Genomic DNA, 230,686 nt, shown 5'->3' on the forward strand with positions numbered 1-230,686 from the left:
ATGCTTTGGACAGACTGCTTAAATCGCTTGCGACAAGAGCTCTCTGGAAATGTCTTTACAATGTGGATTCGCCCATTGGTTGCGGAAGAGCTGGACGATACCCTGCGTCTTTATGCACCTAATCCGTATTGGACGCGCTACATTCAAGAGCATCATCTGGAACTGATTTCGATTTTGGCCGAACAGCTGTCTGAAGGTCGCGTACGTAAAGTTGAAATTCTAGTGGATTCGCGTCCAGGTGCAATTTTATCTGCCAGTGAACAGCCAGCGACGACAACAGCGGCTTTGGAATCTGCACCTGTGGTTGCGCCTGCGCCGCGTCCTAAGAAAGAAAAAGAAGATTCAGGCAAAAATAGCCGTAAACGTCAGTTGAACCCTTTATTTACCTTCTCGTTATTTGTTGAAGGCCGTTCTAACCAAATGGCAGCTGAAACCTGTCGTAAGGTGTTAACCCAACTTGGGGCTTCACAGCATAACCCGCTATTTTTATATGGTCCGACTGGTCTGGGTAAAACCCACTTGATGCAGGCCGTCGGGAATGCATTATTACAGGCCAAGCCGAATGCCCGCGTGATGTATATGACCGCGGAAAGCTTTGTGCAGGATTTTGTCAGTTCCCTACAACAGGGCAAGGTTGAAGAGTTTAAGAAAAACTGCCGTTCACTGGATCTTTTGCTAGTCGATGATATTCATTTGCTGGCAGGTAAAGAAGCCAGTCTGGTTGAGTTTTTCTATACCTTTAACGCGCTATTGGATGAATCGAAGCAAATTATCCTGACCTCGGATCGTTATCCTAAAGAATTGACCGAACTGGATCCACGTCTGGTTTCACGTTTTTCCTGGGGCCTTTCTGTGGGTGTGGAACCACCGGATATCGAAACCCGAATTGAAATCTTGCTGAAAAAAGCCGAGAACACCGGTGTAGATTTACCACGTAACTGTGCGCTATTTATCGCCCAACAAGTAGTGGCGAACGTACGTGAACTTGAAGGTGCGCTAAACAAAGTGGTAGCGATCTCGCGTTTTAAAGGAACGCCGATTGATCTGGATGTGGTACGTGAGTCTTTGAAAGATGTCCTCGCAATTCGTGCCCGTACCATCAGTACTGAAAATATCCAGCGTGTCGTGAGTGAATATTTCCGCATTCCGCTTAAAGAGTTGGTGGGTCCCAAACGTACCCGTATTTATGCTCGTCCACGTCAGCTCGCAATGGGTCTGGCACGTGAACTGACCGGCGACAGTTTCCCGGAAATTGGTATGGCTTTTGGTGGTCGAGATCACAGTACAGTCATGCATGCCTGCGAAAAAGTACAGAGCCTGCGCGAGGAAGATCCGATCTTCAATGAGGACTATAAAAACCTGCAACGCTTGTTGCAGAGTTGACCTAAAACGCTCAAATTCTGTTCTTGCTATGCGGCCTGTTTTGCCGCATAGTTAACTGCTAAAAATTCAACTTTTATCTTATTAATCTTCAGCTTTAGAGGAATGTACCGTGCGTTTAAAAATCGCGAAAGAAAGCTTACTGAATGTTCTCTCACATGTCGTAGGAGCGGTTGAACGTCGCCATACCTTAAATATTCTTTCAAACCTGAAAATTCAGGTGACTGCTGAAGCTTTGACCGTCACTGGTTCCGACTTGGAAGTAGAACTGGTTGCCAGCACACAGTTGGCTGAAGGTGCATGTCTGCAAGCCGGTGAAACCACAGTTCCAGCACGTAAGCTGATTGATATCTGTAAATCTTTGCCATCAGCAGCCCTGATCGACCTGCAAATTACTGATGACCAGCGTTGTATCTTGAAATCTGGAAATAGTCGTTTTGTGCTCGGTACTTTGCCTGCGGATGACTATCCATTACTGAATACTGAAAATACCCAAGGCACGCAAGTAACTGTGACTCAGCGCGAATTAAAGCGTCTGTTTGAAAAAACGGCTTTCGCAATGGCTGTGCAGGACGTGCGTTTCTATCTGACCGGTACTTTACTTGAAATTGACGCCAGTCAGCTTCGTGCGGTAACAACAGATGGTCACCGTCTGGCACTGTGTGAAACAGCAGCCCAATCGACAGCAACTCAACCGATTCAAGCCATTGTTCCACGTAAGGCGGTCGCTGAATTGCAACGTTTATTAAGCGTTGAAGATGAGCAGCTTTCTCTGCTGATTGGTCGTGAATTATTGAATGTAACCATTCGTATGGCCAGCCGTGATAAAGAACAGGCCGATATTACGGTTCGTTTCACCACGAAACTGATTGACGGTAAATTCCCTGACTACCGCCGTGTGATTCCACGTGGTGGCGACAAGAATGTGATTATTGCGCATGACGTGTTCAAGCAATCTTTACAACGCGTGGCTATTTTGAGTAATGAAAAACTGCGTGGCGTATTCCTGAACTTTAATGCCGGTTCATTACAACTTCGTGCCAATAACCCAGAACAGGATGAGGCGATTGAAGATCTGGCCATCCAGTATGCAGATGCACCACTGGAAATGTCATTCAATGCGCAATACCTGATTGAAGTGCTAGGTGTACTAGATGGTGAAGATGTATCAATGACCATGACTGAAGCGAATCAGTCTGTACTGGTTCAGGATCCATCTCATACCGATCAGACCTATGTCGTGATGCCAATGCGTGTCTAAGCGACAGCTGAGCTAAGCCAACGCTATGCATATTACGCGTCTTTATATTGAACGTGTACGAAATTTAAAAACGGTTGCACTCAAGGGATTGCAACCGTTTAATGTTTTTTATGGCCAGAATGGTTCAGGCAAGACTTCAGTACTGGAAGCTATTCATTTACTGGCCACAGGACGTTCCTTTCGTACCCATATCCCGAAAAATTACATTCAGCATGGCGCCTCGGATGCGATTGTGTTCGCCCAATCGGAAACTGAAAAAGTCGGCATGCAAAAAATGGCCAGCGGAGAACAGCTGATCAAGGTCAATGGTGATGCGATTGCGACTCAAGGCCAGCTTGCCAAAATGTTGCCATTACAACTGCTTGATCCACAAAGTACCGATATTATCGATCATGGTGCCAAACCACGTCGTCAGCTATTGGACTGGTTAATGTTCCACGTGGAACCAGAGTTTTATCATGCCTGGCAATATTATTCACGGGCCCTAAAACAGCGGAACAGTCTGCTTAAATCCAAACGTTTTCTAAGTTTGTCTGATCTGGAACCGTGGAACCAGATGCTGAGTGAATATGGTGAGATTTTGCATTCCCAACGTGTCGGCATCGTGGAACAGTGGAAGCCCTTTTTTGAGGATGATCTCAAGCATCTATTACCGGATCTGGAGATCTCTCTGGAATACAATCCCGGCTTTCACAGTGAACATGGCCTGCTGAATGACCTAACCAATCATCATGACAAAGATGTAGAACGGCGCTATACCGAATATGGTCCACATCGCGCAGATTTGCGTCTCAAGACCCCTTTGGGGGATGCCGATGTGATCTTATCTCGCGGACAAAAAAAGCTTTTAATGATGGCACTTAAACTGTCGCAAATCGCAATGCTGCATTCTTGTAATAAGGAAACTGTGGTATTATTAGATGATGTGACAGCAGAATTAGATTTAACCGCACAACAACGTTTAATTGAGCGATTGAGCCAGCTTGGTAGTCAAGTTTTTATTACCACTTTAGACCATGAATCAGTACAAAAGCACCTACATGATCTGTCTATCTCATATCAGTTATTCAATGTTGAAAACGGTACAGTTCAAGTTGTTGTGCAATAGTTTTTAAATTTTTACCTATCTTTGGATAAACCTATATTTCACTAGGGAGAAACCATGAGTTCAGAAGATCAAGCTGCTTCTCAAACAGAACAAACCACTGAAAAAGCTTATGATTCCTCTAGCATCAAGGTATTACGTGGTTTAGACGCAGTACGTAAGCGTCCAGGCATGTACATTGGTGATACAGACGATGGTACCGGCTTACACCACATGGTCTTCGAGGTCGTAGATAACTCGATTGATGAAGCGCTGGCAGGTCACTGTGATGAAATTTTAGTGACTATTCATGAAGATGAATCAGTTTCAGTATCGGACAATGGCCGTGGTATTCCGACTGACATTCACCCTGAAGAAGGCGTGTCTGCTGCAGAAGTCATTTTAACCATCCTGCATGCTGGCGGTAAGTTTGATGATAACAGCTATAAAGTTTCTGGCGGTCTGCACGGTGTGGGTGTTTCCGTAGTCAACGCACTGTCTGAAAAATTACTACTGAATATCAGCCGTGCCGGAAAAACCTATGAACAAGAATACCGTCATGGTGATCCTGTTTATAAATTACGCGAAACAGGCACAACAGATCAATCGGGTACTACCGTTCGTTTCTGGCCAAGTGCAGAAACCTTTAGCCAGACCATTTTCAATGTTGATATTTTGGCACGTCGTTTACGTGAACTGTCCTTCCTGAATGCAGGTGTACGAATCGTATTACGTGATGAACGTATCAATGCCGAATACATTTTTGACTATGAAGGTGGTTTGGCTGAGTTTGTTAAGTACATTAATCAGGGTAAAACCCACCTGAATGACATTTTTCATTTCACCACTCAGGCGGAAAATGGCATTGGTGTGGAAGTTGCACTGCAATGGAATGATTCTTATCAGGAAAATGTACGCTGCTTTACCAATAACATCCCGCAAAAGGATGGCGGTACTCACTTAGCCGGTTTCCGTGCAGCACTGACCCGTGGTTTAAATAACTATATGGACAGTGAAAATATCCTGAAAAAAGAAAAAGTTGTGGTATCAGGGGATGATGCGCGTGAAGGTCTGACTGCCATTGTGTCAGTGAAAGTACCGGATCCGAAATTCTCTTCACAAACTAAAGAAAAACTGGTATCGAGTGAAGTGAAATCTGCCGTTGAGCAGGCCATGAACAAGGCATTCTCTGAATATCTGTTAGAGAATCCACAGGCGGCTAAATCAATTGCAGGCAAGATCATTGATGCAGCGCGTGCCCGTGATGCGGCGCGTAAAGCACGCGAAATGACACGTCGTAAGAGCGCGCTCGATATCGCCGGCCTTCCAGGTAAATTGGCCGATTGTCAGGAAAAAGATCCAGCTTTATCTGAACTGTACCTGGTCGAAGGTGACTCTGCGGGCGGTTCTGCAAAACAGGGCCGTAACCGTAAGATGCAGGCAATTCTGCCGCTAAAAGGTAAGATCCTGAACGTGGAACGTGCCCGTTTTGACCGTATGATTTCTTCTGCAGAAGTGGGTACGCTGATTACGGCACTCGGCTGTGGTATTGGTCGTGAAGAATATAACCCGGACAAGCTTCGTTATCACAAAATCATCATCATGACCGATGCTGACGTGGATGGTTCACACATCCGTACATTGTTGCTGACTTTCTTCTTCCGTCAAATGCCGGAGCTGGTCGAGCGTGGTCATATCTATATCGCGCAGCCACCGTTGTACAAGCTGAAAAAAGGCAAACAGGAACAGTACATCAAGGACAATGATGCACTGGAAACTTACCTGATTTCGAATGCGATTGATGAGCTGGAACTGCATATCAGTGCCGATGCCCCTGCAATTCGTGGTGAAGCTCTGGCCAATGTGATTACCGATTATCAAACTTCACAGAAGAGTCTGGCACGTTTAACTGTACGTTATCCTGCAAGCTTGCTGGATGCCTTGATTTCACTGGAAGCATTCAAGCTAGATCAGCTGGAAGATAAAGCGTATGTGGAAACCTGGGGTGAAGACCTGCGTGCAGCGATTGAAAAAATCCAGCCAAGTTTACGTCCTGAATTGAGCCTGGAACGTTTTGAAAAAGACGTTGATGGTCAGACAGTAGAAAGCTGGTTGCCACGGATTACGATTTATGTGCATAACCTGCCGCATCATTATCTGCTAGATGCTAGTCTGCTCAGCTCAAGTGAATATGCGCGTTTACTGAAAAACTCGAAAAGCTGGTTCACGCTGCTTGAAGAGGGTGCTTATTTACAAAAAGGTGAGCGCAAGATTCAGGTCAGCAGCTTCCATCAGGTTTGGCAGCACATTCTGCAAGACTCTCGCCGCGGCATGATGATCCAGCGTTATAAAGGTCTGGGTGAGATGAACGCGGACCAGCTGTGGGAAACCACGATGGATCCGGAAAACCGTAACATGCTACAAGTGACGGTACAGGATGCGATTGAAGCAGACCGCATGTTCTCTTGTCTGATGGGGGATGATGTGGAACCGCGTCGTGCCTTCATTGAAGAAAATGCCTTGAATGCCGATATTGATACCTGATCCATCGGAATAAATCGAAACGAAAAAGCGCCTTTTAAGGCGCTTTTTTTACGTAAATTTTCTATTAATGCCGGATGAACTGTTTAGAATAATTTTAATCTAAGTAGTTTTTAGACCAATGATCCGCTGATATTAGGTTTCAAAAAAGCCTGGTTCAGTAGAATCTAGTCTTATTTATAAAGAGGTTTATCCATGGATAGCCAGCTTGAAGAAATACGTGAGATCTGGGCCAATGCATTCTACAGTGGTGACTATGATGTGCTACGCCACTATGAACATCAGGACTTTCAGGTGGTTTTTGAACAGGAAGGCCGCGTAGAAGGAAGTTATCTGCGTTATGACCGGATTGCTCATGCGGTACAAAACGGCGTATGGAAACCGCTGAAGCCAGACATAGAATATGAAGAATACGAGTACAATGAAGATCAGACCGAATGCCGGATCTTGATTGGACTGGAAAATAATAAACAGCGTTTTCAGGAAGTCTGGAAGCTAGAGGATGAATGGAAAATTCTAGAACTTAGATTTTTGAAATCCTAAAGTTTCAATGATTTATTAAGTTGCTTCGAAATTTTCTAAAAATATTTGAATAGTGTTGTTTTAAATCTTGCTTAAACCCTGATCAATCATGTGGATAACTGAAAAGTTATCCATATTTTTTATGTGAATAAGATAGTATTTATCCACAAGTCATATTGTCTTTCTTATCTCTCATTTTTTAAATTCAAATTTAATTTCTGTATCTTGTGGATAAGTGTTTTTAAATTTAAAATAGGTTTTTGAATTTAAAAGCTTGATTAGAGCCATATCCTCTATGTTCTTTAACAGCAACCAGTCCAGATGAATTTTTATCTGTTTTTAATGAAAAATTATATAAATAACTTAAAAATTAATGCTTTATTTTGATATTGTAGATTTAATTAATAATCAGCGTGGAACATATTTTAATTATAAAAATCTTCACTGTAGTTAAACTACATAATTAATTTAATAATTAAGTGAACTTTCATTTTTTATCAATAAATCATAGGGTTATAGATTTTTTTAACTTTTAATCCTATAGCTTAATTCTTTTTTAAGTTTAGTGATCACGTGACCTAGAGCCAGTTCATCTGATAATAGGCAATAGATCTGAACTTTTAAAACTGAAAATAGAAAAAATACGATTTATAAAATAAGTGTAAAAATAAAAAAAAGCGCCTAACGGCGCTTTCTATTTTTTTAACCATTCTATTTATGGGGTCAGAATAATCTTGCGGCAGTCTTCTTCACGTTTATCGAAAATACGGTAGCCTTCTGCAGCTTCTTCCAGTTTCATGCGATGGGTAATAATCACTTCTGGAGACAGCTGGCCATTTTCTACATATTCAAGTAATTGTGGCAGGAATTTATGTACATGCGTTTGACCCATTTTAAAGGTCAGTCCTTTATCAAAGGCATCACCAAACAGGAAGCCGTGAATTGGACCCGCATATACGCCTGGTACACTCACCACACCACCACGGCGTACTGCCGCAATACATTGACGTAGGGCAAAGCCACTCGAACCTTCAATTTTTAGATTGGTCATCACTGTTTCAAGCAAACTGCCTTTGGCCTCGAAACCAATCGCATCAATGACGGCATCAACACCACGATGACCGGCAGTATTCTGAATAATATATTCAGCTGCATCAACTTCATCAAAATTCACCGGAATAGCACCATAAGTTTGATGGGCGAAACGCAGGCGGTAAGGGTGGTGATCGACCATAAAGATTTGCTCTGCGCCCAGCATACGTGCGCAGGCAGCCGACAGTAAACCAACCGGACCAGCCCCATAAATCGCAACACTGGAGCCGCGAGTGACCTGAGCATTGGTTATAGCCTGCCATGCAGTAGGCAAGATATCAGTTAGGAACAGGACTTTTTCATCCGGTAATGATCCCGGTACTTTAAATGGGCCTACATTACCTTTAGGTACACGGACATATTCTGCCTGTCCGCCTGGTACACCGCCATATAAATGGCTATAACCAAATAGAGCGGCACCTGGTGGAATCTGTTTCTTATTAATAATCGCACCACGGCCAGTATTGGTGTTTTCACAGGCAGCCATCAGCTCATGTTCACAGAAAAAACAGTGACCACATGCAATCACGAAAGGAATAATGACCCGGTCGCCTTTTTTGACTTCTGTGACTTCAGGGCCGACTTCTTCTACAATTCCCATAAATTCATGGCCGAAAATATCGCCATCTTCAGTGGCCGGAATTTTACCCCGGTATAGATGCAGATCTGAGCCACAGATGGCAGTCGCTGTCACCCTTAAAATGACGTCATCTGGTTCCTGAATCACTGGATCTGGAACGGATTCAACTCGTACATCCCGAGCACCATGATAGGTAAGAGCACGCATGCGGATTTCCTCTCTCTAGTTCAACATTAAACAGACTCGTATCAAGGCTGCCAAAAATAAAAACACTTTTATTAGAGCCTTATGCGCCAAGAAATCGCTGTAAATTAATGTATGAAATAAGACATCCGAGTGTTTAAAAAATAAACCTATATAGGATTTGCGTAATTCACTACAAAATATGTCAAAAACGGTTTCGACGAAGAAATGAGGGAAAAGACGGAGAGAGCAATATATAAAAAGTATAAAAAAAGAGATTAGCTCCAGTTGCAGCTAATCTCTAAGATTTGAATCAAGGTTTAAAACTTAACCTTCCTGAAAAGATTGCTCCAAACTTTCCAGCTCCATCATCAGTTCTAACATTTGCTCTTCGGCAGTTTCCAGTTTCTGTTTCAGTTCAGTTTGCTCGTTCATGAGTTTCAGCAAGCCATCTTTACGTGCAGCTTCATATAAAGCGCTATCTGCCAGCAATTCTTCAATTTCTGCCAGACGCGGTTGTAACTTGTCGATTTGCGCTTCACATTTTTCAATATTCTTGCGAATCGGGCGAGTCTGCTCACGACGCTGAGCAGCCAGTTTACGCTGTGCTTCTTTATCTACTTTGGCGACAACCACAGGTTTAGCTTCTGTTTCTACTACCTGTGCTTTGGCCAAGGCATTCTGCGCATTGATCTGCTGTTGACGCGCTTCACGTAACCATTTGGCATAGTCCTGCAGATCGCCCTCAAATTCAGTACAATGTCCGGCATGTACTAACAGCAATTCATCACATACTGTCGCAATCAATTGACGTTCATGCGAGACCAGTACCACCGCACCTTCAAAATCCTGCAAAGCCATAGTCAGGGCATGGCGCATATCCAGATCCAGATGGTTCGTCGGTTCATCGAGAATCAGTACATTTGGACGCTGCCAAACAATTAAAGCCAAAGCCAAACGGGCACGTTCACCCCCAGAGAAACTCTCACATGGGGTATCCATGCGCTCACCGCTAAAACCGAAACTGCCGAGAAAAGAACGTAAAGAAGCTTCACTGATTTTTGGATCGGCGATGCGTGCCAGTTGCAGCATTGGGCTAGCATTAGCATCCAAAGCATCCATCTGGTGCTGAGCAAAATAACCGATATTGAGTAATTCTGAGGCCTTACGTTGACCATTTAATAAGGGCAGATCTCCGACTAAGGTTTTGATCAGGGTTGATTTACCTGCACCATTCATTCCCAGTAAACCGATACGTGAATTTGGAGTAATTTGCAGGTTAATTTTGCTGGCAATCGATTTATCGCCATAACCAATTTCCGCCTGTTCCAAGGCCAGAAGTGGTGAACTCATTTTGGTCGGTTCACGGAAACTGAAGGTAAAAGGTGTATCGACATGAGCAGGGGCGAGATCCTGCATGCGCTCCAGCATTTTAATCCGACTTTGGGCCTGACGTGCTTTGGTCGCTTTGGCTTTAAAACGGTCAATAAATTTTTGTAGATGTGCCCGGGCTTCCTGCTGTTTCTCAAAGGCCTGTTGTTGTTGCGCCAGACGTTCACTACGAGTTACTTCAAAAGTTGAATAATTACCGGTATAGAGGGTGAGTTCCTGATTCTCAATATGCAGAATATGATCCGTCACGGCATCCAGAAAATCACGGTCATGCGAGATCAGCACCAAAGTGCCTTCATACGCCTTTAACCAGTCTTCGAGCCACAAAATTGCATCCAGATCCAAGTGGTTGGTTGGTTCATCCAGTAATAACAGATCTGAACGGCTCATCAGGGTACGGGCCAGATTCAGACGCATCCGCCAACCGCCTGAAAAGCTGGAAACATCCAGACGGATCTGATAATCCATAAAGCCTAAACCAGCCATCAACTGTGCTGCTTTAGATGGAGCAGAATAGCCATGAATCTCGTCAAAACGGCCATGTAGCTGTGCCAATTCTGCATCGGACAGCTGTTCCGGATGCGCTAATTTAGCCTGTATATCCCAATACTCTTCATCGCCTGACAGAACAAAATCAATGGCTGGCATATCCAAGGCTTTAATTTCCTGAGCCATATGCGCTACGGTCCAAACGGATGGACGAGTCAGCGAACCTTCATCTGCACTCAGCTCACCTAAAAGAGCCGCAAACAGGGTAGATTTTCCTGCGCCATTCACGCCGGTTAAACCAATTTTCCAGCCGGGATGAAGCTGCATGGAGGCTTTTTGAAATAACACTCGCCCACCACGGCGTAACGAAACTTGGTCTAACTGAATCATTGAACTTACTGACAAGGGCAAAAGAGAATGCCGCTATTCTAATGGAAAGCCGGAAGAAAACAAAAAATCTTCGTTGCAGTTTATCCTGTTCAGGCTTTAAAAATTTATAGATTCATATATGATGAACTATGTTTTGAGTAAATACTCTATTTTGTTTAAAAACCGAAAGATAGAGCCATCAAGGTTCATAATAATATTGAGTAGAATAAAAATGAAAAAAGGATTTTTAATTTTATCTGCACTGGGCCTATGGGCTTCGAGTGCACATGCTGCCCCAGTCAATGTCTGTGTATTTGATTTACTGGGGAAATCGGGTGAATCCTTCAAACTGCTGGAAGAATGGGCATTAGCCAGCAAGCAGTGGGGGGCTACGGTTCAATTGATTGCTTATCAGGACGAAGCCAAAGTCGATCAGGATGCCAAAGCCGGAAAATGCGATGGCTTCTATATGACATCCATGCGCGCGCGAGCTTATAACAAATTTGCCGGTTCGATTGATGCGATTGGCGGCGTTCCTAATAATGATATTGCCATGAAAGCGGTGAGTTATGTGCTGGATAAACGTAATACCAAACGGATGACCACCCAGATCGGCAAGGAAAAATTTGAAGTAGCCGGTATTGGCCAGATTGGTCCTGCTTATATCTTTGTCCGTGATCGTAATATGAATAAGTTGGAACATATTAAAGGCAAGAAGTTTGCGGTTCTACATTATGACTATGCCCAAACGATTATGGTGAACCGGGTAGAAGCCGTACCGGTGAATTCGGAAATTTCTAATTTCATCCGTAAATTTAATCAGGGTGAAGTGGATATTGTGGCAGCACCCGCTTATGCCTTTAAACCTCTTGAAGTGACCAAAGGACTGGGGCAGAAAGGAGCCATGATTAACTTTCCGGTGGTCAATGTCACAGCAGATCTGATTATTCGACCGGATAAATTTCCGGAACAGTTTGCAGCCAATTCCCGACAATGGTTTGTTAAGCAGTTACCCCGTAGCTTCGCGATGGTGAAACGTATGGAAGCAGAAATCCCGCGTAAATATATTCTGAACCTGAGCCGTGAGGAACAGGTCAGTTATCAAAAAATTCTGCGTGAAGGACGCATGGATTTAACCAAACAGGGCATCTATGACGCTGGCATGATGACAGTATTAAAACGGGCACGTTGTACTGTAGAAAGAACTAATTTCGAATGCTCAATCAGTGGTGAATAATTTTAAAATCATGTATATCTTTGTAACTACAGCGAATGAAATGTAATTCAAAGTAGCCAAGTTAAAACATTAAGATACTGATATATTTATAAAAAAATTAGATAAAGGAAATTGGATAAAGCTCATTTATCTTTATAGGCCAAAAAATGACTTTTATCTGGAGTAAATGCTCTATTTTTTTGAAATAAATTTGCTTAATATTTGACGCGTGTACGGACACTCAGCTAACAACAAGATTTCAAAGGATAACTAAAATGAAAAAAACACTCTTATCATTGGCTGCATTTTCTGCATTTGGTTTTGCAGGTGTGGCACATGCAGAAAAGGTCGATATCTGTGTGTTTGACCTACTTGGTAAATCTGGCGAGTCTTTCCAGATGGCTCAGGAATGGGCACTGGCAGCAAAAGGCTGGGGCGCAGATATTAATCTGATCGCCCGTCAGGATGAAGCCGTCGCTGACAATGACTTTAAGGCTGGCAAATGTGATGGTGTATTCATGACCGCCATGCGTGCCCGTCAATACAACAAGTTTGCCGGTTCAATCGATGCCTTAGGTGGTGCTCCAAGTAATGCCATTGCACAGCGTGCGATTAGCTTCGCTTTGGATAAGCGTAATGCCGCTAAAATGGTTACGACCATGGGCGGTAAAAAATATGAGGTGGCTGGGATTGCGCCATTAGGTTCAGCTTTTATCTTTGTACGTGACAAAAACATTAACTCCATTGAAAAAGCGGCAGGCAAGAAGTTTGCTGTTCTTGGCTATGATGATGCGCAAAAAATCATGGTTCAACGTGTAGGTGCTCAGGCTGTAGTGTCTGATGTATCCAACTTCGTGGCCAAGTTTAATAATGGTCAGGTCGATATGGTGGGCGCACCGGCGTATGCGTATAAGCCACTCGAAATCTATAAAGGTTTGGGCAATAGCGGTGCCATGTTTAACTTCCCGGTACTGCATGTCACTTCTGACTTTGTGATTCGTCCGGAAAAATTCCCGGCTGGTTTTGGTCAGAAGTCTCGTGACTGGTTCATTAAAAATCTGCCTAAGAGCATGGCGATGATCAATCGTCTGGAAGCCGGTATTCCAGCGAAATATAAGCTGAATCTGAGCGCGGAAGACAAAACCAAGTACCAGAAGCTATTACGTGAAGGGCGTATGGATATGACCAAGCGTGGAATCTATGATGCCAGCATGATGTCAGTACTGAAACGTGCGCGTTGCTCTGTCGATAAAGCCAACTTTGAATGTTCACTTTCTGGCGAATAATTTGATTTTTAAGGAAAAAAGCTTAGATTTATCTAAGCTTTTTTATATTAAACAAAGTCAGATCTGCCATTGCAGATCACGGCAAAGCAGTTAAGCTGATTAAAAATAATGCTTTCATGTTTAGTATAAAAAACAATAACATGTAGCACTTAAAGCAGATAACAAAAACAAGGCAATCAAGGAAAGCAAAATGATGCAGAGAGGATGGAAAGCCCTGGCTGTAGGTGCAGCACTCGTGGCAGTTTCAGGTCTGGCTCAGGCAAAACAGGTGGTATGTGTATTCGATCTGGTCGGCAAAAATGGCGACGTCTATGCCGTAATGAAAGACTATCAGCTGGCCGCAAAAAATTGGGGCGCTGATATCGAGCTCAGGGTAAATACCAATGAAGCCGTCGTCGCAGAAGATTTTAAAGCCGGTAAATGTGACGGGATCAGTGTCACTGGTATGCGCGGCCGTCAGTTCAATCGTTTTACCGGTTCGCTCGATGCGATTGGTGCAATTCCAGATCTGAACCTGGCAGTTAAAGTGATGCAAGGCCTCGCGAGTCCGACTTTTGCCAAGCTCATGGTTCAAGGCAAGTATGAAGTCGCAGGGGTGATTCCGGTAGGTGATGCCTTCCTGATGGTCAATGACCGGAGTATTAATACTGTGGCGAAAGCAGCAGGTAAAAAAATTGCTGTACTCGACTATGACGAAGCACAAAAAATCATGGTTCAGCAGGTGGGTGCACAGGCAGTCAGCGCCGATGTGACCAACTTTGGCTCTAAATTTAACAATGGCCAGGTCGACATTATTGGCGCGCCGGCTGCCGTATTTAAACCGCTAGAGCTGCATAAAGGTTTGGGTAGCAAGGGTGCTATTGTGAATTATCCGGTATTGCAGGTCACCGGTAATATTATTATTCGTCCAGATAAATTCCCGGCAGGATATGGACAAAAATCACGTGAATGGGTGAAGAGCCAGTTACCACGTGCTTTTGGAATTTTAGGTAAAATGAAGGCAGATATTCCATCTAAATACTGGATGGATATTCCTGAAGCAGATAAACCAGGTTATCAAAAGCTGATGCGTGATTCGCGGATTGATCTGACCAAACGGGGTATTTATGACAAACGCATGATGAAGTTACTCTGGCAATTCCGCTGCAAGCAGAATCCGAAAAACTTCGAATGTGCATTACAGGATGAGAACTATAAACAATCCTGATAAAATTACTCTGATTTGACTTTTAATCTGTACAGACTGACCATATATTGAGTGTGTTATACTTGAAATATGGTCTTTTCTTTTTAAAGACATTCCATTCAACAGAGGAATCCGCCATGAATGCTCAAGCGCTTGTGCTCACCGACAATGCCGCAAATAAAGTACGCCAGTTGCGTGACAGTGAAGGTAACCAAGACTTAATGCTCCGTGTGTATGTCACCGGTGGCGGCTGTTCAGGTTTCTCTTATGGCTTTAACTTTGCGGAAAGCCAAAATGAAGATGATGCAGAATTCGTCAATGGCGATGTCAAAATGCTGGTCGATTCTCTGAGCTATCAATATCTGGTTGGTTCAGTGGTTGACTATGTTGAAGGCCTAGAAGGTTCACGTTTTGTGGTACAAAACCCAAATGCTACCACTACTTGCGGTTGTGGATCTTCATTCTCGATCTAATACATATCAAGTTGAATAAAAAAGTCCTCGTATGAGGACTTTTTTATATCTGAAGAAAGCTTAGCTTTCCAGTTTGACCGCTTCAAGCAAGTCAAAAATCACTGTAGTGACATCCTGACTCAGTTCACGGTTATTAAATATCTCGTAGGCTGTAATGGTAATGTCCGTATCGCTCGGCAACAGACGCTGTTCTTCCTCAATCAAGTCATTGATCGGCAATAAGGTCTGTTTCACTTGCAGATGCAAAATATCCTTAAATTCAAGATTTTCATCATCCAGCTCGATCAGCTGTTCATTGAAATAAGGCAGCAAAATTGAATGAAGATAAGGTTGAATATCCTCGATATCAAAGATCTCGATATCACGGGTTTCATCAATCGTACTAATGTGGTCATTTACTTCAATTAAAATATGGTAGTAACTCACATGAATCTCCAAGAAAGTTGGCCTAAGACGTCCTACTGTTCTTCACAATAACATGAAATGAAACCGGGTTGTATTTTTACTAGCCTAAACACATAAATAATATAGGGAATTAAAACCTGAATTTTATCGAGTATACAACAAGGTCTTGTCTGCCGGACGCAGTTTGAAATCTTGCAGATTCTGTTCACCCAATACCGGATACATCAAGGCTTCCGGATCATTATGATGATAGAGGCCCAAGGCATGGCCCAGCTCATGTGCCAAAGTTAAAAGTAAATCATCTTTGGCATCAAACTGGTAAATCTGGATCTTATCTCCCATAAAAATACCCTTATGAAACTGGCGTGGGGGAAAGCGCTGCTGGGCCTGCTGGATATTTCGCTGATGGCTTTGCACACTGTTTTGATGAACAGAAACCTGCTGGTTAAACGAGGATAGCTGTTCTTGAAGATAAGCATATTCGCGCTTAAAACTTTCCAGTTTAGGCTTGAGCATTTCCATCTCATACTGAAGCTGTTCACGCTCGGCAGATGAGCTGGCCTGTTGACGGCGTTGCAATAAGGTTTGAAATTCAAACTCAAGCTGACTTTTTTGCTGGATCAGTCGTTGCTGCTGATCTTCCAGATTTTTCTGTGAAACTTGCAGATTGCTGACTTCACGCTGATATCTGGCTTCATCGGCAAGTAGCTTTTTTTCGACCTTTTTAAAGGCTTCATAGTCCTGTTGGCGCTGATCATAAATCAGTTGAATGGCCAGCTGAGCATTCTCATCATAGACCATCAGATCATCGCGATTGGTTCCTTCATGCCAGATCTGAATAGCTTCCTGACTTAATTGAATGACCTCATCACGGGTCAAGCCAAAACCGGGATCGACTTGGTCAATCCGGAAACGTAGGCGCGTATCAAAAGGATGGGTCAAACGGTCAGCCAGGGAATTAAATTTTAATTGTGGATGGGTCTTGGTTTGTAGATGCAAAAACAGTGACACAATGAAAACGACAATCCCCAGAAAGCTTAAAAGACGCATAGTATTTTTTTAAATATTGTTTGGCTCAATGTAGCTAAAAAAACAGCAAAATCCTAGCGTCAGAGCGATAAAGAGTGGCAATAAAAACCGTGCTTATGCACGGTTCTGCTCAGGCCAGATTATGATTTTTTGCCTTTCCATTGCTCAACCTGTCTTGGCATATTGGAATGATAGATAAAGCCAAGGCCTATACCATTCAATAAGAAGATCATAAATTCAATTAAATATTTCAGGTTATAGGAATGTCTGGTTTGGTGATTAAAGGCATACAGTGTGATTTCAGATTTAAAGATCTGGAAAATAATATAGCTCAGCAATCCAATACCTAGAATGATAAAACCTTTTCCGGAAGGATAGCGCTGAGGTACAGCCAGAATCAGCAACACAATGATGGCAATCAGAAAGCCTAAGGAAAAAGAAGCTTCAATTCCGAAGGTTTGCAGGTAATTAAAAGGCGCGAGTACCACATTCGGCGGTAAGATCAGAAGCAGATTGCCCATCGGGTAGAGCAGCATGATCGCAAGCCCGGAAGCCAGAAGAAAAAGCTTAATAAAATTCTGCATACGTTTTTATTTTTAAGTTATTTATTTCATTATAGTTTAATTAAAAAAGATTCTATTGCCTATGCATTGAGCAAAAAAAAGACCGCATAAAATGCGGCCTTTTTCTCAAAATGACAAATTATTTTTTGTCATCTTTTACTTCAGTGAATTCAGCATCAACTACGCCATCATCTGCTTTTTGAGCTTGGCCTTCGCCGCCTTGGAATGCATTAGGATCGAAACCTTGTGCACCGCCTTGGCCTTGAGCTGCTTCATAAGCACGTTGAGTGATCGGCATAATAATATTTTGCAATGCTTCAGTTTTCGCTTTGATTGCTTCAACATCATTTTCTTTCGTAGACGCTTCTAACTCAGAAACCGCAGTTTCGATTGCAGTTTTTTCGTCAGCAGTCACTTGTTCGCCAAGATCTTTTACTGCTTTTTGAGCAGAAGAAACTAACGCATCCGCTTCGTTACGTGCTTTAGCCAGTTCTTCGAACTTGCGGTCTTCTTCAGCATTCGCTTCAGCATCTTTGATCATTGCTTCGATTTCAGCATCAGACAAACCTGAGTTTGCTTTGATCTGAATCGATTGCTCTTTACCAGTGCTCTTATCTTTCGCAGATACTTTCAAGATACCATCCGCGTTGATGTCGAACGATACTTCAATTTGTGGCACACCACGTGGAGCAGGTGGGATGTCGCCTAACTGGAAGTTACCCAACAATTTGTTTTGTTGAGCCATTTTACGTTCACCTTGGTAAACTGAAATGTCTACAGCAGGCTGGTTGTCCGCAGCAGTTGAGAACACCTGAGATTTCTTCGCAGGAATCGTCGTGTTTTTCTCAATGATTGGAGTCAACACGCCACCCATGGTTTCAATACCAAGAGTTAGTGGAGTTACGTCAAGAAGAAGTACGTCAGTTTTGTCGCCAGACAATACCGCACCTTGGATCGCAGCACCCATTGCGACTGCTTCGTCCGGGTTCACGTCTTTACGTGGTTCACGACCGAAGAATTCTTGTACTTTTTGTTGTACAAGTGGCATACGAGACTGACCACCTACCAGGATTACGTCAGAGATGTCAGAAGTTGAAAGACCAGCATCTTTCAGCGCAATCTTACAAGGCTCGATGGTACGAGCTACAAGATCAGCAACTAAACCTTCAAGTTTTGCACGAGTTACGTTGATCACTAAGTGTTTAGGACCAGTCGCATCTGCAGTGATGTATGGAAGGTTGATTTCAGTTGCGTTAGAAGAAGAAAGCTCGATTTTTGCTTTTTCAGCTGCTTCTTTCAGACGTTGTAACGCAAGTGGATCGTTCTTCAAGTTCACGTTTTGTTCTTTCTTGAACTCTTCAACCAGGTAGTCGATCAATGCATTATCGAAGTCTTCACCACCCAGGAAGGTATCACCGTTAGTTGATAACACTTCGATTTGCTGGTCGCCATCAAGATCCGCAATCTCAATGATTGAAACGTCGAAAGTACCACCACCCAAGTCGTATACCGCAACTTTACGGTCGCCTTCTTTCTTGTCCATACCGAACGCAAGTGCCGCAGCAGTTGGTTCGTTGATGATACGTCTAACTTCTAGGCCTGCAATTTTACCTGCATCCTTAGTTGCTTGACGTTGTGCATCGTTGAAGTAAGCAGGAACAGTAATCACCGCTTCAGTGACTGTTTCACCTAGGTAGTCTTCTGCAGTTTTCTTCATTTTTTTCAGAACTTCTGCAGAGATCTGTTGTGGAGCAAGTTTCTTGTCGTTTACTTCAACCCAAGCATCACCATTGTCAGCTTTCAGGATTTTGTAAGGAACCAGACCGATATCTTTTTGTACCGCTTGGTCTTCATAACGACGACCGATCAAACGTTTGATCGCGAATAATGTGTTTTTAGGGTTGGTTACCGCTTGGCGTTTAGCTGATTGACCAACAAGGATCTCGCCATCTTTGTACGCAATAATAGATGGAGTTGTACGTGCGCCTTCAGCGTTTTCGATAACTTTAACTTTGTCGCCTTCAAGTACTGCAACACATGAGTTTGTAGTACCTAAGTCAATACCAATGATTTTAGCCATTTGGATGTTTCCTCAAAAATTTTTTTGTGATTTACACTTGTTATCCGATATGAGAGCCGTTCAATTTTTTTCAAGTAAATTTTTAGAAAAAATTTCACAAACTCCCGATTTATTTCGCTTAAGCGCCAACCATGACCATTGCAGGACGTAATAAACGACCATTGAGGGCATAGCCTTTTTGCAAGACTGTACCGATTTCATTAGATTTAGCATTTGGATCAATACCGACTGCCTGATGCAGGTCTGCATTAAAACCATTTGCGGTATCAACTGCGACTACACCAAATTTCTCTAGTGTATTGAGCAACGCTTTCAGCGTCAGTTCTACGCCTTCACGTAACGGGCCCTGTTCTTCGCCTGCAGCAACAATCGCGCGCTCCAGGTTATCTACTGTATCTAGCAGCTCTTTAGAGAACTTTTCCAGAACAGTGTCTTTATGTTTTTCTGATTCACGCTGAATACGTTCTACACTTTTTTGTGCTTCGTAAACTGCATTGGCAGTGCGTGCTTTTTCTAACTTTAAGTCACCTTCAAGTTGTGCAATCTGCTCTTGTAAAGATTCAACGGTAACTTCTACTTGTTCAGGTTCAGCTTGAGTTTGCTCTACCTCTTGTGTCACTTGCTCTTGCTCAAGATCTTGAACTTGTTCGTTCTGCTCAGTTGCCATTGATTTACTCCGTTTAAATGGGTTTTTAAACATGTACAGTCCTTGGGCGTCAGAGTTAACTGCGTTAATACTGAACTGCCATGATTGAAATTTTTAATTATTTAAAGAAATCGGGGCAGGGGTAAAAAATTCAAGCACAAGTACAGATTAATTTTAGGATTTATTTAGATTTAATGACTTTCATAAAAGCAGCATCGTATTTTTAGATAGAAATAATAATTTTTATCTGTTTTAAATATTTTTAGAACAGGTGCATCATAGCATCATTAACAGCGGCCTTGTTCTGAGGAGAGAGCTGGACCAGGTTGCTGTTGCCTTATTTTTTAAGCTGTTTTTTCCAGTCGGATCCCTCACACATGGTCCGGCTTTTTTTATCCAGATTATTTTTTAGACATAAAAGCGATTAATAACTAAGCAATAAAGTATTACACAAAAAATGAGCAACGCTATATTATTTATTTCAGATTCTATCGCTGTAGTTTCTTCTCTTTTTTAGAAATGTGTTTTCGTGGCTTATCTTTTCTCTAGATAAGCCTTTTTTTTGCCTGAAATTTGCTCCGGTTTTTCGACTTATAAAATGGGATCATCTTAATCAAGACTATGCTGAGTGAAAACATTTCTTTTATTAAAAGAAAATAGCTTGGATGAGATCAAAACAATAAAACCAAGTCCATAAAAAAAGCCCTGATCTAAATCAGAGCCTCTTTTTTTATTTAATATTCTGCCTAATCACGACGATTACGTGGTCGCTGCTGTTCCTGTTTACGTCGCTGATCATTCCAGCGTGGATTATTGGAGCGGTTTTGCTGAACCCGTTTACGCTGCTGTTCTGCCACTTTTTTACGTTGTTCCAGCTGTTGGCGACGTTTACGTTCGGCCTGCGCCTGTTTCTGACGCTGGTTACTCAGATTCTTGCGTTGCTGTTCCAGACGTTGTCGTTCCAGTTGAGTTTTACGACGGTCCAGTTCTATTTGCCGACGTCGTTCCTGTTCCCAGTTACGCTGCTGAATATTTTTGCGACGTTCCAGTTCCAGTCTCTTACGCTGCTGTTCGTATTCCCAGCGCTGCCGGTCATAGCGGCGGTCTTGATCATAACGATAGTCATAACCTCGATCGCGACGGTCATAACGTCCGTCATAATAACCATCATCAGGAAAAGCCACACAGCCTACGGCTAAAAATGCAGTGGCTAAGGATACCGTTATTATTCTTATCGCCATAAGCTATCTCCTTTTATACAGACTTCTACATCAAAGTCGCAAAAGTGCTGTAAAAATCTCACTTAAACTGTCAATGACATCTGATTAAATTCAGGTTAGCGTATTTGGCAGATAATCTATGTACATTGATATTAAGACTTATATAAGAATATGGTCACTAAAACCCTAATCATGTAGAAAAAATGAAGAATTATGGGAAAAGGATGAAAACTCATGGGTGCGAATAATCCGGTCACAAAATTTGTAATGGATAAGGGGCAGGGCACTGCAGCACGTTTGCTGGATTGCCTGCCGAGCTTTGCACAAGAACGTCTGGTAAAAGCATTGGATTATCCTTATGACTATCCTGATTTGGATCCTTATATAAAATGCTTGATGGCGATTCAGATCAAACAGGGACAGCATAGTTTTATTAGTGAAGATGCGGTGCAGTCACGTCAACTGTTTGATGAACGCATGAAAGCTATTCAGGCGAAACCGACGCCGGTCAAGGCAGTCGAGGATCTGCGTCTGCCATTGCAAAATGGCACTATCTTTGCCCGACATTATCATCCGGCACCACAGAAAAAATTGCCGATGGTCATTTTCTATCATGGTGGTGCATTTATAGTGGGTGGTCTGGATACGCATGATGAGTTCTGCCGTTTATTGGCGGTGCATGCCAAGGTGCAAGTACTCAGCGTGGCTTATCCGTTAACGCCAGAATACAGTCCTTTGCAGATGGTACAGGTCTGTGAAGATGCTCTGGCTTGGGTGCATCAAAACATCAAGCAGCTGAAAATCTATAAAAACCAGATTGTAGTGGCAGGGGATAGTGCAGGTGGAAATCTGGCGGCAGTGGTCGCCCAGCGGAGTGCCGATAAAATCTATGCACCTCGTGCACAGTTATTGCTTTACCCGGCTGTCGATTTTAAAAGCCGCCATCCTTCTTTTTATGCATACAATCAGGGCCTGGTACTTTCAGCTCAGGATATTGATCTGGTGACCAAGCTATATGCTGAAACGCATCAGGTCGAACTGGACGATCCGCTGATTTCACCTACTTATGGTGAATTGAAGAATCTGCCACCTGCCTATGTGATTACTGCCCGTCATGATGTGCTGCATGATGAGGGTTCAATCTATGCATTGAAGTTACGTGAGAATGGGGTACGAGTGTACTATCAGGAATATACGGATCAGGCACACGGTTTTATTAATCTAACCCCAATTCATAAACGTTCGAAAAAACAGGTCATCGAACTCAGCAAGAATTTCCGTAAATTCCTGGATAAAAAGATCTGATTCAAAAATAGATGTAGAAAAGGTGTTTCACGTGAAACACCTTTTTTATTTTTTATGGATCTTGGCTTCTGGAAAGACTAAATTAAATTTGGGCACATAAAAGCTTTGTAAATATTTAGCTTTAGAAAAATCCGGGAATATATCCTGAGTATCTTGCCACTCTGCCTGAGTAAGCTTGGATAAATAACCCCGAAATTGAGGGCTAAACTGATAATGTTGGGATTTCCAGGTTTGCCGGATTTTTAGCATGGAGCTTGGAAGATGATGACTATTTAAATAGAAAGAACGAGGAGATTTAGGTTTTTTAAGACGAAGCGTCATGCTTTGCCCACGATGAGTAATGCGACAAATCGTTTCCTGTCCCTGTTCTTGCCAGTCAAACTCTGCATATTCTTTAGGAATACCCCACAAGTGCTGACCATGCACAATAGATTCATGAGTAGAGACATAAATTTTCGGAATAGTCGAAAGACGTCGTCTGCTAATTAAAGGATGATCCATAATCAGTAATTCATCATAAGGACCCACAGGAGAATGATGATAGCGCACTAATAGAATCTGAACGACACGGCCGAGTGGAGATGGCGCAATCCGAAAACTCTGAAATTCACGAATAAAATGAGGGGTAATCCAGTAATTCAGAATAAAACCCTCCCCTTGCAAATGCCAGGGTGGAAATTGATGGACGCTTTTCTCCTGTAGTAATGCATGGCTCATTATTATTCTCTTGTCTTTAGTCGGCAGGTCACTGCATTATTAGTCATGAAAGATTAATATGTTGTGAATCTCAACCTTTCTTTATCAGTAGATGAGTTAAAAAATGTTAAAAAAATCATTATCTGCTATCGCGTTGATCGCATTTAGCTTGCCAAGTTTTGCTGCCAATACCCTGATTGAGATGAAAACCTCATCCGGTAATATCGAAATTGAACTCTTTAATGACAAAGCACCGATTACGGTGAAAAACTTTGAAGAATATGTCAAAAGCAACTTCTATACAGGAACCATCTTCCATCGGGTCATTCCAGGCTTCATGATTCAAGGGGGAGGCTTTGATCTCAACATGCAGGAAAAAGCCAATAATAAAGCTTCAATCAAGAATGAATCAGATAATGGTTTGCAAAACAAACGTGGCACTTTGGCCATGGCACGTACCAATGATCCTAATTCGGCGAAAGCGCAATTCTTTATTAACCTGGTAGATAACAGTTTTCTGGACCGTTCACCAAGAAATGCTGGATATGCGGTATTTGGGCGGGTTACTAAAGGTATGGAGGTAGTCGATAAGATCGCTCAAGTACCTACTCAGAACTATGGCATGCATCAGGACGTTCCCAAAACAGCCGTAAAAATCAACAGTGTGACCATTAAAACACCAAGCGTGAAAAAGTAAGTGAAAAATAAAACATAAATGTTTTGTTTGTATTTTCTTTGGAATATTATGAACTTATGTAACAATTGGTAGAAAAATGAACCAATTTGGTGCATAAAAATGAAACAGTCATGATTGGTGTGCGTTAAAAGCACTTGCTTGTGTAGGAAATTGCCCTATAATGAGCTCATACCGACGAGATAGACGGAAACAAACGAAACGCGAAGCGTTGAGTTGTTGAGTTTATCGAAGTCCAGCTTCTAGCATTGACGAGATGTTAGAAAGATCATTAAGAGATTATGAAGAACAACTTGTGTGGATTTTTACTGGTTGATTGATCGAAATTATTTTCATTGATTGAATGGTAGAAATTACTCGAAGTTTATTTGAGAAATATTTGTCAGAAAATTGATGAGCCAAGTTTAAGAGTTTTACTTATAAAACTCGAAATGATTTTAACTGAAGAGTTTGATCATGGCTCAGATTGAACGCTGGCGGCAGGCTTAACACATGCAAGTCGAGCGGGGATAGGGTGCTTGCACCTGATTCCTAGCGGCGGACGGGTGAGTAATGCTTAGGAATCTGCCTATTAGTGGGGGACAACGTTCCGAAAGGGACGCTAATACCGCATACGTCCTACGGGAGAAAGCAGGGGATCTTCGGACCTTGCGCTAATAGATGAGCCTAAGTCGGATTAGCTAGTTGGTGGGGTAAAGGCCTACCAAGGCGACGATCTGTAGCGGGTCTGAGAGGATGATCCGCCACACTGGGACTGAGACACGGCCCAGACTCCTACGGGAGGCAGCAGTGGGGAATATTGGACAATGGGGGCAACCCTGATCCAGCCATGCCGCGTGTGTGAAGAAGGCCTTTTGGTTGTAAAGCACTTTAAGCGAGGAGGAGGCTTACCTGGTTAATACCTGGGATAAGTGGACGTTACTCGCAGAATAAGCACCGGCTAACTCTGTGCCAGCAGCCGCGGTAATACAGAGGGTGCAAGCGTTAATCGGATTTACTGGGCGTAAAGCGCGCGTAGGTGGCTAATTAAGTCAAATGTGAAATCCCCGAGCTTAACTTGGGAATTGCATTCGATACTGGTTAGCTAGAGTATGGGAGAGGATGGTAGAATTCCAGGTGTAGCGGTGAAATGCGTAGAGATCTGGAGGAATACCGATGGCGAAGGCAGCCATCTGGCCTAATACTGACACTGAGGTGCGAAAGCATGGGGAGCAAACAGGATTAGATACCCTGGTAGTCCATGCCGTAAACGATGTCTACTAGCCGTTGGGGCCCTTGAGGCTTTAGTGGCGCAGCTAACGCGATAAGTAGACCGCCTGGGGAGTACGGTCGCAAGACTAAAACTCAAATGAATTGACGGGGGCCCGCACAAGCGGTGGAGCATGTGGTTTAATTCGATGCAACGCGAAGAACCTTACCTGGCCTTGACATACAGAGAACTTTCCAGAGATGGATTGGTGCCTTCGGGAACTCTGATACAGGTGCTGCATGGCTGTCGTCAGCTCGTGTCGTGAGATGTTGGGTTAAGTCCCGCAACGAGCGCAACCCTTTTCCTTATTTGCCAGCACTTCGGGTGGGAACTTTAAGGATACTGCCAGTGACAAACTGGAGGAAGGCGGGGACGACGTCAAGTCATCATGGCCCTTACGGCCAGGGCTACACACGTGCTACAATGGTCGGTACAAAGGGTTGCTACTGCGCGAGCAGATGCTAATCTCAAAAAGCCGATCGTAGTCCGGATCGCAGTCTGCAACTCGACTGCGTGAAGTCGGAATCGCTAGTAATCGCGGATCAGAATGCCGCGGTGAATACGTTCCCGGGCCTTGTACACACCGCCCGTCACACCATGGGAGTTTGTTGCACCAGAAGTAGGTAGTCTAACCTTAGGGAGGACGCTTACCACGGTGTGGCCGATGACTGGGGTGAAGTCGTAACAAGGTAGCCGTAGGGGAACCTGCGGCTGGATCACCTCCTTAACGAAAGATTGACGATTGGTAAGAATCCACAACAAGTTGTTCTTCATGACGATGTATCTGAGGGTCTGTAGCTCAGTTGGTTAGAGCACACGCTTGATAAGCGTGGGGTCACAAGTTCAAGTCTTGTCAGACCCACCACTACTGACGAAGCGTTAATTGCAGAGCGAACAGAAACGGAACGATACATTGACTTATTGATAAGCTGGGGACTTAGCTTAGTTGGTAGAGCGCCTGCTTTGCACGCAGGAGGTCAGGAGTTCGACTCTCCTAGTCTCCACCACGTATTCGTTCGAATACGTAATAAGCAAACGGTTTGATAGCTTATAGAGCTTAGTAAGAAAGCGGCGTATAATGCGCGGCATTGTTATTAACCTCTGTGATTTATCACAGTTTCTCGATCTGACGAAGACGAGAAAAATCATTAACAGAATATATTTGAGTTGAAATAATTTGTTCATACTCATACAAGAGCGGAAACGACACGACTTCGGTTGTGAAGTTGAAGTGATTGAATGAGAACTAGCGAAATTAACTGAATCAAGCGTTTTGGTATATGAATCTAATTGAAGCTGTACAGTAGTTAAATCTACGAGATGCCAACTGTATGAGAGTGATGAGTAATCATCACAATCTGTTGCTCATCCTACTTGTAGGGATGAACGACTGTTTGGGGTTGTATAGTCAAGTAATTAAGTGCATGTGGTGGATGCCTTGGCAGTCAGAGGCGAAGAAAGACGTGATAGCCTGCGAAAAGCTCCGGGGAGGCGGCAAATATCCTGTGATCCGGAGATGTCTGAATGGGGAAACCCACCGGCTATAAGGTCGGTATCATAAACTGAATACATAGGTTTATGAGGCGAACGCGGAGAAGTGAAACATCTCAGTATCCGTAGGAAAAGAAATCAATTGAGATTCCCTCAGTAGCGGCGAGCGAAAGGGGAACAGCCCATTAAGTCATATCAGTTTTAGTGGAATGCTCTGGGAAGTGCAACCATAGTGGGTGATAGTCCTGTACACGAAAGGGCTGATATGATGATGTCGAGTAGGGCGAGGCACGTGAAACCTTGTCTGAATATAGGGGGACCATCCTCTAAGGCTAAATACTCCTGACTGACCGATAGTGAACCAGTACCGTGAGGGAAAGGCGAAAAGAACCCCTGTGAGGGGAGTGAAATAGATCCTGAAACCGCATGCATACAAGCAGTGGGAGCCACTTTGTGTGGTGACTGCGTACCTTTTGTATAATGGGTCAGCGACTTATATTCAGTAGCGAGGTTAACCGAATAGGGGAGCCGTAGAGAAATCGAGTCTTAATAGGGCGTTTAGTTGCTGGGTATAGACCCGAAACCGGGTGATCTATCCATGAGCAGGTTGAAGGTTGGGTAACACTAACTGGAGGACCGAACCCACTGTCGTTGAAAAGCCAGGGGATGACTTGTGGATAGGGGTGAAAGGCTAATCAAACTCGGTGATAGCTGGTTCTCCCCGAAAGCTATTTAGGTAGCGCCTCGGACGAATACCATTGGGGGTAGAGCACTGTTTCGGCTAGGGGGTCATCCCGACTTACCAAACCGATGCAAACTCCGAATACCAATGAGTACTATCCGGGAGACAGACTGCGGGTGCTAACGTCCGTAGTCAAGAGGAAAACAATCCAGACCGCCAGCTAAGGTCCCTAAATCATAGTTAAGTGGGAAACGATGTGGGAAGGCATAGACAGCTAGGAGGTTGGCTTAGAAGCAGCCACCCTTTAAAGAAAGCGTAATAGCTCACTAGTCGAGTCGGCCTGCGCGGAAGATGTAACGGGGCTAAAACTATGTACCGAAGCTGCGGATTTGCAATTTATTGCAAGTGGTAGGGGAGCGTTCTGTAAGCCGATGAAGGTGTGTTGAGAAGCATGCTGGAGGTATCAGAAGTGCGAATGCTGACGTGAGTAACGACAAAACGGGTGAAAAACCCGTTCGCTGAAAGACCAAGGGTTCCAGTCCAACGTTAATCGGGGCTGGGTGAGTCGACCCCTAAGGCGAGGCCGAGAGGCGTAGTCGATGGGAAATTGGTTAATATTCCAATACTTCAGTGTAATGCGATGAGAGGACGGAGAAGGTTAAGTCAGCCTGGCGTTGGTTGTCCAGGTAGAAGGAAGTAGGCATGCATCTTAGGCAAATCCGGGGTGCTCTATGCTGAGATCTGATAGCAAGCCAGTTTACTGGTGAAGTGGCTGATACCATACTTCCAGGAAAAGTCTCTAAGCTTCAGTTACACTGGAATCGTACCCGAAACCGACACAGGTGGTCAGGTCGAGTAGACCAAAGCGCTTGAGAGAACTCTGCTGAAGGAACTAGGCAAAATGGTACCGTAACTTCGGGAGAAGGTACGCTGTTGATGGTGATGGGACTTGCTCCTTGAGCTGTTGACAGCCTCAGAAACCAGGCCGCTGCAACTGTTTATTAAAAACATAGCACTCTGCAAACACGAAAGTGGACGTATAGGGTGTGATGCCTGCCCGGTGCTGGAAGGTTAATTGATGTGGTTAGCGCAAGCGAAGCTATTGATCGAAGCCCCAGTAAACGGCGGCCGTAACTATAACGGTCCTAAGGTAGCGAAATTCCTTGTCGGGTAAGTTCCGACCTGCACGAATGGCATAATGATGGCGGCGCTGTCTCCAGCAGAGGCTCAGTGAAATCGAATTCGCCGTGAAGATGCGGTGTACCCGCGGCTAGACGGAAAGACCCCGTGAACCTTTACTGCAGCTTGACATTGAACTTTGATCTTACTTGTGTAGGATAGGTGGGAGGCTTTGAAGTGGTGACGCTAGTTGCCATGGAGCCGTCCTTGAAATACCACCCTGGTAATATTGAGGTTCTAACTCTGCTCCCTGATCGGGAGCGAGGACCATGTCTGGTGGGTAGTTTGACTGGGGCGGTCTCCTCCTAAAGAGTAACGGAGGAGTACGAAGGTGCGCTCAGCGTGGTCGGAAATCACGCGTAGAGTATAAAGGCAAAAGCGCGCTTAACTGCGAGACCCACAAGTCGAGCAGGTACGAAAGTAGGTCTTAGTGATCCGGTGGTTCTGTATGGAAGGGCCATCGCTCAACGGATAAAAGGTACTCTGGGGATAACAGGCTGATACCGCCCAAGAGTTCATATCGACGGCGGTGTTTGGCACCTCGATGTCGGCTCATCTCATCCTGGGGCTGAAGCAGGTCCCAAGGGTATGGCTGTTCGCCATTTAAAGAGGTACGCGAGCTGGGTTTAGAACGTCGTGAGACAGTTCGGTCCCTATCTACCGTGGGCGCTGGAAATTTGAGAGGATCTGCTCCTAGTACGAGAGGACCAGAGTGGACGAACCTCTGGTGTACCGGTTGTGACGCCAGTCGCATCGCCGGGTAGCTATGTTCGGAAGGGATAACCGCTGAAAGCATCTAAGCGGGAAGCCTACCTCAAGATAAGATTTCCCCGAGACTTTATGTCTCCTAAAGAGCCGTTGAAGACTACGACGTTGATAGGTTGGATGTGGAAGTGCAGTGATGCATGAAGCTGACCAATACTAATTGCTCGTGAGGCTTGACTATACAACACCCAAGCAGTTGTATATAAAGCATCAATTGATTTCATATTGATCTAACGATCAGACGAAACCTTGATTTGGTTAAGCTAATCGAACAAACTACAGCAACTCAGATACATCTGTTAATGCATTCTATTTGAAGAAAGCTAGGCAAACGAAGCGCAAGCAACGTAGATAAGACCATAGCGAGTAATCATACCAGTTGTGCTGGCGACCATAGCAAGAGTGAACCACCTGATCCCTTCCCGAACTCAGAAGTGAAACCTCTTAGCGCTGATGGTAGTGTGGGGTATCCCATGTGAGAGTAAGTCATCGCCAGCTCATTATTCCTAAAAAGCCCTCTGCTTACGCAGAGGGCTTTTTTTATGCGTGAGATTTCTAGGAAAAGAAGTAAATATACTCCTAATTGTGCCTAGATAATAAAAATATAAATAACGTGAAAAGTATAATTAATCAACTTCGTCTTATTTTCTTATTGGTCTGTCTAAAAAATATTCGATCTACGACTTTAGCCTAAATTTTATTAAAAAAATCTAACTTGGTAAGTTTTGCAGTAGACAAGGTTTAAAGAATCATCCATTTTATATACAAAAGTGAATGAACGTTCATTTTTTCATAGAATAAAAAAGCTCACAATTGGAGGTGAGGAAAAATGACAGCAACAACAGTGAATGTGAATGCTGTAGTGGATGAAGCAAAGTTTAAACCTTTTCATTTGAAGATCGTACTTTGGTGCGTATTTGTCGTTATTTTTGACGGTTATGATCTGGCAATCAACGGTGTTGCTTTACCCCTACTGATGCAAGAATGGAATATGACGGCAGTTCAGGCCGGAATGCTTGCAAGTACTGCTCTGGCGGGCATGATGTTTGGTGCCATGCTCTTCGGTATGCTGGCAGATAAAATTGGACGAAAAAATGTCATCTTGATTTGTGTGACCTTATTCAGTGGATTTACGTTCTGGGGCGGGTTTGCCTCTGGTCCAACTGAATTTGGCATCCTGCGTTTTATTGCGGGCTTAGGTATTGGCGGTGTATTGCCGAATCTGGTCGCACTCACTTCTGAATATGCACCACAAAAAATGCGCAGTACCTTAGTCACTACCATGTTTAGTGGTTATGCAGTTGGCGGGATTATGGCGGCGTTATTAGGTGCCTGGTTTACCCCAAGTTTTGGTTGGGAAATCATGTTCTATATCGCAGGTATTCCATTATTGATGCTGCCTATACTGTATTTGTATTTACCAGAATCTTTAACTTTCCTGGTAAAAAAACAGCAAAATGAAAAGGCTAGTAAAATTGTTCAACAGATCAGTCCTGAGCAAAATGTCACTGCAAGTACCCAGTTTGTACTGAATGAAGTGCATGCGCCCGATGCTTCCATTGCGGCTTTATTTAAGCAGGGTCGTAGCATGAGTACTTTATTATTCTGGTGCTGCTTCTTTATGTGCCTGCTTATGGTCTACGCATTGGGTAGCTGGTTACCAAAACTGATGATGGCAGCGGGCTATTCTCTGGGTAACAGCTTAATGTTCCTGATGGCCATGAATATTGGTGCAGTGGTTGGAACTATTGGCGGTGGTATTCTGGCGGATCGTTTCCATCTGAAACCTGTCATTATTGGCATGTTCCTGCTAGGTGCTGTATCCCTAGTTGGATTAGGCTTTAATTCTCCACAGGCTGTGATCTATCTGTTAGTCGCTGCTGCAGGTGCTTCGGCAATTGGTAGTAGTATTCTGCTCTATAGTTTCGTGGCTCAGTACTATCCATTGGCAATCCGCTCTACCGGTATTGGTTGTGCGTCCGCAGTCGGTCGGGTAGGGGCAATCGTTGGTCCAATTATTATTGGATTCCTGTTGGGTATGGAGCTGCCACATAAAATGAACTTCCTGGCAGTTGCGATTCCAGCCATTATTGGTGCGATTTCAGTGGCGATGATTGTACGTAAAGATCTGAATGCAGAACGAAATGCTGAGACCTTACTGGCGAAACAGAAGCTGAATTCTATTAAAACCTAGTCACTTTTTGCCAATCCACTTGCTATAAATCTGAATTGAGTCAAAAGATCCCTTTCATAAGAAAGGGATTTTTTGTTTAAAGTATAAAAATCATTCATAAAAAATCGAATAAATCAAAAAATCATTGGTCTATAGACTATTTATATAGGCATTTTAATGAGAATAATAAATGTCTAAATATTCAATTATTTAGCTTTATAAAAATGTGATAAATCACACAAATAGCCGCTATTTTATAGCTGAAATAGCTCCATCATTTGGTCTTATTGTATGCTAAATCTCACTTGCGTATATTGCTAAAACTTGAATATTCCCCCGGATATTCATAAGGATTTTATGGACAAGTACTCATGGGAGATGAGAACGATGACCACGGAAACAGTAGATATAAATTCTGTAGTCGATAATGCGAAATTTACGCCTTTTCACTTCAATGTAGTTGCTTGGTGTTTACTCATTATCTTGTTTGACGGCTACGATTTAGCAATCAATGGTGTTGTTTTACCTTTATTAATGCAGGACTGGGGCCTAAGTGCTGTTCAAGCGGGAATGCTTGCCAGTACTGCACTTGCCGGCATGATGTTTGGCGCGATGATCTTTGGTTCTCTAGCAGATAAAATTGGCCGTAAAAAAGTGATCATGATCTGTATCGTATTATTCAGTGGTCTGACCTTTGCCGGCGGTTTTGCTTCAAACCCGACTGAGTTCGGTATTTTACGCTTCCTTGCCGGTCTGGGCATTGGTGGTGTAATGCCCAACCTGGTCGCACTCACCTCTGAATATGCACCACAAAAAATGCGTAGTACCTTGGTGACGACCATGTTCAGTGGTTATGCAGTGGGTGGTGTGATGGCTGCCTTATTAGGTTCATGGTTTACCCCAAGTTTTGGTTGGCAAATCATGTTCTTTATCGCAGGTATTCCATTATTTTTATTACCTGTGATCTGGAAATTCCTGCCGGAATCTTTAGCTTTTATCGTCAAAGACAACAAACAGGAAAAAGCACGTCAAATTGTACGACGTTTGGCTCCAAATCTAAGTGTTACAGACAATACAACCTTTAAACTGCCACAGGAAAATGTACCTGAAGCAGCAAACGTGGTGAGCCTGTTCCGTCGTGGCCGTGCAGTAAATACGTTATTGTTCTGGGTTGCTTTCTTTACTTGCCTACTAACTATGTATGCGCTGAGCAGCTGGTTACCGAAGCTAATGATGGCAGCGGGTTACTCAATGGATAACAGCCTGATGTTCATGATGGCGATGAACGTGGGTGCAGTGGTTGGTATTGTGGGCGGCGGTATTTTGGCTGACCGTTTCCACCTGAAACCGGTATTGATGTTCCTCGGTATGATGGGTGCGATTGTGATGAGCTCAATGGGCTTTGCATCTAACCAGTTCCTGCTTTACATCTTGGTGTTCTTGGCGGGTGCAGCGTCGATTGGTTCGCAAATGTTGCTATATAGCTATGTTGCGCAGTTCTACCCACTTGCGGTACGTTCGACAGGTATTGGCTGGTCTTCTGCGATTGGTCGTATGGGCGCGATTGTAGGGCCAATCCTGATCGGTGGTTTACTGGGTATGAACCTGCCTGCTTACTTTAACTTTATGGCAGTCGGTTTACCGGTTCTGATTACTGCAATTGCGGTTGCCTTGATCATGCATGACAATGAATCTGAAAAGATTGGTTCAGTCGAGCTAGCAGTGTCTAAAGCTTAAAGCTAAGTATTAAATAAGAAGTCTCCGAAAGGGGGCTTTTTTGATTTTTGAATAATAGTATTCTATAAAGAGAATCAGTTTTATAAAAAGAGATATAACTTTTATGAGAATATTAATTTTAGGTGCAATATTTTTAGCAAATTCTTTTGTGTATGCTCAAAAAATAAATAGTTATGAATGTGTAATAGAAGAAATATCTAATAGTTATGATGTGAAAAATTTAGAGAATCATTACCTCGGTCAAATTTTCAATGTTAATCGTAGTACAGGAATCATAAGTGGGGCTTTGAAAAATGATTATGTTAATAAACCAATTATTATTGATCCAGGCTCCAAAGATAATAGTTTTAAAGTCATTAACTATTTAAAAATAGGGGAAGGATTAGGAAGAGGAAGCAATGTATATTCCCTTATTGTTGAGGAGTACCAAAGTAAACCTATCAAATCCTTTACTTATATGGACAATGCAATGGTATTTCGCGGTAATTGTAAAAATAAATAATGGATTTTGATTCTTCTCCAAGTAGTTCTCTCTTCAAACATTAAATACATAGTTTTACCGTATTTTCCTATACATATTCATAGCTATAGTTTTTTATTTAGTAGAGCGCGTTAGAATCAATCATAGATATTGAATAAATAGGATTACTTAGATGAACATCAACTCATTCTCCCCAATCCCAGAAGATGATGATGAACTGCATCTTCCTGAATTAGTGTACTGGGCTTCCTTAGGTGATGTTGAACAGGTCGAGCAGGCGTTACAGGAAGGTCTGGACGTCAATTCTGCCGACGAAGAAGGCTATAGCGCCTTACAGGCCGCCGCTGAAAATGATCATCTAGACGTAGTCAAACTTCTGGTTAGCAAAGGTGCAGATATTGCCCATCGCAGTCCACATACGGCACTAGAACTGGCCGAAATGGCAGGCAATAAAGAAGTGATGGTTTATCTAAAAAGCCTGAAAGGCGGCATTTAAATAAAATAGATCAAGAAAATAAAAAAGCCTCCAGATGGAGGCTTTTTATGGTTTGAACTTAGGCAGCATTGTCTTCCAGTTCTTTTAAGATGGCGTCATTGAAAGCAGGAATATCATCCGGATTACGTGAAGTAATTAGCACCCAGTCACCGGTATTGCAGCGATGAACCTGTTCATCGACCCATTTACCACCGGCATTTTCCAGATCCAGTTTGATGCTCTTATACGAGGTCAGGTTTTTATCCTTAATTCGCTGTGCATCAATCAGAACCCATGGCCCATGACAGATTGCGGCAATTGGTTTTTGCTGATCAGCAAAATGCTGCACGATTTTCTGGGCAGATTCATTGATTCTTAGCGTATCTGCATTCACAGTGCCACCAGGAACAACCAAGAGATCATAATCATCCAGTGTGACATGATCAAAACTGGTATCAGGCGTATATGAGGTAGTAGCTTTGGTATCGCCTTTTACAGTTGCCACCTCTTCATTTTTTTCTGCCGCATGAATCACTTCAAATCCTTTGGATTTTAGAAAATTTAAAGGCTCGACCAGTTCATCATGTTCAACGCCTTGGTTTGAAGTAATAAAGAGGACCTTTTTTACCATGATTGCTGTTCCCAAAAAATGTGAGGATTTTCAGATTAGCAACAAGGTGATTCTTACAATGTTGGATTTTTAGCTCGGAACTGTTAAACAATGCTAAGAATTTATAGATAAAAAAAGCCCCAACATCCTGTTGGGGCTTTTTTCGTATCTCGTGCTTAGGTATAACTCCTGTCGTACCTCACGTCCTGGTGCACTGCTTTATTCTTCTTGTTTTTAGGTATTTGGGCTTCCTGCTCTATATGTCTGTAGAATAGTCTGAACCTGAAAGCTGGCATAGACGTCGATGACATCTATTATTGTATGTCTGGGCTTACAGGGTGAAACCAATTTTCATAAGTCATTATATTATTTAGAAGTGTATATCTAAGCCGATATAAGGACCTTTAAATTCCAGTTCTAAATCTGGCGCATTATTTTGTTCGGCATCAATATTCATGATGCGATAACCGACTTTAGCCCCTACATCGACCAGCAGGTTATCAATGAAGTCATATTGCAGTTCAGCCTGAACATCTGTCTTTTTAATATCGCTACCATGACTGTAAACCGCTTCAGCTTTAGCACTCATGCCAGTAAATGGCAGTTTTACCCCAGCGGTAGCATAGAGTAATGGGCTATATTCATCTAGATCGTATTGAGTCAGGGCACCTGCATTCAGGTTTCTGACTGTACCATCCAGATTAGTCAGACCTGCACCGATATCAGCATGGACAATGGTATCCAGCAGTTCGTAATACAGAATATAGTCGATATTATTGAGTTCGATATCGGCAGCACTCAGCGGGGTGCTTTGTTCGCTATTATTGTCCAGATTCACATATTTGATTTTGGCATTTGGCAGTAGTGGTACTGGATGTTCAAATGCGACAGACAGTTGAGCCGTGCCTTGGCGATCCAGATCCTGTTTGCTGGCATTGGCAGACTGGCTATAACCGTCAAAATTCCAGTAGCTGGCATCTGCTTTAAGACCAATCACATCCGCATGGCCTATGCTGCTCAGTCCTAATCCTAGTAATAATGCAGTGAATAATTGTGTACGCATTTCTAATTTTCCTTACGCTTTCTTTAAATTGAGCGATTTTGTTACCTAAATACATCTTCTTAAACGTAATCAGTAAGTGCATGATATAGGTAATTTCTAAAATGTATATGCTAATGTGAAGGGCAGAATAATGGGATCGACAGCAGCACAACATCATCAAGACTATCCATTATATGTGGCAGGACAGCCGGTACAAACGGGTGAATGGCTGGAGGTCAAACATAAATATAGTCAGGAGCTTTATGCACGTGTCGCGTTGGCAGATGCTGAAACTTTAGAAAAGGCAATTCAGTCTGCGACTCAGGCAGAAGCAGAAATGGCAGCGTTGGAACCTTTCCAGAAACAGAAAATTCTGCTGCATTGTGTGAAGCGGTTTAATGAAATCCGTGAAGAACTGACTGAAATCCTGATTGCCGAAGGTGGCAAACCACGTAAAGCAGCTGGCGCAGAAGTAGAACGTCTGATCAATACCTTCCAGATTGCGGCAGATGCGGTCACCCAGATGGATCAGGGCCGTATTTTGCCTCTGGCAGTCACCGCCGCAGCTTCCGGTTATCAGGGCATGGTGAAACAGGTACCGATTGGTGCTGTATCCCTGATTAGTCCGTTTAATTTTCCATTAAATCTGACTGCACACAAAATTGCACCGGCAATTGCTGCAGGTTGTCCATTTGTATTAAAACCGGCGAGTCTGACTCCAGTTTCAGCCTTAAAAATTGCCGAGATTCTGGCAGAAACCGATTTACCGAAGAATGCCTTCTCAGTTCTGCCGTGTCCACGCGATCTGGCGGATGTACTGGTCACAGATGACCGTTTTAAATTGCTGAGCTTTACCGGTTCCGATGTCGTGGGCTGGGATATGAAAGCTCGTGCTGGCCGCAAAAAAGTTACTCTGGAACTCGGTGGGAATGCCGCAGTGATGATTGAGCCAGATACTGAACTCAGTGAACAGCTGATTGACCGTCTGATTGGTGGCGCTTATGGTCATGCAGGGCAGGTGTGTATTAGTGTGCAACGTATACTGGTGCATCAGGATATTTTTGAAGAAGTGAAAGACAAGCTGGTTCAGAAACTGCAACATCTGAAAGCCGGTGATCCGGATCTGGAAACGACTTTGCTAGGACCAATGATTAAGGAAGCTGAAGCTAAACGTTTGCATCGCTGGATGGAAGATGCCGTAGCGCAAGGTGCCCATGTACTGACCGGTGGTGAAGTGAAAGGTGCGATGTTTGAACCGATCCTATTGGAAAAGGTAGATCATCAACTGGAAATTTACCGTAATGAAGTGTTTGGTCCGGTTGCCATTATTGAAGCTTATAGCGATTTTGAATCAGGGATTGCCTGTATTAATAGCAGTCGCTTTGGTCTGCAAGCCGGTATCTATACCCAGAATCTGCAGAAGATGATGTATGCCTGGGATCATCTGCATGTGGGCGGTGTGATTATCAATGATATTCCGTCATTCCGTGTTGATAATATGCCTTATGGCGGTGTCAAAGATTCCGGTCTGGGCCGTGAAGGCATTCAGTCTGCGATTCGTGACATGCAGGAAGAACGTATGCTTGTCATCAAATGTTAAGCTGACCGAATCAATCAGTACTGTTCCACAATTGGCATAAGAAAGGCCGGTTGTGGAATTTTGCTTTTTATTGCTTAAAAAGGTAGCAGAGTAGGCAGAAAATATAGACTGAATAAATTAAGACACAGCTCTGTTTTTATTCAGAAGAAAATGAACAAAGAAGATTCAAAAACACTTTTTCAATTTCTATTTAACACTTGATGAATTAAGAGCGAAAAATTGCATGAAAACTGTAGTAAAACTTAAAAAAATATATTCCAAAAAGTTTGTTAATATATAACTAAGAAAATCAAGAGCTCAGCGTAGAATTATTGAGCATTTGATAAGAATAGATTATAAAAAAAGAATGTTTTAAGCAGAAATTACAGAAAAAATTTGAAAAAGTCAGTATTGTTGAACCATCTACAAGGTCGGCTTTCTGCTCAGACTTTAAGCAAGCTGTCCGGCTAGCTGACCTGTTTGTATATTAGAATTCGATGCCCAAAAGGTATAACTCTAATTCAAACACCCGAAATAATTGAAATGCTTCTTCAGTGCTCGCGACATAACCATAACAAGCAGTATTGAATGAAGTTTAAAGTTTAGGTGTTCTATGACAGATACTCGAGAGAATTGGTCGGCACGATCAGGATTTATTATTGCAGCCATTGGCTCTGCCGTTGGTTTGGGGAATATTTGGCGCTTTCCATACGTTGCCTATGAAAATGGCGGCGGGGCATTCCTGATTCCTTATCTGATTGCGATTTTTGCAGCAGGTTTACCTCTATTATTTTTAGATTATGCAGTCGGACATAAGTTCCGCAAAGCACCACCAATGGCCTATAAAAAACTCATGAATGCAGAATCTCTGGGTTGGTGGCAGGTCATGGTGACCCTGATCATCGGGATTTATTATGCCAGCGTCCTGTCTTGGGCCGGCAGCTATATGATTTATTCTTTTGGACAGCAGTGGGGCACAGATACTCAAGGCTTCTTCTTCAATAGCTACCTGCAAAATGGTGAGGGCTTAACTTTCGGTTTTGTACCGGTACTGTTCTTTGGTCTGGTGATCGTTTGGGCAGCCGTGATGCTGATTCTCTATGGTGGGGTACGCCGTGGGGTGGAACTGGCGAATAAAATCTTCATGCCTTTGCTGGTAATTTTATTCACGATTCTGGTGATTCAGGCGGTACGTTTACCGGGTGCAGTCGATGGCTTAAATGCTTTCTTTACCCCAAACTGGGAAGCCATGACCAATTATAAAGTCTGGCTGGCTGCGTTTGGTCACATCTTCTTCTCACTCTCAGTGGGCTTCGGGATTATGTTGACCTATGCCTCTTACCTGAAACGTAAAACTAACCTGACCGGTTCAGGTGTCGTAGTAGCATTAGCTAACTCGTCGTTTGAAATCTTGGCAGGTATTGGGGTTTTTGCAGCGCTTGGTTTTATGGCGTTCAGTTCAGGTGCGAAAGTTGAAGATGTGGTCTCTGGTGGTATCGGTCTGGCCTTTATTGCCTTCCCGAAAATCATTTCCAGCTTAGGTGCAGGCGGTGACCTGTTCGGCTTCCTGTTCTTTGGTTCATTGACGGTGGCAGGTATTACCTCCATGGTGAGTATTCTGCAGGTACCAATTGCGGCATTCCAGGACAAGCTGGGTTGGTCGAAGAACAAGTCAGTGACGATTATTGCGGGTGGTTCAGCAGTTGTATCCACCTTGATGTTCTCAACGCATAGTGCCATTACATTTGTCGATATCATTGACTACTTTGCCAATAACATTGGTATCGTGGGTGGTGGTCTGTTATCGATTATTTTACTGTCCTGGTTCCGCCGTCCATTGATGAAAGAGCTGGAAACACATGTGAACGAGTTTGCCAGCCTGAAACTGGGGGGCAGCTGGAAGTTCATGCTGACCCTGATCACGCCGTTGTCTTTATTATTGGCATTGGCTTTAACCCTGAAATCAATCATGGCAGAAGGCTATGGTGGTTATCCTGCAAGCACGCTATGGCTGATCGGTGGGGGCACCATTGCATTCTTTATTCTGGGCGCCATTTTTTTCAGTCTAGTTAAAGATCGTCATAGTTAGGAGAACGAATATGAATACATCTGCATTGATTATGATGATTTTCTCCATGGTTTTATTATGGGGTGGTCTGGCACTGGCTGTCATGCATCTGGCAAAAAATCCAGAAGAACCAGAAGACTAAAAATCTTCACATAAACACATTGTTGCTGTAAATGAAAGTCATTATCATCTTTGGTGATAATGACTTTTTTAATGGGCAGACTTATGGGAATTGCTCCCGTTACCGATGTGCAAGTCTATACTGCTTTTGCAGTGACATTTTTGGCAGGTCTGGCTACCCTAGTAGGTGGGGGATTAGTGCTGTTCTTAAAAAAACCGAATTACCGGGTTTTAGCCTTCGGACTGGCCTTTGCTGCGGGAGCAATGATCTATGTCTCGCTCACAGAAATTCTAAACAAATCGATCAGTTCATTTAGCCTGGCCTTTGATGAAAAATCCGGTTTTGCTTATGGTACTTTTGCCTTTTTATTGGGGGTGGTACTGGTCTTATTGCTGGATCGATTCGTTCCTAATCCGCATGAAACCATTGAGGCACAATCGAAACAGGATCTGAGTCAGCCGCAACTGCTAAGAACCGGTCTGCTGACATTATTTGCGATTAGTGCACATAACCTGCCAGAAGGATTGGCGACTTTTTTTGCAACTTTGGAAAGTCCTGCACTCGGTGCACCTTTGGCGGTCGCCATTGCGATTCATAATGTACCTGAAGGTGTTGCGATTGCATTACCGGTTTATGGTGCAACAGGCCGTAAAGATTATGCACTTGTGGCCAGTCTGGTTTCAGGCCTTGCTGAACCTCTGGGCGCTGCGCTGGGTTATTTCATTCTGGCGCCGTATATGAGTCATACCATTTATGGCATGGTGTTTGGGATTATCGGTGGGGTGATGGTTTATCTGGCACTAGATGAACTCTTACCGACTGCAAAACGTTTTTCTAAAGGTCATGAAACCGTGTATGGTCTGGTCAGTGGGATGGCGGCATTGGCGACCAGTCTAGTGATTTTTAAATTTGTACAATAAGAATTTCAAATCAAAACAATAAAAAAGGCAGCCAAAGCTACCTTTTCTTTTAGCAATATCATTTAAGCAGTTTTTTCAATCCGGCAATAGAAGAAGCCATCGCCTTGACCGGTTTTAGGTAGCAGCTGACGGCCATGGATCTGTTCAATGCCCCAATTAGCTTCAATTTTAATTTCTTTAGCCTCGGGGTGTTTGCTAAAGAATTCGACCATCTGCTGTTCATTTTCCGCTTTGAGAATTGAGCAGGTGATATAGAGCAGGGTGCCGCCAACTTTGAGTTGCTGCCACATATTTTCCAGAATCTGCTTTTGCAACTCTACTGTCTGGGTAATATCGGTTGAATGACGTAACAGACGAATATCTGGATGGCGACGCATTACACCGATGGCTGAACACGGCGCATCCAGCACGATACAGTCCGGCTGTTCCGGTGCCTGCCAGGTGATGGCATCTGCGGCTTTAATTTCAACATGATCGCCTTCAAGTAACAGACGTTCAAGATTCTCAGTGACACGCGTTAAGCGCTTGGCATCCTGATCCAGAGCAATCAGTTTACGCGGCTGATATTTTTCTAGAATATGCGCCGTTTTACCACCCGGTGCTGCACAGGCATCAATAACATACTTATCATCCAGATTTGGCAACAAGGTAGCGCAGAGCTGGGCATGTTCATCCTGTACCGAAAAACCACCGACATCAAAGCCGGGTAAATCAGGTACTTGTACATTGGCATCGAGAATAATCCCGACCTTGGAAACAGTACAGGCATGGGCAGGAATTTCGTGCTCGTCCAGAATTTCCAGATAGTCTGCGCGGCTAACCTGACGTTCATTTACGCGCAAAGTCAGTGGAGCAATCTGCTTTAACTCATGACTCAGTTCAGTGAGCTGTTCTGGCCAGTCTTTTTTCAGACGTTTAAAGAGCCAGCTTGGCAGGCCATGAGCCTGATCCAGTGCTGCCTGAAATTCCGATGTTTCACGTGAAACACGGCGCAGGATGGCATTCACTACGCCACTTAAAGCCTGATAGCCGAGTTGCTTTACAGCAGTCACGGTTTCAGAAATGGCAGCGTGTGGCGCGATTCGGGTTTCCAGTAACTGGTATAGGCCGACATAAAGACAGGTTTCAACCGTGTCATTATTTAAAGGTTTGACCAGCAGAGGCAAGGTAATACTTTTAAGTGCATACCATTGACGCAAAGTACCCAATACCAGTTCATGGAACAGGGCACGGTCACGGTCGGCCACTTTCTTTAAATGCAGCGGCAAGATACTGGCCAGAGATTGTCCTTGCTGTACAGCAAGTAAGGTACGAATCACTTGGGCACGCAAGTTAAGGTGAGATGTGCCTGATTCAGAATGACTCATGCCAATAATTGTCCTACATGTAATTTTTGGGTCTGGTTAATTTGTACCGGATTGAGCGGTTTGCCGCCCGGCCATTGCAGTGAAGTTAAACATACTGCTTTTTCATCACCACAGGCTACATGCACACCCTGTTTATCAATCGCCAGAATTGTACCAGCGGCATGACAGTGCGCATTTTTTTCTGAAAGTACCGAACCCCAAACCCGCAGGTTGTTATTTTCATCCAGAGGAATAAAAGCGACTGGCCAAGGATTAAAGGCACGGATATTACGGTCAATATTAGAGGCAGTACAGCTCCAGTCAATTCGGGCTTCTGCCTTAGACAGCTTATGAGCATAGACGGTAAGTTCTTCGTCCTGCACTTCCCGGGCAGCTAAATACTGTTGTAATTTTTCTTCAGATTCCAGTACCGCTACAATTGCTTCAGCACCTTGAGCAGCCAGTTTATCATGCAGGCTGGCTGAGGTATCTTCTGCAGTAATTGGACATAAGGTTTTATACATCATGTCACCAGTATCCAGCCCGGCAGCCATTTTCATGATGGTCACGCCAGTTTCGTGATCACCTGTTGCAATTGCACGTTGGATCGGCGCAGCACCACGCCAGCGTGGCAGCAGTGAACCATGAATATTCAGGCAACCATATTTAGGCGTATCCAGAACCACTTGCGGCAAAATCAGACCATAGGCAGCTACAACCATCACATCAGCATTCAACGCTTTTAACTCAGCCTGAGCAGCAAGACCTTCTTCAGTTGAAGACTTAAAATGAAGTGGCTGATATACCGGAATGTCATGTTCAAGCGCCAGCTGTTTCACAGCAGAAGCGGTAAGTTTCTGACCACGGCCGGCTTTACGATCCGGCTGAGTATAGACCGCCACAATTTCATGATCGGTTTTGAGAAGCGCAGCCAATGCAGTTGCTGCAAATTCTGGTGTGCCTGCAAATATGATTTTCACACATGAAATTCCAAATAAACTTGGCAGCTATTATAAGCTAAAAGCCAAATGGCCGCCTAATCTACAATGCACTTAACTGTTACAGCGATTATAGATTCCTACTTTTAATTAAATTTTATATAAAAAAAACTCATGCAAATTCTAAAAATTATTCATGAAAGTTTTGTATTGTCCGATCCATGATGGCGGTATAGTAGCTTTATTAAGAGATTTTTATTGTCAGCTCACCGAGACCTCTCTATAGACATTTTTGTCTGCATCTACAACGAATAGGTCATCTTGTAAAACAATGGCTTGTAGTATGATAGGTCTAACATTCGACTGATTTAAGCTCATTGTCAGTATGATCTAGCCAGAGTGAACCTTTTTTGGTTCATTCCAAGCTCAAACTTTGTTGGAAATATAAAATGCCTGACTATCGTTCAAAAACATCGACACACGGAAGAAACATGGCGGGTGCGCGTGGCTTATGGCGCGCAACTGGGATGAAGGATGAAGACTTCGGTAAACCGATTATTGCAGTGGTGAACTCATTCACCCAGTTTGTACCGGGTCATGTTCACCTTAAAGATCTAGGTCAGCTCGTGGCACGTCAGATTGAACAGGCAGGCGGTGTAGCAAAAGAATTCAATACCATTGCTGTCGATGACGGCATCGCGATGGGTCATGACGGTATGCTGTATTCACTGCCTTCACGTGACCTAATTGCTGACTCGGTAGAATATATGGTCAGCGCACACTGTGCCGATGCGATGGTGTGTATCTCGAACTGTGACAAGATCACTCCGGGGATGTTAATGGCAGCAATGCGCCTGAACATTCCAGTGGTATTCGTGTCTGGCGGTCCGATGGAAGCCGGTAAAGTGAAAATCCGTGGTAATGATAAAGCCATCGACTTGATCGATGCCATGATCGTCGCTGCAGATGATAACTATACTGATGAAGAAGTGGCTGAATACGAACGTTCTGCATGTCCAACCTGTGGTTCATGTTCAGGCATGTTCACTGCGAACTCAATGAACTGCTTGACTGAAGCATTGGGTCTATCGCTTCCAGGTAACGGTTCAACTTTGGCAACTCATGCGAACCGTAAAAAACTGTTCGAACGTGCAGGTTCTCTCATTGTTGAACTGGCAAAACGCCATTATGAACAAGACGATTACAGCGTATTACCACGTTCAATGGTGACTAAAGCTTCGTATGAAAATGCCATGACTTTGGACATCGCAATGGGTGGTTCAACCAATACCGTTCTACACTTATTAGCTGCTGCAAACGAAGCGGGTGTGGACTTCACCATGGATGACATCGATCGTCTATCTCGTAAAGTACCAGTGCTTTGTAAGGTCGCTCCTGCGAAGAATGATGTACATATGGAAGACGTGCACCGTGCCGGCGGGATCATGTCGATCCTCGGTGAACTAGATCGTGCAGGCCTGTTAGATACCTCTGTCGGTACGGTTCACGAAGCAACATTAAAAGATGCTTTAGATAAATGGGACATCATCCGTACTGAAGATGAAGACGTATATCAATTCTTTAAATCAGCACCAGGTGGCGTACCAACCCAGACTGCATTCTCACAAGACCGTTACTACTCACGTTTGGATGGCGACCGTGAAAATGGTGTGATCCGTAATGCAGAACATGCATTCTCTAAAGACGGTGGTCTGGCTGTACTTTATGGCAACATCGCGCTAGATGGTTGTATCGTAAAAACGGCCGGTGTAGATGAATCAATCCTGAAATTCAATGGGACTGCACGTGTATTTGAAAGCCAGGATTCTGCGGTAGACGCGATTCTGGGTGGCAAAATCACAGCAGGTGATGTGGTTGTGATTCGTTACGAAGGCCCACGTGGTGGCCCTGGTATGCAGGAAATGCTGTACCCAACCAGCTACCTGAAATCGAAAGGTTTAGGTAAGGAATGTGCACTGTTAACTGACGGCCGCTTCTCTGGCGGTTCATCAGGTCTGTCGATTGGTCACGTTTCTCCAGAAGCGGCTGAAGGCGGTGCGATTGGTCTGGTTGAAGATGGCGATCGTATCGAAATCGATATTCCAAACCGTACCATTCACCTGGCAGTAGATGATGCGACCATGGCCGCTCGTCGTACAGCACAGGATGAAAAAGGCTGGCACCCAGTGGAAGAACGTCCACGTAAGATTTCTAAAGCATTGAAAGCTTATGCGATGCACACTACAAGTGCTGCAAAAGGTGCGGTACGTGAAATCTAAGCTGTAAATTTTTATAGCGCGAAAAAGCACTCCAGATGGGAGTGCTTTTTTATTCCTTAGCGATTTAAACTTAAGTAAAACACCTAAACTTTCAATAAAATCAATGGAGAGAGGGCTTTAGATACTTAAAACCGATAAAGTCTTGAAAAAAGTATGTGTATACTAAAGCGACAGTATCAATGCAAAAGTGATTACACGCATGTCCATGAAATTTATTAGCCGCTTTGTGGCAATTTTAGCGCTCATTATGATTTTAGCTGCACTGAGCATTCAATTTTTCTTTGATCCACATTATACCGTCGTCTTTTGGATATTAGCTGTTCCTGTGATTTTGGCGGCTCCGATTCTGGCATCTGTGGTGTTGGCTTCCAATGAAGAACTTGGTCTGCATCAGGTGAATTAAGTACGCCTACACTAAAAATTTATAAGTAATTGATTTTAAATAGTGTAAAGATGAATCTAATCAGAAATCATCCCATGACTGATTTACAGTCTCAGTAAAAGGCCCGGCTTGAAAAGACCGGGTCTTTTATTATGTATGGCAACTTCGTACTTCAAATACTCATCTAAGAAAATAAAAAATAACTGAGTCAGATACACAGAGTCTTACTTTTATGTCGAGATTGCTTTCTATACAATCGGATAAAACCTAGCCAATATTTAGGCTTCTCAAAAATTACACTCAGGACGAATAAAATGAGTAAAGACAATATCCGAGAACATTCCGCGCCTGTTTATGAAGGCATTGAAAATGCACCGGCCCGATCCATGATGCGTGCCACCGGTTTTCAGGATGAAGACTTTACTCGTCCTTTTATTGGGATCGCTTCGACCTGGGCCAATGTCACTCCCTGCAACATGCATATTGATGGTCTGGCGCGTACAGTCGAGCAGGGCGTTAATGCTGCCGGTGGTAAGGGGATTATCTTCAATACCATCACTATTTCCGACGGGATCTCCAACGGGACTGAAGGGATGAAATACTCCTTGCTGTCGCGTGAAATTATTGCCGATTCGATTGAAGCGGTGGTCGGTTGTCAGGCCTATGATGGCGTGATTGCGATTGGGGGCTGTGACAAAAATATGCCGGGCTGCATCATGGGCTTGGCACGTTTAAACCGTCCAGGTCTGTTTATTTATGGTGGCACCATCAAGCCGGGTGAAGGGCATACCGACATGATTTCGGTATTTGAAGCGGTGGGTCAGCATGCCAAAGGCGAAATTAATGCGATTCAGGTGAAACATATTGAAGAAGTGTCTTTGCCAGGGCCGGGTTCTTGTGGGGGGATGTATACCGCGAATTCTATGGCCTCTGCGATTGAAGCTCTGGGAATGAGCCTGCCGGGTTCCTCTGCACAGGAAGCGGTGTCTGAAGACAAGCAGATTGACTGTGCCCGTGCTGGTGAAGCAGTGATGAATCTACTGCGTCTGGATATCAAGCCACGTGACATCATGACCAAAGCGGCTTTTGAAAATTCAATTAAAGTATTGATTGCATTAGGTGGATCAACCAATGGTGTACTGCATCTGTTAGCCATGGCGCATACGGCGGGTGTGGAACTAAGCCTGGATGACTTTGTACGAATTGGAAAAGAAATTCCTGTCGTGGCCGATGTCCGCCCATCCGGTAAATATCTAATGTCAGAACTGATTGCTATTGGTGGAATCCAGCCATTGATGAAACGCATGCTGGATGCTGGCATGCTAGATGGTTCCTGTCTGACCGTGACCGGAAAAACGCTGGCAGAAAACCTGGCCGATGTAGAAGATTATCCAGAAGGTCAGCAGATTATCTTGCCATTCGACAAACCGGTGAAAAAAGACTCGCATCTGATCATTATGAAAGGCAACCTGTCACCGAATGGGGCAGTCGCCAAAATTACCGGTAAGGAAGGCCTATATTTCAAAGGACCGGCACGGGTGTTTGAAGGTGAACAGGGCGCGATGCGCGGGATTCTGGATGGCGAAGTTCAGCCAGGTGAAGTGGTCGTAATTCGCGGTGTTGGCCCGAAAGGTGGACCGGGCATGCCGGAAATGCTAAAACCGACTTCTGCTATTATTGGTAAAGGTCTGGGGGATTCAGTCGCACTGATTACTGATGGCCGTTTCTCAGGCGGAAGTCATGGTTTTGTGATTGGTCATGTCACACCAGAAGCCTATGAGGGTGGTCCGATTGGTCTGGTGCAAAATGGTGATGAAATTTCCATTAATGCGGAAACCCGTGAAATGACCTGGCATATTTCGGATGAAGAGCTTGCTGCACGTCAGGCGGCCTGGGTGAAACCGAAACCGAATTACACTCACGGGGCACTGGCGAAATTCGCCAAACTGACCTCTGGGGCGGAGACCGGGGCCGTGACTGACCTAAATCTTGAAATCTAAAGTCTTAGAAAACATTGAACATTTGTTGCTGACTTGATATAAGTTTTGCACAAGACTTATATCAGGTCATAAACATCCTCATAATAGGATGTTGAATAAAACGATCCTGCTGGCAAGGGCTGGCATGACAAAATCTTTTCGAGGCACCTCTCATGTCCCTGCTACGCCGTTGGTTTGATCCAATCCGATCGAGTTGGTTTTACCAGAAACCAGTTCGTCAAACGGTGTTATCTATTGAAGATGGCTTGAGCATCCATTTAAGACTGGATGATGTTTATAGTTATCTGGCGGTACAACAGTTACCGCAACTGGAAGAAATTCTCAGTCCGGAACTGAAGCCACTCAAAGTCATTATTTCAGATCAGCGGGCTGAGCCGCCTAATCAGATGTCTTTTGATGAATGGCAGCACTATTGCCTGAATGATGCCAAAATTTTATCTAAACAGCATCGTTTCAGCTTTCATGAGACCCCAGAATTACCAACAGCTGAAGCCTTAAAGCAGGCAGAAACCATCCTGAGAAATACGCCATTACGCGGACAGGATTTTCTGTATTTGCTAGAAGATGTCTTTCATATGCTCTGGCAAAAACAGAACGGAAAATTACGCACTTTATATGCGATGGCCAGCCGTCATCATGCGCCGCAGAATTTTCCGGAACGGATTTTTGAGCATAGTCCGATTCTGGCCAGTTATTTCCAGTTTGGCGGACGTCAGTATCAGGCGGTAGATGACTTGTTACGTCTGACCCGTCGCCTAAAACAGCAAAGATTACTGACCGGCAATCCGATTTTCCTGATCAATCATATTGAATGGCGCGAGCATCTGATCAGTGATGCCGAAGAGCTGAATGAAATCCAGTCCATGGACCCGGAGCTAGACCTGTATATCGCTCTGGAAGATCCGATTTCCTGGTTGTTGCTGGCTTATATCAAGGAAGAGCTGGCTGATTTTTATAATATCCAGTTGAATGTCTATCCGTTGTCTTATCAGGGACGGGACTGGTTTGACTGGAGTCTGGCGACGCGCTTATCCAAGCGGACTGAAGTTAAATTTACCCCATTCTGCCGGCCAACCGAGCAGGCCGTGATGCCGATGGCGCAATTGTTTTATAGCTGTCCGGAAGAGCAGCGGATTGAAGCCATGTACCAGATTCTGGAAGCGGTCTGGACCCGTGGCTATGATCTGTCTTATGCAGCGCATTTCAAGCGTATGCAGCAGGAACTGAATATTATTGAACTGACCCAGGAAGATGTTCTGGCCAAGTTGCAGGAAAATGACACCTTATGTGAAATGAAGTCCCAGCCGAATTTACCAGTGCTGGAACTACGTATTGATGGGCAAAGTTATACATTTAATAGCTTATATCGTGTCTGGATGATTGAAAGTATTTTCAGTAATGTGTTAGAAGAAAAGTATAAGAGTGATAACTAAACTGAAAGTGACTGAATAAACATGGAAAAAATCAAAGCTGGATCATTACAACATGCACGTCAACAGATCGATGCCATTGATACAGCTTTAGTCGAGCTGATCGCTGCGCGTCAATTTTATGTTGATCAAACCACCCGTTTTAAAAAAACTGAAACTGATCTGCAATCACCGGAGCGTGTGGAGCAGATTGTGGAAAATGTCAAAGCCTTGGCACAACAGCAGGGTGTGGATCAGGCGTTTATTGAACATTTGTACCGGGAAATGTTCCAGTATTTCATTCAGCGTGAACTGAAAGAATTCCGTCCTTAAACAATTTTCATATCCGATTTTTGCTGATGAATCTGATGAGTTTCGGCACATCCATCTGAAGCCTCAATATTTACTTGAGGCTTCCTTCTTAAAACCCTGATTTTACTCTATTCGTGATTTCTATAGCATGGGCTTAAGTTAATTTAGGGTCATCAGATGACTGCTTTTGTTATTGCTATTTTTGCTCTGGCTGGCCTGATTAAAGGCACCATTGGATTAGGTCTGCCTGCGGTGTCCATGGGTTTGTTGACCATATTTATGAGTCCATTTCAGGCAGCAACTTTACTGATTGTACCTTCGATGCTGACCAATTTCTGGCAACTCTTTGCCGAAGGTCATGTGCTGAAACTGATTCGCCGTTTCTGGCTATTGCTGGCAGGCATTATCGTGGGTTCAGTCTGGAGTATTTTCCCGACCTTGGGTCATTCTGAATTTCATAGTGAAGCCTTACTGGGCGGGATGCTTGCCCTGTATGGCCTATATGGTTTATTGGCGAAACGGATGCCAGATTTAAGCCAGCATGAAAAGTGGCTTTCTCCGATTATGGGATATCTCGGGGGTGCTTTGACCGTGGCAACTGGGGTAGTGGTAATTCCGGTCGTGCCTTATTTGCAAACCCTGCATTTAAAACGTGATGATCTGGTTCAGGCCTTAGGATTGGTATTTACTACCTCGACGGTATGTTTGGCAATTTTCCTGCACCAAAACCCGGTGGAAGATATGCCGATTGATTATGCCATGTCGGCGATTGCACTGATTCCAGCCTTGATCGGGATGTGGTTCGGCAAAAAAATCCGTTCCCGTATCCCTGAACAGAAATTCCGGACAGTATTTTTTATCGGCCTGATTGCCTTAGGCAGCTATATGATGCTGCATCAATTCGGCTGGATTTAATTCAGGATTTTTTGTACATCCGCAGAAATGAGGAACTGACTAAAGTGCTGATAGGCCGTGCTCAGTTCATCAAAGTTCTTTGCAGCTAACAATAACTTGCGGTTGGCCCAATCTCCAGTCAATTGGATTTGCTGAAATGCATAGAGCTTCGACAAACGTTGTGCAGCACGTTTTGGCATGATCGCGATACCTACACCATTGGCCACAACCTGGGCAATGGCGGCAAAATTTGGTAAGCGTAAGCGGTATTGAATTTCACAGTTCAGCAAGCGAGCCTGAGTTTCGATGGATTGCTGCAAAGAGTGATATTGCATCAAACCAACAAAGGGATAATTCAGACAGTCTGCTAATGTTAATGCCTGATTCGTTGCCAAATCATGTTGTTCAGGGCAGATCAGCACCAAAGGATCATCTGAAAATTCCAGAGTTTGTAATTGTGGTGCAGGAAAAAAGCTGGAAATAAGTCCTAGCTTGGCAGTACCACTCGCCAAAGCCGCAATGATGTCATTGCTCTCTGCTTCTTTGAGGTCGATCTGGATATTTGGGTTATTTACCAGATACTGTGGCAATAAGAGGGGAAGGTACTCACTTTGTGCTGAAGAGTTACACCATAAGCTGATATTGGAATGGAGTCCTTCACTAAAGCCGGCCATGGCTTGAGACAACTGTTGTCCCTGTTGCAACAGGGCTTGGGCATGTTCAGCAAAGACCTGTCCCGCAAAAGTCATTTTCACCCCGCCAGAATGGCGGCTGAACAGACTGACCTGATATTGCTGTTCCAGCTTTTTAATCCGCTCACTGGCTGCCTGTAAGGAAATAGCAGAGCGTTCAGCACCTTTGGTCAGACTACCTGTGTCGACTATATTGAGAAAAAGACGTAAATCAAAAAAATCCAGACGCATCGGCAGGATGCTCATATAAAAGATCAGGCCTATTTAAACAATTCTTGCAATATAAAAAAAGCAGCCTGGCGGCTGCTTGAAAATTTAAGTCTTCGAATTATTTTTTATCGACCAGGCTAAAGAACCAGTTCAGGAATAACGCAGCAAAGGTCGCTGTACCAATTCCACCTAGGTTAAAGTTACCGAAGGTCAGGGCAAAGTCACCCGTACCCAGAATAATGGTCACTGCTGCTACCATCAGGTTTTTGTTCTGTGAAAAATCGACTTTATTTTCGATCCAGATTTTCGCACCGGCAATAGTAATCAAACCAAAGACCACAATAGAAGCACCGGTTAAAATCGCCGTTGGAATGGTATGAATAATCGCACCAAACTTCGGTGATAAACCGAGGAATACCGCAAACACACCCGCAACAGCAAAGATAATCGTTGAGTAAACCCGGGTAACTGCCATCACACCGATGTTCTCACCATAGGTGGTCATACCCGGTGCGCCCACACCACCTGCCAAGGTAGTTGCAATACCGTCCGCCACAAAGGCTTTACCAATATGCGGATCCAGATTTTCACCGGTCATGGCGCCCACGGCTTTAATATGTCCCAGGTTTTCTGCAATCAGAATCAGGGCAATCGGCGCAATGATCAGCATGGCATTGGTATCAAATACAGGCGCATGGAAGCTCGGAACACCAAACCAGCCCGCTTGCTGAATGGGCGCAAAATCAATCGCAGTGCCATAGCCCATTACATTACTTAAAATGTAGTAAATGAAGTAAGCCAGCAATAAACCGATCAAGAGCAATAAACGCTGTACCAGACCTTTGGTAAACACCGCAATGGAACCCATACACAGTACGGTCACCAGTGACATCCACATATTAAAGGTATTGCCCATGACGTTTTTCACGGTCACAGGGGCCAGGTTCAGACCAATAATCATTACCACCGCACCGGTCACGACAGGCGGCATCAATTTTTCAATCCAGCGGGTTCCCGTTGCCATCACCAGAACACCCATCAAGGCATAAAGCACACCACAGGCAATAATCCCGCCGGCGGCGACACCAATATTTGGATTCAGTCCGCCAGCACCTGCATAACCGGTTGCCGCAATCACCACCCCAATGAACGCAAAGCTTGAACCCAGATAACTTGGTACACGACCACCCGTGATCAAAAAGAACAGAATGGTACAGATCCCCGACATTAAAATGGCCAGATTGGGATCAAAACCCATTAGAAATGGCGCCAGTACCGTCGCACCGAACATGGCAAAGGCATGTTGTACCCCCAAGATCAGGGTCTGGGCAGGCGGTAAATACTCTGCGGTACCTACTGGTCGTGCATCGATACTACCCTCATAAGGGCGCCACTTGGGAAACCAATTGGACATAAAATGAGCACTCAAAAGATAAATTGTGCACATCATACTCTTGTTTTTTAGAAGATTTAATCACTGAAACAAAATTTTTGTTCAAATTAATTCTATGACTTTATTTGAGATTTTACCGTGCGGTAAAAGTTTTTTAAATCAAAACTAAAGTTAAATCAGTGGATTAATTCCCGGACAATTCATATTCAACTTCTATAAGTAATTTTAATTTGATATATAAATAAAGCTTTTTTTGGCTATTGACTGATCAATAAAAAAGCACATCGTGTAGATGTGCTTTAAATGAAAGGGAAAAAATCAACCGGTATTTCGTAAACCGGCGGCAATGCCGGCAATACTCACCATCAGGGCATGATCGACCGGAGTGTGTTCAGCCTGCTGCTGTTCCAGATATAACCGACGACGTTTCATCAGTTCGGCTTGTAGTAAATGGAGCGGCAACAGATAAGGTTTACGCACCGTCATGGACTGGTCCAAGACGCCATTACTGCTGAGCAGTTTTGACTCACCTTTTAAAGTGAGTAGGGTCTGGATTGCATCCTGTAAACGTTGACGCAATTCCGTACCAAGCTCTTTCAGGTCTTCATCCTGAGTCAGATGCGATTCGTAATAGAGCGCGACATTGCTGTCTGCTTTGGACAGCACCATTTCCAACATATCAATCAGGGTCTGGAAATACGGCCATTCAGTTAGCATTTCATCTAGAATCGTACGTTGCCCTTGATCCAGTACCTCATTTAATGCGGCACCGGTACCCAGCCAAGCCGGTAACATCAGACGGATCTGGGTCCAGGCAAAGACCCAGGGAATGGCGCGCAAGGATTCAATTCCACCGCTGACCTTACGTTTGGCAGGGCGAGAACCCAGCGGTAACATTTGTAATTCCAGTTCTGGGGTCACGGTACGCAAGTATTTCACGAAATGCGGATTTTCACGTACTGTCTGACGATAGACCTGTACCGACAGATCGGTCATCTTATGCATCAGATCACGCCATTCCGGTTTCGGTTCAGGTGGCGGTAATAAAGTCGCTTCCAAAGTCGCTGCAGTATAAATTTCCAGATTTTGTAGCGCGATTTCTTCCAGACCAAATTTAAAGCGAATCATCTCACCTTGTTCAGTCACCCGAATGGCCCCTGAAATCGAACCCGGCGGTTGCGAGAACAAGGCTTGCTGGGTGGGTGCACCACCACGGCTGATCGAGCCGCCACGACCATGGAACAGGGTCAGCTGGATACCATGCTGTTTGGCGACTGCGGTCAGTTCTTCCTGCGCACGGTACTGTGCCCAGTTGGCTGACATAAAGCCGGCATCTTTGGCCGAATCCGAATAACCAATCATGACTTCATGCTTGCCCTGAATATGCTGTTTGTACCAGTGCATATTAAAGAGTGTCGACATGGTGTCAGCAGCACCGTCGAGATCTTTTAAGGTTTCAAATAAAGGTACTACCCGTAAAGGCTGTTTAATCCCGGCTTCTTTTTGCAGCAGCAAGACGGCCAGCACATCACTTGGGTATTCGGCCATGGAAATAATATAGGCACCCAGAGACTCACTTGGCTGTTCGGCCAATGTGCGCATGGTGATAAACACTTCTTGTACATCTGGATGTTCAATCAGGCTACCCGCTGGTTCATTCAGGTGCTTAGGTAGTAAAGGACGTTTGCTTTGCAGTTCCTGCAACAGGAAGTTTTGACGGGCCTGTTCAGTCCAGGTTTCAAAATTACCCAGACCCAGATATTCAGTAATGGCTGAAATGGCCTGACGATGACGACCCGATTCCTGACGAATATCCAGTTTGAGAAGTTCAATGCCGAAACAGTTCACCCGGTAAATCAGGTCCAGCAGACTGCTATTGGCAAGTTCTGCCAGATTGCACGCCATCAATGAGTGATAGCAGGTCAGTAAAGGTTTTAATAACTCATCTTTACTTTTAATGACCCGACTATCATCAGCATCTTTGCCATGCAGTTTTTCAGCCAGCCAAGCCCGGGTAATTTTTAGACGTTCACGGATATCGCGTAAATATTCACGGTACGGTTCAGGATGTTGATGGCCTAACGCCTGTGTAATTTCATCGCTGCATTGCTGAATAGAAAGTTCCCAGCGCAGGTTTTCAATATCACACAGATAAAGATCAGCTGCTTTCCAGCGTGACAACCACAATACTTCCTGAGTCACATTATGCGTCACATTCGGGTTGCCATCCCTGTCGCCACCCATCCAGGAAGCGAAACGTACCGGAGCAACATCTAGCGGCAAAGTCTGGCCACATTGTTCCTCAACCATGCCGTTCAGTTCACGAATGAATTTGGGTACCGCATTCCAGAGGGTCTGTTCGATTGTCGTAAAGCCCCATTTGGCTTCATCCACCGGGGTTGGGCGATGTTGACGGATTTCGTCCGTTTGCCAGGCAGAACTGATCAGCTGTTTTAAGTCAGCCAAGACCGCCTGACGTTCACGCGGGGTCAGTTTCTGCTGGTCAAATTTGGACAGGGCATTATTGATACCATCATATTTCTGGATCAGGGTGCGTCGGCTGACTTCTGTTGGATGTGCGGTCAGCACCAGTTCAATCTTTAATTCACAAATTTGCTGATATAAGGTTTCTGCAGAAATTTCTTGCTGTTTGAATTTTTCAAATAAAGGCATCAGAGGATTTGGAGATTCTGTGCTTTCCTCAAATTCGCTTTGACGGCGACGACGTACCACATGGTACTGTTCGGCAATATTGGCAAAGTTTAAGAAATGGGTGAAGGCACGGGTCAATGGCAGGATTTCATGATCTTCTAAAGTCAGGAATAATTGTTCCAGCTGTTTTTCTGCTTCAACCTGTCCATCGCGAGCACCTTTCGATAAGGCCCGAATTTGCTCGACCTGATTAAACAAATCTTGCCCCGCATGTAACTTCAGGGTTTCTCCCAGCAAATTACCCAGTAAACGTACGTCTTCGCGTAGAGGTGCATCAATCTGTTGAACCATTTTTTATATCCCTCCGATTCTTCCTTTGACTATACCCCGACTGCATGACAATCCAAGTCTTTTGCAGACAAAAGTTGAATATCATTTGTTGATAATTGAATGAATTTTAGTCTTTACGCTGTTGCAAGGATCCGGCCAGATAGAAGAAATTTAACGGGAAATTGCATATTTCAGCATAAAGATCTCGATGGCCTGCTGAATGATCTGATGGCGTTGTTGCATGTCGGGTAGCGGACTTAAGCCCAGTAAGACTTTGTGATGTCGCATACCTAGCAGTAAGGACACCATCAGTTCGGTCTGATGCTGCGGATCATCAGTCTGGATAAATTGATGTTGCTGCGCCTGCTCAAAGAAATCATGCCAGGCCTGATTCAGCTTGATATGTGAGGCCGTATAAAAACGTTCCGCCAACGGATTTTTTTCATAGGCCAGTTGCATGATGAGCAGGTCCAGTTTGAGAGCTTCCGGCAGATTGGCAATATTGAATGAGCGCAGACAGATCTGATATAGCTCCTGCTGAAAATCACTATCAGGCTGTAGAACTTTAGGAGATTCCTGCAGAATTGCCTCACAGGTTTCTTCAACCGCACAGCTAAACAGCGTGGCCTTATCCTGAAAATGATTATAGACAGTGAGTTTGGTCACACTGGCTTCCAGCGCAATCTGGTTCATGCTGGAACCATGATAACCATGCTGTAAAAACAGCTGTTTAGCTGCGTTCAGAATACGCTGGCGTTTTTCCAGATCCTTGGGCCGTCCAACCGGTATTTGCACAATTTCATCCAAAAAAATTCAATATGGTCATTGTTTTAACTGCAGAATCCTAATTAGTGTACCGAGTGGTATATTAATTAAAAAATAAGCAATTTATATATCTACCTATTTTGCCCTAAAAATGATGATTAGATAAGAGCGAACAATAATGAGCACGATACAGAGCGCACTGGCTGGCATGATCGTCCTATGCAGTATGGCTTTCTCAGGATGTAGCAAGGACAGCGCTGCAGCAGAACAGGAAGTTCCATTTGTCATGGTGACCACACCGAAAACTTCACATCAGGAATTGAAAAGCTATGCCGGTGATGTCCAGGCACGTCAGCAAACGGCACTGGCATTCCGGGTAGGCGGACAAGTCACCCAGCGTTTTGTCGATGTGGGTGATCAGGTAAAAGTCGGGCAAGTCTTGGCGACCCTAGATGTGAAAGATGCTCAACTTCAATTAAATGCAGCACGTGCCCAGCTAGAAAGTGCTCAATCGGCCAGTAAAATTGCTCAGGATGAATTACAGCGTTTCAAGCAGCTGTTACCGACCAATGCTGTGAGCCGCTCGCAATATGATGCGGTTGAAAATCAATATAAGGCAGCTGCGTCAAATCTGAAACAGGCTCAGTCCAATTATGATACGGCCAAAAACCAGACCGCTTATAACCAGCTCATTGCCAATAAAAATGGGGTAATTACTGCACGCAATATCGAAATTGGTCAGGTCGTTGCAGCAGGGCAGGCTGCCTTTGAACTGGCGATTGCCGGTGAGCGTGAAGTCGTAATTGGGGTTCCTGAACAGGCGATTTCCGAAATTAAAACCGGTCAGCCGGCCTGGGTGACGTTATGGTCCAAACCGAATGAAAAATTTGCTGCCTTTGTTCGTGAGATTTCACCAGCAGCAGATCAATCGCGTACCTTCCGGGTGAAAGTGGCTTTACGCGAAGGTAATAGCCAGATTCAGCTCGGTCAGAGTGCCCGGGTGTTCTTCCAGAACAGTCAGGACAATGTCCTTAGCGTTCCTTTATCCAGCGTTTCAGCGACTGATCAGCAGGCCTATGTGATAGTAGTCAAGCCGGATCATACTATTCGCAAAGTGCCGGTGCAGCTGGGTGCTTATGGCCGTGATTCTGTGCCAGTCTTCAGTGGTTTAAAGGCTGATGATTATGTGGTGATTGGTGGAGTGCATCTGCTGCGTGACCAGCAAAAAATCAATCCGATTGACCGTGAAAACCGTAGTGTGAAAATTCAGGCAGGGAGTTAAATATGAACTTTAACCTGTCTGAATGGGCCTTAAAGAATAAAGGTCTGGTACTGTATTTCATGATCCTGCTCGGTTTGGTGGGCATCGTATCCTATTCCAAACTGTCACAAAGTGAGGATCCGCCGTTTACCTTTAAGGTGATGGTAATCCAGACCTACTGGCCGGGTGCCAGTGCTAAAGAAGTGTCCTTACAGGTCACCGACCGGATTGAAAAAGAGTTGATGACTACCGGACAGTATGACCGGATCATGGCCTATTCCCGTCCGGGAGAATCCATGGTGACTTTTATTGCCAAGGATTCTTTGGCTTCCAAGGATGTCGCAGATGTCTGGTATAACGTCCGTAAGAAAATCAATGATATTCGGCATGAATTACCGCAAGGCGTACAAGGTCCATTTTTTAATGATGAATTTGGCGATACCTTTGGCAACATCTATGTTATTAAAGGCAATGACTTCGATTATGCGACGCTTAAAGAATATGCAGACCGTTTACAGTTACAGTTGCAACGGGTCAAGGATGTTGCCAAAGTTGAACTGATCGGCCTGCAGGACCAGAAAATCTGGATCGAAATCTCCAACACCAAAGCTACCCAGCTCGGTATTCCGGTGACTGCCATTCAGCAGGCACTGCAGCAGCAAAATGCCATGACTCAGGCGGGCTTTTTTGAAACCGGTTCTGACCGGATTCAGGTGCGGGTCAGTGGGGCGCTGAATAATGTCGAAGAACTGCAGCAGCTACCTTTACTGGTAAATGGCAAGACCATCCAGCTCGGCGATATAGCTGAAGTTTATCGCGGCTTTACCGATCCGGCACAACCGCGTATGCGCTTTATGGGCGAAAATGGCATCGGCATTGCCGTATCGATGCGTAAAGGGGGTGACATTATTGCCTTGGGTAAAAATCTGGAACAGGAATTTGCCCGGTTGCAGAAAACTTTGCCTCTGGGGATGGATCTGCAAAAAGTCTCAGATCAACCAGTAGCGGTGAAACGCAGTATTAATGAATTTATGAAAGTTTTGGCCGAGGCCGTGATTATTGTTCTCTTAGTGAGTTTTTTCTCACTCGGGTTCCGTACCGGTCTAGTGGTGGCTTTTTCGATTCCGCTGGTACTGGCAATGACCTTTGCCGGGATGCAGCTGTTTGATGTTGGTCTGCATAAGATTTCTCTGGGTGCCCTGATTCTGGCACTTGGCCTTCTGGTGGATGACGCGATTATTGCCATTGAAATGATGGCAATCAAAATGGAGCAGGGCTTTAGCCGCTTACAGGCGGCCGGTCATGCCTGGCGAACCACAGCATTTCCAATGCTGACCGGAACCCTGATTACTGCTGCTGGTTTCCTACCGATTGCGACAGCAGCATCCAGTACCGGGGAATATACCCGCTCGATTTTCCAGGTGGTGACGCTGGCACTATTAGTATCCTGGATTGCCGCAGTTCTGTTTGTCCCTTATCTGGGTGATAAACTCCTGCCAGATTTCAATAAGGATCTGGTGCAGAGAGCGCCATGGTATCAACGTCTCTGGGCGCGTTTACGCAAACGCCCTGAACCGGAGCCGCTGGTACATCATGCCGGTGAACATCATGATCCTTATCAGACTAAGTTTTATCAGGGCTTTCGTCGCTGGGTAAATATCTGTGTCACCTACCGTAAAACGGTCATCGCGGCGACTGTCGGGATTTTTGTGCTATCCATTTTGATGTTTAATCTGGTGCCCAAACAATTCTTCCCGCCATCGAACCGTGCCGAAATTCTGGTGGATCTGAAACTGGAAGAGGGCGCTTCATTAAAAGCGACTGAAGCGGCAGTGAAAAAAGTTGAAAACTTCCTGTCCAAACAGGAGGGGATTGATAACTATGTGGTCTATGTCGGTACCGGCTCACCGCGTTTTTATTTACCTCTAGATCAGCAATTGCCGCAAGCCAGCTTTGCCCAGTTTGTGGTCTTGGCTTCATCACTTGAAGACCGCAATGAAATCCGTAAATCCTTAAGTGACCAGATTCGGGTGCTGTTACCAGAAGCCCGTACCCGGGTATCTCTACTGGAAAATGGCCCACCCGTTGGCTATCCATTACAGTTCCGTGTATCGGGTGAAGACCTGGGATTAGTCCGTCAATGGGCACAGAAAGTTGCAGCAACGGTCGGAGACAATCCAAATACCACCAATGTGCATCTGGACTGGGGCGAGCCAAGTAAAGTGATTAAACTGGATATCGATCAGGACCGTGCCCGTCAGCTTGGCGTGAGCAGTAGCGATTTGGCCAATTTCCTGAATAGCTCGATTTCTGGAACTGCGATTGATCAATACCGTGAGAAACGTGAGCTGATTGAAATCCGTTTACGGGGTGATCAGGCTGAACGTGTCGATGTCGGTTCACTGAGTAGCTTGGCCGTACCAACTACAAATGGGAGTTCAGTTCCTTTGGCCCAGATTGCCAAGATCGAATATAGCTTTGAAGAAGGCCTGATCTGGCATCGGAATCGTTTGCCGACTATTACTGTACGGGCTGATATCCGGACGCAACTGCAACCGGCAACCGTGGTCAACGAGCTGAAAGATCAACTTGAGCAGCTCAGATCAGAAATGCCAAGTGGCTATCTGATTGAAGTAGGCGGGACAGTCGAAGAATCTGCACGTGGGCAGAATTCAGTAAATGCAGGTATGCCATTGTTCCTGGCAGTGGTGATGACTTTGCTGATGATCCAGCTTAGAAGTATTTCACGTGCCTTTATTGTCTTCCTGACGGCGCCATTGGGCATTATTGGCGTGGTCTTATTCCTGTTAATTTTCAATAAACCTTTTGGCTTTGTGGCTATGCTAGGCACGATTGCTTTGTCAGGCATGATCATGCGTAACTCGTTGATTCTCATTGACCAGATTGAACAGGATATTCAGGCAGGTGAATCGCAATGGAATGCAATTATCAATGCCACAGTGCGCCGTTGCCGTCCGATTGTTCTGACTGCACTGGCTGCCGTTCTGGCCATGATTCCTTTATCTAGAAGTATTTTTTTCGGGCCAATGGCGGTTGCAATTATGGGCGGATTGATCGTTGCGACGCTATTAACGCTGTTTTTCCTGCCAGCCTTATATGCACAATGGTTTAAAGTGAAAAAAAGTTTAAATTCTGTTTAAATTTGTCATAATTTCAGGTGCGAAATATTGAAAATTTCAATATAGTAGTACCTGATTTTTTAATAATTCAAAAAAGACATACTGCTGCGGAACTCGCTTGTGCTGGGCCGCACACTAAGGTTGACTAAACATGACTCAAGACACACTCACCAAGATGCGACGCTCCGTGGCGATGGCTTATGTCTTCATGTTTTTTGCTTTGTTTACAGTGGTGAGTGGTGTATTTGCTTACTGGTATGCACGTAAGGTGACCCAGATTGATTATGCCGAAGTCTGGTTACAGGCACAGGCACTCTGGATCATGCGCAATATTGTGATTTATTCAGTACTCGCGATTTTTGCTGCGCTCTGGTTTATTCCATTATTTTTCTTTGCCTGGGATAGCCAACTTTGGGTGAAAGCCTGCACAGTCGCAGGTGTGGTATTCAGCTTTATTGCCATTATTTTCCTCATTAATGCCTGGTTCAAAGGCATCTTCAAATTTTCTCAAAACAAAGCCGTATTCTAAGCTTTCAATTTTTTTTCAGAATTCCCCTTGTAAAGCTGGGTTTAACCCCAATTTTAGACCACAGTCAATATTAAATAGAATTCCGTGAGGAGCATCGCCAGACATGGCTAAACGTGATTATTATGAGGTTTTGGGCGTTTCTAAAACCGCTAGTGATGATGAAATTAAAAAAGCCTACCGTAAGTTGGCGATGAAATATCATCCAGACCGTAACCCGGACAATCCTGAAGCTGAAGAGAAGTTTAAAGAAGCTTCAGAAGCGTATGAAGTTCTGTCAGACAGCGAAAAACGTAGCATGTACGATCGCATGGGCCATCAAGCCTTTGAAGGTGGTATGGGCGGTGGTGCTGGCGGCTTCGGTGGTTTCAGTGCGGAAGATATTTTCAGCCAGTTTGGGGATATTTTCGGTGGAGCCTTTGGTGGGGGTGGCCGTGGCCAGCAACGTCAACGCCGTGGTTCAGACTTACGCTATGTAATGGAACTGACGCTCGAAGAAGCAGTGAAAGGCGTTAAGAAAACCATTACTTTTACTGCACCAGCGCCATGTGATGCCTGTGATGGTAGAGGTTCTAAAAATCCGAATGATGTTGAAACCTGTCCAACCTGTCATGGTGCCGGCCAGGTACGTATGCAGCAAGGTTTCTTCTCGGTACAACAAACCTGTAGTACCTGTCGTGGCCAAGGCAAGATCATCAAGAACCCATGTAATAAATGTCATGGTTCAGGTGTATCTGACCGTCAGCAAACCCTGGAAGTTACTATTCCAGCCGGTGTGGACAATGGCGACCGCGTACGTTTGACTGGTAAAGGTGAAGCGATCCGTGATGGCCAATCAGGTGATTTATACGTTGAAGTCGTGGTACGTGAACACGAAATCTTCCAACGTGACGGTGCGGACCTGTATATGGATGTGCCGATTTCAATTGCGGATGCAGCTTTGGGTAAAGAAGTCCAGATTCCGACATTAGATGGTCGTGTCAGCCTGAAAATTCCTGAAGGTACGCAAACCGGTAAACTGTTCCGCCTACGTGGTAAGGGCGTGAAACCAGTACGTTCAACCATGCAAGGTGATCTGCTTTGCCGTGTTGTTGTAGAAACACCAGTGAACCTGACTGCACGTCAACGTGAACTGTTGAAAGAGTTGCAAGCGACCATGGAAGATGAGGGCAGCCAGTCTTCTCCAAAGAAAAAATCTTTCTTTGATCGGTTGTTTGACTGATCTGGATAGATAAAAAAGGACGCTCAGGCGCATTGCTGTCCCACAATTTTTCACAAGAGGAAGCTCAAATGAGCTTCCTCTTGTTTTATGGGTATTTTATCGGGTGAAAATAAAGCTTTTAAAGTTCTTCTTTCAAACAAATTCACTTGAATTATTCTGAGTAAACGTTGAACTGTCCAACCTGTTTTTCCTAAATGTTGAGCGAAACTCACCAATAAATAGGCGATCATCGCAATCCAGATTTGTGTCTGAATTGCGTTCCTGCTGCGGCCTAGAAACGCTTTTAATTTGAGATTCTGCTTAATCGCCTTAAAGAACAGCTCAACTTTCCAACGATCTTTATAAATCGCCGCAATGGTGGAGGCGGCTAAATGAAAGTTATTGCTGAGAAAGTTAAAGTGCTTGCCACTTTGCTGATCTCTATATTCAATTCTTCTTAACACTGGGGCTTTTCTTTTTAGGGCATGTGCGCTATTCAGCTGAATGGTTTCATCTTTTAGAATACCTTTGGATTCAAGCACTGGATGTTGCTGGATCACCTGATACACAGATTTAGGCCTAAAACGTGTGACAAATCCAATGTTTTGAGCAGTCAGATTTGCATACCATTGGTAATCGACATAGCCTTTATCAAAAACTACAATGCTGCCAGCAGGAAACTGGAATTTGCGGCCTTGTACCATGTCATTTTCTTTGCCATTTTCAACTGCAACAAACTCAGGAATATCATTGCTGTGATTCAATCCTATACTGAGTTTCATGCTGGCTTTTGAGTCGTGAACTTTGGCCCATTCACATAAGGAAAGCGACAGGTCAATATGACTGGCATCCAAGGAATACAAGGGATTCTTAAAGCGAAATTTATGAGCGACTTTTGAGTGTTCATAGTATTTAAGCAACTTGTAAAATAGCTGTTGATACAAGGCAGCAGGCTGCTGCTCATTGATTCGTGCCAGCGTGCTTCGGGGAATAGACTTTGCTCCGAGATGACTTAGCTTTTCCTGTTGGCACTCCAAATTGGATTGAATATCTCTCAGACTTTGCCTACAAGAGAATTGAGACATCAATATGGCAATAAACTGATCCCACCGGGAAGCTGCTCTAAATTTCTGTCCAACATGGTGTACTTTAGCAAGTTGTTCAAAATCCTGTCGCACAACAGGTTTAATTAGCTCATGAAATACGGTATTCTGATGTGACAAAACCTGAATCCTGGTCGTTAAAGTGTTTGTTTGCACTCATATTTTAACTGTTAGGACTCAGGTTTTTTTATTTAAAGTAAACTATGGGACAGCAGTGGCTCAGGCGTCCTTTTTTATAGCTTAAATTCGGAAAAGATGTATAAGTTAATTATTAGATAAAAATAATGAGAAAATTATTCTTTTAATGATATTGGCTTTTTAAGAAGGATTTATACCCCTCACGCAGAGAAATATAAATCCTGTCATATTATTGCGCTTCAGTTGCTTGAGCTTCTGATGCTGGAGCTTCGCTTGCAGGTGCTTCAGCAGCTTGAACTTCAGATGCAGCTGTTTCAGTTGCAGCAGGAGCTGTTTGTGCTACTTCTTCAGCAGCAAAAGTTTGTGATGCAGCAATTAACGCTACCCCGGCAAAAGTTAATTGAACTAATTTCATATGAATTTCCTTGTATTAAAAATAGTGTACTACTCAGTACACTTGGCAAAAATGTTGACATAAAATGTAGGTATTGATGTTTTTTTGTGTGTACTTATGTTTACTAATGTAATTTGATGTTATTTAAATAATTGAAATATAAGATTAATCATTAATCTCATAAAATTGAGCTAGTGGCAAAAAATATAAGAAAATGGGTTTTTTAATGTGATGTATATCACATATTTGCACATTTAAAGGATGAAATTTAATTTAAATTCTAAAAGAAAAACCCCAGCATCCTGCCGGGGTTTTTCGTATGGGTTCGCTCGGTATAACTCCTGTCGTACCTTACTGTCCTTGTGCTGATCTATTGTTATTCTTGTTTGGAACTTCCTGTTCCTGATGAATTCATCATAGGAAACTTCCAGTATTCTGGGTAGCAGCAAAAGGCCGAGATTGATGTGAGCCAAAGCGTACAAAGAGTCTGGTTTTACCTTTGCCAGATAGAAAAAATACTTTGTCTTTTAAGACCTCATCACCAGGATATGAAAATCCTGAATTAATGATTTCTCCATTCATTTAACCAATAAAATATTATGAATAATCTGAAATATTAAAAGAATTGTTACAAAAACTGGTTCCTATTAAATTTTTAGCAATCATGCTCTTATTAAGAATTTGATATATAAAATTAATTTTTAGGCTGACAATCTTGCTAAATAGGCAGGATTTAGAAGGTTATTTAATCTGTCAATTCCTCAAAACTTGCAGAACTTTTTCTAATTTGTAATCCTTGCAACCAAGGGTGTCTAGCTGAGCTAAGGCAGGTATTTGTTGTAGTCGGGCCGCTACAATTGATAACAGGTGCCTATATGTTTAATTTAAAGATTTTTAATAAGATCTCTACAGAAGTTTTGACCTTAAAAAATGACTTGGAGCTGAATTCCGAGATTCAACTCATCACTAAATATAAAACATCTATTTGTGAAGATTATAAAAAAGCGATTATTTTGATCTTTAAAGAACGTGGATATACCAGCTTGGAAGTTGGTCAACTACTTGATGCTTAATCCTTAAACATTCCTAAATTTAAGAAAGTATGGATTTACCTTTCCATTTACCCAAGCAATAAATCGTGCTTCATCGAAAATAATGCCATGCGCTAAGGGCATATGCTTCAGTACGCGATGATGGGTATTTAGTTCAATAATATCAGTGGTACTTATATTGCTGAGGCGGTCAAACTGGAGTTGCAATATATTTCCCTTAAATGCAAATGATCTAAATATGAAAAATCAAGATCATACTTATTATGGATAAATATTTTTTATCTTATTAAATTCAATTATTTATAATTAAAAATTAATTCTTATTAACTAGAATTTTCTTTAAATAAGTTTATCTCTGACTAAGCATTTAATCATTATTCCTCTAACAGAATTATTTTTCTTTTTACTCGTCCATAAAATATTGTTTATATGGACTGCATATCAAAATCCCTCATGACCTTCTTTAATTCTTTTCATTGATTTTTATGCGATCAATCTTAGTGTTATGAGCGAGTTTTGCTATAGTAAGAGCAATTTCGAATCAACATCAGGACTATGTTATGTCAGCGACACCACGCATTGGGATTTTAGGTGCAGGCGGCCGTATGGGACGCATCCTTATTCAGGCGGTGAAAGAAGCCGGTTACCAATTGGCAGCAGCTGTTGAGCGCCCTGAAAGCTCACTCATTGGTGCAGATGCCGGTGAACTGGCTGGCGTAGGGAACTTGGGTGTAAAGGTTGTCGGCCATCTTGAAGAAGTGGTCAAAGACTGTGACGTGGTGATCGACTTTACAGCACCTGCTGCGACGGTGAATCATCTTAAAATCTGCCGTGAAAATGGCGTTGCGATCGTGATTGGTACTACTGGTATGAATGACGAACAAAAGGCTTATCTGGATGAATCTGCAAAAGAAACACCAGTGGTCTATGCAGCGAACTATTCAGTTGGTGTGAACGTTTCGATCAAACTGTTAGAACTTGCCTCTAAAGTCTTTGGTGATACGGTCGATATTGAAGTGATCGAAGCGCATCACCGTCATAAGGTAGATGCGCCATCAGGTACAGCTCTTATGATGGGTGAGGCGATTGCTGGAGCACTGGGTCGTGATCTGAAAAAAGATGCGGTATATCATCGTGAAGGGCATACGGGTCCTCGTGAACGTAAAAGCATTGGTTTTCAGACCATTCGTGGCGGTGATATCGTCGGTGAACATACTGCAATGTTTATTGGCGAAGGCGAGCGTGTTGAAATTACGCATAAAGCCACCAATCGTATGAACTTTGCAGCGGGTGCCGTACGTGCCGCAGCTTGGGTCGTTGGTCGTGATGCGCGTAAATATGACATGAAGGACGTACTTGGTTTTAACGATATTCAAGTATAAATTTTCGTCAAAATCCTATATAAAAATAACTTAAAACTAAAATAAGATGACAATGGAATGAAGAAATTAATATTAATGGCGTGTGCTGTAGCCTTTGCCGCTACAGCACAGTCGACCTCTGTGCAGAATGCCAAGCTCAGCATTAATAAAAATAATATTAAAGTCTGGACCTATCAGGATGAGCGTAATCCTGTTTTTCTCTATAAAGCCGAAACCACCTACAATGTTCCGATTGAGAATGCCGTCTCTTTAATCCTGGATGTTGATCATGCAGTGAAATGGGTGCCTTATATGGGCAGTATCAAGGTGCTATCCCGTGATGATAAAAAAGGCGATTTTACCCTGTATATGGTGCTGGATTTTCCATTCCCTTTAAAAGACCGTGATCTGATTGTGCAAGGCAAAATGATCAAGGATGCCAAAGGACAGATTACGATCAAAAATAAAGCGATTCAGACCGGTTATGCCCTAAATCCGAATTATGTACGTTTGACTGATTATCAGGGAGACTGGACTTTCCAGAAACTGGCCAATAACAAGGTCAAAGTATCTACTTATGGCTATGCCAATCCTGAAGGTTCGATTCCTTTAACCTTTGTGAATATGTTTGTGCAGCAGCAGCCTTATCAGATGCTGCAAAAGATGAAAACCGAACTGGCTAAACCTGTGGCAACGCCTGTGTTACCTGAAGCTTTACGCTAAATAGCCAATAAAAAAAGTCCGCATCAGGCGGACTTTTTTGTGAAGGAAATTTTAAGAGCATTGCTGCGTAGTCATATCTTGCTGTGGAGCCAGTTTCATTTGAATCACGACCAGAAGCAAAGCAACAGCACTCAGACTAGCACCGGCAAATGAAACCGCACTATAGCTAAGTCCTAGATTTAGCACACTGGCACCCGCAATTGCCCCCAAAGCATTACCGAGGTTAAAAGCACCAATATTTACTGAAGAGGCCAGTCCAGGCGCATCATAAGCCACGGACATGACTCGCATCTGTAAAGGTGGGACCACGGCAAAGGCAGCAGCACCCCAGATGATTAATGCCAGACCTGCGCCAAGAGCCGTGCTTGCCAGAATCGGGAAGAGCAGCATCATCAGCATGAGCAAGATTAAAAAGCCAATCAGGGTTTTATCTAAGGATAGGTCTGCAAACTTGCCACCCAGATGATTACCAATCGAGAAACCTACTCCAATTAGTACCAGCATCAAAGTAATCAATGCAGGGGAAGCCTGAGTAAAGCTTTGCAGACTTGGCGCAATATAAGTATAGAGAGCAAACATGGCACCCGCGCTCATCACGGTGGTCAATAAAGCTAACACCACTGGTAAACGGGTCAGGACTTGCAGCTCCTGCCTTACATCCGGTTTTTGGCTGCTTTGACCTTCAGGCAAGGCTTTCCATAGGGAGAACATGGTCAGCAAACCAAGCAGGGAAATACCCAGAAAAGCCGTACGCCAGCCGATATGTTGTCCTATCCAGGTTGCCAGTGGTACCCCGCCAATATTGGCAATGGTCAGGCCCATAAACATCATGGCTACGGCGCTGGCCTGTTTATCTTTCGGAACGACACTGGCCGCGACAACCGAACCAATTCCGAAGAAAGCACCATGGTTCAGGCTGGTGATGATGCGTGCTCCCATCAGCCCCAGATAATTAGGCGCTAATGTCGCCAGAATATTGCCAGTCGTAAAAATCGCCATCAGTAAAATGAGAGATTTACGTTTGGAATAACGGCTTAACCACAGGGTCATTAGCGGTGCACCTAGCATTACCCCTAAGGCATAGGCACTGATCAGCATCCCGGCACGAGGAATCGAAATCTCCAGATCACGGGCGATTTCCGGCAAAAAACCCATTGGAGAAAATTCAGTGGTACCAATTGCAAAGGCACCAACTGCCAGTGCAAGCAAAGGAAAATTAATTTTCATGGTTTCTGTTTAATCCCAGATAGGCGCAAGCTGGTCCGGATCAACCTCACGGCCATTGCGCTCCAAGGTGCTGATCAAAGCCATTTCTTCCTGGGTCAGCTGTATCTCCTGCGCTGCCAGATTGGCAAGCAGATGTTCACGTTTGGTTGAAGATGGAATCACCGCAAAGCCTTTTTGTAAGGCCCAAGCCAGTGCAATTTGTGCAGTCGAAGCCTGATGTTGGGCAGCAATTCCTTGCAGGACAGGATCATTTAGCACTTTGCCATAGGCCAGTGTCATATAAGAGGTGACATCAATCTTCTGAGATTGTAGGAAATTGACCAGACGCTGATTTTGTAAATAAGGGCTGAGTTCAATCTGGTTAGTGGCGATATGCTCCAGACCAATCGTATCAATGGCTTGTTGGGTCAGCTCAATATTGAAATTGGACACACCGATATGCTCTGTCAGACCTTGCTGTTTGGCTTCTAATAAAGTCTGCATCAGCTCAGGAATTTGAACGCCTAAGCGAGGAGCAGGCCAGTGAATGAGCGTCAGATTGACTGCATCGGTACGCAGTTTATGCAGGCTTTCTTTGAGGCTTGGAATCAGTTTGTCAGGTGCGTAATGATCTGTCCAGATTTTGGTGGTAATGAACAGCTCGTTACGATTAACTTGGCTTTCTACAATAGCCTGACCCACTTCCGCTTCATTGGCATAAATCTGTGCCGTATCTACAGCGCGATAACCGACTTCCAATGCTGTTTTGACTGAATCAATGACGGTCTGTCCAGACAGGCGAAAGGTACCAATACCAAATTGAGGAACAATATTCATAGCTTTAATCTTTAAGTATTTTCGATGCTGAGTATTTTGTGCTTTTTATTGTTGCGAAAAAATAGCTGAATTTGCAAAATATTATTGACTGAAAATCAATAAAAGAGTGACAAATGAAATCGACGATTGAAGAATTACAGGCTTTTGTCACTATTGTGGATAGTGGTTCTATCGTCATGGCGGCAGAACGTTTGGGGCAAACCACTTCGGGTGTCAGTCGGGCGCTGCAACGTCTGGAAAATAAATTAAATGTGACTCTTTTAGAAAGAACCACACGTAAACTCAAACTGACTCAAGAGGGCCAGCTATTTCTAGAAAAGGCGCGCAAAATTCTCAATGATTTGGCAGAAGCTGAGGATGCTTTGCTGAAATCAGATAGTGATACGTCAGGATTGATTCGGGTTGATTCAGCTACACCTTTTGTACTGCATGTAATCGTGCCGCTAATTCAGGAGTTTATGCAGCGCTATCCCCAGATTGAAATTGAACTGAATAATCATGATCAGGTGATTGATCTGCTGGAACATAAAACCGATGTCGCGATCCGCTTTGGAGAACTGCATGATTCCAGCCTGCATGCCAGATTATTATGCCGCAGCCGTTTGTATATTGTGGCCAGCCCTGAATATTTACAGCAAAAAGGCAAACCGCAATCAGTGGCGGATTTATCGGAGCACACTTTGCTGGGATTTAGTCAGCCTACGCATTTGAATACCTGGCCGATTCGGTTAGATGGCGAACCTATCACTGTGAAGCCAAAGATTAGGGCACCTAATGGGGAAACGGTTCGTCAATTGGCTTTATATGGGGTGGGTATTACTTGTCTGTCACGCTTTCTGGTCGAGGACGATTTACAGGCGGGTCGTTTAGAGGCGCTATTTGAAGACCAGATTGAGCTGCATTATCAAAAAATTCATGCAGTCTATTACCGTCAGGAGCATCTGCCTAAACGAGTACATCTATTTATTGAATTTCTGGCTCAGAAGCTGGCTAAGTATCTATAAATATAGTCATAAAAAAAATCTGCCCTAACATGAGGCTAGGGCAGATCTAGATTTACTGATAATTAGTACAAATTAGAAATCGGCTTTTAGTACAATCCGGTAACGGGCTTTGCCTGAGTGCAGACGTTCAATCGCAGCATTAATTTCCGACATTGGGAATAACTCAATTTGTGGCGCAATATTTTTACGTGCCGCAAATTTTAATAACTGACGTAAAGCTGCTGGTGAACCTGTTGGCGAGCCAGTCACTGATTTAGCACCGCCAATCAGTGAACCTGCAGAAATTTGCATGGGTTCCAGTGGTAAGCCCAGCATATGTACAGTGCCATTTGGCGCTAAAGTTGATAAATAAGCCTGCCAGTCTAGTGTGACATTCACAGTACTCATTAATAGATCAAATTTACCACGGAGCGGTTTAAGCGCTGCTGGGTCGCGACTATTCACTACGTGGTCTGCACCCATAGCTTTCAGCTCATCGGTTTTATCCAGATTTGAAGTAAAGGCGGTAATTTCACAACCCCATGCTTTCAGCAGCTTGATCGCCATATGTCCCAAACCGCCAATACCAATGACACCGACGTGATGAATGGCCTGAATCTGGTGTTTCAGAATCGGATCAAATACAGTAATCCCGCCACAGAGCAGGGGACCTGCACTTTCCGGGTCCAGATCTTCGGGTAAGGGAATTGCCCATTGCCAGCCAGCACGGACTTTATCTGCAAAACCGCCTGCATGACCGACGATGGTTGCAACCTGACCACCGGTACACAATACTTGCTGGCCTGAAATACAAGGATCGCAATGTTGGCAGCTTTCCGCAGTCCAGCCAATACCGACACGTTGACCTACTTTTAGACCTTTGGCTTCAGAACCCAGTTGCGTAATGGTGCCAATGACTTCATGTCCGGCCACCACAGGATAGACCGAAGATCCCCAGTCATTATTGAGTACTGAAATATCAGAATGGCATAGACCGCAGTATTCAACTTTCACTTCAACCTGATGCGGCTGAAGTTCACCCGCATCAAATTGATAAGGTTCCAGAGCGGCGCCGGCAGACATTGCGGCATAAGCGTGAATGGTATTATTGGACATAGATTCAGCTCTTATTTGAATGGGAGGATATTGTTTTAAAGTGACAGTGATTTTCATGGTCATCGACCATGCCGACTGCTTGCATAAAGGCATAACAGATCGTAGGACCGACAAACTTAAAGCCTGCTTTTTTTAAGGCTTTGGACATGTTCTGGCTTTCAACGGTTTGTGTCGGAGCCTGGCGATAATCTGCAACATCATTATTTAACCGGGGCTGCTGGGCAAAGGCCCACAACAATGTGACCACATCAATTTCTTGAGATTTAAGCTGTTGCCAGGCCCGAGCATTATCGCGAATTGCAGTCAGTTTACCGATATGCCGGATTAGACTAGCATCTTGCAGTTTTGCGGTGAGTTGCTCATCTGTAAATGCGGCGATGGTTTCAATAGAATATTGAAAGAAATGTTTGCGATAAGATTCACGTTTTCTGAGTACGGTAATCCAGGCTAAACCGGCCTGTTGGCCTTCCAGACACAGCATTTCAAATAGGCGTTTTTCATCATGCAGCGCCTGTCCCCATTCCTGATCATGGTAAGCAGTATACAGAGAATCATCAGAGCACCAGCCACAGCGTTGGATCGTCAAGGGATGCTCCTTTTTTGATTATCTTATAATTTAAATGTCGTCCACTGATCTTGCTGATTGTCCCAGTAGGAGAGTTCTGCCTGCTGCAGATCACTGAACTGGATCCACATATCCTTACCACTTTTATCGGCATAACCAGTACTGATCAGAAGCGCCTCTTCGGTAATTTCCATGATCCAGCCCTGATAGGTCTGGCCATTGAGCACGATTTTCTGTTGATTGCCTGATTCAGCAAATTCGACCAGACGGTTGATCAACGCTTCTGACATGTAAACTTCCTAAAATTAACGTAAATATGGATAGGGGTTAACAACACCACGGCCCTTACCACTTAAATAGAGACCATAATGCAGATGTGGCGCGGTATGCCGGGCATTGCCAGTATTACCGACATAACCAATGACATCGCCCTTTTTGACATAGTCACCAACTTTCAGGCCACGCTTATGACCATCCAGATGTGCATAATAATGCCAGGCACCACCTGGACCCAGAATCCAGACTACTTTACCACCCAAATTGTTATTCCGTAAATCCGCGATCAGACCAGGCGTCGCACTGCGAACCTTGGTTCCACGTGGAGCCAGAATATCAATGCCCTCATGCAAACGGCCACTACTACGCGAAGCTCCCCAAGTATCTTTCAATTCACGAGCCTGGACCCGATCTACCGGAATCGGCAGAGAAGAGGGCATACGCATATGATTCAGTTTTTTGACCAGTGCCGGATTAAGCTGAACCGCAGAAGGATGTTTCGGTGCGCTATTACACGCCACCAGAAATAACATCACCAAAGAAAGTCCGACAAACGCAAGAGAATGGCGCAAAATATTTATCCTTAAATGAGGCCAGTATGATTCTTCTTGTTCCAGACTATGTCATAAATTTACGGTAGAAATCAATTTTTTCATGGCGGTTGGAATACCTGCATTGACTGCAGTTTCCGGGTTCATCCAGATGCCTTGTAACTCAATCGCCAGATGTTCCTGCTGATCTTCATCGACTGCAAAAACCATGGCTTCAAGCTGCCAGGTAAAATGGGTGAAACTGTGGCTGATCTGGGCTTTTTGTACGAGATTTTTCAGACCGAGTTGCTGGCACAGTTGTTCAAATGCATGAGTGTCTTCAATAATGGGCAGACACCAAAGCCCGCCCCAAAGACCACTATTAGGACGCTGTTGCCATAGCCATTCATCACCTGACTGGATCAACAGCACTTGAGCTGCTTTGACCGGTACCGGCTTTTTGGCTTTTTTAAAGGGCAATTCATTTTCCAGACCCTGCTGATGTGCCTTGCAATGTTGCTGCATCGGACAATACAGGCATAAAGGCTTTTTAGGAGTACAGACGGTCGCACCGAGATCCATAATCGCCTGGGTATAGTCATGATTCCGCTCAACCGGACATAATTGTTCAGCAAGCTCCCACAAGGCACGTTCATGAACCGGTTTAGACAGATCATCTTCGATCGCAAAAAACCGTGCCAACACCCGTTTGACATTGCCATCCATGATCACGCCGTACTGGCGTAGACCTAAAGACATTAAGGCTCCAGCGGTTGAGCGGCCAATGCCGGGCAGGGCGATCCATTCTTCCAGGCTCGTCGGGAAATGGCCCTGACTTGCCACAATACCGGCTGCCTTATGCAAATTGCGGGCACGAGCATAATAGCCCAGCCCCGCCCAATAGGGTGCGACTTCATCCCAAGAAGCTGTACCTAAGTCCTGTACCGTCGGAAAACGCTGAATAAACCGCTCAAAATATTGCAGCACGGTTTTGACCTGAGTCTGCTGTAGCATAATTTCAGAGACCCAGACCTTATAGGAATCATCAGCCACTTGCCACGGCAAATCATGGCGGCCATGCACATCAAACCATTCTAAAAGGGCATCTGAAAATACAAACATGAAGATAGAACGAACTGAAAAACGAGGCCTAGTATAACTGAAGAGACCCAGCTAAAAGATGAAAAGTCTGCTAAAACAGCAAGACTGAAAAAGAGTAAAAATGAATAAATAGAAGGGACAAGTGAACACTTCAAAAAGCATTCACTCAGCAAAAAATTAAATTCTTATTCTTCAATGCCCCAGCGTGCATCTAGCTTTAATACTTTGCCTTCATAACGCGGGATTATATGAATGTGTAAATGTTCTGATTTTTCCTGAAATACTTCGCCATCATTAAACCCGACATGAAAACCGGAAGGCTGATAGCGTAATTGCAGTTCATTACGAGCCTGTTCGAGTAAGGACATCATACTTTTACGTTCTTTATCTGTGATTTCAAAAAATGACGCCACATGACGTAATGGAGTAACTACATAATGTCCTTTGGACAGCGAGTTGGGTTCAGGTAACACGACAGCAAAATCATTTTTAGCCAGAATATCGTATTCGTCAAAATTACAGTACGGGCAGTTATTTTCAGTCATGATATTGGCTCCTTTCATTGAATTTATTTTTTTCATGTATGACCCAGCTCGATCATGAGCCGGATCAATTTATCTGTTATCAAGCGAGTTGTCGTGCCAGTAATTCATACATGGCAGCCAAGCTTTGTTTCTCTGCTTCAGCATTGTAGCCCAAATCGACACCATTGGCCTTGGCGCGCTCATCCGCAAGCGGGTTGCTAAATCCATGCTTGGCATTTTCAAATACAATCACATTATGCTCGACCTTAGCCGCCTGCATTTCTTCTTTAAAGCTGGCGACATCATCCAGACTGACCATACTGTCCTTTTCACCATGTAGAACCAGAATTTCTGCCTGTACTTGGCCTTCTTGTGCAGGTGCTTTAGGAGACAGGTTTGCATGGAAAGTAGCCACAGCTTTTAACGGTGCATTTGAGCGAGCCAGATCCAGAGCCACTTTACCGCCGTAGCAGAAACCAATCGCAGCCAGTTTTTCCGGATTGACTTCATCCTGTGCCGCCAAAGTATCTAAAGCAGCTTTCGCACGGTTCACAATAGTGTCCGGATCTTCAAACGTCTGCATCATCCATTGATAGGCCTGATCAGAGTTGGCGGTCACTTTCTTGTCACCATACATATCAATTGCCAGCGCTGCATATCCATGTTCCGCCAGTTCACGGGCACGCTGTTCAGTATAGTCATTGCGGCCCCACCATTCGGGTGCCACAATAACACCTGCCACAGGTGCATCAGTTTCTGGTGCGGCAAAATAACCAATCAAAGTGCTGCCATCCTCAGCAGTATATTGAATTTCGCGGGTCTTGATTGCTGCCATGCTGAAGTCCTCTATTGTTGTTGAATATTTTGATTAAACTATAAAATAGCAAAACTGCTATGAATATACATGAAAAGCTCCAACTAATTCGTTTCTCATCAGTACAAAAAAAGAGAGGCAAATAATTTGCCTCTCTTTTTAATTTTTAAAATTAAAGGAATTTTTATTTAATAATTTCCAGTAGTTCGATATCAAAGATCAGGGTACTATTTGGTTCAATAATATCTCCCGAACCAATCTGTCCATAGGCCAGATCAGCAGGAATAAAGAAACGGTATTTAGCACCGACTTTCATGAGCTGTAAGCCTTCTGTCCAGCCAGTAATCACCTGGGTGGTACGGAAATCGACTGGCTGCTGGCGGGCAATCGAACTGTCAAAAACGGTACCATCAATCAGGCGACCTTCATAATGCACGCGGACATTACTGTTAGCACTTGGTGATTTCCCTTTACCTTCTTTCAGCACCAGGTATTGCAGACCAGATTTGGTGGTTTTAACGCCGGGCTTTTTGGCATTTTCCTGCAAGAAGGCTTTGCCAGCTTTGGCATTTTCTTCAGCTTTCTGTTTCAGCACAATCAGTTCTTTGGCATCACTTTGACGTTTATACTGAGTCAGCACTTGTGTCATTTCTTCATCACTTAAACTGGATTTTTGTCCAGCAGCGGCTGTCTTTAAGCCCTGGCTAAATGCATCTAAATCAAGATCCTTTAAAGTGTCTGCATTACTGCGACCCATCAGATAACCAAAGCTGTAGCCAATCTTCTCAGCTTCACTACTTGTATTATTGATCTCTTTAGCAAAAAGGCTGCCTGAACTGAGCAGCAAAACCATTAAACTGATTTGTATTTTCATTATCAATTCTCAAAAATAAAGGAGAGCTGATCGCTCTCCCTATTTGTATTATTTTACTTCGATTAATTCCACATCAAAAATCAAAGTGCTATGCGGAGGAATCGTACCAGGAACGCCCTGTTCACCATAACCCAGATTTGACGGAATATATAGAGTTGCCTTACCGCCTTCTTTCATCAGCTGCAGACCTTCAGTCCAGCCTGGAATGACTTGATTTAATGGAAACTCGATCGGTTCACCGCGTTCTACTGAACTGTCAAATACAGTGCCATCTACCAGTTTACCGGTGTAATGTACTTTCACAATTGAAGAGGCTTTTGGCTGTTTACCTGTACCTTCTTTAGTGACTTGGTACTGTAAACCGGAAGCAGTTGTTTTAATGCCTGCTTTTTTCGCATTTTCAGTCAGGAAAGTATCACTTGAAGCTTGAGCTTGTTTTGCACTATCAAGCTGCTTTTGTTGCATTTCTTTCTGGAACTGCTCATAAGCTGCCTGTAATTCTTCTTCCGTATAGGCAGGTGCAGAACGCGCATGTCCTTCACGTACACCGGTCACAAAACTGTTAATGTCCAGCTCAGGAGGAGTCTGATGCGCCACTTCATAACCGAGTGCATAGCTGATTTTAGAGACAGCAGAGGCATCTTTAGATGCTTTTGTAGTTTGAGTAGCAGGGTTTTGAGTTGCATAGTAAACAGGTACTAGCGCGGCACCGCCTAAAAGAACAGCGACGGCAATCGGTAAGGCCTTACTCATGTATTTGTCCAATCTAATGTTATCGTTGAGGTTCAGTCCATCTTAGCAGAAAATTTTAAGAAATCTTGTAGAACGGGTGGTTTTTTAGCAAGTGAATACCTGCATTTGGTACGACTCAAAAAAGAAAAAACCAGCAATGATTGCTGGTTTTTTGGGAGCTATCAGATTAGCTGGTTTTAGCTTTCGGCTTATAACTATACGTATAATCATAGCTATAGCTGCCACCTGCTGAACGCTGGATATCATTTAGGATCAGACCATTAACAGTACTACCAGCCTGTTTAAAGCGGTTTACTGTAAGTGCCAGTTCCTTCATCTGGGTTTTTGCATAGCGCGCCACAACCAGATTGAGTCCGACGTATCGGGATACAATGATCGCATCCGTAACAGCCAGTACCGGTGGAGTATCAATAATGATATGGTCATAGTGTGGAATCAGTTTTTGCAACAATTCCTGGAAGCGTTCTGAATTTAGAAGCTCGGCTGGATTAGTTGCATTTTCACCACAGCTGATGACATTTAAGTTCGGCACATTGGTGGTTTGTACCACTTTATCCAAAGATACGTGTTCATTCAGATATTCAGTTAATCCATACTGGTTATCCAGATTAAAATATTTGTGTATATGACCACGGCGCAGGTCTGCATCAATGATCAGTACACGCTTATTTTTCTCTGCCATGATGACTGCCAGATTGCTGGAAACAAAAGATTTTCCAACTTTTGGTGCTGGCCCTGAAATCATCATGATATTGTTTTTAGCCTGAGTCAGGGCAAAGTGGCTCGCTGTACGAATGCTTCTTAAGCTTTCAACTGCCATATCATCACTGTGTTTCAGTGCCAATAAGAAAGGCATTTTTTTCTTTTTCAGTAATTTCAGGCCAGGCTTCTGAACAGTAGAGTGAGCGATATTGGCATAGACTGGAAGATCCAGCTGGTATTCGATCTGACTGCTATCTTTCACACCAGACCGTAACATGTTACGGAATAATGCCACCAGGATGCCCAGGAAAATACCAAAGCAGAAGGTTAAAAATAAAATCAGTGGCTGTTTCTGTTGAATCTGGTCAACTGGCTCAAGTGCGGTATCAATAATATGAACATTACCGCTTTCACCTGCTTTAGCAACACTCAGTTGCTGATAAGAATTTACTAGATTGGTATACAGTTGCTGTTTCACCTCAACATCACGAGATAGTTGTAAATACTGGCGTTGAATCTCTGGAATATTTTTAAGTGTTGAATTCAATTCACGAATCTTGCCATTCACTACGCGAAGTTGGGCGGTAATTTCACGCATGGCTGGATGGGCAGCTGCATACTTGGCACCTATTTCCGCCTGTCTCTGTTCAAGTAGAGCTCTTTGTGATTCTAAATTAACACTTTGATTTAAATATAATTCTGACTCTCTGGTGATATCAACAGTATTATATTTTTGGCGGAAGCGATTGAAGGCAAACTCTGCATCATCAAGCTGTTTCCGTAGATCAGGCAATTGTTCATCCAGGAAAGCCAGTGTTCGTGCAGTGTCTGTTGAACGGCGTGTAATATTATGCTGGCTGTAAACTGCTAAAATCGTATTCAGGACTTTAGTAATGTGCTGTTTATCTTGACCCTGATAGCGAAGTTGCAAAACGCCGCTCAGATCACCTTTTTCTGTAATCGTATAATTGGCAAGAATAGAATCGATCGCTGCAGGCAATGAGAGCTTTTTCACCTGATAGCTGTTATCAAGATTATCTTGAGTAAAGATGGCAATTTTCCAGTCACCCTGTGCAGCTTTAGCCTCAACCGGCTGGTTTAATGCGCCTTGAAAGACGATTTCTTCGGTCAGTGGATTGATCAGGCTAAAGCTCTGTTGTTGAAATTTCAGCAGCAGATTTTTATCCAGATAAGCTACAGGGACTTCAAACTGACGGATATCAAAACTTTTTTGACCATCTTTAAAGCGTACAGTTTCGGTCTGATATTCAGTTTGAGAAGTTCTGCCTTGAATCAAACGGTTAATAAAAGAGTCTTCGGTGCTGGCAATATGCAGATCCAGATTTAAACGGTCAATTACGGATTCGAGAATCGTACGTGATTTTAAAACCTCAATCTCGGCATTGGATGAAGACATCTGACTCACAATGCTGGATAGGCTACCAAGTAAAGCAGCTGAAGAGCCTCTACTTTCTTCGACCTGGACGATTGCATCAACCTTATAGTTAATCGCTGCGGTACGTATGTAAAGCAGCACTACAATCAGGCTGAGCAAACCACATAGCAGGATGAGCTTCCATTGCGCGAGCAGGGAAAAGAACACCCCTTTTAGGTCAATCATATTATCGGTATTGTTATTTTTGTTCATAATTTTACTATCTAAAAGTTTAAAAGTGATTTTTCCAGTCATTGATGCCGTTTTGAATTAACCCAAAACGGCATCAATGACTTGCTGCCCCTGCGAGAAAGGATCCTCAATATTCTGTTTTTTTATCCTCTCTGAGTATGTCGAGTCCGCTAAAGACCAGACATTCTGATTATGATCAGAATAATGTTGTCTTTAATTTAATCTGTTTCATATTCGGTTTTTGAGCACCATGGAGTTGCAGGTGAAGTCCATGGAGGAATTAAAAATAGTGTTTTTATTGCTAGTCCCGGTCATTATTTCAATGACCCAACCTTATAGATTTAATCTGAAAATACGGGTAGATATTATAAATAAATGTTTAGCTATTGATTGATGATCAACATGTCCAAAACAGATTGCTAAAAGATTTTTAATTTTCATACTTTCACCTATCGTATAGCTGAACCAGCGACATATGAAAATGGAAGAATCTGGCTCACTACACGTTCCCAACGGGTCAGACCGGTAGCATCAACATAGACAATATCGTTACTATTCATCTTGAACTGTTTAGCCAGACCAAAATCTCCCAGATTTTTTAGACTTAAGTGATAGATTTCAGTCATCTTGTTGTCAGAATTGCCACGCAAGACATAAATTCGACTCGGATTGGCAGAATATGGATTAATCCCTTCGCTTTCACCCAGTACATCAGCGAGTGTCATGCCCTGATCACGGATAGGTAATGGTTTATTGGTGCCGGCTTCACCCATGACATAGATTTTCTGGTTTTCCCGAGGACTGATATACAGCGTGTCATTGGGTTGAATCAGTAGCTTATGCAAGGAATAACCCGCTTTTTCCAAAGCAATCGTATTCAGATCATAGGTCACTCCTTGGCGTACGAGCTGGATTGAAGTGGAATCACCTTGCTCATTAATCCCGCCAGCCAGGCCCAGCGCCGTATACACACTTACCGGCTGATCAGTCAGATAAAATTGTCCAGCTGATTTCACATTCCCTACTACTGAATAACGCTGTCCCTGATAGGAAATCACTCTCACGACCACATCTGGATTATTCAAATAAGGAATTAACAGACGTCGTACTTCCTGATTCACTTGTGGAAGGGTTTTTCCGGCTGCTTTATAACGATTGATAAATGGAAACTGGATATAACCATTCCGGTCAATCTGATAACCATTGTTATTGTCACTAGCTGTAGGAACTGCACTAATTTCAGGATAAGCCCATAACTGGAAAGATAAAATATCTCCTGGATTCAAGCGGTAATCCTGCACCTCAGTCTGAAAGAGAGGAGTATAATGACTGAGATTATGCGTTTGCGCAGACTGTACTACAGGTAATGTATCCTGAGTCAGTTTCACCAGATTGACTGGAGTTCCCAGTTCAGTTTGATAGATTCCTTCTGTCGGTAAATCATACGTTTGAAAGCCGGATGTTGCTGCACATCCAACCAGAGATAGGCTTAAGGTAAAAGTACCTAAAAGGTGTCTATAGTTCACTTGAAACCCCTTTATTTTTATATGTTCAGAATTGGTATTTATTAATAATTATTAATTTTTTTGAATTCGGTTTATGTGATTAACGTCTAAAAAATATAATAGATCACATACCTTGTCTATAGCTATTCTTAAGTCAATTTAATAAGTCTGAGCTGAAATTTAACTGTAAGATTGACGAAAATAGACGTGAAACCGTGATTAAATAAGCTGTAGAGATATAGTGAATTGCTTAAGATGACATAAGAATATTAATTGTTTCCAATTGTTATTTTTTAAATAAGTACTGTTCTTCAGTGATAGAAGGAATTAAGCCCTGAAATTAATATAGAAAAGTATTTTCATATAATTTTTATTTAATCTAGAGGTTTTTTAGATCATTGATTTTTCTTAATATTCAATTATATTTTAATGGATTTTAAAATAATTTATTTTTATAGTAATCAAAATAATCTGTTGTTAATTAAAATAATATTTAATTAGTTTAGGTGATTGTTAAATTAATATTAGTGGAAAATTATCTAAAAACTTGAAACCTATATCAGATGGATTAAGTTTAAAAAAAATTATCCAGATTTTTAAAATGTAACTACATTTGATGATTAGCTGTTCTATGGGTGGTTTGTGTAATAAAATTAATATATCTTATAGACAAATCAATAAAAACAGATATGCCTAGACGGCAACAACACATTAAAAATAATTTGTGAAAAGTAAAATAAAAAATATTAAAGGATAATCAAAATGGTGATGAATATATTGGTAACCGGTGGGGCCGGTTTTATTGGATCTGCCGTCATTCGACATCTCATCAACGAGACGGAACATCATGTATTAAATGTTGATAAGTTAACTTATGCAGGTAATCTGGAGTCACTGATTTCTGTATTGGATCATCCCCGTTATCAATTTGCGCAAACTGATATTTGCGACCATGTACCTTTAACCCGATTATTCTCAGAGTTTCAGCCAGATATCGTTATGCATCTGGCTGCAGAGTCTCATGTGGATCGTTCGATTGATGGTCCGGCAGAATTTATAAATACAAACATTGTGGGAACTTACACCTTACTAGAAGTAGCTCGAAAGTATTGGCAAAACCTTTCTACGATTAAAAAGTCTAGATTCAAGTTCCATCATATTTCAACGGATGAAGTATATGGAGACTTAGAAGGTACAACAGACTTATTTACTGAAACTACGCCTTATTCACCAAGCTCCCCTTATTCAGCGAGTAAAGCCAGTTCGGATCATTTGGTTCGGGCCTGGCATAGAACCTATGGTTTGCCAGTCTTAGTCACGAACTGTTCGAATAATTATGGTCCTTATCACTTTCCTGAAAAATTGATTCCTTTAATGATCTTAAATGCCCTGGATGGGAAGTCATTGCCAGTTTATGGCAATGGTCAACAGATCCGGGATTGGCTTTTTGTAGAAGATCATGCGCGTGCTTTATATCAGGTTGCTACCGAAGGCACCGTAGGGGAAACCTACAATATCGGGGGACATAATGAAAAACAGAATATTGAGGTGGTTAAAACCATTTGTAAAATTCTGGATGAGCTCAAGCCCCGTCCGGAGGGAAAAACTTATGCAAGCCTCATTACTTTTGTTAACGATCGGCCAGGGCATGATTTGCGTTATGCGATTGATGCTTCAAAAATCGAGCGCGAACTGGGCTGGAAGCCACAAGAGTCCTTTGAAACAGGTATCCGGAAAACGGTGCAATGGTATCTGAATAATCTGGAATGGTGTCAGCGTGTTCAGGATGGTTCTTATCAACGTGAACGTTTAGGGGAGGCAGTATAATGTTAAGAACGACAAAAGGGATTATCTTAGCGGGCGGCTCAGGTACACGTTTGCATCCTATTACCAAAGGAATCTCAAAACAGTTACTTCCAATTTATGACAAACCAATGGTTTATTACCCATTGTCTGTATTGATGTTGGCAGGTATCCGTGAAGTCCTGGTGATCAGCACACCAGAAGATATTGAAGGATTTAAGCGCTTGTTAGGGGATGGTTCACAATTTGGCATGGAGCTGAGCTATGCGATTCAGCCTCGTCCTGATGGTCTAGCACAAGCCTTTATCCTGGGTGAAAAATTTATCGGTCAAAGTAATGTATGTCTGGTATTAGGCGATAATATTTTCTATGGTCAAGGTTTTACACCGATGTTACGTCAGGCGGCAGCACGGCAAAAAGGTGCAACAGTATTTGGCTATCAGGTGAAAGATCCTGAACGCTTTGGCGTCGTAGAATTTGATGAACAGCAACGGGTAATTTCAATCGAAGAAAAACCCCAAAATCCAAAATCTAACTTTGCGGTGACGGGTTTATATTTTTATGACAATGATGTCATCCAGATTGCCAAACAGGTCAAACCTTCTGAACGGGGTGAGCTGGAAATTACCTCGATTAACCAGGCTTATCTGGAACGCGGTGATTTAAATGTTGAACTACTGGGACGTGGATTTGCCTGGTTAGATACAGGTACCCAAGGGAGTTTGCTTGAAGCCGCTCAATTTGTTGAAACATTGGAAAGACGTCAAGGCTATAAAGTTGCCTGCCTGGAAGAAATCGCCTTGAACAATGGCTGGTTGAGTAAAGAGCAAGTTTTAGCGATTGGCCACACCATGCATAAAAATGGCTACGGTCAATATTTGATTTCTTTGGTGGGGTAATGACCATGAACTTAATTGAGTGGATTGAATTACCTAACCTAGGAGATCACCGCGGCAGTCTGATCGTCGCAGAAGCCAATCGGAATATACCTTTCAGTATACAGCGACTTTATTATATTTCTGGTGCTCAACCCGATGTTCCACGCGGTTTCCATGCACATAAGCAACTTCAGCAAATCGCTTTTGGAATTCAAGGGAGCTGTAAAATGCTGATGGATAATGGCAAAGAAAAACAGGAAGTTTTAATTGCTCAATCTAATAAGGGATTATTGATCCCACCTATGGTTTGGCATGAGATACATGATTTTTCAGAAGATTGCATCCTATTAGTACTGGCAAGTGATTACTATGATGAAAGTGATTACATTCGTAATTATGACCAGTTTCTAAAAGAAGTAGACCAGACTTTGGTTGAGCAGATCATTAAATAATAAAATTAATTCATTAGAATGAAGGCCTTGCTAAAGAAGAAGCTTTAAAAGATAGAATTAAAAAATAATAATAAATATCAAGGAGATATATGACGTGATTAAGCCGCTTACATCATTGCGTATGTTTTTCGCACTTTTTGTTTTTCTGAGTCATTTGGCTTTTCTAAAAGAAACAGACTATGCCAATATTTTTAATAGTATCTTTGACGAAGGCTTTTTAGGGGTCAGCTTTTTTTTCATTTTGAGTGGATTTATCTTAGCCTACAATTATAAAGAAAAGTTTTTAATCGGAAATATTTCAAAAAGAGAATTTTATATTTCTCGTCTAGCTAGAATATATCCCGTACATATTGCCACAACCGCACTGGTATTTTTATTAACTTTTGCTCAGTCTGGGAAAGGTTGGGAATATTTAATTCAGCATGTTTTTCTGATACAAAGCTTTTTTACATCAGAAGAGATCCATTTCTCATTGAATTCTCCTTCCTGGAGTATCTCGGATGAAATGTTCTTCTACCTGCTGTTTCCATTTGTATTTTTGATTTCTGAAAAAATCAGAAGTTATATTTTTATATTATATCTTATAGGTATTTTGATTCTAAATATTCAGCTTGATAAAAATCAGGATCACTATTGGTTATATATTTCGCCATATATACGTTTTTCTGACTTCTTACTCGGTATTATTCTTTTTGATATTTTTGAAAAAGTAAATGTGGGCTATTCCAAAATTAAGCAACCTATAGTTATATTTGAATTAGGGGCTATTTTACTTTTTATTTTATTCTTTTTATTTCATAATAAAATAGATATAAGTTATAGATATTCAATTTACTATTGGGTGCCTATAGCAGCAATTATTTTAATTTTTGCCCTGTCTCATGTTGCCCAGAAAAAAAGTATAATTACCCAGTTTTTATCAAATAAATACATGGTATTAGCAGGAGAAATCAGTTTTTCTTTTTACTTGCTACATGTTTTGGAAATACAAATTTTAAATTATATAAGAAAAATATTTTCATTGAATATGGACTTAATGCTGTTTTCCTTTTTTATATTTATTGTCACTCTAATCGCTAGCTTTTTAATGTATAGGTTTATTGAAAAACTACTAAATAAGAAAGTAAAACAATTTTTATTGGAGCCAAGCTTTAAATATAAAGGTTATGAACTAAATAAATAGGATTGTATTTAAATACTATAGGTATATTAATTTTAATTAATATGAGATTAAAAAATAAATATAAATTTTTATATGAGATTGATAAGAATGATTCCTTTTCTTGATCTGAAAGCAATAAATACTCAATACCGTGATCAAATGATTACAGCTTGCACTCGGGTAATTGACTCTGGTTGGTATATCTGTGGCAAAGAATTAGAAGAATTTGAGTATAATTTTGCAAATTATTGTGGGACAAAATATGCCATAGGTGTTGCTAATGGCTTGGATGCTCTTATTTTAACGCTACGCGCATGGAAAGAATTAGGAAAACTCAAGGAAGGAGATGAGGTCATTGTCCCTTCAAATACCTATATTGCAAGTATCTTAGCAATTTCACAGAATAATCTGAAACCGGTATTGGTTGAACCGGATATAACGACTTTTAATATTGATACCAAGAAAATTGAAGCAGCCATAACTCCAAAAACAAAGGTAATTTTGCCTGTGCATTTATATGGACAACTTGCTGCAATGCCAGAAATTATGAGCATTGCTGAAAAGTATAACTTGTTAATTTTAGAAGATTCGGCCCAAAGTCATGGTGCTGAAATAAATGGTCAAAAAGCAGGAAATTGGGGAGATGCTGCAGGTTTCAGTTTTTATCCAGGTAAAAACTTAGGCGCACTCGGTGATGGGGGAGCAATTACCACTAATGATGCTGAGTTAGCGCAGATGCTTAAAGCTATACGTAATTATGGTTCACATGAAAAATATAAAAACCTGGTACCGGGTGTAAATAGTCGTCTTGATGAAATTCAGGCTGCCATCCTGAATGTGAAACTTAAATTTTTAGATCAGGAGAATCAGCATCGTCGACATATTGCAGATCTATATTTAAAAGAAATTCACAATCCAGCAATTGAGCTACCGTGCAAAAATATAGATACCGAGACTTATGCTCAACATGTCTGGCATTTATTTGTGATCAGAACAAAATATCGGGAAAAATTACAACAATATTTAGCAGAAAACGGGGTACAGACACTTATTCATTATCCAATTCCACCTCATAAGCAGCAGGCTTATCAGGAATGGAATGGCTTAAGTTTTCCAGTTTCAGAACAGATTCATGCTGAGGTCCTAAGCTTACCAATTGGACCCACTTTATCTATGGATGAAGCAAAGCAGGTTGTTCAGTTATGTAATGGTTTTCAGGCATAGATGAATCTATTTAGGACCAGTGTACTGAATGGTGTAGCCGTTTTGATTAAAACCATCACCATGTTTGTACTAAATAAAATTCTGGCTGTATATCTAGGACCCACTGGATATGCAGCGATCGGCCAATTCCAGAATTTTATTCAAATGGTGACGACCTTTGCTGGTAGTGCCATTAATACCGCCGTAGTTAAATATACGGCTGAATATCATGAAGATGAGACTAAACAACGTGCGGTCTGGAAAACAGCAGGAAGTATTGTTTTTCTATTTAGTTTCGTTTTCGCAATTCTCATACTTATTTTTCAAAAGCAGCTGGCATTATATATATTTCAATCACTTAAATACCAAACAATTTTTATATGGTTTGCTGTTTTTTTAATATTTTTCAATTTCAATACGCTATTTTTAGCCATATTGAATGGAAAAAAAGAAATTTTAAAGCTGGTGTTTGCAAATATTGCTGGTAGTTTATTTGCACTTGTGATCACTGGTGTTTTGGCAATCAAGCTGCAGTTATATGGGGCTTTAATTGCATTATCCATCTATCAGTCAATTGCATTTATAGTGACATTAATACTCTGTCATAGAGCAGACTGGTTTGAGTTTTCCTCTCTATTAGGAAAAATAGACTTAGGAATTACCAAAAAATTTGCTTCGTTTATCCTTATGGCATTAGTTAGTGCGATCTGTGTGCCGCTATCGCAAATGTTAATTCGGGCCTACTTAACCCAAGAATTTAGTCTGGCTTATGCAGGTTATTGGGAAGCGATGATCCGTCTAAGCACAGTATATCTTTTGCTTGTAACCACTACATTAGGCGTGTATTACTTGCCGCGCTTATCAGAACTAAATGCAATTGATGAAATTAAGAAAGAGGTCTATTTAGGCTATAAGTTTATTTTTCCACTTGCTGTTCTAGGCGGAATTTGCGTTTTCATACTACGTGATTGGATTATCAACTTATTATTTAGTCCATCTTTTGCCCCTATGCAGGATTTATTTCTTTGGCAAATGATGGGAGATGCCTTGAAGATAGGAAGCTGGATACTGGCTTATTTAATGCTCAGCAAAGCAATGACTAAACTCTATATTTGTACAGAGATTATATTTACAGTGTCTCTCATTGCTTTAACTTATATATGTACTCAAGTATTTGGTTTCGAAGGTGTTTCTATTGCTCATCTCATAAATTATGGGCTGTATTGGATCGTAATCAGTTTATTTATATTTAAACAATTAAAATAAAGAGGGAATAATATGATGATAAGTGAACAACCCTTAGTCTCTATAGTTATACCAAGTTATAATCACGAAAGGTTTATACGTGATAGCATCAAGAGTGTTATTGACCAGTCTTATCAGAATATTGAGTTAATTATTATTGATGATGGTTCTACAGATGCTTCAGTAGAAAAAATACAAGAATTAATTCCATTATGTGAAAAACGATTTACCCGATTTGAGTTTAGACATCGTCCAAATAAGGGCTTAAGCGCAACTCTAAATGAAGCATTAGAATGGGCACAGGGGGAATATTTTTCCTCCCTTGCTTCTGATGATATAATCTTAAAAGATAAAATAAAAATACAAACCAAATTTCTAAGCCAGAATAAGAACTGTATAGCTGTATTTGGAGGAGTATCAATTATTGATAATGATTCTAATCTTGTGAAAAATAGAGTTAAAAAAAGGAAAAGTTATACCTTTGATCAGATTTTATTGTTAGAACATGATTTGCCGGCTACTACACAACTTATCCGTACTCAAGCTTTAAAAAAAATAGATGGCTACAATGCAGAAGTACAAATAGAAGACTGGTATATGTGGCTACTTTTAGCGCAAGCAGGGGAGTTATGCTATCTTCCTGTGCTTTTTGCAAAATATAGGTTGCATGATAATAATATGCATAAGCAAACGACTCTTATGCACGATTCAAGAATGATGATTCTAAGTGAATATCAACATCATATTTTATTTAATAAAGCAAAAAAAAGAGCTTTATGGATTAATGCATTTGAGCTTGGGCTATTATCTAAAAAGAAATCATTAGAAAAGATGATAAAAATTTTAAAAGAATATCCTTCAGAAATTTTAACATATGATTTTTTTAGATTTTTTTATTGGCTCTTAATAAAAAAAGATTTTTAATAATTAAAAAATTTTATATAAATAATTATATTTTAACTATGTTTAATCAAATAATTTAGTTAGTAATATAAAAATATTAATCATTTCTTTTGCTGATTCTAGGCATTAGATAATAATAAAAGGAATGGATAATGATTATTTTAAATGAAAGTAATTCAAAAAATAACATTATTTTTTTAGATGATATTAATTTAAAAGATAAAGTGGTTATATACTTTGTCTTGCTGTCATTTTTCTTATCTCAGTTTTATTTTTGGTCTAGTGGGGTTCCACAATTTAGTCACCTTTTTATTATGGCGGCTATATTTTTATTATTCAGCCGTAGCTCAAAAATAACCATCGAATACTCAAGTGTAGCCTTAATCTTTGTCGCATATACAGTTTGTGTAAATTTTGCTTGGTATTTGATCGTTCTAGATCCTAGTTATATGGTTTCTACCATTTACTGGATCTTTAACTTGTTGTTTTTTTTATTATTAATGAATTTGAGTTCCTCTCAAGTTAACTTTTTTTATGAAAAAATACTGTTTCTTATTCCATTTTCCTATGTAATAGAAATTGCGATCTGGGCAAGTGGATTAGGTCGTTACAATTTTGAACCACGATACAATGGTCTTTTTAATGACCCCAATCAGATGGCATTTTGGGTTTTAACTACCTGTGCTATTTTTTTATATATTTCTGAAAGTAATTTAAAAAAGATAATCGTTTATTTTTTAGCTTTATTCTTAATTCTTTTGACCATGTCAAGATCTGCTTCAATTGGCTTCTTAATGCTGACTTTAGGATTTATATTTAGTCAAAAAGGAGATCTGAATAAAAGAATATTTGTATTTTTTTGCATATTAGTCATTTTTAGTACCCTCAGTTACTTTTTATATCATTTAGGAGCTTTTGATAGTGTTGTTCTGCGTTTTGTCGAAGCCCTAGATCAAAAAGACAGCCAGGCGGAAGGACGAGGTCTTTTTAACTTCCTTGAATATCCTCAATATTTAATTTTTGGTGCTGGCCAAGGTGCACACTGGTTATATAATCCGAAAGGAAACGAAATTCATTCAACCTGGTTAGGTATCCTTTTTTATTATGGGATCGTCGGTATCTCTTTATTTTTAATATTTTTATATCAAATATTTAAAAAATTATCATTTTCAAACAAGCTGATATTCTTGGGGCCGATGCTATATGGGTTTACAACTTATAGTGCGCGAACACTCATTTTTTGGTTTTTATTGGCCGCGTTTTTACTATTTTCAAATAATAATAAGGAAGAATAACAATGTATATTTCTATAGGAATTCCATTTTTTAATGCTGAAAAATATTTAGAAGATGCGATTAAATCGGTATTAGCGCAAACTTTTCAAAATTGGGAATTAATTCTGGTAGATGATGGGTCAACAGACCGATCTTTAGAAATTGCCCGCTCATTTAATGATCCGAGAATCCGTATCATAGCTGATGGGTATAATAGAAGATTACCTTACCGTTTAAATCAGATTATCAATGAAGCCAAGTATGATTTTATTGCACGTATGGATGCTGATGATTTAATGGCAGTGGACCGTCTTGAAAAACAGATTAAAGTACTAAATGATAATCCAGATATTGATGTCATAGTGACCAGCTTATATTCAATTGGAGATAAGAATGAAATTTTAGGAAAAAGAATCTATTCTAATCATCAAATGCAACCCAAAGAAATTTTGCAAGGTGTTACTAATATACTGCATCCTTCATTACTTGCCCGAAAAGAGTGGTGTAAAAGAAACCCGTACCAAGTCGATAATTGCTTAGCTGAAGATTATGAACTATGGCTTTCAGCTGCGATAAAAAATGATTTTAATTACATAGTTTTACAGGAACCCTTATATTTTTATAGAGAAGTTGAAAATATAAAAAAAGAAAAAATGATCCGTGGTTATAATACCCAGATCGAAGTAATAAAAAAATATTATAAAAATATTATCTCGGATTTTGATAAAAATAAAATTATTTTAAAATTTCAGATAAAAAAAATAATTGTAAAAATATTAAGCTTTTTTAATTTAATACAGATTCTACAAACACGCAGAGTAATATCTGTTTCTGAACAAGATAAAAATTTTTATACTGCACAATTAGAACTTATAGGACAATTAAAACAATGATAACTAAAAAAATCGCTATTATAGGATCTACCGCTTACAACCTTTATAATTTCCGTAAAGATTTTATTTTTGCTTGTCTAGAGCATGGTCATCAAGTTTATGCTTTTGTATCGGAATATGATGATCATTGGTTAGATACAATTAAAAATCTTGGAGTAATTCCTATAACTTATCAACTTAGTCGCGGTGGATTAAATCCATTGGCTGATTTACGCTCGACCTTTCAACTTAAAAAGAAAATAAAAGAAATTCAACCTGATATCGTATTTTCATATTCAACAAAGCCTGTTATTTATGCAACTTTAGCTGCATATAAGACTCAGGTTCCTTATATTTATGGAATGATTGAAGGCTTAGGTTCACCTTTTACAATTCATAAACATGGCCAAAGCCTTAAAGCTAAGTTAGTTCGCATTATACAAGTTTTTTTATATAGATTATCATTTCCATATCTGGATAAAATTATTTTCTTAAATCATGAGGATCCTAAAGATCTAGTTCATCGATATAATATTTCACATAAAAAAAATGCGATTGAAGTATTAGGTCCTATTGGTCTTAATTTAAAAGATTTTAGTTATACTAAATGGAATGATCAAAAAAAAATATCTTTTATATTTATAGCTAGACTGATAGCTGAAAAAGGGATATTTGAATATTTAGAAGCTGCGAAAATAGTTAAAAAAAAATATCCTGAAGTTATATTTAAAATTATTGGTTGTTTAGATGTAGAAAATCCTACAGGTTTAAAACAGAAGGAGTTAGATCGACTAATTAAAATCGGTATTATAGAATATGATGGATTTGTCAAAGATGTGGCTCAACGGATATGTAATAGTGCAGTATTTGTATTACCGTCATATTATCGTGAAGGTGTTCCACGTAGTATGCAAGAAGCAATGGCAGTTGGACGACCAGTAATTACTACTGACGTTCCAGGCTGTAATGAAACAGTAGTAGAGGGAGTAACAGGTTTCATTATTCCTAAATGGAATGTAAATGCTTTAGTTGAAAAAATGACTTATTTTATAGAACATCCTGAACAGGTAAATAAAATGGGCTATCAAGGATTTCTCTATGCTAGAAAGAATTTTAATGCGGATCATATAAACCATAGATTATTACAAATGATGGGCATTAATAGGCTTTAAAAAATTATGAGTATTTTCCTTAATAAATAGAAAAATTATATTTTATTTAAAAATAATAGCTGAGATATAGATATGGGTATCATAATGAAAGAAGACTTAGGTTTTCAAATACATAAATATGAAGCTTCTGACAAAATTATATGGAATGAGTTCTTATTAAAATGTAAAAATTATCATTTTATGTTTAATCGCGATTTTATGGAATATCATGCTGATCGATTTGAGGATTTCTCACTAATATTTAAAAATGAAAAAGGGAAAATTGTAGCCTTATTGCCTGGAAATATTAAAGATAATATTTTTTATAGTCATCAAGGTTTAACTTTTGGTGGTTTTCTAATTACTAGAGATGTTCATGCAGCTGACATGCTAGAATTATTTAATTTATTAAAAATTTATTTAAAACAAAAAAATATTGATAAGATTATATATAAATGTATTCCTGTTATTTATCATAATTATCCTGCTCAAGAAGATTTGTATGCTTTATTCCGAAATGATGCCAAGCTTTATCGACGAGATATTAGTGTTTCTATTGCTCTAAATGAAGAATATTCATACTCGGAAAGTAAAAGAAGATCAGTCAATAAGCTCAAAAAAAATGGGATCAGCTGTGAGGAGGTAGAACAGCCTAGTATGATTTGGGGAGTAATCCGGGAAGTACTCCGTCAGCATCATAACCAACAACCTGTACATAATGAAGATGAAATAGATTTATTAAAAAGTCGTTTCCCTAATAATATAAGAGCATATAAATGTTGTATTGATGGAAATATTGTGGCAGGAGCAGTAACTTTTGAAACTGCAAGAGTAGTTCATACTCAATATTTGGCTAGTAATGATAAAGGTAGGGAGAACAAGGTATTAGATTATCTCATTGATCATTTAATAGACAAAAGTAAGAAAAATGCCAAAATATTTGATTTCGGTACTTCCAACGAGAATGAAGGGAAATACTTAAATATAGGATTGATTGATCAAAAAGAAAGATTTGGTGCACGTGGGATTGTACATGATTATTATAGTATAGATTTATGATCACCTAGTTTTAACTAAAATTACTCCACCTCATTATTATTAGCAAGGAGGTGGATTTCTAGTTTTCTTAAATTTAAATAATTGGAAATAAAAATTAATTAAATATTATATTCTTATAAATTTTATATCTTATCTTATCTTATTTTATATATTTAAGGTTTCTGCAATAGAATAAAAATAACGTTATCTTGGTTATATAATTAATTAGAAATATATTAAATTATAAGCTTAAAATAGGATTTTATTGTGATATAGCGCTCACTAATTATTTATATATTACATTTTGTCACATTTTATTTAGTGTGAGATTTGCTATATTTTAAAAAAATATTTCTCTTAATAATGAAATATATTTCATTATCAACTGATCTATTGTAATTATAAATTATTTACTTTAATTTGGTGTAAGTAATTAATATTTATACAAAAAAATATAAATTTAATTTTATTATTAAGTGAATTTTAATTAATTTTAGTTAAATATATATTTTAATAAAAATAATAATAATATTTTTAAAAAGCAAAAATATGGAATTGGCTAACAATAGTCTCTCTACTTTAATAAAAATACAATTGATATGATGCGTAGATAGACATAGTGAGGTGTTTATTAATGGATCTACAACAAGAAAAAAATAAGATCGAAAACTTTGTAAAAAGCTCTATTACAACACGTAAATCTTTATTTATTGAAAAAGATAATATTTTCTTAAAAAAAAACCTTCTAGAAAAAGAAGGATATAAGAACCAGATCATTCAATTTTCTCCACGGATAAATAAAGTGGCTAAACTAGAGAAAAAAAAATCTTGGTATTATCGAGGGAAGAAAGATCTAATTTTAAAAAATTCTTTAATATCTTATCCTCATCAATATTCTAGTGCTGACTTTTTTAGGAGTGATATAAAAGTTGCTAAGCGATTAATCGATATTATTATTTCTCTTACTGCTATATTTATATTATTGCCAGTTTTTATTGTCATTACTTATAAAGTACGTAGAAATCTAGGCTCACCAATTTTCTTTTATCAAGAACGACCTGGTAAAAATGGAAAGCTCTTTAAAATGATTAAGTTTCGTTCTATGAGAAATGCATTTGACCAAGAAGGTAATCCTTTACCAGATAAATTTCGAATTACACCCTTTGGTCAAAAACTACGTTCTACCAGCTTGGACGAAATGCCTCAGCTTATAAATGTCTTAAAAGGTGATATGAGTATTGTTGGGCCTAGACCTCAAATGAAAGAATTTCTAGAACATTATACCGCTGAACAAATGCGAAGACATGAGGTAAAACCCGGTATGACAGGGCTTGCCCAAGTCAGTGGGCGTAATAACTTATCTTGGGAAGAAAAATTCGACTTAGATGTTCAATATGTTGAGCAAAATAACATTTGGCTAGATTTTAAAATTATGTTTAAAACAGCTAAGGTGATGTTTAATCAAGAAGGAATTAATGCGCCAGATCAAGAAGTTGGTGCAGCACGATTTCGTAGAAAGGAGGTCACTGAAAACCCTTTACGTGCAAAAGAAGTGAAATAATTTAATAAAGTTCATTATTACTAAAAAATATTTTTAACTTCTCCTAATTATTTTTTAGAAGATTTCTTTTATTTTAATAAAGGTTTATTATTTTTTTAATTATTTCTGGTTGAAATATATTAATCTTATTATTAGATGCTTTTACTAGTTATATTTAATATCTAAGAAAATTTTATAATATTGTATATTTAAGATTTTCCATATTAAAAAAATAAGCAAGTAAGCTGATAAAGGCTTATCTAATAAAAATTATTCATTTAAAATAGAGTTTATTAATAATTTAATATCTAAAAAAGATGCTAATGATATTAATAATAAAAAATAGATAGTTAAATTTTTGATATTTTAGAATCAAGGTTAGTGTTTAAATTTATTAAAGTAAAAAAATTATATTAAATATTATTTTTAATTTTATTAGCCATTATAAGACTATAACTAATTTCATAGTAGGATAAGTATAAAAAGCTTCAAACTAATTTGACTGATTTAACTTAGTTTGAAGCTTTATAATAATGAAGTTATTCTTATATTTTAAGTAAATTTAACTCCTATAAATTAAATTTACTTAGTCTCCATCTTTTGAGGCTTTATAAGCGTATGCATAATTATAGCCATAACTACCAGCAGAACCTTTTTGTACATCATTCAGAATAACACCATTAATTTTCACATTAGCTTGTTCAAAACGAGTGACAGTAATCTCAAGCTCTTTAATCTGTGTTTTACCATGACGTGCAATTAATAGATTTACACCAGCATACTGTGCAATGATGATACCATCGGTTACAGCTAATACTGGTGGTGTATCAATCAATACGTAATCAAAACTAGCAGAAGCTTGGTCAAGAAAAACCTTAAACTTATCTGTACTGAGTAATTCAGATGGATTTACTGGGCTTTTACCTCGAGTAACAAAGAATAAATTATCAACCTGTGAGTTTTGAACTACATCTTCATAACTATTTTGATGATTTAATAGTTCGGATAAACCTGGTTGTACTTCTTTATTAAAATATTTATTTAAATAACCACGACGTAAATCACCATCAATCACTAATACCCGGCTTCCGCCTTGAGCTAAAATAGTTGCTAAGTTAGTAGTAATGAATGATTTGCCGATTTCAGGAGCTGGACCTGAAAGGGCGATAATATTATTTTTGGCATTACTCAAAGCAAAATGAATTGCAGTACGCATACTACGTAAGCTTTCGATTGCAATATCACTACTATCCTTAACCGCAAGAATAGGAATATTCTTTTTCTTCTTCAGCAAATTGATACGACTTTCTTGAATAGGAGACCGCGGAACTGTTGCATATACAGGCAGATCCAGTTCTCTTTCAATTTGTGCTGAATCTTTGATGCCTGAACGCATCATATTACGTAATAAAGCAAGTAGTGTGCCTAAGAAGCCACCAAGGAAAATCGATAAAATCAGAATTAGTAGTTTCTTCGGTTTAATCGGTTCAATTGGTTCTACGGCAGTATCAACAATACGTACGTTGCCAATTTCACCTGCTTTAGCAATGCGAAGCTGCTGATACGTATTAAGCAATCCGGTATATAACTGTTGTTTAACTTCAACCTCACGATAGAGTTGTAAGTAACGACGCTGTAAATCAGGAAGTTGTTTTAATGTATTACTCAATGCTGCAATTTTACTATTAATTGCACCGAGTTGAGCATTCATTTGTTCCATTACTGGATGTTCTTCAGTATAACGTGCAGAAGCTTCAGCAACTTTAAGTTCAAGTTCAGCTTTTTGTGTTTCTAGAGCAATACTTTGAGTCAAATACAGTTCTGATTCTTTAGTTAAGTCCACAGTATTATATTGCTGACGGAACTGGTTAAATTCACGTTCTACCTGATCTAGCTGCTGGCTCAACTCAGGGAGTTGTTCATCTAGAAACTTCAATGTTTGGGCAGATTCAGCTGAACGACGCTCAATATTTTGCTGGCTATAAGCTAATAAGATTGCATTCAATACTTGCGTAATATGTTGTTTATCTTGGCCCTGATAATTTAATCCAAGTACACCCGTCATTTTACCTTTTTCAGCAACTGAGTAATTATCAAGTACACGTTGCACTGCAGCAGGTAAAGTCAGCTTTTCAATATTATAAGTAGAATCTAAAAGATCTTTGCTATAAATGGCAACTTTCCAAAGACCATACCTTGATTGGAGTTGACTGGTTTGGTTTAAAGGAGCAGTAAATATAATTTCATTTGTCTCAGCATCTATTACATTATATTTACTATGATTAAAACTTAATAACAGATTTTTATTTTTATAAAAATTTGGAATATCAAATTGTCTTACGTCGAAACTAAGTTCATTATCCTTAAAGAGTACTGATTTTGTCGTATATTGGATATCATAATTATGATTTTTTAATAATCGATTCCAGATCGTGTCTTCAGTTCCAGAAATTACAAGGTCCAAGTTTAACTGGTTAATCACTGAGCCAAGGACAAGACGTGATTTCAAAATCTCGATTTCAGCTTGAGCAGGAGATTTCTGCTCAATCATATTAGAAAGATCACCTAATAAAGCTGCTGATGCTCCCTTACTATCTTCTACTTGTACCAATGCATCTACATTGTAAGTATCTGGAGTGATCCGTAGATATAATAGAGCTGCAATTAAACTTAATAATATGCAGATCGTGATCAGTTTCCATTGAGCAATTAAGGAAAAAAATAATTCCTTCAGATCAATAGTATCTTCGGTATTGGCAGTTTGGCTCATAATTTAAATATCAAAAAGTGAAAATATTAAAAAAACTTAAATATATTTTTTCCAGTCAGTAATACAGGCTTGAATCAATCTACATGTTTCATCAAAGACTGTTTGATCATGCTGATAAGGATCGGCAATATTTTTACTTTGCCAATGTCCCAGTCTAAAGGTTTTACCTTTAGCAAAAGGCCAGGTTTGTTCTATATGTTTTTGCTGATTCTGACTCATAACTAATATTAAGTCAGCTCTTTTAACGAGTTCTGCATTCAGTTTTTTTGCAACATGAGGACTCATATCAATTCCAAAGCGTTGCATGCATAGACTCGCTTTTTCATCAGCTGCTTGTCCAGTTAAACCAGAAATACCTGCAGATTCAATATTTAAATGAGGATATTCCTGTTTTAAAAAATATTCTGCCATTGGGCTACGACAAATATTACCAATACAGACTACTAAAATATTATTAATTTTCATTATTTACCTACATTATCTAGTTGATAAAGAACACTAGAGAATGGAATAATTTGATTCACTATACGTTGCCAGCGTGCAAGACCTGAAGCATCTACATAAACAATATCATTGCTACGCATTCTAAACTGATTTGCTAGGCCAAAGTCCCCAATATTACTAAGATCCATATGGTATATTTCTGTCATTGGAGAATTGACATTACTACGTACTACGTAAATTTTACTGCGACTCGCAGAGAGTGGATTCAAGCCTAGGCTTTCACCTAGGACATCGCTAAGACTCATACCTTGATCTCGTATAGGTAGTGACTGGTTTTTACCTGACTCACCCATAACATAAATTTTTTGATTTTCACGATTATTGATATATAAGGTGTCATTAGGCTGTATTAATAAATTATGTAGAGAAAATCCTGCTTTTTCTAATTCTAAGGTATTTAAACTATAGGAACGCCCCTGACGTACTAATGTGATAGAAGTATTATCGCCTTGTTCAGGATTAATGCCACCTGCCATTCCTAATGCTGTATAAATACTAATTGGTTGATCATTCAGATAAAACTGGCCACCTTTTACAACATTGCCCTGAACCGAATATCTTTTACCTTGATATGATAATACTCGAACAATGACATCTGGAGTCTTTAAATAACGTGACAATTGACTACGTAATTCACGATTGACCTGAGCTACTGATTTTCCTGAAGCTTGATAGCGTCCAATAATTGGAAAATGAATATAGCCATCTGAATCGATCTGGAAGCCATTCGCTTGTGCAGACTGATCACTCGTAATATTACTTGCAGAGGTAAGTTCTGGATAAGCCCATAAATAAATAGATAAAATATCACCCGGACTCAACTGATAGCTGCGGTGCGATGTACTAAAAAGATGAGCATATTCTTGTTGAATATTATGTACAGCAGGCTGAGCAGCCATAATTGATTCTTGATCTAGCTTAATGACATTTACTGTAGTGCCTAGATCAGTTTGATAAACACCCTCACTAGGTAAGTCATTTGTTTGTAGACCAGAGGTGATTGCACACCCTGTAGTGGTGATACCACATGCCAATAAAACAGCTAATTGAAAGTGTCGCACAGGCTTTCCTAAATATTAATTTTTAGATTCATTCAAATTGAAGCTATTCTACCGAAGTTACTGGTTATATACATCACAATTTGTGACTTATTACGATCTTTTAGGAGAAAAAAATTAAGTCTATAAGAGACAATAATTATAATAAAGAAAATACCAAATTTTCACAAAAAATATACATTACTTTATATTATGAGTTATTTGAGCACAAATCATAATAGAAGTTTTATTGTTTTCTGATACTATTCGTGCCGGAAGATTTTAATCTCTATAAGCACAGTATAAATAAGGCGTTGACATGCTATCTATTGCAGATTTAAAAGTTGCGGTGATTGGTTTAGGTTATGTAGGTTTGCCACTTGCAGTAGAATTTGGGAAAAAATTACCTGTTGTAGGGTTTGATATTCACCAAAAAAGAATTGATGAATTAAAAGGTGGCCAAGATCATACATTGGAAGTATCTTCAGAAGAATTAAATCAAGCTAAAAATCTTAGTTACTCTGCTAATTTAGAAGATTTAAAAAACTGTAATTTTTTTATTGTTACTGTTCCTACCCCGGTAGATGAAGTAAATAGACCTGATTTAACTCCTTTAAAGAAAGCCAGTGAAACACTTGGTAAAGTGCTGAAAAAGGGCGATGTAGTAGTATATGAATCCACTGTATACCCTGGCGCGACCGAGGAAGTTTGTATTCCCGTATTAGAAAAAGTATCTGGTTTAACTTTTAATCAGGATTTTTTTGCAGGTTATAGCCCAGAGCGAATTAATCCGGGTGATAAAGTTAACACCCTGACTAAAATTAAAAAAATTACCTCAGGTTCTACCCCAGAGATCGCTGAGCTGGTAGATCAGGTATATAGCAGTATTATTACTGCAGGTACGCATAAAGCTTCGAGTATTAAAGTCGCAGAAGCAGCAAAAGTCATTGAAAATACCCAACGTGACTTAAATATTGCTTTGGTGAATGAGCTATCGGTTATTTTTGATCGGCTTGGTATTGATACTTTAGATGTGCTAGAAGCCGCAGGTAGTAAGTGGAACTTTTTGCCATTCCGTCCAGGCTTGGTTGGTGGGCATTGTATTGGCGTCGATCCCTACTATTTAACCCATAAAGCTGAAGAAGTGGGCTATCATCCACAGGTGATTTTGGCCGGGCGTCGTATTAATGACAATATGGCACGTTATGTGGCGCGTAATACAATTAAACATATGCTTAAAAATGGTATTGATGTTCCGCGTGCAAAAATTGGTGTATTAGGAATTACCTTTAAAGAGAATTGTCCAGATATCCGTAATAGCAAGGTTGAAGACCTGATTAAAGAGTTTCAAACCTGGGGTGCACAGGTTGTAGTCTGTGATCCATGGGCAGATGCAGAAGAAGTACGACAAGAGTATGGGGTAGAGCTTTCAATTATTGATGCAGAGCATCCTGTAGACAGCTTGGTTGTTGCTGTCGGACATAAGGAGTTTCGCCATCTTAGCCCCGAGCAGCTACGTAGTTATGTAAATAATCCTAAACCTGTGATTGCTGATGTCAAAAGTCTGTTTAATCGTGATGAATTAACAGCACAGGGTTTTACTGTATTCCGTCTTTAACATAAATTAATCAATTATAGTGAACAACATGAAAAAATTTGCCCTCATTGGTGCTGCAGGATATATCGCACCACGTCACTTAAAAGCAATTAAAGAAACAGGTAATACTTTAGCCGTTGCTATGGATGTGAATGACTCTGTTGGAGTTATGGATAGTCATTTTCCTGAAGCCGAGTTTTTTACTGAATTTGAAGAGTTTGAGGCTTATGTAGAAGATCAAAAGCTCAAAGGTGAAAAGCTGGATTATGTTGCGATTTGTTCACCAAACTATCTACATGCACCTCATATGAAATATGCCTTAAAAAATGGCATAGATGTGATTTGTGAAAAACCATTGGTACTTAATTCAGAAGATTTAAATCTGTTATCTGAATATGAAAAACAATATGGCGCAAAAGTAAACTCGATTTTGCAGTTACGTTTACATCCTTCAATTATTGCATTACGTGATAAAGTCCAAGCTGCGCCAGCAGATAAAATTTTTGATGTAGATTTAACTTATCTTACGTCACGGGGTAAGTGGTATTTAAAATCGTGGAAAGGTGTAGATAAAAAATCTGGCGGTGTAGCAACCAATATTGGTGTGCACTTTTATGACATGCTGCATTTTATTTTTGGCAAAATTGTGAAAAATGAAGTGCATTATCGTGATGAAAAAACAGCATCGGGTTATTTGGAATATGAACGTGCCCGTGTACGCTGGTTCTTGTCGATTGATGCTAATAATTTACCTGAAAATGCTGTACAGGGTGAAAAACTGACGTATCGTAGTATTACTATTGAAAATGAAGAGCTTGAATTTTCAGGTGGTTTTACAGATTTACATACTCAAAGTTACCAACGTATTTTGGAAGGCAAAGGCTACGGTGTGGAAGAAAACCGCGCAGCAATTGAAACAGTGGAAGTCATTCGTGTTGCTCCTATTGTGGAAAACCCTGCGAACCCACATCCATTATTAGCTAAAGTAAAATAAATCAGGGAATGATTATGAATTTTTATCAACATGAAACAGCGATTGTTGATGAAGGTGCGCAAATAGGAAGCGATTCGCGAGTTTGGCATTTTGTTCACGTATGTGGCGGTGCCAAAATCGGTCAAGGCGTATCTTTAGGACAAAATGTATTCGTTGGCAATAAAGTCGTTATTGGCGACCATTGTAAAGTTCAAAATAACGTGTCGGTATACGATAACGTGACCTTGGAAGAAGGTGTATTTTGTGGACCAAGCATGGTTTTCACCAATGTGTATAACCCACGCTCTTTAATTGAACGCAAAGACCAATATCGTAATACCTTGGTTAAAAAAGGCGCAACACTGGGTGCGAACTGTACCATTGTTTGTGGTGTAACGATTGGTGAATACTCGTTTGTTGGTGCTGGTGCGGTAATTAATAAAGACGTACCGGCGTATGCATTGATGGTAGGTGTTCCAGCAAAACAAATTGGTTGGATGAGTGAGTTCGGTGAACAATTAGATTTACCATTAGAGGGTGAAGCACAAGTTGAATGCGAGCATACAGGGGCGATTTACCGACTGAATGGTAAGGTTGTAACAAAAGAGCCGGTTGCAGTATGATTGAATTTATTGATTTAAAAGCACAACAATCACGTATTAAAGCTGAAATTGATGCAGGTATTCAGCGTGTTTTAACGCATGGTCAGTACATTTTAGGGCCAGAAGTTGCAGAGCTAGAAGAAAAGTTAGCGGCTTATGTGGGTGCTAAATATTGTATTACTTGTGCCAATGGTACAGATGCTCTGCAAATTGCCCAAATGGCATTTGGTATAGGGCCTGGTGATGAAGTCATTACCCCAGGTTTTACCTATATTGCAACAGCAGAAACTGTGGCAGTGTTGGGTGCGACACCTATTTATGTAGATGTGAACCCGAAAACCTACAACTTAGATGTAGAAAAATTAGAAGCAGCCATTACGCCACGTACTAAAGCAATTATTCCAGTAAGTCTGTATGGACAATGTGCTGATTTTGATGCAATAAATGCAATTGCTGCTAAATATAATATTCCCGTGATTGAAGATGCTGCACAAAGTTTTGGTGCGACTTATAAAGGGCATAAAAGTTGTAACTTGACTACTGTGGCATGTACTAGCTTTTTCCCAAGTAAGCCTTTAGGTTGCTATGGCGATGGTGGTGCTATTTTTACCAATGATGACGAATTGGCAAAAGTGATTCGTCAAATTGCACGTCATGGGCAAGACCGTCGTTACCATCACATTCGTGTTGGGGTAAACAGTCGTTTAGATACGTTGCAAGCGGCTATTTTATTGCCAAAACTGGCAATTTTGGACGATGAAATGCAGGCGCGTCAGCGTGTGGCGGATATTTATAGCAAATTATTAAACGAAGCAGGTATTTTAACAACTCCGTTTATTGAAGAGCATAATCAGAGTGCGTGGGCGCAATATACCATTCAGGTAGAAAACCGCAGTGAAGTTCAGGAAAAGTTAAAAGCGCAAGGTATTCCAACTGCTGTGCATTACCCAATTCCGTTAAATAAGCAGCCTGCTGTAGCAGATGCAAATGCAGTGTTACCTGTGGGTGATGTTGTGGCAGAACGAGTAATGAGTTTACCGATGCATCCTTATTTAAATATGGAAAAATTACAAACTATAGTCCAGAGTGTTTCTTTATTATGAAAAATTTGGTAATTTTAACGCATAGTTTTCCATACGAAGGTGGCGAGCAATTTATTGAATCCGAAGTGCATTATTGGGCTAAGACAGGTTTCGATAATGTATATATTTTACCAGGAATATCACCTACACAAGTTGTAAGGTACTTTCCCAAAGAGCTTATGGTTTTACAAAGGTTTGAGATAAGCTCTTGTTCAAAATTATTTATTTTATTATTTATTGTGTTTTATTCTTTGTTTTGGAAAGAGATTTTTTATTTAATTAAGAATGATAGCCTTAATATCACCAATGTTATTAATGCAGTTAAAGCGGTATTTGCTACCAAAGTTAGAGAAAAGCAACTCAGGCACAGTTTAAAAAATATAGATGGAGATATATTAATTTATTCATATTGGAATGATGTTGATTGTTACGCCGCATGTGAATTAAAAAATAAAAATAAAAATAAAATAAAAGCAGTAGTTTCTAGATCTCATCGGTATGATTTGTATGAAGATTTTAGGGAAAATGCATATATGCCCCTTAAACGTCAATATAGTGAAAAAATTACTAAAGTTTTTTTATTAACTAAATCGGCATCTAATTATTATAATCGTACATATGGCTATCCAAATAATGTATTGGATGTGGCTAGTTTAGGGGTTTTTTTACCTGAAAAAACATTGCTCTATAGTAAAAGTGGGGGTGTTTTAAGAGTATTATCAGTTTCAAACTGTATTCAGATTAAAAGAATAGATAAAATCATAGACGCATTAGATGTATTTTCGAAGGCTAATCATATTGAAGTTCGATGGACTCATATTGGAAAAGGTGTGTTATTAGAGAAACTCAAGCAACATACTAAAGAAGTGGTTGGAGGGAATAAATTATTGAAATATAATTTTTTGGGATTTCTACCAAATACTGAGGTTAAACAATTACTCTCACAACAGAGTTTTGATTTGTTTATTAATGCTAGTGAGTCCGAAGGTGTTCCTGTTTCTATTATGGAAGCAATGAGTTATTCAATTCCAGTGATTGCCCCTGATGTGGGTGGTATATCTGACATTGTGAATGATTTAACTGGTAAATTATTAAGCTCAAATCCTTCGGTAAAAGAAATTGCAGATGCAGTTCAAGAGATTTATTACTCAAGTAGCTATCCAAGCTATCGAGAAAATGCTTTTTTAATGGTTAAAGAAAATTATAATGCTGATAGTAATTATATAAACTTCATAAAAAAGTTAAGTCAAATTCCAAATGAATAAGAAAACTATTTTAGGATACGCTATAGGACCTATTGGTGCTGGGATTCTAGGATTTATTAGTCTGCCGATAATTACTTGGTTTTATTCGGTAGAAGATGTGGGGCGTATATCTATGCTCCAAGTTTTTACAAGTCTTTCTGTTTTATTATTTTGTTTGGGCTTAGATCAGGCGTATGTAAGGGAATATCATGAAGCACAAAATAAGCATGTTTTATTAAGGGCTGTACTGCTACCAAGCTTGTTTTTGAGTCTAATTTTTTTTAGTTTACTGTTGTTATTTGATATTCGGCTGATATCAGAGTTAATGTTTGATATTCCAAGTGCTTATTTAAGTATTTTGGTGGTTATTTGCTTTATTGTTGCATTGATCTCTAGATTTTTATCTTTAGTACTCAGAATGCAGGAGAGATCCATTGCATTTTCTATGAGTCAGCTATTGCCTAAGCTGCTCTTTATTTTAATTATCGTTAATACGGTGTGGTTAAATTTTTCTAGAGATATTTATAATTTAATTACAGCAAATACAATTTCTATAGTTTTGGCATGTTTAATATTTTTTTGGAATACTCGTCGGGAGTGGCTTCAAGCCTTAAAAGAAAAAATAGATAAAAATCAATTGAAACAATTATTGCATTTTGGAGCGCCTCTTATCGCTGCTGGTTTCGCCGCATGGGGGCTTAATGTGATGGATAGATTGTTTCTTCGTCAGTATTCTAGTTATAGTGAATTGGGTATTTATTCTGTAACTATGAGTGTGGCTGCGGTTGTGACTATATTTTCAGGTATATTTAATACTATTTGGTCACCTATGGTATATAAGTGGATTGCTACTGGACAATATGATGAACAAAAAATGAAATTAGTTTTAAAGTATCTAGTTATGTTTATTTATTTTTTTACTATTTTAGTCGGTTTGTTTGCTTGGGTGGTTACTTATTTTTTACCAGAAAACTATAATGCTATTCAATATTTGTTACCTATGTGTTTATTGGCACCAATGTTTTATACATTATCAGAAGTAACAGGAATTGGAATCGCTATTTCTAAAAAGACTAAATTTTCTATGCTTTGTGCTGTTGTGGCTATGTTGTGTAGTGCGGTTTTAAACTACTTTCTAGTTCCATCATTTGGTGCAGCGGGGGCTGCACTCTCTACGGCTGTTGCTTTTTATGTGTTTTTTATATTGCGTACATGCATTTCGGCTTTAATTTGGAAAAAAATTCCTTATTTAAACGTCTTGATGATCACTATGAGCTTATTGGTGGTGAGTGGTTTACATCTTTTTTCTACTAGTTGGAGCTATGAGATTTATTACGTGTGGGGAGTGATGCTTTTTTTCGGAATTATATTGTTTAAAAATATACTAATGGACATATTTTTGAAAGTGAAAAAAAGAGAATTTATCTAATGACAAAAAGCTCTTTATTTAAAATATTTCTATTGTTAGTGGTGTTATCACCATTCCTCGCCTATCTTTTTAATAATGGACTGTTGGCATATGGTCCAATGTTGGCAGTAACGATACTTATTTTATGTTTTGAGGCGGTTGAACCAACTCTATTGACCTATAAAGAGTGGTTTTCAATTCTAGCTTTTATACCTTATACATTAATTGCAGAATGGTATTATTTTTTAAATCCTTATGAAGGAGAGTTTCTATCAGGGTATTCATTTACATTTATAGTCCTTCCTTTTTTTATTTTTATATTCTTGGTTCTTAGAAGAAAGTATTGCAGTGATGATTATTATAAATTGATATCTAAAATTATTTTTATATTTTTAATGGTGCAGTTAATAGTATGTTTAGGACAAATTTCAACCTATGTTTTAGGTATTGGTTTGCCAGTCGTTCAAGAGTATAAAAATAATTTTATGGTGTCGGGTACTTTTAATAATTCTAATGACCTTGCAGCTATAGTGTTGATAATATCTTTAATTGTAACTAAATTAGAGTCTGTACTGAAAAAAAATATGATTTTTACAATATGGATAACAATAGCTTTCCTTTTAATAGTCTCTAGTTCACGCTCTGCATTAGCTTGTGCATTATTAGTGTTTATATTTTTACGAAATATTAATTATAAAAGTATTGTTTTATTACTATTAATGCTGTTAGCAGTTATTCCTATATTGGGGGACGCTCAAAACGATAGTGATATTGTAAATCGAATATCTTCTCGAATTAATACTTTTCAAAATATTTATGAGTATGGTCTCAATGCAGATAGTTCAGTAAATTTAAGATTAGACTCCTATATTTACTTTATCAAAAATCTTAAGAACCTTGGTCTGGGCTCTGGTGAGATTAATAATTATTATATATATGCAACGAATACTAACTTTGAGAGTTGGTTAGTGTTTCAAAATCCGCACTTTTTAATTATTGAAATTGGTTATTGGTTAGGTTGGTTGGGATTAATTAGCTTTCTTTCAGCTTTTCTTTTTCTGACATTTACTTATTACAGAAGTATGTGGTTCTTGTTAATTGCTATAATATCAATGTCCATTCCTTCGAGTGTTTTAGGGTCGCATGTTTATTTCTTTTTTTTAATAATGTGTATTTTTAGTAATATTGAACAGACTAAAAATTCATAATATTGATATGTATTTATCTTTATAGGAGTTTACCTTGAAAATTCTTACCGTTATTGGTGCACGACCACAGTTTATCAAAGCAAGCGTAGTTTCAGCTGAAATTGAAAAAGCAGCTGGCTTAGAAGAGAAAATTATTCATACTGGACAGCATTTTGATGCGAATATGTCGAATATTTTTTTGAACAATTAGATATTCCACGGCCACATTATCAGTTAGATATTAATAGTAGTAGTCATGGAGTAATGACTGGGCGGATGCTTGAGGCTATTGAAAGAATTTGTTTGAAAGAAAAACTAGATCGTTTAATTCTGTATGGTGATACCAACTCAACTTTGGCAGGTGCCTTGGCTGCATCTAAGCTACATATACCAGTTGCCCATATTGAAGCTGGTTTACGTAGCTTTAATATGCGTATGCCAGAAGAGATCAATCGTATTTTAACCGATCATGTTGGTGATATTTTGTTTTGCCCCACAGAAACTGCGGTTAAAATTTAAAAAATAGAGGATTTGATCAAAAACCTGTTCAAATTTTTAATGTTGGTGATGTCATGCAGGATTTATCAATGTTCTTTGCAGAGCGTGCTGTAAAGGGTGAAGCACTTAAAAATGTGCCTGAGCATGACTTTATTGTGGCAACTTTACATCGAGCTGAAAATACAGATGACTCTATACACTTAAAAGCAATAGTTGATGCATTAAATTATATTCACCAGGGGTTGAAACTTGAGATGATCGTATTAGAGCCTGTTGGCTATTTGGAAATGCTTTGGTTAGTTAAACATTGTAGCGCAGTTGTTTCTGATAGTGGTGGTGTACAAAATGAGGTTTTTCTTTAAAAAGCCATTGTATTACTATGCGTGATCAAACTGAATGGGTCGAACTGATTGAAAATGGTGTAAATGTATTGGCAGGTGCGGATACTCAAAAAATTATTACATCGAAACTTGAAAATAGGTAAAATATGAAATTCATTTTTTTCTCTAAATCTATGTATGATGAAACCCCTAGAATTAGACACCAACTTGCCAATTTGTTAGTGAAATTTGGTCATAAGGTCATATTTTATCAAAAGCCAGATTATTTTTTATCTTCCTCAAAAAAACTGATCAATAAAAAAATTAATGATGATGTAGAAATTCGTCAAACTAAACAATTAATTCATCATCAATTAAGATTGTTTAATTTAATTGCAGGTATCAATGCTAAATATGAAGCTAGACAGATTCTAAGCTCACTTAAAGATATACAGGATGAGGATATAATCGTAAACTTTAATTATGATTACTTCTTTTTAAGATATTTATTTCCAAAAAATAAAATAATTACCTTGATCAATGATGACTTCATTGCACAAGCTAAATTTTTAAAAGGTGCTCATGTTAAAGAGATCATGAGGGAAACTTTAATAAATAGTGACACTAACTTGACAGTTTCTTATCCATTATTTAATCAAATTAAAAATTTAAATTGTCAGGTGAATTTATTTTTTCCATGGACTGAAAATTATTATGTAAGACCAAATTTGTATAAAAAAAATAAGAATATTGTAATTTGGGCGAGTATTAACTCAGTCATTGACTTTAACCTTGTGATTTTTCTCTCAGCTAAGTTAAAAGATTTTAATTTTTATTTTGTAGGACCTTTAGATGATAGTGTGAAAAATACAGTTTCGGAGCTTTGTAAGGCCGATAATATTTATTATCACAAACCAGTTAATTTAACGGAGCTTTCAGGAGTTAGCAGTTTTTTCATGGGCTTAATGCCCTATAGGGCGAATGTGAAATCCACAGAAGCTGTTACTATGGCGAATAAAACTTTTAGGCTTATGAGTTTAGGAATGCCTCTAGTTGTACATGGAATGCCCAATTTTTTTGAGCATGCTGCGATATTTAAGTCTGAGACCTATGATGAAGTTGTATCAAATATTCAATATTGTTTTGATAACTTTGAAAATCTTCAAGATGATATAAGTGAGTTAATTTCTCAGAATACTGATGAAGTTAGATATAACCAGTTTATTAAATATATTTGAATTTTAATTTAGAGTACTTCTATGTTTGGCAATAAAACCCTACTCATTACAGGCGGCACAGGTTCATTCGGAAATGCTGTTCTAAAACGCTTTTTAGAAACAGATATTAAAGAAATCCGTATTTTTAGCCGTGATGAAAAAAAGCAAGATGATATGCGTAAGAAATACCAGTCATCTAAGCTTAAATTCTATATTGGTGATGTACGCGATTATAACAGTGTATTGAATGCAACGCGGGGGGTAGATTATATTTACCATGCGGCTGCACTTAAACAAGTACCATCTTGTGAATTCCACCCTATGGAAGCGGTTAAAACCAATGTGCTGGGTACGGAAAATGTATTGGAAGCTGCGATTCAAAACCGTGTAAAACGTGTGGTTTGCCTAAGTACAGACAAAGCTGTTTACCCAATCAATGCAATGGGTATTTCTAAAGCCATGATGGAAAAAGTCATGGTGGCAAAGTCACGTAACCTAGAAGAACTAGAAACTGTAATTTGTGGTACACGTTACGGTAATGTCATGGCATCTCGAGGTTCAGTCATTCCACTATTTGTAGATCAAATTCGTCAAGGTAAACCGCTTACCATTACAGACCCTAACATGACTCGTTTCATGATGACTTTGGAAGACGCAGTTGATTTAGTTTTATATGCGTTTGAACACGGTGAAAATGGTGATATTTTTGTACAAAAAGCACCGGCAGCAACCATTGAAGTCTTGGCACAGGCATTAAAAGAATTGCTGAATGTAGAAGAACATCCAGTTTCAATCATGGGTACACGTCATGGCGAGAAAGCCTATGAAGCACTACTTAGCCGTGAAGAAATGGTTGTCGCCATAGATCAGGGTTATTACTTCCGAGTACCAGCAGATCAACGCGATCTGAACTATGAAAAATATGTAGAAGAAGGTGACTCAAAAATTACAGAATTTGAAGATTATAACTCGCATAATACTGAACGCTTGGATGTTGAAGGTATGAAAAAGTTATTATTAAAACTCGAATTCGTACGTGCTTTAACTCAAGGTCAATATGTAGATCCAGAGGCTTAAACATGAATATTCTAGTTACCGGTTCAAACGGCTTTATTGCAAAAAATCTGATTCAGTTTTTGGCTGAAAAGCCAGAAGTTGAAGTTTTAAAATTTAACCGTAATTCTACTCCAGCAGAGCTAGAACAATCGGTACTTGCTGCAGACTGGATTGTGCATTTAGCAGGTATTAACCGCCCTTTAAATGAGCAAGAATTTATTGAGGGGAATATCACCCTTACCCAGAAAATTGCAGATATTCTCAAGCAGGCAAAAAAGCAGACTCCGGTTATTCTTTCTTCATCAATTCAGGCAGAACGTGACAATGCCTACGGGCAGAGTAAACTCGGTGGTGAGCAGGTATTATTAGAGCTAAATCAGCAACAAGGCAATCCTGTATATATTTGCCGTTTAGCCAATGTATTTGGTAAATGGTCACGTCCTAACTATAACTCGGCTGTGGCGACCTTTTGTTACAACACTGCACATGACTTACCTATTCAGATTCATGATGAAAATGCCATGATCCGTTTGGTCTATGTAGATGATGTGGTGGAATCATTCTGGAATATTATTCAAGGTACGCAGCAGGTAGAGCAAGTTTTTGCCATCCAGCCTGAATACCAAATTAGCGTGGGTGATTTAGCAAAAACCTTGGCAGGTTTTAAACAGTCCCGTGAAAGTTTAATTACAGATCGAGTCGGCACAGGTGTAACTCGCGCTTTATATTCGACGTATTTAAGTTTCTTAAAACCTGAACAATTTGACTATAGTGTACCTAAATATGGTGACCAACGCGGTGTATTTGTAGAAATGCTAAAAACACCAGATGCAGGACAATTTTCTTACTTTACCGCACACCCAGGTATTACCCGTGGTGGGCATTATCATCACACCAAAACAGAAAAGTTTTTGGTCATTAAAGGTAAGGCATTATTTAAGTTTAAGCATGTAGTGACAGGCGAGTTCTATGAGCTTGAAACGTGTGGTGATGAACCACGAATTGTAGAAACTGTACCAGGCTGGACGCATGACATTACCAATATTGGTGAAGATGAAATGGTGGTGATGTTGTGGGCAAATGAAATATTTGATCGTGAAAAACCAGATACGTATGCTATGCCATTAACGAATTAAGAGTTGAAATTGTGAAAAAACTAAAATTAATGACAGTTGTAGGTACACGCCCTGAAATTATCCGTTTATCCCGAGTAATGACAGCCTGTGATAAATATTTTGATCATGTATTAGTACATACAGGTCAAAACTATGATTATGAACTGAATGAAATTTTCTTTACCGATTTAGGTATTCGTAAGCCAGATCATTTTTTAAATGCTGCGGGTGCAACCGGTGCTGAAACGATTGGTAATGTCATTATTGCAGTCGATAAAGTTTTGGAAGAAGTCCAGCCAGAAGCCTTACTTGTATTAGGTGATACCAATAGCTGTATGGCGGTCATTCCTGCCAAGCGTCGTAAGATTCCGACTTTCCACATGGAAGCAGGAAACCGTTGCTTTGATATGCGTGTACCCGAAGAAATTAACCGTCGTATTGTTGATCATACTGCTGACATTAATTTAACCTATAGTACAATTGCGCGTGATTATTTGCTTGCTGAAGGCTTATCCGCAGATCAGGTGATTAAAACCGGCAGCCCGATGTTTGAGGTGCTACATCACTATAAAGCTAAAATTGAAGCTTCAGATGTATTAGCACGTTTAGGTTTAAAAGAGCATCAATATTTTATTGTCAGCGCGCATCGTGAAGAGAATATTAACTCTGATCAAAACTTTTTAGACCTGGTTCAAATGCTGAATTCAGTTGCAGAGAAGTATCAGTATCCTGTAATTGTTTCAACACATCCACGCACGCGTAAGCGCATTGAAGAGCTGAATATTGAGTTTCATCCACTTATTCAGTTATTAAAACCACTTGGGTTTAGTGATTACAATAAGCTGCAACTTTCTGCCAAAGCAACTTTATCGGACAGTGGCACCATTAATGAAGAATCTTCAATTCTAAATTTCCCTGCTTTGAACTTGCGTCAGGCACATGAGCGTCCAGAAGGGATGGAAGAGGCTGCCGTGATGATGGTGGGCCTAACGGCAGAGCGTATTTTGCAAGGCTTAGAAATTCTAGACCATCAACCTCGTGGTGAAGATCGACTGCTACGTCTGGTGGCAGACTATAGTATGCCAAATGTGAGTGAGAAGGTGGCTCGTATTATTCTAAGCTATACCGATTACGTGAACCGTGTGGTGTGGAAGAAGTATTAAGGCTCATATTGTGAAAAAAATTCTCGTTATTTCAGAATTTATTTTACCTGAACAAAACTCGACAGGTTACTTCTGGTATAAGATTATTCAAAAGATGGCGCAAAGTGCAATCACAGATGATATATCTGTGATTGCACCTGTTAATGAGCAAGATGTTGTAAAGTACTTTGATAAGAAGGTGAATCTTAATCTTTTTAGCTCACCTGAATATAATAAAAATAGCTTGGCTTCTAGAGTGTGGGGGCAAGTTAAACAAACCTATTTGTTTTATAAAAAAATAAAAGGTAATTTACATGCGGGTACAAAAATTGTCTCTGGTACAAATCCATTATTTTTAATGGTATTGATTGCAATATTAAAAATATTTAAACCTTTTCAATGGCATCTTCTAGTACATGATGTATTTCCTCAGAATCTCGTGCCTGCAGGTCTGTTAAAGAAGCACTCCATAATTTATAAAATACTTAATACTATTTTTAATCTGATCTATGCGCAGGCTGACCATATTATTGTAATTGGTCGTGATATGGAAACAATATTACGCCAAAAAAAATATGAAAAAGCTATTACAGTTATCCCGAATTGGGTCGATTTTAAAGAAATAGAATTACTAAATAAAAATGACTCAGAACTTATAAAAAAACTAAACTGGGAAAAAGATATTGTCTTTCAATTTTTTGGAAATATTGGGCGAGTACAAGGAATTGATCATTTAATCCAAGCAATCCAGTTAGTTAAACATCCGCAAGCAAAATTTTTATTTATTGGGGGAGGGAGTGCTGTTGAAGTAGTTCAATCCTATATTGAGAATAATCAACAAACTAATAAGGTTGCTTATATAAATGAGCTACCAAGCAGTCAGCGTAGTTTGGGTTTGAGCTCTTGTGATATTGCAATCGTTACTCTGGCGGAAGGTATGTTTGGACTAGGGGTACCAAGTAAGGCTTATTTTAGTATGGCTGCAAATCGACCAATTTTGGCTATTATGGATGAAAATGCAGAAGTTGCATGTATGGTGAAAGAGCATCAAATTGGTTGGGTGGAGTCATCAAATCAACCGCGACAGCTGGCACGATTAATAGATGATATTTGTGAGCGTGAATTAGCAAGTGGTGTAAATTCGCCGAGAGTTATTTTAGAAAAATATTACCATCAAGATGTTTTACTTGAGAAATTTATAAAAGCTTTGAGGCTAGATAATGATTAAGATATTAATTACAGGTGCCTCTGGCTTTGTAGGGCAAACATTAATACAAAAACTACACCATAATAGAAACTTAGAGTTAATCGTCTTATCAAGAAAAGCGGTAAAGACACTACATAATGATATCCATCAACTAGTTGGGAATGACATTTTCTCAATACAATGGTCTAAAGATATTGATGTTGTTATCCATTTGGCAGGCCGTGCTCATATTCTAAATGAACAAACTACAGATCCATTGAGCGAATTTCGTAAAGTGAATGTAGAAGGTACTTTGCAATTAGCGCGTCAGGCTCTGGATAAAAAAGTAAAACGTTTTATTTTCATGAGCTCTATAGGTGTTAATGGTTCAGTGACTTCACAACAACCATTTACAGAAGATGCTCCAGCACAGCCTCATGCAGATTATGCTGTCTCCAAGTTAGAGGCAGAACAAGAGCTGCAGAAACTATTTGCTGGATCAGAAACAGAGCTAGTCATTATCCGGCCACCCTTGGTTTATGCGGCCCATGCACCAGGTAACTTTGCTCGACTGCTCAAATTAGTTGCAACCAATTTACCTTTGCCTTTTGCAGGGACAAAAAACAGACGCAGTTTTGTAGCACTCGAAAACTTGGTAGATTTTATTCAAATCTGTATTGAACATCCGAATGCAGCCAATCAGACATTTTTAGTGGCAGATCAAAGTCGTATTTCTACACGTGAGCTGGTGCAATACTTAAAGCAGGGCATGGGAAAACCCGCACGTTTTATTTATCTCCCACAACCTCTTATGAAATTAGGCGCAGCATGTATTGGTAAATCTAAACTCTATGAACAGTTATTTGAGTCACTAGAAGTCGATACTACAAAAGCTCAAAAGCTGTTGGGTTGGACAGCGCCATTGAGTACCCAGCAAGCGATGCTGCAAGCGGGTCAAAATTATTTAAAAATGAAAGAGTAATTCACGTATGTCAATTTTTGCACTGAGCATCGTATTTTTTATACTGACATTACTATTCACAGGTTATATGCGGCATTACGCCCTAAAGAAAAATATTATAGACAATCCTAATGAACGTAGCTCCCACAGTGTACCGACGCCGCGAGGCGGCGGTGTTGCGGTCGTATGTAGCTACTTATTGGCTTTAATTATTTTAATGTATAGCCAGCAGCTGACAGTACATATAGGTTTAACCCTCATGGTTGCAGGTTTTGTTATCGCTTTGCTGGGCTTTTTAGATGATCATGGCCATATCAACTCCATGCTGCGCTTAGCCATACATTTTTTAGTGGCGATTGGCGTGGTGATCAGCTTGGGTGGTTTTGCTGAAGTGACCGTTTTTAATAGTTTAGAGCTGGGCTTTATTGCCAATATTATTGCTGTACTGTTTTTGGTATGGTTATTAAACTTATATAACTTTATGGATGGGATTAATGGGATTGCCAGTGTCGAAGCTATTACTACGACAGTAAGTATAGCAATTTTGTATTTGTTACTGAATACCTCACTTAACTCTGACATGCTCTGGTTATTAGCCGCCTGCGTATTTGGTTTTCTATTATGGAATTTTCCCAAAGCTAAAATTTTTATGGGTGATGCTTGTAGTGGATTTCTTGGCTTGACACTGGGTATTTTGGCCTTAATTGCTCTAAAAGAAAACTTGGCGCTATTTTGTGCATGGATTATATGTTTAGGAGTATTTGTGGTTGATGCTACCTACACTCTGATAAAACGAGTTGTAAATGGCTATAAAATGTATGATGCACATCGTAGCCATAGCTATCAAATCTTGTCGCGTAAGTGCAATAGTCATACACCTGTGACTCTGGTTGTGGTAGCAATTAATCTACTATGGTTGTTCCCAATAGCGTACTTAACGGTGATGCAACAGTGGACGTATCCTGAGATAGGTGTATTAATTGCATATTTACCTTTAATTTTCATTGCAGTGAGATTAAAAGCAGGAAATCCTGATGCCTAAAAAAAACTTACTGATATTAGGTGCAGGGGGCTTTGGTCAATCTATTGCTGAGATTGCTCAAATTTTGGATCGATGGGAATGTATTTATTTTGTTGATGATCGCTGGCCTGAACAGAAACAGGCCGGATGTTATAGTATGATTTCGAATATTGAGAATCTTGAATCTATAGATCATAATAATTTTGATGCGATTGTGGCTGTTGGAAATAATCAAGTACGAAGAAAATGGCACCAATTATTATTTGATTTAGCTATCCCTTTAACCAAAATTATTCATCCTAATACAGTTATTTCTCCTAGTGTAAAAGTTGGCCAAGGGGTATGTATTATGGCTGGGTGTGTTATTGGAGCAAATACAATTATTCAAGATGGTGTTATTTTAAATATAGGCACTTTATTGGATCATGACGTAGTAGTTGAACATTTTGCACATTTAAGTGTAGGTGTGAAAGTTGCAAGTAATAATATTATTCGTGCATCTACTTTCCTAGAAGTGGGAAGTATTATGGAACATAAGGCTTAATAACGATTTCTTCAAATTAAGATATGACGTGCTGAAAATATATGAAATCTATTGTAATTCCCTTGGTTGAATCTCCTCGTGTGGCAAAACAAACCTTTCTAGTGATTCTAGATTTTTGTATTTTCCCTATACTGATCTGGCTTTGTTATGCTATTCGCCAATTTGACCTAGGTGCAGAAGTCGTTCCAAATATTCCTTTTGGTACAGTTTGGGTCAGTGCCATTGCCGTATTGGCTTTATTTGTTTGTGGCGTTTATCGTTTTATTGTTCGTACTTTTAATGAATTTTTTATTGTCAAATTAGGGCTGGCCACTGTTCTGGCAGTCATTGGTTTGTATCTGCTTGCGTATGCGACCCATGCATTTATCCCTACTTCTATTCCTTTGATGTTTGGCTTCATGATGTTTGCCTGGGTCTGGTTTAGTCGGGGAATAATCCGCTTCATTGTTCGCTCTTATTTATATGCAGGCATATCTAAAAAACGGATTGCAATTTATGGTGCAGGTTATGCAGGACAGCAAGTTGCAGCAACTTTAAATCGTTCTAATGAACATTTACCAGTAATGTTTATTGATGATAATCCTTCATTGAATGGTCAGAATATTGGCGGAATTCAAGTTTATGCACCAGAAACTGCATTAAAATCTTTTACCAAACTTCGCATTGATGAAATTCTGATTGCACTTCCTTCAGTGGGACGTATCCGTAAAAGCGAGATCGTAAAATTCTTAGAACCTGCACATTTAAAAATTACTGAAATTCCAGGGCTGACTAAACTGGTCAATGGTGAAATTCGAGTTTCTGATATTCAGGAAGTTGATATTATTGACCTATTAGGGCGTGATCCAGTTCCCCCTGTAGCGGAGTTACTAGAAAAAAATATTAAAGATAAAGTCGTGATGGTTACAGGGGCAGGGGGCTCCATTGGTTCAGAGCTATGCCGTCAAATTATTAAAAATCAACCGGTAAAACTTATTATCTATGAGCTGACAGAGTTTGCTTTATATAGTATTGATAAAGAATTACGTCTTAGTGCCAGCTGTGAAATTATTCCGATTCTTGGTTCGGTAGTGGATGAAAGTAAACTGGAACGGGTCATTGAGCAATATGGCGTTCAAACCGTCTATCATGCTGCTGCTTATAAGCATGTTCCTTTAGTAGAATGTAATCCATTGGCCGGCTTGAAAAATAATGCGGTAGGGACGGCCTTTAGTGTCAACGCAGCAGTCAAAAAAGGCGTCGAGACTTTTGTACTGATTTCAACTGATAAAGCAGTACGTCCAACCAATGTGATGGGGGCTACCAAACGTATGGCAGAGCTTTATTGTCAGGCCATGGCGGAAGCACAGAATCAAACCCAGATCAGTATTGTGCGTTTCGGAAATGTCCTAGGCTCATCGGGTTCGGTTGTCCCATTATTTAAACAGCAGATTGCCAAGGGTGGTCCAATTACTGTCACTGACCCTGAAGTCACACGTTTCTTTATGACGATTCCTGAAGCTTCGCAGTTAGTGATTCAGGCAGGGGCTCTAGGCACAGGTGGAGATGTATTCCTGCTCGATATGGGAGAACCGGTAAGAATTCAGGATCTGGCCCGTCAGATGATTTCACTGAGTGGCTTAAAGGTGAAAGACAGTCAAAATCCCGATGGTGACATCGAAATTCAATATACAGGCTTGCGTCCAGGTGAAAAGCTGTATGAAGAGTTGTTAATTGACCAGGAAAATACAGAGATTACTTCGCATAAGCGAATTTTAAGATCAGTAGAAAAGCATTATCCTTTAGCTGAAATTCTGGAAGTATTTAATCGTATGCATGTGCTGACAGCGACTCAGAGTGATGTGGACTGGGCATTAATGCAGCTTGAACATTATGTCGATGGTTATCAGCGTGGTCAGGAAATTAAAGTAAATTGAAGTTGGAAATAATTAGGTTGAATAACATGATTAAAAAAGCAATTCTCCCCGTTGCAGGACTTGGCACACGTTTTTTACCAGCCAGCAAATCCATTCCCAAAGAAATGGTGACGGTAGTTGACCGTCCGGCCATTGAATATGTGGTAAAAGAAGCAATTGCGGCGGGGATTGAGCAAATTATTTTGGTAACACATTCTTCCAAAGCATCGATTGAAAATTACTTTGATCGTAATTTTGAACTTGAAACTACACTTGAGCAAAAAAACAAAACCGATTTACTTAAAGAAATTACTGAAATTTTACCCCCTCATGTTAGTGTGATTAGCGTACGTCAGCCACAGCCTTTAGGTCTTGGTCATGCCGTGCTTTGTGCTAAAGCTGTCATTGGTGATGATGACTTCGCTGTCCTGTTACCGGATGTTCTGGTTAAGGATCAAGATACTCAAAATGACCTGTCTCGTATGATTCAACGTTATGAACAGTCTCGTGCATCGCAAATCATGGTTGAGGCAGTTCCCGATCATCTTGTTGATCAATATGGGATTGTGGATGTTTCAGCTTCGCTTGCGGAAGGTGAAAGTACGGTGATGCAAGGTATTGTGGAAAAGCCGGCGATTGGTACGGCACCGTCGAATTTATCTGTTGTAGGCCGTTATATCCTTCCTGCAAAGATTATGCATTTACTGGAGCAGACACCGAAGGGGGCAGGCAATGAAATCCAGTTGACTGATGCGATTGCACTATTGCAGCAAACAGAAGTTGTCGAGGCTTATCGGATGAAAGGTCAAACCTTTGATTGTGGTAGTAAGCTCGGCTATCTTAAGGCTGTATTGCATTATGGTGTAGATCATCCCAAACTCGGTGCTGAATTTAAAGCATTGATTCAGGAACTCGCCTTATAATAAAAAAGGGATACTATGAAAGTCGCAGTATTAGGAAAAACCTTATTCTCAGGGGTCATTTCGGCCCTTTTGTCTGAATGTGGTCATCAGGTGGTGTGGTGTAACAGCTTCAGTGCAGATGAGCCGGCCCGGACTTATTTTCAGGATGAATCCTTGCAGTCATTGCTGCACAAACAGGAAAAATCTGGTTTTTTAAACTGTTGTGATTTTCAGCATCTAAATTTTAATCAGGATGTCTTTTTCTTCAGTTTTAATGCGACAGAAGAGCAGCTGGCATTTCAGATGTTAAATACCATTCATCATGCCTGCTTTGCGCACCCTAAACTGATGATTAATGCATCCACCTTTGGTTTGCATGGTACAGCGCGATTCCAGCAACTTTTACCGAATGATGACTGGGTCTATCTTCCAGATATTATTCAGGAAGGAAATGCTATTCGCAGTTTCGTTCAAGCAACTCAACTGATTGTAGGTTGCGATCAGTCAGATGTGCAGCTCAAAGTCAGAGAGCTGTTACGTCCCTTGTTCCCTCGTGCCCAGCAATATCTATTTATGTCTATTCTGGATGCAGAATTTACCAAGCTGAGTATTTCCGGCATGCTGGCTACGCGCATTAGTTATATGAATGATCTGGCAAGCGTTGCGGAAAAACTGGGGATTGATATTGAGCAGGTCCGTCAGGGTATGGCGGCAGACAATCGTATTGGTTCAGCTTATCTATTTCCTGGCGTTGGTTTTGGTGGAGAAAACTTTTCTCATGATATCCGGACATTGACCCACGCTGTGGCAGATTCAGGGGTAAAAAACCAGTTACTGGAACAGGTTTGGGATATCAATGAGCAACAAAAAGAGTTGTTATTCCGAAAGCTATGGAATTATTTTCGTGGAGACCTGCAAGGAAAAACAGTCGCTATCTGGGGAGCTGCATTTAAGGAAAATACTCCAAGTATCCAGCAATCTCCAGTACATGCCATGTTGGCAGCATTATGGGCACAAGGTGCGACAGTGAAATTGCATGATCCACAGGCTTTGACCAATATTGAGCAGATTTATGGTCAACGTACCGATTTAATTTTATGTGAAGACCAGTATCATGCTGTAGAAGATGCAGATGCATTATGTTTAATCACGGCCTGGAAACAGTATGGTAGCCCGGATTATGCTTATCTCAGCAAGTTGATGCAGCATCCTTTGATTCTGGATGGACGTAATCTCTATGACCCTGCTTATATCAAGTCACGCGGTTTTAATTATATCGGGGTGGGACGTTGATGTTAGACCAGCTTAAATCAGACCAGAATACCAATAATGCTTATAAAAAGCTGAATTCTGTAAAAGAACAATTGAAATCGATCCATTTACGCCAACTCTTTGCAGCAGATCCTGAACGGTTTAACCAATACTCGGTGCAATTTGAGCAGGTAGTTTTTGACTATAGCAAACATAGAGTCAATCATGATGCTGTGCAGCATCTGATTGAATGGGCAGAGACACAAAATCTAAGATCCTGGATCGGGTCTTTATTTTCCAATCAGACGATTAACTATACTGAACAACGTGCAGCCATGCACTGGGCCTTACGTTTGCCAAAAGAGGACCAGCAGCATGAAGATCTGGCAGCTGAAGTTCATGCCCAGCTAGACCGTATGTATGCTTTGGTCGAACAGATTCATGCCGGACAACGCCGTGGAGCTACTGGTGAAGTCATTCAGGATGTAGTGAATATCGGGGTAGGGGGATCTGACCTAGGACCGTTAATGGTTAGTCATGCGCTCTCGGATTTCAAATATCAATCTGCCAAACCCCTGAATGTGCATTTCGTTTCCACGATGGATGGTAGTCAGCTATCTGAATTGCTTCATCAGTTACGTCCAGAAACCACGCTTTTTATTATTTCTTCCAAGTCATTTGGAACGATTGATACCTTATCCAATGCCCAAACAGTGCGTTTATGGCTGGAAAAATCTTTAGGCCAGCATCCTTCTATTGTGAAGCATCATTTTATTGGGGTATCCACTAAACCTGAAAAAATGACAGCCTGGGGAATTGCACCTGAAAATCAGCTGTTGTTATGGGATTGGGTCGGTGGGCGTTATTCTCTCTGGTCGTGTATTGGTTTGCCGATTGCACTCAGTATTGGAGTGGACGGTTTTAAACAACTGCTTGCTGGTGCTTATGCCGTCGATCAGCATTTCCAGTACAAGCCTCTGGAACAGAATATTCCAGTATTAATGGGCTTACTAGGTGCCTGGAATACAAATTTTCTGGATATTCAGACCCATGCCATCTTGCCTTATGATGGACGTCTGAAATATTTCGCGTCTTATTTGCAGCAACTGGAAATGGAATCCAATGGTAAATCCATCCAGCGCAATGGTGAAAAAGTACAGCTCGACACTTGTCCGATTATTTGGGGCGAAGTTGGACCAAATGCTCAACATGCCTTTTATCAGCTGTTACATCAAGGCACCCAAGCAGTCAGCTGTGATTTTATTGCTCCTGTTAAACGTTATAACAGTCAACAATATACTTATGTTGATAATGCTGATGCTTTGATTGAACAGCATCATCTGGCTTTATCTAACTGTTTGGCACAATCACGTTTACTGGCATTTGGTAATGATGCCTTGGATCAAACTGAATTGCAGGGTTTACCAGCTTATAAACAATATGAGGGCAACCAGCCAAGCAGCACTATTTTATTACAGGAATTAAATCCTTATAGTCTGGGAATGCTGATTGCGTTATATGAGCATAAAGTTTTTGTGCAGTCGGTACTGTGGAATATTAATCCATTTGACCAATGGGGCGTAGAAAAAGGCAAAGAAATTGCCAACCAGCTGTTGCCTATACTGAATGGTGAGCAAACTGATATTAGCGGTTTAGATGGTTCAACCCAGGGTTTGATTAAAATCCTAAAAGCTTGATTAAAATTGAATTAGGAAAGATATGGCTAAAATTTTAGTAACGGGTGGAGCAGGTTATATTGGTTCACATACCTGCTTGGAACTATTAAATACGGGGCATGACGTCGTAGTATTAGATAATTTATCCAATAGCTCGGTTGAGTCTTTAAATCGTGTCCAGCAGTTGGCTCAAAAAAGCCTGAAATTTGTCGAAGGTGATATTCGAGACAGTCAGATCCTAGACCGAATATTCCAGGAAAATACAATTGATGCGGTAATTCATTTTGCTGGCTTAAAAGCAGTGGGTGAGAGCCAGCAAATCCCTCTTAAATATTTTGAAAATAATATTTCCGGTTCAATTAGCCTGGTACAGGCCATGGAGCGTGCTGGAGTCTTCTGTCTGGTCTTCAGTTCTTCAGCCACAGTCTATGGTGAGTTCAACCCTTCACCTTATCAGGAAGATATGCCTCTAGGCATGCCAACCAATAACTATGGCTACACCAAAATGGTGGTTGAACAGTTATTGGAGAAGACTGCTCAAGCCAATCCACAGTGGTCGATTGCCTTGCTGCGCTATTTTAATCCGGTAGGCGCACATAAAAGTGGCCAGATCGGAGAAGATCCACAAGGTATCCCAAATAACCTGATGCCGTTTGTTACACAGGTGGCGGTAGGGCGACGTGAAAAGTTGTCGATCTTTGGTCATGATTATCCGACTGAAGATGGGACATGTGAGCGGGATTTCATTCATGTTGTCGATCTGGCCAAAGCACATGTATTGGCAATTCAAAACCGTTTGCAACAAAAGGGTTGTCGTGCCTGGAATATCGGTACAGGAAAGCCTATTTCAGTACTGGCAATCAAGAATACCTTTGAGCAAGTAAATGGAATAAATATTGCATTTGAATATGCACCAAGGCGAGCTGGTGATTTGGCCAGCTTCTATGCAGATAGCCGCCGTGCGACAGAGGAACTTGGATGGACGGCTGCTTATACTCTCGAGGATATGCTAGCTGATAGTTGGAACTGGCAAAAGCAGAATCCCCATGGATATGGATAATAAAATATGAATTTTATTTATGGGATTATGTGTCATCAATTAACTAATCCACTTGTTTATCTTGTAAATGAGCTGATTAAAAGTCCTAATAGTAAAATTTTAATTCATGTAGATAGAAAATCAGATCTTGATCATATAAAAAAATCGTTACCAAGCAGCTCACAAATAGAATTTTTGACAGAAAGAGTGGATGTGTATTGGGGTGGTTATACTCAAATTAAGGCCACTCTAAAACTTTTAAATTATGCCAGTCAATTTGAATATAAGTATTTTTCTTTATTGTCCGGTGATGATATTCCATTAATGTCTATTGAAAGTATAGAAAAATATCTTTTAAGCAGTGATCAGGAATATATCGGTTATGAACTTCAAGCAGATCCAAAAAACCGGATTAAATATTTGTATCCAGACTTCTTTTTTATTAAAGAAAAATCAATTTTAGAAAAAATCAAATGTAAGCTAATTATTTTTTTACATAAACTTGGTTTATATACTCAAAATATAGAAGGGTTGCCGAAACTCTATAAAGGATCTTTATGGTTTATATTAAGCCATCAGGCGGTTCAATATATTTTAGACTTTATAAAAAATAATAAAGACTATGATTTGGCCTTTAGAAAATCACTGTGTGCCGATGAAGTTTATTTCCATACCATTATTCAGAATTCATATTTACAGGAAAGAATTTACCATCCAGAAGATAAGGAACAAGTATCTGAAGGGGGATTAAGATATATCGACTGGATGTCAGGACCAGATTACCCCAAAATTCTAGATGAGTCTGATTTTGATAAGATGAAACAATCAGGCATGCTATTTGCCAGAAAAGTGAAGGCAAATATCGATATAGATCTGCTCAAACAATATTTTCAATATTCATAATAAAAAGCCCCTTCAAAATGGACAGTTCTTCTAATCTGAAGGGACTTTTTTAAGTTTTTTCTAATGGGTAGAATTATCCCTGAATTAACTGGGTGAGCTCATCTACATAAGACTGCATTGGACGAGGGTTCTGGTCACGACGACTTTCAATATTTAAGCGTAGTAAAGGTTCAGTATTGGAAGCACGAACGTTAAAGCGCCACCCCCCAAAGTTCAGGCTGACACCATCTGTCTGATCGATTTCTGGTTGCTGGTCGGCATAATGATCAAAGATTTTTTGGATCGTCGCCTGAGTATCTGCGACTTTAAAGTTGATTTCACCCGAACATGGGAATTTGGCAATCATTTCCTCAACCAAAGAAGATAGTGATTTTCCAGTTTTAGATAAAACCGCGATGGCAAGCAACCATGGAATCATGCCACTATCACAATAAGCAAAGTCACGGAAATAGTGATGAGCACTCATTTCACCGCCATAGGCTGCGTTGTGTTCACGCATGACATCCTTAATAAAAGCATGTCCTGATTTCGACTGAATAGCTGTTCCTTGATATTGTTCGACAATATCAAAAGTATTCCAGACCAGACGTGGATCATGCACGATTTTTTCGCCAGCTTGTTTTAGCAAGAAAGCCTGTGCCAGTAAACCGACAATATAATAGCCTTCAATAAACTGACCTTTTTCATCAAATAGGAAGCAACGGTCAAAATCGCCGTCCCACGCAATGCCCATGTCAGCTGAATATTTAGTCACAGCATCACGTGTACTGGCACGATTTTCAATCAGAATCGGGTTAGGAATACCATTTGGGAAATTACCATCCGCCTCATGATGAATCTTAATAAATTCGACTGGAATATTGAGTTCTTTAAATTTAATCTCAATTGCATCAATCACGTGACCTGCTGCACCATTACCTGCATTCACCACTAGCTTCATTGGTCGGATTTTTGCTGGATCAATATAACTCATCAGATGATCAACAAATTCAGGCAGGATATTATATTTTTTTGTCGTACCCTTACTTGTAACTTCAGCGAATTCATTATTTTCAGCTAGTGCCTGAATGTCTTTAAGGCCGGTATCTGCGCTAATCGGACGAGCATTTTCACGAACCAGTTTCATTCCGTTATAATCCATCGGGTTATGACTGGCAGTAATTTCAATACCACCCTGAACATCCAGATGAAATGCACCAAAGTAAACTTCTTCAGTGCCGGTCATGCCTAAATCGAGGACATCGACACCCGCATCATTTAAACCACGAATGGTCGCCTGTTTTAAGTCTTCACTGGTAAGGCGTACATCACAGCCAACTACAACGGTTTTTGGTTGATAAATCTGTCCATAGGCACGACCAATGCGGTAAGCAATATCTTCATTTAATTCGGTACCTAACTTGCCGCGAATATCATAAGCTTTGAAACAAGAAAGTTTTTTCATAATTTATTATTTAAGAGTACAATTGAAAAATATATTCTAACCCAAATAAAGATTTTTACCATTCAGCTAGTTACATAATATTAAAATAATGTTTCATTTGAAAAATAAAGTATTGTATTAGAAAAATTATAAGGACGAAAAATATGTCTAATAATAAATTATATTCAATTAATATATTGAGATTTATTGCTGCAAGTTTTGTCTTGCTCAGTCATATAGAAAATAAAGTTCATCAGTATAATATCCTGTCCTTAGAATGGTATCGATTTAGAGGGCCTGGTGTTGATATTTTCTTTGTGATGTCTGGGTTTATTATCTGTTTAACGACAGCTAAAAAAAATATAACCCCTATAAAATTTTTAAAAGGACGTATGCAAAGAATATTGCCTCTATATTGGTTTTTTACCACTGTGGCTCTTTGTATTTTTTTATATAACCCCGACCTTATTAATATGAGTGGTGGATATACAAATGTTATAGCTTCTTATTTATTAATTCCAGGGGAGCATAAGTTCCTTGTTCAAAATGGCTGGACCCTAAGTTATGATGTTTATTTCTATATCATTTTTGCTTTATCTCTCTATTTCTTTAGAAATAAAATAAATTATATTGCATTAATAGCGGTATTAACCTTTTTACCTGCTGTAGGGATATTGGTATTAAATTTAGATAAAGTATTCTTTTTTAATGTAATTGTTTTGGAGTATGCCTTGGGTATTTGTGCATATCTCATTTATATAGAATGCAATTTAAACTTTGTGCTGAATATTATTCTGATTCTATTGGGAACTGCATTTATTTTCTTTCAGAATATATTTAATGTGTTTGAAACTGGATTTGGTCGTGCTTTGGACAGAGGAGTGCCAGCCTTTTTATGTGTGGTTGGTGTGATTGGTTTGGAAAGCTTTTTTAAAAACCATTATCATAAATTTGTTAACATTCTAGATAGATTAGGGAACACGTCTTATTCTATTTACCTGAGCCATCCTTTTATCCTGGTCATAGGAACAAAATTATATATAAGCTATTATTTTTTTCAAAATCTTAATTTTGCTTTATTTTTATATGTGATCTGTATTTTCATTGGGTACTATGTAAATAAATTTATTGAAGTGCCTTTAAATAGGACAGTTAAGAATTCATTTAATTCAAATTCTATATGGATATTAAAGATTAAAATATTTATTCAAAATTTAAGAAATATATAGTTAACCTGTTATATGAGAGTAATCAATATCCTCATATAACAGGCTAATTTTATGGATTATTCCACTGTTACTGATTTTGCCAGATTACGTGGCTGGTCAACATCAGTACCACGCAGGACTGCCACATGGTAAGACAGTAGCTGTACTGGAATACAATAAACAATTGGTGCTAAAACAGCATTTACTTCAGGAATATGTACGACATGCTGGCGCTCTTTGGCTTTAATGCCGCTATTTTCATCAGCAAAAACAAAGAGCTCACCGCCACGTGCCTGAACTTCTTCCATATTGGATTTCAGTTTATCCAGCATGTCATCTTGCGGTGCTAGAATTACTACTGGCATATCATTATCTACTAAAGCCAGTGGACCATGCTTCAGCTCACCTGCTGCATAACCTTCAGCATGAATGTAGGAAATTTCCTTCAGTTTAAGTGCGCCTTCCAGTGCGATCGGGAAGTGTGTACCACGACCTAGGAATAGACAGTGCTGTTTCTCTACAAACAGTTCAGAGAGACGCAGAATTTCATCATTATGACTTAAGGTATCCAGAAGTACCTTAGGCATATGCCATAGTCCAGTGGTGATCTCAGTCATCTGTTCAGCTGAAATGGCATTTTTCACTGTACCAATTTTCAGTACCAGTAACATCAGAGCTGCGAGCTGGGTGGTAAAGGCTTTGGTTGAAGCCACACCAATTTCAGGACCCGCTAAAGTCAGCAGGCTGTAATCTGTTTCACGTACCATTGAAGATGTAGCGACATTACAAATCGTCATCGTAGTAATGTTTACACCTTTTGACACAGCACGTTTTTGGGTATCACGCAGAGCGGCCAAGGTATCGGCTGTTTCACCTGACTGAGAAATACATACATAGAGTGTGTTATTGACAATCACTGGCGTACGGTAGCGGAATTCACTGGCAATTTCGATCTGACAAGGCAGATCAATCAGCTGTTCAAACCAGTATTTGGCAATCATACCGGCATGATAGCTGGTACCACAGGCAATGATCTGAATCTGCTGGATTTTTGAAAAATCCTGTTCAGCATTTACCAGAAAATCTTCACGCAGTGTATTGCCATTCAAGGCTTGTGAAATGGTCTGTTTTAGGGCTTCAGGCTGCTCATAGATTTCTTTGAGCATGTAGTGCTTATATTCACCCTTAGAAGCATTGCTCACGGTGGCATCCAGTTCTTTGACTGGGCGATCCACCAGTTGACCATCCACAAATACTTCAATGGTAGTGCGGGTCAGACGTGCAATATCACCTTCTTCAAGATAGATAAAGCGATTCGTGATCGGTAATAAAGCAAGCTGGTCAGAACTGATAAAGTTCTCGCCAATGCCTACACCAATCACCAATGGTGAACCTTCACGTACGGTAATCAATTCATCTGGATGATCTGTATGTACGATCCCGAGTGCATAAGCGCCTTTCAGCTGTGGTACGACCTGACGTACTGCTTCAAGCAGGCTAGGGGTAGATTTCAGTGCATCGTTGACCAGATGTGCAACCACTTCAGTATCAGTTTGTGAAGTGAATACATAGCCTAAAGCTTCAAGATCATCTTTCAGCTCCTGGTAGTTTTCAATGATACCGTTATGAACCACAGCAACATTACCCGAAATATGGGGATGAGCATTGTTTTCAGTCGGTTTACCATGAGTTGCCCAGCGTGTATGTGCGATGCCTAATGAACCATTAATCTGTGATTCATTAACAGCTTGTTCAAGGTTCGCGACTTTACCCACACGGCGTTCACGTAGCACCTGGCTATTATTGATTAAGGCCAGACCCGCAGAGTCATAGCCACGGTATTCAAGACGTTTTAGGCCTTCAATTAAGATATTGCTGATATTACGTTCCGCGATGCCACCGACGATACCACACATACTAACTTCCTCTTATTTCTTGATTTTTTGCGGACGCTGATAGTTTTCTTTGGCAAATTGCTTGGAACGTTCTACCGCTAAACTGTTCTCTGCCACATCACGGGTAATTGTTGAACCCGCTCCCACTGTCGCGCCATTACCGATCTGGACTGGTGCAACCAGAGAGCTGTTAGAACCAATAAAAGCATGATCCCCAATGATAGTCTTAAATTTGTTGGCACCGTCATAGTTGCAGGTAATCGTCCCTGCACCAATATTGGAACCGCTACCGACTTCAGCATCACCTAAGTAAGTGAAATGATTCGCCTTAGAACCTAGACCAATACTAGAATTTTTCACTTCAACAAAGTTACCAATATGGACTTCAGCTGCCAGTTTTGCCCCTGGCCGCAAGCGTGCAAATGGACCAATCTGTGCTTCTTCACCCACAATTGCCTGATCAAAGATGCTATATGGCTGAACTTTAGTACCCGCAGCAATCTTGGTATTTTTAATTACGCAGCCTGCACCGATTTCAACATTATCACCGAGTTCGCAATCACCTTCGATAATGACATTGATATCGATCCGCACATCTTTACCAACAGTGAGTTGACCACGTAAGTCAAAACGGCTTGGGTCAATCAGATGTACACCTTGCTGCATCAGCTGTTTAGCCTGATAAGCCTGGAACTGACGCTCTAAAGCAGCCAGTTGCACACGGTCATTGACGCCTTCCACTTCAAAAGCCAACGCAGGTTCTACAGATGCAACACTCATACCATCTGCCAGTGCCATTGCCACGATATCGGTCAGGTAATATTCACCTTGTGCATTGTCATTGCTTAAACGTGGTAGCCATTCATGTAATTTGGCATTGCTGACTGCATAAATACCGGTATTAATTTCTTTAATTTGACGCTGTTCTTCAGTCGCATCTTTATGCTCAACAATAGCTTGAATCTGACCATCTTTACGCACAATACGACCATAACCACTGGCATCAGCAAGCGTTAATGTCACTAGGCCAATGCCTTGCTCTTGAGTAGCATCGAGCAGATTCTGAAGCGTCTGCTGGCTAATACAAGGGACATCACCCGACAGGATTAGTGAAATACCATCTTTAGGCAAAACAGGTAGTGTCATTTGTACGGCATGACCGGTACCAAGCTGTTCAGCCTGTTCTACCCACTGGATATCCTGGTCTGCAAATGCGGAATGAACTTGCTCACCGCCATGACCATAAATAGTAATAATATTGTCTGCATTGAGTTTTTTTGCTGTGTCGACCACATGACCGAGTAAAGGTCGTCCTGCAAGCGGTTGTAATACTTTCGGTAAGTTGGAACGCATACGGGTTCCTTTACCTGCAGCAAGAATAATCACAGTCGTAGACATGTTCTAATCCTAGATATGGCTTAAGCCATCGTAAAGTAAAAATAAATCCAAATACAAAGTGCTGCCCAGAGGCCAGCGATAATGTCATCCAGCATGATGCCAAAACCACCACCAACCTGACGGTCAATGACCCGAATCGGCCAGGGTTTCCAGACATCAAATAAACGGAACAGGGCAAAACCAATGAGTAGCCATAACCAGTTCATCTGGGCTAAATAGATCAGTGGTAAAAAGGTGATGGATTGTCCTGCAAACTCATCCCAGACAATGCGTCCATCATCATGTACACCCATGACCTTGGCAGTTTGGCCACAGATATATATGCCAATCAGGGACATGATGACAATGGCAAAAAGACTATTTACAAAACCTAAGTAGAGCCAGATGGGTACAAATAAAAGTGCAAAAGCTGAACCAAAAGTTCCGGGCGCTTTAGGTGCCAGACCAGAACCAAATCCTACCCCACTAAAGACAATGAGCCGGTTGGTCCATGACATGCTTTTAAAATTGATCGCAGGTTTATGCAAAATGTTGATACCCGTTAAATTGAAGTAAATGATCTACGCCATTTTTTTCAAAAGTTAAACCGTGTTGCTGCTGAATGGAGCCAATTATATTAATCGAAACATCCAGCTGTTTTTGCAATAATTTTTCATAATTTTGCGGGCTTATTGTAAAGCATAACTCGTAGTCATCACCACCCGCGAGTGCATATTGCCAACGCTGTTCATCACTTACTGCCTGCAGGGCAGGACTGATCGGCAATTTTTCAAGCGTTAGCTTTGCACCTACACCTGATGCCTTAAGAATATGCCCTAAGTCTTGTGCCAAGCCATCCGAGACATCAATCATACTGTTGGCTAGGCCTTTTAAGGCAGTACCCAACTGACAGCGTGGGGTTGGATAATCCAAACGTTTCTGTAATGGGTGACCGAGATGATTTAAGGCGAAAGCTGCATCACCCACTGTACCGGATACACAAATCAGATCATCAGGCTTGGCACCTGAACGTGGCACAGCTTGTCCTGTATCTACCCAACCAAGGGCAGTCACAGATAAGGTCAAATGAGGGCTTTGGGTGGTATCACCACCAATTAAACTCACACCAAATTGATCGCAGCAATCATAGAGACCCTGACTAAAGGCTTTTAGCCAGTCATGATCAATTTGGGGTAGGCTCAAGGCAAGTAAAATACTATGCGGGGTCGCGCCCATCGCAGCAATATCAGAAAGATTAACAGCGACAGATTTCCAGCCAATCGCATGAGGATCGGTGTCTAAAGGAAAATGACGTCCAGCAACGAGGGTGTCGGCACAGATGACTAGTTGTTGCTGTGGAGGAGGGGTGAGCAAGGCTGAGTCATCGCCAACGCCTAAATCAACAGAATTTTTATTCTGACGATTAAAATAGGTATCGATAATCGAAAACTCAGCCATACAACAATTCGACTAGACTAGTTGGCTTGCTGTTTTTCTGCTGCACGTAAAGTTGTCGCTAAACGGTCCAATACACCATTGATGTATTTATGGCTGTCTGCACCGCCAAAGTGTTTAGCTAACTCAATTGCTTCATCCAGAACCACGCGGTATGGAATCTCAAGGTGTTCTTTGAGTTCATAAGCGCCTAGGCGAAGTGTAGCGAGTTCTACACCATCAAGTGCAGAAAGTTCGCGATCCAGCACAGGGATAAGCAAAGCATCCAATGCTTCATGATTGGCAACCACTTGAGTCAACAATTCATGATAATAGCTGAGATCCACTTTGTGCATGGCATTATCTACACGAGTACGTGCTTCAATCTCATGCACCGGATTGTGGCTCATCTGCCATTCATAAATTCCTTGTACAGCAAAGCGACGTGCTTTACGTTTTGCTGCATAAGTTGCTTGAAGTGTTTGCGACATAGCGTTAAATAGCCTTTAACAAGTTAACCATTTCAATAGCAGTCAAGGCAGCTTCACTACCTTTATTTCCTGCTTTTGTACCCGAGCGTTCAATCGCCTGTTCGATACTATCCGTAGTCAATACACCATTAATCACTGGTAAGCCAGTGTCCAGGCCAACCACGCCCAAACCTTTGGCACATTCACCAGCTACAAAATCGAAGTGAGGCGTGCTGCCACGAATCACAGCGCCCAGCGCGATGATGGCATCGAAACGATCTGAAGCTGCCAGTTTTTTCGCAACCACAGGAAGTTCCCAAGCACCAGGTGCATGAACAACAGTGATATTATCCTCTGATACGCCATGGCGTTTCAATGTATCAATGGCACCTTCTAACAGATGTTCAACAACAAAGCTATTAAAACGACCAACTAAAATCGCATAACGGTCTTCGTTCGCGAGATGCAACATACCTTCAATACGGCGAACTGCCATAGGAACCTCGATTATTTCTCTGATGTTTGTTGTGCGGTGATGTATTCCACCACTTCTAAGTTAAAGCCGGACAGGGCATTGAAACGTAATGGAGAGCTAAGCAGCTTCATTTTTTCCACGCCGAGGTCACGTAAAATTTGTGCGCCCACACCAATGGTCTGATACTGCTGGGAAAGTGCAGCATTGGATTTTACATTTTTTGGTGCGGTAAGTGCATCTAGGGCAGGGCCTAAGTCCTGTAAATGACGCTGGCCAATCCAGACCAGAACACCACGATCACTGTTTGAAATTTCTTTTAAGGCACGGTCCAGATTCCAAGCCGGTTCACCATCTTGCTTGTTCAGCTTTAATAGATCACGTGTCGGATTAAAGCCATGCACACGTACAGTCGTCACGCCATCTTTAGGCTGACCTTTTACCAGTGCTAAATGAATGTCCGGGTTGCCAATTTCACGGTAACGATAGAGATCAAACACACCGTATTCAGTATCTATGGTTTGCTGATCAATACGCTCAACCGTTTGCTCATTGGTCATACGGTAATGGATCAGATCAGCAATAGTCCCGATTTTCAGGCCATGTTTTTCTGCGAAAATTTCAAGATCTGGACGACGTGCCATAGTGCCGTCTTCTTTAATGATCTCGCATATTACAGATGCAGGTTCCAGACCCGCAAGACGAGACAGGTCACAACCGGCTTCAGTATGACCAGCACGGTGCAATACGCCACCTGGCTGTGCCATTAATGGGAAGATATGTCCTGGCTGTACAATGTCACTTGGTTTGGCATGCGCAGCCACCGCAGTTTGAATGGTATGCGCACGTTCAGCTGCAGAAATACCGGTAGTAATGCCGTTGGCTGCTTCAATTGAAAGGGTGAAGTTGGTTCCGTGCTGAGCACCGTTGGCATCCACCATCAAAGGTAGATTTAACTGCTGGCAACGTTCTTTGCTTAAAGTCAGGCAAACCAGACCACGCGCATGGGTGATCATAAAGTTGATGTCTTCAGGACGCACGTGGGTCGCAGCAATCACCAGATCGCCTTCATTCTCACGGTCTTCGTCATCCATCAGGATAACCATTTTTCCTGCACGGATATCTGCTACAAGCTCTTCAACTGTATTGAGCGGCATCAACCTTCACCTTCTTTTTTGATCTATACCAGACCGAATCATGACATTATTACTGCATAGTCTAACGCTTTTTAAGCAATTTTGCCTATGCTTATTGCTTTCCCTCAGGGGTTCATTGTTATACACAGTCTTGCGTAGCATGAAAAGTCGACTTTAAATGAAAGCACAGGCTTTATGCTGGATTTTTAAACGATCAGAAAGCATAAAAAATAACAAACTTATTTAAAATCAACATAACTATAAATAATCTATTATTTTTTATGCAGTTTTATTGATTAGTTTAATACAGCCCCTAAAAATACGTATACCTCCCCCCATTCTTCCTTTTATGAATTTTTTACCAATCAGTTTAAAATTCTGTTTGAAATAATAAATGAATCAGGCGGACCGAAGTCCACCCGAATTTAGATCAGTTTAGAAGAAGCCTGCTGGTTTGGTTGAATAACTCACTAACAGGTTTTTGGTTTGCTGATAATGATCCAGCATCATGCGATGGTTTTCACGGCCAATCCCGGATTTTTTATATCCCCCAAAGGCTGCATGAGCAGGGTAGATATGATAGCAGTTGGTCCAGACCCGACCGGCCTGAATCGCACGACCCGCGCGGTAAGAGGTGTGTGCTGAACGTGACCAGACACCGGCACCGAGTCCATAAATGGTATCATTGGCAATCTTGATGGCTTCATCAAAGTCTTTGAACGTGGTCACTGCCAGTACCGGTCCAAAAATTTCCTCCTGAAAGGTGCGCATGTCATTGGAACCTTTAAAAATCGTTGGCTCGATATAAAAACCTTGTCCCACTTCCTGACGCTCATTACCGCCTAACAATATCTCCGCACCTTCTTCACGGCCCGTTGCAATACAGCCGAGAATCTTGTCCTGCTGTTCCTGAGAAGCTTGAGCACCGATCATAGTCTCGGTATCCAGCGGATGGCCGGTCTTGATCTTTTTCACTCGCTCTACTGCGAGTTCCAAGAATTGGTCGGCAATACTTTCCTGAATCAGCGCACGTGATGGACAAGTACAGATTTCACCCTGATTCAGGGCAAACATGGTAAAGCCTTCTAGAGCTTTTTCCAGGAAGTCATCTTTCTGATCCATGATGTCGGCAAAGAACAAGTTTGGTGATTTACCTCCAAGTTCTAAAGTCACAGGAATAATATTTTCAGTCGCATACTGCATAATCAACTGACCCACAGCGGTAGAACCGGTAAAGGCAATCTTGGCAATGCGTGGATTAGTCGCCAGTGGACGGCCGACTTCAACGCCGTAGCCATTCACGATGTTTAATACGCCTTCAGGCAACAGATCTTGGATTAACTCAACCAGCACCAAAATACTCACCGGTGTCTGTTCAGCGGGTTTCAGCACAATACAGTTTCCGGCTGCAAGGGCAGGTGCCAGTTTCCAGGCAGCCATCAGAATCGGGAAGTTCCACGGGATAATCTGACCCACGACGCCCAATGGCTCATGAAAATGGTAGGCAATGGTGTCTTCATCAATTTCCGAGATGCCGCCTTCCTGGGCGCGAATGCAGCCGGCAAAATAACGAAAATGGTCAATGGCTAAAGGAATATCCGCTGCCAAAGTTTCACGGATCGGCTTACCGTTATCCCAAGTCTCTGCGACTGCCAGCAGTTCAAGATTTTCCTCAAGTCGGTCGGCAATTTTTAATAAAATATTGGAACGGGTAGTAGGGGAGCTGTTATTCCATTGCTGTTTGGCGGCATGAGCCGCATCGAGCGCCAGTTCAATATCTTCCACTGATGAGCGCGGAACTTTGGTAAAGGCTTTACCATCTACGGGCGAGACATTATCAAAATATTCACCTTTGACTGGTGGAACCCATTTGCCGCCAATGAAGTTTTCGTATTGGGATTTAAATTGCACTTTTGAACCGTCAGTATTGGGATCTGCATAACGCATAATTCTATTCCTTAATATGATTATTATTGATGAATGCCGAATCACTTCTGTCCTGCAAAAGCCCTCAGATTCAACATCTCAGCTCTACTATAGAGAGGGAAAAAAATCGCAGGATAGATACTTACAAGCTTGCTACAAAAGGCAACATTTGGATAAAAATAGAATTAATTATCTTTATAGATTTCAATATCTTATTTTTATCATGAAATGATTTTAATATGTGAAAAGCATTACTGATCAGCTTGATATTTTTATTTCATATCCAAGAAAAATAGGTAAATAAAATCATTGGAAAATAAGATAGGCAGAGCTTGCTACCTATCTTATTCATCTGGCTTATAGGGCTTTATTTTCCAGCCATTGAAATAGCTGCTGATAGACCTGCTCACGAACCGGTTTTTCTGAAAGAACCAGATCATGTACCCCATTTTGAATCGAACAGAGTTTCACATCGCCCTGAATTTTTTGCGCATGTTCAATCATGTCATGTACCTGAAGAATCACATCACTGGTTTGAGCATTACGGTTAAAACGTAAGGGATAAGTGGTTTTATGGGCATGCATCAGCAAAGTCGGAATATTTAAACGTACACCTTGATGAATTTCTTTTTGTGCTTCGTGAATGGCATGTACAAAACTCAGACGCACCCAGTGATAGCTGGGTTTTTTCCATTCCAGATCAAAATGCCATTCCCCCTGATAGCTGATATGCAGACTTGGCACATAATGACGGTTTAAGCGGCTAGGAAATAGCATTTCCGGAAAACGTTTTCCCAGACGGCTTAATTTAGGCACCAGAAATTTTTTCTCAAAAGGCGTCATATTAAAGTCATAAAAAGGACTATTGAGCCATAAGCCTTTAATTAAGGGATGATCCGGATGGTGTGCTGCATACAGGGTAGTAATCAGTCCGCCAGTAGAATGGCCACTGAGTAAAACCGTATCATGGCCTTCCTGTCCAATAATTTCAAGAGCCTGGCTGATTTCTGCATCATATTCTGATAGATGATAGACATTATAAAGTTTCTGATGTGACAAATAGGATCGGCCATATTTACGTAAATCCAGTGCATAAAAATCAAAACCTTGCTGATTAAAACGCTCTGCCATTTCAGTCTGGAAAAAATAATCAATAAAGCCGTGAATATAGAGGATAGCTTTAGAGGTGGGCTGGTCTGCCTTTTTGCGGACTAAAGTGGCAACTACTGTACCTTCAGTATCTGGCGGGAATTCTAAAGTGGCCTGTTCATAACCTTCACCCAGAATGTCAGGTTGATATTCAAGGCTGGAAAGCGGATGGGACATATTGTTCTACTCATGATTATTTTTATTCGCTTATCCTTGTGGATTGGCTTGCATTTGTCAAATCCTGCTGTCTGACCCATTCGAGATCAGTAGCACCATGCAGAGAATAGCCAAATATAAAATTTCAGGTCATTGGCAGCCTGATTGACTAAATAAAAAAATAATAAAAAACCCCGGCATCCTGCCGGGGTTTTTCGTATTGGTTAGCTCGGTATAACTCCTGTCGTACCTTACAATCCTTGTGCTTATCTATTGTCATTGTTATATGGAACTTCCTGTTCCTGATGTAAGTATCATAGGAAAATTCCACTATTGGGGATAGCCGTAAAGAACCGGAATTGATGTAAGTCAATGCGTACAAGTCTGACTAAAAATTATCCGTATTTTTCTGTAGAAGTGAAAGTTTATTCTGAATCATGCGCTTCGATAAACTAGCCGATTATGGCTATTTTGCTTGTTTTTAAGACAAATTTTTTATTTTAATGCCGTTAGAATACACTGATCGATGAGGGGATAAAAATGAAATCTATTGCAGTCTTTTGTGGTTCAGCTATGGGGAATAGCGAAAATTTTAAAGAGCAGGCCCAAGCTTTGGGTGAGTCTATTGCGAAACGGGGAATCACGCTGGTTTATGGGGGTGGCCGAGCTGGACTGATGGGCGTTGTGGCTGATAGTGCCTTACATGCTGGTGGAACGGTCATTGGAGTGATTCCGCAAAATCTGGTCGATGCAGAATTGGCTCATCCGCTGTTAACAGAGCTGCATGTAGTAAAAAATATGCATGAACGTAAAACAAAAATGTCTGATCTGGCGGATGCATTTATTGCCTTGCCGGGTGGGGTGGGAACTTTAGAAGAAATTTTTGAGCAGTTGACCTGGGGGCAGTTGGGCCTTCATCAGAAACCTTGTGCATTTTTAAATATCCACGGATTTTATGATGAATTGCTGAATTTTTTGATGAAAACGACTGAGGCTGGATTTACCCAGTCACGTTTTACCGATGCCTTGATCTCCTCAAGTTCAATTGAGGAAGTACTGGATGCTGTGGAGCATTATCATGCGCCTGAACCGAAATGGAATAAAAGCGTAAAGGCAGTAGAATCAGTATGAGTAATAAAGTGATTACGATTGCTGCGGCTATCATTCTCAATGAACAGAATCAGATTTTGTTGGTTCGTAAAAAAGATACCGATTTCTTTATGCATGTGGGCGGAAAGCTGGAACCCAATGAATTGCCTGAAGCTGCACTTTCTAGGGAAGTTCTGGAAGAAACAGGCTGTGAGATGGAAATACTGTCTTATATTGGCAAATATGAAACCGTGGCTGCGAACGAATTGAATCATTCGCTGGTCAGTTATTTGTATCAGGTTAAGTTAAAAAGTCAGCCACAGGTTCAGGCTGAACTTGCGGAAATGCAATGGGTTGATCTTAATCATCCAGACTTGCCTTTAGCCCCTTTAACTCGGGATATTTCAATTCCATGGTGTAAGCAACTATTGGGAATCTAATGGGATCTCAAAAAATTTTAATCTATAGATATGAAATTTAACCAGATTGTCATATTAGAGCGTTAATATTGATGTTTACAAAAGCCCATTTCCCCTCAAATGGGCTTTTTTTATGGTTTTTTATCATTAATTGCTTGGATGAATTAGATGCTTAAACCTGTATGAAGTGCAATCCTTTTAGCAGGAGTTCCCTAAAAAGATAAATCGAACCAGAGTTCTAGAGATTCAAGATTTAAAGAAAATTTTCTTAATTTGAGAAAAAAGCAGGGTTAGTCAGAATATTTAGTCATTGAGAACGACAATAAAAAAAGCCCCAATCTTTCGATCAGGGCTTTTTGAATCTGGAGCGGGAAACGAGACTCGAACTCGCGACCCCAACCTTGGCAAGGTTGTGCTCTACCAACTGAGCTATTCCCGCAGGGTCGATCGATTTTTTACTTTAAAAAATGAACAAAAAAGAATTTGGAGCGGGAAACGAGACTCGAACTCGCGACCCCAACCTTGGCAAGGTTGTGCTCTACCAACTGAGCTATTCCCGCATGCCGTGTATAATACAGCATGCAAAAACAGGGTCAATAACTTTATGAAAAATCTTGTGTCGATTGCATAAAATAAAAGCAATACTCTCTGTGCTTCCAGACAATTAGACAAAATTTATGCAAAATTTAATGAAATCTCGGCACAATCAAATAATTGCAGACATTTCTTGCACCGAAATAGCGGATAGAACAGGGTATACTGGACCCATATCTTGAATCGGAGTCAGGCCATGAGCTTAGAACAACAACTGAAAGACCGTTTGGCACAATTGTCACCTACCTATCTGGAAGTCGTGAATGAATCTTCGGGTCATGGTGGATATTTTCCGGGTAAGGAATCGCATTTTAAGGCGGTGATTGTCAGTGAAGCCTTTGCTGGCCTGCGTGCGGTACAACGCCATCAAAAGGTCTATGCTGCGGCAGGTGATTTGCTGTCTAAAGCTAAAATTCATGCCTTGGCAATTCATGCTTTCTTGCCTGAAGAGTGGACAGGACAGGATACGTCTAGTCCGGAATGTGCACATGCACCAAAAAACTAAGAGGACTTTATGGATACCCAGCTTTTAGTCAAGATTATTCATATGTCTGCGGCAGGACTGGCCATTGTGGCCATTCTTGCGCGTGCTATTACCCTGTTTATGGGTACACAGGGCAATCAACCGAATCCAAAAGCACGTGTATTTCTGGTCGCTTTGCAGCACCTGATTATTAGCGTGATTGCCTTAACTGGGATTATTGCCCTGTTTTTAAAGAATTTTGATGTACAGCCTTGGTTTTATGCCAAAATCATTTTATTCCTGGTGCTGATTTCATCCCTGGGCAAAGCCTATAAAAAAGATGATTCAATCCTGCTGGTACAACGCCGTGCTGGCTTATTTATTGCTGTGGTTTCACTTATTGCGATTATGGTATTGGTCATGATCAAGCCGAATTTTGGCTAAATTATTCATCAGTCAATGAACTCAAACATACTGATCATTAGAAAAATAAAGAGGGGTGTTTATGCATACTCGTGTGGTATTTAACCAGAAAGGTGGGGTGGGGAAGTCAAGTATTGCAGTCAATCTGGCTGCAATCAGTGCGCATCAAGGGTTTAAAACTCTGTTAATTGATCTTGATCCGCAGGCAAACTCCAGCCAGTATTTACTAGGAGATGATGCAACTTATTCGAGTGACAAGCCGGCGCTGGAGCCGAATATTGAAAACTATTTTGAAGATGTATTGGGGAACCAGCAGAGCAAAAGCTTAATTGGTAATGCGATTGGCTCCATTCTCAAGACCCGGGCTAAAGGGCTGGAAAGTTATCTGCATCAATCACCTTTTAAAAATCTGGATGTCATTCCGGCAAGTCCGAGTTTGGGCACATTAGCCCATGCACTGGAATCAAAACATAAGATTTATAAGCTGCGCGATGCCTTGCAGCCGCTTTCTGAGCATTATGATCGGGTGTTTATTGATACTCCGCCGGCATTTAATTTCTTTACACTTTCAGCCCTGATTGCTGCAGACCGTGTCCTGATTCCATTTGACTGTGATGTGTTTTCTAAACGGGCCTTACAAACTCTGATTGAGAATGTCATCGAAACTCAGGACGATCATAATGAGCGTCTGGAAATTGAAGGCATCGTGGTCAACCAGTTTCAGGCTCAGGCAAAACTGCCGCGAGAAGTGGTACAGCAACTGAAAGATGAAGGTCTTCCGGTGCTAAATAGCATGTTGCCGCCGTCGGTGCTGATGAAAGAGTCACATCAAAAAAATCAGCCATTAATTCACTTGGCAACTGATCATAAATTGACTCAGGCCTATCAATCATTGTTCAATGAGATAGAGCAGCATTAAGATCGAGTTAACTATGAAACTTGTGAAAATAAGTCTGGCAATCAGCATACTTAGCTTGCTGAGTGCCTGTGCAACGACGGTCAAACCGACCTATGTTTCACCGACCCATTATCAAACCCTCAACTGTCAGCAGCTTCAGGGTGAATACAACCGTATTCAGCAGTATCTTGATAATGGTGTTGAGCCGCCTAAACGTACAGGTGTCGGCGTAGGGGTAGGCGTCGGTGGTGGCTGGGGCAGCCGCGGCGGCTGGGGCATTGGTCCGAGTGTATCAGTGAATATGGGACAATCTTCCAATACCAAGCGCACTGAAACGGCACGTCTACTGGGTGAACAGGAAGCTATTGTACAAGCTGCAAAATTTAAAGCTTGCCCAATTGTGATCCGTCAAAACACCAATAAATAGCCCTCTAAACATCAAAAAAATGCTGACTTTAAGTCGGCATTTTTTCTATCTTAAAAGTGATTGGTCAAGTGACAGAATTCACAGTATTTGCCAGAAAAATGACCGATGCGCATAAAATTTTGAAAGATCTCGTCTTGTGATCAGAACACGAGATTGGTTAAGGTAATCACCTTGTCTGATATGTTTAACCACCATGATTGAAAACTGGCTCTTTGTTTTTGCAACAATAGCAGTGCTGATGATCCCTGGACCTGCCAATGCATTGGTGGCCAGTTCTGCCTATCAGCAGGGAACAGCCAAAACCAGTCTGTATATTCCCGTCATTCTGGTGGGGTATTTATATGCGATCAATGGGTGGGCTCTGCTGGTTCATCTGTTTTCACCAATCTGGCCGAGTTTTCAGGAACTGGTGCATGTGCTGAGTGCAATCGGTGTGGGCTGGATGACCTTCCATTTATTCAAGGCGCGGCAACTGGAACAATATAATCAGAGTCATCCTCAGATCCGTCCCTGGCAGATGTTTAAGGAAACCCTAAAAAATCCCAAAGCAGCGCTTCTGGCGACCGGAATCTTGCCGCTCTCCACTTGGGAAAGTCCGAATAACTTTGTTCTGGTCTTTGCGATTTTTATTGGGATTGCCTTGCTGGTTGCGTTGTTCTGGATGATCTTCGGACAAGCGATTCTGGCGGGAGAGTCGGCAAAAAGAAAAGCCGACCTGATTTATAAAGGGTCGACTCTGTTTTTACTGCTTTGTCTGGTGCCCTTGTTGATTAATTGGCTGGAATAAATTTTCAATCAATAATTCTAGGCTTTCAGGCGATTTTATTTTTCTTGAGTTTCTGCTGAATAAAGCCAATCACACCTGGCATGACACTTAAAATAATGATGCCGAAAATCAGATGAGTGAAGTTGTCTTTGACGATTGGCATGTTGCCAAACAGATAACCCAGGATCACAAATGAACTGATCCAGAGAAAGCCGCCGATCATATTGTAGGTCAGGAAATATTTATAATTCATACTTCCCGCACCGGCAACAAAAGGTGCAAAGGTACGTGCAAAAGGAATGAAACGGGCAAAAATAATGGTTTTGCCGCCGTGTTTGACAAAGAACTGCTGGGTAGCCAGCAAATGTTTTTTATTAATAAAACGTGATTCAATTTCAAATACACGTGGCCCAATGTATTTACCAATATGATAATTCAAGGTGTCGCCCAGCACTGCCGCAGTGAACAGTAGTGGAATCAGTACCCATGGATCCATAGCACCCGTTGAAGCCGCCAGCGCACCTGAAGCAAATAGCAAACTGTCTCCCGGCAGGAACGGCATCACCACCAGTCCCGTTTCAACAAAAATAATCAGGAAAAGAATGCCATAAATCCAGATGCCGTAATTGGTAATGAATTCGAGCAGGTGATCATCAACGTGGAGGATAAAATCAAGCAGTTCCATAGGGAAAAAACAAGCGAAAAGGTGATCAAATCCTAACAGTCTGGGGCATGAAAGTCAGTACCGAAAAGGAAAATAATTGCCCGCTCATCCCTGAGGGGTGAATTAAAAATTTATCTTACAAATTGGCGATGAATTCCTATAAAACAGGCTTAGCATGAAAATGTCATTAAAATAAAAATCAAAAGGTGGCTCCCATGTTTACCCCTAAACGCTATCCCAGTGAAGACCGTGATAGAGATAGATGAAATAAACTTTCAATAGCTACTTAACTTGCCGATCTTAAAATGGTTGAAATCCAAATAGCGTAAATATATTGAATTCTGGGGAGAGAAGGGAAGACTCTTCTGCTGAATCGAAAGCGTTATTCCATCTAAAAAATAAACTGCTTAATTATTATGCTGATGGGAATAGTGTGCTTAAGCCTAATAAAAATGCTAGAATACGGCGCTTATCTTTCGTTTGCCTTTCATAGTTGTTTGTCATGACTACCAATACTCAAATTACTGAAGATCGTATCCTGATTCTGGATTTCGGTTCTCAATATAGTCAGCTCATCGCACGTCGTGTCCGTGAAGCTGGTGTATATTCTGAAATGTATGCCTATGACATGTCTGAAGAAGACATTCGCGCATTTAATCCAAACGGTATCATCTTGTCTGGTGGACCTGAAAGTGTTCACCTGGAAGGCAGCCCGCGTGCGCCGCAAGTGGTATTTGAGTTAGGTGTACCTGTACTGGGTATCTGTTATGGCTTGCAAACCATGTGTGAACAGCTTGGCGGTAAAGTTGAGCCAGGTACTGTACATGAGTTCGGTTATGCAGAAGTGGATATCGTGGTACGTGACCAGCTGATTGGTCAGCTGCAAGACCGTGAAAACCAGCTGCATGTCTGGATGAGTCATGGTGACAAGGTTGCACGTATTCCAGAAGGCTTCCAGGTGACTGCAAGCACACCAAGCTGCCCGATTGCCATGGTGTCTGATGAAACTCGCCGTTTCTATGGAATCCAGTTCCACCCTGAAGTGACACATACTTCGAAAGGTGCAGAATTACTGTCTAACTTCGTACACCAGATTTGTGGTTGTCGTGGTCTGTGGACACCAGAACATATTATTGACCTGCGTGTAGAACAGCTTCGTGAACAGATTGGCAATGAAAAAGTATTGTTAGGTCTTTCAGGTGGTGTGGATTCATCAGTTGTGGCTGCGCTTCTACACAAAGCAATTGGCGATCAGTTGACTTGTGTATTTGTAGACAACGGTCTGCTTCGTTTGAACGAAGGCGATCAAGTAATGCAGATGTTTGCAGACAACATGGGGATTCGCGTGATCCGTGCTGATGCTGAAGACCGTTTCCTTTCTGCATTGGCTGGTGAAGTTGATCCAGAGAAAAAACGTAAAATCATCGGTCGTGAATTCATCGAAGTTTTTGCTGAAGAAGCACGTAAGCTCGATGGCGTAACCTTCCTTGCACAAGGTACGATTTATCCAGACGTGATTGAATCTGCTGCCAGTAAACAAGGCAAGGCACATGTCATCAAGTCGCACCATAACGTAGGTGGCTTGCCAGAAGACTTGGCATTTGACCTGGTTGAACCATTGCGTGACCTGTTTAAAGATGAAGTACGTAAATTGGGTACAACTCTAGGCTTGCCACACAGCATGATTTATCGTCATCCGTTCCCAGGCCCAGGCCTTGGTGTTCGTATTCTGGGTGAAGTGAAAAAAGAATATGCAGATATTCTTCGTCTTGCTGATGACATCTTCATGCAAGAGCTTCGCGCAAGCGGTTGGTACGACAAAACTGCTCAAGCCTTTGCCGTATTCCAACCAGTGAAATCTGTGGGTGTGGTCGGTGATGGCCGTCGTTATGCATGGGTGATCGCACTTCGTGCAGTTGAAACCATCGACTTCATGACAGCTCGATTTGCACATCTCCCATATGACTTGGTTGACCGTATTTCTACACGTATCATGAACGAAATTGCTGAAGTTTCTCGTGTGGTGTATGACGTTTCATCTAAGCCACCAGCAACAATTGAATGGGAGTAATTTTCTAACGAAAATTACCTATAAAAAAGAGCGCTTAGGCGCTCTTTTTTATTATTTTTCAAATGACATTTAAGCCGGTTTAACCTGCCAGTTTTGAAGTTCTCCAAGCAAACCTTGGTCAAGTTCAGGATCATAACACTCGACTCGGTTCCGACCATTGGCTTTAGCCTGATACAGGGCAATATCAGCCTGTTTAATCAGCGCCATTAAATCCGTTTCACTACTTTCCAGAATGGCTGCACCAATTGAAACGGTGAAATCGAGACGATGCCCATGTTCCAGATTGACCATAATATTCTCGATTTTGTGTCTTAAACGCTCGGCAATTTTGAGTGCATCATCTAGTGAAGTTTCAGGCAGGCATGCGATAAATTCTTCACCCCCATACCGTGCCAGCACATCATGGCGTCGCATTTCATTGCGTGTAGTCTGTGCAATCATCTGCAATACCTGATCTCCAACATCATGCCCATAACGGTCATTGATCTGTTTAAAGTGATCGACATCAAAGACCAGCAAACTGATTGGAGCAGGCTGTTTGAGATTCTTTTGGATCAGCTGTTGCACCAGATATTCAAAACAGCGTCTATTATTCAGGCCTGTCAGCGAATCAGTATGGGCGAGATTTTCAAAGGTCTGACGATGATATTCATTCAGGGTATGTTGCAGGAATACTAAACGGGATTTTAGTGTAGAACTCCAGCTGATATATAAACTGAAGGTCAATACCGGCATATAGATCAGGGAAAACAAGAACATCTGATACAGATCAGCTTGGGTATTGAAATACACACCAATATAAATTACCAGTGTAATCAGACCAGAATTAATCAGGCTAGGCCAGAAGCGGATCTGCACACATAAATTGGCCAAGACAATAAAGACCAGTGAAGCATATTGATAAATGAGCGTATGCGGACTTTCAGACTGATTCAGATTAAAAAACCAGATCGCACTTGCCCCGATAATCGAGGTCGGCAACAGCAGGTCAAATATAGGCAAATTCCGGTAAAAATGATACATCCAGATGGTAATCAGCACGATCACCAAGGTATAGCCTAACTTGGTCAGAATGAGTAAATTCATAATGTCATTCAGTACCAGAATATCGGCAAGGGTGTAGGAGGCATATGCTACCTGTGCAAATAGATTCACCTGCAACAGGTATTTTAGGGTGAGCTGTTTCTGATGGTTAAAGTAGGCAGGTTTTAAAGACCCAGGAATACGAACAAGAGGATCTTGAAGGGCATCCTGAAGCAGGAGGCGAGCTTCTTCTTCATATTTATCTGGCATATCGCCTTCCCACATTAAATCCAAAGAAATGAATAAGATGAATATTTATATTTGTATGAAAAATATTCTATTCTTTTAGGGGTTATTTGAAAAGCATCACAAACAGATTTAGGCCTAATTCTTAAATTCTTGTCTAACAATCTTGGTTTTGCTATCAGCTTACAAAGCAGACCAAGACTGTTTCGCTTTATGATGAGCGCCAGACTGCTCCTGTTTATTCAAAGGTTTAAATACATTCCAGGGATTTGGAGAGAGCGGTTTAGTCGGTTGCAGCATATTAGGATGATAGACCCTAATCCGGTTTCTTCCCGCTTTCTTAGCTTCGTAAAGCGCAATATCTGCATGCTTAATCAGGTCTTCAAGTTCCTGTTGCGGAGATTCAAGTTCAGCAATACCAATAGAGATCGTGAACTGGATTTTCTGGTCGGGATTGATGTGCATCACCTGCTTTTGAATCGAACAGCGAATCCGTTCTGCAATCATCAGGCAGTCCTGTAGCTGGGTATCTTCCAGCAAGGCAATAAATTCTTCTCCACCAAAACGTGCCAGTACATCGCTAGAGCGCATTTCTTTACGGGTAATTTCAGCAATCAGTTGTAGCACCCGGTCACCCACATCATGACCATAGTTGTCATTGATTCTCTTGAAATAATCGACATCAAACATCAATAGACAGGTGCTGGCAGGCTTCGGCCATTGATGGATTGAACGTTCAGCCATATCCACAAAATGACGTCGGTTAAATAACTGCGTCAGATCATCAGTATGGGCAAGATTCTTTAAGGTTTGATAATTCCATTCATCCAGCAAAGTGCGTAGAAAAGAACGCCGTATGTTGATGATATTATTCCAGTTAATATAAATACTAAATGCCCAGAGAGGCGTGAACACAACGGTAAAAATAAAGGCCTGCGATAGACTCATGAGATGAGTCACTCCAATCATGATAAACAGGGCGATAAAAATAGAACAATACAGTGCACCCTTAAACTCGGTCTGTACACAGAGATTGGTAATTAAAACAAAGATCGCAGAGGCATAGATATAAGTTGACACATGCGGGCTACTCGACAGCAGGAGCAGGCCAATCCAGGTCGCTGCAGCCACAGTCGTGCCCACAGGCAAAATCATGTCCAGAACCCGGATATTCTTTTGATGCTTAAACAGGTAATAGCAGCAAAACATGACAGCAATGACCAGTGATACCCGGATCAGGCCAGACAGGAAAAACATGTCAGGAATAATAAAAATATCGGCAAAGAAATACAGCAAAAAGGCGATCTGCGCCATGTAATTAATCTGGCGAAGATTTTGATGACGATGCACATAAAGATAATTATAAAAGTACTGCTGGAATTGCGCAGGAATAGGTGCAGCGCGATGTGCAAGCGCATCTTCAATTAACTGGCGATTTTGCAGATCACATTCGGCCAACTTTAATGATCTATCCGTGGTCGAGTTTTGAAAAGACATATTCGCCGTTGAATATATATTTTCATTCGAGGATGACATGTCCTGATCCAATCTTATTTTTATTGGGTCCTATTATGGACCAAATGAGTAAAAAACAATCTCCCTAGAATCAGGGGGTAGCACGATTTTTAAAAAGAAAACGTAACAAAATTTTTGTTTTGTGAACATAAAACTAGACGGATCACATTTTTATAGATTGCTGATTTTAAAAGTTTATATCAATAAAAATGAGCGTTTCACGTGAAACATGAGCATGATGAATAAGTTGATTTAAACGAGATAATGCTGGTTACTTGAATGATTATATGATTCATCACCAAGATCTTGATTACAGGATTTGAAAGACTGAAGCCTTTAAGTATTTGAACTGTTCTGATGAGTAGCACATTTTATACGTATCGAAATATTTCCAAAGATAGATTTTGCGGGTAGACGCGGTACATTGTTGTATGAGGTAGACATCTTGTGATGATCAGGGAAAGATGTCTTGATGCAGCATACAGCCAGAATGAACTTGCCGAGGTCAGCTCAACCATGTCGAATAATAATGATATTGAACTGTCAAATTCAGATGATTGTGAAAAGTATATCAATCAGTTCATACAGGAAGTTCCTTTACGGCGTGCAGAAATCGGGCAGGGAACTGTCATTAAACGCGCCTTGCCGAGTCGGCATAAACGCATGATTGGCGCCTGGTGTTTTCTGGATCATGCCGGTCCTACTCAGTTTCCTCAGGGAGATGGTCTGGATATCGGACCGCATCCGCATATTGGCCTGCAAACTTTTACCTGGATGATTGAAGGCACCATGATGCACAGTGACAGTCTGGGTAACCGGCAATTGATCCGGCCGAAACAGGTTAATCTGATGACTTCAGGCTATGGCATTTCGCATACAGAGGTTTCACCGGAAACTGAAACCAAGATGCATGCAGCACAGCTCTGGATCGCCCTGCCTGATGACAAGATCAATATGGCTCCCGCATTTGATCATTATCCGGAATTACCTGTGATCGAAGAACAAGGCATTCAATGTACGGTCCTGGTCGGGGAATTCCTAAATACACAATCCCCGGTTAAAGTGCATACCGAACTTTTGGGTGTGGATCTGTTTGCTGCTGAAAGTACCCGTGCCCATTTGAGTTTAGATCCAAGATTTGAATATGGCTTTATGGCCCTTGAGGGTCTGGCAAGTATTAATGGGCATGAACTGACCGAAGATAATATGGTGATTCTTGAGCCTGGATTACAGCATGTGGATGTTGAAATTCATGCGCGTGGACGAGTTTTGCTGATTGGTGGAGAGCCGTTTGAAAGCCTTATTTTATTGTGGTGGAATCTGGTTGGTCGTGATGTGGAAGAACTGAAGCTGGCCCGTGAACAGTGGATGATGGGGCACCCGCGTTTTGGCACCATTCCAAGCTATGATGGGCCGCGCATGGAAGCACCGGCATTTCCAGAACATATGCGTGTTTCTCGATAAATCTTTCATATAACTATAAGAACAAAGGATCAGTATGGCCCGTATCGCAATTGCCAAAATACAGAGCTTAACCATACCGTGGCAGGGAGAAATCAGTCATGGTCAACATCATTATCTGACCGATAAACCTGAATCCTTCGGCGGGCAGGATGCAGGTCCTGCACCTTATGATCTGCTTTTAGGCAGTCTGATCTCTTGCACCATGATTACGTTGCGCATGTATGCCAAGCATAAGGACATTGAACTGGGCGACTTTCAGGTTGAAGCAGAATTCTTTGCCAATAAAGAAGGACAGGAATGGATTGAACGACGCTTAAGTTTCGATATTACTCATGATTCGGCTTTGCAGCAGAAAATTCTGGAGATTTGTGCCAAAACCCCGGTGACCAAAACCCTGTTACGTAGTCTGGAGATCCGCACTAACCTGATTTAAGCTAAAAGAGGGTACGTTATATCCGGTAGGGAAAATGTAAGTAGACTGATAAACTCTTTAGTTAGAGCCAGACTTTTTGCTATGCTCACGCAGTAATAACAATAAAATCATGAGTCTAATATGCGTGTTTTACATCATCTCGAACAATCAAGATCATTTCGAATCATGTGGGCCTTGGAAGAGCTGGAACTTGATTATGAGATCAAGTATTACAAACGCCTGCCTAACTATTCTGCTCCGCCTGCTTTGAAACAGGTTCATCCTCTGGGTAAAGCCCCGGTTCTGGAAGATCAGAATCTGGTACTGGCTGAGTCTGCCGCCATTCTGGAGTATCTCCAAGAAACCTATGATTCGACCCATCAGTTTCAGCCGATCAGTGCCGAGAACAAGGCGCAATACCGCTACTGGATGCATTATGCAGAAGGGTCTTTGATGCCTTTACTGGTGATGCAACTGGTGATGACCAAAGTTCCTGAGCAAGTGCCATTTCTGGTACGTCCGGTTGCTAAAACAATTTGTGAAGGGGTGAAGAAGCAGTTTGTGCAAAGCCGTTTAAAAGACCATATCCAGTTTCTGGAAGATCATTTAAGCCAGCATGAATATTTTGCCGGTCGTTTCAGTTTTGCTGATATCCAGATGAGCTTTCCGCTTGAAGCCATGCAAAGCCGTACCGGTAAAAGCTATCCGGCGATTCAAGCCTATCTGGAACGGATCTCGCATCGAGCGGCTTATTTCCGGGCCTTATCCAAAGAGCAGGCATTAAAGTCTTAAAGCCTTCGCTAAAAAAGAAAAGGTGCGACTTGCACCTTTTTTTATTTTTGCATCAGTCTGGGAAACTGAGGCGTTCTTTAGGGAAAATCACCTTAAAGGTGGAGCCCTGATTTTCACGGGAATCAATTTCGAGCTGGGCCCGATGTTGCATCAGTACATGCTTCACAATCGCCAGTCCCAAACCTGTACCACCAGTACGGCGACTACGGTCAGAATCAACCCGGTAAAAACGTTCAGTCAAGCGAGGTAAGTGTTTAGGATCAATGCCAATTCCAGTATCTTCTACGACAAAATAGGCCGATTCACCATCATCATGCCAGCCCATGGTGACGGTTCCACCTTTAGGCGTGTACTTGATGGCATTGGTAATCAGGTTACTGAAGGCACTGGCAATTTCCATATCTGAGCCAATCAGGTCACAGTGACTGTCAATATCCAGATTTAGGGTATGGCCATAATCCACGTTATAGGCTTGCGCATCATCAAACAGCTGGTTCATCAGATTCGGCATATCAATAATCTGGTTCTTGGCAATATTCTTGTCATTTTCCAGACGGGATAGCAGCAACAGGTCATTCACCAGTGCATTCATGCGACGGGTCTGGGATTGCATCTGGTCAAAGGCGCGTTTCCAGCGTGGGCTAATATCTTCCTGATTGGTAAAGGTTTCGATATAGCCGCTGAGCACGGTCAAAGGTGTACGCAGCTCATGCGAAATATTATCGACAAAGTCCTTACGCATCTGTTCCAGATTATGCATCCGGGTCACATCATAGGCGACCAGTAAACGGCTTTCACCGCCAAAGCGGGTCATTTTAATCTGTACGTAATGATCTTCGAATATCGAAGACTTCATTTTAAGGCCATCGGGCGCATCATCAATATGATGATAGTAGTCAATAAAACTCGGTTGGCGGAGCAAACTCAGGATATTGCGGCTGCGATCTTCCTGACCAATCCCTAGTAACCGTTCTGCAGCCGGATTCCACCATTCAATCTGCTGGTTTTCATCAATCAGCACTACAGCTTCTTGTAGGGCGACTAGCGAGGATTGTGCACGGTCAATCAGCTCAACCATTTCAGCCTGAACGACACGTTCCTGACGCTGGGCGCGATAGACATTGAACAGTAAAGCGCCCCAGATCCCGTTAATATTTGGCGGTACATCATAGGGACGGTTCGAGATCCATTCATTGACCAGGTAGAGTGAACGCAACTGTGTGCCAAAGAAGGCAACAAAGGCCAGAACGATACAGATCCAGAAATAGCCAATGCCTAGGCCAATACAACTGGCAATCACTAGGAAGAGAAGAAGTAAACGCAAATCTTGCTTGGCAAAATCCCATAAGCTGCTGTAACGGAGTCTTTTGTGCTCGTGTGACAGTTCGGGAACAGGATAGGGCTCATACATAAAACAAGATTTACCTAAAAACAATTAACCCAGTGCAACATCGGTACGGGTCGAGAAACGGTAACCGGTGCCACGTACAGTTTGTACATAGCGGTCAGCGCCATAAGGTTCAAGCACCTTGCGCAGACGACGGATATGCACATCAATGGTCCGGTCTTCAATATAGACGTTGCCGCCCCAGACCTGATCCAGCAATTGCGCACGGGTATAAGCACGTTCCGGATGGGTCATGAAAAATGCCAAGAGACGATACTCAGTCGGTCCCATGTCCAGAATAGTACTGCCAAAATTCACGCGCTGACTGACCGGATCTAATACCAATCCATTAGCATCAATAGATTTTTCACCGCTGAGGGCGTTGGAGCGACGTAGTACGGCTTTAATGCGTGAAACCAGCTCACGGGTCGAAAAAGGCTTAGTCATATAGTCATCGGCACCGGCATCCAGTCCTTGAACTTTATGATCTTCTTCACCACGCGCGGTCAGCATGATGACCGGAATTTCGGACAGGTTTTCATCACGTTTTAGACGACGACAGAGATCGACACCACTCACGCCGCCAGGCATCATCCAGTCCAGCAAAATCAATGCTGGACGCTGGTCCACAATCATTTGATGAGCCTGCTTGGCATCTTCTGCCTGTAAACATTGAAAGCCCGCCATATCCAGAGCAGTATGGATCATTTCACGAATCGGCAGTTCATCATCAACAATAAGAATGTAGTCATCTTTCACAGCGCAATACCCTATTTCATGCAAACGGTGGACCGTTTTATATTTATGACAGGCTTATTACAAAGATTAATTATGACAGTATCATTGCAGAATAGGTAGTTCCGTGGCCTTTCGCAAAGATTTGTCACAATTTAAGCTGTTATTTTATAAGAGGGTCTTAATTCAAAATTCTATAAATCACTGAAAGCTAGATCTACATAGACCTTATCCTGATTTAAAAATTATCTAACCGGATCCGCCGGTTTTTCTGTACCCAAAGTATCTAGTAAAGCAAAGAATACCAAGCTACAGGAAGACAGAATTTCTTCCAAAGACTGCTTAAAGCCGCTCATGACCCAACGAATGGCAATCTGGGTAACATAACCATTGAGTCCGGTCGAGACCAGGGAAATCTCTCTTTCAGAACGATTCAGGTTCGGCATCATTAGCATGACAAAGGCCTGAATCATACGGTCGAAACGGCCCATGGTTTCATGAATCGTGGCCTGATTATGCAGTTCCTGAACCAGCATCGCATCGATATAAATAATTCGTGCCATACCCGGATTGTCACGTAAGGTCGCTAGCAAGGCAGTCAGACCGGCTTCGATCATTTTCTTTGGATCAGAAGAAGCCTGCATCATCGCCTGCATGACATTTTGCTGTAACTGGTCAATCAGCTTGAGGAAAATAGTCTGGAACAGATGTTCGCTTTTCTTAAAGGATTCATAAAAATAACGTTCAGTCAGTTTGGCTTCGTTACAGATATCCTTTACTGTGACTGAAAAGAAACCATGACGACCATAAGCCTCGATCCCGGCCTCAATCAGCTTTTCACGACGTGCCTGCTGACGCTCAGCCATAGAAAGTCCTTTAAACTGGCGTTCTTTACTTTTACTTGCTAGTTTTTGTCCTGAATTTACTGCATCCGTCATAAAGACCATAGACTCATGTGCTTGAGATTTTAAGTATCTTATCAATAAATCCGGCTTTGACCTATGCTGAAATTCAAACCTGAAAATTGGCCCGTAGAGACATGCTGGAATTATTGACAATATGGATTGTCAAAACTATATTGAAACGGTGTGCTGTATCCCTATGCGACAGAAAAACAGGCTGTCATGGAAGGGCAGTGTTTTAATCAAGGAAATTCAATGAAAAATTTTAATAATAAAGTCGCGGCCATCACAGGTGCAGGTTCAGGTATCGGCCAGCAACTTGCGGTGCTTTTAGCAAAGCAGGGCTGTCATTTAGCTTTAAGCGATGTGAATGAACAGGGTCTGGCTAAAACCGTTGAGCTGCTGAAAGGTACTGATGTTCGTGTCACAACCAAAAAGGTCAATGTGGCTAATCTGGAAGAAATGCACGCTTGGGCCGCTGAGGTCGAGAAAGATCATGGCAGCGTGAATATGATCTTTAATAATGCTGGCGTGGCACTCGGTTCTACCGTAGAAGGCGCCAGCTATGAAGAGCTGGAATGGATCGTAGGCATTAACTTCTGGGGCGTGGTCTATGGTACCAAAGAATTCCTGCCTTTAATCAAGAAAACCGGTGATGGTCATGTCATCAATATTTCCAGCCTGTTCGGTTTAACTGCCCAGCCAACTCAGTCTGCTTATAATGCCACTAAATTCGCTGTGCGTGGTTTTACCGAATCCTTGCGTCAGGAACTGGATATGGAAAACTGCGGCGTAAGCGCACTCTGTGTACACCCAGGCGGAATCCGCACCAATATCGCCATTGCAGCGAAAATGAATGACAGTATCCGTAGTCTGGGAATGCATCCGGAAAAATCTGCACAGAATTTTAATAAGCTGCTGCGTTGCCCACCAGAAGAAGCAGCCCGTCAAATACTGGATGCGGTACAAAAAGACAAACGCCGTCTGCTAATTGGAAATGATGCCAAAGCGATTGATTTAATTCAGCGCCTCATGCCAACTGGCTATCAGAAAGTCACGGCTTTAGCTACCCGCCTCGGCAAGCAGAAGAAAAAGTCAGCTTAAAACACTCTGATCAAAGCCCGCGTAAGCGGGTTTTTTTATGCCCGAAAACTTAAGCAGCTAAAGTATTTTATAAATCAAAAATGGTGCATAAGAATGTCAATAAATTGACAGCGTTAGATAAGCCGATTCGGCATGATGATTTCACAGACCGAAGGTCGACATAATTATAGATAGAGGAAATGATCATGGCTTATGAATACAAACACATCCAGGTTCAACCAATTGGTGGCCGTATTGGCGCTGAAATCCAGGGCGTAAAATTGTCAGCAGATTTGGCTGATGAAGTGGTGAATGAAATCAATCAGGCATTATTGCAGCATAAAGCGATCTTCTTTAAAGATCAGCAACATCTGGATGATGTCGCCCAAGAAGCCTTTGCAGCACGTTTAGGCACACCGTTGAATCACCCGACTGTACCGGTAAAAGATGGCTCTGCACATATTCTAGAAATTGATTCACGCGGTGCACGTGCAGACAGCTGGCATACGGACATCAGTTTTATTGATGCCTATCCAAAAGCTTCTATCCTGCGTAGTGTGGTTGCGCCTGCAGTAGGCGGAAATACCGTATGGGCAAATACAACCGCTGCCTACAATGATTTACCTGAAGAACTGAAAACACTGGCGGATAGCTTACGTGCAATTCACAGCAACAACTTTGACTATGCTGCAAAAGTCAGTGTGCCAAAAGAAGCTTTGGAAAAATATAAAAATTATTTCAATTCAACTGAATACGAAACTGAACATCCATTAGTACGCGTTCATCCTGAAACAGGTGAAAAAACCTTGTTATTGGGCCATTTCTTTAAGAGCTTTGTCGGTTATAGCTCAAGTGAATCACGCCGTTTATTCGACTTGTTCCAACGTTATGTGGAGAAGCTGGAAAATATTGTCAGCTGGCGCTGGAGTGCAGGTGATGTGGCAATCTGGGATAACCGTGCGACACAACACCGTGCGATTAATGATTATGGTGACCAGCACCGTGTAGTACGCCGTGTGACTTTAGAGGGTGATGTGCCAGTCGGTGTGGATGGCCGTCCAAGCCGTGAACTGCGTAAAGATGTCAAGCAGGATATCAGCAATTTCCGCTATAACAGTGAAGACGGTATTTATGAAAAAGTTTCATAAGTAATTCTTATTGAATTGGAAACTTTGCATATAAATAGCTAAATAATCAAGAATAAATGATTCGCCAGTCATTAATGATCCATCTAATATTTAAATAAAATATAGGGTGGATCATTTTATGCAAATTCATACTGCAAAAAATAATGTAAATTACGACATATTAAAAAATATATTTAAAAATATCTCTGAGGATAAACTGGATTATATTTTAAAATGTTCAACGATTCGAAAATATCAAAAAGGCGATTTAATTTTAAATAAAGAAAACTGCCATACTGCTTTATATATATTACTTGATGGGATTATACAGATTGGATATTTAAGCCCGTCGGGTCGTTTTCATGCCTTTAATTATTTCTCGGAAAAGCATCTGATTAACCTGCTTCCGTGCCTCAATACACAAGTGATTGATTATGATTATTATGCTTTTAATCAGGTTAAAGTCCTGCAAATTCCACAGCATATATTTATAGAAGAAATAAATGATAACAATCACTTAAAGCAGGATGCTTTAAATATTCTCAGCCATCGGATGCAATATCTGATCCAGCAGGTTAAATTCCTGCAAGTCGCTAATTTACATCAAAAAGTGTGTAAGGTTTTGCATGACCTTTCGATTCAGTACGGTCGATCTCATCCTCTGGGAACTGAAATTAAGCTCAAAATTTCCCAGCATGATTTAGCAGATTTACTCTCTGCTTCACGCCAAACTATTAATAAAGAAATAAAGAATCTGGCCAGTCAAAATATTCTGGATTGGCAATATGAAAATATCGTGATTAAAAACAAAGAATATTTAAATTATCAGATTAACTGGATTTAAAATAATATTTTTAGATTTTATAAAATAATATATAAAAATCTATTTATATTATTTTTCTGCATATTAAAAATCATGCATATTAATTCCAACCAAAACAACAGGGATTAATAATGACAATTCAATCTATTAATGTGCGTAACCAGTTAAAAGGTACTATTCAGGAAATTGTAAAAGGTGATGTGGTTTCTGAAGTCGATGTGGTGACTGCTTCAGGTATTTTCACTTCAGTAATTACGACACGTTCTGTAGAAGAGCTGGATTTGCAGGTAGGAAGTCAGGTGATTGTGCTGATCAAATCGACTGACGTTTCACTGGCAAAACTGTAGGTGTGTCGATTGTATGAAGCAATATTTTAAACAAGGGGCAACGGTACTGACTCTGCTGAGCGCGAGTATTGGCTTAACGCATGCAGATGCGGAGGTAGGTCAGTTACAACAACAGGTCAGTCAACTCGAGCAGTCATTAAAACAATTAAAAACCCAGTTGGCGCAGATTCAGAATCAGAACGAAGCCGTTACAGAAGCCACTACTGCTGATGAGATTGAGCTGGCTACAGAAGCTGACACTGACGATGACCAAAGCTTTGTGACACGTGCCGAGTTGCAAGGTCTGCAAAGCGATCTGGAAAACTATAAATATCAGGTACAACGTGACCGCGATACCAAAACGGCATTATCAACACGTCAGTTATTGATTAACGGGGTGGTACAAGCCAAAGCCTCTTATATCGATGAAGCACAGCGCACTCCACCTACGGGTACCAATACCGGGATGGCAGTTCAAGACCGCCACTCTTCGTTTGATTTAGGTGCAGTCCAAATTGGTTTTATTGGCAACCTGTATAAAGACTATGAAGAAGGCAAAAACCTGGACTTCAACCTGCGTTTTGGTACTTCTCCACAGACAGGAACCAATAACAGTTATCTGAATTTATTGGATGCGCAACTGACTTATCACGTATTGCCAACCTTAAGTGCCGACACAGGGCGCTTGAGCGTCACATTAGGTCAGCAACTATTGCCATTTGGCCAAGAAGTTCAGGCCACTGAAGATTTGAAGCCCACTATTAATAATGCCTTGTTCAGTTTGCCGGGCCTCGGTTATGGACTGGCACTGCGTGAAGTCGGTCTGATTGTGCGTGGGGATGCCTTACCAACCGTGGACTATGGATATAACTATCGCTCGCCAATGATCAGCTATGCCTTTGGTCTGGTGAATGGTAATGGTGCCAATAAATCGGATGACAATGATGACAAAAACTTTATTGGACGTCTGTGTTATACCTTGCCTGCAGAATATAACTCATGGCTGCGTGAACTGAGTTTTGGTCTGTCCTGGTATCAAGGTAAGAGCAATCTATTTGAAATTGATGGCACCAGTGCGGCCTTTGCTGGTAAAGGCGATGTGCTGCGTAAAGGCTTCGATATTTACTATAACCACCATCCATTCGGTGTGACCTATGAATATGTGCAAGGTGAAGATGATACCTACATTTCACAAACTGCACAGACCTATAAGCGTGAAAGTGAGTCGCATACAGGCACCTTGTTCTGGAACTTCGGTGAGCAGTTTGTCAAAGGCTTCCGTAATCAGGGCCGTTATGACGACTGGTGGCCAAAGTCTTACCAGGCCTTCTATCGCTACGACACCATTGATCGTGACAAAAATTTAGCCGATCAAACGGTTGATATTCACAGTCTGGGCCTGAATGCATTTTTTGCGGAAACCACCAAGTTTCAGATCAACCTGAACCATGTCAACAACGACATTATAAACAAGAGCTATAACGAACTGGTCGCACAATTCCAGTACGGATTCTAATTTTATATTTTGAGGAATTTTCACATGTTTAAATGGTCAAAAGTATTATTTGCTGGCCTTCTCTCCACAGCAACACTGGTGCCTGCTGTCCAGTCCTTTGCCGCAGAAGCCAAACCGACCGTGATTCGTCTGGCATCTCCATTAGTCGGCAGCGGTAGCCGTCCTGTAGGCTACGGCAACTTTTATTCCACCACACAAACCTTAGGTTTGCTGGAAAAAGAATTCCAGAAAGACGGGATTAAAGTGCAGTGGAACAACTTTAAAGGTGCAGGTCCTGCGATCAATGAATCTTATGCCAATGGTTTGGTAGATATTACCTGGCTAGGAGACTTACCGGCTTTGATTGGTAAGGCCAGTCGTCTGGATACCAAGCTGATTTTAGCGGGCGGTACACATGACAATACCTATCTGGTGGTGGCACCGGGATCATCCGCAAAAAGCTGGGCAGATTTAAAAGGCAAACGTATTGGTTTCTTCCGCGGAACTAGCGTGCATCTTGCCTTAAACCAGATTATTAAAAAACATGGTCTTACTGAAAAAGACTTCCGCTTTGTCAATGTAGATGGTCCAGTTGGCTATTCAGCACTGGCGAGTGGTGATCTGGATGCTTTATTTACCAACCAGTCGATTTTCCCTGTGACTGATCGCGGTGTTGCTAAGCTGATTTATAGTTCTAAAAAGGAACCGGCACAGTATCAGAGTTCGGGTTATATTTTGGTCAATTCTAAATTTGAACAGAAGTATCCTGAAGTCGTACAGCGCGTTGTGAATGTGCTGGTCAAACAGGCAGCTTGGGATTCGAACCCAGCCAATAAAACTGAATTGTTCAAAATATGGTCGAAATCAGGCCTTTCCTATAACACTTTTGTGCGTGCCAATGATGGTGTGGATCTAAAACGTCATAGTGCTCCGATTCTGGATGCTTTCAACGTTGCTGTAATTAAGAAAAAACTAAAAGCGGGTCAAGACTTGAAACTGATTCGCGGCAATATTGATGTCGACTCCTGGATTGAGCCGAAGTATGTCAATAATGCTGTAAAAACGCTGAATTTACAGAACTATTGGAAACCTCTGAATGCCAATGGGCAATAACCATCATGCCCTTGAGTTGAGGAGGTTGAGTGATGTTACAGGAAATCGAGCTTGAAACAGCCAAGACACCGACACAGGACAATGCTGCATCCAGATTGAACCGAAAAAGTATTCTGAATTTTTTAAAACAGAATCAGGTGTTCATATGGGGAATCGGAGCAATTTTCCCCATCGCGTTGCTCTATCTGTGGCATGTGTCGGTAGAACGGAACTGGGTGAATCCTTTATTGCTGCCTGCACCTGAACTGGTCTGGGTGGCCCTGAAAGATCTGTATCAAACTGGCGAACTGTGGAGCAATTTGAGTGTCAGTCTGAGCCGAATTGGCTATGGGTTCAGTGCCGGCATTGTACTGGCACTGGTCTTAGGTCTGACCATGGGACTATCGCGTCGAGCAGAAGCCTATATCTGGCCCACATTCAAAGCCATTAATCTGGTACCTGTGATTGGCTGGATTCCACTGTTAATTTTACTGGTCGGGATTGATGAAGCCCTCAAGATTATTCTGATTGCTAAAGCCGCGCTGGTACCGATGACCATCAATGTATTTAAAGGCGTGCGCAATATTCCACAGCAATTGACCGAAGTCGCGGAAGTTTATCAGTTGAGCACCTGGTCCAGATTTAAAAATGTGGTTCTGCCGGGTGCTTTTATCAGTTTTATCGGTGGTCTGCGTTTATCTCTGGCAAGTTCATGGGGCGCTCTGGTTGCAGTAGAACTGCTAGCTTCGAGTGAAGGGATCGGCTATGTGATGGTCTATGGCCGTCAGATTTTCCAGCTCGATGTGGTGATGGCAACTGTAGTGGTGATTGGACTGGTGGGGTTTGGCTTTGACGTCATTATCCGCCTCATACAAAAACAGTTCCGTGGTTGGGATCAGGCTAGATAGAGAAAACATCATGAAAAAAATAGATTATCGCGGCTGGGTCATTCCTCTGGTTCTGTTGGTTGCCTGGTGGATCGCGACTGCAAAACAATGGGTTGATCCTGCTTTGCTGGCACCGCCAGCTGCTGTATGGCAGGCCTTTGTAGAAAGCTGGCAGGCAGGCGAGGTGACAGAAAATATTATCGCCAGTCTACTTCGCAACACGGCAGGGTTTATTGCCGGTGGAGTGATTGGTGCAGTGCTGGGTTTGACCCTGGGTCTAAACGTCTGGCTGGATCGAATCTTTTCTCCAACATTGAACGCTATTAAACACGTGGCAGTATTTGCGTGGATTCCATTGATGATCATGTGGTTTGGACACGGTGAAGTTTCAAAAGTGATTTTTATTGCCTTGGTGGTGTTCTATCCGGTGTTCTTTAATACCTATGACGGGGTGAAGAATGTGCCGGTCAAAATTAAGGAAGTGGCGCAGATCTTCCAGCTCAGTCCGGTACGTACTTTTTTTAAAGTGATTTTACCCGCAGCAGCTCCAAGTATTTTTGCCGGTTTGAATATTGCGCTGGTGTTTTCATGGGTGGCGACTGTTGGCGCGGAGTATTTCTTTGTGTCTTCGGTTGGCGTGGTCAATCCAATCATGGATGGACAGAACCTGTTCCAGATGGAAGTGGTGCTATATGGCATGGCCATTATTGCGATTGTCGGGCTGTTATTTTCCAAGGCAGCACAATTCTTTGAAAACTATAACTTACGCTGGTGTCAGGCGGCCAATAAATAAAAGATGTGAGATAACAACATGAATCAACAGGCGAATATTAAGGGTCATGTCCAGATCCAGAAACTCGACAAGTACTTCCCTAAAGACGGGGAGGAGTTACAAGTATTAGATCAGATTAATCTGAATATCCAGCCAGGCGAGTTCATTAGTATTGTCGGTAATAGTGGCTGTGGCAAATCAACCTTATTGCGGCTTTTGGTGGGCCTTGATGCCGAGTTTCAAGGCAGCATTTTGATTGATGGTAAACCGATTCAGGGCACCAGTCTGGATCGCGGGATTGTGTTTCAGGATCACCGTTTGTTCCCTTGGCTGAGTGTCGAGCAAAATGTAGCTTTAGCGCTGGAAAAATCAGGTCTGAGCAAAGCCGAAAAGCAGGAACTGATTGATTATCATCTGGAACTGGTACAATTGAGCCACTTTAAAACCGCCTATCCAAGCCAGTTGTCCGGCGGGATGAGCCAGCGTGTGGCAATTGCGCGTAGTCTGGTGAATCGTCCACAAATTTTATTGCTGGATGAACCTTTCGGTGCCTTGGATGCCTTGACCCGTGCCAACTTGCAACAGGAATTACAGCGGATCTGGCAGTCGGAAAAGATCACCTCTATTCTGGTCACTCATGATGTAGAGGAAGCGGTATTGTTAGGTGATCGCGTGGTGGTAATGCAGCCGCATCCGGGACGAATCAAGCGTATTGTGAAAGTGGATCTGGAACGTCCGCGTAAGCGTGAAGACTACCGTCTGGCGGCCATTAAAAATGACATTTTGCTTGATTTCCAGGATCAGGTCGAGCTTGTACAGCATGAATTAGAACAATATAAATTGGCCTGGTAAGCTGAGCCAATTGAATACCCGCATTCGCGGGTTTTTTTATTGCCCTAAGCATTGTTGCGATTTGGTTATGCGGAATATTTTAAATAACGTTTTCTAGAAGAATTAAATTTTAAGATATTGAAATTTATTAACTTATATTTAACTATTAAAATCTATACATGCTTTTGATAACCAAATAAAAAATCAAGATAACTCCTTACCCCAAACTCTTTTATAGTGAAAAGAGTCCTATTTTGGCAGATCTAAAAGAGACAGAAATTTATCCAAGTTCGTAAATAGGATAGATCCAATCTAGAACAATGATTAAATGTGTATTACAGCAAAAGGTAAGGAAAAATGACGGAGCACTCTCAATGTAGAATCACGATTCAAAATTTGCATAAAAGTTATAGCACAGCACCAGATCAGCAGACTCAGATCCTCGAAGATATTAATCTGGATATTTATGCAGGCGATTTTGTCAGTGTGGTAGGGCATTCTGGCTGCGGAAAATCCACCTTGCTACGTTTACTGATGGGCTTAGAGCAGCATCAACAGGGTCAGATTCTGATTCAGGGAAAACAGCCAGCTGAACATCTTCCAAATCTCAGTATTGTCTATCAGGACCATCGTCTATTTAACTGGCTCAGTGTGACGGAAAATATCCGCATGGCCTTACATCAAATCCCTTTAAGCAGAGAAGAGGAAAACCGAAGAATTCAGGAACAGCTGGAATTGCTGCAACTGACGCCGTTTAAGGATGCTTATCCATCACACTTGTCTGCTGGCATGAATCTGAAAGTGGCAATTGCCAAAAGCCTGGTTACTCAACCGGATACTTTATTATTAGATGATCCTTTTGCTGGGCTGGACGCGCTAATGCGTCATCATCTGCATGAAGAATTACAACGAATCTGGAAAACTAAAAATATTACCGTGATTTTAGCGACCAAAGATATTGCTGAGGCCTTATTACTGAGCAATTCAGTAGCCGTGATGCAGGCTAATCCTGGACGAATCGAACAGGTTTTAAAAGTGCCCTTATCTTATCCACGCAAGCGCCAGAATACGCGTCTACAGCAGTTGAAAAAAGAAATTCTAAAAGTATTAAATTTTTCAACTATAAAGGATCAGCCGCTACTCACAAGCTTTGGTCAGTTTTGCTGGTAGACTAGGAGCTTCATTCATTTCAAGTTATACAGAAATCAACAGCGACACAACTTCGCCCATATTTGTCATTTCCATTAGCACCAATTACCCCAGTGCTTAACTTAAAGAAATAAAAAATGCCCTATCGGGCATTTTTTATAATGGCTGTTTTAAGAGGCAACCGCAGTATTTTGTTGCGCAATCACATACTGATTTTCTGGACGTTTCAATCCTAAGTTTTCACGTAGAGTTGTGCCTTCATATTCGGTCCGGAACAGGCCACGGCGTTGTAGCTCGGGTACGATGAAATCGACAAAATCATTCAGACCGGCAGGTGTCGTTGGTGGCAAGACATTAAAACCATCAGCCGCTTCATTTTCGAACCATTCCTGTAGCTGGTCGACTACCTGTGCAGGTGTCCCGATCAGCGTCCAGTGACCGCGAGCAGAGGCAATATATTCATATAGCTGGCGAATACTAAAGCGATGCTTCGCTGCAATTTCGAACATCATTTGCTGACGGCTAGACTTGATCTCAATATCTTTGAGAGGAAATAGGGCGTCCAAATCATAGTTTGAAAGATCAATATCACCTGCCAGACCAGACAGTAAGCCTAAACCGACATCTGGATGAATCAGACGATTCAGCAATTCATATTTTTCTTTGGCTTCCTGTTCGGTTTTAGCCACAAAGACAGAAACCCCCGGCATTACTTTTAGATCATCCGGATGACGGCCATATTTAGCCAGACGACCTTTGACATCACGGTAGAAGGCTTGGGCATCAGATAGACTTTGCTGGGCGGTAAAAATCACTTCGGCATATTTGGCGGCCAGCTCACGTCCATCTTCAGACTGGCCTGCCTGAACAATCACTGGATAGCCTTGTGGTGGACGAGGGACATTCAGTGCACCCTGGACATTAAAATATTTGCCGCTATGCAGAGGTTCATGCTGTTTAGATGCATCAAAGAAATGACCGCTTTCTTTGTCATAGAGGAATGCATCATCTTCCCAGGAATCCCAGAGCTTCTGTACAACTTCAATAAATTCATCCGCGCGCTCATAACGGACTTTGGCATCCGGATGTGCACTGAAACCAAAGTTCCGCGCGGTTTCAGCAGATATAGTGGTGACGACATTCCAAGCGGCACGACCCTTACTGATATGGTCTAAAGAGGCATATTTTCGTGCCAACAGATACGGTTCTTCATAGGTGGTCGAAGCAGTGGCAATAAAACCAATATTTTGGGTGACGGCTGAAATCGCTGCGAATAAGGTAACTGGTTCAAAGCCCACGACTTTATCGCTATAACCGACATTCTTATTATGTTTGGAAGCGCCATGACTCCAGTTGACTGCCAGACCATCTGCAAGGAAATAGGCATCAAACAGGCCGCGTTCAGCAGTTTTCGCTAATTCAATCGCATAATCAATGCTTAAATGATCCTGAGGACGAGATTCAGGATGGCGCCAACCTGCTGCATGTTGCGAAGTCGTCGGAATAAAAGCACCCAGTTTAATTTGTCGTTTAGCCATGAGAAGACCTTATGTTTTTATGCAATACACTGCTTATAGCAAGGATCTTCATAGCTGAAAAATATAATAAAAATGAATCCATATAAAAAATATGGATTAAGCAGGAAATACGCTCTTTAGAGGTGGTTTACTAAGGTTTATCCAGTAGTTCAGGCCGGAAGATTAAACCAGTGCCTCGATGGTCTTTTTCTTCCAGATGAACTGGTAATACAGCCCTTGCATGATGCACAGACAGACAAAAGCGAGAGCATAACCATACCAAATGCCCTGTAACCCCCACCATTGACTAAACATATAAGCTGCCGGAACTTCGATCCCTATGATGGCAATAATATTGATGACCATCGGTACCGTTACTGTGCCACTGGCGCGCATAATTGAAGCAAAAATTGCGCTAGCACCAAAGAACAAAATCGACCATAGGACAATGAAGAGAAGTTGCTGACCCAATACCACGACCTGTGGGTCAGTGATAAATAGTGCCATGAGATATTTAGAAAACAGATAAGCCAGAATTACCAGACTACCTGTGAACAAGATATTCATACTTAAGGCAGTTCGGGTCACTTTATTGAGCAAATCATTTTTACCAGCACCAATGGCCTGTGCCCCAAAGACAGAAGCTGCAATGGCAATAGAAAGAGCAGGGAACTGAATATAATTCAGTACCTGATTCACGGCACCATAGGCCGCTGTTGCTTCGGCACCATAACGGTTGACCAGGCCCACAATGACCAGACCAGCGACTGAAGTCGTCACCATTTGAACCCCGGTTGGAATACCTAAGCGCAGGATAATTTTGCTGAGCTGGGGCTGATGACGGATATCTTTGATCAACGCCCAGTCTGGTCTTAGAGGATGACGCTTATAATTTAAATAGAGAATGAGAAATAACAGAACAGCCAAGTTGCCCAGAATGGATGCAATTGCTGGAGAGATGATCCCCATCTTAGGAAAACCGAAATAACCGGCGATCAAGACTGGTGTTACTACCAAGCCTACACCAATCGTTAAGGCAGAGGCAAACAGTGGCGTAGTGCTATCTCCGACACCACGTAAAATTGAAGTATAAATAATATAAATAAAAATCAGTGGGCTACCAGCCAACATCCATTGCACATAAGGCAAAGAAAGGTGCATCACATCCGGATCTGTACCTAATAATTGCAGGATATTTTCAGCAAAAAATACACCCAATAGGGCAATCAGGCTGCCACCAATCAGCGTCATAAACAGGGTAGAGCCAACTACACAGCGCACTTTTTCCAGGTTTCTGGCACCCCAAGCCTGTCCTACCAGAACCGTAGAACCTGCAGAGAGACCAATCACAAAAGCCATCAGACAGAACAGAATCGGGAAAAATACTGCAACTGCAGCAATCGCTTGCACGCCGAGCATTTGCCCCACAAAAACAGTATTAATCGTACCGGACAGGCTTTGCAGGATGTTGGTAACGACCAGCGGTAACAGGAAAATAAAAAATGTTTTCCATAAATTCTGCTGGTGAACCAATGCTTGCTGTGCCATATGACATCCTGTTCTTGATTTTTCATATATTTATCAGGACTAAATTATCCTTGATCCGCATCAAGAACGCCTTAGCTTTTCAGTAACCAATAAGTCTATTTTTTTTAAACTTTGGAAAGAATATGTGCTGCTTCTATTAAGGTTTCATCCTTTTTGGCGAAGCAGAAGCGTAATAAGTGTAAATCTTTAGGCGGTTCCTGATAAAACGCTGATACCGGAATCGCCACAACACCGTGTTGTTCCGCCAGATAATGGCACATAGACAGTGCATCCAGATCAGGACGAATTTCACTGTAATCCAGATTCTGGAAATAGGTGCCTTGTGACGGCGTCCAGTGAAAACGGGAATCTGTAAGTGCATGATTAAACAAATCCCGTTTGGCCTGATAAAAACCGGACAGCTCATGAATATGTTCAGAATGCAGCTGCATATATTCGGTCAGAGCCACCTGAATTGGGGTTACGCCACAGAAGCTGACAAACTGGTAAATCTGTCTGAACATCTGCATTAAAGCTGGCGGTGCAACACAGAAACCAGTTTTCCAGCCGGTCACATGAAAGGTTTTACCAAAAGAACCAATCACAAAACTGCGTTCACGGAGTTCCGGAAATGATGCTGCGGAATGATGACGAATTTCATCAAATACCAGATGTTCATAAACTTCATCGGACAGAACTACAATATTGCGATCACGAATCAGTTCAATCAGCTGTTGCCAGTCTTGCTCTGTCCATACCGTTCCGGTGGGATTATGCGGTGTATTCACTACAATCATGCGGGTACGGTCATTGATTGCATCTTTGACCTTATTCCAGTCCACAGAAAAACCAGGATATTCCAGAGCGATATGTACCGGTTTGGCACCGACCAGCTTCACGCTTGGCGCATAACTATCATAACTGGGATCAAAAATAATGACTTCTTCACCCGCCCGTACCGTTGCCTGAATTGCACAGAAGATTGCAATCGTTGCGCCAGGGGTAATGGTGATTTCCTCTACCGGATCTAAAGTGAGCTGGTCACGATGCTGATAAAGATCAGCGACCAGCCCACGTAATACTAGTAAACCATCACCCGGTGCATATTGGTTAAAACCATTTTCAGCTGCCCGACTGAGGGCTTCAATCAATTGCGGTGGAGCAGGAAAATCCGGAAAACCTTGTGACAGGTTAATTGCCCCGAGTTTTTGTGCCAAGGCCGACATGGTGCTAAAAATGGTGACGCCCAGATTGGGAAGTTTGGAATGTAATTCAAGCATATCCTTGGCCTCTGGCTTATCCTGTAATCGAGGATGATGTAGGAGATATAAAGTATTCGGCTTTCAGTGTAGCAGTAAGTGAATCAGCAAATAATCAGAAAAATCGAAAAGGTTGAAACAGAATACATCTTCTATTTCATAAGCATAGAGAATATAAGGTCAGGATAAGGCTATTTGTGGTTTTAATTCATGTGAAATAAATACCAAGATGGATTGTTCTAAGCTTATTCCCTAAAATCAGTGCGATAAAAATAACCTCAAATAATAATTATAAAATGCTACAGAGTATTTATACGGTGCTTGAGGGCTTGGGTCTAAGCTCACAGAAGCGTGCACTTCATCTCCGATTTTCCAATGAAATTTTAAATTCTCAGGTTCTGATTCAGCGTATTGAAGGCAGGCGCTGGATCAATGAGGGGCTACATGCTGAATTACTTTGTCTATCCACCCATCCTTATATTGCCTTAAAACAGTTTATTGGCTGTCAGGTTGCTGTTGATCAGGTCACTGATCAAGGTGAGCTTTTCCGGACTACAGGTATCATTACCGCAGCTAAACAGGGGCATAGCGATGGTGCTTTAAGTGTCTATCAGCTGACTCTCGAAGATGCGACTTCACTTTGGCATAAACGCCGTAATAGTCGTGTGTTTTTGAATAAAAGTGTCAAAGCGATTAGTGAAATTCTGTTTGCCGAATGGCAAAAGCGAAGTGGCTTATTTGCGAAAAGTTTAAGTTTGGATCTTTCCGGACTAAATCGTGAATATGATGTACGGCCATTGGTTATACAGTCCAATGAAAGTGATTATGACTTTCTGACCCGCTTATGGCGTAGTGAGGGCATTAACTGGCTGATTGATGAAAAGGAATTAATCATTTCAATATCAGCCCAAAACATTCAGCCACAAGTCCTGCGTCTTGTTGATGAGCAGCAATATTTTCAAGCCTTAAAACGCCGTTCTATCCGCTTTCATCGCAGTCATGCAACTGAGCAAATTGATTCTATAAAATATTATCCCTATTTAAAAAATATTAAAATTTCAAAACCTATAAAAGAAAAAAGTATTGATATGGGGGATAATGCTAAACCAGAAATTTATAGAACTATGAATGAAATGATTAATGGGAAAATAACAGGGAAATATACTTTTATGTCGCAAGGTTATCTTCTTTATAATGTGGAATATTTTAACTTAAAAACTAAGAAAAAACTTTCTTTGAAAAAAATGATTTAAGAATTAAAGGTATAAATTGTATTTAATTAAGATGTGCAATTGATGATAGTAAATTAGAAAGATTAGGGCTAATTGATATCAATTAGCCCTATTATTTACCCTTCCAAAATCTCTTCCAGTAACTCCTCACTTGGTGCAAAGTAATATGCTCCATCCATTGGAGTCACGAAGTGTAGCAAGCGATCATGAATCCCATCGCCTGATGTACCAAACATACGCACTAACATGGCATCAATGATTTTCAAGTCTTTGGTATAAGCAATAAAGAATAGGCCTTGGTCACCACGACCATCTCCATAAGGCAGAGAGTGACGTAGAATTTCCATTTCCTCGCCTTCCTCATCTTCAACGACAGTACGAGCGATATGTGCATTGGCAGGTTTTACCTCATCCTCGAGCTCAATCGATTCAAGTTTGGTACGACCCATCACTTGTTCTTGAGCATCGACTTTGAGTTTTTTCCATTTATCCAAGTTATGGGCATAACGCTGCGCAAAAATGAATGAACCGTCTTGGAAAATGCCAGCATCTTCACCCAGTAAAGCCACTTCAGCTCGATCATCCGGGAATTGCGGATTTTCAGTCCCATCGATGAAACCGGTAATATCACGGCCATCAAAGTAACGGAAGCAAACACGCTCATCTAGTACTTCAACCTGATCGCGAATACCTTCAAAGAAAGACTGACTCAAGGCGAAACAGATATCAGCACGCGCACTGGCAATATGAATCAGTACATCAGCGGGAACCACAGGCATATTAAATGAACCTTGAATTGGCTCTAATTGTTTAAAACCAGCAGGTGCCTGTTCATACAACTTTGACCAGAGTTCAGGACCAAAAGCGACAGCCGTTTTAATTTGCGCATTCGGATGTTGGGTAATCAGGCGATCGCGTGTGGTAAAGAGCTGTGCTAATCGTTCCTTAAAATCTTCAATACTGAGATCTTTCAGACGTAAAACAATAAAGCGAGCATGATCTGAAGGTAATGGCAAAATTACAGATTGGGCTGTCATTCATGGCTCCTGTAATAAATTTCTGTATCCAATCCTGCTATTGTGCCTGAAGCGCTATAGAGTGAATAGTATGCAGTCTGATGTTTAAGCAATTTTTTTGGCTGAAAATATTGGAAAAGTCATATAATTAGATCCTGAATTTGAATGAGTTAAATCTCCATGTCCTATCAAGTCTGGTTTGCTTATATGTTAGCCTGTTGGGTGATCAGTATTTCTCCAGGTGCGGGTGCTATTGCTTCGATGTCGAGCGGACTAAATTATGGCTTTCGACATGGATACTGGAATGCGCTCGGCTTGCAACTCGCCCTATTGGTTCAAATTGCCATTGTGGCTGCTGGGGCAGGGGTATTGTTCGCGACTACACCTTGGGCATTTCTTGCAGTGAAATGGTTTGGAGTTGCTTATTTACTGTATCTGGCCTTTTTGCAGTGGAAAGCACCAGCGCAGTCGATTGAAATTAAACATGAGCTCGCACGAAAATCAGCTGGAAAACTCATCATCCACGGTTTTCTGGTCAATATGAGTAATCCCAAGGCAATTGTATTTTTGCTGGCAGTATTGCCGCAATTTCTGGACTTATCTAAACCGCAATGGATTCAGTATGTGATTATGGCCGCGACTATGGTAACGATTGACCTGATCGTGATGGCAGGTTATACCGGTCTGGCTGCCAAGGTTCTGCGTCTTCTGAAATCGCCAAAACAGCAGAAAGTCATGAATCGAACTTTTGCCAGCTTGTTCGCTGGAGCTGCGTTTTTATTGAGTTTGGTGCATCAGTAGGGAAACCTCTCCTTAAAGGAGATGGAATTCAACGATCTCTTAAAGAATCATCTGTAAAAATTCATCTTCAGTCATGACCTTAATATCATGCTGTTTAAATAATGCAGCCGTTACGCCATCACCCTGAATTTTATTGCCAGTAAATGAACCATCATAAATCAGCTTGCTGCCGCAAGATGGACTATTGGCTTTTAAGACTGCATGGGTGACTTGAAATTTCTGTGCTAGTTCCAAGGCAGCATAAGCTCCCTGTATAAAAGCAGTAGATATATCTTGTCCTTGAATATCTGTTATTTGAGCTAAACCTTTAAGAACTTCTAATCCTGTACCGCCTTGAATTTCTGCGGCGGGTCGGGGGATAGGCAAATCACCACTGACTTCAGGGCAAATCGTGACATATTGCTCCGGCAATAAATAATCGACCAACTCTTTTACCAGACAGTCGCGACTATCATAACGGACCTTGTGTCCGAGCAAGCAGGCACTAATTAGATAAAATTTGCCTGTCATGCCTTAAGCCAGTTTTTTAAACTTCTGTAGGATAAAAATAGCGGTAAACAGCACTGACATGGTCAGCACAATGGTCAGACCTGTTGACGTATTCAGACCTGCACTTGACCAGAGCCCGACTGTCACACCAATTTGTGCAATCACAAAAGCCCAGATCACCATTTGACGAGGAGAATTTGCCAGTAGGCGAGCCGTCAAAGCTGGAATCACCAGCAATGCACCCATCAAGAGTGAACCGACCGCACGTAATGCCAATACAGTAAACAATGCCAATAACAGCATAAAGATCAGACGTTGCAGTTTTGCATTCACCCCTTCACTGATCGCCATATCAGGATCAATTGCAATTTGGATTTGTGCCTGCCAGCTTTTATATAGAACGGCCAATGCCAAGATAATCACGACGGCAAAAGTAGGAAGATCTGTCCATGAAATGGTGAGTAGATCACCAAACAAATAGCTAAGCAGTTCCGGTCTTAAATTCGGTAAATGCTGAATGAATAACAGCCCTGAACAGAGCAGGGTGGCGGAGCAGAGTGCAAGCAGCGCATCATTTGGCAAGCGTGGGTCATACAGTACCCAAAGTACAGCGACCAATAAGACTGCAATAAAGCTGACACCCATCCAGAGTGGCAGGCTCATCGCACCGGCAATAGCAACGCCGAGCAAAGTACCATGTGCCATCGTATCTGCAAAGAAAGACATACGACGCCACAGCATCAGACAGCCGAGCGGTGCGGTCAGGAACACCAAGAGTGTTCCCATAATCCATGCAGGTAATAGGAGAGATAACCAATCCATCATGGCTTAAGCTTCCGGCTCGGGGTGAATGTGGGGACGTGAATCGTGCTGGCATGGTGTCGCGGAGTCACCATGCGCACAATGGTCATGATGATGCTGGTAGAACACCCGGTTGGTACCAAAAATGGCCTGATATTCTGGATGTTGCTGCACACTTTCCGGTAGCCCGCTACAGCAGATATGTTTGTTGAGACATACCACACGATGCGTACCTTGCATCACCCATTGCAGGTCATGCGAGACCATTAAAATGGCACAGCCATATTTTTCCGGCAGGCTACGCACATATTCATACAGTTCAGCCTCAGACTGAATATCTAGACCCTGCATCGGTTCATCCAGTACTAGAATATCCGGCTGACGTAATAAGGCACGAGCCAACAACACACGTTGACGTTCACCGCCAGAAAGCTGTTGAACTTTGGAATTTTCCAGCTTGGCAATGCCAGTATCCCGAATGATTTCAGCTTTAATAGCTGAAGGGCATTTTTCTAGTGCCAGCAGATCTTTAACCCGTAGCGGCAGACTATGTGACGGATTGAATTTTTGTGGCACATAAGAAAATTTCAGCTTACGCGCCGTTTTGATTTCACCGGATTTCGGTTTGACGATCCCAAGCATGACCTTTATTAAGGTCGACTTACCGGCACCGTTCGGACCAATCAGCGTAACAATCTCTTTCTCCTGTAGCGAGAAATCAATAGCCTTTAAAATGTCACGATCATCAATATTGACCCAGATCTTGCAAAGCTGGATCAAGGGTGATGCATTCAAGCTTTGTTGCGACACTGCTGACAGATTCCTGAAATTTCGATAATGCTGTGGTGTGCACTAAAATCGTCTGAAGCCGCCAAGGCATCCAGTTGTTCTAATAAACCTTGTGCAGATGCTTCTTTGACTGCTTTACATTCAGTACAAATCAAGAATGCCGCCTGATGGCCTTCACGCGGATGGCAGCAGGGAATATAGGCATTAATAGAGGTCAGGCGATGAATAAAGCCTTTTTCTAATAAAAAGTCGAGTGTACGGTACACGGTCGGTGGGGCAGCGGGACGGTCGCTGGCATTTTTCATTTGTGCCAGCAGATCATACGCACCCATCGGGCCGCTTGCATTCAGAATCAGTTCCAGTACCTCTTTACGCAAAGGAGTGAGGCGTGCGCCACTTGCCGCACAAAGACTCTCTGCTTCGGCCAGGCGTTGCGCGACATTTGGATGGTCGTGTACGCCGTGCAATGCATTGTGGTGTTCGTGCGAACATGAACCCATAGTTCACCTCAGGTGCGAAACTGAAAATTAAAAGATTTCAAATCTTAACATGAAGCGCCCAGAGTTTCGATTGGGCATAGGTATTTTTATAATTTTGTTATATTATAACACTATTAAATTTGTCCTTATATAGCGATTTCTCTTCATGTTCCGTTTCCTTGCCCTGTGTAGCCTGGCTTTGTTCAGTACCCTTAGCTGGTCGCAAAGTCTGGTGGTTTCAACGCAGCCGATTTATCTGATTGCCAAGACCATTACTCAAGGCGTGGAACAGCCGACTTTATTATTGGCCAATCAAAGCGGTCATGATGTCAGCCTGACCCCGGCACACCGTAAAACGATTCAGGATGCTGGCTTGGTGATCTGGTTAGGGCAGGCACATGAAGCACCGTTGGCAAAAGTGTTGAACAATAACAATAAAAGTATCGCGATTTTAGATTCGGGTATTCTGACCACTTTGCCAATGCGTAATCCACGTGGGCAAGCATTAAAAGATACTGTTGATACCCATGTCTGGCTCGATCCCAACAATGCAGTGCGCATCGGTTTCTTTATTGCTGCATTACGTTCTCAGCAGCTGCCTGAGCATCGGGAAGCCTATTGGAAAAATGCGCGTGAATTTGCCCAAACTATGTTTTTGACTGCACAGCGTTATAGTTCTACAAGTAAAGCTAAACCTTACTGGTCCTATCATGATGCCTATCAATATCTGGAACGCCCATTGAATCTGAAGTTTATGGGAGCCTTAACCGATGATCCACATGTGTCACCAACCGTGGCGCAGATCAAGTATCTGCAAGACAGTCGTGTGCAGAGCAAAATGTGTCTGCTGGCAGAAGCACATGCTGGTGAAAATCAGTACCGTAAACTGAAACCGATTGTGTTCCAGAGTGTCGATGAAAGCATGAGTGGGGCAGGGGACTTTATCCAGGCCTGGCAGAAATTGGCCGAGCAAACCCGTAAATGTGTGTTAAATGCCCATCAATGATTTAAAAATAATCAAGTTTTGATTAGTTTGCCAGCATTTGATCTGTTGAAAAAAACACGACTAAGGTCGGGAAAAGATTGCATGTTCAGGGGTGTAACTCTATAATGCCTGCGATTAAAAATAATCATCAGCTAAACTTGTCAAGCATGCTTGCTGTGAGTGAATAAATAATGAGCCGAACTAGTCGCTTGATTGACCGACGATTAGCGAAAGCTTTAGTCCTCTTACAAGCATTAATGATTCCTGTTTCAGCCTTGATTGGCTGGGTCGTGAAAGACTCAACCGTAGCCTTGAGTGCCGCTTTGGGGGCGTTCGTCTGCTGGCTTGCGAGTTGTTATTTTTCATGGCAATCATTTCGAGCGGCAGGAGCCCGGGCATCTAAGCAGGTTCTTTCGAACATGTATAAAGGCCTGATGGGCAAGTTTGCAATTGTGATTGTTGGTTTCATTTTAATTTTAAGCAATGTCAAGCCGTTATCCCCGGTTGCGTTGTTTTGTGGTTTTATGCTCGTTCAAGCCATGTCGTGGGTCGCTCCTTTTTGGGTGTCACGTCTACAAAAACGAGTTTAAACACAACAAAAAATTGAAAAGTTTTTTTAGGAGCAGGCGAGATATCAAGCAGCACGCGATATTCGTTTGTTCTATAGTTTTTTGACATTGACCAGGTGTGATTTATGGCTGCTGAAGAACATGCCCTTACTTCGACCGAGTATATCAAGCATCACTTGACCAACATGACCTATGGCAAAATGCCAGACGGTTCATGGAAGTTGGCTGAGTCTGCTGAAGAAGCTCAACAGATGGGGTTCACTGCTATTCACTTGGATTCAATGGGTTGGTCTATCGGACTTGGTCTGATCTTCTGTTTATTGTTCTGGATTGTCGCGAAAGCTGCAAATTCAGGCGTGCCTGGTAAATTCCAGTCAGTAATTGAAGTGATTATCGAGTTTGTAGATTCAAGTGTACGTGATACCTTCCATGGGAAGTCTCGATTAATTGCACCCTTAGCATTAACCATTTTCGTGTGGATTTTCCTCATGAACTTGATGGATTTAATCCCTGTTGACTTTATTCCTTATGTAGCTCAACAGGCGATTGCATCTATGCTGGGTGTGGACCCTCATCAGGTTTACTTTAAAATTGTTCCGACTACAGATCCAAACATTACCTTAGGTATGTCTATTTCTGTATTCTTCTTAATTATTTTCTATAGTATTCGTGAGAAAGGTGTTGGCGGCTTCGTTGGTGAGTTGGCACTTAACCCATTTAACCCAAGTAATCCAGTTGCTAAAGTGCTTTTAATTCCATTCAACTTATTGTTGGAATTGACTACTTTCTTGGCGCGACCAGTTTCATTGGCTCTACGACTGTTCGGTAACATGTATGCGGGTGAGTTAATCTTCATTCTTATCGCGTTATTACCGTTCTGGATCCAGTGGGCATTGTCTGTGCCTTGGGCGATTTTCCACATTTTGATTATTACGCTACAAGCATTCATTTTCATGATGTTGACAATCGTGTACATGAGCATGGCAAGCGAAAAGCATTAATGGTATGGCCTAACTGTCATCGGGCGGTTGGGCACACAATTTTTTAACTTAATTTGGTATAAAACCTAACCTCTGAGGAATTTTTCATGGAACTCACTTTAGGTCTAGTTGCAATTGCATCTGCTATCTTGATCGCTTTCGGTGCTTTAGGTACTGCGATTGGTTTTGGTCTTCTAGGCGGCCGTTTCCTTGAAGCTGTAGCTCGTCAACCAGAATTGGCTCCACAACTTCAAACTCGTATGTTCTTAATCGCGGGTCTTCTTGATGCTGTGCCTATGATCGGTGTTGGTATTGGCTTGTTCTTCATCTTCGCTAATCCATTTGTAGGTTAATCAGCTTAATTCCGAAATTCACTATTTGAGGAATTTGCAATGAATATCAACCTCACATTGTTTGGCCAAGCGATTGCGTTTGCGATTTTTGTCGCATTCTGCATGAAGTTTGTATGGCCACCACTAATCAATGCGATTAGTGAACGTCAGCGTAAAATCGCTGATGGCTTAAATGCTGCTGAAAAAGCGAAGGCTGACCTTGCAGATGCGCAAGCACAAGTGAAAGCTGAACTAGACGCGGCAAAAGCTCAAGCGGCTCAATTGATCGAACAAGCGAACCGTCGTGCAGCACAATTGGTAGAAGAAGCGCGCACTCAAGCATCTGCTGAAGGTGAACGTATTCGTCAACAAGCGAAAGATGCTGTTGATACTGAAATCAATGCTGCTCGCGAAGAATTACGTCAACAAGTGGCTGCTCTTGCAGTAGCTGGCGCTGAGAAAATTCTTAGCCAACAAGTTGACGCAGAAGCTCACAATGCCATGCTGACTCAGCTGGCTGCTAAACTTTAAGAGAGGCGGATTATGGCTGAACTCTTGACGTTGGCACGCCCTTACGCAAAAGCAGCATTTGCTTACGCTTCTGAGCAAAGTGCAGCTGACACTTGGTCAACTGTACTTGAATTGCTTAGTGCTGCGGTGCAAGACGAAGCATTTTCAGCTTATCTAAATCGCCCTGAGCTTACACCTGCTGAGCAGGTGGCTCTTTTCGCTAAAGTTTTAGGTGAAGACCAAACTGCATCAGTGTCAAACTTTTTGACATTGCTTGCTGAAAACGATCGTTTGGTTCTTCTTCCTGAGATTGCAGCAGAATTTGAGCAGCTTAAATCACAGAATAACAATACTGTGGATGTAGTGATTGAATCTGCATTCCCATTAACTTCTGTTCAAGAACAATTACTTGCGCATGCATTAGAGAAAAAATTCGAAGCTGCCGTAAATGTTTCTGTAGAAGTTAACCCAGCGTTAATCGCGGGTGTGGTTATTCGTGCAGGCGACCAAGTGATAGATGATTCTGCGCTTAATAAGCTTGAAAAAATGCGTACTCGTCTTCTTGCTTAATAAATAAGAAGACTGAACTTTAAAAAGATTGAGGTATAGCGCAATGCAACAACTGAATCCATCCGAGATCAGTGCGCTCATTAAACAGCGTATCGGCGATCTGGACACCAGCGCGACCGCTAAAAACGAAGGTACCATTGTTATGGTATCCGACGGTATTGTGCGCATTCACGGCCTTGCTGATGCAATGTACGGTGAAATGATCGAATTCGACGGCGGCTTATACGGTATGGCACTGAACCTAGAACAGGATTCAGTGGGCGTCGTTGTTTTAGGTAACTACTTAAGCCTTCAAGAAGGTCAAAAAGCTCGTTGTACAGGTCGTGTATTAGAAGTTCCGGTTGGTCCTGAACTTCTTGGCCGTGTCGTAGATGCTTTGGGTAACCCGATTGATGGTAAAGGCCCTATTGATGCAAAACTTTCTGATGCTGTTGAAAAAGTAGCACCAGGTGTAATTTGGCGTCAATCAGTGGATCAACCTGTACAAACTGGTTATAAATCAGTAGATACAATGATCCCAGTAGGCCGTGGTCAACGTGAGTTGATCATTGGTGACCGTCAGACTGGTAAAACAGCTATGGCGATCGACGCGATCATCGCTCAGAAAAACTCTGGCATTAAATGTATCTACGTTGCAGTTGGTCAAAAACAATCAACTATCGCAAACGTAGTACGTAAGCTAGAAGAAACTGGCGCTATGGCGTATACAACTGTTGTAGCAGCAGCTGCAGCCGATCCAGCAGCAATGCTGTTCTTGGCTCCATACTCTGGCTGTACAATGGGTGAATACTTCCGTGACCGCGGTGAAGACGCTCTGATCATCTATGATGACTTGTCTAAACAAGCTGTTGCGTATCGTCAAATTTCATTGCTTCTTCGTCGTCCACCAGGTCGTGAAGCTTATCCAGGTGACGTGTTCTATCTACATTCACGTCTACTTGAACGTGCTTCTCGTGTATCTGCTGACTACGTTGAGAAATTCACTAACGGTGAAGTTAAAGGCCAAACTGGTTCATTAACTGCATTGCCGATTATTGAAACTCAAGCAGGTGACGTATCTGCATTCGTACCAACCAACGTAATTTCGATTACTGACGGTCAGATCTTCCTTGAAACATCATTGTTCAACGCAGGTATTCGTCCTGCTGTGAACGCGGGTATCTCTGTATCTCGTGTTGGTGGTTCTGCGCAGACTAAAGTCATCAAGAAATTGTCTGGTGGTATCCGTACTGCACTTGCACAGTACCGTGAATTGGCAGCGTTTGCTCAGTTCGCTTCTGACCTTGACGAAGCAACTCGTAAACAGCTTGAACACGGTCAACGCGTAACTGAGTTGATGAAGCAAAAACAATATGCTCCATACTCAATCGCTGACCAAGCTGTATCAGTTTATGCATCTAACGAAGGCTACATGGCTGACGTAGAAGTTAAGAAAATCGTAGACTTTGACGCTGCGTTAATTGCTTACTTCCGTTCAGAACACGCTGCGTTAATGCAAAAAATTGACGAGACTGGTGCTTGGGATAAAGATATCGAAGCTGAATTCAAAGCTGGTATTGAAAAATTCAAAGCGACTCAAACTTACTAATTTAGCAACTTGCTAGATTGGTGTTGGTTTGGTTCACGGAATCAACCTTCGAGGGCTCGTAAGGGCCTTCGAATACTAGGTTAAGCGTATGGCAAATTTAAAAGAAATTCGCGCCAAAGTAGCTAGTATCAAAAGCACGCAGAAAATTACTCGCGCGATGCAGATGGTAGCAGCTTCTAAGATGCGTCGTGCGCAAGAGCGCATGGCTCAAGGCCGTCCGTATGCCGAAAATATGCACCGTGTAATTGCTCATTTGGTACAAGCGAATCCTGAATATAAACACCGTTATATGGTTGAACGTCCTGTTAAGCGCGTTGGCTATATCATTGTGTCTTCAGATCGTGGCCTTGCTGGTGGTTTGAACATTAACCTGTTCAAGAAAGTGGTAAAACACGTTCAGCAGCAACAAGAGCAGTCAATTGAAGTTCAATTTGCTTTGATTGGTCAAAAAGCGGTTTCGTTTTTTAAAAACTACGGCGGTAAAGTGCTTGGTGCGACCACTCAAGTGGGCGACACTCCAAGTCTTGAACAGTTATCTGGTTCTGTACAGGTGATGTTAGACGCTTATGATAAAGGCGAATTAGATCGTATTTATCTGGTTTCTAACGGCTTTGTCAACGCCATGACTCAAAACCAAAAGATCGAACAGCTTGTTCCTTTGGCAGCTGCTGAAGAAGACAAGACGCTTAACCGTCAATACGGTTGGGACTACATCTACGAGCCTGAAGCTGAAGAGCTTTTAAATGGCTTGTTGGTTCGTTACATCGAGTCTGTGGTGTATCAAGGTGTGATCGAAAATATCGCGTGTGAGCAGTCTGCTCGTATGGTTGCAATGAAAGCTGCAACTGATAACGCGGGTGAATTGATCAAGAACCTGCAACTTATTTATAACAAGCTGCGTCAAGCCGCGATTACTCAGGAAATTTCTGAGATCGTTGGTGGTGCCGCTGCCGTTTAACATATATTAGTTTGAATTGAGGAGACAGCAATGAGTAGCGGTCGTATCATTCAGATCATCGGCGCGGTTATCGACGTCGAGTTTGAACGTAACAGCGTTCCTAAGATCTATGACGCTCTCCAAGTTGACGGTACTGAAACTACATTAGAAGTTCAGCAACAACTTGGTGATGGCGTAGTTCGTACTATTGCAATGGGTTCTACTGAAGGCCTTAAGCGTGGTTTGAACGTAACTAACACTAACGCTCCGATCTCTGTACCAGTAGGTACAGCGACTCTTGGCCGTATCATGGACGTTCTTGGTCGCCCGATCGACGAAGCTGGTCCTGTTGCGACTGAAGAGCGTTTACCAATTCACCGTCAAGCGCCTTCTTATGCAGAACAAGCGGCTTCTACTGACCTTCTAGAAACTGGTATTAAAGTCATCGACTTACTATGCCCGTTCGCGAAAGGTGGTAAAGTTGGTCTGTTCGGTGGTGCCGGTGTTGGTAAAACTGTAAACATGATGGAGTTGATCAACAACATCGCGAAAGCGCACTCAGGTTTATCTGTGTTTGCTGGTGTTGGTGAACGTACTCGTGAAGGTAATGACTTCTATCACGAAATGAAAGACTCTAACGTTCTTGACAAAGTAGCAATGGTCTACGGTCAGATGAACGAGCCACCAGGTAACCGTTTACGCGTAGCGTTGACTGGTTTGACTATGGCTGAGTACTTCCGTGATCAAAAAGACGAAAACGGTAAAGGCCGTGACGTACTATTGTTCGTCGATAACATCTATCGTTATACACTAGCAGGTACTGAAGTATCAGCACTTCTAGGCCGTATGCCATCTGCAGTAGGTTACCAACCGACTCTTGCAGAAGAGATGGGTGTTCTTCAAGAACGAATTACATCGACTAAGTCTGGTTCTATTACGTCAATCCAAGCGGTATACGTACCTGCCGATGACTTAACAGATCCATCGCCTGCAACTACGTTCGCTCACTTGGACGCAACTGTTGTATTGAGCCGTGACATCGCTTCTCAAGGTATTTACCCTGCGATCGATCCACTTGACTCTACTTCACGTCAGCTAGATCCACTTGTAGTTGGTACTGAGCATTACGAAATCGCTCGTTCAGTTCAAAACGTTCTTCAACGTTATAAAGAATTGAAAGACATTATCGCAATTCTTGGTATGGACGAATTGTCAGAAGAAGACAAACTTACTGTATACCGTGCACGTAAGATCCAACGTTTCTTCTCTCAACCGTTCCACGTAGCTGAAGTGTTTACTGGTGCTCCTGGTAAACTTGTACCGCTTAAAGAAACGATTCGTGGCTTTAAAGGTCTTCTAGCTGGTGAATACGATCACATCCCAGAACAAGCGTTCTACATGGTTGGTGGTATTGACGAAGTGATTGCTAAAGCTGAGAAACTTTAATTAGTTCCCTAATTTAGGAGATTCTCATGGCGACTATGCAATGTGACGTTGTAAGTGTTCAAGAGTCTTTGTACTCAGGCACTGTAACTATGCTAATTGCTAAAGGTGCTGGCGGTGAGTTAGGTATTATGCCTGGTCATGCTCCGCTGGTAACTTTGCTCCAACCTGGCGCGATCCGCGTTATTTTGGAAAACGGTACAGAAGAATTAATCTATGTATCTGGTGGTGTTCTAGAAGTTCAACCGCATGTTGTTACGGTTCTTGCTGATACAGCAGTCCGTGCAGAAAACTTGGATGAAGCGGCAATTATTGAAGCGCGTAAACACGCTGAACAATTGCTGGCAAATCAAAAGAGCGATTTGGACTCTGCTGCTGCTTTGGCTGCTCTTGCAGAAACTGCTGCTCAGCTGGAAACGATCCGCAAAATCAAAAACCGTGCAATGTAATTGCTGGTTTGAGATTGAAGAAACCACCCGAAAGGGTGGTTTTTTTATGCCTAAGGTATTTGAAAAAACTGATCAATCTAAAGTTGCATGTATTTTATTCATGTTTTAATTTATTCTCATTCAATTCAACTGCCTAATACTGCCTTATGAATCTCATCGCTTTTGAACCTCACTTTTGGGAACTTTACCAAGACTTTGATCAATATTATTTAAGTATTGCAGTCGATATGAGTTCGGTGGTGTCTTGTTGGGATGTGGAATTGACGCATGAAGAAGTGCAGCAATATGAGCATCGTGGTCGTGTCAGTATTCAAGAACTGGCAAAAGAGATGGTGGCTGCAACCTATAGAGGTGATTTTAGTTCTTTGGAAAGTCGCTTGGTGAAACCGTATGAACGACAAGCCATGCAAGCTGCGTTTAAAACATGGCAACAGCAGCAAGCTGAATAACTGGTTTATGCGGTTATGGGTTCATCGGTAAGATTGAAAACTCGCCATTGGCAATAATTTTAAGCTTAAAAATTTCAGTAAAACCTTCTGCATAGCAGGGAATTTCTAATTTTTTATAGGTGGCTCGAATCCCAATTTCAGGAATATTGGCCTTACCTTCTCTATAACTATTACGCTCTAAAGTACTGGCCAAATCAGTGTCAAAATAATAAGCAATCACGTCAAAGCCAGCATCTCGCGCACGTTGAATATAACGTGCACGATCCATACGTGTCGGGTTGGTATTATCAATCACCATTTTGGTTTTAGACACTAAACCAGCTTCAAAAATTATATTTTCACGATGTCGAGTTTTCAGCATATCAAGATTAATACGCAAATGACTGTGGTATAAATTCAACATATAAAATGTGGATTTACCCGATGCTTGTACGCCGGTAAAAATAATCAGTTGCATAGTGGATGAAAAAATCTGTAGGCCTTATATTGCATATTAAAGCAGCTACAGGCTTTTGCTACAATTTCTGCACTACCAATAACAACAAAATAGGTCAGGACTTTTTATGTATACACTTCGATTATGTTTCTGCTTATTGCTGGCAATGCCGCTGCTTGCCTGCCAAAGCCAATATGTCACCACACCGAATGTCGCAACTGAAGCCGCATTGGTGGCAGAATCGGTGGATAATGGCATCAGTACAGAACTTGAAATTCCCTATTTATCCGCTTTTCGCAACCTAAGACAAGCCTATAACCATTGTGTGGCGTTCACCTCAGCAGAAGCTTATGTGTATACCGACAATCGGCTGGAAGAACATTTGGAGCAGGGCACGCTGATGGCGCGTACAGAAAATGGTACTTTTCTGCATAAAATGTTGGTGGAGGGAATGGGAGCTGACAAAACTCGAATTACCCTGTTCCTGCCAGCCAAATATCATTTTGCTCAAGCCCGTTTTAAGCAAGATGTGCAACGTGCACTCGGACAAGATAAAAACTGTAATACTTATGAATTTGCTCAATCTTAAAGTAAGAAAAAGAGGCAGTTGTTTATTTTCTGGTTGAGAGATTTCCCATGCTTAAAAACTCTCAATTTTTCAATGGATTTGGATATGGTCTATCAACAACATGCGGAAAATTTTAGATTAAAAATATTGTAAATTTACAGCATGACATTTTGTGAGGTGTAGTCGATAAACCGATCATCAGGCAGTGAATCACAAGAAGTAGCAAACCGAGAGAATTGCTTACAAATTCATCACGCTGACCTATTTATTCTTCCTCTATAGTAGAACAAGGTTGTTTAAAAAATAATCTCAACACTTATAAGATGGAGAGAATAAATATGGCAACAATGAAAGCAGCCGTAGTGACTGCATTTAATCAACCACTACAAATACAACAAGTCGAAATTCCTAAAGTCACGCCGGGCAAAGTCTTGGTCAAAATTATCGCGACAGGTGTCTGTCATACCGACTTACATGCCATGCATGGCGATTGGCCTGTTCAGCCAACCTTACCTTTTATCCCCGGGCATGAAGGGGTGGGTGAAGTAGTTGAAATTGGTGAAGGAATTGAACATTTAGAAGTTGGTGATATCGTCGGTATTCCTTGGTTATATTCAGCGTGTGGGCATTGTGATCATTGCTATGCGGGCTGGGAAACCTTATGTAAACAACAACAGAACTCAGGCTATTCGGTCAACGGCAGTTTTGCAGAATATTGCTTAGCCGATGGTGATTATGTCGGTGTGATTCCTGAGGGTGTCGATCTACTGGAAATCTCACCTATTCTATGTGCTGGTGTCACCGTTTATAAAGGACTGAAAATGACCGAGGCTAAAACTGGGGATTGGGTTGCCATTTCCGGTATTGGCGGTCTAGGTCATGTGGCGGTGCAATATGCGAAAACAATGGGTTTTAATGTCGTGGCGATTGATGTTGATGACTCAAAACTTGAGTTGGCCAAAAATCTCGGCGCCGATGTCGGCATTAATGCCTTAAAAACCGATGTGAAAGAGGCGGTATTGCAGGCAACGGGTGAAGGTTGTCATGGTGTCTTGGTGACTGCGGTTTCTCCGAAAGCCTTTGAACAAGCCGTGTCGATTATACGTCGCGGTGGTACGATGGTCTTAAATGGTTTGCCGCCCGGCACTTTTGACTTGTCGATCTTTAACATGGTGCTGGAGGGAATTACGGTACGTGGTTCAATTGTTGGGACACGTCTGGATTTAAAAGAAGCGCTAGATATTGCCGCGCGCGGTAAAGTCAAAGCACATATTCATGTTGAACCGCTTGAAAATATCAACGATATTTTTGATCGTATGGAAAAAGGTAAAATTGATGGCCGTATCGTGATTGATATGCGGCTTTAATGCAAAATCCCACAGCAACATAACATAGAGCAAAATCAAGACAGACCAGTTCAGTATGATCGAAAGGTCTGTCTTGCATGTTTAGAGCTAAGAGAAAATTAGCTTTCTGATGTTTTTTCTTGAGCTGAATGATCTGAAATGATCATGCTGGCAAGTTTCACCATCTCCAGTTGGATATTGCCCATTTGATTTTTAATTTTCTGAATATCCACTTGAGTTAAATCCATTTGGCCATTCAGGAAAGGCGATGCCAATGCCTGCTGGTTAGCACTTATCAGGTTACTACGTACCTGATCGACTTCCTGACTCTTTAGATTCAAGCCATTTAAAGTCTGGTTAAAGCTTTTTAACTGCTGCTGTAACTGTATTGCGGCGCTCTGTAATTGAGAGCTATCTTTGGCGTTAACTGCAGTTTCCAGTTCAGTCTGGGTTTGCTTTAGCTGTGCCACATAATCACCAGCTTTTAACTGTAAGTCGGCCACATCACGTACGATATAGAACATATTGCCGCTTTTCAGGTCTGCAGCAGAATGCTGTACTTCAGTATTTAGTACTTCTGTCTGTTCAGCCTCTACATTGTGCTGGTCCGGTTTTTCAGTATAGGAAGCAGGAGCAGCAACCTGATCACAGCCCAGCAAACTCAATGCACCGGTAAAAAGGGCAAAAGGTAATACGCTATTTTGGAGAATTTGCTTAAATTTCATCGGGGTGCTCATCGTTTGCTGCTTACAGACTTTAATATAGGGATGAAAGTTGTAGAAAATAGGGAGAGTTGCAAATGAATAACAAAAAAGCCTGAGGACAGATATTCAAATATAAAAAAAGCGCCAAAGCGCTCACTACTGTCCCACAATTTTAACTAGATTTGTATGAAGCAATAAAAATATCTCTAACTATATGAAATTTAATTAATATTTATAGTTGAATATTACACAGCCTCATATTTTGTTTAAAAGTTTAAATGACTTTGTGTAGGCAACACCCTACTTTGGAAAGACCCAAAGTAGGCAAAAGTCTTTTATTACCCATACACGACGTCCTGTCGTGATGGGTAATGTGTGGCATCCCTGCCACACGCGCGTAGCTTAAACTGCATCACTTCAACTATGGGACAGCAGCGCCGAAGCGCTTTTTTCACCGAGGAGGGCAGCGTTTAAGCTGCGATAATTTTCACGATTTTATGGTTCATTACATTGGTCAGGATATAGTCACCATTTACTTTGATCCATTGCTGGTTCTTGCCGGGTTTACTGAGTTTTTTGTATTTGCTGTGATCTACCTTGTACACTTTACTCTGGAATTGAGATGGTACTTTTTGACCTACGCGCCAATCGCGTGAAGGATCTACTTTTTTATACACCTGTTTATACTGTTGAGCGTGTGCAGGAGATTTATGCTGCGCATGCTGCTGAACATGTGTTTTTTGTGGCTGATGATGTTGCGAGTGATGCTCTGGAGCTGCAGCAAAAGCTGAAGTCGCCACAAGTGCACTAGATAATGAAAATACGACTGCTTTTACTAAGTTTTTCATGTTTTGAACCTATCGTTATCTCTCTTGGGATAACTGCATATTAGGCTCAACTCATTGATAAATATGGAATGAAGTGTTGTAGAAAAATAAAAATTAAGCGTAAATCTTGGAGATTTTAGAGCTACGTAAATATGGTTATAAGTATTTGATTTTAATATAAAGAATAAGTATCTATTATTGAAATAGATACTTACATTACTGTTACAAATTATTTAGCCAATTCTGCATTGATTACATCTTGCAAGCGAGCATCATCTGCCGGAATATTGGGTGCAAAACGCGCGACCACTTCACCTTGCTTGTTGACCAGGAATTTCTCAAAGTTCCACAGCACTTCTGGTAATTCATTTGGCGTATTGCCAAAACTTTTCAGGCGCTCTGCAAAATCTTCGCCCCCTGTACGTTGCGGCTGAGCTTGGGTCAGATAATGGTAAAGAGGATGCTGATCTTCACCCACGACAGAGATCTTGGAGAATAGCGGGAAATCCACATTGTAGTTCAGACTGCAGAACTGCTGGATTTCCTCGTCTGTACCCGGTTCCTGACCTTTAAAGTTATTCGCAGGAAAAGCCAGAATTTCCAGTCCTTCGGTTTTCTTCTCATTATAAAGTTTTTGCAGTCCTTCATATTGTGGGGTTAGACCACATTTTGATGCGACATTCACAATCAGCAGGACTTTGTCCTGATAATCGGACAAAGTCGTATTTTCTCCAGTGACGGTTTTTACCGGAATCTCATAAATGGACTGGCTCATATTATTTTACTCGAGTTGTTATGGAAATAGACTCTTGTTTTATCGGGTCTGGGCGGTTTCAGCAAACATAAATTTTAGATAAGTTTGTGAAAAAAATATGAAATTCAATGTTCATGCCTATGAGCCAGGTCGGCTAAACTGGTCATCAGTTGCAACCGACCTATTTAAAAAAGACTTATTTAGCAAGCTCGGCATTGATTGTATCCAGCAGGCGTGGATCATCTGCCGTGATATCCGGTGCAAAACGTGCAACGACTTCACCCTGTTTGTTCACCAGGAATTTTTCAAAGTTCCAGAGGACTTCAGGCGGTTCATTTGGAGTCAGGCCATAGTCGACCAGATCTTTCCACCATGGACCTTCACCGATACGTTCTGGCACCGCCTGAGTCAAAGTGGCATACAAAGGATGTTTAGCTTCACCCACGACCGGAATTTTGGCAAACAGCGGGAAATCCACCTGATAGTTCAGGGAACAGAATTCCTGAATTTCCTTTTCACTTCCAGGTTCCTGTTCCAGAAAATCATTGGAAGGGAAACCTAAGATTTCCAGTCCTTCGGCTTTTTTATCCTCATAGAGTTTTTGCAAGCCTTCGTATTGTGGAGTGAGGCCGCATTTTGATGCCACATTCACCAATAGCAAGGCTTTGCCTTGATACTGGTTCAGCGTCGTGTCCGTTCCTTGAATCGTTTTTACCGGAATGTCATACACAGAAGTGCTCATCAGATTTCCTTTTTATTAAATGAATGAGGGCTATTTGTTTTAACGGGTATTTAAATACAGTACAAGTCGGAATCAGTGAAATGCTTACTTGCCGGCTACAAATAGCATTAATTTTAGTTGAAAAATCAATTATGCTTAGGCACTTGCCAAGAGGGCATAGATTAACAATAGATAGAGACAGGGATGAAGTTATGACGCAGCAGCAAAAAACAATGTGGTGGGCCATGCTGCTTCCCTTGACTGCGGTCCTGATCTGGTCATTGAATATGACCGTTAACCGTTATGTGGCGGATTATATTTCTCCCTTAAGTATCAGTTTTTATCGCTGGGTTCTGGCTCTGCTGATTTTAACGCCGTTAATGTGGCCTAAGGTTCGCAAAGCCTGGCCAGAAATTCGACCACATCTGGGGCATCTGGCTGTCTTAAGTGCATTGGGCATGGTGTTGTATCAAGGGCTGGCTTATACCTCGGCACATTATACCAGTGCCACCAATATGGGCCTGATCAATGCCTTTATTCCGATTTTTACCATTATTGTCGGAATCTTTCTTTTACATGTTCGTCCCACCTTAATGGCAGTAATTGGCAGTATTTTGTCTTTTATTGGTCTGATGTATGTGATGGGGCAGGGGCAGTGGGCACATTTGCTTGATGCAGGGGACCATTATATTGGTGATCTGTTAATGCTGATTGCGGTATTTTTCTATGCTTGTTATGGCGTTTTGCTCAAAAAATGGCAGATCCAGATTCCGCTATTGGTTAGTCTGTATATGCAGATTTTTTTGGCCGTTCTCTATCACATTCCTTTAGTGCTGTACTCAGGCTTGGATGCCATCAATAGCAATAATGCGGCAAGTATTATTTATGCCGGAGTTTTTCCCTCTATTGCTGCCCCATTCTTATGGATGATGGCTGTACAACAACTTGGCCCAAACCGTAGCAGTATTTTTATGAATCTGATGCCGGTCTTTACGGCGTTAATCGCTTATTTATGGTTGTCTGAAGCCTGGACGATCTACCACAGCCTTGGTGGTGCCATTATTCTGGTAGGTATTTTATTGGCGCAATACCCTGCTAAACCCAAGGTTTAAGCTATTAAATACAGGGCTGAAGTTTTGTTTGTTTAATATTTGAACAAATGATTACATTATTTTTACAGTATTATTCCTGAAATTTAGTGATTATGGATATAAAAATAAATTATTAAAAATTAACTTCATTTTAAAACTGAAACAAAAATAGCAAGATATTTTGAATTTTGATTAAATTTTAAATATTTTTAATAGAAAAAATATATTAATACATTGTTTTATTGTATTTGCTGTTGTAACGGATTTCTCGCATAATGCCCGCATCGAGAATGATGAATCAGAAAAAACCTAGATTTATCAAACTCCCAGAGATTTACAGACCCTCTGGATGTGATAATACACATCCTTTTTTATGCTCAACCATCCCTATATGGTTGAGCTTTTTTTTGTCTTAAAACTTTAGTCGGCTTGAAAAGAAAAATGACTGAGCAAAGGCTCAGTCACGAATAATTTCACCTGTTACCGCATCAATAATCCGGCTTGGTTTCTGGCTCAGTCCCAGATCGCCATTCAGATAATTTAGATCCTGGTCAAAATAACGCATGGCATCTTGCAGGGAACGTGCAGGTTCTAGGCCGGCAGGATTGGCACTGGTTGAAACAATAAAACCGCCAAAGGCTTGGCACAAGGCTACACAAAGAGGATGAGTAGTCACGCGTACTGCCACTTTAGGGTGTTTGCCTTTAATCCAGCCTGGAATATCGTTATTGGTAGGGAGTAACCAGGTGGTTGCCCGGTCTGTAGGTCGATCATTACTCCAGGACGCAATTACTTTTTCACGCATTTCTTCACTTAGATCCTGAAGTAAATGTTCCACTTGTGAAATATGAGCTGCGAGTAAAATCACGCCTTTTTCAATCGGGCGCTGTTTTAAGGTTAAAATCTGGTGAAATGCCTGTTCATTGTAGGGGTCGCAACCTAAGCCCCAAACAGCCTCTGTAGGGTATGCCAAGACCTGTCCAGCTTTGAGACATTCAGCTGCTTCGGCAACAGAGGTGGTGATCATGTGTATACCTTATCAAAACAAGAAGTGTCTATTGTGAACCTTATTTATGTGGACGACAACGTAGATACATACCAGCTTGCTGGGTACAAAAGCCAAGTAGCTCCAGTTCCATCAATTGACTGGTCAGAGAAGACACATCCTGTTGCAGATGATGACTGAGATGATCCAGATCCTGTCCGACCCAGTCCAGCTGGTTATAAAGTCTGAGCAGATGAGGCGGTATGTGTGCAGGAAGTTCATCCGCCATGTCATGTTGTACTTCATTTTGTAAGGCTTGCCATTGAGTCGCCAGAGCCAGTTCTTCAATCACCTGTTGCGGGTGATCAATCAGAATCGCGCCTTCACGAATCAGCTGATGGCAACCTTTATGATATTCACTATAAATATGTCCCGGAATGGCAAATACAGTCTTGCCTTGTTCGGCAGCCAGTTTGGCCGTAATCAGAGAGCCGCTTTTTAAGGTTGCTTCAGCCACAATGACCCCGAGACTTAAGCCACTGACAATCCGGTTACGCCGTGGAAAGTGATGCTGCAACGGTGGAGTCTCTGGCAGAAACTCGGTAATGACCGCACCACCATGTGCAATGATTTCCTGGCGCAATTGTGCATGTTGAGAAGGGTAGGTTTGATCCAGCCCGGTTCCCATCACCGCAATGGTTCCCTGATGTTTTAATCCTGCCCGATGAGCAGCTTCATCTATGCCTTGTGCTAATCCACTATTAATATAGAAACCCTGTTCACTCAAATAAAAGGAGAAATCATAAGCTACTTGCCGGCCGTGAGGACTCGGCTTGCGACTTCCTACAACCGCAATTTGAGCCTGAAGCAATGTATCCGGCTGACCTTGACCAAAAATAATTGGTGGTTTGTCTACATAGTGGCTGAGTTGCTGCGGATAGTGCAGATCATGATAGAGCAGGATGAAATCACTATCTCGTTGAATTTTTTCCAGACAGCGCTGAAATTTCTGCTGTGATTCTGGAAGCGAGAAGTCTTTTAAGCGTTGGACATGATTGGCATGAATGCCAAGAGCCTGCCAGGTAGGCACCTGATCAGGCTGTATGGCTGTGGTCAGACTTGAATAATGCTGACTGATTTTATAGAAGCTCGAAAGAGAATGCTGAACCAGATACCATAACGTCAGTGTTTCCAGTTGCACGCATGATAACGAGTTCAGCATATCGAGACCTATATCTGTGTCTTCTTATTCTTTAAGTTGTAAAGTTAGATCAATCTATTATTCATCTAACAATGGCGCTTGAATATTGGCACCCACCTTGATTGGTAATTCACTTTCCAGCACATAAGCATAGCTCAGCTGGTCAAAAGTTTTAAAGACCATCACATTGCCAATGCGTTCACCTGGAAGCTGTACGCGTTCCTTGGTTTTCGGATCAGTCACGACTTCACCTTTCTGGTTTACGCTGAAGACATGACCAGTCTGAACCCCATGTGCTGTACCACGGTCAATCGTTACGACACTATGACGTGCTGCTGTACCAATTGAACCCAGTACACGCACAATCTGACCACCAGCAACCGTATTTTCTGCATTCACTGGATAGAACAGGGTAGGCAACATCGGATCGTATTCAGGTAATACACGGTCACCGCGACGCACTTCTGCATTATAGCTATCTGTCAATTCCAGCGTGGTGACATCACCTTCGCCACGTACTGCGATTCCGGAAGCAACCTGTTGCAACTCTAGAGCAGCTGTGTATTTCTTGCCATTGGCATCAGTAAATACATAAGGGTCTGCTTCACGATACACCGCATAACGCTGACCAACCACCAGACCATTGCCGCGTGCATAGACCTTCTGGCCTTTACCGGCCAGTACGCGCTGGTCTGCAGTGCCGAGAATGTAAGGCGTACCCTGAACTGAATCAGCTGCCACTATGGTATAGCGTTCCAACCATTGCTGGATATGCGCTAATGGAATCACTGGAATCGTATTATTTAAAGATTCAACGCGAACCTGTGGTTGTAATGAAGTACTACCGATATAACGACTGATGATGCCTTCACAACCATCACCTTCATCTTTACCGATAATTGGACGGCCTTGATAGTCACACATCAACAGGCGGTCACCCGGGAAAATCCAATGTGGATTTTTCACGTGCTTGTTACTGGCCCAGATTTCCGGCCAACGCACCGGATTTTTTAAGAAACGTTTTGAAATATCCCACAATGTATCGCCTTTTTTGACCACATAGACATTGGGCGCACTGGCTTTTAAAGCAGGTGGATTGACGTTACGGGCAGGAGCTGCCTCGGCTGAATACATTGTCCCCATACTCACTCCGACACAAACTGCCAGTGCGAGCATTTGATTTTTTAACCCCAAGGCACTAAAAAATGGCATGCCCTTCAAAACCTTTTTCATTATCATAATTCCTAAAATTATGTGCGTAGTTGCGTTATAATAACGATCTTACACACATTTTTTTGATGAAGCATTCCCTTCATTTGGTTTTTTGATCAATGGCATAATTGAGGACGCAGTATGGCCTTATTACCTATTTTAAGTTTCCCGGATCCCCGTCTTCGTACCATTGCACAACCAGTCGAAGAAGTTACTGATGAAATTCGTCAGCTCGCTGCAGATATGTTTGAAACCATGTATGAAGCGCCAGGCATCGGACTCGCCGCGACCCAAGTCGATCGTCATATTCAGCTGATTGTGATGGACCTGTCTGAAAACAAAGATCAACCCATGGTGTTCATTAACCCCAAAATCACACCATTGACTGAAGAAACACAGCCTTATGAAGAGGGCTGTCTATCAGTTCCTCAAATATACGATAAAGTTGAGCGTCCGTCACGCGTAAAAATCGAGGCAATTGGTCTGGATGGTCAACCCTTCGAACAAGAGGCTGATGGACTTCTCGCTGTGTGCATCCAACATGAAATGGATCACTTAAATGGTAAACTTTTTGTAGATTATCTGTCGCCATTGAAACGTCAGCGTGCCCGTGAAAAAGTAGAAAAACTGGTTCGCCAGCGCAATAAAGAAAAAGTTGCAGTTAAACGCTAGGATTATTTTCCCAAGCAATTTTTTATGATTCAACAAGCCCAATTTTGATTGGGCTTTGTTATACTCAGCCTAGACAAATTCAAGGGTTTGCCTATGGTTCTGCGGGGAGGTCTGCTACTTTCCTTTGTAGCGGTATTTCTACAAATTGCTGTGTTCTTACAGCCTTTGCTGCCGAAGCAATATCAGGTTGCTCCGGTCTGTGAAACCATCACGCGCGCCCTTTTAGTTTCTTCTCATGTTCATTCTGAACATTCTGCCCATCATCACCTTGATCAGCATCCTATTTCCTCAGACTCCATGGCGCATGAACACGATGCCAGTCATCAGTGTCAGTACTGTACTGTCTATGGCAACCTGGTTTTGCCGCCTGAGCTTGAGGTGAAAGAAGTCCTGGACCGGATTCAGGTCAGACTCCTGGCTTTTGAACAAGCCTTTAAGCATGTCTGGTTTATCCTTCAACGACTCTTTCTGATCCCGCAAGGACGGGCACCGCCACTGTTTGCATAAATCCACGTTGTTTTGCCTGGGTCTTGAATGACTCGGGCCGTGTTTAATTTATATATTCAGTGAGATAGAAAATGGCTCAGCCTAAATTCTCGTTACAGCCCCTTGTGGCTGCGATGTGTATTGCCTGTTATTCATCAGTGGTTATGGCCAATGAAAGCATGCCTGTACAAACCATGGCACCGATTGTGGTGACTTCAACTGCCGGTAATGATGCTAATGGTCTGATTGTCCGTGCTGATCCGAAACAGCCGATTCAGCCAGTGCCGGCAACCGATGGTGCAGATTATCTGCAAAGTATTGTTGGTTTTAGTGCTGTGAATAGTGGCGCAGGTGCCAATGGTGATGTGACTTTCCGTGGTATGTTCGGTTCGCGTATTAAAATTCTGACTGATGGCACAGAAAACTTGGGTGCTTGTCCAAGTCGAATGGATTCACCAACCTCATATATTTCCCCGGAAAGCTATGATCGTATTTCAGTAATTAAAGGTCCACAAATGGTTCAGTATGCCAATACCGGTTCGGCCGCAACGGTGATTTTTGAGCGTAGCCCGGAACAGTTTGATCAGGATAAAAAATACCGTGGTCAGGCCAGTGTACTGATGGGATCTTTTGGTCGTCTGGACCAGAACATTGAAGCTGCTGCTGGTGATGAAAAGAAATATATCCGCCTGAACACCAATCGTTCGGTATCAAACAGTTATCAGGATGGTGATGGTCAAACTGTACCTTCAGATTGGGAACGATGGAATGCAGATCTGGCACTGGGCTGGACGCCGGATGAAGACACTTGGGTAGAACTGACCGGTGGTAAAGCTGATGGTGAGGCGGTTTATGCTGGCCGGATGATGGATGGTTCCAAGTTTGCCCGTGAAAGCCTAGGTTTGCGTGTCGAAAAGAAAAATGTCACCGATGTTATTAAGAAAATCGAAGCGCAAGTGAATTATAACTATAACGACCATGTGATGGACAATTATAGCCTTCGTGATTTTAAACCAACCATGATGATGCCAAAGGAAACAGCAACGAATGTTACGCGTAAAACCTTAAATGCACGTATGGCTGTTACCCAGGAATGGGATAAATTTGAACTGATCACGGGTGTAGATACGCAGAATAACGAGCATACAATTCGGAAGACAGATACTGATCGTAATATTCCTTATCAAAATCTGCCACGCAGCAAAGATATGGAATTCCAGTCAATTGGTGGTTTTGGTGAATTGAGTTATCAAGTCGGTGACAACAATAAACTGGTGTCGGGCTTGCGTTTGGATCAGGTTAAAGTTGACGCTGTTCAGTCAAATCAGGAACGTAAAGAAACATTGCCAAGTGCGTTTTTCCGTTTTGAGAATCATCACCCAGAATATGACGATGGCAAAACCTATATTGGTTTAGGCTATGTAGAACGTATGCCGGATTATTGGGAATTGTTCAGCCCAAAATCAGGTAATGGGCAGTTAAATACCTTTAAAAATATTGATACCGAAAAGACATTACAGCTTGATCTTGGTTATCAGCATGCACATGGAAAATTCAACTCCTGGGCATCCGCTTATGCTGGGCTCATTCAGGATTACATCCTCACCACTTATTTGCCAACAGGTGATATGGGAATGCTAGAGGCACATACCCGTAATGTGGATGCAACCATTGCAGGTGCAGAAGCCGGTATTGGTTATCAGTTTACTGATGCAATTCAGGCAGACGTCAGTGCCATGTATGCCTGGGGTGAAAACACCACAGATAATACGCCGTTGCCACAAATTTCGCCTTTGGAAGCGCGAGTGAATCTACGTTATATCCAGGATAATTACACTTTAGGTGCTTACTGGCGTCTGGTCGATAGTCAAAACCGCATTAGCGAACGTGAAGGCAATATCGTAGGGTATGACCATAATAAGAAGAGTGCAGGTTTTGGTACACTGTCTTTAAACGGGACTTATCATGTGAATGAAGGCGTGGATTTATCTATAGGTGTCGATAATGTCTTTGACCGTACTTATACTGAACACTTAAATAAAATGGGCAATGCTGGAGTTGGATTAGCAGCGACAGAACAATTTAACAATATCGGACGAAATTACTGGGCGCGTGTCAGTATGAAATTCTAATTGTTGCTCAGTACTCCAAAAGCCATTGCTAAATAGCAGTGGCTTTTTAATTTTTAGCGTTGTAATCAATTTTTCCATATTTAAATCGGGTCTATGTATCTTGGAAGAAGACCAGATAAAATAAGTTTTGTATATAAACGCCAGGTTGCTGAAGAATCAAACAAGAATAGAATGTGAATTGAACGATACAAGTCATGTGATAAAAATTCTTATAATTTAAATTCAAATAAAACAATATCTTATTGTGTTTATGGATGGGTTTTGTTGGTTGTACTCAATAAAATTCAAAAATAATGAAAATAAATTAACTATATATAACAGTATCTTATGTTTTTATTGGTTTGAAAAATAAACACACGATAAAAAATCTTTGCAAGAAGTGTTGCAAGGGATCTGAAATGCTGTAGAATGCACATCCATCGGCGGTGATGAAGATTAAAACTTCTGATAAAACAGTAACTTAGCATGAAATGGTTGAGTTGAGTTTTAGAAAGAAAGTTTAAAAATAATTTTCATTACTGGTTGACTTTCTAGAGATAGAGAGTAATATAGCCGACCTAGCTTGCTACTGACGAAGTAGTAAGAAGATCATTAAGAGATTATGAAGAACAACTTGTGTGGATTTTTACTGGTTGATTGATCGAAATTATTTTCATTGATTGAATGGTAGAAATTACTCGAAGTTTATTTGAGAAATATTTGTCAGAAAATTGATGAGCCAAGTTTAAGAGTTTTACTTATAAAACTCGAAATGATTTTAACTGAAGAGTTTGATCATGGCTCAGATTGAACGCTGGCGGCAGGCTTAACACATGCAAGTCGAGCGGGGATAGGGTGCTTGCACCTGATTCCTAGCGGCGGACGGGTGAGTAATGCTTAGGAATCTGCCTATTAGTGGGGGACAACGTTCCGAAAGGGACGCTAATACCGCATACGTCCTACGGGAGAAAGCAGGGGATCTTCGGACCTTGCGCTAATAGATGAGCCTAAGTCGGATTAGCTAGTTGGTGGGGTAAAGGCCTACCAAGGCGACGATCTGTAGCGGGTCTGAGAGGATGATCCGCCACACTGGGACTGAGACACGGCCCAGACTCCTACGGGAGGCAGCAGTGGGGAATATTGGACAATGGGGGCAACCCTGATCCAGCCATGCCGCGTGTGTGAAGAAGGCCTTTTGGTTGTAAAGCACTTTAAGCGAGGAGGAGGCTTACCTGGTTAATACCTGGGATAAGTGGACGTTACTCGCAGAATAAGCACCGGCTAACTCTGTGCCAGCAGCCGCGGTAATACAGAGGGTGCAAGCGTTAATCGGATTTACTGGGCGTAAAGCGCGCGTAGGTGGCTAATTAAGTCAAATGTGAAATCCCCGAGCTTAACTTGGGAATTGCATTCGATACTGGTTAGCTAGAGTATGGGAGAGGATGGTAGAATTCCAGGTGTAGCGGTGAAATGCGTAGAGATCTGGAGGAATACCGATGGCGAAGGCAGCCATCTGGCCTAATACTGACACTGAGGTGCGAAAGCATGGGGAGCAAACAGGATTAGATACCCTGGTAGTCCATGCCGTAAACGATGTCTACTAGCCGTTGGGGCCCTTGAGGCTTTAGTGGCGCAGCTAACGCGATAAGTAGACCGCCTGGGGAGTACGGTCGCAAGACTAAAACTCAAATGAATTGACGGGGGCCCGCACAAGCGGTGGAGCATGTGGTTTAATTCGATGCAACGCGAAGAACCTTACCTGGCCTTGACATACAGAGAACTTTCCAGAGATGGATTGGTGCCTTCGGGAACTCTGATACAGGTGCTGCATGGCTGTCGTCAGCTCGTGTCGTGAGATGTTGGGTTAAGTCCCGCAACGAGCGCAACCCTTTTCCTTATTTGCCAGCACTTCGGGTGGGAACTTTAAGGATACTGCCAGTGACAAACTGGAGGAAGGCGGGGACGACGTCAAGTCATCATGGCCCTTACGGCCAGGGCTACACACGTGCTACAATGGTCGGTACAAAGGGTTGCTACTGCGCGAGCAGATGCTAATCTCAAAAAGCCGATCGTAGTCCGGATCGCAGTCTGCAACTCGACTGCGTGAAGTCGGAATCGCTAGTAATCGCGGATCAGAATGCCGCGGTGAATACGTTCCCGGGCCTTGTACACACCGCCCGTCACACCATGGGAGTTTGTTGCACCAGAAGTAGGTAGTCTAACCTTAGGGAGGACGCTTACCACGGTGTGGCCGATGACTGGGGTGAAGTCGTAACAAGGTAGCCGTAGGGGAACCTGCGGCTGGATCACCTCCTTAACGAAAGATTGACGATTGGTAAGAATCCACAACAAGTTGTTCTTCATGACGATGTATCTGAGGGTCTGTAGCTCAGTTGGTTAGAGCACACGCTTGATAAGCGTGGGGTCACAAGTTCAAGTCTTGTCAGACCCACCACTACTGACGAAGCGTTAATTGCAGAGCGAACAGAAACGGAACGATACATTGACTTATTGATAAGCTGGGGACTTAGCTTAGTTGGTAGAGCGCCTGCTTTGCACGCAGGAGGTCAGGAGTTCGACTCTCCTAGTCTCCACCACGTATTCGTTCGAATACGTAATAAGCAAACGGTTTGATAGCTTATAGAGCTTAGTAAGAAAGCGGCGTATAATGCGCGGCATTGTTATTAACCTCTGTGATTTATCACAGTTTCTCGATCTGACGAAGACGAGAAAAATCATTAACAGAATATATTTGAGTTGAAATAATTTGTTCATACTCATACAAGAGCGGAAACGACACGACTTCGGTTGTGAAGTTGAAGTGATTGAATGAGAACTAGCGAAATTAACTGAATCAAGCGTTTTGGTATATGAATCTAATTGAAGCTGTACAGTAGTTAAATCTACGAGATGCCAACTGTATGAGAGTGATGAGTAATCATCACAATCTGTTGCTCATCCTACTTGTAGGGATGAACGACTGTTTGGGGTTGTATAGTCAAGTAATTAAGTGCATGTGGTGGATGCCTTGGCAGTCAGAGGCGAAGAAAGACGTGATAGCCTGCGAAAAGCTCCGGGGAGGCGGCAAATATCCTGTGATCCGGAGATGTCTGAATGGGGAAACCCACCGGCTATAAGGTCGGTATCATAAACTGAATACATAGGTTTATGAGGCGAACGCGGAGAAGTGAAACATCTCAGTATCCGTAGGAAAAGAAATCAATTGAGATTCCCTCAGTAGCGGCGAGCGAAAGGGGAACAGCCCATTAAGTCATATCAGTTTTAGTGGAATGCTCTGGGAAGTGCAACCATAGTGGGTGATAGTCCTGTACACGAAAGGGCTGATATGATGATGTCGAGTAGGGCGAGGCACGTGAAACCTTGTCTGAATATAGGGGGACCATCCTCTAAGGCTAAATACTCCTGACTGACCGATAGTGAACCAGTACCGTGAGGGAAAGGCGAAAAGAACCCCTGTGAGGGGAGTGAAATAGATCCTGAAACCGCATGCATACAAGCAGTGGGAGCCACTTTGTGTGGTGACTGCGTACCTTTTGTATAATGGGTCAGCGACTTATATTCAGTAGCGAGGTTAACCGAATAGGGGAGCCGTAGAGAAATCGAGTCTTAATAGGGCGTTTAGTTGCTGGGTATAGACCCGAAACCGGGTGATCTATCCATGAGCAGGTTGAAGGTTGGGTAACACTAACTGGAGGACCGAACCCACTGTCGTTGAAAAGCCAGGGGATGACTTGTGGATAGGGGTGAAAGGCTAATCAAACTCGGTGATAGCTGGTTCTCCCCGAAAGCTATTTAGGTAGCGCCTCGGACGAATACCATTGGGGGTAGAGCACTGTTTCGGCTAGGGGGTCATCCCGACTTACCAAACCGATGCAAACTCCGAATACCAATGAGTACTATCCGGGAGACAGACTGCGGGTGCTAACGTCCGTAGTCAAGAGGAAAACAATCCAGACCGCCAGCTAAGGTCCCTAAATCATAGTTAAGTGGGAAACGATGTGGGAAGGCATAGACAGCTAGGAGGTTGGCTTAGAAGCAGCCACCCTTTAAAGAAAGCGTAATAGCTCACTAGTCGAGTCGGCCTGCGCGGAAGATGTAACGGGGCTAAAACTATGTACCGAAGCTGCGGATTTGCAATTTATTGCAAGTGGTAGGGGAGCGTTCTGTAAGCCGATGAAGGTGTGTTGAGAAGCATGCTGGAGGTATCAGAAGTGCGAATGCTGACGTGAGTAACGACAAAACGGGTGAAAAACCCGTTCGCTGAAAGACCAAGGGTTCCAGTCCAACGTTAATCGGGGCTGGGTGAGTCGACCCCTAAGGCGAGGCCGAGAGGCGTAGTCGATGGGAAATTGGTTAATATTCCAATACTTCAGTGTAATGCGATGAGAGGACGGAGAAGGTTAAGTCAGCCTGGCGTTGGTTGTCCAGGTGGAAGGAAGTAGGCATGCATCTTAGGCAAATCCGGGGTGCTCTATGCTGAGATCTGATAGCAAGCCAGTTTACTGGTGAAGTGGCTGATACCATACTTCCAGGAAAAGTCTCTAAGCTTCAGTTACACTGGAATCGTACCCGAAACCGACACAGGTGGTCAGGTCGAGTAGACCAAAGCGCTTGAGAGAACTCTGCTGAAGGAACTAGGCAAAATGGTACCGTAACTTCGGGAGAAGGTACGCTGTTGATGGTGATGGGACTTGCTCCTTGAGCTGTTGACAGCCTCAGAAACCAGGCCGCTGCAACTGTTTATTAAAAACATAGCACTCTGCAAACACGAAAGTGGACGTATAGGGTGTGATGCCTGCCCGGTGCTGGAAGGTTAATTGATGTGGTTAGCGCAAGCGAAGCTATTGATCGAAGCCCCAGTAAACGGCGGCCGTAACTATAACGGTCCTAAGGTAGCGAAATTCCTTGTCGGGTAAGTTCCGACCTGCACGAATGGCATAATGATGGCGGCGCTGTCTCCAGCAGAGGCTCAGTGAAATCGAATTCGCCGTGAAGATGCGGTGTACCCGCGGCTAGACGGAAAGACCCCGTGAACCTTTACTGCAGCTTGACATTGAACTTTGATCTTACTTGTGTAGGATAGGTGGGAGGCTTTGAAGTGGTGACGCTAGTTGCCATGGAGCCGTCCTTGAAATACCACCCTGGTAATATTGAGGTTCTAACTCTGCTCCCTGATCGGGAGCGAGGACCATGTCTGGTGGGTAGTTTGACTGGGGCGGTCTCCTCCTAAAGAGTAACGGAGGAGTACGAAGGTGCGCTCAGCGTGGTCGGAAATCACGCGTAGAGTATAAAGGCAAAAGCGCGCTTAACTGCGAGACCCACAAGTCGAGCAGGTACGAAAGTAGGTCTTAGTGATCCGGTGGTTCTGTATGGAAGGGCCATCGCTCAACGGATAAAAGGTACTCTGGGGATAACAGGCTGATACCGCCCAAGAGTTCATATCGACGGCGGTGTTTGGCACCTCGATGTCGGCTCATCTCATCCTGGGGCTGAAGCAGGTCCCAAGGGTATGGCTGTTCGCCATTTAAAGAGGTACGCGAGCTGGGTTTAGAACGTCGTGAGACAGTTCGGTCCCTATCTACCGTGGGCGCTGGAAATTTGAGAGGATCTGCTCCTAGTACGAGAGGACCAGAGTGGACGAACCTCTGGTGTACCGGTTGTGACGCCAGTCGCATCGCCGGGTAGCTATGTTCGGAAGGGATAACCGCTGAAAGCATCTAAGCGGGAAGCCTACCTCAAGATAAGATTTCCCCGAGACTTTATGTCTCCTAAAGAGCCGTTGAAGACTACGACGTTGATAGGTTGGATGTGGAAGTGCAGTGATGCATGAAGCTGACCAATACTAATTGCTCGTGAGGCTTGACTATACAACACCCAAGCAGTTGTATATAAAGCATCAATTGATTTCATATTGATCTAACGATCAGACGAAACCTTGATTTGGTTAAGCTAATCGAACAAACTACAGCAACTCAGATACATCTGTTAATGCATTCTATTTGAAGAAAGCTAGGCAAACGAAGCGCAAGCAACGTAGATAAGACCATAGCGAGTAAGCATACCAGTTGTGCTGGCGACCATAGCAAGAGTGAACCACCTGATCCCTTCCCGAACTCAGAAGTGAAACCTCTTAGCGCTGATGGTAGTGTGGGGTATCCCATGTGAGAGTAAGTCATCGCCAGCTCATTATTCCAAAAGCCCTCTGCTCATGCAGGGGGCTTTTTTTATGCGTGGAGTTTAGGAAAATTAATTATTCGATGGTTATTTAAACTGAATCATCACATAAAAGGCGAATTGAGAGGCGTATACTGGGCAGGTTCATGGAGCGGATATGTCCTCAAATTTATCTTCAAGCCATATCGCATATGGTTCATCTGCTTTTAAAGCTATTTTATTCTCCTTATTTCTGGCGGGTTTTGCGATTTTCTCATCGCTGTATTGTGTCCAACCCATGATGCCGATTCTGGCGGATTATTTTCATATCTCTCCAACACAAAGTAGTTTTCCACTTTCCTTCTCTACCATTGCCTTAGCTATTGGCCTGATTTTTACAGGACTTATTTCAGACCGTTTTGGCCGTAAACCAATTATGGTTTGGTCTTTATTCTCTGTATCAGTCTTATTATTACTCAGTGCTTTATTACCTATCTGGTCTATATTTTTAACAACACGAGTGTTAATAGGTCTCACGGTCAGTGGCGTGGCAGCCGTGGCGATGACTTATATCGGAGAGGAAGTGGCGGAGCAGGATGTGGGCTTTGCCATGGGACTGTATATTTCCGGGACTGCGATTGGTGGTATGAGTGGTCGATTGATTGCTGGGACATTGGTCGATTTTATTTCCTGGCAATCCGCGACTTTGATTATTGGATTGCTGAATCTATGTATCGCGACAACTTTTTATTTTCTATTACCGAAGTCCAGGCATTTCAAAGCTTATCCAATACAATTCAGCCGTTTTATCAGAGCATTTCAACAGAATCTGAGTGATCCTAAATTAAGAATTCTGTTTTTACAGGGCTTTATCCTGATGGGGGGATTTGTCTCGGTATTTAACTATCTGAGTTATCGTTTGATTCAAGCGCCATTTGAATTGTCTCATGTCTGGATTGGTCTGATTTCGATTACTTATCTGGCCGGAATTTATAGCTCGCCACGAGCCGCAGCTTGGAGCAGGAAGTTTGGACGTTATAGGGTACTTGCCGCCATGCTTTGTACCATGCTGTTTGGCTTAGCCTTAATGTTGATTAATAACTTGGCTTTGGTCTTTAGTGGTTTGCTGATTTTTACCTTTTCCTTTTTTGCGGCTCATTCAACTGCCAGTAGCTGGGTATCGGTGCAATCCTTACAGTATCGTGCGGTAGGTTCGTCCCTTTATTTGTTCTGTTATTACTTAGGTTCAAGCTTACTTGGAAGTTCAAGTGGACTGGTCTGGGAAAATTCCGGATGGTTAGGACTAAGTATATTTATTGCTATTATTTTAGGATTGGGCTTATGGATAGCACAGTATTTAAAACCTGCAACTGAACATTCAAAATCAGGATGAGTATATATTCCTGATTAAGGACTTAAAGCTAATATTGTATAAATTATAATCAAGCAACCTGAGCCGAATTCATGCTAAAATACTCGGCTTTCATCTTTGATCACTTTTCTGATCTTCCATCTGCCAGCCGAGAATTGCTAGCCATGTCTACTGCTTATACCGCTCAGACTGCGCCTAAAGCGTTGTTTGATTACGACAAATATTGGGCGTCATGTTTTGAACCCGCGCCTTTTTTGCCGATGTCACGCGAGGAAATGGACCAACTCGGTTGGGACAGCTGTGACTTTATTTTTGTCTGCGGTGATGCCTACATTGACCACCCGTCATTTGTGACCGGGATCATTGGACGTGTGCTCGAAGCACAAGGTTTCCGCGTCGGGATTATTGCCCAGCCAGACTGGACCAATGTAGAAGCCTTCCGTGTACTCGGTAAGCCAAATATTGCCTGGGGTGTTTCTGCCGGTAATATGGACTCAATGATCAACCGTTATACGGCGGATCGTAAGATTCGTTCAGATGATGCTTATTCTCCAGATAACCAGCCGAATAAACGTCCAGACCGCGCAGCAACCGTCTATTGCCAACGTTGTCGTGAAGCTTTCCCGGATGTGCCGGTATTACTCGGTGGTATTGAAGGTTCATTACGTCGTATCGCACATTATGACTACTGGTCAGATAAAGTCCGTCGTTCGATCTTAATGGATTCTAAAGCGGACTTGTTGATGTATGGCAATGGCGAACGCTCGATCATTGAAATCATGCATCGCCTAGCCAAAGGTGAAAAGATTCATCAGATTACTGATGTCCGTGGTACTGCATTCATTATTAATAAACATAACCGTGTGGCTAAAGCTCAGTTTGTTGAAATTGCATCCAATGATGTGGATACCATTGGCCGTGTTGATCCGATCATCAATCCTTATGTAATGAGCGAAGATATTGATGGCTGTGAAATTGAAAAAGATAAAGGCAACAGCTTAAGCCAATACCAGAATTTCCAGAAAGAAGTCGTAGCCAATCCAATCGTGCGTGAAGGGGACAATTTAGATCCAGATACGCAAATTGTGCAGCTACAACCAACTTCTAAAGCCATTAAACATAAATTACCACCACGTGAATTAGCAGTGATCCGTTTACCTTCTTTTGAAGAAGTGGCAAATGATCCTGTGCTGTATGCGCATGCCAACCGTATTCTGCATCTGGAAACTAACCCAGGGAACGCACGTGCGCTGGTACAAAAACATGGTGAACGTGATGTCTGGATCAATCCACCACCGATTCCACTGACCACCGAAGAAATGGATTATGTGTTTGACCTGCCTTATGCACGTCTGCCACATCCATCTTATGGTAATGCACGCTTCCCGGCTTTTGACATGATTAAATTCTCGGTGAACATCATGCGTGGCTGTTTTGGTGGCTGTACTTTCTGTTCGATCACCGAGCATGAAGGTCGTATCATTCAGAACCGTTCTGAAGAATCTATCCTGCGTGAAGTGGAAAAGATTCGTGATACGGCTCCGGGCTTTACCGGCATTATCTCGGACTTAGGTGGCCCAACAGCCAATATGTACCGTTTGGCATGTAAAGATCCTGAGATTGAGAAGAACTGTCGTAAACCTTCATGTGTATTCCCGGGCGTATGTCAAAACCTGCATACCGACCATGCACCGTTGACCCAGTTATACCGTAAGGCACGTGCCTTACCGGGCATTAAAAAGATTCTGATTGGATCAGGTCTGCGTTATGACCTTGCTGTATTGAATCCGGAATATGTCAGAGAGCTGGTCACCCATCATGTGGGTGGTTATCTGAAGATTGCGCCAGAGCATACCGAAAAAGGTCCATTATCCAAGATGATGAAACCGGGCATCGGAACGTATGATCGCTTCAAACAGATGTTTGACCGTTTTAGTAAGGAAGCCGGCAAGGAACAGTATCTGATTCCTTACTTCATCGCGGCGCATCCGGGTACGACTGATTACGATATGATGAATCTGGCAATCTGGTTGAAAAAGAACGGTTTTCGTGCCGATCAGGTACAGACTTTCTATCCGTCGCCAATGGCCACTGCAACCACCATGTACTACACCGGTAAAAATCCGCTGGCGAAAGTCGCGCGTTATACTGAAGATGTGGACATCGTGAAAGGTGAGAAACGTCGTCGTCTGCATAAAGCTTTCTTGCGTTACCATGATCCAAACAACTGGCCTTTATTGCGTGAGGCTTTAAAGGAAATGGGGCGTCAGGATCTGATCGGTAACTCGAAGCAGCATCTGATTCCGACCTATCAACCTGCTGGTACAGAGGGTCAATACCAGTCTGCACGTAAGAAGAATTCGACGGTTGCAGGCGATTCACAGAAACGTACTGCTAACCCAGGTAATCGTAGTCAGGCTCAAAATAACCGTCCGAAAAAAGGCCAGATTCTGACCCAGCATACCGGTCTGCCACCGCGTGAAACGGGTGATGCGAAAAAGCCATTTGGTGGCCCTAAACCGAAAGGAAAATCAAAGCCAAAATCACGTGCTTGATTAAGCTGATAAAAAAGACACTTCGGTGTCTTTTTTTTGTGTTCAGACTTTATTGATGCAGCTTTCGGGTTCTCAATTAAAATGTAAAATATTTTATTTTTAGTCGATTTAAATTTTTGAAAAATGATATAAAAATAACACTTTGTCGGAATTGTCTTACAGTTCAACCGATTTATATTGCGATCTATCAGGAGACTATTTTACAGTCGCGTATAAGGATTTAACCCTAATTTCTATTGAAATAGCAAAAAGCGGTTTTTAAGTAACTGGCAATCAAGTTTTGCTACGAATTGTATTGGTCTCTACACAGAATAGTAGCAGGGCAATTTTAAAAATAGTATGGGTTTATACTGGATAACAATAAAACAAGAATGATTATAAGAATGCAAGGATTGAGTCATGACCACCTATATGATTATAGGGAGTTTCTTGGTGTTCTGTGTCGTGCTCATGGCATGGAAGCAGCTAAGGAATAGCCCAAAACCACAAGACAGCGCCTTAAAACAGCGCGCTATTTTTAATCCAAATGAACAACTGACGTTTACACGCCTGAAAGAAGTATTGCCAGATTACATTGTACTGGCACATGTTTCTTATGATGCACTACTTACCACTAAATTTGGTCGTACCCGGCACAAATATCGTGATCTGATTGCAGATTTTGTGATTCTGGATCAGCAATACCAGATTGTTGCCATTGTAGCTGTAGATGATCCGGTAATTTTAAAACGTCCACAGCAGGCGCAATTTCAGGATGCCTTGTTGACTATGGCCGGTTATCGGGTCATTCGCTATGAAGATGTACCGGAATATTATCAGTTACGAGGAGATTTCCTGCGTGAGCAGGAGCATTCCAGTAAGGACCAGAGATTTACCGCTGTGAATGATCTCAAAAAATATCATCTCTATTCAGATCTGGAACGACGTAAAGTCAAAGCATTAGACTGATAGAACCTAAACGAAAAAAAGTATGCCAAGTGCATACTTTTTTCTATTTTACATGAGTAGAAATTAGGCCTGAGAAGTCTATTCAGGTTTGACGGCTACGACAGTCAGTTCCACTAACACACGTGGATCATACAGTTTAGCTTCGACACAGGTGCGGGGCAGGGCTTGAATATCCGATACCCAGGCGTCCCAGACTTCATTAAACGCTGCATAATCTTTTTCAATATCTTTGAGATAAATCGTCACCGACATGATCTGGCTTTTATCGGTACCGGCATCCGCCAGGAACTGGTCGATGATATCCAGTGTTTGCTGGGTTTGACCTTTGATATCCAGATCCAGGTCTGTGGCCAGTTGGCCGGCAAGATGAACCAGATTGCCGGCAATGGCGATCTCAGAAAAGCGTTGTGAAACATGCAAACGTTGAACAGACATCAGCTTAATCCTTGGTTTTTGGCATCAAGGCTGCGACTAATGCAGTCAATAGGCAGCCTATCGCAAGATAGATGGCTACATAATGCCATGAACCATCACCCCAAATCACTAAGGAGGCTGCAATCATTGGGGTAAAACCACCACCAATAATACTGGCAACCTGATAACCGACTCCGGCACCGCTATAGCGATATTCTGTACCAAATAGCGAGGTAAAAATCGGTTGATGTACGCTGACCACCATGTCATGTGCAACATTAGCCAGTAGAATGGCGCCAACAATAATCATCCAGGTATTTTGTGCATCCAGTGCCATAAAGAACGGAAAGGCGGATAATGCACCGATTAAGCCACCCCAAACGCACATGGTTTTATGCTGGATTTTATCCGATAGCCAGGCAAAGAAAGGAATACTGAAACAGCTAATCGCACCGACCATCAGGGTGATATTCAGGAAGAACTGTTTGTCCATGCCTAGGTTATTGGTGGAATAGTTCAGGGCGAAGTTGGTGACCAGATACATGGTCAGCAGTTCGGTCAAACGCAAGGCAATAATATAAAAGAAAGCTTTCGGATGTTTGCTGATCGCCTGTAATATCGGCAGTTTTTCTGGGTGATGATCCGCCTTAATCACTTTCTCTACGAATTCTTGGGATTCATCCTGATCACGGCGAATCCACATCGCAATTCCGATTAGTACGATACTGGCAATAAATGGAATCCGCCAAGCCCATTCAGCAAAAGCCTCTTCACCCAGTGTGGCAATAATAATGGATACTGCACCCGTTGCCAGTACCAGACCTACGCCATAGCCGACCTGAACACCACTGCTATAAAAGGCTTTTTTGCCTTTAGGGGCATTTTCTACTGCCATTAGGGCAGCACCACCCCATTCACCACCGACTGCAAAGCCTTGAATGGCACGCAGGGTCACCAGTAAAACCGGTGCCCACCAGCCAATGGCTTCGAAATTAGGTAAAAAACCAATCCCGACGGTGGAAATCCCCATCAGGACCACAGTCAGAACCAGCATTTTCTTGCGGCCGAGCTTGTCGCCGAAATGACCAAATACCACACCGCCTAGAGGGCGAAACAGAAAGCCAACACCAAAGGTCGCTAGCGCCGCCAAGGTGCCCATATTGGCGCCAATGCTTGGGAAAAACTGGTCTTTAAAAATTAAGGCTGCAACAATACCGTAAAGGAGAAAATCATACCAATCGACAACAGCACCAACAAAACTGGATAACGCCGCTTTACGCGCGCGTCGTTCTTGAATAACAGAAGAATTTACAGAGGACATGCAGGGAGGGATTCCATGAGATACATCAGAGTTGCCCTGTAATATTCGGATTTGATCGTCACGCCAATCACAGGACAGTATGCTGAAAGTAAAGGTGATTTTCAGCATCTCAGCACATACATGGATAATGCATTGCGCAGATAGAGTACTCCAAAAATTCAAAATGTAAAAACAAAGTTGCCGTATTTTTAAACTAACGTCTAATACTTGTACAAAATAGGCCTAAAGCAGCGGCAATTGTGTTTCTGTTTCACGTGCAGCGAGCTGATAAACGCCAAGCCCAATCAGCCGGAATTGCAGTTGAGGAGTAATATGCATCTCTTGAAGCAGTAAGTATAAAGCCTGCTCCAGTTCTTGCGGGCTACGCAGCAGCTGGCTGAAACTTTTACTATGCTGCATGGTCTGAAAATTCTTCATTCTCAGTTTTACAGTAACTCCGCGGGCAGAAAGCTGCTTTTTTTCCAGACTCTGCCAAAGCTGGGCAATTAATGGCTGCCAGTAAGGCTGGCATTGCGGTAAATACAGATCATCATCGAAAGTCGTTTCCTTGGAAATCTGCTGGCGTTCCCGTTCAGCTTCGACTGGTCGATCATCAATGCCTTGAGCATAAAGAAAAAGACGCCGTCCATATTTGCCAAAATGTTGAATCAGGATCGCTTCTTCAATCTGCTGTAAATCTCCCAAGGTTTCCAGATTCAAACTTTTTAGTTTTTCTTGAGTGACTTTGCCTACACCGGGAATTTTCTTCAGTGGAAGATCCTGAATAAAACGCTGTACCTGTGAAGGTTTGATGACACAGATTCCATTTGGTTTATGCCAGTCAGAGGCGATTTTAGCGAGAAATTTATTCGGGGCCACGCCAGCAGAAGCGGTTAGTCCAGTAGTTTGAAAAATATCTTCACGAATGCGCATTGCCACTTCAGTGGCACTCGGAATCTGCTGCAAATTTTCGGTGACATCCAGATAAGCTTCATCTAGTGAAAGCGGTTCGATGACCTTGGTATAAGTTTGAAATATTTGATGAATCTGAGCAGAGACCTGACGGTATTTGGCAAAATCCGGTTCAATCACGATGACCTGAGGACAGAGCTTACGTGCTTGAGTCATCGGCATGGCAGAACGCAGTCCGAACTCGCGGGCCGGATAGGAGGCAGCTGCGACCACTGCCCGCGGATGATACGAGGCAATCACCACAGGCAGAGCGTTCAGCTCCGGACGCTCACGCAGCTCGACCGAGGCGTAGAAGGCATCCATATCGATATGAATAATTTTGCGCATATCCAGTATCTTAAGTGGCTTTAGCTGGATTGGGAAGAGACCGGATTGACAAGTAAACAGGCTAAAGCATTATTCAAGACGAAGCATATCCTGCCTAAATAATTCAATATCCATTTCATGGTTGAATCAGGGAGAAATTGGATTTATTTCTTGGCCGGAGGCTGGGACTGATCTGGGGTGGGAATACTGTTCTGCTGTAAAAATTTGATCCAGTCCTGCTCCGAGCCATAAAACACATTCAGATCCACAGTACGGGCAATGCCGGGAATTTCACCCTGACTGCTATGCTGCCAGAAAGTCCATTTAGGCTGACCTTTTAAATCTGGCAAACCTTGGTATTCACGTACCCAGAGCGGTACGTCAGCAAACTCTCCCGCCAGCACAATGTTATAAAAAGATTTGGACACATAGAAGATCGGCTGCTTGCCATAATGGTGTTTTAAGGCATCATGCATGATCCGGATTTCCTTGAGCAGCTGCTCTTTGGAGTAGTGATTGATGCATTTGCTGTCATATTCCAGATCCATGACAGGAGGCAGGGCATCCGTTTTACGCGGAACCGATTCTATAAAATTCTGAGCCTGAATGCTGCCATCACGGCAAAGCCGGTAAAAATGATAAGCACCGACCAGAAAGCCCTGTTCGCGGGCCTGCAGCCAATATTCCTGAAACTTGGTATCTTTAAAATCACCGCCTTCTGTGGATTTTAAATAGACAAATTTATATTTCTGTTTTGGGATTTTCTTCCAGTCTATTTCTTTCTGATGATGGGAAACATCGAAACCATGAATCGGATAATCTGCTGCATGCGCTGATGGCTGCTTGAAAACCAGCAGATAAAGCACAGTCGTCACCACAAGTGTAATCAGCAGCCCGACTGCAATCACTGAGCATTTTTTCCAGTTGCTAGAGGTGGGAGCTGCTTTCATTGTGAATGGTGGCCTAATCTAGAGATATTCATATCGAGTTTATATTCTGCCTTAGACTGGCGTATTTTTGGGAATATGCCAGAAAATATAGGCAGCAATAATATTAATACAGCCCAGACAGAGCAGCGAAACATGGAAGGCATTGTCCAGCTGTTCAGGGCCGAAGTAGGCACTAAACATATTCACCAGCGTACCCGCCAGTGCCACCCCGATACTCATCGACAGCATCATGATCATCGACAGGAAACTGTTGCCACTGCTGGCATCCTGCTGGCTTAAATCTTTTAAAGTCAGCGTATTCATTGAGACAAATTGCAGGGAATTCAGAATCCCGAACACAAAGAAATGAATGGCTCTTAGCCAGATTGGGGTTTCCGCCGTAGTTAAGGCAAAACTGGCGATACATAGACCGACCAGCAAGGTATTGATTAATAAGACTCTGCGATAACCGAAACGCTGAATGATTTTACGGATAATCGGCTTAGATGCTAAAGAACCGAGTACCGTTGGAATCATCAGTAAACCGGTAATAAAAGGTTCAAAACCAAAAGCGACCTGCAACATTAAAGGCAGCAAAAACGGAATCGAGTTACCGCCGAGCCGGGCAAAGAAGTTACCTAGAATGCCAATCGAATAAATTTTATTTTTAAATAATTTACTGCGAAAAAGCGCGTTCAGATGAGTATGCGAATGGTAGGCGTAGATGAGTGAGGCAATCAAACCACTTCCGACTAGGCTTAAGCTCCACCACAGGGGATATTGTGGATTAGCAAAGTTTTCAATCCCTAGACACAGGCCAATCATTGCGATGACCAGCAGAATAAAACCGCTAAAATCAAAATGCTGTACCGTCGGTTCAGTGATATTCGGCATAGCTTTAAAGGTAATTAGGGCACCCAGCATACCAATCGGCAGATTGATCAGGAAAATCCAGTGCCAGGACAGGTATTCCACCATCCAGCCACCTAAGGTCGGACCGATCAAAGGACCCATCAGTCCTGCCAGACTCATCAGGCTCATGGCGGACAGAAACTGGGTACGAGGAATGATTTTCAGCATGGCCAGTCGTCCGACTGGAAGCAGCAAAGCACCGCCAATGCCCTGAAATACCCGATAAACCAGCAGTTCATTCAGATTCTCAGACCAGGCACAGCCCAGTGAGGCCAGAGCAAAAATAATGATCGCTGCAAAATAGATATTCCGAACCCCAAAGCGATCAGCCAGCCAGCCACTCAAGGGAATACAGGCCGCTACTGAAAGTACATAGGCCACCACCACACTATGCATCCGTAACGGATCTTCCTGCAGGTTACTGGCGATCGCAGGCAGGGCCGTATTGATAATCGTGGTATCCAGGCCCTGCATGAAAAAGCCAATCGACACCAGCAAGACCAGCAGTCTGAATTCAGGTTGTAGGGATTGATGCGTAGGAGTGACATTCATGGATTTAAAAAATCATCTATTTTGAATAGTTTAAAGAAATCTATGCAGCAGTGTGACTGAAATAAAAACGATTGTGAATAGGAGTCGTGTAGACAAAATGCTAATGAATTCACAGCCTGATTTCAGTTATTGAAGAGAAAGGGTAAAAGATATATTTCTATACTGCGAACATCTCAAACTTATACGGATTTATAAATACGTCATTTTTGGAACACTTCAAGCTTCTTTTTAAGGAGTAGGCTACAAAAAAATATGACGGAAATGTCATGAAAATGAAATAAAACCGTCATAATCTGGGGCAAACTTCCAGAACTGCTGTACTGGGAACTGTCTAGTAAAAGGTTTTGTACTTATGACCATCGAGATTCTGATGGTAGTTGGCTTCTGTCTGGCCGCCTATTCCATCGTGGGGAATGATGTTCCGCAAACATTAGGAACATTTATTTCATCGAACTCACATCGCCCATGGTGGGTACTCTGGATTTACATCAGTACTATTCTGGTTGTGGTGTTAATTTATGGCTGGTTTGCTTCTGGAGTAGGGGATGCCTCTTATGGACGTTTGGAAACCATTCCTTTTCCTGAGGATGGGGTCACCTGGCTATATGTAGTACCGCCTCTTTTACTGATCATTTTGACCAAATATGGTATTCCGGTGAGTACTACTTTCTTGGTGCTCACGATCTTCTCCCCGAGCAGTCTGGGTTCCATGCTGACCAAGTCGATGATGGGTTATGCCGTCGCGTTCTTTGTGGCGATTGTGATCTATCGTCTGGTCATGAAAAAACTCGCGGTCTATTTCAGTGAAACCCGTGATCAGCAACATTCTCCGATGTGGATGGCTTTACAATGGCTATCTACGGCATTTCTGTGGAGCCAGTGGCTAATCCAGGATCTGGCCAATATCTTTGTTTATGTGCCGCGTCAGGTGCCGTTTGAGTTCCTGATCTTTGCCATTTCTGTCTTTGTGATACTGCTAGGCATGATTCTTTACCAGCGTGGTGGAGCTATCCAGAATATTGTCGATACCAAGACTGGGGTCACCGATGTCCGTTCTGCTACAATTATCGACTTTATCTATGCGCTGATTCTGCTGGTGTTTAAAGAGTGGAGTAACATCCCGATGAGTACCACTTGGGTATTCTTGGGGTTACTGGCCGGTCGTGAATTTGCCATTTCGATGCTGGTGACTGAAGTCAACAAGCACCGTACTTCACGTAATGTCAGTAAAGATGCCATGAAACTGATGTTTGGTCTGGCGATTAGTGTATTTCTGGCGACGACTTTGCCATGGTTCTATCACACGATTTCCGGTTAATGTCTTTGCATGTATAAATGAAAAAAGCGAGCATCAAGCTCGCTTTTTTATGGCTTTAAATATTTGCTATTCAAAGCAGATGAAAAAATTTAAACCACAAAACGTTGTGGGGCATCCAGATTCAGCAAGGTGGTATAAATCTGATCTGCATGTTCACAGACAATCAATTTAGCCCGATGTTGGGGCGGCAAGAAGCCTTCCTGCACCGCAAGATCAAGCTGGGCAATCAGGGGATTATAAAAGCCATTGACGTTATACAGCATCATCGGTTTTTGATGCTGGTTCAGCTGACCCCAGGTCGCAATTTCCAGAATTTCTTCAAATGTTCCCAATCCACCCGGCAAGGCGACAAAGGCACAGGCTCGATCTGCCATCATGGCTTTACGTTGATGCATGCTGGTGACGATATGCAGTTCAGTCAGTTGAGGATGAGCAATCTCATAATCCAGCATAAATTCCGGAATCACACCCACCGCTTCACCACCATGCTGAATCATGGTATCTGCCACCTGACCCATCAGACCAATACTGGCGCCGCCATAAACCAGACCAAAACCATGTTCGGCCAGACCTTGAGAAAGTTGAATCGCTTTTTCCAGATAAATCGGTTTGTTGCCGGCACGAGAGCCACAATATAAAGCCACTAGCGGGCGTGTTGTTTTTGGGGAGTTATCATTAAAATAATCGGTCATTTCCATTACACTTTGCATTTATTTTTTTCACCTTATCATTTTTTTATCTACTTACTATAACTTAGTTAACAAATATGACAATTCCATGAGCAGACCTCATTTTAGGACAAAATCTTTCATTCAAATTCATCCATAATCCTGGATGAAAACAGGTGAATTTCATGGTGTTCTTGATATACTGAAAGTCTGTCTTACTACAATAGAACTCACATGGGTAGTCGAAGTTGGCGCTTTAATTTAATAAAACGTCACATTATCAAGTCTTTAATTCAAGTCGGGTATCAACCTGTATCTCATCATGCAAATACTTGCCTTTCTCCTCGGTTAGGGGAGCAGATGCGATGATTTTTGAATGGATGTCAGATCCCTCTGCCTGGATTGGCTTACTCACACTGATTGTTCTTGAAATTGTACTCGGGATCGATAACTTGGTCTTTATTGCAATTCTGGCTGAAAAACTTCCACCCGAACAGCGTAATGTGGCGCGTATTACCGGTCTGGGCTTAGCCCTGTTAATGCGACTGGTGTTGCTGGCATCGATTGCCTGGGTGGTGACGCTTACCGAACCGTTATTCCATATCTTTGAGCATCCATTTTCAGGACGCGACCTGATTTTATTATTTGGTGGTGTGTTCCTGCTGTTTAAAGGCACCATGGAATTGCATGAGCGTCTGGAAGCCAAACCTGTAACCAAGGAAGAAAATCCGGTTCAGGCGGTGTTCTGGATGGTGATTGTGCAGATCGTGGTACTGGACGCCGTGTTCTCGCTCGACAGCGTGATTACTGCAGTCGGTATGGTCAAAGATCTGTCTGTGATGATGATTGCCGTGATTATTGCGGTCGGTATCATGTTGTGGGCTTCTAAAGCCCTCATGGATTTCGTTAACAAGCACCCGACAGTAGTGATTCTCTGTCTGGGCTTCCTTATGATGATCGGTTTCTCGCTGGTGGTTGAAGGCTTCGGTTTCCATATTCCGAAAGGCTATCTGTATGCCGCGATTGGTTTCTCGGTGATTGTCGAGTTTATTAACCAGACCATGAAGCGCAATCAGGAAAAAATGGTCACCACTACTGATATGCGTTACCGTACTGCATCTGCCGTAATGCGTATGCTGGGTGGTAAACCGGCTCAGGACAATGATTCTTCTGAACCGGAAGATGTACTGGCGACTCGTGCCTTTGCTGATGAAGTCTTTGATGATGACGAAAGTGGGGTCTACCATAGTGTCATGGTTCAAGGTGTACTTGGCCTGTCAGAACGTCCGGTGAAATCGGTGATGACACCACGTCCTGAACTGGAATGGATTGATCTGGAAGATGATCATGCCAGCATCAAAGAGCAGTTATTGCATATGAGCCATTCACGCCTGATTGTGGCGCGTGGCGAACTGGACAATATTGCTGGGGTCGTGCTGACCCATAAAGTTCTGAACGAATACATCGAAACAGGTATTTTAGACTTCGAAAAGCATCTGCGTGAACCAGTGATTGTGCATGAAAATGCTCAGGTCTTGATGGTCATGGATCAGCTACGTCAGGCACCGCTACAAATGGCATTGGTATTGAACGAATATGGTTCCATTGAAGGGGTGGCGACACCGATTGATGTGCTGGAAGCTATTGCTGGTGAATTCCCAGATGAAGACCAGCTAGAAGCAGCGGTAGAGAGCCTGGAAGATGGCAGCCTGATTCTGGATGGTTCAACTGATATTCGCCATGTGTCACTGCTTCTGGATCGTGATCTGGTCAATGAAACTGAAGAATATTCAACTTTGTCGGGTTATATCCTGTTCCATCTGGGACGCTTGCCGGAAAATGGCGAAAAGCTCGAAGCAGATGATTATATCTTTGAGGTGGTTACTATGGATGGCCACAAGATTGATAAGGTACATATAATCGCGCCTGCGAACCGGAAAGACTAGTTCAACGCCCGAAGAGGTCAGCTAAAAGTTTGCTAAAATAGCCCGCATTGTCGGGCTATTTTTTATGGAATTGAAATGTCAGAAGCATGTCCATGTGGACGAGGTGAATATGCAAGCTGTTGCCAGCCACTACATCAGGGCCAGCAATTTGCCCAAAGCGCCGAGCAATTAATGCGCTCGCGGTATAGTGCCTTTGCCAAGCATGAAATTGATTATATCCAGCAGACTACCGCCCGTGGACAGCAGCAGGCTTTGGACATGCCAGCTATTGCTGAATGGAGCCGAAGCAATCAATGGCTGAAGCTGGAAATTGTACAAGCCAATGAAAAGCTGGACAAGACCCATGCGCTGGTCGAGTTCAAAGCACATTATCACGATGGCAAGCAGGCCCAGATTCATCATGAAATTTCACATTTTGTGAAGTTCGAGAATCGCTGGTATTTTCTGGATCCAACGACAGATCAACAGCTTACAATGAAACAGCCGTGCATCTGTGGCTCCGGGAAAAAATTTAAGCAATGTTGTGCGCATTTTTTATAATTTTCACATAGATTTAGCTTAGAATAGCCGCCATCTCAAAGCCTCAGGTGGAAGCAGGGCGATGTTACTGACCGTCATCTATATTATTGCAATTACCGCTGAAGCCATGACCGGAGCCTTGTCTGCCGGTCGGCGTAGTATGGACTGGTTCGGGGTTACGATTATTGCCTGTGTCACGGCGCTCGGTGGTGGTTCGGTACGTGATGTACTGCTTGGCCATTATCCCTTGACCTGGGTTAAACACCCGGAATATCTGGTACTGACCTGTTGTGCCGCCTTTGTCACCATCCTGATTGCCAAATGGATGCGCCATTTACGCAATATCTTCCTGGTACTGGATGCCTTGGGCCTCATCGGCTTTACTATCATTGGCTGTCAGATTGCGCTGGAAATGGGGCATGGCTTTGTAGTCAGTGCGGTCGCCGGTGTCCTAACTGGGGTATCGGGCGGTATTTTACGTGACATTTTATGTAATGATGTGCCCTTAGTCTTCCGCCGTGAACTGTATGCCAGTATTTCCTTCGTTGCAGTTATTTTCTACTGGCTCTGCAGCAATTTCGGTCTGTCACTCGAACTGACCATTATTTCTACCTTAATTTTTGGCTTTAGTTTGCGTCTGATTGCGATCTATTTCGGTCTGGAAATGCCGAAGTTTATTTATAAGGATGATGACGAACAGTCCGCTTCATCCAAAGACGAGTCTTGATATGAATTATGGTAACCGCGGGAGGGAAAACTTCCCGCAGGCGTACGTATTCATAGTATAAAAAAATAAAAAATCAAACTTCCTGTTGGGACAGCAGCATCTCCCGTTTCACCTGATCAGAGATTTTTGTTATGGATTTAGTTTCTCGGATACAGCGCTTGCCGATCGGCAAGTTCCACTACACTCTTTTATGGGTGATTGGTCTTGGCTGGATGTTTGATGCCATGGATACGGGATTGATTTCCTTTATTCTGGCGAAAATGGCTGAAGACTGGCAGATGAGCGCTGACCAGAAAAGCTGGGTGGTTTCGATCGGTTTTATCGGTATGGCGATTGGGGCGATTTTCTCAGGTGGACTCGCAGATCGCTGGGGACGTAAAACGGTATTTGCCAGTACGCTGGTGGTTTATAGTCTGGCGACTGCTGCCTGTGCCTTTGCGCCGAATCTGACCTGGTTACTGGTATTCCGTTTTATTGTCGGTCTGGGATTAGGGGGGCAGTTGCCGGTTGCGGTGACACTGGTCAGTGAATATATCCCGGCAAGGGTACGTGGTCGTTTCATTGTGCTGCTGGAAAGTTTCTGGGGCTTGGGCTGGTTGGTGGCTGCACTGGTGTCACGTTTTGTGATTCCTGATTTTGGCTGGCAAGCTGCATTCATGATTGGCGGGATACCGGCACTGTATGCCATCGTAATCTGGAAACTGGTGCCTGAGTCGGTGCCATATCTGATCAATCATGGCCGGGTAGATGAAGCGCAGGCTCTGGTTAAAAAGATTGAGCGCAAATGCGGCGTCGAAGTCATGGAAATCTTTGAAGTTAAACCCGTGGCTGCCAAGCAGAATATCTCGTTTACCCAGCTCTGGAGTGGTATTTTTGCCCGCCGCACCTTGATGCTGTGGCTGATCTGGTTTGGAATCGTTTTCTCCTACTATGGCATTTTTACCTGGTTACCCAGCCTTCTGGTCAAGGAAGGCTATACCATCGTGCAGTCTTTTGAATATGTCCTTGTTATGATTCTGGCGCAATTGCCAGGTTATATTGCGGCAGCATGGCTAGTTGAAAAACTCGGTCGTAAGGCGACTCTGGCTGGCTTTATTGGCATGTGTGCGATTTCAGCCTATTTCTTTGGCCAGTCCGGTAGTGTCACCGAGATCGTGATCTGGGGTTGTCTGATGTCCTTCTTTAATCTGGGGGCATGGGGCGTTCTTTATACCTATACCCCAGAACAGTATCCAACCAATATCCGTGCTTTTGGTTCAGGCTGGGCCGGTGCAATTGGTCGTATTGGCGGGATTGCTGCACCCTTTGCCGTAACCCATTTGATGGGGATGCCAAATGGTTTCAGTTATGTCTTTACCATGTTTACTGCAGTATTAATCGCAGTAGCTGTGGTCATTTTAGTCCTGGGTGAAGAGACCAAGGGCAAGACGCTAGAATCTATGGGTTTATAAGGTTGGTGATTTTTTAGTTGCTCAGCTGCTATAAAGTGGATATTTTTAGCCCATAAGACACGATTTGTCGCGCTGTGTAGTTTACTGCCCTTGTGCAGCACACAGCTGAGTCTTAGCATAAGAAACATTGATACAAAAACGAATTTTAGGATTATAGGTTGTTATGACAAGCCTTGCGCATCATGCGACAGAAAACCGTTCCGTAGCCGAATTTACCGAACAAGCTTATTTAAATTATGCCATGTACGTGATTATGGATCGTGCATTGCCACATATCAGTGACGGTTTGAAACCGGTACAGCGCCGTATTGTCTATGCCATGAGTGAACTGGGTCTAAAATGGACCAGCAAACCGAAAAAATCGGCACGTACTGTCGGGGATGTACTGGGTAAATACCATCCACATGGTGACTCGGCCTGTTACGAAGCTATGGTCCTGATGGCGCAGCCATTCAGTTATCGCTATCCATTTATTGAGGGACAGGGCAACTGGGGTTCACCGGATGATCCTAAATCTTTCGCGGCGATGCGTTATACCGAAGCCAAACTGTCGCAATATAGTGAACTGCTTTTATCCGAGCTGGGACAGGGCACTTGTGACTGGCAGGATAACTTTGATGGTTCGATGAAAGAACCGATTAACTTACCGGCACGTGTTCCGAATATCCTGTTAAATGGTACCACCGGGATTGCTGTGGGGATGGCGACTGATATTCCACCGCACAACTTGCGCGAAGTGGTGAAAGGTACTATCGCCCTGATCCGTAATCCGAACCTGACCGATGCCAAAATGGCAGAATACATTCCGGGACCGGATTTACCGACCAAAGCGGAAATCATTACGCCACCCTCCGAACTGCTTAAAATTCAGACGACAGGTCGTGGCAGTTACCGCATGCGTGCGGTATATACCATTGATAAAAATGAAATCGTGATTACTGAATTACCATATCAGGTATCAGGTTCAAAAATCATCAGCCAGATTGCGGATCAAATGCAGGCGAAAAAATTGCCATTGGTCACTGATGTTCGTGATGAATCCGACCATGAAAATCCAACACGTTTAGTGGTGGTATTGCGTTCGAACCGTATTGATGCTGAAGCGGTAATGAGCCACCTGTTTGCGACCACAGATCTGGAATCCAGCTATCGTGTCAATATGAACATGATTGGCGCGGATGGCCGTCCACAGGTGAAATCGATTCGTCGTATTCTGCTGGAATGGATCGAAATCCGTAAAACTACAGTGACTCGCCGTCTGCAATATCATCTGAACAAGATCGATAAACGCCTGCATATTCTCGGCGGTTTGATTATTGCTTACCTGAATATTGATGAAGTAATTCGGATTATTCGTGAGGAAGATCAGCCTAAACCGGTGTTGATGGAACGTTTTGGTATTGATGAGATTCAGGCCGAAGCCATTTTAGAACTCAAGCTGCGTCATCTGGCCAAGCTTGAAGAAATGGAACTGCGCCGCGAACAGGAAGAACTAGAAGCCAAAGCTGCCGTAATTCGTGAACAGTTGGCCAATCCTGAGTCTTTAAAAACCTTGATCATTAATGAGCTAAAAGAAGATGCCAAGAAATTTGGGGATGATCGCCGTTCTCCAATCGTACAACGTGCCGAAGCCGCTGCTATTGATGAAACTGAAATGCTGCCAGCGGATCCTGTAACGGTAGTATTGTCTGAAGCGGGCTGGATTCGCTGTGCTAAAGGGCATGAAGTGGATGCTGAAAATCTGAATTTCCGTGCGGGCGATCAGTATCTCAGTCATGCTCAAGGTAAATCTAATCAACGCGTCTATGTATTAGACGATAGTGGCCGTAGCTATGGCTTACCAATCAATAGCCTGCCATCGGCACGAGGACTTGGTGAACCATTGAGTTCAAAACTGTCTCCGGCAAGTGGGGTAGGCTTCAAGCAGGTGTTGGTCGCTGAAGATGATGCGGAAATCCTGGCAGTCAGCAGTAAAGGCTATGGATTTAAAACCCAGGCCAAGCAGCTGGATACCAATGCCAAAGCTGGTAAGTCTTTCCTGAATCTATCTGAAGGTGCACAGGTCATGAACCTGCAACCGCTGGAAGATGCAACTCATGTTGCACTACTCAGTTCAGCTGGCCGTCTGCTGATTGTTGATCTGTCGGAATTACCTGTACTCAATAAAGGTAAAGGTAATAAATTGATACAACTTGAAGATAAAGATCAAATTTTATCCATGACAATATTGAAACTTGATGAAATAATTCAAGTGCTTGCAGGACAGCAACAATTAAAACTTAAAGGGGATGACCTGCAAAAATATATTGGGAAACGAGGCTCTAAAGGAACCCTGTTACCACGTGGATATCAAAAAGCAAATAAACTGTTGATTCAAAGATAATACTAGCATCCATGAATCGAAATACGTTATATATGAGTAACGATTCGACAAATGGATACAATGTTGCACATATACAAGTCTAAAAAATGACGTGCAGCATTGAAAAAAACAGTTGAACTACTAAGGATTATGATTGGAGAGATTGGCATTATGGAAAAGATTTGGTTCGCTGAATACCAAAAAACAGGGATTCCAGAAACTGTAGAATTACCAGCAGAAAATACATCTCTGGTTGATATTTTTGAACGCAATTTCCAAAAATTTGGCTCACGTGATGCCTTTATCTTTATGGATAAGACTTTAACGTTCAATGAGTTGGAAGAAGCTAGTCGTAAATTCGCAGCATATTTACAAAGTTTGGGTCTGGCAAAAGGCACACGTGTTGCCGTAATGATGCCAAACGTTCTTCAGTATCCGGTCGTAGCATTGGGGGTGTTCCGCGCTGGTTTAGTGCTGGTAAATGTAAATCCACTGTATACATCACGTGAGCTTGAGCATCAGTTAAAAGATTCTGGCGCTGAAGTTCTGGTCATTATTGAGAACTTTGCCAGCGTTTATCAGTCAATTATTGGCAAAACGCCTGTGAAACACGTGGTTGTTGCTTCTGTGGGTGACATGCTGGGTGCTTTAAAAGGTACTTTGGTGAACTTTGTATTGCGTTCAGTACGTAAGCAGATTCCGGCATGGGATATTCCAGGTCACATCAAGTTCAATGCTGCACTGAACAAGGTAAATCCAAGCAACTATAAACGCCCTGAATTAACTTTAAGTGATACTGCTGTACTTCAGTACACAGGTGGTACTACTGGTGTTTCTAAAGGTGCTGAACTGACCCATCGTAACCTGGTTGCTAACCTGTTGCAGTGTGATGGTATCTTCCAGAGCAAATTCGGTGCACAAGATGGCCAGCCAGATGACCGTATTTTCTGTGCTTTACCGCTTTATCACATCTTTGCTTTCATGGTCTGTGCACTTTACGGCATGTATAAAGGTCAGGCCAACGTTCTGATTCCTAACCCGCGTGACCTGCCTGCGGTGATGAAAGAGTTACGTAAATACCAGCCAACATTCTTCCCTGCTGTAAACACGCTGTTTAATGCGCTTGTAAACAATGAAGAATTCAAGCAACTGGATCATAGCCGTTTAAAAATGGCGATGGGCGGTGGTATGGCGGTTCTGCCTTCTACTGCAGAAGCTTGGAAGAAAATTACCGGCACTAACATCATTGAAGGTTATGGCCTGTCTGAAACTTCTCCAGTGGCAACTGCAAACCCACCAGCATCTGAAGAATTCAGCGGTACGATTGGTATTCCGTTGCCTTCAACTGAAGTTGCTATTCTGGATGATGACGGTAATGAAGTTGCACTCGGTGAACAGGGTGAAATCTCAATCCGTGGTCCTCAGGTGATGAAAGGCTATTGGAACCGTCCGGATGAAACCGATAAAGTGATGGTGAATGGCTTCTTCCGTACTGGTGATATCGGTGTAATGGATTCACGTGGTTATATCAAAATCGTTGACCGTAAGAAAGACATGATTCTGGTCTCTGGCTTCAACGTTTATCCTTCTGAAATTGAAGAAGTCGTTGCAAAACATCCGAAAGTACTGGAAGTGGCTGCAATTGGTGTACCAGATGAAAAATCAGGTGAAGTGCCAAAACTGTTCGTTGTGAAGAAAGATCCTTCATTGACGACTGAAGAAGTTCTGGCATTTGCGAAAGAAAACCTGACCGGTTATAAACGCCCACGTTATGTTGAATTTATGGATGAATTACCGAAATCTAACGTAGGTAAAATCCTGCGTAAAGACCTACGTAAGACTGCATAAATCCTGCAATAAAAAAGCGCCTGAGGGCGCTTTTTTTTAATTCTATTTTTTCATTAGCCAGCGGTCAAAGTAAGGACGTCCTACACCGATCACACCCAAGAAAATAAACATGGTACCAAACTGGCGGTTAAATCCTCTCAAATTAAAACTGCCGTAACTGAGAATATTATCTATGAGGCAATAGATGATGATCGCGACTACCCAGTGCCAGATCGGCATACGCTTGATGCCTACCGCATAGAAGGCAATCCATAAGATGGCAAAGGTAAAGAGGGGAGACCAGATATTCATATTGGCACAAATGACGGCCATCAGAAATGCAACAATCGGCAATACGATTTTTAATACGCGATCCACTTGACGTTGATGCTGGCGCTGTTTCTCGAGGACATCGAACATTTCATTTTGATCAGGGCTGACCATAGTGAATCCTTAATCATTTATAAAAACACTCTATTTAACAAAATTTATTCACGAAACGCCATGCTATGATAGACATAAAAATTCTCAAGAGAAAAATCAGATGCATAGCATTAGTGGGGTTATCTATCTCATTTTGGCAGCTTGTCTTTTACCTTATGTTTTTACCTTGATTGCTAAAAAATCGGCAGGGTTTCGTGCAAAAGACAATCAGAATCCGCGGGCATTTTTAGAACAGTCTACAGGCCTGGCCAGTCGTGCCAATGCCGCTCAGCAGAACAGCTTTGAAAGCTTACCACTCTTTATCGCCTCGATTCTGATGGCAGAATATATGGTCGTTTCACAAAGTCTGGTGATGACCTTTGGGATTGCCTATCTGGTTTTTCGGGTCATCTATGGGATCTGTTATCTGGCGAACTGGTCGACCTTACGTTCAATTGTCTGGCTGTTGTCCTTATTATGTCCAATAACTTTACTGCTATTGATTATCAAGATCTCTTAAGCCAAAAATAAAGACAGGCCGAGATATTTACAGTTCGATATTTTAAAATCAAAAAAAATCTGTAAAAACCGTTATAATTGTCGCGGTTTTTAAAAGATATAACTTGTTAAAGAGTGATGCTATGAGCTACAGCAATATCCCAGCGGGTAAAGATGCGCCAAACGACATCTATGTAATTATCGAAATTCCTGCAAATGCAGCACCAATCAAATATGAAATCGATAAAGATTCTGATGCATTATTTGTAGACCGTTTCATGGGTACAGCAATGTTCTACCCAGCAAACTATGGTTATGTACCAAATACACTTTCTCTAGATGGCGACCCTCTAGACGTATTGGTGGTAACTCCACATCCAGTAGAGCCAGGTTCTGTAATTCGTTGCCGTCCTGTCGGTAAACTAAACATGGAAGATGACGGTGGTGTTGATGCGAAACTGGTTGCAGTTCCACACGACAAACTGACTCCGATCTACAAAGATGTTCAAGAATATACTGATCTTCCTCCATTACTGATCAGCCAAATCGAACACTTCTTCCAGCATTACAAAGACTTGGAACCAGGCAAATGGGTTAAGTTAAGTGGTTGGGAAGGTGCTGATGTTGCGAAACAAGAAGTACTCAGCTCAATTGCAGCTTATGCAGAAGCAAATAAATAATTCATTTGCTTTTCAGTTTAAGTCTTTAACTTTTTAAAGCTTAAACAAAAAAACCTGCACATTGTGCAGGTTTTTTATTATGGCTTGAAATTCGAGTGAATTAGAATAATTTCACAGGAATATCTAACCAGATACGCCATTCGTTGGTGTCACCAATGTAGTTAGATTGGTAATCATTGCTTGCACGGTAGTAAGAGTGACGTAAACGCAAGCTTGCATCTTTAGCAAAACCAGATTGAACAGTGTATTTCACCTGGTTAAAGAATTCACGTTCATGAGCATCGCTAGTCGCTAACACTGAACGATCGCCTTCAGGGTCTGCTGGTACATCAATATCCCAACCATATACAAATGCTGAAGTCCAAGATAGACCAGGAACATTTACAGCACCGAAGTCAAATGTGTATTGAAGTTGTGCTGATTTTTCATTATTACCAATGAAGTCAGACAGGTATGAGTTTGGTAGATAAATTGTTTGATGACCATCACCTACACCGCGACCCAAACCATAGTCATAGCCTGTGTTACCAGTATTTTGTTGGTAAGCCACCATGACATTGTGCGGACCAGTATTGTAAGTAGTAGAAATAGCCCAGATATTGTTGCTTAAGTTACTTAAGTCATTTGTGGTATGAGAATAAGTATATGCACCACCGTCAGCTTTTTTATCCCATTCAGTATGATAGCCACTGAAATCATGAGTTAAAGTGCCGCCATTGGCTACTGCATAGCTATAATTCGCATTCACATAATGACGGTCTAAACGGTCTTTAATATCTGTACCATAGTAAGAAGCGTTTAAAGCATCGCTAAATTTATATTTTGCGCCCCAAACAACCGCACGATCCAGCTCGTTACCATCAGAGTCGATTTGGTCTGAATATTGGTTTTTAGTAAATTTACCAGCTGTTAATGACAGGTTATCAATTTCATTACTAGTAACTAATACACCTTCAAAGTATTCAGGAACGAGACGTGCAGTATTTGATGCCAATACAGGAAGATCTAAAACTTGGGTACCATATACAGCAGTGGTATTAGATACACGAGCTTTCACATAAGCACCACCACGCGCCCAATGATCATAAGTATCGCCAGCGCCTTTAACGTAATCACCTTTAGCATTGAAACCATTTTCACGAGGAATCATGCCATTACCGGCATTTTTGTTGTTTCCTAGTTTGAAAGAAGCATCACCGATGATCCCGGCACCAAAACCGACTACACCTTGAGTAAAGCCAGAATCCAGTTTCACGATTGCAGTTTGTGCAGCTGAACTTGTATCTGCTACGCCATTTTTCTTATCACGAGATAAATAACCAGTACGGAAAAGTACAGATCCTTCTGCGTCTTCTACAAAACCTTTAGACTCACTTTGCTCGCTAGCAAAAGCGGTTGAGATCAATGCAGCCTGAATTAAAACTGCCAATGTTAATTTTTTTGTGTTTTGCATTGGGAGAGAGCCTTATACAAATTGATGGAAATTTTTAGGAATTGTATAAGATTCGCTGAATAAATGTCATTTTTATTTACGATATTCCACTAAAGTCGAGGGATTTTTTTTAATCTAAAGTAAATAATAGTAAGATATCTAACAGTATAAATCCTGACCATATAGTAAAAAAACAAATAAAAACAAAGATGTTTTTTAAATATAAATTCTCTGAAGGATTTGACTCATGAGTGCATCAATAATATTTAAAATTAAAATTCTTAGAATGAAAAAGTTAAGTATTCAAAATCTTCATTTTCTGTATCAGACTCTTCATTAATAATTTCTTAAAAGTAGAAATTTGTTATAAATTATTGAATTTTAATATATAAATACTTAATTTAAATATTTATAAATCCAAAAATGCGCAGAGATTGCCGAATAATAAAAAGTCATTCTATGAGAGTCACTTTTTGTTGCTTAGCACTATTTTGAACTTTTTAATCCAGAAATTTCTGAGTTTGGGCAAGAATCAAAAACTCGAATAGAGTAATCTGCTTCTTTACCTTTTATTTCTGCACCTTTTTTTAGCACAAAATTTAATCAAAGCGAAAATAGTTTCAAAATGGCGCAACTTGTAAATGATTATGTATAAGGGCGAAAAAAGAAAATAAATCTTTGAAAAAGGACCAATGTTAAAAAGAACCTATCAAAGTGCTTTTTTTAAAAATTTAAATATAATTTAAAAACAAATACCTAGTGATTTATTTTATTTATATTCATCAGATTTCCGTTGTTTTATTCCAGATTGGCATAGCTCTTGCAAATTTCGAACTTGAGTTTAATCAATATCATAAAAACGTCTCAGACGATCTGGGGGAGTCATACAATGAAATCAACATTAAAAGTATTATCTTTTGCTTTACTAGGTGCTGCATCTTCTTTCACTTTCGCGGATGAACCAGCTGCTGAACATTCAGTTTCTGGAAATATCAGTGTACTTTCAAGCTATAACCTGCGTGGGATTACCAACACACCTGAAAATAGCGGAGCTACTTTACAAGGTGGACTTGACTATAATCATGCCTCTGGCTTCTATGCAGGTTGGTGGGGCTCTACCTTAGATTATTCTTTGGTTGAGGAAGGCCGTGATGCTTTTGAAAATAATTTCTATGCAGGCTATAGCCATTCGGTAAATGAAGATTTGGGTTTAACGATCGGTACGACTTACTATTATTATTATGAATCTGATGAAGAAACGAATGGATTTGAGCTGTTATTGGGTCTGAGCTATAAAGATTTAGGTATTACAGCACAAACTCTTCTTGAAGATACGACTTGGGGGAATGCAGGGGATACTTATATCAAAGGTACTTATAGCTATGCACTGCCGAATGACTTTAGCTTAGACACCGCTTTAGGTTTATATGCTTATGAAAAGTCAGGTGACTATGTAGAAGAGACCAGTGAAAGCTTTGGTTTCCGTCATTTTGATATCGGTTTAAGCAAACCTCTTGCAGATACTGGTGTTACTGCAAGCATCAATTACATCATCGGTGGTTATGATCGTATGGATGTGAAACAAAAGAACAAAGTAGTATTCGGATTAGGTTATAGCTTCTAATTTTCTCTGAATAAAAAAGGCGACTTTAGGTCGCCTTTTTTATTGTTTAAATGTGCTGCCCGCGATAAGACAAGGCTTCTGATAAATGCCCAGTCTGAATATCTGGACTTTGGTTAAGATCGGCAATGGTTCGGGCAACACGCAAAATCCGATGATAGCCTCGTGCTGATAAATTCAGTTTCTGCTGAGCCAGTTCAATCATTTTCTGAGCTGGTGGATCGAGAGGGGCATATTGTTCCAGTTGTTTCGGACTAAGACTCATGTTTAAGGCGTTTTGCCGTTCGATCTGAATATTATAGGCGCTGATCACACGCTGTCTGACGGTTTCAGAGTTTTCGACGGGTTTATTGTCCTGTAACTCCTGTGCCTGTAAAGGTGGTACGTCAATATGCAGGTCAATCCGATCCAGTAATGGACCAGAAATCCGGTTCTGATAACGCTTGATGCTTTCAGGTGAACATTGACAGCGGCTGTCCTGATTAAATGCATAACCGCATGGACAAGGATTCATGGCTGCCACCAGTTGAAAATTGGCTGGAAAAGTAATTTGCCGGGAAGCACGTGAGATTACAATTTCTTTGGACTCAAGCGGCTGACGTAATACTTCTAAAACCTTGCGGTCAAACTCAGGCAGTTCGTCTAGAAATAAAACGCCCAAATGTGCCAGTGTGATCTCTCCAGGTTTAGGATGTGAGCCACCGCCGACCAGTGCAATGGCAGACGCAGTATGATGCGGTGCCCGAAATGGCCGCTGGCCAAAGGGATGATTGGCATTGGCAATTGAATAGATGCTAGCAACTTCCAGATTTTCCTGAGTATTTAAGGGAGGTAAAATACTGGCGAGGCGCGATGCTAATAAGGTTTTACCTGTACCAGGTGGGCCGCGGAACAGCAGGGAATGGCCACCTGCAGCTGCAATTTCCAAGGCACGTCGTGGTCGCAATTGTCCTTTCACATCCGCAAGATCAAATTTATAAAAAGAGTGCTGATCTAATGGGCTGGTCTTAAACGGGGGCAAGGTTTCTGCTTGAGCCAGATGTGCACAGACTTCCTGTAAATGATTGGCAGCAAATACCTGAAAATCCGGAAGCTGAGAGGCTTCCTGAGCATTCGGACTAGGCAAGATCAGTTGATGCTGTGCCTGCTGGCAGGCAATTGCAATACTCAGGATTCCTGTTACTGGCCGCAATTGACCATCTAGGGCGAGTTCACCAATAAACTCAAGGTTATCTGTGCAATTTTCTGGAAGCTGTCCTGAGGCCACTAAAATTCCTAGCGCAATCGGCAAGTCCAAACGTGAGCCATCTTTAGGTAGATCGGCAGGTGCCAGATTAATGGTCAGGCGTTTGGTCGGAAACTGAAAGCCACTATTCAGAATAGCTGATCGAACCCGATCCTTACTTTCCCTGACTGCGGCTTCAGGAAGCCCCACAATGGTGAGGGAAGGCATGCCAGAACTGACATGAACTTCGACTTCAATTAAAGGTGCATGCAGGCCTAACAGGCCTCGCGTATAAATTTTGGCAAAAGACATATTGTTGTTCCAATATAGTGCATTATTTTTATTGTTCTCGTGTCTTTTGTGCACTGTAGTTGTGCTTATTTTTTAATCGAGACTTTTTCTTCTAGCTCTTCGACTTGTTTTAGTAAATCATTTAAACGCTGATTGGCATTATTTAGGGCAGTACGTTGACGTTCGAGCTCTTCTTTAGACACTAAATCCATTTTACTGACGGCTTCATTGAGCAGGGCACGCAGGTTGTGCTCCAGATCCTTTTTAGGTTGTTCAACTTGCTGCAAAATTGCTTGTAACAGGGTTTCAATCATAATCTGATCCATCGCCATATAAATGCGCGGACAGTGTAGCATTGCTGCAAGAGTGACTGACAGTATTTCAGATAAAATATAGGCTGCTTCGATTAGTAATATTGTAAAAATCCACATAAAAAATATCCAATTTGTGCAGATTCCAATACGTTATAAGTATAAAATAAAAGAGCAAGAAACATCGTGCCGGGCTTTCTAATTTCCCCCGACCTTAGGAATCTTGGCATGAAATTTGAACATAAAACCTTACTGGTGAAATAAGCCGAAGGAAAACAAACATGAAGCTCGTAACTGCAATTGTAAAACCTTTCAAATTGGATGATGTGCGTGAAGCATTATCTGAAATTGGTGTTCAAGGCATCACTGTGACTGAAGTCAAAGGCTTTGGTCGTCAAAAAGGCCATACTGAACTTTATCGTGGCGCTGAATACGTTGTAGATTTCCTACCGAAAGTCAAAATTGAAATCGCAATCAGCGATGAAATGGTTGATTCGGTAATTGAATCAATTACTCGTGTTGCAAGCACTGGCAAAATCGGTGACGGAAAAATTTTCGTAACTAACTTAGAACAAGTCATCCGTATTCGTACCGGTGAAACAGGTGCAGACGCTGTTTAATTTGGCACGAAGTTTGCTGAGTACCTAATAACTCACAAAAAACATGGTTGGGGGATACGAATGAAAAAAATGCTAATGGCGTTCGGCTTGTCCAGCGCTCTTTTAGGTGGTTCTGTTGCGTGGGCTGAAGAGGCCGTAACAGCACCAACACCTACTGAAGAAGTCGCACTCGTTGCAGAGACTGGTGATACTTCACTTACAACAACAGACACAACTACAGCAGAGATTGCTGAAGTGGCGCCAGCTGAACCAGCAGCGCTTACAGAAGAAGAAGCTACTCTCGATACTGGCGATACAGCCTGGATTCTCACTTCAACTGCTCTTGTATTACTGATGACCATTCCAGGTTTAGCCCTATTCTATGGCGGTATGGTCCGTAAGAAAAACGTGCTGGCAACAATGGCACACAGTTTTGTTGCTGCAGCCGTAGTCAGTATTGCCTGGGTCGTAATTGGTTATACATTGGCCTTTGGTGAAGGAAATGCCTTTATCGGCAGTCTGGACAAGCTCATGCTGGCTGGGATAACCACCGATGCACTTTCAGGCACAATTCCTGAAATCCTGTTCGTGATCTTCCAAATGACGTTTGCCATCATTACGGTTGCCATCATCAGCGGTTCAATTGCGGAACGTATGAAGTTTGGTGCTTTCGTGGCATTCATTACACTCTGGGTGATTCTGGTTTATGCGCCAATTACTCACTGGGTATGGGGTGGCGGCTGGTTAGGCAACGACGGTGCGCTTGACTTTGCTGGTGGTACAGTCGTTCACATCAACTCAGGTGTAGCGGGTCTGGTTGCAGCCTACATGCTTGGTAAACGTATGGGCCTTGGCCGTGAATCAATGGCGCCACATAATCTGACTTTAACTGTAGTCGGTGCAAGCTTACTTTGGGTAGGCTGGTTCGGCTTCAACGGTGGTTCAGCATTGGGTGCAAATGGTTCTGCGGGTTATGCGCTGATCGTAACTCAAGTTGCAGCAGCGGCAGCAGCGATCTCTTGGTTAATTACTGAAAAAGTGGTACGTGGTAAAGCCTCTGTATTAGGTGGTGCATCTGGTGCAGTAGCAGGTCTGGTGGTGATTACTCCAGCAGCTGGTTTCGTTACTGTCGGTGGTGCACTGGCAATGGGTCTGATCGGTGGTGTGGTATGTTTCTGGGGTATTACTGCTCTGAAACGCGCACTGAAAGCCGATGATTCTCTAGATGCCTTTGGTCTGCATGGTGTAGGTGGTATCGTTGGTGCGATTCTGACAGCATTCTTTGCCAGCGAATTCATCATGGGTGATGCTGCTCCAGCAAATGTAATGAGCCAACTTTGGGTTCAGGTTGAAGGTGTACTTGCAACCATCGCTTACTCTGCAGTATTGACTTTCGTGATTCTTAAAGTGATCGATCTGATCATCGGTATCCGTGTTTCTTCTGATGATGAACGCATGGGTCTGGACTTGAGCCAACACGGCGAACGCGTAGAATAATCTGCTAAAACAATAATCAATATATTGTGTAAAACAGCCCATCTGGGCTGTTTTTTTTCTATATATTGCGTAAAACTCTACAAAGTTTAGAATTTTTGCTACACTCGGAAATCATCAGGATTTGTTCAATTAAACCGCTATGCATTGCCCATTTTGCAATACACCAGACAGTAAAGTGATTGATTCACGCCTGGCCGCTGAAGGTTGCCAGATTCGCCGCCGTCGTGAATGCGTCAGTTGTAATGAACGCTTTACCACCTTTGAAAGTTATGAAGTGGTGATGCCGCGTGTCATCAAATCTGATGGCAAGAATGAACCCTTTGATGAAGCCAAATTACGCCGTTCCCTGATGCATGCCTTGCAGAAACGTCCTGTGACGCAGGAACAGATTGAAACGGTGCTGAGTGATATCCAGTTGCAGATTCGCCGTCTGGGTGAGCGTGATGTGAAATCACGTACCATTGGTGAAATTGTCATGCAATCTCTATTTGCACTTGATCATGTCGCTTATGTCCGTTTTGCTTCGGTCTATCAGGATTTTCAGGATGTCGAGGCTTTTCGTCGTCAAATTGAACAGATGCAGCAACGTGGCGAATTTCAAGAATAAGCATGTCTGAACTCAATCAAGATCAAGTCTGGATGCGCCGTGCCATCGAACTGGCACGTCAGGGACAGTATTCCACTAAACCGAATCCGAATGTCGGCTGTGTCATTGTCAAAGATGGCGTGATTGTCGGTGAAGGTTTCCATCCTAAAGCTGGTCAGCCACATGCTGAAGTCTTTGCCATGCGTCAGGCTGGAGATCAGGCGCGCGGTGCAACAGCTTATGTGACCTTGGAACCTTGTGCACATTATGGTCGTACACCACCGTGTGCCAAAGGTCTGGTCGAAGCAGGCGTAGCCAAAGTGATTGTGGCTTGCCCTGATCCGAATCCACTGGTGGCTGGAAAAGGCATGCAGATCCTGAAAGATGCCGGTATTGAAGTGGAAGTTGGCATCTGTGAAGATGAAGCGCATCCACTGAATTATGGCTTTCTGAAAGCCATGGCGACTAGGATGCCTTATGTACGACTGAAAATTGCATCAAGTTTAGATGGCCGTACCGCAATGGCATCGGGTGAATCAAAATGGATTACTGGTGTAGAGGCCCGACAGGATGTACAGCATTGGCGTGCGATTTCTGGCGCCGTAATTACTGGTATAGATACGGTATTGGCAGATGACTGCCAGCTCAATGTACGCAATCTAAATGACGTGGATGACCTCAGTACCATCGTTCAGCCCAAACGGATTATTCTGGATCGCCAGGGGCGTTTGCCACTCACTGCCAAGCTCTTGAAAAATCCAGAAACGATAATGGTGATGGGGCCTTATCGTCAGGAGCTGGCTGAGTTGGGTGTGATCCAACTCGAAATTCAGCCTTTAAAAGAATTATTACAGCAACTGGTTCAGCAGCATCAGATTTATGAGGTGCTGGTTGAGTCAGGCGCGACCTTATCTACCGCATTTTTACAGGCAGGACTGGTGGATGAACTCATCAGTTATGTTGCACCGACCTTATTGGGGCAAACTGCGCGTAGTATGTTCAATGCAGAATTTAGCCGAATGGCAGAACAACTTCGATTCAAGTTGCAGGACGTGACCCGTTTGGGTGACGACGTGCGCTTCAGG

Annotated in this window: 203 protein-coding genes, 6 tRNA genes, 6 rRNA genes and 1 pseudogene (1 of these 216 cut by a window edge); 137 read left to right on the forward strand and 79 right to left on the reverse strand. The window is 42.0% G+C overall.

The window, feature by feature from the left end:
- From dnaA to AC4MCD_RS00025, 5 genes are all read left to right on the forward strand, one after another.
- Positions 1–1,383, forward strand: coding sequence for a chromosomal replication initiator protein DnaA (gene dnaA / locus AC4MCD_RS00005; protein ID WP_004780349.1), 1,383 nt, complete (start codon positions 1–3; stop codon positions 1,381–1,383).
- A gap of 109 nt (positions 1,384–1,492) precedes the next feature.
- Positions 1,493–2,641, forward strand: a complete 1,149-nt coding sequence (gene dnaN, locus AC4MCD_RS00010; protein ID WP_340834916.1) for a DNA polymerase III subunit beta — start codon at positions 1,493–1,495, stop codon at positions 2,639–2,641.
- 25 nt (positions 2,642–2,666) lie between these two features.
- Positions 2,667–3,749: a DNA replication/repair protein RecF gene (gene recF / locus AC4MCD_RS00015; RefSeq protein ID WP_491876323.1), complete on the forward strand. Its 1,083-nt coding sequence runs from the start codon at positions 2,667–2,669 to the stop codon at positions 3,747–3,749.
- Positions 3,750–3,803: 54 nt separating this feature from the next.
- Positions 3,804–6,269: a DNA topoisomerase (ATP-hydrolyzing) subunit B gene (gyrB, locus tag AC4MCD_RS00020; RefSeq protein ID WP_491876324.1), complete on the forward strand. Its 2,466-nt coding sequence runs from the start codon at positions 3,804–3,806 to the stop codon at positions 6,267–6,269.
- Positions 6,270–6,461: 192 nt separating this feature from the next.
- Entirely contained in the window at positions 6,462–6,809 is a 348-nt protein-coding gene (locus AC4MCD_RS00025) for a hypothetical protein (RefSeq protein WP_491876325.1), read from the forward strand.
- 694 nt (positions 6,810–7,503) lie between these two features.
- Here the strand turns inward: AC4MCD_RS00025 and AC4MCD_RS00030 are convergent.
- Together AC4MCD_RS00030 and AC4MCD_RS00035 are read right to left on the reverse strand one after the other, a co-directional pair.
- Positions 7,504–8,667 (reverse strand): zinc-dependent alcohol dehydrogenase, encoded by a 1,164-nt coding sequence (locus tag AC4MCD_RS00030; protein WP_491876326.1) that lies wholly within the window; start codon positions 8,665–8,667, stop codon positions 7,504–7,506.
- Positions 8,668–8,970: 303 nt separating this feature from the next.
- Positions 8,971–10,914 carry an ATP-binding cassette domain-containing protein gene (locus AC4MCD_RS00035; RefSeq protein ID WP_491876327.1) on the reverse strand — a complete coding sequence of 648 codons (1,944 nt, stop codon included), beginning with the start codon at positions 10,912–10,914 and terminating at the stop codon, positions 8,971–8,973.
- A gap of 211 nt (positions 10,915–11,125) precedes the next feature.
- On the opposite strand from AC4MCD_RS00035, the gene AC4MCD_RS00040 reads away from it, so the two are divergent.
- The 4 genes from AC4MCD_RS00040 (at position 11,126) to erpA (ending at position 15,054) form a co-directional block, all read left to right on the forward strand.
- Entirely contained in the window at positions 11,126–12,130 is a 1,005-nt protein-coding gene (locus tag AC4MCD_RS00040) for a putative solute-binding protein (protein ID WP_180004174.1), read from the forward strand.
- A 254-nt stretch (positions 12,131–12,384) separates the two neighbouring features.
- Entirely contained in the window at positions 12,385–13,395 is a 1,011-nt protein-coding gene (locus AC4MCD_RS00045; protein WP_004780360.1) for a putative solute-binding protein, read from the forward strand.
- 193 nt (positions 13,396–13,588) lie between these two features.
- Entirely contained in the window at positions 13,589–14,602 is a 1,014-nt protein-coding gene (locus AC4MCD_RS00050; RefSeq protein ID WP_419365843.1) for a putative solute-binding protein, read from the forward strand.
- Between the two features lie 116 nt (positions 14,603–14,718).
- On the forward strand, positions 14,719–15,054 hold the full coding sequence (gene erpA, locus AC4MCD_RS00055; protein ID WP_004780362.1) for an iron-sulfur cluster insertion protein ErpA: 336 nt from the start codon (positions 14,719–14,721) through the stop codon (positions 15,052–15,054).
- Positions 15,055–15,114: 60 nt separating this feature from the next.
- Here the strand turns inward: erpA and AC4MCD_RS00060 are convergent, their stop codons facing one another.
- The 6 genes from AC4MCD_RS00060 to AC4MCD_RS00085 form a co-directional block, all read right to left on the reverse strand.
- Positions 15,115–15,492: a hypothetical protein gene (locus AC4MCD_RS00060; RefSeq protein ID WP_162835342.1), complete on the reverse strand. Its 378-nt coding sequence runs from the start codon at positions 15,490–15,492 to the stop codon at positions 15,115–15,117.
- Between the two features lie 111 nt (positions 15,493–15,603).
- A complete protein-coding gene (locus AC4MCD_RS00065; protein WP_419365825.1) occupies positions 15,604–16,509 on the reverse strand; it encodes a matrixin family metalloprotease in 906 nt (301 codons plus the stop codon).
- A 119-nt stretch (positions 16,510–16,628) separates the two neighbouring features.
- A complete protein-coding gene (locus AC4MCD_RS00070; RefSeq protein ID WP_004780368.1) occupies positions 16,629–17,072 on the reverse strand; it encodes a hypothetical protein in 444 nt (147 codons plus the stop codon).
- 118 nt (positions 17,073–17,190) lie between these two features.
- Entirely contained in the window at positions 17,191–19,131 is a 1,941-nt protein-coding gene (gene dnaK, locus AC4MCD_RS00075) for a molecular chaperone DnaK (RefSeq protein ID WP_491876328.1), read from the reverse strand.
- A 118-nt stretch (positions 19,132–19,249) separates the two neighbouring features.
- A complete protein-coding gene (gene grpE, locus AC4MCD_RS00080; protein ID WP_419365824.1) occupies positions 19,250–19,798 on the reverse strand; it encodes a nucleotide exchange factor GrpE in 549 nt (182 codons plus the stop codon).
- 725 nt (positions 19,799–20,523) lie between these two features.
- Positions 20,524–21,018: a hypothetical protein gene (locus AC4MCD_RS00085; protein WP_180025579.1), complete on the reverse strand. Its 495-nt coding sequence runs from the start codon at positions 21,016–21,018 to the stop codon at positions 20,524–20,526.
- Positions 21,019–21,231: 213 nt separating this feature from the next.
- Here AC4MCD_RS00085 and AC4MCD_RS00090 point away from each other — a divergent pair, with 213 nt between their 5' ends.
- Entirely contained in the window at positions 21,232–22,302 is a 1,071-nt protein-coding gene (locus tag AC4MCD_RS00090) for an alpha/beta hydrolase (RefSeq protein ID WP_302700182.1), read from the forward strand.
- Between the two features lie 45 nt (positions 22,303–22,347).
- Here AC4MCD_RS00090 and AC4MCD_RS00095 read toward each other — a convergent pair whose 3' ends face one another.
- Positions 22,348–23,019: an acetoacetate decarboxylase family protein gene (locus tag AC4MCD_RS00095; protein ID WP_419365823.1), complete on the reverse strand. Its 672-nt coding sequence runs from the start codon at positions 23,017–23,019 to the stop codon at positions 22,348–22,350.
- A 103-nt stretch (positions 23,020–23,122) separates the two neighbouring features.
- On the opposite strand from AC4MCD_RS00095, the gene AC4MCD_RS00100 reads away from it, so the two are divergent.
- The 10 genes from AC4MCD_RS00100 to AC4MCD_RS00145 all read left to right on the forward strand — a co-directional run bounded on the left by AC4MCD_RS00100 (position 23,123) and on the right by AC4MCD_RS00145 (position 33,945).
- Positions 23,123–23,695, forward strand: a complete 573-nt coding sequence (locus tag AC4MCD_RS00100; protein WP_302700185.1) for a peptidylprolyl isomerase — start codon at positions 23,123–23,125, stop codon at positions 23,693–23,695.
- A 435-nt stretch (positions 23,696–24,130) separates the two neighbouring features.
- Positions 24,131–25,668 (forward strand): 16S ribosomal RNA (locus AC4MCD_RS00105).
- A 61-nt stretch (positions 25,669–25,729) separates the two neighbouring features.
- Positions 25,730–25,806 (forward strand) — tRNA-Ile (locus tag AC4MCD_RS00110).
- Between the two features lie 66 nt (positions 25,807–25,872).
- Positions 25,873–25,948, forward strand: a tRNA-Ala gene (locus tag AC4MCD_RS00115).
- Positions 25,949–26,347: 399 nt separating this feature from the next.
- Positions 26,348–29,239, forward strand: a 23S ribosomal RNA gene (locus AC4MCD_RS00120).
- 202 nt (positions 29,240–29,441) lie between these two features.
- Positions 29,442–29,556 (forward strand): 5S ribosomal RNA (gene rrf, locus AC4MCD_RS00125).
- The 16S, 23S and 5S rRNA genes sit together here with 2 tRNA genes alongside, the layout of an rRNA operon.
- Before the next feature lie 331 nt (positions 29,557–29,887).
- Positions 29,888–31,252 (forward strand): MFS transporter, encoded by a 1,365-nt coding sequence (locus AC4MCD_RS00130; protein ID WP_034171560.1) that lies wholly within the window; start codon positions 29,888–29,890, stop codon positions 31,250–31,252.
- A gap of 366 nt (positions 31,253–31,618) precedes the next feature.
- On the forward strand, positions 31,619–32,968 hold the full coding sequence (locus tag AC4MCD_RS00135; RefSeq protein WP_491876329.1) for an aromatic acid/H+ symport family MFS transporter: 1,350 nt from the start codon (positions 31,619–31,621) through the stop codon (positions 32,966–32,968).
- Between the two features lie 103 nt (positions 32,969–33,071).
- Positions 33,072–33,470, forward strand: coding sequence for a hypothetical protein (locus AC4MCD_RS00140; RefSeq protein ID WP_100329636.1), 399 nt, complete (start codon positions 33,072–33,074; stop codon positions 33,468–33,470).
- 151 nt (positions 33,471–33,621) lie between these two features.
- Positions 33,622–33,945 carry an ankyrin repeat domain-containing protein gene (locus AC4MCD_RS00145; protein WP_419365154.1) on the forward strand — a complete coding sequence of 108 codons (324 nt, stop codon included), beginning with the start codon at positions 33,622–33,624 and terminating at the stop codon, positions 33,943–33,945.
- Between the two features lie 58 nt (positions 33,946–34,003).
- Here the strand turns inward: AC4MCD_RS00145 and AC4MCD_RS00150 are convergent, their stop codons facing one another.
- Together AC4MCD_RS00150 and AC4MCD_RS00155 are read right to left on the reverse strand one after the other, a co-directional pair.
- On the reverse strand, positions 34,004–34,555 hold the full coding sequence (locus AC4MCD_RS00150; RefSeq protein WP_491876330.1) for a type 1 glutamine amidotransferase domain-containing protein: 552 nt from the start codon (positions 34,553–34,555) through the stop codon (positions 34,004–34,006).
- Positions 34,556–34,904: 349 nt separating this feature from the next.
- Entirely contained in the window at positions 34,905–35,597 is a 693-nt protein-coding gene (locus tag AC4MCD_RS00155) for a TIGR04219 family outer membrane beta-barrel protein (protein WP_491876331.1), read from the reverse strand.
- Positions 35,598–35,727: 130 nt separating this feature from the next.
- Between AC4MCD_RS00155 and AC4MCD_RS00160 the strand changes: the two genes are divergently transcribed.
- From AC4MCD_RS00160 to zupT, 4 genes are all read left to right on the forward strand, one after another.
- The gene (locus AC4MCD_RS00160) at positions 35,728–37,176 is read left to right on the forward strand and encodes an aldehyde dehydrogenase family protein (RefSeq protein WP_491876332.1); all 1,449 of its coding nucleotides are present in this window, start codon (positions 35,728–35,730) and stop codon (positions 37,174–37,176) included.
- A gap of 592 nt (positions 37,177–37,768) precedes the next feature.
- A complete protein-coding gene (locus AC4MCD_RS00165; RefSeq protein ID WP_491876333.1) occupies positions 37,769–39,244 on the forward strand; it encodes a sodium-dependent transporter in 1,476 nt (491 codons plus the stop codon).
- Between the two features lie 10 nt (positions 39,245–39,254).
- A complete protein-coding gene (locus tag AC4MCD_RS00170) occupies positions 39,255–39,365 on the forward strand; it encodes a methionine/alanine import family NSS transporter small subunit (protein ID WP_004780392.1) in 111 nt (36 codons plus the stop codon).
- Between the two features lie 83 nt (positions 39,366–39,448).
- Positions 39,449–40,264: a zinc transporter ZupT gene (gene zupT / locus AC4MCD_RS00175; RefSeq protein ID WP_312317747.1), complete on the forward strand. Its 816-nt coding sequence runs from the start codon at positions 39,449–39,451 to the stop codon at positions 40,262–40,264.
- 62 nt (positions 40,265–40,326) lie between these two features.
- Here zupT and rsmB read toward each other — a convergent pair whose 3' ends face one another.
- Together rsmB and fmt are read right to left on the reverse strand one after the other, a co-directional pair.
- The gene (gene rsmB, locus AC4MCD_RS00180; protein WP_491876334.1) at positions 40,327–41,631 is read right to left on the reverse strand and encodes a 16S rRNA (cytosine(967)-C(5))-methyltransferase RsmB; all 1,305 of its coding nucleotides are present in this window, start codon (positions 41,629–41,631) and stop codon (positions 40,327–40,329) included.
- Positions 41,628–42,590: a methionyl-tRNA formyltransferase gene (gene fmt / locus AC4MCD_RS00185; RefSeq protein ID WP_004780397.1), complete on the reverse strand. Its 963-nt coding sequence runs from the start codon at positions 42,588–42,590 to the stop codon at positions 41,628–41,630. Before fmt ends, rsmB begins: the two co-directional genes overlap by 4 nt.
- Positions 42,591–42,997: 407 nt before the next feature.
- Here fmt and ilvD (AC4MCD_RS00190) point away from each other — a divergent pair, with 407 nt between their 5' ends.
- The 6 genes from ilvD (AC4MCD_RS00190) to AC4MCD_RS00215 all read left to right on the forward strand — a co-directional run bounded on the left by ilvD (AC4MCD_RS00190) (position 42,998) and on the right by AC4MCD_RS00215 (position 49,845).
- Complete coding sequence (gene ilvD, locus AC4MCD_RS00190; protein ID WP_160232191.1) at positions 42,998–44,827, forward strand: dihydroxy-acid dehydratase; 1,830 nt, start codon at positions 42,998–43,000, stop codon at positions 44,825–44,827.
- Positions 44,828–45,026: 199 nt separating this feature from the next.
- Positions 45,027–45,230: a hypothetical protein gene (locus tag AC4MCD_RS00195; RefSeq protein ID WP_067731511.1), complete on the forward strand. Its 204-nt coding sequence runs from the start codon at positions 45,027–45,029 to the stop codon at positions 45,228–45,230.
- Positions 45,231–45,523: 293 nt separating this feature from the next.
- Positions 45,524–47,209 (forward strand): dihydroxy-acid dehydratase, encoded by a 1,686-nt coding sequence (gene ilvD, locus AC4MCD_RS00200; RefSeq protein ID WP_034171552.1) that lies wholly within the window; start codon positions 45,524–45,526, stop codon positions 47,207–47,209.
- 152 nt (positions 47,210–47,361) lie between these two features.
- Positions 47,362–48,642, forward strand: a complete 1,281-nt coding sequence (locus tag AC4MCD_RS00205; RefSeq protein ID WP_491876335.1) for a hypothetical protein — start codon at positions 47,362–47,364, stop codon at positions 48,640–48,642.
- 21 nt (positions 48,643–48,663) lie between these two features.
- The gene (locus AC4MCD_RS00210) at positions 48,664–48,951 is read left to right on the forward strand and encodes a chorismate mutase (protein ID WP_491876336.1); all 288 of its coding nucleotides are present in this window, start codon (positions 48,664–48,666) and stop codon (positions 48,949–48,951) included.
- 156 nt (positions 48,952–49,107) lie between these two features.
- Positions 49,108–49,845: a sulfite exporter TauE/SafE family protein gene (locus tag AC4MCD_RS00215; RefSeq protein ID WP_180053063.1), complete on the forward strand. Its 738-nt coding sequence runs from the start codon at positions 49,108–49,110 to the stop codon at positions 49,843–49,845.
- Here the strand turns inward: AC4MCD_RS00215 and AC4MCD_RS00220 are convergent.
- The 4 genes from AC4MCD_RS00220 to AC4MCD_RS00235 all read right to left on the reverse strand — a co-directional run bounded on the left by AC4MCD_RS00220 (position 49,842) and on the right by AC4MCD_RS00235 (position 55,896).
- Entirely contained in the window at positions 49,842–50,747 is a 906-nt protein-coding gene (locus tag AC4MCD_RS00220; protein WP_491876819.1) for a LysR family transcriptional regulator, read from the reverse strand. The two genes, AC4MCD_RS00215 and AC4MCD_RS00220, sit on opposite strands and share 4 nt — an antisense overlap.
- A 97-nt stretch (positions 50,748–50,844) precedes the next feature.
- Positions 50,845–52,140, reverse strand: coding sequence for a solute carrier family 23 protein (locus AC4MCD_RS00225; RefSeq protein ID WP_005233183.1), 1,296 nt, complete (start codon positions 52,138–52,140; stop codon positions 50,845–50,847).
- Between the two features lie 297 nt (positions 52,141–52,437).
- A complete protein-coding gene (gene ppc, locus AC4MCD_RS00230; protein WP_491876337.1) occupies positions 52,438–55,122 on the reverse strand; it encodes a phosphoenolpyruvate carboxylase in 2,685 nt (894 codons plus the stop codon).
- Between the two features lie 150 nt (positions 55,123–55,272).
- Positions 55,273–55,896 (reverse strand): TetR/AcrR family transcriptional regulator, encoded by a 624-nt coding sequence (locus AC4MCD_RS00235; RefSeq protein WP_419365137.1) that lies wholly within the window; start codon positions 55,894–55,896, stop codon positions 55,273–55,275.
- 148 nt (positions 55,897–56,044) lie between these two features.
- Here AC4MCD_RS00235 and AC4MCD_RS00240 point away from each other — a divergent pair, with 148 nt between their 5' ends.
- From AC4MCD_RS00240 to dnaJ, 4 genes are all read left to right on the forward strand, one after another.
- Positions 56,045–57,148, forward strand: coding sequence for an efflux RND transporter periplasmic adaptor subunit (locus tag AC4MCD_RS00240; protein WP_491876338.1), 1,104 nt, complete (start codon positions 56,045–56,047; stop codon positions 57,146–57,148).
- A 2-nt stretch (positions 57,149–57,150) separates the two neighbouring features.
- On the forward strand, positions 57,151–60,288 hold the full coding sequence (locus AC4MCD_RS00245) for an efflux RND transporter permease subunit (RefSeq protein WP_491876339.1): 3,138 nt from the start codon (positions 57,151–57,153) through the stop codon (positions 60,286–60,288).
- 130 nt (positions 60,289–60,418) lie between these two features.
- Positions 60,419–60,796 (forward strand): hypothetical protein, encoded by a 378-nt coding sequence (locus AC4MCD_RS00250; RefSeq protein WP_341121036.1) that lies wholly within the window; start codon positions 60,419–60,421, stop codon positions 60,794–60,796.
- A 103-nt stretch (positions 60,797–60,899) separates the two neighbouring features.
- Positions 60,900–62,015, forward strand: a complete 1,116-nt coding sequence (dnaJ, locus tag AC4MCD_RS00255; protein ID WP_491876340.1) for a molecular chaperone DnaJ — start codon at positions 60,900–60,902, stop codon at positions 62,013–62,015.
- Positions 62,016–62,065: 50 nt separating this feature from the next.
- On the opposite strand, the gene AC4MCD_RS00260 is transcribed toward dnaJ, so the two are convergent.
- Positions 62,066–63,217, reverse strand: a complete 1,152-nt coding sequence (locus AC4MCD_RS00260; RefSeq protein WP_491876341.1) for an IS4-like element ISAbe18 family transposase — start codon at positions 63,215–63,217, stop codon at positions 62,066–62,068.
- Positions 63,218–63,464: 247 nt separating this feature from the next.
- Positions 63,465–63,650 carry a hypothetical protein gene (locus tag AC4MCD_RS00265; protein ID WP_004780424.1) on the reverse strand — a complete coding sequence of 62 codons (186 nt, stop codon included), beginning with the start codon at positions 63,648–63,650 and terminating at the stop codon, positions 63,465–63,467.
- Positions 63,651–64,504: 854 nt separating this feature from the next.
- On the opposite strand from AC4MCD_RS00265, the gene AC4MCD_RS00270 reads away from it, so the two are divergent.
- From AC4MCD_RS00270 to AC4MCD_RS00280, 3 genes are all read left to right on the forward strand, one after another.
- Positions 64,505–64,702 carry a hypothetical protein gene (locus tag AC4MCD_RS00270; protein ID WP_104426834.1) on the forward strand — a complete coding sequence of 66 codons (198 nt, stop codon included), beginning with the start codon at positions 64,505–64,507 and terminating at the stop codon, positions 64,700–64,702.
- A 539-nt stretch (positions 64,703–65,241) separates the two neighbouring features.
- The gene (dapB, locus tag AC4MCD_RS00275) at positions 65,242–66,063 is read left to right on the forward strand and encodes a 4-hydroxy-tetrahydrodipicolinate reductase (RefSeq protein WP_180033589.1); all 822 of its coding nucleotides are present in this window, start codon (positions 65,242–65,244) and stop codon (positions 66,061–66,063) included.
- Between the two features lie 57 nt (positions 66,064–66,120).
- Positions 66,121–66,765 (forward strand): START domain-containing protein, encoded by a 645-nt coding sequence (locus tag AC4MCD_RS00280; RefSeq protein ID WP_491876342.1) that lies wholly within the window; start codon positions 66,121–66,123, stop codon positions 66,763–66,765.
- A 51-nt stretch (positions 66,766–66,816) separates the two neighbouring features.
- Here the strand turns inward: AC4MCD_RS00280 and AC4MCD_RS00285 are convergent, their stop codons facing one another.
- Together AC4MCD_RS00285 and dkgB are read right to left on the reverse strand one after the other, a co-directional pair.
- Positions 66,817–67,992: an MFS transporter gene (locus tag AC4MCD_RS00285; RefSeq protein ID WP_491876343.1), complete on the reverse strand. Its 1,176-nt coding sequence runs from the start codon at positions 67,990–67,992 to the stop codon at positions 66,817–66,819.
- A gap of 9 nt (positions 67,993–68,001) precedes the next feature.
- Positions 68,002–68,808, reverse strand: a complete 807-nt coding sequence (gene dkgB / locus AC4MCD_RS00290) for a 2,5-didehydrogluconate reductase DkgB (RefSeq protein WP_491876344.1) — start codon at positions 68,806–68,808, stop codon at positions 68,002–68,004.
- A 113-nt stretch (positions 68,809–68,921) separates the two neighbouring features.
- Here dkgB and AC4MCD_RS00295 point away from each other — a divergent pair, with 113 nt between their 5' ends.
- Positions 68,922–69,812 carry a LysR substrate-binding domain-containing protein gene (locus AC4MCD_RS00295; RefSeq protein WP_419365124.1) on the forward strand — a complete coding sequence of 297 codons (891 nt, stop codon included), beginning with the start codon at positions 68,922–68,924 and terminating at the stop codon, positions 69,810–69,812.
- 72 nt (positions 69,813–69,884) lie between these two features.
- Here the strand turns inward: AC4MCD_RS00295 and ahr are convergent, their stop codons facing one another.
- From ahr to AC4MCD_RS00350, 11 genes are all read right to left on the reverse strand, one after another.
- A complete protein-coding gene (gene ahr / locus AC4MCD_RS00300; protein ID WP_491876345.1) occupies positions 69,885–70,907 on the reverse strand; it encodes an NADPH-dependent aldehyde reductase Ahr in 1,023 nt (340 codons plus the stop codon).
- Between the two features lie 4 nt (positions 70,908–70,911).
- Positions 70,912–71,493 (reverse strand): DNA-3-methyladenine glycosylase I, encoded by a 582-nt coding sequence (locus AC4MCD_RS00305; RefSeq protein ID WP_491876346.1) that lies wholly within the window; start codon positions 71,491–71,493, stop codon positions 70,912–70,914.
- A 23-nt stretch (positions 71,494–71,516) separates the two neighbouring features.
- Complete coding sequence (locus AC4MCD_RS00310) at positions 71,517–71,762, reverse strand: hypothetical protein (protein ID WP_004780440.1); 246 nt, start codon at positions 71,760–71,762, stop codon at positions 71,517–71,519.
- Between the two features lie 15 nt (positions 71,763–71,777).
- Positions 71,778–72,281, reverse strand: a complete 504-nt coding sequence (locus tag AC4MCD_RS00315) for a M23 family metallopeptidase (protein ID WP_419375119.1) — start codon at positions 72,279–72,281, stop codon at positions 71,778–71,780.
- 90 nt (positions 72,282–72,371) lie between these two features.
- A complete protein-coding gene (gene mutY / locus AC4MCD_RS00320) occupies positions 72,372–73,400 on the reverse strand; it encodes an A/G-specific adenine glycosylase (RefSeq protein WP_491876347.1) in 1,029 nt (342 codons plus the stop codon).
- Between the two features lie 164 nt (positions 73,401–73,564).
- Positions 73,565–73,924, reverse strand: coding sequence for an HIT family protein (locus AC4MCD_RS00325; protein WP_005233203.1), 360 nt, complete (start codon positions 73,922–73,924; stop codon positions 73,565–73,567).
- A 79-nt stretch (positions 73,925–74,003) separates the two neighbouring features.
- Positions 74,004–74,738 carry a dienelactone hydrolase family protein gene (locus AC4MCD_RS00330; protein WP_491876348.1) on the reverse strand — a complete coding sequence of 245 codons (735 nt, stop codon included), beginning with the start codon at positions 74,736–74,738 and terminating at the stop codon, positions 74,004–74,006.
- 163 nt (positions 74,739–74,901) lie between these two features.
- Positions 74,902–75,591, reverse strand: coding sequence for a BamJ family beta-barrel-assembly machinery protein (bamJ, locus tag AC4MCD_RS00335; RefSeq protein WP_005233205.1), 690 nt, complete (start codon positions 75,589–75,591; stop codon positions 74,902–74,904).
- Positions 75,592–75,639: 48 nt separating this feature from the next.
- Entirely contained in the window at positions 75,640–76,344 is a 705-nt protein-coding gene (bamJ, locus tag AC4MCD_RS00340; RefSeq protein WP_125279709.1) for a BamJ family beta-barrel-assembly machinery protein, read from the reverse strand.
- Between the two features lie 166 nt (positions 76,345–76,510).
- Positions 76,511–78,694, reverse strand: a complete 2,184-nt coding sequence (locus AC4MCD_RS00345) for a polysaccharide biosynthesis tyrosine autokinase (protein WP_491876349.1) — start codon at positions 78,692–78,694, stop codon at positions 76,511–76,513.
- Between the two features lie 428 nt (positions 78,695–79,122).
- Entirely contained in the window at positions 79,123–80,199 is a 1,077-nt protein-coding gene (locus tag AC4MCD_RS00350; protein ID WP_179992915.1) for a polysaccharide biosynthesis/export family protein, read from the reverse strand.
- 747 nt (positions 80,200–80,946) lie between these two features.
- Between AC4MCD_RS00350 and rfbB the strand changes: the two genes are divergently transcribed.
- From rfbB to AC4MCD_RS00410, 12 genes are all read left to right on the forward strand, one after another.
- Positions 80,947–82,005 (forward strand): dTDP-glucose 4,6-dehydratase, encoded by a 1,059-nt coding sequence (rfbB, locus tag AC4MCD_RS00355; RefSeq protein WP_491876820.1) that lies wholly within the window; start codon positions 80,947–80,949, stop codon positions 82,003–82,005.
- Positions 82,005–82,880 carry a glucose-1-phosphate thymidylyltransferase RfbA gene (gene rfbA, locus AC4MCD_RS00360; protein WP_104426847.1) on the forward strand — a complete coding sequence of 292 codons (876 nt, stop codon included), beginning with the start codon at positions 82,005–82,007 and terminating at the stop codon, positions 82,878–82,880. The genes rfbB and rfbA overlap by 1 nt, the downstream gene beginning before the upstream one ends.
- A gap of 5 nt (positions 82,881–82,885) precedes the next feature.
- Complete coding sequence (locus AC4MCD_RS00365; protein WP_491876821.1) at positions 82,886–83,311, forward strand: sugar 3,4-ketoisomerase; 426 nt, start codon at positions 82,886–82,888, stop codon at positions 83,309–83,311.
- A gap of 94 nt (positions 83,312–83,405) precedes the next feature.
- Positions 83,406–84,494 (forward strand): acyltransferase family protein, encoded by a 1,089-nt coding sequence (locus tag AC4MCD_RS00370; RefSeq protein WP_491876350.1) that lies wholly within the window; start codon positions 83,406–83,408, stop codon positions 84,492–84,494.
- Positions 84,495–84,581: 87 nt separating this feature from the next.
- Positions 84,582–85,697, forward strand: coding sequence for a DegT/DnrJ/EryC1/StrS family aminotransferase (locus AC4MCD_RS00375; RefSeq protein ID WP_491876351.1), 1,116 nt, complete (start codon positions 84,582–84,584; stop codon positions 85,695–85,697).
- Positions 85,698–86,942, forward strand: a complete 1,245-nt coding sequence (locus tag AC4MCD_RS00380) for an O-antigen translocase (RefSeq protein ID WP_491876352.1) — start codon at positions 85,698–85,700, stop codon at positions 86,940–86,942.
- Between the two features lie 12 nt (positions 86,943–86,954).
- The gene (locus tag AC4MCD_RS00385; protein ID WP_491876353.1) at positions 86,955–87,845 is read left to right on the forward strand and encodes a glycosyltransferase family 2 protein; all 891 of its coding nucleotides are present in this window, start codon (positions 86,955–86,957) and stop codon (positions 87,843–87,845) included.
- Positions 87,846–87,976: 131 nt separating this feature from the next.
- Complete coding sequence (locus tag AC4MCD_RS00390) at positions 87,977–89,119, forward strand: O-antigen ligase family protein (RefSeq protein WP_491876354.1); 1,143 nt, start codon at positions 87,977–87,979, stop codon at positions 89,117–89,119.
- A 2-nt stretch (positions 89,120–89,121) separates the two neighbouring features.
- A complete protein-coding gene (locus AC4MCD_RS00395) occupies positions 89,122–89,991 on the forward strand; it encodes a glycosyltransferase family 2 protein (protein WP_491876355.1) in 870 nt (289 codons plus the stop codon).
- Positions 89,988–91,142 (forward strand): glycosyltransferase family 4 protein, encoded by a 1,155-nt coding sequence (locus AC4MCD_RS00400; RefSeq protein WP_491876356.1) that lies wholly within the window; start codon positions 89,988–89,990, stop codon positions 91,140–91,142. Before AC4MCD_RS00395 ends, AC4MCD_RS00400 begins: the two co-directional genes overlap by 4 nt.
- Positions 91,143–91,226: 84 nt before the next feature.
- A complete protein-coding gene (locus AC4MCD_RS00405) occupies positions 91,227–92,180 on the forward strand; it encodes a GNAT family N-acetyltransferase (protein WP_491876357.1) in 954 nt (317 codons plus the stop codon).
- A 901-nt stretch (positions 92,181–93,081) separates the two neighbouring features.
- Complete coding sequence (locus AC4MCD_RS00410) at positions 93,082–93,720, forward strand: sugar transferase (RefSeq protein WP_491876822.1); 639 nt, start codon at positions 93,082–93,084, stop codon at positions 93,718–93,720.
- A 565-nt stretch (positions 93,721–94,285) separates the two neighbouring features.
- On the opposite strand, the gene AC4MCD_RS00415 is transcribed toward AC4MCD_RS00410, so the two are convergent.
- Genes AC4MCD_RS00415 through AC4MCD_RS00425 form a run of 3 tightly spaced genes read right to left on the reverse strand, consistent with a single transcriptional unit; the run spans position 94,286 to position 98,034 of the window.
- The gene (locus AC4MCD_RS00415) at positions 94,286–96,469 is read right to left on the reverse strand and encodes a polysaccharide biosynthesis tyrosine autokinase (protein ID WP_491876358.1); all 2,184 of its coding nucleotides are present in this window, start codon (positions 96,467–96,469) and stop codon (positions 94,286–94,288) included.
- Between the two features lie 36 nt (positions 96,470–96,505).
- Positions 96,506–96,934, reverse strand: coding sequence for a low molecular weight protein-tyrosine-phosphatase (locus AC4MCD_RS00420; RefSeq protein WP_491876359.1), 429 nt, complete (start codon positions 96,932–96,934; stop codon positions 96,506–96,508).
- Positions 96,934–98,034, reverse strand: coding sequence for a polysaccharide biosynthesis/export family protein (locus AC4MCD_RS00425; RefSeq protein WP_491876360.1), 1,101 nt, complete (start codon positions 98,032–98,034; stop codon positions 96,934–96,936). The genes AC4MCD_RS00420 and AC4MCD_RS00425 overlap by 1 nt, the downstream gene beginning before the upstream one ends.
- 295 nt (positions 98,035–98,329) lie before the next feature.
- Here AC4MCD_RS00425 and tviB point away from each other — a divergent pair, with 295 nt between their 5' ends.
- The 24 genes from tviB (at position 98,330) to AC4MCD_RS00545 (ending at position 122,829) form a co-directional block, all read left to right on the forward strand.
- Positions 98,330–99,628, forward strand: coding sequence for a Vi polysaccharide biosynthesis UDP-N-acetylglucosamine C-6 dehydrogenase TviB (tviB, locus tag AC4MCD_RS00430; RefSeq protein WP_491876361.1), 1,299 nt, complete (start codon positions 98,330–98,332; stop codon positions 99,626–99,628).
- Between the two features lie 28 nt (positions 99,629–99,656).
- Positions 99,657–100,601: a Gfo/Idh/MocA family protein gene (locus tag AC4MCD_RS00435; protein ID WP_491876362.1), complete on the forward strand. Its 945-nt coding sequence runs from the start codon at positions 99,657–99,659 to the stop codon at positions 100,599–100,601.
- A 14-nt stretch (positions 100,602–100,615) separates the two neighbouring features.
- On the forward strand, positions 100,616–101,203 hold the full coding sequence (gene wbpD / locus AC4MCD_RS00440) for a UDP-2-acetamido-3-amino-2,3-dideoxy-D-glucuronate N-acetyltransferase (protein WP_491876363.1): 588 nt from the start codon (positions 100,616–100,618) through the stop codon (positions 101,201–101,203).
- Positions 101,200–102,285 (forward strand): DegT/DnrJ/EryC1/StrS family aminotransferase, encoded by a 1,086-nt coding sequence (locus tag AC4MCD_RS00445; protein ID WP_491876364.1) that lies wholly within the window; start codon positions 101,200–101,202, stop codon positions 102,283–102,285. The genes wbpD and AC4MCD_RS00445 overlap by 4 nt, the downstream gene beginning before the upstream one ends.
- Positions 102,282–103,529: a glycosyltransferase gene (locus tag AC4MCD_RS00450; protein WP_491876365.1), complete on the forward strand. Its 1,248-nt coding sequence runs from the start codon at positions 102,282–102,284 to the stop codon at positions 103,527–103,529. The genes AC4MCD_RS00445 and AC4MCD_RS00450 overlap by 4 nt, the downstream gene beginning before the upstream one ends.
- The gene (locus AC4MCD_RS00455) at positions 103,522–104,937 is read left to right on the forward strand and encodes a lipopolysaccharide biosynthesis protein (protein WP_491876366.1); all 1,416 of its coding nucleotides are present in this window, start codon (positions 103,522–103,524) and stop codon (positions 104,935–104,937) included. Before AC4MCD_RS00450 ends, AC4MCD_RS00455 begins: the two co-directional genes overlap by 8 nt.
- Entirely contained in the window at positions 104,937–106,124 is a 1,188-nt protein-coding gene (locus AC4MCD_RS00460) for an O-antigen ligase family protein (protein WP_491876367.1), read from the forward strand. Before AC4MCD_RS00455 ends, AC4MCD_RS00460 begins: the two co-directional genes overlap by 1 nt.
- Before the next feature lie 34 nt (positions 106,125–106,158).
- Positions 106,159–106,314 carry a hypothetical protein gene (locus AC4MCD_RS00465; protein WP_491876368.1) on the forward strand — a complete coding sequence of 52 codons (156 nt, stop codon included), beginning with the start codon at positions 106,159–106,161 and terminating at the stop codon, positions 106,312–106,314.
- 29 nt (positions 106,315–106,343) lie between these two features.
- Complete coding sequence (locus AC4MCD_RS00470) at positions 106,344–106,622, forward strand: UDP-N-acetylglucosamine 2-epimerase (RefSeq protein WP_491876823.1); 279 nt, start codon at positions 106,344–106,346, stop codon at positions 106,620–106,622.
- Between the two features lie 53 nt (positions 106,623–106,675).
- The gene (locus AC4MCD_RS00475; protein WP_491876369.1) at positions 106,676–106,963 is read left to right on the forward strand and encodes a UDP-N-acetylglucosamine 2-epimerase; all 288 of its coding nucleotides are present in this window, start codon (positions 106,676–106,678) and stop codon (positions 106,961–106,963) included.
- 125 nt (positions 106,964–107,088) lie between these two features.
- Complete coding sequence (locus AC4MCD_RS00480) at positions 107,089–108,159, forward strand: hypothetical protein (protein WP_491876370.1); 1,071 nt, start codon at positions 107,089–107,091, stop codon at positions 108,157–108,159.
- Positions 108,160–108,180: 21 nt separating this feature from the next.
- A complete protein-coding gene (locus AC4MCD_RS00485; RefSeq protein ID WP_491876371.1) occupies positions 108,181–109,215 on the forward strand; it encodes a polysaccharide biosynthesis protein in 1,035 nt (344 codons plus the stop codon).
- 2 nt (positions 109,216–109,217) lie between these two features.
- Positions 109,218–110,330: a UDP-2-acetamido-2,6-beta-L-arabino-hexul-4-ose reductase gene (wbjC, locus tag AC4MCD_RS00490; protein ID WP_491876372.1), complete on the forward strand. Its 1,113-nt coding sequence runs from the start codon at positions 109,218–109,220 to the stop codon at positions 110,328–110,330.
- Between the two features lie 11 nt (positions 110,331–110,341).
- Positions 110,342–111,472, forward strand: a complete 1,131-nt coding sequence (gene wecB, locus AC4MCD_RS00495; protein WP_491876373.1) for a non-hydrolyzing UDP-N-acetylglucosamine 2-epimerase — start codon at positions 110,342–110,344, stop codon at positions 111,470–111,472.
- 10 nt (positions 111,473–111,482) lie between these two features.
- Entirely contained in the window at positions 111,483–112,679 is a 1,197-nt protein-coding gene (locus AC4MCD_RS00500) for a glycosyltransferase family 4 protein (protein WP_491876374.1), read from the forward strand.
- Positions 112,672–113,619: an NAD-dependent epimerase/dehydratase family protein gene (locus AC4MCD_RS00505; RefSeq protein ID WP_491876375.1), complete on the forward strand. Its 948-nt coding sequence runs from the start codon at positions 112,672–112,674 to the stop codon at positions 113,617–113,619. The genes AC4MCD_RS00500 and AC4MCD_RS00505 overlap by 8 nt, the downstream gene beginning before the upstream one ends.
- A gap of 7 nt (positions 113,620–113,626) precedes the next feature.
- Positions 113,627–114,640 (forward strand): MraY family glycosyltransferase, encoded by a 1,014-nt coding sequence (locus AC4MCD_RS00510; protein WP_491876376.1) that lies wholly within the window; start codon positions 113,627–113,629, stop codon positions 114,638–114,640.
- A complete protein-coding gene (locus tag AC4MCD_RS00515) occupies positions 114,633–115,163 on the forward strand; it encodes an acetyltransferase (RefSeq protein ID WP_491876377.1) in 531 nt (176 codons plus the stop codon). Before AC4MCD_RS00510 ends, AC4MCD_RS00515 begins: the two co-directional genes overlap by 8 nt.
- Before the next feature lie 41 nt (positions 115,164–115,204).
- Positions 115,205–117,079, forward strand: coding sequence for a polysaccharide biosynthesis protein (locus AC4MCD_RS00520; protein WP_491876378.1), 1,875 nt, complete (start codon positions 115,205–115,207; stop codon positions 117,077–117,079).
- A gap of 26 nt (positions 117,080–117,105) precedes the next feature.
- Positions 117,106–117,981, forward strand: coding sequence for a UTP--glucose-1-phosphate uridylyltransferase GalU (galU, locus tag AC4MCD_RS00525; RefSeq protein ID WP_491876379.1), 876 nt, complete (start codon positions 117,106–117,108; stop codon positions 117,979–117,981).
- A 15-nt stretch (positions 117,982–117,996) separates the two neighbouring features.
- Positions 117,997–119,253 (forward strand): nucleotide sugar dehydrogenase, encoded by a 1,257-nt coding sequence (locus AC4MCD_RS00530; RefSeq protein ID WP_491876380.1) that lies wholly within the window; start codon positions 117,997–117,999, stop codon positions 119,251–119,253.
- Entirely contained in the window at positions 119,253–120,908 is a 1,656-nt protein-coding gene (gene pgi / locus AC4MCD_RS00535; RefSeq protein ID WP_491876381.1) for a glucose-6-phosphate isomerase, read from the forward strand. The genes AC4MCD_RS00530 and pgi overlap by 1 nt, the downstream gene beginning before the upstream one ends.
- A 22-nt stretch (positions 120,909–120,930) precedes the next feature.
- Positions 120,931–121,947: a UDP-glucose 4-epimerase GalE gene (gene galE / locus AC4MCD_RS00540; RefSeq protein ID WP_491876382.1), complete on the forward strand. Its 1,017-nt coding sequence runs from the start codon at positions 120,931–120,933 to the stop codon at positions 121,945–121,947.
- A 6-nt stretch (positions 121,948–121,953) separates the two neighbouring features.
- Positions 121,954–122,829 carry a beta-1,6-N-acetylglucosaminyltransferase gene (locus AC4MCD_RS00545; protein ID WP_491876383.1) on the forward strand — a complete coding sequence of 292 codons (876 nt, stop codon included), beginning with the start codon at positions 121,954–121,956 and terminating at the stop codon, positions 122,827–122,829.
- 73 nt (positions 122,830–122,902) lie between these two features.
- On the opposite strand, the gene AC4MCD_RS00550 is transcribed toward AC4MCD_RS00545, so the two are convergent.
- Positions 122,903–124,273, reverse strand: coding sequence for a phosphohexomutase domain-containing protein (locus tag AC4MCD_RS00550; RefSeq protein ID WP_491876384.1), 1,371 nt, complete (start codon positions 124,271–124,273; stop codon positions 122,903–122,905).
- A gap of 143 nt (positions 124,274–124,416) precedes the next feature.
- Here AC4MCD_RS00550 and AC4MCD_RS00555 point away from each other — a divergent pair, with 143 nt between their 5' ends.
- Positions 124,417–125,481 (forward strand): acyltransferase family protein, encoded by a 1,065-nt coding sequence (locus AC4MCD_RS00555; RefSeq protein WP_491876385.1) that lies wholly within the window; start codon positions 124,417–124,419, stop codon positions 125,479–125,481.
- Between the two features lie 56 nt (positions 125,482–125,537).
- Here the strand turns inward: AC4MCD_RS00555 and glmS are convergent, their stop codons facing one another.
- The 9 genes from glmS to AC4MCD_RS00600 all read right to left on the reverse strand — a co-directional run bounded on the left by glmS (position 125,538) and on the right by AC4MCD_RS00600 (position 135,496).
- Positions 125,538–127,376, reverse strand: coding sequence for a glutamine--fructose-6-phosphate transaminase (isomerizing) (glmS, locus tag AC4MCD_RS00560; protein ID WP_491876386.1), 1,839 nt, complete (start codon positions 127,374–127,376; stop codon positions 125,538–125,540).
- A gap of 12 nt (positions 127,377–127,388) precedes the next feature.
- Positions 127,389–128,753 carry a bifunctional UDP-N-acetylglucosamine diphosphorylase/glucosamine-1-phosphate N-acetyltransferase GlmU gene (glmU, locus tag AC4MCD_RS00565; RefSeq protein ID WP_491876387.1) on the reverse strand — a complete coding sequence of 455 codons (1,365 nt, stop codon included), beginning with the start codon at positions 128,751–128,753 and terminating at the stop codon, positions 127,389–127,391.
- Between the two features lie 20 nt (positions 128,754–128,773).
- Positions 128,774–129,250: a phosphatidylglycerophosphatase A family protein gene (locus tag AC4MCD_RS00570; protein ID WP_180014450.1), complete on the reverse strand. Its 477-nt coding sequence runs from the start codon at positions 129,248–129,250 to the stop codon at positions 128,774–128,776.
- Positions 129,251–129,272: 22 nt separating this feature from the next.
- Positions 129,273–130,190, reverse strand: coding sequence for a thiamine-phosphate kinase (gene thiL, locus AC4MCD_RS00575; RefSeq protein WP_491876388.1), 918 nt, complete (start codon positions 130,188–130,190; stop codon positions 129,273–129,275).
- A gap of 17 nt (positions 130,191–130,207) precedes the next feature.
- Complete coding sequence (nusB, locus tag AC4MCD_RS00580; protein ID WP_005233270.1) at positions 130,208–130,657, reverse strand: transcription antitermination factor NusB; 450 nt, start codon at positions 130,655–130,657, stop codon at positions 130,208–130,210.
- 4 nt (positions 130,658–130,661) lie between these two features.
- Complete coding sequence (gene ribH / locus AC4MCD_RS00585; protein ID WP_004280926.1) at positions 130,662–131,132, reverse strand: 6,7-dimethyl-8-ribityllumazine synthase; 471 nt, start codon at positions 131,130–131,132, stop codon at positions 130,662–130,664.
- An 11-nt stretch (positions 131,133–131,143) separates the two neighbouring features.
- Positions 131,144–132,265 (reverse strand): bifunctional 3,4-dihydroxy-2-butanone-4-phosphate synthase/GTP cyclohydrolase II, encoded by a 1,122-nt coding sequence (ribBA, locus tag AC4MCD_RS00590; protein WP_179992743.1) that lies wholly within the window; start codon positions 132,263–132,265, stop codon positions 131,144–131,146.
- A 414-nt stretch (positions 132,266–132,679) separates the two neighbouring features.
- Positions 132,680–134,191 carry an acetaldehyde dehydrogenase ExaC gene (exaC, locus tag AC4MCD_RS00595; protein ID WP_166135102.1) on the reverse strand — a complete coding sequence of 504 codons (1,512 nt, stop codon included), beginning with the start codon at positions 134,189–134,191 and terminating at the stop codon, positions 132,680–132,682.
- A 336-nt stretch (positions 134,192–134,527) separates the two neighbouring features.
- Positions 134,528–135,496 (reverse strand): alpha/beta hydrolase, encoded by a 969-nt coding sequence (locus AC4MCD_RS00600; RefSeq protein ID WP_419365042.1) that lies wholly within the window; start codon positions 135,494–135,496, stop codon positions 134,528–134,530.
- A gap of 519 nt (positions 135,497–136,015) precedes the next feature.
- Between AC4MCD_RS00600 and AC4MCD_RS00605 the strand changes: the two genes are divergently transcribed.
- A complete protein-coding gene (locus AC4MCD_RS00605) occupies positions 136,016–136,606 on the forward strand; it encodes an LOG family protein (protein ID WP_180131447.1) in 591 nt (196 codons plus the stop codon).
- The gene (locus tag AC4MCD_RS00610) at positions 136,603–137,004 is read left to right on the forward strand and encodes an NUDIX hydrolase (RefSeq protein ID WP_034170792.1); all 402 of its coding nucleotides are present in this window, start codon (positions 136,603–136,605) and stop codon (positions 137,002–137,004) included. The genes AC4MCD_RS00605 and AC4MCD_RS00610 overlap by 4 nt, the downstream gene beginning before the upstream one ends.
- A 342-nt stretch (positions 137,005–137,346) precedes the next feature.
- Here AC4MCD_RS00610 and AC4MCD_RS00615 read toward each other — a convergent pair.
- Together AC4MCD_RS00615 and AC4MCD_RS00620 are read right to left on the reverse strand one after the other, a co-directional pair.
- Positions 137,347–137,422, reverse strand: a tRNA-Gly gene (locus tag AC4MCD_RS00615).
- 45 nt (positions 137,423–137,467) lie between these two features.
- Positions 137,468–137,543, reverse strand: a tRNA-Gly gene (locus AC4MCD_RS00620).
- Positions 137,544–137,773: 230 nt separating this feature from the next.
- Between AC4MCD_RS00620 and AC4MCD_RS00625 the strand changes: the two genes are divergently transcribed.
- The 5 genes from AC4MCD_RS00625 to AC4MCD_RS00645 all read left to right on the forward strand — a co-directional run bounded on the left by AC4MCD_RS00625 (position 137,774) and on the right by AC4MCD_RS00645 (position 140,575).
- Entirely contained in the window at positions 137,774–138,082 is a 309-nt protein-coding gene (locus AC4MCD_RS00625) for a BolA family protein (RefSeq protein ID WP_419375109.1), read from the forward strand.
- A gap of 9 nt (positions 138,083–138,091) precedes the next feature.
- On the forward strand, positions 138,092–138,484 hold the full coding sequence (locus AC4MCD_RS00630; RefSeq protein WP_491876389.1) for a SirB2 family protein: 393 nt from the start codon (positions 138,092–138,094) through the stop codon (positions 138,482–138,484).
- 61 nt (positions 138,485–138,545) lie between these two features.
- The gene (locus tag AC4MCD_RS00635) at positions 138,546–139,382 is read left to right on the forward strand and encodes a ParA family protein (protein ID WP_491876390.1); all 837 of its coding nucleotides are present in this window, start codon (positions 138,546–138,548) and stop codon (positions 139,380–139,382) included.
- Between the two features lie 13 nt (positions 139,383–139,395).
- Positions 139,396–139,788 (forward strand): hypothetical protein, encoded by a 393-nt coding sequence (locus AC4MCD_RS00640; protein ID WP_034704676.1) that lies wholly within the window; start codon positions 139,396–139,398, stop codon positions 139,786–139,788.
- 193 nt (positions 139,789–139,981) lie between these two features.
- Positions 139,982–140,575, forward strand: coding sequence for a threonine transporter RhtB (locus AC4MCD_RS00645; RefSeq protein ID WP_419375110.1), 594 nt, complete (start codon positions 139,982–139,984; stop codon positions 140,573–140,575).
- Positions 140,576–140,600: 25 nt separating this feature from the next.
- Here AC4MCD_RS00645 and AC4MCD_RS00650 read toward each other — a convergent pair whose 3' ends face one another.
- Entirely contained in the window at positions 140,601–141,239 is a 639-nt protein-coding gene (locus AC4MCD_RS00650; protein WP_034704672.1) for a DedA family protein, read from the reverse strand.
- 481 nt (positions 141,240–141,720) lie between these two features.
- Here AC4MCD_RS00650 and guaA point away from each other — a divergent pair, with 481 nt between their 5' ends.
- Entirely contained in the window at positions 141,721–143,289 is a 1,569-nt protein-coding gene (gene guaA, locus AC4MCD_RS00655) for a glutamine-hydrolyzing GMP synthase (protein WP_005233328.1), read from the forward strand.
- Positions 143,290–143,358: 69 nt separating this feature from the next.
- Here the strand turns inward: guaA and AC4MCD_RS00660 are convergent, their stop codons facing one another.
- Positions 143,359–144,582: a GGDEF domain-containing protein gene (locus tag AC4MCD_RS00660; RefSeq protein WP_491876391.1), complete on the reverse strand. Its 1,224-nt coding sequence runs from the start codon at positions 144,580–144,582 to the stop codon at positions 143,359–143,361.
- A 159-nt stretch (positions 144,583–144,741) separates the two neighbouring features.
- On the reverse strand, positions 144,742–146,094 hold the full coding sequence (locus AC4MCD_RS00665) for a GGDEF domain-containing protein (protein WP_419375112.1): 1,353 nt from the start codon (positions 146,092–146,094) through the stop codon (positions 144,742–144,744).
- A 495-nt stretch (positions 146,095–146,589) separates the two neighbouring features.
- Between AC4MCD_RS00665 and AC4MCD_RS00670 the strand changes: the two genes are divergently transcribed.
- From AC4MCD_RS00670 to AC4MCD_RS00680, 3 genes are all read left to right on the forward strand, one after another.
- Positions 146,590–147,537, forward strand: a complete 948-nt coding sequence (locus AC4MCD_RS00670; RefSeq protein WP_491876824.1) for a pirin family protein — start codon at positions 146,590–146,592, stop codon at positions 147,535–147,537.
- A gap of 34 nt (positions 147,538–147,571) precedes the next feature.
- Positions 147,572–147,970 (forward strand): OsmC family protein, encoded by a 399-nt coding sequence (locus AC4MCD_RS00675; protein WP_180011591.1) that lies wholly within the window; start codon positions 147,572–147,574, stop codon positions 147,968–147,970.
- A 120-nt stretch (positions 147,971–148,090) separates the two neighbouring features.
- Positions 148,091–148,741: a glutathione S-transferase gene (locus AC4MCD_RS00680; RefSeq protein WP_491876392.1), complete on the forward strand. Its 651-nt coding sequence runs from the start codon at positions 148,091–148,093 to the stop codon at positions 148,739–148,741.
- 52 nt (positions 148,742–148,793) lie between these two features.
- On the opposite strand, the gene phoR is transcribed toward AC4MCD_RS00680, so the two are convergent.
- From phoR to AC4MCD_RS00695, 3 genes are all read right to left on the reverse strand, one after another.
- Entirely contained in the window at positions 148,794–150,152 is a 1,359-nt protein-coding gene (phoR, locus tag AC4MCD_RS00685; protein ID WP_419375114.1) for a phosphate regulon sensor histidine kinase PhoR, read from the reverse strand.
- Between the two features lie 24 nt (positions 150,153–150,176).
- Complete coding sequence (gene phoB / locus AC4MCD_RS00690; protein WP_166138973.1) at positions 150,177–150,887, reverse strand: phosphate regulon transcriptional regulator PhoB; 711 nt, start codon at positions 150,885–150,887, stop codon at positions 150,177–150,179.
- A gap of 221 nt (positions 150,888–151,108) precedes the next feature.
- Positions 151,109–151,801, reverse strand: coding sequence for a TetR/AcrR family transcriptional regulator (locus AC4MCD_RS00695; RefSeq protein WP_419375116.1), 693 nt, complete (start codon positions 151,799–151,801; stop codon positions 151,109–151,111).
- Positions 151,802–152,020: 219 nt separating this feature from the next.
- Here AC4MCD_RS00695 and AC4MCD_RS00700 point away from each other — a divergent pair, with 219 nt between their 5' ends.
- From AC4MCD_RS00700 to AC4MCD_RS00745, 10 genes are all read left to right on the forward strand, one after another.
- Positions 152,021–152,869 (forward strand): SDR family NAD(P)-dependent oxidoreductase, encoded by an 849-nt coding sequence (locus AC4MCD_RS00700; protein ID WP_180052699.1) that lies wholly within the window; start codon positions 152,021–152,023, stop codon positions 152,867–152,869.
- 185 nt (positions 152,870–153,054) lie between these two features.
- Complete coding sequence (locus tag AC4MCD_RS00705) at positions 153,055–153,996, forward strand: TauD/TfdA dioxygenase family protein (RefSeq protein ID WP_491876393.1); 942 nt, start codon at positions 153,055–153,057, stop codon at positions 153,994–153,996.
- A gap of 118 nt (positions 153,997–154,114) precedes the next feature.
- Positions 154,115–154,819 (forward strand): Crp/Fnr family transcriptional regulator, encoded by a 705-nt coding sequence (locus AC4MCD_RS00710; protein ID WP_491876394.1) that lies wholly within the window; start codon positions 154,115–154,117, stop codon positions 154,817–154,819.
- Positions 154,820–154,929: 110 nt separating this feature from the next.
- Entirely contained in the window at positions 154,930–155,145 is a 216-nt protein-coding gene (locus tag AC4MCD_RS00715; protein WP_179992729.1) for a TOBE domain-containing protein, read from the forward strand.
- A 13-nt stretch (positions 155,146–155,158) separates the two neighbouring features.
- Complete coding sequence (locus AC4MCD_RS00720) at positions 155,159–156,640, forward strand: hypothetical protein (protein WP_491876395.1); 1,482 nt, start codon at positions 155,159–155,161, stop codon at positions 156,638–156,640.
- Positions 156,641–156,664: 24 nt separating this feature from the next.
- On the forward strand, positions 156,665–157,732 hold the full coding sequence (locus AC4MCD_RS00725) for an ABC transporter substrate-binding protein (RefSeq protein ID WP_491876396.1): 1,068 nt from the start codon (positions 156,665–156,667) through the stop codon (positions 157,730–157,732).
- 32 nt (positions 157,733–157,764) lie between these two features.
- Entirely contained in the window at positions 157,765–158,619 is an 855-nt protein-coding gene (locus AC4MCD_RS00730; protein WP_491876825.1) for an ABC transporter permease, read from the forward strand.
- A 10-nt stretch (positions 158,620–158,629) separates the two neighbouring features.
- Positions 158,630–159,391 carry an ABC transporter permease gene (locus tag AC4MCD_RS00735; protein WP_491876397.1) on the forward strand — a complete coding sequence of 254 codons (762 nt, stop codon included), beginning with the start codon at positions 158,630–158,632 and terminating at the stop codon, positions 159,389–159,391.
- Positions 159,392–159,409: 18 nt separating this feature from the next.
- The gene (locus AC4MCD_RS00740) at positions 159,410–160,222 is read left to right on the forward strand and encodes an ABC transporter ATP-binding protein (RefSeq protein ID WP_491876398.1); all 813 of its coding nucleotides are present in this window, start codon (positions 159,410–159,412) and stop codon (positions 160,220–160,222) included.
- A gap of 336 nt (positions 160,223–160,558) precedes the next feature.
- A complete protein-coding gene (locus AC4MCD_RS00745) occupies positions 160,559–161,371 on the forward strand; it encodes an ABC transporter ATP-binding protein (protein ID WP_491876399.1) in 813 nt (270 codons plus the stop codon).
- A 149-nt stretch (positions 161,372–161,520) separates the two neighbouring features.
- Here the strand turns inward: AC4MCD_RS00745 and AC4MCD_RS00750 are convergent, their stop codons facing one another.
- From AC4MCD_RS00750 to AC4MCD_RS00760, 3 genes are all read right to left on the reverse strand, one after another.
- Positions 161,521–162,888 carry an LLM class flavin-dependent oxidoreductase gene (locus tag AC4MCD_RS00750; RefSeq protein WP_491876400.1) on the reverse strand — a complete coding sequence of 456 codons (1,368 nt, stop codon included), beginning with the start codon at positions 162,886–162,888 and terminating at the stop codon, positions 161,521–161,523.
- A gap of 162 nt (positions 162,889–163,050) precedes the next feature.
- The gene (locus tag AC4MCD_RS00755) at positions 163,051–164,415 is read right to left on the reverse strand and encodes an MATE family efflux transporter (RefSeq protein ID WP_491876401.1); all 1,365 of its coding nucleotides are present in this window, start codon (positions 164,413–164,415) and stop codon (positions 163,051–163,053) included.
- 104 nt (positions 164,416–164,519) lie between these two features.
- Positions 164,520–165,674 (reverse strand): methionine aminotransferase, encoded by a 1,155-nt coding sequence (locus tag AC4MCD_RS00760; protein WP_419365001.1) that lies wholly within the window; start codon positions 165,672–165,674, stop codon positions 164,520–164,522.
- Between the two features lie 275 nt (positions 165,675–165,949).
- Here AC4MCD_RS00760 and AC4MCD_RS00765 point away from each other — a divergent pair.
- Positions 165,950–166,678: pseudogene (locus AC4MCD_RS00765) on the forward strand (phage late control D family protein); the annotation flags it as partial.
- 323 nt (positions 166,679–167,001) lie between these two features.
- On the opposite strand, the gene AC4MCD_RS00770 reads toward AC4MCD_RS00765, so the two are convergent.
- Positions 167,002–167,922 (reverse strand): Dyp-type peroxidase, encoded by a 921-nt coding sequence (locus tag AC4MCD_RS00770; RefSeq protein WP_419375251.1) that lies wholly within the window; start codon positions 167,920–167,922, stop codon positions 167,002–167,004.
- Between the two features lie 159 nt (positions 167,923–168,081).
- On the opposite strand from AC4MCD_RS00770, the gene AC4MCD_RS00775 reads away from it, so the two are divergent.
- Positions 168,082–168,702, forward strand: coding sequence for a LysE family transporter (locus AC4MCD_RS00775; protein ID WP_491876402.1), 621 nt, complete (start codon positions 168,082–168,084; stop codon positions 168,700–168,702).
- A 39-nt stretch (positions 168,703–168,741) separates the two neighbouring features.
- Here the strand turns inward: AC4MCD_RS00775 and AC4MCD_RS00780 are convergent, their stop codons facing one another.
- Genes AC4MCD_RS00780 through AC4MCD_RS00795 form a run of 4 tightly spaced genes read right to left on the reverse strand, consistent with a single transcriptional unit; the run spans position 168,742 to position 171,281 of the window.
- The gene (locus AC4MCD_RS00780; protein WP_491876403.1) at positions 168,742–169,212 is read right to left on the reverse strand and encodes a 2-thiouracil desulfurase family protein; all 471 of its coding nucleotides are present in this window, start codon (positions 169,210–169,212) and stop codon (positions 168,742–168,744) included.
- A gap of 3 nt (positions 169,213–169,215) precedes the next feature.
- Positions 169,216–170,016, reverse strand: a complete 801-nt coding sequence (gene znuB / locus AC4MCD_RS00785) for a zinc ABC transporter permease subunit ZnuB (protein WP_419364989.1) — start codon at positions 170,014–170,016, stop codon at positions 169,216–169,218.
- A gap of 3 nt (positions 170,017–170,019) precedes the next feature.
- On the reverse strand, positions 170,020–170,802 hold the full coding sequence (gene znuC, locus AC4MCD_RS00790; protein ID WP_419364987.1) for a zinc ABC transporter ATP-binding protein ZnuC: 783 nt from the start codon (positions 170,800–170,802) through the stop codon (positions 170,020–170,022).
- Complete coding sequence (locus AC4MCD_RS00795; protein WP_005233384.1) at positions 170,784–171,281, reverse strand: transcriptional repressor; 498 nt, start codon at positions 171,279–171,281, stop codon at positions 170,784–170,786. The genes znuC and AC4MCD_RS00795 overlap by 19 nt, the downstream gene beginning before the upstream one ends.
- Positions 171,282–171,426: 145 nt before the next feature.
- On the opposite strand from AC4MCD_RS00795, the gene AC4MCD_RS00800 reads away from it, so the two are divergent.
- The 11 genes from AC4MCD_RS00800 (at position 171,427) to AC4MCD_RS00850 (ending at position 180,072) form a co-directional block, all read left to right on the forward strand.
- Positions 171,427–172,266: a metal ABC transporter solute-binding protein, Zn/Mn family gene (locus tag AC4MCD_RS00800; protein ID WP_180168100.1), complete on the forward strand. Its 840-nt coding sequence runs from the start codon at positions 171,427–171,429 to the stop codon at positions 172,264–172,266.
- A 170-nt stretch (positions 172,267–172,436) separates the two neighbouring features.
- Positions 172,437–172,835: an ATP synthase subunit I gene (locus AC4MCD_RS00805; RefSeq protein ID WP_166139355.1), complete on the forward strand. Its 399-nt coding sequence runs from the start codon at positions 172,437–172,439 to the stop codon at positions 172,833–172,835.
- A gap of 104 nt (positions 172,836–172,939) precedes the next feature.
- Positions 172,940–173,815: a F0F1 ATP synthase subunit A gene (gene atpB / locus AC4MCD_RS00810; RefSeq protein WP_004970145.1), complete on the forward strand. Its 876-nt coding sequence runs from the start codon at positions 172,940–172,942 to the stop codon at positions 173,813–173,815.
- Positions 173,816–173,901: 86 nt separating this feature from the next.
- Positions 173,902–174,147: a F0F1 ATP synthase subunit C gene (gene atpE, locus AC4MCD_RS00815; RefSeq protein WP_000424060.1), complete on the forward strand. Its 246-nt coding sequence runs from the start codon at positions 173,902–173,904 to the stop codon at positions 174,145–174,147.
- A gap of 39 nt (positions 174,148–174,186) precedes the next feature.
- A complete protein-coding gene (locus AC4MCD_RS00820) occupies positions 174,187–174,657 on the forward strand; it encodes a F0F1 ATP synthase subunit B (RefSeq protein WP_067731406.1) in 471 nt (156 codons plus the stop codon).
- Between the two features lie 12 nt (positions 174,658–174,669).
- Positions 174,670–175,206 carry a F0F1 ATP synthase subunit delta gene (locus AC4MCD_RS00825; protein WP_419364982.1) on the forward strand — a complete coding sequence of 179 codons (537 nt, stop codon included), beginning with the start codon at positions 174,670–174,672 and terminating at the stop codon, positions 175,204–175,206.
- Between the two features lie 43 nt (positions 175,207–175,249).
- The gene (atpA, locus tag AC4MCD_RS00830) at positions 175,250–176,794 is read left to right on the forward strand and encodes a F0F1 ATP synthase subunit alpha (protein WP_004780707.1); all 1,545 of its coding nucleotides are present in this window, start codon (positions 175,250–175,252) and stop codon (positions 176,792–176,794) included.
- Between the two features lie 88 nt (positions 176,795–176,882).
- On the forward strand, positions 176,883–177,752 hold the full coding sequence (atpG, locus tag AC4MCD_RS00835; RefSeq protein WP_004780708.1) for a F0F1 ATP synthase subunit gamma: 870 nt from the start codon (positions 176,883–176,885) through the stop codon (positions 177,750–177,752).
- Between the two features lie 30 nt (positions 177,753–177,782).
- On the forward strand, positions 177,783–179,177 hold the full coding sequence (gene atpD / locus AC4MCD_RS00840; RefSeq protein ID WP_004780710.1) for a F0F1 ATP synthase subunit beta: 1,395 nt from the start codon (positions 177,783–177,785) through the stop codon (positions 179,175–179,177).
- A 26-nt stretch (positions 179,178–179,203) separates the two neighbouring features.
- Positions 179,204–179,623 carry a F0F1 ATP synthase subunit epsilon gene (locus tag AC4MCD_RS00845; protein ID WP_004780711.1) on the forward strand — a complete coding sequence of 140 codons (420 nt, stop codon included), beginning with the start codon at positions 179,204–179,206 and terminating at the stop codon, positions 179,621–179,623.
- Between the two features lie 146 nt (positions 179,624–179,769).
- Positions 179,770–180,072: a hypothetical protein gene (locus AC4MCD_RS00850; protein ID WP_067762729.1), complete on the forward strand. Its 303-nt coding sequence runs from the start codon at positions 179,770–179,772 to the stop codon at positions 180,070–180,072.
- 13 nt (positions 180,073–180,085) lie between these two features.
- Here the strand turns inward: AC4MCD_RS00850 and AC4MCD_RS00855 are convergent, their stop codons facing one another.
- Complete coding sequence (locus AC4MCD_RS00855) at positions 180,086–180,529, reverse strand: AAA family ATPase (RefSeq protein ID WP_067762728.1); 444 nt, start codon at positions 180,527–180,529, stop codon at positions 180,086–180,088.
- Positions 180,530–180,635: 106 nt separating this feature from the next.
- Here AC4MCD_RS00855 and AC4MCD_RS00860 point away from each other — a divergent pair, with 106 nt between their 5' ends.
- Entirely contained in the window at positions 180,636–181,097 is a 462-nt protein-coding gene (locus AC4MCD_RS00860; RefSeq protein ID WP_491876404.1) for a hypothetical protein, read from the forward strand.
- A gap of 317 nt (positions 181,098–181,414) precedes the next feature.
- The gene (gene adhP, locus AC4MCD_RS00865) at positions 181,415–182,443 is read left to right on the forward strand and encodes an alcohol dehydrogenase AdhP (protein WP_067762726.1); all 1,029 of its coding nucleotides are present in this window, start codon (positions 181,415–181,417) and stop codon (positions 182,441–182,443) included.
- A gap of 98 nt (positions 182,444–182,541) precedes the next feature.
- Here the strand turns inward: adhP and AC4MCD_RS00870 are convergent, their stop codons facing one another.
- The 4 genes from AC4MCD_RS00870 to AC4MCD_RS00885 form a co-directional block, all read right to left on the reverse strand.
- Positions 182,542–183,147 (reverse strand): PM1805 family lipoprotein, encoded by a 606-nt coding sequence (locus AC4MCD_RS00870; RefSeq protein WP_438114208.1) that lies wholly within the window; start codon positions 183,145–183,147, stop codon positions 182,542–182,544.
- A gap of 449 nt (positions 183,148–183,596) precedes the next feature.
- The gene (locus AC4MCD_RS00875; RefSeq protein WP_491876405.1) at positions 183,597–183,974 is read right to left on the reverse strand and encodes an RcnB family protein; all 378 of its coding nucleotides are present in this window, start codon (positions 183,972–183,974) and stop codon (positions 183,597–183,599) included.
- Positions 183,975–184,182: 208 nt separating this feature from the next.
- Complete coding sequence (locus tag AC4MCD_RS00880; RefSeq protein WP_491876406.1) at positions 184,183–184,728, reverse strand: glutathione peroxidase; 546 nt, start codon at positions 184,726–184,728, stop codon at positions 184,183–184,185.
- Positions 184,729–184,903: 175 nt separating this feature from the next.
- Entirely contained in the window at positions 184,904–185,449 is a 546-nt protein-coding gene (locus AC4MCD_RS00885; RefSeq protein ID WP_491876407.1) for a glutathione peroxidase, read from the reverse strand.
- A 191-nt stretch (positions 185,450–185,640) separates the two neighbouring features.
- Between AC4MCD_RS00885 and AC4MCD_RS00890 the strand changes: the two genes are divergently transcribed.
- Complete coding sequence (locus AC4MCD_RS00890) at positions 185,641–186,540, forward strand: DMT family transporter (protein ID WP_491876408.1); 900 nt, start codon at positions 185,641–185,643, stop codon at positions 186,538–186,540.
- A gap of 436 nt (positions 186,541–186,976) precedes the next feature.
- On the opposite strand, the gene tsaC is transcribed toward AC4MCD_RS00890, so the two are convergent.
- From tsaC to AC4MCD_RS00905, 3 genes are read right to left on the reverse strand one after another with little or no spacing between them, the layout of a single operon-like run.
- Positions 186,977–187,546 (reverse strand): L-threonylcarbamoyladenylate synthase type 1 TsaC, encoded by a 570-nt coding sequence (gene tsaC / locus AC4MCD_RS00895; protein ID WP_491876409.1) that lies wholly within the window; start codon positions 187,544–187,546, stop codon positions 186,977–186,979.
- A gap of 40 nt (positions 187,547–187,586) precedes the next feature.
- Positions 187,587–188,726: a DNA-processing protein DprA gene (dprA, locus tag AC4MCD_RS00900; RefSeq protein WP_491876410.1), complete on the reverse strand. Its 1,140-nt coding sequence runs from the start codon at positions 188,724–188,726 to the stop codon at positions 187,587–187,589.
- A gap of 57 nt (positions 188,727–188,783) precedes the next feature.
- Positions 188,784–189,938 (reverse strand): LysM peptidoglycan-binding domain-containing protein, encoded by a 1,155-nt coding sequence (locus tag AC4MCD_RS00905; protein ID WP_104426934.1) that lies wholly within the window; start codon positions 189,936–189,938, stop codon positions 188,784–188,786.
- 120 nt (positions 189,939–190,058) lie between these two features.
- Between AC4MCD_RS00905 and def the strand changes: the two genes are divergently transcribed.
- The 11 genes from def (at position 190,059) to AC4MCD_RS00960 (ending at position 204,235) form a co-directional block, all read left to right on the forward strand.
- Positions 190,059–190,589: a peptide deformylase gene (gene def, locus AC4MCD_RS00910; protein WP_004780730.1), complete on the forward strand. Its 531-nt coding sequence runs from the start codon at positions 190,059–190,061 to the stop codon at positions 190,587–190,589.
- Positions 190,590–190,682: 93 nt separating this feature from the next.
- On the forward strand, positions 190,683–191,096 hold the full coding sequence (locus tag AC4MCD_RS00915; RefSeq protein WP_179992706.1) for a DUF2946 family protein: 414 nt from the start codon (positions 190,683–190,685) through the stop codon (positions 191,094–191,096).
- A 71-nt stretch (positions 191,097–191,167) separates the two neighbouring features.
- Positions 191,168–193,207: a TonB-dependent copper receptor gene (locus AC4MCD_RS00920; protein ID WP_491876411.1), complete on the forward strand. Its 2,040-nt coding sequence runs from the start codon at positions 191,168–191,170 to the stop codon at positions 193,205–193,207.
- 758 nt (positions 193,208–193,965) lie between these two features.
- Positions 193,966–195,503: ribosomal RNA gene (locus AC4MCD_RS00925) — 16S ribosomal RNA — on the forward strand.
- Positions 195,504–195,564: 61 nt separating this feature from the next.
- A tRNA-Ile gene (locus tag AC4MCD_RS00930) sits at positions 195,565–195,641 on the forward strand.
- Between the two features lie 66 nt (positions 195,642–195,707).
- A tRNA-Ala gene (locus AC4MCD_RS00935) sits at positions 195,708–195,783 on the forward strand.
- Between the two features lie 399 nt (positions 195,784–196,182).
- Positions 196,183–199,074: ribosomal RNA gene (locus tag AC4MCD_RS00940) — 23S ribosomal RNA — on the forward strand.
- Positions 199,075–199,276: 202 nt separating this feature from the next.
- Positions 199,277–199,391: ribosomal RNA gene (rrf, locus tag AC4MCD_RS00945) — 5S ribosomal RNA — on the forward strand.
- A gap of 147 nt (positions 199,392–199,538) precedes the next feature.
- Entirely contained in the window at positions 199,539–200,753 is a 1,215-nt protein-coding gene (locus AC4MCD_RS00950; protein WP_491876412.1) for an MFS transporter, read from the forward strand.
- 143 nt (positions 200,754–200,896) lie between these two features.
- Positions 200,897–203,287 (forward strand): YgiQ family radical SAM protein, encoded by a 2,391-nt coding sequence (locus AC4MCD_RS00955; protein WP_491876826.1) that lies wholly within the window; start codon positions 200,897–200,899, stop codon positions 203,285–203,287.
- Between the two features lie 399 nt (positions 203,288–203,686).
- Positions 203,687–204,235 (forward strand): DUF2726 domain-containing protein, encoded by a 549-nt coding sequence (locus tag AC4MCD_RS00960; protein WP_491876413.1) that lies wholly within the window; start codon positions 203,687–203,689, stop codon positions 204,233–204,235.
- 78 nt (positions 204,236–204,313) lie between these two features.
- Here the strand turns inward: AC4MCD_RS00960 and AC4MCD_RS00965 are convergent, their stop codons facing one another.
- The 5 genes from AC4MCD_RS00965 to mdtD all read right to left on the reverse strand — a co-directional run bounded on the left by AC4MCD_RS00965 (position 204,314) and on the right by mdtD (position 209,620).
- Positions 204,314–204,670: a RidA family protein gene (locus AC4MCD_RS00965; RefSeq protein WP_005233436.1), complete on the reverse strand. Its 357-nt coding sequence runs from the start codon at positions 204,668–204,670 to the stop codon at positions 204,314–204,316.
- Between the two features lie 4 nt (positions 204,671–204,674).
- Complete coding sequence (shiA, locus tag AC4MCD_RS00970; RefSeq protein ID WP_005233437.1) at positions 204,675–205,970, reverse strand: shikimate transporter; 1,296 nt, start codon at positions 205,968–205,970, stop codon at positions 204,675–204,677.
- Positions 205,971–206,192: 222 nt separating this feature from the next.
- The gene (dinB, locus tag AC4MCD_RS00975) at positions 206,193–207,248 is read right to left on the reverse strand and encodes a DNA polymerase IV (protein WP_491876414.1); all 1,056 of its coding nucleotides are present in this window, start codon (positions 207,246–207,248) and stop codon (positions 206,193–206,195) included.
- A gap of 143 nt (positions 207,249–207,391) precedes the next feature.
- On the reverse strand, positions 207,392–208,177 hold the full coding sequence (locus tag AC4MCD_RS00980) for a glycoside hydrolase family 25 protein (protein WP_491876415.1): 786 nt from the start codon (positions 208,175–208,177) through the stop codon (positions 207,392–207,394).
- A gap of 51 nt (positions 208,178–208,228) precedes the next feature.
- Entirely contained in the window at positions 208,229–209,620 is a 1,392-nt protein-coding gene (gene mdtD, locus AC4MCD_RS00985; protein ID WP_491876416.1) for a multidrug transporter subunit MdtD, read from the reverse strand.
- A 352-nt stretch (positions 209,621–209,972) separates the two neighbouring features.
- Here mdtD and AC4MCD_RS00990 point away from each other — a divergent pair, with 352 nt between their 5' ends.
- Positions 209,973–210,938 (forward strand): hypothetical protein, encoded by a 966-nt coding sequence (locus tag AC4MCD_RS00990; RefSeq protein WP_034169797.1) that lies wholly within the window; start codon positions 209,973–209,975, stop codon positions 210,936–210,938.
- An 89-nt stretch (positions 210,939–211,027) separates the two neighbouring features.
- Here the strand turns inward: AC4MCD_RS00990 and AC4MCD_RS00995 are convergent, their stop codons facing one another.
- Complete coding sequence (locus tag AC4MCD_RS00995; RefSeq protein WP_166136525.1) at positions 211,028–211,648, reverse strand: LOG family protein; 621 nt, start codon at positions 211,646–211,648, stop codon at positions 211,028–211,030.
- A 323-nt stretch (positions 211,649–211,971) separates the two neighbouring features.
- On the opposite strand from AC4MCD_RS00995, the gene AC4MCD_RS01000 reads away from it, so the two are divergent.
- The 6 genes from AC4MCD_RS01000 (at position 211,972) to AC4MCD_RS01025 (ending at position 220,459) form a co-directional block, all read left to right on the forward strand.
- The gene (locus AC4MCD_RS01000) at positions 211,972–213,552 is read left to right on the forward strand and encodes a TerC family protein (RefSeq protein WP_491876417.1); all 1,581 of its coding nucleotides are present in this window, start codon (positions 211,972–211,974) and stop codon (positions 213,550–213,552) included.
- A gap of 75 nt (positions 213,553–213,627) precedes the next feature.
- Positions 213,628–214,092 (forward strand): YchJ family protein, encoded by a 465-nt coding sequence (locus AC4MCD_RS01005; protein WP_180003771.1) that lies wholly within the window; start codon positions 213,628–213,630, stop codon positions 214,090–214,092.
- A gap of 61 nt (positions 214,093–214,153) precedes the next feature.
- Positions 214,154–214,798, forward strand: a complete 645-nt coding sequence (locus AC4MCD_RS01010) for a trimeric intracellular cation channel family protein (RefSeq protein ID WP_034169794.1) — start codon at positions 214,154–214,156, stop codon at positions 214,796–214,798.
- A gap of 131 nt (positions 214,799–214,929) precedes the next feature.
- A complete protein-coding gene (niaP, locus tag AC4MCD_RS01015; RefSeq protein ID WP_491876418.1) occupies positions 214,930–216,249 on the forward strand; it encodes a niacin transporter NiaP in 1,320 nt (439 codons plus the stop codon).
- 163 nt (positions 216,250–216,412) lie between these two features.
- Positions 216,413–218,632 (forward strand): DNA topoisomerase IV subunit A, encoded by a 2,220-nt coding sequence (parC, locus tag AC4MCD_RS01020; protein WP_491876419.1) that lies wholly within the window; start codon positions 216,413–216,415, stop codon positions 218,630–218,632.
- Positions 218,633–218,782: 150 nt separating this feature from the next.
- Positions 218,783–220,459: a long-chain-fatty-acid--CoA ligase gene (locus tag AC4MCD_RS01025; RefSeq protein WP_180011317.1), complete on the forward strand. Its 1,677-nt coding sequence runs from the start codon at positions 218,783–218,785 to the stop codon at positions 220,457–220,459.
- Between the two features lie 42 nt (positions 220,460–220,501).
- On the opposite strand, the gene AC4MCD_RS01030 is transcribed toward AC4MCD_RS01025, so the two are convergent.
- Positions 220,502–220,882 carry a hypothetical protein gene (locus AC4MCD_RS01030; protein ID WP_419363911.1) on the reverse strand — a complete coding sequence of 127 codons (381 nt, stop codon included), beginning with the start codon at positions 220,880–220,882 and terminating at the stop codon, positions 220,502–220,504.
- A gap of 100 nt (positions 220,883–220,982) precedes the next feature.
- On the opposite strand from AC4MCD_RS01030, the gene AC4MCD_RS01035 reads away from it, so the two are divergent.
- Positions 220,983–221,381, forward strand: a complete 399-nt coding sequence (locus AC4MCD_RS01035; RefSeq protein WP_034703876.1) for an MAPEG family protein — start codon at positions 220,983–220,985, stop codon at positions 221,379–221,381.
- A gap of 121 nt (positions 221,382–221,502) precedes the next feature.
- Positions 221,503–222,039, forward strand: coding sequence for an inorganic diphosphatase (gene ppa / locus AC4MCD_RS01040; protein ID WP_005233448.1), 537 nt, complete (start codon positions 221,503–221,505; stop codon positions 222,037–222,039).
- A 100-nt stretch (positions 222,040–222,139) separates the two neighbouring features.
- Here ppa and AC4MCD_RS01045 read toward each other — a convergent pair whose 3' ends face one another.
- On the reverse strand, positions 222,140–223,492 hold the full coding sequence (locus tag AC4MCD_RS01045; protein WP_491876420.1) for an OprD family outer membrane porin: 1,353 nt from the start codon (positions 223,490–223,492) through the stop codon (positions 222,140–222,142).
- Positions 223,493–224,360: 868 nt separating this feature from the next.
- Between AC4MCD_RS01045 and AC4MCD_RS01050 the strand changes: the two genes are divergently transcribed.
- Complete coding sequence (locus tag AC4MCD_RS01050; protein WP_340834076.1) at positions 224,361–225,095, forward strand: TorF family putative porin; 735 nt, start codon at positions 224,361–224,363, stop codon at positions 225,093–225,095.
- A gap of 46 nt (positions 225,096–225,141) precedes the next feature.
- On the opposite strand, the gene AC4MCD_RS01055 is transcribed toward AC4MCD_RS01050, so the two are convergent.
- Positions 225,142–226,629: a YifB family Mg chelatase-like AAA ATPase gene (locus AC4MCD_RS01055; protein ID WP_491876421.1), complete on the reverse strand. Its 1,488-nt coding sequence runs from the start codon at positions 226,627–226,629 to the stop codon at positions 225,142–225,144.
- A 65-nt stretch (positions 226,630–226,694) separates the two neighbouring features.
- Positions 226,695–226,922: an accessory factor UbiK family protein gene (locus AC4MCD_RS01060; RefSeq protein ID WP_491876827.1), complete on the reverse strand. Its 228-nt coding sequence runs from the start codon at positions 226,920–226,922 to the stop codon at positions 226,695–226,697.
- A gap of 278 nt (positions 226,923–227,200) precedes the next feature.
- Between AC4MCD_RS01060 and glnK the strand changes: the two genes are divergently transcribed.
- The 4 genes from glnK to ribD all read left to right on the forward strand — a co-directional run.
- The gene (glnK, locus tag AC4MCD_RS01065; RefSeq protein ID WP_004650081.1) at positions 227,201–227,539 is read left to right on the forward strand and encodes a P-II family nitrogen regulator; all 339 of its coding nucleotides are present in this window, start codon (positions 227,201–227,203) and stop codon (positions 227,537–227,539) included.
- A 60-nt stretch (positions 227,540–227,599) separates the two neighbouring features.
- Complete coding sequence (locus AC4MCD_RS01070; RefSeq protein WP_491876422.1) at positions 227,600–229,015, forward strand: ammonium transporter; 1,416 nt, start codon at positions 227,600–227,602, stop codon at positions 229,013–229,015.
- A gap of 139 nt (positions 229,016–229,154) precedes the next feature.
- Positions 229,155–229,622 carry a transcriptional regulator NrdR gene (nrdR, locus tag AC4MCD_RS01075; RefSeq protein WP_004787309.1) on the forward strand — a complete coding sequence of 156 codons (468 nt, stop codon included), beginning with the start codon at positions 229,155–229,157 and terminating at the stop codon, positions 229,620–229,622.
- 2 nt (positions 229,623–229,624) lie between these two features.
- Positions 229,625–230,686 carry the 5' portion of a bifunctional diaminohydroxyphosphoribosylaminopyrimidine deaminase/5-amino-6-(5-phosphoribosylamino)uracil reductase RibD gene (ribD, locus tag AC4MCD_RS01080; protein ID WP_419374565.1) on the forward strand. It continues 27 nt past the right edge of the window, so the window shows 1,062 of its 1,089 coding nt (coding positions 1–1,062); its start codon is at positions 229,625–229,627; its stop codon lies beyond the right edge, outside the window.

Source organism: Acinetobacter sp. CAU_H_78 (assembly GCF_058599365.1).

Bases quoted from the DNA above. Each gene is read 5' to 3' on its own strand.
- dnaA (WP_004780349.1), top strand. From the start codon at position 1: ATGCTTTGGACAGACTGCTTAAATCGCTTGCGACAAGAGCTCTCTGGA.
- recF (WP_491876323.1), top strand. From the start codon at position 2,667: ATGCATATTACGCGTCTTTATATTGAACGTGTACGAAATTTAAAAACG.
- gyrB (WP_491876324.1), top strand. From the start codon at position 3,804: ATGAGTTCAGAAGATCAAGCTGCTTCTCAAACAGAACAAACCACTGAA.
- AC4MCD_RS00025 (WP_491876325.1), top strand. From the start codon at position 6,462: ATGGATAGCCAGCTTGAAGAAATACGTGAGATCTGGGCCAATGCATTC.
- AC4MCD_RS00030 (WP_491876326.1), bottom strand. From the start codon at position 8,667: ATGCGTGCTCTTACCTATCATGGTGCTCGGGATGTACGAGTTGAATCC.
- AC4MCD_RS00035 (WP_491876327.1), bottom strand. From the start codon at position 10,914: ATGATTCAGTTAGACCAAGTTTCGTTACGCCGTGGTGGGCGAGTGTTA.
- AC4MCD_RS00040 (WP_180004174.1), top strand. From the start codon at position 11,126: ATGAAAAAAGGATTTTTAATTTTATCTGCACTGGGCCTATGGGCTTCG.
- AC4MCD_RS00045 (WP_004780360.1), top strand. From the start codon at position 12,385: ATGAAAAAAACACTCTTATCATTGGCTGCATTTTCTGCATTTGGTTTT.
- AC4MCD_RS00050 (WP_419365843.1), top strand. From the start codon at position 13,589: ATGCAGAGAGGATGGAAAGCCCTGGCTGTAGGTGCAGCACTCGTGGCA.
- erpA (WP_004780362.1), top strand. From the start codon at position 14,719: ATGAATGCTCAAGCGCTTGTGCTCACCGACAATGCCGCAAATAAAGTA.
- AC4MCD_RS00065 (WP_419365825.1), bottom strand. From the start codon at position 16,509: ATGCGTCTTTTAAGCTTTCTGGGGATTGTCGTTTTCATTGTGTCACTG.
- AC4MCD_RS00070 (WP_004780368.1), bottom strand. From the start codon at position 17,072: ATGCAGAATTTTATTAAGCTTTTTCTTCTGGCTTCCGGGCTTGCGATC.
- dnaK (WP_491876328.1), bottom strand. From the start codon at position 19,131: ATGGCTAAAATCATTGGTATTGACTTAGGTACTACAAACTCATGTGTT.
- grpE (WP_419365824.1), bottom strand. From the start codon at position 19,798: ATGGCAACTGAGCAGAACGAACAAGTTCAAGATCTTGAGCAAGAGCAA.
- AC4MCD_RS00085 (WP_180025579.1), bottom strand. From the start codon at position 21,018: ATGGCGATAAGAATAATAACGGTATCCTTAGCCACTGCATTTTTAGCC.
- AC4MCD_RS00090 (WP_302700182.1), top strand. From the start codon at position 21,232: ATGGGTGCGAATAATCCGGTCACAAAATTTGTAATGGATAAGGGGCAG.
- AC4MCD_RS00095 (WP_419365823.1), bottom strand. From the start codon at position 23,019: ATGAGCCATGCATTACTACAGGAGAAAAGCGTCCATCAATTTCCACCC.
- AC4MCD_RS00100 (WP_302700185.1), top strand. From the start codon at position 23,123: ATGTTAAAAAAATCATTATCTGCTATCGCGTTGATCGCATTTAGCTTG.
- AC4MCD_RS00130 (WP_034171560.1), top strand. From the start codon at position 29,888: ATGACAGCAACAACAGTGAATGTGAATGCTGTAGTGGATGAAGCAAAG.
- AC4MCD_RS00135 (WP_491876329.1), top strand. From the start codon at position 31,619: ATGACCACGGAAACAGTAGATATAAATTCTGTAGTCGATAATGCGAAA.
- AC4MCD_RS00140 (WP_100329636.1), top strand. From the start codon at position 33,072: ATGAGAATATTAATTTTAGGTGCAATATTTTTAGCAAATTCTTTTGTG.
- AC4MCD_RS00145 (WP_419365154.1), top strand. From the start codon at position 33,622: ATGAACATCAACTCATTCTCCCCAATCCCAGAAGATGATGATGAACTG.
- AC4MCD_RS00150 (WP_491876330.1), bottom strand. From the start codon at position 34,555: ATGGTAAAAAAGGTCCTCTTTATTACTTCAAACCAAGGCGTTGAACAT.
- AC4MCD_RS00155 (WP_491876331.1), bottom strand. From the start codon at position 35,597: ATGCGTACACAATTATTCACTGCATTATTACTAGGATTAGGACTGAGC.
- AC4MCD_RS00160 (WP_491876332.1), top strand. From the start codon at position 35,728: ATGGGATCGACAGCAGCACAACATCATCAAGACTATCCATTATATGTG.
- AC4MCD_RS00165 (WP_491876333.1), top strand. From the start codon at position 37,769: ATGACAGATACTCGAGAGAATTGGTCGGCACGATCAGGATTTATTATT.
- AC4MCD_RS00170 (WP_004780392.1), top strand. From the start codon at position 39,255: ATGAATACATCTGCATTGATTATGATGATTTTCTCCATGGTTTTATTA.
- zupT (WP_312317747.1), top strand. From the start codon at position 39,449: ATGGGAATTGCTCCCGTTACCGATGTGCAAGTCTATACTGCTTTTGCA.
- rsmB (WP_491876334.1), bottom strand. From the start codon at position 41,631: ATGAGTCATTCTGAATCAGGCACATCTCACCTTAACTTGCGTGCCCAA.
- ilvD (WP_160232191.1), top strand. From the start codon at position 42,998: ATGCCTGACTATCGTTCAAAAACATCGACACACGGAAGAAACATGGCG.
- AC4MCD_RS00195 (WP_067731511.1), top strand. From the start codon at position 45,027: ATGTCCATGAAATTTATTAGCCGCTTTGTGGCAATTTTAGCGCTCATT.
- ilvD (WP_034171552.1), top strand. From the start codon at position 45,524: ATGAGTAAAGACAATATCCGAGAACATTCCGCGCCTGTTTATGAAGGC.
- AC4MCD_RS00205 (WP_491876335.1), top strand. From the start codon at position 47,362: ATGTCCCTGCTACGCCGTTGGTTTGATCCAATCCGATCGAGTTGGTTT.
- AC4MCD_RS00210 (WP_491876336.1), top strand. From the start codon at position 48,664: ATGGAAAAAATCAAAGCTGGATCATTACAACATGCACGTCAACAGATC.
- AC4MCD_RS00215 (WP_180053063.1), top strand. From the start codon at position 49,108: ATGACTGCTTTTGTTATTGCTATTTTTGCTCTGGCTGGCCTGATTAAA.
- AC4MCD_RS00220 (WP_491876819.1), bottom strand. From the start codon at position 50,747: ATGCGTCTGGATTTTTTTGATTTACGTCTTTTTCTCAATATAGTCGAC.
- AC4MCD_RS00225 (WP_005233183.1), bottom strand. From the start codon at position 52,140: ATGTCCAATTGGTTTCCCAAGTGGCGCCCTTATGAGGGTAGTATCGAT.
- ppc (WP_491876337.1), bottom strand. From the start codon at position 55,122: ATGGTTCAACAGATTGATGCACCTCTACGCGAAGACGTACGTTTACTG.
- AC4MCD_RS00240 (WP_491876338.1), top strand. From the start codon at position 56,045: ATGAGCACGATACAGAGCGCACTGGCTGGCATGATCGTCCTATGCAGT.
- AC4MCD_RS00245 (WP_491876339.1), top strand. From the start codon at position 57,151: ATGAACTTTAACCTGTCTGAATGGGCCTTAAAGAATAAAGGTCTGGTA.
- AC4MCD_RS00250 (WP_341121036.1), top strand. From the start codon at position 60,419: ATGACTCAAGACACACTCACCAAGATGCGACGCTCCGTGGCGATGGCT.
- dnaJ (WP_491876340.1), top strand. From the start codon at position 60,900: ATGGCTAAACGTGATTATTATGAGGTTTTGGGCGTTTCTAAAACCGCT.
- AC4MCD_RS00265 (WP_004780424.1), bottom strand. From the start codon at position 63,650: ATGAAATTAGTTCAATTAACTTTTGCCGGGGTAGCGTTAATTGCTGCA.
- AC4MCD_RS00270 (WP_104426834.1), top strand. From the start codon at position 64,505: ATGTTTAATTTAAAGATTTTTAATAAGATCTCTACAGAAGTTTTGACC.
- dapB (WP_180033589.1), top strand. From the start codon at position 65,242: ATGTCAGCGACACCACGCATTGGGATTTTAGGTGCAGGCGGCCGTATG.
- AC4MCD_RS00280 (WP_491876342.1), top strand. From the start codon at position 66,121: ATGAAGAAATTAATATTAATGGCGTGTGCTGTAGCCTTTGCCGCTACA.
- AC4MCD_RS00285 (WP_491876343.1), bottom strand. From the start codon at position 67,992: ATGAAAATTAATTTTCCTTTGCTTGCACTGGCAGTTGGTGCCTTTGCA.
- dkgB (WP_491876344.1), bottom strand. From the start codon at position 68,808: ATGAATATTGTTCCTCAATTTGGTATTGGTACCTTTCGCCTGTCTGGA.
- AC4MCD_RS00295 (WP_419365124.1), top strand. From the start codon at position 68,922: ATGAAATCGACGATTGAAGAATTACAGGCTTTTGTCACTATTGTGGAT.
- ahr (WP_491876345.1), bottom strand. From the start codon at position 70,907: ATGTCCAATAATACCATTCACGCTTATGCCGCAATGTCTGCCGGCGCC.
- AC4MCD_RS00310 (WP_004780440.1), bottom strand. From the start codon at position 71,762: ATGTCAGAAGCGTTGATCAACCGTCTGGTCGAATTTGCTGAATCAGGC.
- AC4MCD_RS00315 (WP_419375119.1), bottom strand. From the start codon at position 72,281: ATGTTATTTCTGGTGGCGTGTAATAGCGCACCGAAACATCCTTCTGCG.
- mutY (WP_491876347.1), bottom strand. From the start codon at position 73,400: ATGTTTGTATTTTCAGATGCCCTTTTAGAATGGTTTGATGTGCATGGC.
- AC4MCD_RS00325 (WP_005233203.1), bottom strand. From the start codon at position 73,924: ATGACTGAAAATAACTGCCCGTACTGTAATTTTGACGAATACGATATT.
- AC4MCD_RS00330 (WP_491876348.1), bottom strand. From the start codon at position 74,738: ATGGCAGCAATCAAGACCCGCGAAATTCAATATACTGCTGAGGATGGC.
- bamJ (WP_005233205.1), bottom strand. From the start codon at position 75,591: ATGAAAATACAAATCAGTTTAATGGTTTTGCTGCTCAGTTCAGGCAGC.
- bamJ (WP_125279709.1), bottom strand. From the start codon at position 76,344: ATGAGTAAGGCCTTACCGATTGCCGTCGCTGTTCTTTTAGGCGGTGCC.
- AC4MCD_RS00345 (WP_491876349.1), bottom strand. From the start codon at position 78,694: ATGAACAAAAATAACAATACCGATAATATGATTGACCTAAAAGGGGTG.
- rfbB (WP_491876820.1), top strand. From the start codon at position 80,947: ATGAATATATTGGTAACCGGTGGGGCCGGTTTTATTGGATCTGCCGTC.
- rfbA (WP_104426847.1), top strand. From the start codon at position 82,005: ATGTTAAGAACGACAAAAGGGATTATCTTAGCGGGCGGCTCAGGTACA.
- AC4MCD_RS00365 (WP_491876821.1), top strand. From the start codon at position 82,886: ATGAACTTAATTGAGTGGATTGAATTACCTAACCTAGGAGATCACCGC.
- AC4MCD_RS00375 (WP_491876351.1), top strand. From the start codon at position 84,582: ATGATTCCTTTTCTTGATCTGAAAGCAATAAATACTCAATACCGTGAT.
- AC4MCD_RS00380 (WP_491876352.1), top strand. From the start codon at position 85,698: ATGAATCTATTTAGGACCAGTGTACTGAATGGTGTAGCCGTTTTGATT.
- AC4MCD_RS00385 (WP_491876353.1), top strand. From the start codon at position 86,955: ATGATGATAAGTGAACAACCCTTAGTCTCTATAGTTATACCAAGTTAT.
- AC4MCD_RS00390 (WP_491876354.1), top strand. From the start codon at position 87,977: ATGATTATTTTAAATGAAAGTAATTCAAAAAATAACATTATTTTTTTA.
- AC4MCD_RS00395 (WP_491876355.1), top strand. From the start codon at position 89,122: ATGTATATTTCTATAGGAATTCCATTTTTTAATGCTGAAAAATATTTA.
- AC4MCD_RS00400 (WP_491876356.1), top strand. From the start codon at position 89,988: ATGATAACTAAAAAAATCGCTATTATAGGATCTACCGCTTACAACCTT.
- AC4MCD_RS00405 (WP_491876357.1), top strand. From the start codon at position 91,227: ATGAAAGAAGACTTAGGTTTTCAAATACATAAATATGAAGCTTCTGAC.
- AC4MCD_RS00415 (WP_491876358.1), bottom strand. From the start codon at position 96,469: ATGAGCCAAACTGCCAATACCGAAGATACTATTGATCTGAAGGAATTA.
- AC4MCD_RS00420 (WP_491876359.1), bottom strand. From the start codon at position 96,934: ATGAAAATTAATAATATTTTAGTAGTCTGTATTGGTAATATTTGTCGT.
- tviB (WP_491876361.1), top strand. From the start codon at position 98,330: ATGCTATCTATTGCAGATTTAAAAGTTGCGGTGATTGGTTTAGGTTAT.
- AC4MCD_RS00435 (WP_491876362.1), top strand. From the start codon at position 99,657: ATGAAAAAATTTGCCCTCATTGGTGCTGCAGGATATATCGCACCACGT.
- wbpD (WP_491876363.1), top strand. From the start codon at position 100,616: ATGAATTTTTATCAACATGAAACAGCGATTGTTGATGAAGGTGCGCAA.
- AC4MCD_RS00445 (WP_491876364.1), top strand. From the start codon at position 101,200: ATGATTGAATTTATTGATTTAAAAGCACAACAATCACGTATTAAAGCT.
- AC4MCD_RS00450 (WP_491876365.1), top strand. From the start codon at position 102,282: ATGAAAAATTTGGTAATTTTAACGCATAGTTTTCCATACGAAGGTGGC.
- AC4MCD_RS00455 (WP_491876366.1), top strand. From the start codon at position 103,522: ATGAATAAGAAAACTATTTTAGGATACGCTATAGGACCTATTGGTGCT.
- AC4MCD_RS00460 (WP_491876367.1), top strand. From the start codon at position 104,937: ATGACAAAAAGCTCTTTATTTAAAATATTTCTATTGTTAGTGGTGTTA.
- AC4MCD_RS00475 (WP_491876369.1), top strand. From the start codon at position 106,676: ATGCAGGATTTATCAATGTTCTTTGCAGAGCGTGCTGTAAAGGGTGAA.
- AC4MCD_RS00480 (WP_491876370.1), top strand. From the start codon at position 107,089: ATGAAATTCATTTTTTTCTCTAAATCTATGTATGATGAAACCCCTAGA.
- AC4MCD_RS00485 (WP_491876371.1), top strand. From the start codon at position 108,181: ATGTTTGGCAATAAAACCCTACTCATTACAGGCGGCACAGGTTCATTC.
- wbjC (WP_491876372.1), top strand. From the start codon at position 109,218: ATGAATATTCTAGTTACCGGTTCAAACGGCTTTATTGCAAAAAATCTG.
- AC4MCD_RS00505 (WP_491876375.1), top strand. From the start codon at position 112,672: ATGATTAAGATATTAATTACAGGTGCCTCTGGCTTTGTAGGGCAAACA.
- AC4MCD_RS00510 (WP_491876376.1), top strand. From the start codon at position 113,627: ATGTCAATTTTTGCACTGAGCATCGTATTTTTTATACTGACATTACTA.
- AC4MCD_RS00515 (WP_491876377.1), top strand. From the start codon at position 114,633: ATGCCTAAAAAAAACTTACTGATATTAGGTGCAGGGGGCTTTGGTCAA.
- AC4MCD_RS00520 (WP_491876378.1), top strand. From the start codon at position 115,205: ATGAAATCTATTGTAATTCCCTTGGTTGAATCTCCTCGTGTGGCAAAA.
- galU (WP_491876379.1), top strand. From the start codon at position 117,106: ATGATTAAAAAAGCAATTCTCCCCGTTGCAGGACTTGGCACACGTTTT.
- AC4MCD_RS00530 (WP_491876380.1), top strand. From the start codon at position 117,997: ATGAAAGTCGCAGTATTAGGAAAAACCTTATTCTCAGGGGTCATTTCG.
- pgi (WP_491876381.1), top strand. From the start codon at position 119,253: ATGTTAGACCAGCTTAAATCAGACCAGAATACCAATAATGCTTATAAA.
- galE (WP_491876382.1), top strand. From the start codon at position 120,931: ATGGCTAAAATTTTAGTAACGGGTGGAGCAGGTTATATTGGTTCACAT.
- AC4MCD_RS00545 (WP_491876383.1), top strand. From the start codon at position 121,954: ATGAATTTTATTTATGGGATTATGTGTCATCAATTAACTAATCCACTT.
- AC4MCD_RS00550 (WP_491876384.1), bottom strand. From the start codon at position 124,273: ATGAAAAAACTTTCTTGTTTCAAAGCTTATGATATTCGCGGCAAGTTA.
- AC4MCD_RS00555 (WP_491876385.1), top strand. From the start codon at position 124,417: ATGTCTAATAATAAATTATATTCAATTAATATATTGAGATTTATTGCT.
- glmS (WP_491876386.1), bottom strand. From the start codon at position 127,376: ATGTGTGGTATCGTCGGTGGCATCGCGGAACGTAATATCAGCAATATC.
- glmU (WP_491876387.1), bottom strand. From the start codon at position 128,753: ATGTCTACGACTGTGATTATTCTTGCTGCAGGTAAAGGAACCCGTATG.
- AC4MCD_RS00570 (WP_180014450.1), bottom strand. From the start codon at position 129,250: ATGTCATGGACCAACCGGCTCATTGTCTTTAGTGGGGTAGGATTTGGT.
- thiL (WP_491876388.1), bottom strand. From the start codon at position 130,190: ATGGCTGAGTTTTCGATTATCGATACCTATTTTAATCGTCAGAATAAA.
- nusB (WP_005233270.1), bottom strand. From the start codon at position 130,657: ATGTCGCAAACACTTCAAGCAACTTATGCAGCAAAACGTAAAGCACGT.
- ribH (WP_004280926.1), bottom strand. From the start codon at position 131,132: ATGGCAGTTCGCCGTATTGAAGGTATGTTGCATCTCGCGAACGAAGAC.
- ribBA (WP_179992743.1), bottom strand. From the start codon at position 132,265: ATGCCGCTCAATACAGTTGAAGAGCTTGTAGCAGATATCCGTGCAGGA.
- exaC (WP_166135102.1), bottom strand. From the start codon at position 134,191: ATGCGTTATGCAGATCCCAATACTGACGGTTCAAAAGTGCAATTTAAA.
- AC4MCD_RS00600 (WP_419365042.1), bottom strand. From the start codon at position 135,496: ATGTCCCATCCGCTTTCCAGCCTTGAATATCAACCTGACATTCTGGGT.
- AC4MCD_RS00605 (WP_180131447.1), top strand. From the start codon at position 136,016: ATGAAATCTATTGCAGTCTTTTGTGGTTCAGCTATGGGGAATAGCGAA.
- AC4MCD_RS00610 (WP_034170792.1), top strand. From the start codon at position 136,603: ATGAGTAATAAAGTGATTACGATTGCTGCGGCTATCATTCTCAATGAA.
- AC4MCD_RS00625 (WP_419375109.1), top strand. From the start codon at position 137,774: ATGAGCTTAGAACAACAACTGAAAGACCGTTTGGCACAATTGTCACCT.
- AC4MCD_RS00630 (WP_491876389.1), top strand. From the start codon at position 138,092: ATGGATACCCAGCTTTTAGTCAAGATTATTCATATGTCTGCGGCAGGA.
- AC4MCD_RS00635 (WP_491876390.1), top strand. From the start codon at position 138,546: ATGCATACTCGTGTGGTATTTAACCAGAAAGGTGGGGTGGGGAAGTCA.
- AC4MCD_RS00640 (WP_034704676.1), top strand. From the start codon at position 139,396: ATGAAACTTGTGAAAATAAGTCTGGCAATCAGCATACTTAGCTTGCTG.
- AC4MCD_RS00645 (WP_419375110.1), top strand. From the start codon at position 139,982: ATGATTGAAAACTGGCTCTTTGTTTTTGCAACAATAGCAGTGCTGATG.
- AC4MCD_RS00650 (WP_034704672.1), bottom strand. From the start codon at position 141,239: ATGGAACTGCTTGATTTTATCCTCCACGTTGATGATCACCTGCTCGAA.
- guaA (WP_005233328.1), top strand. From the start codon at position 141,721: ATGACTACCAATACTCAAATTACTGAAGATCGTATCCTGATTCTGGAT.
- AC4MCD_RS00660 (WP_491876391.1), bottom strand. From the start codon at position 144,582: ATGCCAGATAAATATGAAGAAGAAGCTCGCCTCCTGCTTCAGGATGCC.
- AC4MCD_RS00665 (WP_419375112.1), bottom strand. From the start codon at position 146,094: ATGTCATCCTCGAATGAAAATATATATTCAACGGCGAATATGTCTTTT.
- AC4MCD_RS00670 (WP_491876824.1), top strand. From the start codon at position 146,590: ATGTCGAATAATAATGATATTGAACTGTCAAATTCAGATGATTGTGAA.
- AC4MCD_RS00675 (WP_180011591.1), top strand. From the start codon at position 147,572: ATGGCCCGTATCGCAATTGCCAAAATACAGAGCTTAACCATACCGTGG.
- AC4MCD_RS00680 (WP_491876392.1), top strand. From the start codon at position 148,091: ATGCGTGTTTTACATCATCTCGAACAATCAAGATCATTTCGAATCATG.
- phoR (WP_419375114.1), bottom strand. From the start codon at position 150,152: ATGTATGAGCCCTATCCTGTTCCCGAACTGTCACACGAGCACAAAAGA.
- AC4MCD_RS00695 (WP_419375116.1), bottom strand. From the start codon at position 151,801: ATGACGGATGCAGTAAATTCAGGACAAAAACTAGCAAGTAAAAGTAAA.
- AC4MCD_RS00700 (WP_180052699.1), top strand. From the start codon at position 152,021: ATGAAAAATTTTAATAATAAAGTCGCGGCCATCACAGGTGCAGGTTCA.
- AC4MCD_RS00705 (WP_491876393.1), top strand. From the start codon at position 153,055: ATGGCTTATGAATACAAACACATCCAGGTTCAACCAATTGGTGGCCGT.
- AC4MCD_RS00710 (WP_491876394.1), top strand. From the start codon at position 154,115: ATGCAAATTCATACTGCAAAAAATAATGTAAATTACGACATATTAAAA.
- AC4MCD_RS00715 (WP_179992729.1), top strand. From the start codon at position 154,930: ATGACAATTCAATCTATTAATGTGCGTAACCAGTTAAAAGGTACTATT.
- AC4MCD_RS00720 (WP_491876395.1), top strand. From the start codon at position 155,159: ATGAAGCAATATTTTAAACAAGGGGCAACGGTACTGACTCTGCTGAGC.
- AC4MCD_RS00725 (WP_491876396.1), top strand. From the start codon at position 156,665: ATGTTTAAATGGTCAAAAGTATTATTTGCTGGCCTTCTCTCCACAGCA.
- AC4MCD_RS00730 (WP_491876825.1), top strand. From the start codon at position 157,765: ATGTTACAGGAAATCGAGCTTGAAACAGCCAAGACACCGACACAGGAC.
- AC4MCD_RS00735 (WP_491876397.1), top strand. From the start codon at position 158,630: ATGAAAAAAATAGATTATCGCGGCTGGGTCATTCCTCTGGTTCTGTTG.
- AC4MCD_RS00740 (WP_491876398.1), top strand. From the start codon at position 159,410: ATGAATCAACAGGCGAATATTAAGGGTCATGTCCAGATCCAGAAACTC.
- AC4MCD_RS00745 (WP_491876399.1), top strand. From the start codon at position 160,559: ATGACGGAGCACTCTCAATGTAGAATCACGATTCAAAATTTGCATAAA.
- AC4MCD_RS00750 (WP_491876400.1), bottom strand. From the start codon at position 162,888: ATGGCTAAACGACAAATTAAACTGGGTGCTTTTATTCCGACGACTTCG.
- AC4MCD_RS00755 (WP_491876401.1), bottom strand. From the start codon at position 164,415: ATGGCACAGCAAGCATTGGTTCACCAGCAGAATTTATGGAAAACATTT.
- AC4MCD_RS00760 (WP_419365001.1), bottom strand. From the start codon at position 165,674: ATGCTTGAATTACATTCCAAACTTCCCAATCTGGGCGTCACCATTTTT.
- AC4MCD_RS00770 (WP_419375251.1), bottom strand. From the start codon at position 167,922: ATGACAGCCCAATCTGTAATTTTGCCATTACCTTCAGATCATGCTCGC.
- AC4MCD_RS00775 (WP_491876402.1), top strand. From the start codon at position 168,082: ATGTCCTATCAAGTCTGGTTTGCTTATATGTTAGCCTGTTGGGTGATC.
- AC4MCD_RS00780 (WP_491876403.1), bottom strand. From the start codon at position 169,212: ATGACAGGCAAATTTTATCTAATTAGTGCCTGCTTGCTCGGACACAAG.
- znuB (WP_419364989.1), bottom strand. From the start codon at position 170,016: ATGATGGATTGGTTATCTCTCCTATTACCTGCATGGATTATGGGAACA.
- AC4MCD_RS00795 (WP_005233384.1), bottom strand. From the start codon at position 171,281: ATGGGTTCATGTTCGCACGAACACCACAATGCATTGCACGGCGTACAC.
- AC4MCD_RS00800 (WP_180168100.1), top strand. From the start codon at position 171,427: ATGTTCCGTTTCCTTGCCCTGTGTAGCCTGGCTTTGTTCAGTACCCTT.
- AC4MCD_RS00805 (WP_166139355.1), top strand. From the start codon at position 172,437: ATGAGCCGAACTAGTCGCTTGATTGACCGACGATTAGCGAAAGCTTTA.
- atpB (WP_004970145.1), top strand. From the start codon at position 172,940: ATGGCTGCTGAAGAACATGCCCTTACTTCGACCGAGTATATCAAGCAT.
- atpE (WP_000424060.1), top strand. From the start codon at position 173,902: ATGGAACTCACTTTAGGTCTAGTTGCAATTGCATCTGCTATCTTGATC.
- AC4MCD_RS00820 (WP_067731406.1), top strand. From the start codon at position 174,187: ATGAATATCAACCTCACATTGTTTGGCCAAGCGATTGCGTTTGCGATT.
- AC4MCD_RS00825 (WP_419364982.1), top strand. From the start codon at position 174,670: ATGGCTGAACTCTTGACGTTGGCACGCCCTTACGCAAAAGCAGCATTT.
- atpA (WP_004780707.1), top strand. From the start codon at position 175,250: ATGCAACAACTGAATCCATCCGAGATCAGTGCGCTCATTAAACAGCGT.
- atpG (WP_004780708.1), top strand. From the start codon at position 176,883: ATGGCAAATTTAAAAGAAATTCGCGCCAAAGTAGCTAGTATCAAAAGC.
- atpD (WP_004780710.1), top strand. From the start codon at position 177,783: ATGAGTAGCGGTCGTATCATTCAGATCATCGGCGCGGTTATCGACGTC.
- AC4MCD_RS00845 (WP_004780711.1), top strand. From the start codon at position 179,204: ATGGCGACTATGCAATGTGACGTTGTAAGTGTTCAAGAGTCTTTGTAC.
- AC4MCD_RS00850 (WP_067762729.1), top strand. From the start codon at position 179,770: ATGAATCTCATCGCTTTTGAACCTCACTTTTGGGAACTTTACCAAGAC.
- AC4MCD_RS00855 (WP_067762728.1), bottom strand. From the start codon at position 180,529: ATGCAACTGATTATTTTTACCGGCGTACAAGCATCGGGTAAATCCACA.
- AC4MCD_RS00860 (WP_491876404.1), top strand. From the start codon at position 180,636: ATGTATACACTTCGATTATGTTTCTGCTTATTGCTGGCAATGCCGCTG.
- adhP (WP_067762726.1), top strand. From the start codon at position 181,415: ATGGCAACAATGAAAGCAGCCGTAGTGACTGCATTTAATCAACCACTA.
- AC4MCD_RS00870 (WP_438114208.1), bottom strand. From the start codon at position 183,147: ATGAAATTTAAGCAAATTCTCCAAAATAGCGTATTACCTTTTGCCCTT.
- AC4MCD_RS00875 (WP_491876405.1), bottom strand. From the start codon at position 183,974: ATGAAAAACTTAGTAAAAGCAGTCGTATTTTCATTATCTAGTGCACTT.
- AC4MCD_RS00880 (WP_491876406.1), bottom strand. From the start codon at position 184,728: ATGAGCCAGTCCATTTATGAGATTCCGGTAAAAACCGTCACTGGAGAA.
- AC4MCD_RS00885 (WP_491876407.1), bottom strand. From the start codon at position 185,449: ATGAGCACTTCTGTGTATGACATTCCGGTAAAAACGATTCAAGGAACG.
- AC4MCD_RS00890 (WP_491876408.1), top strand. From the start codon at position 185,641: ATGACGCAGCAGCAAAAAACAATGTGGTGGGCCATGCTGCTTCCCTTG.
- tsaC (WP_491876409.1), bottom strand. From the start codon at position 187,546: ATGATCACCACCTCTGTTGCCGAAGCAGCTGAATGTCTCAAAGCTGGA.
- dprA (WP_491876410.1), bottom strand. From the start codon at position 188,726: ATGCTGAACTCGTTATCATGCGTGCAACTGGAAACACTGACGTTATGG.
- AC4MCD_RS00905 (WP_104426934.1), bottom strand. From the start codon at position 189,938: ATGAAAAAGGTTTTGAAGGGCATGCCATTTTTTAGTGCCTTGGGGTTA.
- def (WP_004780730.1), top strand. From the start codon at position 190,059: ATGGCCTTATTACCTATTTTAAGTTTCCCGGATCCCCGTCTTCGTACC.
- AC4MCD_RS00915 (WP_179992706.1), top strand. From the start codon at position 190,683: ATGGTTCTGCGGGGAGGTCTGCTACTTTCCTTTGTAGCGGTATTTCTA.
- AC4MCD_RS00920 (WP_491876411.1), top strand. From the start codon at position 191,168: ATGGCTCAGCCTAAATTCTCGTTACAGCCCCTTGTGGCTGCGATGTGT.
- AC4MCD_RS00950 (WP_491876412.1), top strand. From the start codon at position 199,539: ATGTCCTCAAATTTATCTTCAAGCCATATCGCATATGGTTCATCTGCT.
- AC4MCD_RS00955 (WP_491876826.1), top strand. From the start codon at position 200,897: ATGTCTACTGCTTATACCGCTCAGACTGCGCCTAAAGCGTTGTTTGAT.
- AC4MCD_RS00960 (WP_491876413.1), top strand. From the start codon at position 203,687: ATGACCACCTATATGATTATAGGGAGTTTCTTGGTGTTCTGTGTCGTG.
- AC4MCD_RS00965 (WP_005233436.1), bottom strand. From the start codon at position 204,670: ATGTCTGTTCAACGTTTGCATGTTTCACAACGCTTTTCTGAGATCGCC.
- shiA (WP_005233437.1), bottom strand. From the start codon at position 205,970: ATGTCCTCTGTAAATTCTTCTGTTATTCAAGAACGACGCGCGCGTAAA.
- dinB (WP_491876414.1), bottom strand. From the start codon at position 207,248: ATGCGCAAAATTATTCATATCGATATGGATGCCTTCTACGCCTCGGTC.
- AC4MCD_RS00980 (WP_491876415.1), bottom strand. From the start codon at position 208,177: ATGAAAGCAGCTCCCACCTCTAGCAACTGGAAAAAATGCTCAGTGATT.
- mdtD (WP_491876416.1), bottom strand. From the start codon at position 209,620: ATGAATGTCACTCCTACGCATCAATCCCTACAACCTGAATTCAGACTG.
- AC4MCD_RS00990 (WP_034169797.1), top strand. From the start codon at position 209,973: ATGACCATCGAGATTCTGATGGTAGTTGGCTTCTGTCTGGCCGCCTAT.
- AC4MCD_RS00995 (WP_166136525.1), bottom strand. From the start codon at position 211,648: ATGCAAAGTGTAATGGAAATGACCGATTATTTTAATGATAACTCCCCA.
- AC4MCD_RS01000 (WP_491876417.1), top strand. From the start codon at position 211,972: ATGATTTTTGAATGGATGTCAGATCCCTCTGCCTGGATTGGCTTACTC.
- AC4MCD_RS01005 (WP_180003771.1), top strand. From the start codon at position 213,628: ATGTCAGAAGCATGTCCATGTGGACGAGGTGAATATGCAAGCTGTTGC.
- AC4MCD_RS01010 (WP_034169794.1), top strand. From the start codon at position 214,154: ATGTTACTGACCGTCATCTATATTATTGCAATTACCGCTGAAGCCATG.
- niaP (WP_491876418.1), top strand. From the start codon at position 214,930: ATGGATTTAGTTTCTCGGATACAGCGCTTGCCGATCGGCAAGTTCCAC.
- parC (WP_491876419.1), top strand. From the start codon at position 216,413: ATGACAAGCCTTGCGCATCATGCGACAGAAAACCGTTCCGTAGCCGAA.
- AC4MCD_RS01025 (WP_180011317.1), top strand. From the start codon at position 218,783: ATGGAAAAGATTTGGTTCGCTGAATACCAAAAAACAGGGATTCCAGAA.
- AC4MCD_RS01030 (WP_419363911.1), bottom strand. From the start codon at position 220,882: ATGGTCAGCCCTGATCAAAATGAAATGTTCGATGTCCTCGAGAAACAG.
- AC4MCD_RS01035 (WP_034703876.1), top strand. From the start codon at position 220,983: ATGCATAGCATTAGTGGGGTTATCTATCTCATTTTGGCAGCTTGTCTT.
- ppa (WP_005233448.1), top strand. From the start codon at position 221,503: ATGAGCTACAGCAATATCCCAGCGGGTAAAGATGCGCCAAACGACATC.
- AC4MCD_RS01045 (WP_491876420.1), bottom strand. From the start codon at position 223,492: ATGCAAAACACAAAAAAATTAACATTGGCAGTTTTAATTCAGGCTGCA.
- AC4MCD_RS01050 (WP_340834076.1), top strand. From the start codon at position 224,361: ATGAAATCAACATTAAAAGTATTATCTTTTGCTTTACTAGGTGCTGCA.
- AC4MCD_RS01055 (WP_491876421.1), bottom strand. From the start codon at position 226,629: ATGTCTTTTGCCAAAATTTATACGCGAGGCCTGTTAGGCCTGCATGCA.
- AC4MCD_RS01060 (WP_491876827.1), bottom strand. From the start codon at position 226,922: ATGATTGAAACCCTGTTACAAGCAATTTTGCAGCAAGTTGAACAACCT.
- glnK (WP_004650081.1), top strand. From the start codon at position 227,201: ATGAAGCTCGTAACTGCAATTGTAAAACCTTTCAAATTGGATGATGTG.
- AC4MCD_RS01070 (WP_491876422.1), top strand. From the start codon at position 227,600: ATGAAAAAAATGCTAATGGCGTTCGGCTTGTCCAGCGCTCTTTTAGGT.
- nrdR (WP_004787309.1), top strand. From the start codon at position 229,155: ATGCATTGCCCATTTTGCAATACACCAGACAGTAAAGTGATTGATTCA.